At 63.3% G+C, this 230,048-nt stretch carries 194 protein-coding genes and 5 tRNA genes (1 of these 199 running past the window's edge); 92 read left to right on the forward strand and 107 right to left on the reverse strand.

Going from position 1 to position 230,048, the window contains the following annotated elements:
• Positions 1 to 394: 394 nt before the first annotated feature.
• From BXA07_RS17100 to BXA07_RS17140, 9 genes are all read left to right on the forward strand, one after another.
• A complete protein-coding gene (locus BXA07_RS17100) occupies positions 395 to 1,903 on the forward strand; it encodes a B12-binding domain-containing radical SAM protein (protein ID WP_076569245.1) in 1,509 nt (502 codons plus the stop codon).
• Between the two features lie 57 nt (positions 1,904 to 1,960).
• On the forward strand, positions 1,961 to 3,094 hold the full coding sequence (locus tag BXA07_RS17105; RefSeq protein WP_076569247.1) for an MlaE family ABC transporter permease: 1,134 nt from the start codon (positions 1,961 to 1,963) through the stop codon (positions 3,092 to 3,094).
• A complete protein-coding gene (locus BXA07_RS17110) occupies positions 3,094 to 3,987 on the forward strand; it encodes an ABC transporter ATP-binding protein (RefSeq protein WP_076569249.1) in 894 nt (297 codons plus the stop codon). Before BXA07_RS17105 ends, BXA07_RS17110 begins: the two co-directional genes overlap by 1 nt.
• The gene (locus tag BXA07_RS17115; RefSeq protein WP_076569251.1) at positions 3,987 to 4,946 is read left to right on the forward strand and encodes an MlaD family protein; all 960 of its coding nucleotides are present in this window, start codon (positions 3,987 to 3,989) and stop codon (positions 4,944 to 4,946) included. Before BXA07_RS17110 ends, BXA07_RS17115 begins: the two co-directional genes overlap by 1 nt.
• A gap of 12 nt (positions 4,947 to 4,958) precedes the next feature.
• On the forward strand, positions 4,959 to 5,573 hold the full coding sequence (locus BXA07_RS17120; RefSeq protein WP_076569254.1) for an ABC-type transport auxiliary lipoprotein family protein: 615 nt from the start codon (positions 4,959 to 4,961) through the stop codon (positions 5,571 to 5,573).
• A complete protein-coding gene (locus tag BXA07_RS17125; RefSeq protein WP_076569257.1) occupies positions 5,570 to 6,757 on the forward strand; it encodes a VanZ family protein in 1,188 nt (395 codons plus the stop codon). Before BXA07_RS17120 ends, BXA07_RS17125 begins: the two co-directional genes overlap by 4 nt.
• A gap of 40 nt (positions 6,758 to 6,797) precedes the next feature.
• Positions 6,798 to 7,115, forward strand: a complete 318-nt coding sequence (locus BXA07_RS17130; protein ID WP_034781335.1) for a (2Fe-2S) ferredoxin domain-containing protein — start codon at positions 6,798 to 6,800, stop codon at positions 7,113 to 7,115.
• 35 nt (positions 7,116 to 7,150) lie between these two features.
• Positions 7,151 to 7,804, forward strand: coding sequence for an alpha/beta hydrolase (locus BXA07_RS17135; protein ID WP_076569530.1), 654 nt, complete (start codon positions 7,151 to 7,153; stop codon positions 7,802 to 7,804).
• Between the two features lie 113 nt (positions 7,805 to 7,917).
• Positions 7,918 to 9,063: a D-alanyl-D-alanine carboxypeptidase family protein gene (locus BXA07_RS17140; RefSeq protein ID WP_076569259.1), complete on the forward strand. Its 1,146-nt coding sequence runs from the start codon at positions 7,918 to 7,920 to the stop codon at positions 9,061 to 9,063.
• A 71-nt stretch (positions 9,064 to 9,134) separates the two neighbouring features.
• Here BXA07_RS17140 and BXA07_RS17145 read toward each other — a convergent pair whose 3' ends face one another.
• From BXA07_RS17145 to BXA07_RS17155, 3 genes are all read right to left on the reverse strand, one after another.
• Entirely contained in the window at positions 9,135 to 10,532 is a 1,398-nt protein-coding gene (locus tag BXA07_RS17145) for a cytochrome c (RefSeq protein WP_076569533.1), read from the reverse strand.
• A gap of 14 nt (positions 10,533 to 10,546) precedes the next feature.
• Positions 10,547 to 12,307, reverse strand: coding sequence for a GMC family oxidoreductase (locus BXA07_RS17150; protein ID WP_076569261.1), 1,761 nt, complete (start codon positions 12,305 to 12,307; stop codon positions 10,547 to 10,549).
• A gap of 144 nt (positions 12,308 to 12,451) precedes the next feature.
• Positions 12,452 to 13,144 (reverse strand): gluconate 2-dehydrogenase subunit 3 family protein, encoded by a 693-nt coding sequence (locus tag BXA07_RS17155; RefSeq protein WP_076569262.1) that lies wholly within the window; start codon positions 13,142 to 13,144, stop codon positions 12,452 to 12,454.
• A gap of 230 nt (positions 13,145 to 13,374) precedes the next feature.
• Between BXA07_RS17155 and BXA07_RS17160 the strand changes: the two genes are divergently transcribed.
• Both BXA07_RS17160 and BXA07_RS17165 read left to right on the forward strand, forming a co-directional pair.
• Positions 13,375 to 13,938 carry a TetR/AcrR family transcriptional regulator gene (locus tag BXA07_RS17160; protein ID WP_076569264.1) on the forward strand — a complete coding sequence of 188 codons (564 nt, stop codon included), beginning with the start codon at positions 13,375 to 13,377 and terminating at the stop codon, positions 13,936 to 13,938.
• Between the two features lie 56 nt (positions 13,939 to 13,994).
• On the forward strand, positions 13,995 to 14,921 hold the full coding sequence (locus BXA07_RS17165) for an aldo/keto reductase (protein ID WP_076569265.1): 927 nt from the start codon (positions 13,995 to 13,997) through the stop codon (positions 14,919 to 14,921).
• Between the two features lie 3 nt (positions 14,922 to 14,924).
• Here the strand turns inward: BXA07_RS17165 and pssA are convergent, their stop codons facing one another.
• On the reverse strand, positions 14,925 to 15,665 hold the full coding sequence (gene pssA, locus BXA07_RS17170; protein WP_244556327.1) for a CDP-diacylglycerol--serine O-phosphatidyltransferase: 741 nt from the start codon (positions 15,663 to 15,665) through the stop codon (positions 14,925 to 14,927).
• Positions 15,666 to 15,921: 256 nt separating this feature from the next.
• Here pssA and BXA07_RS17175 point away from each other — a divergent pair, with 256 nt between their 5' ends.
• A complete protein-coding gene (locus BXA07_RS17175) occupies positions 15,922 to 16,872 on the forward strand; it encodes a CAP domain-containing protein (protein WP_244556317.1) in 951 nt (316 codons plus the stop codon).
• 108 nt (positions 16,873 to 16,980) lie between these two features.
• Complete coding sequence (locus BXA07_RS17180) at positions 16,981 to 17,616, forward strand: Hpt domain-containing protein (protein WP_076569267.1); 636 nt, start codon at positions 16,981 to 16,983, stop codon at positions 17,614 to 17,616.
• Between the two features lie 18 nt (positions 17,617 to 17,634).
• Here the strand turns inward: BXA07_RS17180 and BXA07_RS17185 are convergent, their stop codons facing one another.
• The 7 genes from BXA07_RS17185 to rpmH form a co-directional block, all read right to left on the reverse strand.
• Positions 17,635 to 17,832, reverse strand: a complete 198-nt coding sequence (locus tag BXA07_RS17185; RefSeq protein ID WP_076569269.1) for a hypothetical protein — start codon at positions 17,830 to 17,832, stop codon at positions 17,635 to 17,637.
• A 92-nt stretch (positions 17,833 to 17,924) separates the two neighbouring features.
• A complete protein-coding gene (locus tag BXA07_RS17190) occupies positions 17,925 to 18,230 on the reverse strand; it encodes a hypothetical protein (protein ID WP_083708366.1) in 306 nt (101 codons plus the stop codon).
• 10 nt (positions 18,231 to 18,240) lie between these two features.
• Complete coding sequence (mnmE, locus tag BXA07_RS17195; protein ID WP_076569272.1) at positions 18,241 to 19,620, reverse strand: tRNA uridine-5-carboxymethylaminomethyl(34) synthesis GTPase MnmE; 1,380 nt, start codon at positions 19,618 to 19,620, stop codon at positions 18,241 to 18,243.
• A gap of 185 nt (positions 19,621 to 19,805) precedes the next feature.
• Entirely contained in the window at positions 19,806 to 21,533 is a 1,728-nt protein-coding gene (yidC, locus tag BXA07_RS17200) for a membrane protein insertase YidC (RefSeq protein WP_076569273.1), read from the reverse strand.
• Positions 21,534 to 21,544: 11 nt separating this feature from the next.
• A complete protein-coding gene (gene yidD, locus BXA07_RS17205) occupies positions 21,545 to 21,805 on the reverse strand; it encodes a membrane protein insertion efficiency factor YidD (protein ID WP_076569275.1) in 261 nt (86 codons plus the stop codon).
• On the reverse strand, positions 21,802 to 22,239 hold the full coding sequence (rnpA, locus tag BXA07_RS17210) for a ribonuclease P protein component (protein ID WP_071650299.1): 438 nt from the start codon (positions 22,237 to 22,239) through the stop codon (positions 21,802 to 21,804). The genes yidD and rnpA overlap by 4 nt, the downstream gene beginning before the upstream one ends.
• A 23-nt stretch (positions 22,240 to 22,262) precedes the next feature.
• Positions 22,263 to 22,397 (reverse strand): 50S ribosomal protein L34, encoded by a 135-nt coding sequence (gene rpmH, locus BXA07_RS17215; protein ID WP_010401996.1) that lies wholly within the window; start codon positions 22,395 to 22,397, stop codon positions 22,263 to 22,265.
• A gap of 624 nt (positions 22,398 to 23,021) precedes the next feature.
• On the opposite strand from rpmH, the gene dnaA reads away from it, so the two are divergent.
• The 5 genes from dnaA to BXA07_RS17240 all read left to right on the forward strand — a co-directional run bounded on the left by dnaA (position 23,022) and on the right by BXA07_RS17240 (position 30,635).
• Positions 23,022 to 24,416: a chromosomal replication initiator protein DnaA gene (gene dnaA, locus BXA07_RS17220; RefSeq protein ID WP_076569276.1), complete on the forward strand. Its 1,395-nt coding sequence runs from the start codon at positions 23,022 to 23,024 to the stop codon at positions 24,414 to 24,416.
• 199 nt (positions 24,417 to 24,615) lie between these two features.
• On the forward strand, positions 24,616 to 25,722 hold the full coding sequence (dnaN, locus tag BXA07_RS17225) for a DNA polymerase III subunit beta (protein WP_034754341.1): 1,107 nt from the start codon (positions 24,616 to 24,618) through the stop codon (positions 25,720 to 25,722).
• A gap of 80 nt (positions 25,723 to 25,802) precedes the next feature.
• Complete coding sequence (gene gyrB / locus BXA07_RS17230; protein ID WP_076569278.1) at positions 25,803 to 28,301, forward strand: DNA topoisomerase (ATP-hydrolyzing) subunit B; 2,499 nt, start codon at positions 25,803 to 25,805, stop codon at positions 28,299 to 28,301.
• 144 nt (positions 28,302 to 28,445) lie between these two features.
• Positions 28,446 to 29,378, forward strand: coding sequence for a bifunctional helix-turn-helix transcriptional regulator/GNAT family N-acetyltransferase (locus tag BXA07_RS17235; RefSeq protein WP_076569279.1), 933 nt, complete (start codon positions 28,446 to 28,448; stop codon positions 29,376 to 29,378).
• Between the two features lie 195 nt (positions 29,379 to 29,573).
• The gene (locus tag BXA07_RS17240) at positions 29,574 to 30,635 is read left to right on the forward strand and encodes a GGDEF domain-containing protein (RefSeq protein WP_076569542.1); all 1,062 of its coding nucleotides are present in this window, start codon (positions 29,574 to 29,576) and stop codon (positions 30,633 to 30,635) included.
• Here the strand turns inward: BXA07_RS17240 and BXA07_RS17245 are convergent.
• Positions 30,614 to 30,982 (reverse strand): hypothetical protein, encoded by a 369-nt coding sequence (locus tag BXA07_RS17245; protein WP_076569281.1) that lies wholly within the window; start codon positions 30,980 to 30,982, stop codon positions 30,614 to 30,616. The genes BXA07_RS17240 and BXA07_RS17245 overlap by 22 nt on opposite strands.
• Positions 30,983 to 31,105: 123 nt before the next feature.
• On the opposite strand from BXA07_RS17245, the gene BXA07_RS17250 reads away from it, so the two are divergent.
• Together BXA07_RS17250 and BXA07_RS17255 are read left to right on the forward strand one after the other, a co-directional pair.
• Positions 31,106 to 32,098, forward strand: coding sequence for a hypothetical protein (locus BXA07_RS17250; protein WP_076569282.1), 993 nt, complete (start codon positions 31,106 to 31,108; stop codon positions 32,096 to 32,098).
• Between the two features lie 161 nt (positions 32,099 to 32,259).
• A complete protein-coding gene (locus BXA07_RS17255) occupies positions 32,260 to 33,411 on the forward strand; it encodes an AI-2E family transporter (protein ID WP_076569284.1) in 1,152 nt (383 codons plus the stop codon).
• Position 33,412: 1 nt separating this feature from the next.
• Here the strand turns inward: BXA07_RS17255 and BXA07_RS17260 are convergent, their stop codons facing one another.
• Positions 33,413 to 35,143: a methyl-accepting chemotaxis protein gene (locus tag BXA07_RS17260; protein ID WP_076569285.1), complete on the reverse strand. Its 1,731-nt coding sequence runs from the start codon at positions 35,141 to 35,143 to the stop codon at positions 33,413 to 33,415.
• 382 nt (positions 35,144 to 35,525) lie between these two features.
• The gene (locus tag BXA07_RS17265; RefSeq protein WP_076569287.1) at positions 35,526 to 36,440 is read right to left on the reverse strand and encodes a DMT family transporter; all 915 of its coding nucleotides are present in this window, start codon (positions 36,438 to 36,440) and stop codon (positions 35,526 to 35,528) included.
• Between the two features lie 67 nt (positions 36,441 to 36,507).
• On the opposite strand from BXA07_RS17265, the gene BXA07_RS17270 reads away from it, so the two are divergent.
• The 3 genes from BXA07_RS17270 to BXA07_RS17280 all read left to right on the forward strand — a co-directional run bounded on the left by BXA07_RS17270 (position 36,508) and on the right by BXA07_RS17280 (position 38,623).
• A complete protein-coding gene (locus BXA07_RS17270; RefSeq protein ID WP_076569288.1) occupies positions 36,508 to 37,329 on the forward strand; it encodes a helix-turn-helix domain-containing protein in 822 nt (273 codons plus the stop codon).
• 117 nt (positions 37,330 to 37,446) lie between these two features.
• On the forward strand, positions 37,447 to 38,046 hold the full coding sequence (locus BXA07_RS17275; RefSeq protein WP_076569290.1) for a MarC family protein: 600 nt from the start codon (positions 37,447 to 37,449) through the stop codon (positions 38,044 to 38,046).
• A 31-nt stretch (positions 38,047 to 38,077) separates the two neighbouring features.
• Entirely contained in the window at positions 38,078 to 38,623 is a 546-nt protein-coding gene (locus BXA07_RS17280) for a DinB family protein (RefSeq protein WP_076569292.1), read from the forward strand.
• Here BXA07_RS17280 and BXA07_RS17285 read toward each other — a convergent pair.
• Positions 38,588 to 39,778 carry an MFS transporter gene (locus BXA07_RS17285; RefSeq protein WP_076569293.1) on the reverse strand — a complete coding sequence of 397 codons (1,191 nt, stop codon included), beginning with the start codon at positions 39,776 to 39,778 and terminating at the stop codon, positions 38,588 to 38,590. The two genes, BXA07_RS17280 and BXA07_RS17285, sit on opposite strands and share 36 nt — an antisense overlap.
• A complete protein-coding gene (locus tag BXA07_RS17290) occupies positions 39,775 to 40,953 on the reverse strand; it encodes a serine hydrolase domain-containing protein (RefSeq protein ID WP_076569545.1) in 1,179 nt (392 codons plus the stop codon). The genes BXA07_RS17285 and BXA07_RS17290 overlap by 4 nt, the downstream gene beginning before the upstream one ends.
• A 116-nt stretch (positions 40,954 to 41,069) precedes the next feature.
• On the opposite strand from BXA07_RS17290, the gene BXA07_RS17295 reads away from it, so the two are divergent.
• The 3 genes from BXA07_RS17295 (at position 41,070) to BXA07_RS17305 (ending at position 47,413) form a co-directional block, all read left to right on the forward strand.
• Positions 41,070 to 41,960 (forward strand): LysR family transcriptional regulator, encoded by an 891-nt coding sequence (locus BXA07_RS17295; RefSeq protein WP_076569295.1) that lies wholly within the window; start codon positions 41,070 to 41,072, stop codon positions 41,958 to 41,960.
• A gap of 206 nt (positions 41,961 to 42,166) precedes the next feature.
• A complete protein-coding gene (locus tag BXA07_RS17300) occupies positions 42,167 to 43,873 on the forward strand; it encodes a methyl-accepting chemotaxis protein (protein ID WP_076569297.1) in 1,707 nt (568 codons plus the stop codon).
• A gap of 201 nt (positions 43,874 to 44,074) precedes the next feature.
• The gene (locus BXA07_RS17305; protein WP_244556318.1) at positions 44,075 to 47,413 is read left to right on the forward strand and encodes a DEAD/DEAH box helicase; all 3,339 of its coding nucleotides are present in this window, start codon (positions 44,075 to 44,077) and stop codon (positions 47,411 to 47,413) included.
• Between the two features lie 98 nt (positions 47,414 to 47,511).
• Here BXA07_RS17305 and BXA07_RS17310 read toward each other — a convergent pair whose 3' ends face one another.
• Together BXA07_RS17310 and BXA07_RS17315 are read right to left on the reverse strand one after the other, a co-directional pair.
• Positions 47,512 to 48,930: a heavy metal sensor histidine kinase gene (locus BXA07_RS17310; RefSeq protein ID WP_083708368.1), complete on the reverse strand. Its 1,419-nt coding sequence runs from the start codon at positions 48,928 to 48,930 to the stop codon at positions 47,512 to 47,514.
• Positions 48,927 to 49,637, reverse strand: a complete 711-nt coding sequence (locus BXA07_RS17315) for a heavy metal response regulator transcription factor (RefSeq protein ID WP_076569300.1) — start codon at positions 49,635 to 49,637, stop codon at positions 48,927 to 48,929. Before BXA07_RS17315 ends, BXA07_RS17310 begins: the two co-directional genes overlap by 4 nt.
• A gap of 138 nt (positions 49,638 to 49,775) precedes the next feature.
• Here BXA07_RS17315 and BXA07_RS17320 point away from each other — a divergent pair, with 138 nt between their 5' ends.
• Both BXA07_RS17320 and uraH read left to right on the forward strand, forming a co-directional pair.
• Positions 49,776 to 50,270: a GlcG/HbpS family heme-binding protein gene (locus BXA07_RS17320; protein ID WP_076569301.1), complete on the forward strand. Its 495-nt coding sequence runs from the start codon at positions 49,776 to 49,778 to the stop codon at positions 50,268 to 50,270.
• An 11-nt stretch (positions 50,271 to 50,281) separates the two neighbouring features.
• Positions 50,282 to 50,689, forward strand: coding sequence for a hydroxyisourate hydrolase (uraH, locus tag BXA07_RS17325; protein WP_076569303.1), 408 nt, complete (start codon positions 50,282 to 50,284; stop codon positions 50,687 to 50,689).
• 14 nt (positions 50,690 to 50,703) lie between these two features.
• Here the strand turns inward: uraH and BXA07_RS17330 are convergent, their stop codons facing one another.
• The 4 genes from BXA07_RS17330 to BXA07_RS17340 all read right to left on the reverse strand — a co-directional run bounded on the left by BXA07_RS17330 (position 50,704) and on the right by BXA07_RS17340 (position 53,663).
• Entirely contained in the window at positions 50,704 to 51,402 is a 699-nt protein-coding gene (locus BXA07_RS17330; protein WP_076569304.1) for a glutathione binding-like protein, read from the reverse strand.
• A gap of 229 nt (positions 51,403 to 51,631) precedes the next feature.
• A complete protein-coding gene (locus BXA07_RS30830; protein ID WP_170909682.1) occupies positions 51,632 to 51,952 on the reverse strand; it encodes a hypothetical protein in 321 nt (106 codons plus the stop codon).
• Positions 51,933 to 52,053: transfer RNA gene (locus BXA07_RS30835), tRNA-OTHER, on the reverse strand. The genes BXA07_RS30830 and BXA07_RS30835 overlap by 20 nt, the downstream gene beginning before the upstream one ends.
• On the reverse strand, positions 52,023 to 53,663 hold the full coding sequence (locus BXA07_RS17340; RefSeq protein ID WP_076569308.1) for a methyl-accepting chemotaxis protein: 1,641 nt from the start codon (positions 53,661 to 53,663) through the stop codon (positions 52,023 to 52,025). Before BXA07_RS17340 ends, BXA07_RS30835 begins: the two co-directional genes overlap by 31 nt.
• Before the next feature lie 286 nt (positions 53,664 to 53,949).
• On the opposite strand from BXA07_RS17340, the gene BXA07_RS17345 reads away from it, so the two are divergent.
• Positions 53,950 to 54,378, forward strand: coding sequence for an EamA family transporter (locus BXA07_RS17345; protein ID WP_076569309.1), 429 nt, complete (start codon positions 53,950 to 53,952; stop codon positions 54,376 to 54,378).
• Positions 54,379 to 54,451: 73 nt separating this feature from the next.
• On the forward strand, positions 54,452 to 54,817 hold the full coding sequence (locus tag BXA07_RS17350) for a hypothetical protein (protein ID WP_034781254.1): 366 nt from the start codon (positions 54,452 to 54,454) through the stop codon (positions 54,815 to 54,817).
• A 114-nt stretch (positions 54,818 to 54,931) separates the two neighbouring features.
• On the opposite strand, the gene BXA07_RS17355 is transcribed toward BXA07_RS17350, so the two are convergent.
• Positions 54,932 to 55,369, reverse strand: a complete 438-nt coding sequence (locus BXA07_RS17355) for a hypothetical protein (protein ID WP_076569311.1) — start codon at positions 55,367 to 55,369, stop codon at positions 54,932 to 54,934.
• 168 nt (positions 55,370 to 55,537) lie between these two features.
• On the opposite strand from BXA07_RS17355, the gene BXA07_RS17360 reads away from it, so the two are divergent.
• On the forward strand, positions 55,538 to 56,374 hold the full coding sequence (locus BXA07_RS17360; RefSeq protein ID WP_244556319.1) for an AraC family transcriptional regulator: 837 nt from the start codon (positions 55,538 to 55,540) through the stop codon (positions 56,372 to 56,374).
• A gap of 47 nt (positions 56,375 to 56,421) precedes the next feature.
• On the opposite strand, the gene folE is transcribed toward BXA07_RS17360, so the two are convergent.
• Positions 56,422 to 56,988 (reverse strand): GTP cyclohydrolase I FolE, encoded by a 567-nt coding sequence (folE, locus tag BXA07_RS17365; RefSeq protein ID WP_034754386.1) that lies wholly within the window; start codon positions 56,986 to 56,988, stop codon positions 56,422 to 56,424.
• An 80-nt stretch (positions 56,989 to 57,068) separates the two neighbouring features.
• Positions 57,069 to 57,902, reverse strand: coding sequence for an NAD(+) diphosphatase (gene nudC / locus BXA07_RS17370; RefSeq protein ID WP_083708369.1), 834 nt, complete (start codon positions 57,900 to 57,902; stop codon positions 57,069 to 57,071).
• A 292-nt stretch (positions 57,903 to 58,194) separates the two neighbouring features.
• Between nudC and BXA07_RS17375 the strand changes: the two genes are divergently transcribed.
• The 5 genes from BXA07_RS17375 (at position 58,195) to BXA07_RS17395 (ending at position 66,666) form a co-directional block, all read left to right on the forward strand.
• Positions 58,195 to 60,525 carry a catecholate siderophore receptor Fiu gene (locus BXA07_RS17375; protein WP_076569312.1) on the forward strand — a complete coding sequence of 777 codons (2,331 nt, stop codon included), beginning with the start codon at positions 58,195 to 58,197 and terminating at the stop codon, positions 60,523 to 60,525.
• A gap of 374 nt (positions 60,526 to 60,899) precedes the next feature.
• The gene (locus tag BXA07_RS17380) at positions 60,900 to 62,213 is read left to right on the forward strand and encodes a dicarboxylate/amino acid:cation symporter (protein ID WP_076569314.1); all 1,314 of its coding nucleotides are present in this window, start codon (positions 60,900 to 60,902) and stop codon (positions 62,211 to 62,213) included.
• A 108-nt stretch (positions 62,214 to 62,321) separates the two neighbouring features.
• Complete coding sequence (locus tag BXA07_RS17385; protein WP_076569316.1) at positions 62,322 to 63,311, forward strand: porin; 990 nt, start codon at positions 62,322 to 62,324, stop codon at positions 63,309 to 63,311.
• Between the two features lie 111 nt (positions 63,312 to 63,422).
• Positions 63,423 to 65,330 carry a sensor histidine kinase gene (locus BXA07_RS17390; RefSeq protein ID WP_076569318.1) on the forward strand — a complete coding sequence of 636 codons (1,908 nt, stop codon included), beginning with the start codon at positions 63,423 to 63,425 and terminating at the stop codon, positions 65,328 to 65,330.
• Positions 65,323 to 66,666, forward strand: a complete 1,344-nt coding sequence (locus tag BXA07_RS17395; RefSeq protein ID WP_076569320.1) for a sigma-54-dependent transcriptional regulator — start codon at positions 65,323 to 65,325, stop codon at positions 66,664 to 66,666. The genes BXA07_RS17390 and BXA07_RS17395 overlap by 8 nt, the downstream gene beginning before the upstream one ends.
• Here the strand turns inward: BXA07_RS17395 and BXA07_RS17400 are convergent, their stop codons facing one another.
• On the reverse strand, positions 66,667 to 67,404 hold the full coding sequence (locus BXA07_RS17400) for a metallophosphoesterase family protein (protein WP_076569323.1): 738 nt from the start codon (positions 67,402 to 67,404) through the stop codon (positions 66,667 to 66,669).
• Positions 67,401 to 67,973 (reverse strand): GNAT family N-acetyltransferase, encoded by a 573-nt coding sequence (locus BXA07_RS17405; RefSeq protein ID WP_076569325.1) that lies wholly within the window; start codon positions 67,971 to 67,973, stop codon positions 67,401 to 67,403. The genes BXA07_RS17400 and BXA07_RS17405 overlap by 4 nt, the downstream gene beginning before the upstream one ends.
• A 177-nt stretch (positions 67,974 to 68,150) precedes the next feature.
• On the opposite strand from BXA07_RS17405, the gene BXA07_RS17410 reads away from it, so the two are divergent.
• Positions 68,151 to 68,999, forward strand: coding sequence for a porin family protein (locus BXA07_RS17410; RefSeq protein ID WP_076569327.1), 849 nt, complete (start codon positions 68,151 to 68,153; stop codon positions 68,997 to 68,999).
• A 6-nt stretch (positions 69,000 to 69,005) separates the two neighbouring features.
• Here BXA07_RS17410 and BXA07_RS17415 read toward each other — a convergent pair whose 3' ends face one another.
• Entirely contained in the window at positions 69,006 to 69,515 is a 510-nt protein-coding gene (locus BXA07_RS17415; RefSeq protein WP_076569329.1) for a hypothetical protein, read from the reverse strand.
• 256 nt (positions 69,516 to 69,771) lie between these two features.
• Between BXA07_RS17415 and BXA07_RS17420 the strand changes: the two genes are divergently transcribed.
• Together BXA07_RS17420 and BXA07_RS17425 are read left to right on the forward strand one after the other, a co-directional pair.
• Entirely contained in the window at positions 69,772 to 70,686 is a 915-nt protein-coding gene (locus BXA07_RS17420; protein ID WP_076569331.1) for an ABC transporter ATP-binding protein, read from the forward strand.
• A gap of 9 nt (positions 70,687 to 70,695) precedes the next feature.
• Positions 70,696 to 74,277 (forward strand): M1 family aminopeptidase, encoded by a 3,582-nt coding sequence (locus BXA07_RS17425; protein ID WP_076569333.1) that lies wholly within the window; start codon positions 70,696 to 70,698, stop codon positions 74,275 to 74,277.
• Positions 74,278 to 74,351: 74 nt separating this feature from the next.
• Here the strand turns inward: BXA07_RS17425 and BXA07_RS17430 are convergent, their stop codons facing one another.
• Positions 74,352 to 74,750 (reverse strand): hypothetical protein, encoded by a 399-nt coding sequence (locus BXA07_RS17430; protein ID WP_076569335.1) that lies wholly within the window; start codon positions 74,748 to 74,750, stop codon positions 74,352 to 74,354.
• A 307-nt stretch (positions 74,751 to 75,057) separates the two neighbouring features.
• Here BXA07_RS17430 and BXA07_RS17435 point away from each other — a divergent pair, with 307 nt between their 5' ends.
• Both BXA07_RS17435 and BXA07_RS17440 read left to right on the forward strand, forming a co-directional pair.
• On the forward strand, positions 75,058 to 75,474 hold the full coding sequence (locus tag BXA07_RS17435; protein WP_076569337.1) for a hypothetical protein: 417 nt from the start codon (positions 75,058 to 75,060) through the stop codon (positions 75,472 to 75,474).
• Positions 75,475 to 75,588: 114 nt separating this feature from the next.
• Positions 75,589 to 75,894 carry a hypothetical protein gene (locus BXA07_RS17440; protein ID WP_076569339.1) on the forward strand — a complete coding sequence of 102 codons (306 nt, stop codon included), beginning with the start codon at positions 75,589 to 75,591 and terminating at the stop codon, positions 75,892 to 75,894.
• Between the two features lie 82 nt (positions 75,895 to 75,976).
• Here the strand turns inward: BXA07_RS17440 and ssb are convergent, their stop codons facing one another.
• Entirely contained in the window at positions 75,977 to 76,486 is a 510-nt protein-coding gene (ssb, locus tag BXA07_RS17445; RefSeq protein WP_076569341.1) for a single-stranded DNA-binding protein, read from the reverse strand.
• 381 nt (positions 76,487 to 76,867) lie between these two features.
• Between ssb and uvrA the strand changes: the two genes are divergently transcribed.
• A complete protein-coding gene (gene uvrA, locus BXA07_RS17450) occupies positions 76,868 to 79,717 on the forward strand; it encodes an excinuclease ABC subunit UvrA (protein ID WP_076569343.1) in 2,850 nt (949 codons plus the stop codon).
• Positions 79,718 to 79,860: 143 nt separating this feature from the next.
• On the opposite strand, the gene BXA07_RS17455 is transcribed toward uvrA, so the two are convergent.
• On the reverse strand, positions 79,861 to 81,732 hold the full coding sequence (locus BXA07_RS17455) for a phosphoenolpyruvate carboxykinase (GTP) (protein WP_076569345.1): 1,872 nt from the start codon (positions 81,730 to 81,732) through the stop codon (positions 79,861 to 79,863).
• Between the two features lie 328 nt (positions 81,733 to 82,060).
• Here BXA07_RS17455 and BXA07_RS17460 point away from each other — a divergent pair, with 328 nt between their 5' ends.
• A complete protein-coding gene (locus BXA07_RS17460) occupies positions 82,061 to 83,074 on the forward strand; it encodes a D-2-hydroxyacid dehydrogenase family protein (RefSeq protein ID WP_076569347.1) in 1,014 nt (337 codons plus the stop codon).
• Here the strand turns inward: BXA07_RS17460 and BXA07_RS17465 are convergent.
• Positions 83,062 to 83,835: an L-asparaginase gene (locus BXA07_RS17465; protein ID WP_076569349.1), complete on the reverse strand. Its 774-nt coding sequence runs from the start codon at positions 83,833 to 83,835 to the stop codon at positions 83,062 to 83,064. The genes BXA07_RS17460 and BXA07_RS17465 overlap by 13 nt on opposite strands.
• Positions 83,836 to 83,990: 155 nt before the next feature.
• On the opposite strand from BXA07_RS17465, the gene BXA07_RS17470 reads away from it, so the two are divergent.
• Positions 83,991 to 84,476, forward strand: a complete 486-nt coding sequence (locus BXA07_RS17470) for an asparaginase domain-containing protein (protein WP_076569350.1) — start codon at positions 83,991 to 83,993, stop codon at positions 84,474 to 84,476.
• 45 nt (positions 84,477 to 84,521) lie between these two features.
• Here BXA07_RS17470 and BXA07_RS17475 read toward each other — a convergent pair whose 3' ends face one another.
• From BXA07_RS17475 to dinB, 3 genes are all read right to left on the reverse strand, one after another.
• Positions 84,522 to 85,490: an IS1595 family transposase gene (locus BXA07_RS17475; protein ID WP_076569352.1), complete on the reverse strand. Its 969-nt coding sequence runs from the start codon at positions 85,488 to 85,490 to the stop codon at positions 84,522 to 84,524.
• A 135-nt stretch (positions 85,491 to 85,625) separates the two neighbouring features.
• Positions 85,626 to 86,522, reverse strand: coding sequence for a recombination-associated protein RdgC (locus BXA07_RS17480; protein WP_076569354.1), 897 nt, complete (start codon positions 86,520 to 86,522; stop codon positions 85,626 to 85,628).
• Between the two features lie 116 nt (positions 86,523 to 86,638).
• Positions 86,639 to 87,814, reverse strand: coding sequence for a DNA polymerase IV (dinB, locus tag BXA07_RS17485; protein WP_280175063.1), 1,176 nt, complete (start codon positions 87,812 to 87,814; stop codon positions 86,639 to 86,641).
• A 142-nt stretch (positions 87,815 to 87,956) separates the two neighbouring features.
• Between dinB and BXA07_RS17490 the strand changes: the two genes are divergently transcribed.
• From BXA07_RS17490 to BXA07_RS17525, 8 genes are all read left to right on the forward strand, one after another.
• The gene (locus BXA07_RS17490) at positions 87,957 to 90,122 is read left to right on the forward strand and encodes a S9 family peptidase (protein ID WP_076569358.1); all 2,166 of its coding nucleotides are present in this window, start codon (positions 87,957 to 87,959) and stop codon (positions 90,120 to 90,122) included.
• Positions 90,123 to 90,221: 99 nt separating this feature from the next.
• Positions 90,222 to 90,297: transfer RNA gene (locus BXA07_RS17495), tRNA-Val, on the forward strand.
• A gap of 54 nt (positions 90,298 to 90,351) precedes the next feature.
• A tRNA-Asp gene (locus BXA07_RS17500) sits at positions 90,352 to 90,428 on the forward strand.
• 218 nt (positions 90,429 to 90,646) lie between these two features.
• A tRNA-Val gene (locus tag BXA07_RS17505) sits at positions 90,647 to 90,722 on the forward strand.
• 53 nt (positions 90,723 to 90,775) lie between these two features.
• Positions 90,776 to 90,852 (forward strand) — tRNA-Asp (locus tag BXA07_RS17510).
• 108 nt (positions 90,853 to 90,960) lie between these two features.
• A complete protein-coding gene (locus tag BXA07_RS17515) occupies positions 90,961 to 92,058 on the forward strand; it encodes a hypothetical protein (RefSeq protein ID WP_244556320.1) in 1,098 nt (365 codons plus the stop codon).
• Complete coding sequence (locus BXA07_RS17520) at positions 92,049 to 92,675, forward strand: ABC transporter ATP-binding protein (protein ID WP_076569362.1); 627 nt, start codon at positions 92,049 to 92,051, stop codon at positions 92,673 to 92,675. Before BXA07_RS17515 ends, BXA07_RS17520 begins: the two co-directional genes overlap by 10 nt.
• Positions 92,676 to 92,809: 134 nt before the next feature.
• Complete coding sequence (locus tag BXA07_RS17525) at positions 92,810 to 93,157, forward strand: CzcE family metal-binding protein (protein WP_076569364.1); 348 nt, start codon at positions 92,810 to 92,812, stop codon at positions 93,155 to 93,157.
• 68 nt (positions 93,158 to 93,225) lie between these two features.
• Here the strand turns inward: BXA07_RS17525 and ahpF are convergent, their stop codons facing one another.
• The 14 genes from ahpF to BXA07_RS17595 form a co-directional block, all read right to left on the reverse strand.
• The gene (ahpF, locus tag BXA07_RS17530; protein ID WP_076569366.1) at positions 93,226 to 94,821 is read right to left on the reverse strand and encodes an alkyl hydroperoxide reductase subunit F; all 1,596 of its coding nucleotides are present in this window, start codon (positions 94,819 to 94,821) and stop codon (positions 93,226 to 93,228) included.
• A gap of 96 nt (positions 94,822 to 94,917) precedes the next feature.
• The gene (ahpC, locus tag BXA07_RS17535; protein WP_071326099.1) at positions 94,918 to 95,481 is read right to left on the reverse strand and encodes an alkyl hydroperoxide reductase subunit C; all 564 of its coding nucleotides are present in this window, start codon (positions 95,479 to 95,481) and stop codon (positions 94,918 to 94,920) included.
• A 187-nt stretch (positions 95,482 to 95,668) separates the two neighbouring features.
• Positions 95,669 to 96,067, reverse strand: coding sequence for a DUF3597 domain-containing protein (locus BXA07_RS17540; protein ID WP_076569368.1), 399 nt, complete (start codon positions 96,065 to 96,067; stop codon positions 95,669 to 95,671).
• Positions 96,068 to 96,245: 178 nt separating this feature from the next.
• Positions 96,246 to 99,023: an EAL domain-containing protein gene (locus tag BXA07_RS17545; protein ID WP_076569370.1), complete on the reverse strand. Its 2,778-nt coding sequence runs from the start codon at positions 99,021 to 99,023 to the stop codon at positions 96,246 to 96,248.
• Positions 99,024 to 99,228: 205 nt separating this feature from the next.
• Positions 99,229 to 99,621, reverse strand: coding sequence for a D-ribose pyranase (gene rbsD / locus BXA07_RS17550; protein ID WP_076569372.1), 393 nt, complete (start codon positions 99,619 to 99,621; stop codon positions 99,229 to 99,231).
• 4 nt (positions 99,622 to 99,625) lie between these two features.
• Positions 99,626 to 100,534: a ribokinase gene (gene rbsK, locus BXA07_RS17555; protein ID WP_076569374.1), complete on the reverse strand. Its 909-nt coding sequence runs from the start codon at positions 100,532 to 100,534 to the stop codon at positions 99,626 to 99,628.
• A complete protein-coding gene (locus BXA07_RS17560; protein WP_076569376.1) occupies positions 100,531 to 101,589 on the reverse strand; it encodes a LacI family DNA-binding transcriptional regulator in 1,059 nt (352 codons plus the stop codon). Before BXA07_RS17560 ends, rbsK begins: the two co-directional genes overlap by 4 nt.
• 9 nt (positions 101,590 to 101,598) lie before the next feature.
• A complete protein-coding gene (locus BXA07_RS17565; protein WP_076569378.1) occupies positions 101,599 to 102,570 on the reverse strand; it encodes an ABC transporter permease in 972 nt (323 codons plus the stop codon).
• An 18-nt stretch (positions 102,571 to 102,588) separates the two neighbouring features.
• Positions 102,589 to 104,142 (reverse strand): sugar ABC transporter ATP-binding protein, encoded by a 1,554-nt coding sequence (locus tag BXA07_RS17570; RefSeq protein WP_076569380.1) that lies wholly within the window; start codon positions 104,140 to 104,142, stop codon positions 102,589 to 102,591.
• An 86-nt stretch (positions 104,143 to 104,228) separates the two neighbouring features.
• Positions 104,229 to 105,164 (reverse strand): sugar ABC transporter substrate-binding protein, encoded by a 936-nt coding sequence (locus BXA07_RS17575; RefSeq protein ID WP_244556328.1) that lies wholly within the window; start codon positions 105,162 to 105,164, stop codon positions 104,229 to 104,231.
• Positions 105,165 to 105,396: 232 nt separating this feature from the next.
• Positions 105,397 to 106,278 (reverse strand): EamA family transporter, encoded by an 882-nt coding sequence (locus tag BXA07_RS17580; RefSeq protein ID WP_076569384.1) that lies wholly within the window; start codon positions 106,276 to 106,278, stop codon positions 105,397 to 105,399.
• A gap of 139 nt (positions 106,279 to 106,417) precedes the next feature.
• The gene (locus BXA07_RS17585) at positions 106,418 to 108,673 is read right to left on the reverse strand and encodes a YgiQ family radical SAM protein (protein ID WP_212592332.1); all 2,256 of its coding nucleotides are present in this window, start codon (positions 108,671 to 108,673) and stop codon (positions 106,418 to 106,420) included.
• A gap of 356 nt (positions 108,674 to 109,029) precedes the next feature.
• Entirely contained in the window at positions 109,030 to 109,308 is a 279-nt protein-coding gene (locus BXA07_RS17590; protein ID WP_076569388.1) for a DUF4404 family protein, read from the reverse strand.
• Between the two features lie 11 nt (positions 109,309 to 109,319).
• Complete coding sequence (locus tag BXA07_RS17595) at positions 109,320 to 109,529, reverse strand: VF530 family protein (protein WP_076569390.1); 210 nt, start codon at positions 109,527 to 109,529, stop codon at positions 109,320 to 109,322.
• A gap of 151 nt (positions 109,530 to 109,680) precedes the next feature.
• On the opposite strand from BXA07_RS17595, the gene BXA07_RS17600 reads away from it, so the two are divergent.
• From BXA07_RS17600 to BXA07_RS30270, 5 genes are all read left to right on the forward strand, one after another.
• The gene (locus BXA07_RS17600; protein ID WP_083708378.1) at positions 109,681 to 110,232 is read left to right on the forward strand and encodes a PAAR domain-containing protein; all 552 of its coding nucleotides are present in this window, start codon (positions 109,681 to 109,683) and stop codon (positions 110,230 to 110,232) included.
• Positions 110,225 to 111,502 carry a hypothetical protein gene (locus BXA07_RS29790; protein WP_083708371.1) on the forward strand — a complete coding sequence of 426 codons (1,278 nt, stop codon included), beginning with the start codon at positions 110,225 to 110,227 and terminating at the stop codon, positions 111,500 to 111,502. Before BXA07_RS17600 ends, BXA07_RS29790 begins: the two co-directional genes overlap by 8 nt.
• Positions 111,499 to 112,374 carry a hypothetical protein gene (locus tag BXA07_RS30260; RefSeq protein WP_139335631.1) on the forward strand — a complete coding sequence of 292 codons (876 nt, stop codon included), beginning with the start codon at positions 111,499 to 111,501 and terminating at the stop codon, positions 112,372 to 112,374. The genes BXA07_RS29790 and BXA07_RS30260 overlap by 4 nt, the downstream gene beginning before the upstream one ends.
• A gap of 60 nt (positions 112,375 to 112,434) precedes the next feature.
• Entirely contained in the window at positions 112,435 to 112,866 is a 432-nt protein-coding gene (locus BXA07_RS30265; RefSeq protein WP_139335632.1) for a hypothetical protein, read from the forward strand.
• 384 nt (positions 112,867 to 113,250) lie between these two features.
• Positions 113,251 to 114,126: a hypothetical protein gene (locus tag BXA07_RS30270; RefSeq protein WP_139335633.1), complete on the forward strand. Its 876-nt coding sequence runs from the start codon at positions 113,251 to 113,253 to the stop codon at positions 114,124 to 114,126.
• Between the two features lie 15 nt (positions 114,127 to 114,141).
• Here BXA07_RS30270 and BXA07_RS17620 read toward each other — a convergent pair whose 3' ends face one another.
• Together BXA07_RS17620 and BXA07_RS17625 are read right to left on the reverse strand one after the other, a co-directional pair.
• On the reverse strand, positions 114,142 to 116,292 hold the full coding sequence (locus tag BXA07_RS17620) for a M3 family metallopeptidase (RefSeq protein WP_076569398.1): 2,151 nt from the start codon (positions 116,290 to 116,292) through the stop codon (positions 114,142 to 114,144).
• Between the two features lie 227 nt (positions 116,293 to 116,519).
• Positions 116,520 to 118,658: a M3 family metallopeptidase gene (locus tag BXA07_RS17625; RefSeq protein ID WP_244556321.1), complete on the reverse strand. Its 2,139-nt coding sequence runs from the start codon at positions 118,656 to 118,658 to the stop codon at positions 116,520 to 116,522.
• A gap of 249 nt (positions 118,659 to 118,907) precedes the next feature.
• On the opposite strand from BXA07_RS17625, the gene BXA07_RS17630 reads away from it, so the two are divergent.
• Positions 118,908 to 119,300, forward strand: coding sequence for a DUF6404 family protein (locus BXA07_RS17630; RefSeq protein WP_076569402.1), 393 nt, complete (start codon positions 118,908 to 118,910; stop codon positions 119,298 to 119,300).
• Here the strand turns inward: BXA07_RS17630 and BXA07_RS17635 are convergent.
• Positions 119,297 to 119,515: a SlyX family protein gene (locus BXA07_RS17635; protein WP_034753936.1), complete on the reverse strand. Its 219-nt coding sequence runs from the start codon at positions 119,513 to 119,515 to the stop codon at positions 119,297 to 119,299. The two genes, BXA07_RS17630 and BXA07_RS17635, sit on opposite strands and share 4 nt — an antisense overlap.
• A 160-nt stretch (positions 119,516 to 119,675) precedes the next feature.
• On the opposite strand from BXA07_RS17635, the gene BXA07_RS17640 reads away from it, so the two are divergent.
• Together BXA07_RS17640 and BXA07_RS17645 are read left to right on the forward strand one after the other, a co-directional pair.
• Complete coding sequence (locus BXA07_RS17640) at positions 119,676 to 120,053, forward strand: type II toxin-antitoxin system RelE/ParE family toxin (protein WP_076569404.1); 378 nt, start codon at positions 119,676 to 119,678, stop codon at positions 120,051 to 120,053.
• Entirely contained in the window at positions 120,050 to 120,406 is a 357-nt protein-coding gene (locus BXA07_RS17645) for an addiction module antidote protein (RefSeq protein WP_076569405.1), read from the forward strand. Before BXA07_RS17640 ends, BXA07_RS17645 begins: the two co-directional genes overlap by 4 nt.
• Positions 120,407 to 120,416: 10 nt before the next feature.
• On the opposite strand, the gene BXA07_RS17650 is transcribed toward BXA07_RS17645, so the two are convergent.
• On the reverse strand, positions 120,417 to 122,477 hold the full coding sequence (locus BXA07_RS17650) for a UvrD-helicase domain-containing protein (RefSeq protein WP_070219613.1): 2,061 nt from the start codon (positions 122,475 to 122,477) through the stop codon (positions 120,417 to 120,419).
• A 209-nt stretch (positions 122,478 to 122,686) separates the two neighbouring features.
• Between BXA07_RS17650 and BXA07_RS17655 the strand changes: the two genes are divergently transcribed.
• Entirely contained in the window at positions 122,687 to 123,172 is a 486-nt protein-coding gene (locus BXA07_RS17655; RefSeq protein ID WP_076569407.1) for an SRPBCC family protein, read from the forward strand.
• 3 nt (positions 123,173 to 123,175) lie between these two features.
• Here BXA07_RS17655 and BXA07_RS31380 read toward each other — a convergent pair whose 3' ends face one another.
• From BXA07_RS31380 to BXA07_RS17670, 3 genes are all read right to left on the reverse strand, one after another.
• The gene (locus BXA07_RS31380; RefSeq protein ID WP_139335634.1) at positions 123,176 to 123,751 is read right to left on the reverse strand and encodes a PEPxxWA-CTERM sorting domain-containing protein; all 576 of its coding nucleotides are present in this window, start codon (positions 123,749 to 123,751) and stop codon (positions 123,176 to 123,178) included.
• A 207-nt stretch (positions 123,752 to 123,958) separates the two neighbouring features.
• Positions 123,959 to 125,080 (reverse strand): HD-GYP domain-containing protein, encoded by a 1,122-nt coding sequence (locus BXA07_RS17665; protein WP_244556322.1) that lies wholly within the window; start codon positions 125,078 to 125,080, stop codon positions 123,959 to 123,961.
• A gap of 164 nt (positions 125,081 to 125,244) precedes the next feature.
• Positions 125,245 to 126,693: a dihydrolipoyl dehydrogenase gene (locus BXA07_RS17670; RefSeq protein ID WP_076569558.1), complete on the reverse strand. Its 1,449-nt coding sequence runs from the start codon at positions 126,691 to 126,693 to the stop codon at positions 125,245 to 125,247.
• Positions 126,694 to 126,822: 129 nt separating this feature from the next.
• Between BXA07_RS17670 and BXA07_RS17675 the strand changes: the two genes are divergently transcribed.
• A complete protein-coding gene (locus BXA07_RS17675) occupies positions 126,823 to 127,713 on the forward strand; it encodes an ArgP/LysG family DNA-binding transcriptional regulator (protein WP_076569409.1) in 891 nt (296 codons plus the stop codon).
• On the opposite strand, the gene BXA07_RS17680 is transcribed toward BXA07_RS17675, so the two are convergent.
• Positions 127,710 to 129,731 carry a primosomal protein N' gene (locus tag BXA07_RS17680; RefSeq protein WP_076569411.1) on the reverse strand — a complete coding sequence of 674 codons (2,022 nt, stop codon included), beginning with the start codon at positions 129,729 to 129,731 and terminating at the stop codon, positions 127,710 to 127,712. The two genes, BXA07_RS17675 and BXA07_RS17680, sit on opposite strands and share 4 nt — an antisense overlap.
• A 388-nt stretch (positions 129,732 to 130,119) precedes the next feature.
• On the opposite strand from BXA07_RS17680, the gene BXA07_RS17685 reads away from it, so the two are divergent.
• The 12 genes from BXA07_RS17685 (at position 130,120) to BXA07_RS17740 (ending at position 140,161) form a co-directional block, all read left to right on the forward strand.
• Entirely contained in the window at positions 130,120 to 130,293 is a 174-nt protein-coding gene (locus BXA07_RS17685; RefSeq protein ID WP_076569413.1) for a Flp family type IVb pilin, read from the forward strand.
• Positions 130,294 to 130,376: 83 nt separating this feature from the next.
• A complete protein-coding gene (locus tag BXA07_RS17690; protein ID WP_076569415.1) occupies positions 130,377 to 130,925 on the forward strand; it encodes an A24 family peptidase in 549 nt (182 codons plus the stop codon).
• Positions 130,922 to 131,761: a Flp pilus assembly protein CpaB gene (cpaB, locus tag BXA07_RS17695; RefSeq protein WP_076569417.1), complete on the forward strand. Its 840-nt coding sequence runs from the start codon at positions 130,922 to 130,924 to the stop codon at positions 131,759 to 131,761. The genes BXA07_RS17690 and cpaB overlap by 4 nt, the downstream gene beginning before the upstream one ends.
• Before the next feature lie 52 nt (positions 131,762 to 131,813).
• On the forward strand, positions 131,814 to 133,277 hold the full coding sequence (locus tag BXA07_RS17700) for a type II and III secretion system protein family protein (RefSeq protein WP_076569419.1): 1,464 nt from the start codon (positions 131,814 to 131,816) through the stop codon (positions 133,275 to 133,277).
• Positions 133,270 to 133,557, forward strand: a complete 288-nt coding sequence (locus BXA07_RS17705) for a hypothetical protein (protein WP_076569421.1) — start codon at positions 133,270 to 133,272, stop codon at positions 133,555 to 133,557. The genes BXA07_RS17700 and BXA07_RS17705 overlap by 8 nt, the downstream gene beginning before the upstream one ends.
• 12 nt (positions 133,558 to 133,569) lie before the next feature.
• Positions 133,570 to 134,727: a CpaE/TadZ family protein gene (locus tag BXA07_RS17710; RefSeq protein ID WP_076569422.1), complete on the forward strand. Its 1,158-nt coding sequence runs from the start codon at positions 133,570 to 133,572 to the stop codon at positions 134,725 to 134,727.
• Between the two features lie 14 nt (positions 134,728 to 134,741).
• Positions 134,742 to 136,091, forward strand: a complete 1,350-nt coding sequence (locus BXA07_RS17715) for a TadA family conjugal transfer-associated ATPase (RefSeq protein WP_083708372.1) — start codon at positions 134,742 to 134,744, stop codon at positions 136,089 to 136,091.
• A gap of 1 nt (position 136,092) precedes the next feature.
• Positions 136,093 to 137,067, forward strand: a complete 975-nt coding sequence (locus tag BXA07_RS17720) for a type II secretion system F family protein (protein ID WP_076569424.1) — start codon at positions 136,093 to 136,095, stop codon at positions 137,065 to 137,067.
• Between the two features lie 22 nt (positions 137,068 to 137,089).
• The gene (locus BXA07_RS17725; protein ID WP_076569561.1) at positions 137,090 to 138,034 is read left to right on the forward strand and encodes a type II secretion system F family protein; all 945 of its coding nucleotides are present in this window, start codon (positions 137,090 to 137,092) and stop codon (positions 138,032 to 138,034) included.
• The gene (locus tag BXA07_RS17730; protein ID WP_076569426.1) at positions 138,024 to 138,479 is read left to right on the forward strand and encodes a TadE/TadG family type IV pilus assembly protein; all 456 of its coding nucleotides are present in this window, start codon (positions 138,024 to 138,026) and stop codon (positions 138,477 to 138,479) included. The genes BXA07_RS17725 and BXA07_RS17730 overlap by 11 nt, the downstream gene beginning before the upstream one ends.
• A 28-nt stretch (positions 138,480 to 138,507) precedes the next feature.
• The gene (locus BXA07_RS17735; protein ID WP_076569428.1) at positions 138,508 to 138,912 is read left to right on the forward strand and encodes a TadE family protein; all 405 of its coding nucleotides are present in this window, start codon (positions 138,508 to 138,510) and stop codon (positions 138,910 to 138,912) included.
• A gap of 31 nt (positions 138,913 to 138,943) precedes the next feature.
• A complete protein-coding gene (locus tag BXA07_RS17740; RefSeq protein ID WP_076569429.1) occupies positions 138,944 to 140,161 on the forward strand; it encodes a pilus assembly protein TadG-related protein in 1,218 nt (405 codons plus the stop codon).
• A gap of 3 nt (positions 140,162 to 140,164) precedes the next feature.
• On the opposite strand, the gene BXA07_RS17745 is transcribed toward BXA07_RS17740, so the two are convergent.
• The 3 genes from BXA07_RS17745 to hemE form a co-directional block, all read right to left on the reverse strand.
• Positions 140,165 to 140,854, reverse strand: coding sequence for a response regulator (locus tag BXA07_RS17745; RefSeq protein WP_076569431.1), 690 nt, complete (start codon positions 140,852 to 140,854; stop codon positions 140,165 to 140,167).
• A complete protein-coding gene (locus BXA07_RS17750) occupies positions 140,854 to 142,524 on the reverse strand; it encodes a sensor histidine kinase (protein WP_076569432.1) in 1,671 nt (556 codons plus the stop codon). Before BXA07_RS17750 ends, BXA07_RS17745 begins: the two co-directional genes overlap by 1 nt.
• Before the next feature lie 882 nt (positions 142,525 to 143,406).
• Entirely contained in the window at positions 143,407 to 144,492 is a 1,086-nt protein-coding gene (gene hemE / locus BXA07_RS17755) for a uroporphyrinogen decarboxylase (protein ID WP_071075009.1), read from the reverse strand.
• Positions 144,493 to 144,692: 200 nt separating this feature from the next.
• On the opposite strand from hemE, the gene BXA07_RS17760 reads away from it, so the two are divergent.
• From BXA07_RS17760 to BXA07_RS17780, 5 genes are all read left to right on the forward strand, one after another.
• Positions 144,693 to 146,636, forward strand: a complete 1,944-nt coding sequence (locus tag BXA07_RS17760; RefSeq protein WP_076569434.1) for a dipeptidyl-peptidase 5 — start codon at positions 144,693 to 144,695, stop codon at positions 146,634 to 146,636.
• Positions 146,633 to 150,814, forward strand: coding sequence for a DEAD/DEAH box helicase (locus BXA07_RS17765; protein WP_076569435.1), 4,182 nt, complete (start codon positions 146,633 to 146,635; stop codon positions 150,812 to 150,814). The genes BXA07_RS17760 and BXA07_RS17765 overlap by 4 nt, the downstream gene beginning before the upstream one ends.
• A 52-nt stretch (positions 150,815 to 150,866) precedes the next feature.
• A complete protein-coding gene (locus tag BXA07_RS17770) occupies positions 150,867 to 151,355 on the forward strand; it encodes a hypothetical protein (protein WP_076569437.1) in 489 nt (162 codons plus the stop codon).
• A gap of 166 nt (positions 151,356 to 151,521) precedes the next feature.
• The gene (locus tag BXA07_RS17775) at positions 151,522 to 153,384 is read left to right on the forward strand and encodes a DUF885 domain-containing protein (protein ID WP_076569438.1); all 1,863 of its coding nucleotides are present in this window, start codon (positions 151,522 to 151,524) and stop codon (positions 153,382 to 153,384) included.
• 171 nt (positions 153,385 to 153,555) lie between these two features.
• Positions 153,556 to 153,957 carry a hypothetical protein gene (locus BXA07_RS17780; RefSeq protein ID WP_076569440.1) on the forward strand — a complete coding sequence of 134 codons (402 nt, stop codon included), beginning with the start codon at positions 153,556 to 153,558 and terminating at the stop codon, positions 153,955 to 153,957.
• An 89-nt stretch (positions 153,958 to 154,046) separates the two neighbouring features.
• Here the strand turns inward: BXA07_RS17780 and tatC are convergent, their stop codons facing one another.
• From tatC to BXA07_RS17985, 41 genes are all read right to left on the reverse strand, one after another.
• Positions 154,047 to 154,802 (reverse strand): twin-arginine translocase subunit TatC, encoded by a 756-nt coding sequence (gene tatC, locus BXA07_RS17785; protein ID WP_076569441.1) that lies wholly within the window; start codon positions 154,800 to 154,802, stop codon positions 154,047 to 154,049.
• Positions 154,799 to 155,332: a Sec-independent protein translocase protein TatB gene (gene tatB / locus BXA07_RS17790; protein ID WP_076569443.1), complete on the reverse strand. Its 534-nt coding sequence runs from the start codon at positions 155,330 to 155,332 to the stop codon at positions 154,799 to 154,801. Before tatB ends, tatC begins: the two co-directional genes overlap by 4 nt.
• A 48-nt stretch (positions 155,333 to 155,380) precedes the next feature.
• Positions 155,381 to 155,617, reverse strand: coding sequence for a Sec-independent protein translocase subunit TatA (gene tatA / locus BXA07_RS17795; RefSeq protein ID WP_071075001.1), 237 nt, complete (start codon positions 155,615 to 155,617; stop codon positions 155,381 to 155,383).
• An 80-nt stretch (positions 155,618 to 155,697) separates the two neighbouring features.
• Positions 155,698 to 156,069 carry a histidine triad nucleotide-binding protein gene (locus BXA07_RS17800; RefSeq protein WP_076569445.1) on the reverse strand — a complete coding sequence of 124 codons (372 nt, stop codon included), beginning with the start codon at positions 156,067 to 156,069 and terminating at the stop codon, positions 155,698 to 155,700.
• A 15-nt stretch (positions 156,070 to 156,084) separates the two neighbouring features.
• Positions 156,085 to 156,456 carry a phosphoribosyl-ATP diphosphatase gene (locus BXA07_RS17805; RefSeq protein WP_076569447.1) on the reverse strand — a complete coding sequence of 124 codons (372 nt, stop codon included), beginning with the start codon at positions 156,454 to 156,456 and terminating at the stop codon, positions 156,085 to 156,087.
• Complete coding sequence (gene hisI, locus BXA07_RS17810) at positions 156,453 to 156,890, reverse strand: phosphoribosyl-AMP cyclohydrolase (RefSeq protein WP_034753847.1); 438 nt, start codon at positions 156,888 to 156,890, stop codon at positions 156,453 to 156,455. Before hisI ends, BXA07_RS17805 begins: the two co-directional genes overlap by 4 nt.
• 26 nt (positions 156,891 to 156,916) lie before the next feature.
• A complete protein-coding gene (gene hisF, locus BXA07_RS17815; RefSeq protein WP_076569449.1) occupies positions 156,917 to 157,678 on the reverse strand; it encodes an imidazole glycerol phosphate synthase subunit HisF in 762 nt (253 codons plus the stop codon).
• Between the two features lie 60 nt (positions 157,679 to 157,738).
• On the reverse strand, positions 157,739 to 158,512 hold the full coding sequence (gene hisA / locus BXA07_RS17820) for a 1-(5-phosphoribosyl)-5-[(5-phosphoribosylamino)methylideneamino]imidazole-4-carboxamide isomerase (protein ID WP_076569451.1): 774 nt from the start codon (positions 158,510 to 158,512) through the stop codon (positions 157,739 to 157,741).
• A 55-nt stretch (positions 158,513 to 158,567) separates the two neighbouring features.
• Positions 158,568 to 159,206, reverse strand: coding sequence for an imidazole glycerol phosphate synthase subunit HisH (hisH, locus tag BXA07_RS17825; RefSeq protein ID WP_076569453.1), 639 nt, complete (start codon positions 159,204 to 159,206; stop codon positions 158,568 to 158,570).
• A 38-nt stretch (positions 159,207 to 159,244) separates the two neighbouring features.
• Positions 159,245 to 159,835 (reverse strand): imidazoleglycerol-phosphate dehydratase HisB, encoded by a 591-nt coding sequence (gene hisB / locus BXA07_RS17830; protein ID WP_010402123.1) that lies wholly within the window; start codon positions 159,833 to 159,835, stop codon positions 159,245 to 159,247.
• Positions 159,836 to 159,854: 19 nt separating this feature from the next.
• The gene (gene hisC, locus BXA07_RS17835; RefSeq protein ID WP_076569455.1) at positions 159,855 to 160,949 is read right to left on the reverse strand and encodes a histidinol-phosphate transaminase; all 1,095 of its coding nucleotides are present in this window, start codon (positions 160,947 to 160,949) and stop codon (positions 159,855 to 159,857) included.
• Positions 160,950 to 160,982: 33 nt separating this feature from the next.
• Positions 160,983 to 161,954: a DNA-methyltransferase gene (locus BXA07_RS17840; protein WP_076569457.1), complete on the reverse strand. Its 972-nt coding sequence runs from the start codon at positions 161,952 to 161,954 to the stop codon at positions 160,983 to 160,985.
• Entirely contained in the window at positions 161,951 to 163,276 is a 1,326-nt protein-coding gene (hisD, locus tag BXA07_RS17845; RefSeq protein ID WP_076569459.1) for a histidinol dehydrogenase, read from the reverse strand. The genes BXA07_RS17840 and hisD overlap by 4 nt, the downstream gene beginning before the upstream one ends.
• A gap of 29 nt (positions 163,277 to 163,305) precedes the next feature.
• Positions 163,306 to 163,986, reverse strand: a complete 681-nt coding sequence (gene hisG, locus BXA07_RS17850; RefSeq protein ID WP_035823105.1) for an ATP phosphoribosyltransferase — start codon at positions 163,984 to 163,986, stop codon at positions 163,306 to 163,308.
• Between the two features lie 12 nt (positions 163,987 to 163,998).
• Complete coding sequence (gene murA, locus BXA07_RS17855; RefSeq protein WP_076569461.1) at positions 163,999 to 165,249, reverse strand: UDP-N-acetylglucosamine 1-carboxyvinyltransferase; 1,251 nt, start codon at positions 165,247 to 165,249, stop codon at positions 163,999 to 164,001.
• A 4-nt stretch (positions 165,250 to 165,253) separates the two neighbouring features.
• The gene (locus BXA07_RS17860; protein ID WP_034753824.1) at positions 165,254 to 165,490 is read right to left on the reverse strand and encodes a BolA family protein; all 237 of its coding nucleotides are present in this window, start codon (positions 165,488 to 165,490) and stop codon (positions 165,254 to 165,256) included.
• Between the two features lie 46 nt (positions 165,491 to 165,536).
• Positions 165,537 to 166,298, reverse strand: a complete 762-nt coding sequence (locus BXA07_RS17865; RefSeq protein ID WP_076569463.1) for an ABC transporter permease — start codon at positions 166,296 to 166,298, stop codon at positions 165,537 to 165,539.
• Positions 166,295 to 167,212, reverse strand: coding sequence for an ABC transporter ATP-binding protein (locus BXA07_RS17870; protein WP_076569466.1), 918 nt, complete (start codon positions 167,210 to 167,212; stop codon positions 166,295 to 166,297). Before BXA07_RS17870 ends, BXA07_RS17865 begins: the two co-directional genes overlap by 4 nt.
• Before the next feature lie 211 nt (positions 167,213 to 167,423).
• The gene (locus tag BXA07_RS17875) at positions 167,424 to 167,771 is read right to left on the reverse strand and encodes an STAS domain-containing protein (RefSeq protein WP_076569468.1); all 348 of its coding nucleotides are present in this window, start codon (positions 167,769 to 167,771) and stop codon (positions 167,424 to 167,426) included.
• Between the two features lie 52 nt (positions 167,772 to 167,823).
• Positions 167,824 to 168,459: an MlaC/ttg2D family ABC transporter substrate-binding protein gene (locus BXA07_RS17880; RefSeq protein WP_076569470.1), complete on the reverse strand. Its 636-nt coding sequence runs from the start codon at positions 168,457 to 168,459 to the stop codon at positions 167,824 to 167,826.
• Positions 168,460 to 168,531: 72 nt separating this feature from the next.
• Complete coding sequence (locus BXA07_RS17885) at positions 168,532 to 169,416, reverse strand: MlaA family lipoprotein (protein WP_076569471.1); 885 nt, start codon at positions 169,414 to 169,416, stop codon at positions 168,532 to 168,534.
• The gene (mlaD, locus tag BXA07_RS17890) at positions 169,413 to 169,883 is read right to left on the reverse strand and encodes an outer membrane lipid asymmetry maintenance protein MlaD (protein WP_076569473.1); all 471 of its coding nucleotides are present in this window, start codon (positions 169,881 to 169,883) and stop codon (positions 169,413 to 169,415) included. The genes BXA07_RS17885 and mlaD overlap by 4 nt, the downstream gene beginning before the upstream one ends.
• A 79-nt stretch (positions 169,884 to 169,962) precedes the next feature.
• Positions 169,963 to 170,748 carry a lipid asymmetry maintenance ABC transporter permease subunit MlaE gene (gene mlaE, locus BXA07_RS17895; RefSeq protein ID WP_076569474.1) on the reverse strand — a complete coding sequence of 262 codons (786 nt, stop codon included), beginning with the start codon at positions 170,746 to 170,748 and terminating at the stop codon, positions 169,963 to 169,965.
• Positions 170,745 to 171,554: an ABC transporter ATP-binding protein gene (locus tag BXA07_RS17900; protein WP_076569564.1), complete on the reverse strand. Its 810-nt coding sequence runs from the start codon at positions 171,552 to 171,554 to the stop codon at positions 170,745 to 170,747. Before BXA07_RS17900 ends, mlaE begins: the two co-directional genes overlap by 4 nt.
• Positions 171,555 to 171,794: 240 nt before the next feature.
• A complete protein-coding gene (locus BXA07_RS17905; RefSeq protein WP_076569475.1) occupies positions 171,795 to 173,258 on the reverse strand; it encodes a glutamate synthase subunit beta in 1,464 nt (487 codons plus the stop codon).
• A gap of 67 nt (positions 173,259 to 173,325) precedes the next feature.
• Positions 173,326 to 178,026 carry a glutamate synthase-related protein gene (locus BXA07_RS17910; protein WP_076569477.1) on the reverse strand — a complete coding sequence of 1,567 codons (4,701 nt, stop codon included), beginning with the start codon at positions 178,024 to 178,026 and terminating at the stop codon, positions 173,326 to 173,328.
• 194 nt (positions 178,027 to 178,220) lie between these two features.
• Positions 178,221 to 178,928: a transposase gene (locus BXA07_RS17915; RefSeq protein WP_076569478.1), complete on the reverse strand. Its 708-nt coding sequence runs from the start codon at positions 178,926 to 178,928 to the stop codon at positions 178,221 to 178,223.
• 155 nt (positions 178,929 to 179,083) lie between these two features.
• On the reverse strand, positions 179,084 to 179,764 hold the full coding sequence (locus BXA07_RS17920; protein ID WP_034753797.1) for a response regulator transcription factor: 681 nt from the start codon (positions 179,762 to 179,764) through the stop codon (positions 179,084 to 179,086).
• Positions 179,765 to 179,901: 137 nt separating this feature from the next.
• Complete coding sequence (locus BXA07_RS17925; protein ID WP_083708374.1) at positions 179,902 to 181,038, reverse strand: PAS domain-containing sensor histidine kinase; 1,137 nt, start codon at positions 181,036 to 181,038, stop codon at positions 179,902 to 179,904.
• 49 nt (positions 181,039 to 181,087) lie between these two features.
• Positions 181,088 to 184,192 (reverse strand): DEAD/DEAH box helicase, encoded by a 3,105-nt coding sequence (locus BXA07_RS17930; RefSeq protein ID WP_076569480.1) that lies wholly within the window; start codon positions 184,190 to 184,192, stop codon positions 181,088 to 181,090.
• Between the two features lie 209 nt (positions 184,193 to 184,401).
• Positions 184,402 to 184,890: a YbjN domain-containing protein gene (locus BXA07_RS17935; RefSeq protein ID WP_244556323.1), complete on the reverse strand. Its 489-nt coding sequence runs from the start codon at positions 184,888 to 184,890 to the stop codon at positions 184,402 to 184,404.
• Positions 184,891 to 184,922: 32 nt separating this feature from the next.
• A complete protein-coding gene (locus tag BXA07_RS17940) occupies positions 184,923 to 185,612 on the reverse strand; it encodes a hypothetical protein (RefSeq protein ID WP_139335636.1) in 690 nt (229 codons plus the stop codon).
• Between the two features lie 6 nt (positions 185,613 to 185,618).
• Positions 185,619 to 187,352 carry a putative porin gene (locus tag BXA07_RS17945; protein WP_076569485.1) on the reverse strand — a complete coding sequence of 578 codons (1,734 nt, stop codon included), beginning with the start codon at positions 187,350 to 187,352 and terminating at the stop codon, positions 185,619 to 185,621.
• Positions 187,353 to 187,389: 37 nt separating this feature from the next.
• Positions 187,390 to 188,106: an energy transducer TonB gene (locus tag BXA07_RS17950; RefSeq protein WP_244556324.1), complete on the reverse strand. Its 717-nt coding sequence runs from the start codon at positions 188,104 to 188,106 to the stop codon at positions 187,390 to 187,392.
• Positions 188,107 to 188,116: 10 nt separating this feature from the next.
• Positions 188,117 to 188,527, reverse strand: a complete 411-nt coding sequence (locus BXA07_RS17955) for an ExbD/TolR family protein (protein WP_034753784.1) — start codon at positions 188,525 to 188,527, stop codon at positions 188,117 to 188,119.
• A gap of 13 nt (positions 188,528 to 188,540) precedes the next feature.
• Positions 188,541 to 190,310, reverse strand: coding sequence for a DUF2341 domain-containing protein (locus BXA07_RS17960; protein ID WP_076569487.1), 1,770 nt, complete (start codon positions 190,308 to 190,310; stop codon positions 188,541 to 188,543).
• A 56-nt stretch (positions 190,311 to 190,366) separates the two neighbouring features.
• On the reverse strand, positions 190,367 to 191,992 hold the full coding sequence (locus BXA07_RS17965) for a ShlB/FhaC/HecB family hemolysin secretion/activation protein (RefSeq protein ID WP_244556325.1): 1,626 nt from the start codon (positions 191,990 to 191,992) through the stop codon (positions 190,367 to 190,369).
• 198 nt (positions 191,993 to 192,190) lie between these two features.
• Positions 192,191 to 205,831, reverse strand: a complete 13,641-nt coding sequence (locus tag BXA07_RS17970; protein ID WP_083708376.1) for a filamentous haemagglutinin family protein — start codon at positions 205,829 to 205,831, stop codon at positions 192,191 to 192,193.
• Between the two features lie 176 nt (positions 205,832 to 206,007).
• The gene (locus tag BXA07_RS17975) at positions 206,008 to 206,955 is read right to left on the reverse strand and encodes a FecR family protein (RefSeq protein ID WP_076569490.1); all 948 of its coding nucleotides are present in this window, start codon (positions 206,953 to 206,955) and stop codon (positions 206,008 to 206,010) included.
• A complete protein-coding gene (locus BXA07_RS17980) occupies positions 206,948 to 207,544 on the reverse strand; it encodes an RNA polymerase sigma factor (RefSeq protein WP_244556326.1) in 597 nt (198 codons plus the stop codon). Before BXA07_RS17980 ends, BXA07_RS17975 begins: the two co-directional genes overlap by 8 nt.
• Positions 207,508 to 208,164 (reverse strand): secretin and TonB N-terminal domain-containing protein, encoded by a 657-nt coding sequence (locus tag BXA07_RS17985; RefSeq protein WP_170909684.1) that lies wholly within the window; start codon positions 208,162 to 208,164, stop codon positions 207,508 to 207,510. Before BXA07_RS17985 ends, BXA07_RS17980 begins: the two co-directional genes overlap by 37 nt.
• 265 nt (positions 208,165 to 208,429) lie before the next feature.
• On the opposite strand from BXA07_RS17985, the gene BXA07_RS17990 reads away from it, so the two are divergent.
• From BXA07_RS17990 to BXA07_RS18010, 5 genes are all read left to right on the forward strand, one after another.
• Entirely contained in the window at positions 208,430 to 208,795 is a 366-nt protein-coding gene (locus BXA07_RS17990) for a hypothetical protein (protein ID WP_139335637.1), read from the forward strand.
• Between the two features lie 94 nt (positions 208,796 to 208,889).
• Entirely contained in the window at positions 208,890 to 211,238 is a 2,349-nt protein-coding gene (locus BXA07_RS17995) for a Tex family protein (RefSeq protein ID WP_076569498.1), read from the forward strand.
• A 4-nt stretch (positions 211,239 to 211,242) separates the two neighbouring features.
• Positions 211,243 to 211,713 carry a GNAT family N-acetyltransferase gene (locus BXA07_RS18000; protein ID WP_076569500.1) on the forward strand — a complete coding sequence of 157 codons (471 nt, stop codon included), beginning with the start codon at positions 211,243 to 211,245 and terminating at the stop codon, positions 211,711 to 211,713.
• Positions 211,714 to 211,818: 105 nt separating this feature from the next.
• Positions 211,819 to 212,130, forward strand: a complete 312-nt coding sequence (gene grxD, locus BXA07_RS18005; protein WP_034753766.1) for a Grx4 family monothiol glutaredoxin — start codon at positions 211,819 to 211,821, stop codon at positions 212,128 to 212,130.
• On the forward strand, positions 212,123 to 212,737 hold the full coding sequence (locus BXA07_RS18010) for a UbiX family flavin prenyltransferase (protein WP_076569502.1): 615 nt from the start codon (positions 212,123 to 212,125) through the stop codon (positions 212,735 to 212,737). Before grxD ends, BXA07_RS18010 begins: the two co-directional genes overlap by 8 nt.
• A gap of 153 nt (positions 212,738 to 212,890) precedes the next feature.
• Here the strand turns inward: BXA07_RS18010 and BXA07_RS18015 are convergent, their stop codons facing one another.
• Both BXA07_RS18015 and BXA07_RS18020 read right to left on the reverse strand, forming a co-directional pair.
• Positions 212,891 to 213,217: a hypothetical protein gene (locus BXA07_RS18015; RefSeq protein WP_076569504.1), complete on the reverse strand. Its 327-nt coding sequence runs from the start codon at positions 213,215 to 213,217 to the stop codon at positions 212,891 to 212,893.
• An 89-nt stretch (positions 213,218 to 213,306) separates the two neighbouring features.
• Positions 213,307 to 213,714 carry a hypothetical protein gene (locus tag BXA07_RS18020; RefSeq protein WP_076569507.1) on the reverse strand — a complete coding sequence of 136 codons (408 nt, stop codon included), beginning with the start codon at positions 213,712 to 213,714 and terminating at the stop codon, positions 213,307 to 213,309.
• Between the two features lie 714 nt (positions 213,715 to 214,428).
• Here BXA07_RS18020 and BXA07_RS18025 point away from each other — a divergent pair.
• The 6 genes from BXA07_RS18025 to BXA07_RS18050 all read left to right on the forward strand — a co-directional run bounded on the left by BXA07_RS18025 (position 214,429) and on the right by BXA07_RS18050 (position 221,099).
• Complete coding sequence (locus tag BXA07_RS18025; RefSeq protein ID WP_076569509.1) at positions 214,429 to 214,833, forward strand: MerR family transcriptional regulator; 405 nt, start codon at positions 214,429 to 214,431, stop codon at positions 214,831 to 214,833.
• 123 nt (positions 214,834 to 214,956) lie between these two features.
• Positions 214,957 to 216,141: an isovaleryl-CoA dehydrogenase gene (locus BXA07_RS18030; RefSeq protein ID WP_076569510.1), complete on the forward strand. Its 1,185-nt coding sequence runs from the start codon at positions 214,957 to 214,959 to the stop codon at positions 216,139 to 216,141.
• A 58-nt stretch (positions 216,142 to 216,199) separates the two neighbouring features.
• On the forward strand, positions 216,200 to 218,002 hold the full coding sequence (gene aceK / locus BXA07_RS18035) for a bifunctional isocitrate dehydrogenase kinase/phosphatase (protein WP_076569512.1): 1,803 nt from the start codon (positions 216,200 to 216,202) through the stop codon (positions 218,000 to 218,002).
• Positions 217,995 to 219,191 (forward strand): acetyl-CoA C-acyltransferase, encoded by a 1,197-nt coding sequence (locus tag BXA07_RS18040; protein WP_076569513.1) that lies wholly within the window; start codon positions 217,995 to 217,997, stop codon positions 219,189 to 219,191. Before aceK ends, BXA07_RS18040 begins: the two co-directional genes overlap by 8 nt.
• Positions 219,192 to 219,264: 73 nt before the next feature.
• Positions 219,265 to 219,933 carry an SDR family oxidoreductase gene (locus BXA07_RS18045; RefSeq protein WP_076569515.1) on the forward strand — a complete coding sequence of 223 codons (669 nt, stop codon included), beginning with the start codon at positions 219,265 to 219,267 and terminating at the stop codon, positions 219,931 to 219,933.
• 38 nt (positions 219,934 to 219,971) lie between these two features.
• Positions 219,972 to 221,099 (forward strand): acyl-CoA dehydrogenase family protein, encoded by a 1,128-nt coding sequence (locus BXA07_RS18050; protein WP_076569517.1) that lies wholly within the window; start codon positions 219,972 to 219,974, stop codon positions 221,097 to 221,099.
• Between the two features lie 398 nt (positions 221,100 to 221,497).
• On the opposite strand, the gene BXA07_RS18055 is transcribed toward BXA07_RS18050, so the two are convergent.
• The 4 genes from BXA07_RS18055 to BXA07_RS18070 form a co-directional block, all read right to left on the reverse strand.
• The gene (locus BXA07_RS18055) at positions 221,498 to 222,391 is read right to left on the reverse strand and encodes a YihY/virulence factor BrkB family protein (protein WP_076569519.1); all 894 of its coding nucleotides are present in this window, start codon (positions 222,389 to 222,391) and stop codon (positions 221,498 to 221,500) included.
• 85 nt (positions 222,392 to 222,476) lie between these two features.
• On the reverse strand, positions 222,477 to 223,556 hold the full coding sequence (locus BXA07_RS18060; protein WP_076569521.1) for a S66 peptidase family protein: 1,080 nt from the start codon (positions 223,554 to 223,556) through the stop codon (positions 222,477 to 222,479).
• A gap of 76 nt (positions 223,557 to 223,632) precedes the next feature.
• The gene (locus BXA07_RS18065) at positions 223,633 to 226,419 is read right to left on the reverse strand and encodes a TonB-dependent receptor (protein ID WP_076569523.1); all 2,787 of its coding nucleotides are present in this window, start codon (positions 226,417 to 226,419) and stop codon (positions 223,633 to 223,635) included.
• Positions 226,420 to 226,636: 217 nt separating this feature from the next.
• Complete coding sequence (locus BXA07_RS18070) at positions 226,637 to 228,439, reverse strand: ABC transporter substrate-binding protein (protein WP_083708384.1); 1,803 nt, start codon at positions 228,437 to 228,439, stop codon at positions 226,637 to 226,639.
• Positions 228,440 to 228,658: 219 nt separating this feature from the next.
• On the opposite strand from BXA07_RS18070, the gene BXA07_RS18075 reads away from it, so the two are divergent.
• The gene (locus BXA07_RS18075) at positions 228,659 to 229,897 is read left to right on the forward strand and encodes a nucleoside recognition domain-containing protein (protein WP_034753725.1); all 1,239 of its coding nucleotides are present in this window, start codon (positions 228,659 to 228,661) and stop codon (positions 229,895 to 229,897) included.
• A gap of 8 nt (positions 229,898 to 229,905) precedes the next feature.
• Positions 229,906 to 230,048, forward strand: the 5' end (the start) of a protein-coding gene (dacB, locus tag BXA07_RS18080) for a D-alanyl-D-alanine carboxypeptidase/D-alanyl-D-alanine endopeptidase (RefSeq protein ID WP_076569526.1). The gene runs 1,360 nt beyond the window's last position; the window shows 143 of its 1,503 coding nt (coding positions 1-143); the start codon lies at positions 229,906 to 229,908; the stop codon falls past the right edge of the window.

Genomic DNA, 230,048 nt, shown 5'->3' on the forward strand with positions numbered 1-230,048 from the left:
CAGGCCACTTCTTGCGAAGCGTCCTATTTCATTTATTTCTTCGTGAACATTTGATATTTTAAGTATTACAGCAATCCGAAGATCGCTGCTGCACTTACATCAAATGTCCACACTTATCGACTGTTAATTGTTAAAGAACTGTATTCGGTGCTACTTTCGCGCTATCGACAAAGCGTTGTGTTTGTCAGCTGCGAAGAAGGAAGAGTATGAAGCATTTCACTACATCCGTCAACTCCTTCTTTTTTGCCGTTTCCGGCGCCCTTTGTTTCGCTAAAACCGCTGCGTCTCATTGGGGAGGCGAACTATAGCCAAATCCGTGCTACTAAGCAAGCTTTATCCCGATAAATCGTCGTGCGCAGCGTAAAATGGCTGTTTTCCCCGAATCGCACCCGTCATGACCATCCTGCTCTCCACCCTGAACGCCCGCTACACCCACGCTTCCCTGGGCTTGCGCTATTTGCTGGCCAATATGGGACCGCTGCAGGCACAGACACGGCTGCAGGAATTCGTCATCGGCACCAAGACGACGGAACTGGTCGAACGCATCCTCGTCAACAAGCCCCGTATCATCGGTTTTGGCGTCTATATATGGAACGTCGAGGAAACGACGAAACTGGTGGCCATGCTCAAGCGCGTGGCGCCCGAGGTCATCATCGTGCTGGGCGGGCCGGAAGTGTCGCATGAGGCGGGCGAGCAGGAAATCGTCAGGCTGGCCGACTACCTGATCACGGGCTGGGGCGACGTCACCTTCCCCAAGCTGTGCGGCGAAATCCTCAACGGCCCGAAACCGCTGATGAAGATCCATGCGGGCGTGCAGGCGCCGCTGGCGGAGCTGCAGCTGCCCTACTCCTTGTATACAGACGACGATATCCGCCACCGCACGATTTACGTGGAAGCGTCGCGCGGCTGCCCGTTCAAGTGCGAATTCTGCCTGTCGGCGCTGGACAAGACAGCCTGGCCCTTTGCCCTGGAGAACTTCCTGGCCGAGATGGAGTCCCTGCATGCGCGCGGTGCCCGCCTGTTCAAATTCGTCGACCGCACCTTCAACCTGAACATCAAGACCAGTCTGAAGATCATGCAGTTCTTTCTCGATAAGATCGAAGCCAATCCCAACGATCCCATCTACGCCCATTTCGAACTGGTGCCCGACCACCTGCCCGATGCCTTGAAAGAAGGCATCAGCAAATTCCCCCCCGGCGCGCTGCAGTTCGAGATCGGCATCCAGAGTTTCAATCCGGACGTGCAATCGCTGGTCAGCCGCAAGCAGGATAATCAAAAGGCGGCCGATAACATCCGCTGGCTTTGCGAAGAATCAAACGCCCACCTGCACGTGGACTTGATCGCCGGCTTGCCGGGCGAGGATGAAGCGAGCTTTGCGGCCGGCTTCAACAAGCTGGTGGCCCTGAAACCGCATGAAATCCAGTTCGGCATCTTGAAGCGGCTGCGCGGCACACCCATCATCCGCCACACGGAGAATTTCGGCATGGTGTTCGACCCGCATCCGCCGTACACCATCCTGGCCAATAAGCAGCTCGATTTCATGAGCATGCAGCGCCTCGTGCGCTTCGCCCGCTACTGGGACCTGGTGGCCAATTCGGGCCGCTTCGCCAATACGGTGCAATGGATGCTCGGTGACGCGCCGTTTGAAAACTTCATGGACTTTTCGAACTGGCTGTACGCCCACACGGACGCCACCCACCGCATCGCCATGGAACGCCTGGCCAAGCTGGTGGCGCAATGGCTGCAGACGCGCGGCATGAGCGCGGTCGAGGCCAATGCCCTCGTGGCCAGCGATTATGCGGGCGGCGCGCAGGCGGCCGCGCACGCCAAACCGGCCGAAACAAGCAAGGTGCGCCCGGACGTCGCCCTGCCCCAGCGGCAGGCGCGCCACCTGGCGTCCTGAGGGGGCGGCGATTGAACATCGGTGGCGGTCTGCGCCATTCTCCCTTAAACTGGCACGATGCCGACTGTACAATCGCCGAAACTGACCCTCTCCCAGACCAGCTCCCAACAGGGAGCCGTCGTCACTGCCAGCGGCACCTGGCAGGTGCATGCGCTGGCGCATGACAATGCCATCAAGGCCATCGAGGCCCAGCTCAAGCCCCTGCAGAGCGGCGCCAATGCCCACTGGGACTTGTCGGCCATCGACAGCATGGACCATATCGGCGCCCAGCTGTTCTGGAATGCCTGGGGCAAGCGGCGCCCCGCGCAGCTGACCCTGGCGCCATCGTTGGAAGAGTTTTTCCGGCGTATCGAAGCAACGGGCCCGCTGGAAGCGCCGCCTTCGCGCGCCAACCGCCTCACGCCCGTGATGAAGCTGGGCATGGCCATTTTGCTGTTTTTCGAACATTTGAAGGGCTTTATTGCCCTGGTCGGCCAGGTGACGCAGGATATCGGCCGCTTCGCGCGCCATCCCATGCGCGGGCCATGGCGTGAAATTTCCGCCAATATCTTCCATGCGGGCTTCCAGGCGCTGGGCATCACGGCCCTGGTCGGCTTCCTGATCGGCGTCGTGCTGTCCTATCTGTCGGCGCAGCAGCTGCGCGCCTTTGGCGGCGACATCTACCTGGTCAACCTGCTGGGCATGAGCGTGATCCGCGAACTGGGGCCGCTGTTGGCCGCCATTCTCGTGGCGGGCCGCTCCGGCTCGTCCATCACGGCCCAGCTGGGCGTCATGCGCGTCACGGAAGAGCTCGACGCCATGCTGGTGATGGGCATTTCACACGGTTTCCGCCTGATCATGCCGAAAGTGCTGGCCCTGGCCATTTCCATGCCCCTGCTCGTCATCTGGACGGATACGGCCGCGCTGATCGGCGGCATGGTGGCGGCCAAGGTGGAATTGAATCTGTCGGCGCGCTACTTCATCCAGAAGCTGCCCGATGCCGTGCCGCTGGCCAACTACATGATCGGCCTGGGCAAGGGCGTGATCTTCGGCATGCTGATCGCCCTCGTCTCCTGCCACTTCGGCCTGCGCATCAAGGCCAACACGGAAAGCCTGGGGCGCGGCACCACCACCGCCGTCGTCACGGCCATCACCGTGGTGATCCTGGCCGACGCCGTGTTCGCCATCGTCTTCAATGGAGTGGGCTACTGATGGCGAACGACACCGATAAGGCCTGCACGGCGGGCGAGGGCCAGTTCAACCTGCATGGCAGCGCGCCCGTGGTGGAAATCACCAATCTGTGGACCAAGTTCGGCCGCACCGTCGTGCACCAGGACTTGAACCTGGAAATCGAACGGGGCGAAATCCTCTCCATCGTGGGCGGCTCCGGCACGGGAAAGACGGTGCTGCTGCGCCAGATGCTGGGCCTGGAACATCCGGCGCGCGGCTGCGTCAAAGTCTTTGGCGAGGATATCAACAAGGCAAGTTCCGACCAGCTGCAGCAATTGCGCAACCACTGGGGCATGCTGTTCCAGCAAGGCGCCCTGTATTCGGCCCTGACCGTGTTCGACAACGTGGCCCAGCCCATGCGCGAATTGCGCGTGCTGCCCGAAGCCCTGATCCACGACGCGGTACTATTAAAGATGAACATGGTGGGCCTGGGCCCGGAACATGCGCTGAAAATGCCGTCGGACTTGTCTGGCGGCATGATCAAGCGCGTGGCGCTGGCGCGCGCCCTGGCGCTGGAACCGAAACTGCTGTTCCTCGACGAGCCGACGGCAGGCCTGGACCCGGACCTGTCGGAAAGTTTTGTCGCCCTGATCCAGTCGCTGCACCGCGAACTGGGCTTGACGGTCGTCATGGTCACGCATGACCTCGACACTTTGTTCGCCCTGTCCACGCGCATCGCCGTGCTGGCGGAAAAGCACGTGATCGCCATCGGCCCCACGCGCGAGGTGATCGAAGTGGACCACCCATTCATCAAGCAATTTTTCCTTGGCGACCGCGGCAAGCGCGCACTGGCCGTCCTCGATGAAAAACAGGCGGCAGCCAAGGCCGCACAGCCAGGCGACGACGCCGGCACTGACAAGAAAGCGGAAAAGTAATGGAAAACAGATCACATGCCCTGATGACGGGATTTTTTACCTTGACCCTGCTGGTGGCCGCCATCCTGTTCGGCGTCTGGTTCAACCGCGACCGCGTGGAACGGGTGCCCTACCTGCTCGCCACCACCCTGTCCGTGCCGGGCCTGAACCCGCAGGCGACCGTGCGCTACCGGGGCCTGGAAGTGGGCAAGGTGGACGCCATCGATTTCGACACGCAAAAGGCGGGGCAAATCCTCGTGCACATCAGCGTGGCGCCGGACACGCCCGTCACCAACACCACCTTTGCCACCCTGGGCTACCAGGGCGTGACGGGCATCGCCTACATCCAGCTCGATGACGAGCATGTCGGTTCGAAACTGCTGGGCACCAGCAAGGACAAGCCGTCGCTGATCCCCCTGCGCGCCGGCTTGCTGGACCAGCTGGAAAAACGGGGCAAGCGCATCCTCGACCAGGCCGAGCAGATCACCAATAAAGTCAACAACCTGCTCAGCCCGGAAAACCAGGCCGCCATGCTGGGCGCCTTCAATGAAGTGGGCAAGGCAGCCAAGGCCTTTGGCGCCATTCCGCAGCAGCTGGAACCGACCCTGACGCAATTGCCGCAACTGACGGAACAAACCCGGCAAACCTTGACGGCCGTCAGTACGGCCAGCAAGAACGTGTCGGACTTGACGGCCACGTGGAAAAAGCTCGGCAACGACATCCAGGCGCCCGGCGGCGTGCTCGACAAGGTCAATGGCACGGTCGACCGGGTCGGCCACTCCGTGGAAACGGTGGCCAACGGCGTGTCGCTGGAAGTCTTGCCGCAGGTAATCGAACTGAGCGGCGAGGCGCGCTCCTCGATGCGCGCCCTGAAATCCACCATGAGCACGCTCAATGAACAGCCGCAGAGCATCCTGTTCGGCGCCCCAGACATTCCGCCCGGCCCGGGCGAGCCCGGTTTTTCGGCGCCCGGCAAATAAGGAGAACACCGCATGCCTATTCCTCGCCACTTTACCGCACTCATCGCCGCCGGCGCCTTCCTGCTGGGCGGCTGCGCCACGCGCGGCCCCGTGCCCACTTTCTATGATTTCGGCCCGGCCGCGCCGCAGGCGGCCGCACCGGCCGCCACGCCCACCGTGCCCGTGCTGGTGATCGCCGACGCCAACGGCCCTTCCTGGCTCGACAGCCAGCGCATGTATTACCGGCTGCTGTACGCGGACGCGCAGCAATCGCGGCCCTACGCCTACAACCGCTGGAACACGCCGCCGCTGCAACTGCTGAGCCAGCGCCTGAAGACGCGCGTGGCGCAGAGCGGCGTGAAAGTGCTGTCGACCACGGACGCGGCCGCCGGCATCCCGCTGCTGCGCATCGACGTCGATGATTTTTCGCAAGCATTTGACACGCAGACGCAAAGCAGCGGCCATGTATCGCTGCGCGCCTCGCTGTTCCGCGGCCACCGCCTGATCGACCAGAAAACCTTCAGCCGCAGCGGACCGGCCGGCAGCGCCGACGCGCAAGGGGGTGCGCAGGCGCTGGCGGCCGCCTCGGACGCCATCGCCGCCGACCTGCTCACCTGGCTGGGCACGCTGAATATCCCGAAAGAATGACCGACCCCGCAACCCCTGCCAGCCCGGCGGCGCCGCTGCCGCCCGTCCGTTCCTCGCCCGTGTCGCGCGCGACCCTGCTCGCCTACGTCTTCCTGATCGTCTACGCCAGCTGGTTCCCGTTCACGGGCTGGCACAGCAATGGCCTGTCGCCGCTGACCTTCCTGGAAAACACGCGCATGCCCCGTTACTGGACGGGCTTTGACGTGGGCGTCAACGTCGTCGGCTACATCCCGCTCGGCGCGCTGATCGTGTATTCGCTGTTTCCAAGAGTCACGGGATTTTTTGCCGTCATCGTCGCCAGCCTGTGCGGCATGCTGATTTCCGGCAGCATGGAAGCCGTGCAAACCTATCTGCCCAGCCGCGTCTCGTCGAACCTCGACTTTTATACGAATGCGGCCGGCTGCTGCATCGGCTCCATCATCGGCGCCTTGACGGCGCGCAAACTGCTCGACCATAGCCATTTGTACCGCTTGCGCCAGCGCTGGTTTGCCCAGCACGCCAGCCAGGGCCTGGTACTGGTGGCGCTGTGGCCGCTGGCGCAAATCTATCCGCAAGGCTATCTGTTCGGCCTGGGCCAGCTGCTGCCCATCCTGTCGGACTGGGCCTCTACCCTGATGGGCATGGACATCGACCTGGCCGCCTACCTGCGACCCGATGCGGTATTAACAGTCGAGCAATACTGGCTATCGGAAACCATCATCACGGCTTGCGGCATGACGGGCGCCGTGCTCACCTTGCTGTGCCTGCTGCGCCGCGCCGCGCCGCGCGCCATCCTCATGCTGGCCCTGATCGCCGCCGCCCTGGTCGTGCGCTCGATGGCCAGCGCGCTGCTGTTTTCGCCGCAAAACGCCTTCGTCTGGATCACGCCGGGCGCCCAGGGCGGCTTTTTGATCGGCCTGATCATGCTGGGCGGCCTGGCGTTCGCGCCGCACGTGGCGCAGCGCCGCATCGCGGCCGCCACCTTGCTGCTGAGCCTGGTGATGGTGAATACGACGCCGATCAACCCGTACTTCATGTCAACCTTGCAAGGCTGGGTACAGGGCAAGTTCCTCAACTTTAACGGCGCGGCGCAATTTCTCGCCTTGCTGTGGCCTTTCATGGCCCTGTGGTTCCTGTGCCTGCCCTCGCACCGCCTGAATCGGCAGGACGACGTGCAGCGCCAGCGTCGCGAAGACCACCCATAAGCGCTATCATGGCGCATTGATGAATCAGCAGGAGATCAGTATGAGCGACGCACCGTATTTTGAACGCCACGTTTTTTTCTGCATGAACAAACGTGAAGATGGCCGCAACAGCTGCGGCGACCATGGCGCGGAAGCGGCGCAAAAGCATTGCAAGCGCCGCATCAAGGAACTCGACATGAATGGCGCGGGCAAGATCCGCATCAACCAGGCCGGCTGCATGGACCGCTGCGAGGAAGGCCCGCTGCTGGTCATCTACCCGGAAGCGACCTGGTACACCTATGTCGACACCAGCGATATCGACGAAATCATCGATACGCACCTGGTGGGCGGAAAAATAGTCGAGCGCCTCAAGATTTAATGCCAATTTAAGAGATAGCCACCAGTATGAGCATCATGAACAGAAACTCGGAAAAATTTACCCTCGCCGGCCATGCGGGCAGCATGGAAGGCTTGCTCGATTTCCCAGCAGATACTCCGCGCGGTATCGCCCTCGTTGCCCATCCACACCCGCTGTACGGCGGCACGATGGATAACAAGGTCACGCAAACCCTGGCGCGCGCCTTTGTCGCCCTCGGTTACGTGGTGGCGCGCATCAACTTCCGCGGCGTGGGCGCTTCCGAAGGCGTACACGACCATGGCGTGGGCGAGACGGACGACATGCAATTGCTGTATGAACACATGGTCGGCCTGTATCCGGGCTTGCCCGTGGCCCTGTCCGGTTTCTCGTTCGGCACCTTCGTGCAGTCCAAACTGCAGGAGCGCCTGGCCGCCGCCGGCACGCCGGCCGAGCGCCTGGCGCTGATCGGCAGCGCGGCTGGCAAGTGGGCCATGGCCGACATCCCGGCCGACACCATCTTGATCCACGGCGAACTGGACGACACGATTCCCCTGTCCGCCGTCTTCGACTGGGCCCGTCCACAAGACATCCCCGTGATCGTGATCCCCGGCGCCGACCACTTTTTCCACCGCAAGCTCAACCACATCAAGAATCTCGTGATTGCGCTGTGGCATGGTGACAAACCCGCAATAGCAGCAGATGATCATTGAAGTGTGGGCTTACTAGCGCCTCCACGGCTATAATTGATCCGTTTTTTCCACGCGGCCACGTACGCAGCAACTGCGTGGCCCTCAGCCTTCATCTTTTTCGCAGACCAGCCTCCATGAAAAAACTTTTAGCGGCACTGGCCTCCAGTGTACTTTTCCTATCCGCCGCCCACGCCCAGCACGTTCCTGCACCGAGCATCGCCGCCAAATCCTGGCTGCTGCTCGACGCCACCAGTGGCCAGATCATTGCTTCGCAAGATCCGGACGCCCGCATCGAGCCGGCATCGTTGACCAAGATCATGACGGCCTACCTGACGTTTGCCGCCATCCGCGAAAAGAAACTGGCGCTGGACCAGAAAGTAAACGTGTCCGTGCGCGCATGGAAAGTCGATTCGAGCAGCTCGAAGATGTTCATCGACCCGGCCACGCCCGTCTCGATCGACGACTTGCTGCATGGCCTGATGATTCAATCGGGTAACGACGCCGCCGTGGCGCTGGCCGAAGCCGTTGCCGGCGACGAAGGCACGTTCGTCGTGCTGATGAACCGCGAAGCCCAGCGCATGGGGATGAAAAACACGCGTTTTGCCAATCCACACGGCTTGCCCAGCCCCGATAATTTTTCCACGGCACAAGATCTGTCCGTGCTGGCCCAGCGCGTGATCGCCGACTATCCTGAATTCTATAAAATCGACTCCATCAAGAGTTTTACCTACAACAAGATTACCCAGCCTAACCGCAACCGCCTGCTGTGGCTGGACCCAACCGTCGATGGCATGAAGACGGGCCACACGGAAGCGGCCGGCTATTGCATGATCGCCTCGGCCCGCCGTCCAGGCGGCACGGGCGAGCGCCGTTTGATCTCCGTCATGCTGGGTACCTCGTCCGACCAGGCACGCACGCAGGAAAGCCAGAAGCTGCTGAACTGGGGCTTCCAGAACTTCGATACGGTCAAGCTGTACTCGAAAGGCCAGGCCGTGGCCACGCCGGAAGTGTGGAAAGGCTCGAAAGGCACCGTGAAAATCGGTTTCGCCCGCGACGTGCTCGTCACCGTACCAAAAGGCACGGCGGCCAAGATGAAACCTGTGCTGGAACGCAAGGACCCGCTGGTCGCGCCGCTGGCCGAAAACGCCCCGGTCGGCAAGCTGAAAATGATGGTCGACGACAAGGTCCTGCTGGAACTGCCTGTCGTGGCGCTGGAAACCATCAACCAGGCCACGATCTTCGGCCGCGCCTGGGATTCGATGCGTCTGTGGATGAAATAAGCCGTCAGCACTCTCCATAAAAAATGCCCGCAGCAGCTGCGGGCATTTTTTTCGTCTTACGCTACGTCAAACTACTTCGCCGGCGCATCCTTCAGGTGCGGCTGGCGCGGCACGGGCGGGAAAGTGCCGGGGCGGCCTGCCGCAAACGTCGCTTCCGTCTGCGACGCTGCCACCGGCACGGCCACCTTGCGCACCTTGGCCACCTGCGCCGCCGTCACCGGTGTGCCGCGGTTGCCCCAGCTGGTCTGGATGAAGGTCACTACCTGCGCGGTCTGCTCATCATTGAAGATGTCGGCATACGGCGCCATCGTCAGCGCCGACGGCGCCGTGCGCGTGGCCGGCACGGCGCCGCCCGACAGCACGATGTTGATGGCCGAGGTCGGATCGTTCGTCTGCAGCACGGCGTTGCCGGCCAGCGCAGGAAAAGCCTTGTCGTAGCCCTTGCCGTCGGAACGGTGGCAACCGGCGCAGCGGTCCAGGTACAGTTGCGCGCCCTGGGAATTGACGATGCCGCTGAACAATTGCTTGCCCAGCTTGTCATCAGCCACGAAGGCGGGCATGGCCGGGTTCGACGGCGGCAGGGATTTCAGGTATTTCGCCATCGCCGCCAGGTCGCCATCCGTCATGTGCTGCATGGAATGGGCCACCACGTCGTTCATGGCGCCAAACGAGGCCGTATGGCTGTTGCGGCCCGTTTTCAGGAATTCGGCGATCTCGGCCGCGCTCCAGCGCGCCAGGCCGCCGCCATGTTCATTGCGCAACGAGGGCACGGACCAGCCGTCGATCACGCCGCCGCCCGCCAGGAAGGTGGTATTGCCCGCATCCGTCAGCGATTTTTCCTGCATGCCCACGCCGCGCGCCGTGTGGCAGGCGCCGCAGTGGCCCAGGCCTTGCACCAGGTAGGCGCCGCGCAGCAATTGCGCGTCACCGGTGGCCGGCACCTTGTACGGCTGCGGCGTGGGGGCAAACGCCCAGCGCCAGATGGTCAGCGGGAAGCGCATCGACAATGGCCACGGGATGTCGGCCGCCTTGTTCGGCGTCGGGTCCGCCTTCACGCCGTGCATGAAGTAGGCGTACAGGGCCTGCATGTCCGCTTCGCTCAGGCGCGAATACGAGGGATACGGCATGGCCGGATACACGGTGTAGCCGTGTTTCGTCACGCCGGTGCGCATCAGCTTGTCGAAATCGGCAAAGCTCCAGTCGCCGATGCCGGCCTTTTTATCGGGCGTGATGTTGGTGGAATACACCTTGCCGATCGGCGTATCCATGCCCAGGCCGCCCGCGAACGGTTTGCCCTGCGTGCCGGCCGTGTGGCAGGCGATGCAGTCGCCGGCGCGGGCCAGGTATTCGCCCTGGCGTATCAGCTGGGCGTTCGGGGTGGTGGCGGTGGCCGTAGTGGCAGACCAGGCAGTACTTGAAGCGAGCGCCAGCAGCAGCGCGCCCACGGTATGGCTGAATGTGTTGTTCATCTTCTTGTTCTTTATCAAGCGACCAGGGGACGGGGATCTTGCAGGTATTGCTCGCGGATGGCCTTGGCCGACCAGTAGGTCAGCGCGCAGGCCAGGCCCGTCGGGTTGTAGCCGATGCCGACCGGGAACACGCTGGAGCCGACGGCAAACACGTTGTGCACGTCCCAGCTTTGCAGGTAGCGGTTGACGACGCTGGTCTTGCGGTCCGCGCCCATGGCCGTGCCGCCCGCCCAGTGCGTGGTCTGGTAGTTGCGCAAGTCCAGGTGGTCGCCCACGCTCTTGACGGACACCTTGATCGACTCCGGGTTCATGGCCTCGGCCACCTTCATCATCTTGTCGGTGACGAAACGGCTCATCTTGATGTCGTTTTCCTTCCAGTCGAAGGTAAAGCGCAGCAATTGCTGGCCATACTTGTCCGTGTAGGTCGGGTCGAGGTCGACATAGCAGTCGCGGTAAGTCATGTTGGCGCCATGGCAATCGAACGATACCGTGTTCAGATAGCTCTTCTTGACGGCCTTCTTCCAGGCCGCGCCCCAGGCGGGCGTGCCGTCCGGCGTGGCGATACCCGAGATCGGCTTCGAGCCGGCCGGGTTGCACCAGGCGGGCGAGCCACCCACGAAGCCCAGCGGGCCATGGTCGAAGTTGTCGCCATTCCAGTCATCGAGCGCGACGCCGGTGCCGCCGGCGCCGATGAAGGGGTTCGTGTTCGTGTCTTCCTTGAAGAAAGTCTGGATGGTGGACATCATCTGGTAGGCGATATTGCGCCCCACCACGCCCTCGTTGCTGACCGGGTCATACGGCTGGCCGATGCCCGACAGCAGGAACAGGTGCGCATTGTTGTAGGCAAAGGCGCTGGCGATGACCAGCTCGGCAGGTTGCTCGACGGCCTTGCCATCCGCATTGATATACGTCACGCCCGTGGCGCGTTTTTTGCTGCCGTCGAGGTTGATGCGCACGACGTTGCAGTTGGCGCGCAATTCAAAATTGGCCACCATGCGCAGGGCCGGCATGATGTTGACGTTGGGAGAAGCCTTCGAATAGTTATAGCAGGCGTAGCCGGAGCAGAAACCGCAGAAGTTGCACGGGCCCATCTGGCAGCCATACGGATTCGTGTACGGGCCGGACGCGTTCGACGAGGCGTTGACGAAGGGGTGGTAGCCGACGGCCTTGGCCGCGCGGCGGAACAGTTCTGCCGTGTACGGCACTTTTTGCGGCGCCAGCGCGTAATTGTCGGAGCGGTCGCCCTCGAACACATTGCCGTCGCCGACGACGATGCCATTGACCTTGTACGCCTGGCCCGAGGTGCCGAAGACTTTTTCGACGAAATCGAAGTGCGGCTCCAGCTCGGCGTAAGTCACGCCAAAGTCCTGGATCGTCATGCCTTCGGGAATGAATTTCTTGCCGTAGCGGCGTTCGTAATGGCTGCGGATCTGCAGTTCTTCCGGCAGGACGCGCCAGTGCATGCCCGACCAGTGCAAGCCCGCGCCGCCCACGCCCGTGCCGGGCTTGAAGGCGCCGATCTGGCGGTAGGGGACGGCCACGCCCGTGATGCTGTGGCGGAAGGTGAACGTGCTTTTCGACATGTCCTGGAACAGCTTGCTGCGCTGGATATAGGTCAGCTCGTCGAGGGTCTTCGGATAGGCGCCGTCGGGATAGGTGTCGCGGTACTCGCCGCGTTCCAGCGCAACCACGTTCAGGCCCGCTTCCGTCAATTCCTTGGCCATGATGGCGCCGGTCCAGCCGAAGCCCACAATCACGGCATCGACAGGCTTCATTGTTACATCGGGTTTGATATCACTCATGATGGTTTTTCTTTTTCTTTGATCTGCTACGAATAACTGAAAAGATTCAGGGCAAGGCGCATTGCCGCAGGCAGTACGCTAGTACGACCAGGCAGTGCAACGCCGCCATGGACGTTTTCAGGCGATGGATACTGGAGGCAACGGGTATTTCTTGCCATACTGCTCCACCCAGTCCATGTAGTCGGCGCGCGCGCCGGGAAAGCCCACCATCTTCCAGGCCAGCATGTCCTTGTTGCCGCCATGCACGGGGTCGCAAAAATAGCCTTCGCGCGTGTTTTGCAGCAACTGGTTGAAGAAGACTTTCGATGGCACTGCGCCGATGTCCAGGGTGCCCTTTTGCAATTGCGTGATGACGGCATCGCGCTCGGCCGCGTTCAGCTGGACGAAAGGCTTGCCGGACTGCTTGTGCACGGCCGCATTCACGCCGGCCAGGGCGCTCTGGTACAGCTCGCGCGGCGCCATGTGGAACTGGTAGCCGAACTGTTCAATCGAGGGCACGAACGGTCCCTGCATGTACCACAACGCACCATACGCGTAAGGCGTGTTCATCTGCGCATCGATGAATTCATGCGCGCCCGCTTCCAGCGCGCCCGGCCCTTCGCCGTCGGCGGGAATCAGCCTGTCGACCAGTGCCGTCAAGGTGGCCCATTCGGTGGCGTCGAAGAAGCGCGGTTTATAGGCAGGCTGGTCCTTGGAGACGGCCATGGCCAGGCCGCCGCCGGCGCCGGCCAGCAAGGCCACGGCAGGCGCGGCGCCGACGGCCTTGCGCAGGAAGTTACGCCGATGGGGCGAAATCCCGATGATTTTCATAGGTTTTCCTCAGGCGGCGCGAGCCGCCACAGTGATGGATGTGGGAGTCAGAAAGAAAATGCGGGCACACGCCGCTGAGATGGCAGATTTCACGTAGAGATGACTGGGGTATCACGGCGCGGCCCGACAAGCTGTCGGTTAATTGACCAACGTGATTGACAAGCAGTAGCTTTGCATTTACGGTGCGCATCGTACCATAATTAAAAAAAACCTTCAGAGACAGGCTGGACATGATCAAAAAAGAGGCAGCAGTGCGTGGCCGCCCGCGCAAGGCGGGCGTGGAAGATGCGGTATTGGAAGCGATCGTCATGCTGGTCCGGCAACATGGACTGGAGGCGGTGACGATACAGATGGTGGCCGACGTCGCCGGCGTGGGTCGCCAGACGATTTACCGGCGCTGGCCGCGGCGCGAAGACATGCTGCTCGATGCGCTCGTCAAGCGCACGGCGGAAAAGCTGCAGCGCGCGCTCGACATGCCGGACGGCCAGGAAATCGAGGCGATCTGCGCGCGCATCTTCGACAACCTGAACGCCGATGGCCGCTTCACCTGCGACCTGCTGGTGCTGATCCACAATGATGCGGCGGCGCAGCTGCGCTTTCGCGAGCAGATCGTCGCGCCGTGGATCACCCTCGTGGTGCAGCGCCTGGTCAACATCGGCGTGCGCGCCGACCTCGACCTGCGCCTGTTCGCCTTCATGCTGCAATCGGCGCTGGTGTACCAGATGCAGCTGGGCGGCCAGCTCGACGATGCCTTGCAGGAGCGGTGCTGCCGCTTCATCCGCAGCATGCTGTAGCGTAGCTGGCTATAATCGTGGAGCAACCTCCACCGCCACCACCAGAAAGCCAGCCCATGAGCCATGTACTTCCCGCCAGCCTGCAAGCGCCGCGCAGCCGTTTAAGCGGCAACGGTCCCGAACTGTCGCGCATCGTCGCCGGCATGTGGCGCATCGGCGAGTGGAATATGTCGGCGCAGCAACGCCTGGCCTTCATCGAGCAATGCCTGGCGCTGGGCGTATCGAGTTTCGACCATGCCGACATCTACGGCGATTACAGCGCCGAAGGCCTGTTCGGCGAAGCGCTGGCCCTGCAGCCGGGCTTGCGCGACAAGATGGAGCTGGTCAGCAAGTGCGGCATCAAGCTGCTGTCGCCGCACCGTCCCGGCCACGCCATCCAGCATTACGACACGAGCGCGGCGCACATCACCAGTTCCGTGGAACACAGCTTGCGCCAGTTGCAGACGGACCGCCTGGACTTGCTGCTGATCCACCGTCCCGACCCGCTGATGGATTTCGACGAGATCGCCGGCGCGTTTACCCAGCTCAAGCAAGCGGGCAAGGTGCTGCACTTTGGCGTGTCGAACTTCAGCCGCCACCAGTTCGAGTGCCTGCAGCGGCGCTTCCCGCTGGTGACGAACCAGGTGGAGTTTTCGCCGCTGCACGTGGCGCCCCTGTTCGACGAAACCTTCGACGGCTTGCAGGACGTGGGGGTGGCGCCGATGATCTGGTCGCCGCTGTCGGGCGGACGCCTGTTCCAGAGCGGCGACGCGAATGTGGAGAACTTGCGCAATGTCATCAAGCAGATCGCCGACCAGCTGCAGCGCCCGTTTGCCAGCGTGGTGTTCGCCTGGATCATGCAACTGCCTTGCCGGCCCCTGCCGCTGACGGGCACGGGCCGCATCGAAGCCGTGGGCGTGGCCGTGGAAGGCACGCAGTTCACGCTCAGCCGCAGCGACTGGTTTGCCATCCTGCGCGCCGCGCGCGGGCACGAGGTGGCTTAACGTTTAATCAATCTCGTCCGGGTCATTGAACACTTGAGGTAGCGCAATACCGCGCCAGCCCAGGTGCCACGCCAAGTTCAGGGCCAGGGTGGCGGCGATGTAGACGGCGAAGAAAAGCGCAAAGAAACTCGTCTTCAGCCACACCAGCAGGGCGACGGCCACGATCAGCACCAGCAGCGCGGCCAGGCTTTTCTTTTGCTTGGAGCTGGGGAAACGCAAGGTCGACACCATCAGGCTGCCCACGCCGACGAGCAGCAGCATGATCAGATAGCTGTGCACGGTTGCATCGATGGGCGCCGGCCAGGCCACCACCACGGCCGCCACGCAGGCGGCGCCGGCCGTGATCGGCATGCCGACGAAATACATGGGGTCGGTATGCCCCACGTTCACGTTGAAACGCGCCAGGCGCATGGCGCCGCAGGCGACAAAGAAGAAGCTGGCCATGCCGCCCAAGCGCAGCAGCAGCGGATCGTGCACGCCCATCTGCACGAAACCGTAGCAATACAACAAGACTGCGGGGGCGCAGCCGAAATTCATCACGTCGGCGATGGAATCGAGCTGCACGCCGAACTGCGAGCTGGTGTTCGTCAGCCGGGCCACGTAGCCGTCGAGGGCGTCGAAGACGCCGGCCAGCACCAGCAGCGCGGCGGCCAGCCGGTAGTCGGCCGGGTCGCCGACACCGGCGTTATCGACGGAAATGACGATGCTGGCAAAACCGCAGGCTATCGACAGCAAAGTCACCATGCTGGGCAAGGCGTATTTGGCGCGCTGCAGGCGCGACTTGGGCAATGTGTTCAAATTTATGGGCAATCAAGGTAGCGGGAATAAAACAGCGCAAGAGCAAACGGTGCATTACGCCCATTCTACCCTGCGCGGCAGCGGCGCCGTCTGCGCACGGGCGCGCGACATATCTTTTCATGGATGCTCTACGGCATATAAAAATGCCTTAGAATCGTTTTACAGGGCGGCATGACGCCCCATTCACCAGACAGGAGTTCGCTTGATAGCCTCGTTATCGCGTTGGAAACACAGCCTCCCCGCCCTGCTGGCCGTAGCACTGCTGAGCGCCTGCGGCGGCGGCAGTGGCGGCGACAATTCGTCGCTGAGCACCTCGACGCCGGCGGGACAGCTGACCCAGGAACCGGGCGCGCCCGCGCTCAGCAACAATATCGCCACCGATGGCTTCAACTGGTTCAATTACCGGCGCGGCCAGACGGGCCTGGCATCGCTGGCGCGCAACAGCCTGATCGACAACGCGGCACTCGGCCATTCCAACTATCTGAATCTCAACAATACAGTGGCGCACGAGCAAGTCCTGGGCAAGCCCGGCTTTACTGGCGTCAACTTGGGCGACCGCCTGGCCAAGGCGGGCTATGTCGTCACCACGCTGCAGGGCGAGGTCATCGCCGGCGCGGCGAATACCTCGGGCTTCTACCTGGCCGAGGAATTGATCACGGCCATCTACCACCGTTTCGTCATTTTCGAGCCGCTGTTCAAGGAAGGCGGCGCGGGCGCGGCCGTCAATAACAGCGGCTATGCGTATTTCACCACTGACCTGGCCGGCAACAGCAGCTATGGCCCCGGGCTGCCGGCGGGACAGATCGTCGCCTATCCGTTCAGCGGCCAGCAGAAGGTCGCCGTCAGCTTTTCCAGCGATAACGAATCCCCCGATCCCGTGCCGAACCAGGACGTGGTCGGCTACCCGATCAGCGTGCACGCCAACTATGGCGCCGTGCTCAACGTGGCGACGTTCAGCGTGCGCCAGCGGGGCAGCGCCACGGACCTGTCGGTGCGCCTGCTCAGGAGCGACAGCGATGCGCATACGCCTGTTTCGGCCGCCGCCATCATCCCGCTGGCCCCCCTGAATGCAGCCACCACCTATGACGTGAGTTTCATCGGCAAAGTCAATGGCGCGAACCTGACGCGCAACTGGTCCTTTACGACACGCTAGGCGCCAGGCTGGCGCCAAACGGACGCAGTGCCGAGTACGACTGGATGTAAAATAGTACTTCCTGATTTACCGCCATTGACAAGTTTTGGGGCGCTCTGCACACCGGGCATGATGAAACCACACGCCACTTGCGATGATGAGGCCGCCGTCGCGGCTTCCGACACGGTCCGCGTTCTCGACGTCGAGAACGGACTGGGGCGCATCATGGGCGACCGTCTGCTGTACCTGAAAATCCTGCGCCGCTTCCTGCACGACCACGGCACCACCCCGTGCCAGATCCGCAGCGAATTCGACGCCGGCAATTACGCTTGCGCCCGTCTGAAAGCCCATACCCTGAAAGGTGCGGCCGGCATGATAGGCGCGCGCCAGGTGCACGGCATGTCGGCAACCCTGGAGGCGGCCCTGCGCGCGCAGGCGCCGGACCTGGCACGGCAAATGCTGCAGCTGGAGCTTGCGCAAGATCAATTACTGCGAGCCATCAGCTCCATGCTGGGCACGCCGGAAGCCAGCCATACGGCGGCCCAGGACGTGGCGCCCGACCCGGCCGCGCCCGCCATCCAGCTGCTGCTGGCGCGCCTGGCCAGCCATCTGCGCGAAGGCGATGGCGCGGCCATCGACATCCTGGAGAACTCGGCCAGCCTGCTGGCAGCGAGTCTCGGCGTCAACGTCTACCAGGAAGTGGCGGCCGCCGCGCACGAGTTCGACTTCGACGGCGCCCTGGCGGCGTTGCTGCGGCGCCGCTAGCGCACAGTCCGCTGCCACTCAGCTGTTGTACTGCGCCTCCTCCGCATACGCGACGCAACAACTCTTGCAACAGAAACGGCGCACGGCGTCGAGCGGCTTGTCACAGTACCAACACGCGCCTTTCGGCGGCAGCACTGCGATCAATTGCGGCAGGGAAGGCAATGGCGCCGCCACCTCTGCCCTGCATTCCACGACTACCGGCTGTTCGCTGTCCATGGCGCTTCCTTTCCTAGCGGCACTTCAAGGCCGCTCAGCAAGATTACGTCAGCGCAGTTTTGACTCCATGACATTTCTCAACGGGGCAGATGCTAGCTTGACTTTCGGTAGCTGCGCACGGCGTCATTGGCCTGTTCGTCTATAATTTTTTGCAACTTCGGCTGCCCCGCATACTTGGCGGAGAGCCGCTTCCACTGCCGTTGCGCCTGCCCGCACGATTGTTCGATGGCTTGCGTGATCTCGCGCTGGCGCGCCTTGTCATTGTCATCCCACTCGCCGGCGAAATGCTCGCACATCTGGGCATTTTCGGCGAACCGCGCCACGTCTTTCGGCAGTTTTTCCTGGGCGCCAGCCAGCAGGGGCAGGCAAGCGAACACGACGGCAAACAGCAGCTGCATCAGACAGTCCTTATTTGCCGATGCAGAAACGGCTGAAAATCACGCCCAGCAGATCGTCAGGCGAGAATTCTCCCGTGATGCTCGACAGCTGCACCTGCGCCAGGCGCAGCTCTTCGGCGAACAGGTCCAGCGACTGGTCGTCCTGCGCCGCGTGCTCGGCGGCGATATTCAAGTGCTTGCCGGCCGACTTGAGCGCGATCAAATGGCGTTCGCGCGCCAGGTACAGCGATTCGCCCGTCTGCTGCCAGCCGGCGATGCGCAGCAACTCGGCGCGCAGCAGGTCGATGCCGATGTGCTCATGGGCAGACAGGTATACATGGGTGGCGTCCGGCATGCTGTCGACACCGGGCTTGTGGCCCGACAAGTCAATCTTGTTCCATACGCGCACCACGGGCACGCCTTCGGGGAAGGCGGCGACGATGGTTTCATCGGCCAAGGTGGGGCCATGGTCGGCGTCAAGCAGGTGCAGGATCACGTCCGCCTTGCCGATTTCGCCCCAGGTGCGCTCGATGCCGATGCGCTCGACGGCGTCGATGGTGTCGCCCGCGCTGCGGATGCCGGCCGTATCGATGATGTTGAGCGGAATGCCCTCGATCTGGATGGTTTCGCTGACCTTGTCGCGCGTGGTGCCGGCGATCGGCGTCACAATGGCCACATCGGCGCCCGCCAGCGCATTGAGCAGCGACGACTTGCCCACGTTCGGCTGGCCCGCCAGCACGACATTCAAACCTTCGCGCAGCAGCGCGCCCTGCGCCGCCTGGGCAAACACCTTATTTAACGCTACGATGACGGCCTTTAATTGACCGCGCGCATTCGATTTTTCCAGGAAGTCGATTTCTTCTTCCGGAAAGTCCAAAGTTGCCTCGACCAGCATCCTCAACCCCGTCACCTGCTCCACCAGCGCGTGGATGGTGTTCGAGAACGCGCCCGACAGCGATTGCGAGGCGGACTTGGCGGCCGCTTCCGTCGAGGCGTCGATCAGGTCGGCCACGGCTTCGGCTTGCGCCAGATCAAGCTTGTCATTGAGGAAAGCACGGCGCGTGAATTCGCCCGGCTCGGCCAGGCGCAGGCCGCCGTCCTTGCCCGCTTCGAGCACGCGCGCCAGAAGCAGTTGCAGCACGACAGGACCACCGTGGCCCTGCAATTCCAGCACGTCTTCGCCCGTGTAGGAATGCGGCCCCTTGAAGTGGATGGCGATGCCCTGGTCGATGATGCTGCCATCGGCTTCCGTAAACGGCAGATAGGTGGCGTGGCGCGGTTTCAGCGTTTGCGCGCCGAACAGGGCCGTCATCAAAGGAGCGAGGTTTTTGCCGGAGGCGCGTACCACGCCGATGCCGCCGCGTCCCGGTGCGGTGGCGATGGCGGCGATAGGGGAAGAATCGAGTTTCATGGCGTAATTGTAGTGTATTCGGGAAAGGCTGCAGGGGGCGCGCTATTGTCAGCGACAAACCGGTGCACGTGCAGGGGGCGTTCAGTGGAAAGCCGGCAAAACCCACTCTTTTTGACCGCGGGCCCAGTGGACCCGATGTCAAAAAAAAGCCCGCGCGAGGCGGGCTTTCTGGTCGCTGGCCGGGCTTACTTGACGGCTGGCGCGTATTTCTTGGTGATCACCCATTGCTGGCCGATCGACAGGACGTTGTTGACGACCCAGTAGAGTACCAAGCCCGACGGGAAGAAGAAGAACATCACCGAGAATGCCAACGGCATGAACAGCATCATCTTCGCTTGCATCGGATCGGCCGGGGCCGGGTTCAGCTTGGTCGTGATGAACATCGAGATCGCGTACAGCACGGGCAGGATGCACCATGGGTCATGCTGGGCCAGGTCGGTGATCCAGCCGATCCATGGCGCGCCGCGGATTTCCACGGACGCGTTCAGCACCCAGTACAGGGCGATAAACACGGGCATCTGGATCAAGATCGGCAGGCAGCCGCCCAGCGGATTGATCTTTTCCGTCTTGTACAGCTCCATCGTGGCCTGGTTCATCTTTTGCGGATCGCCTTTGAAGCGTTCGCGGATGGCCTGCATCTTCGGCGTGACCAGTTTCATCTTGGCCATGCTGCGGTAGCCGGCGGCCGACAGCGGGAAGAACAGCAGCTTGATCAGGATCGTGAAGGCGATGATGGTCCAGCCCCAGTTACCGAGCACGCTGTGGATCTGCTCCATGACCCAGAACATCGGCTTGGCGATGATGGTCAGCCAGCCGTAATCCTTGACCAGTTCCAGGCCAGGCGAAACGGCTTCGAGCAGGTGGGCGATTTGCGGGCCCGAGTACAGCTTGCTGTCCATGCTGGCCGAGGCGCCGGGCGCCAGGGTAGGCAGCGGCAGCACGTTGCCGATGGCATACAGGTTGGTGTCGAGCTTTTTCGTGAAGATGTCGCGCTTGACGTTATCTGGCGGAACGAAGGCCGACACGAAGAAGTGTTGCGAAATCGCAAACCAGCCGCCATTCGCCGATTGCGGATGCAGGCCCTTCATGGCGTTGTCGTTGCCCTTCTTCTCGTCTTCCACGGCCGCTTTTTCGATCTTCTCGAACGTCAGCTTCTGGTACTTGTCCTGCGGCGTGTACAGGGTAGGGCCGGTGAAGCTGCTGTTGAAGAAGGAGTCGCCGACCGGCTTGTTGCCGTCATGCGTCAGTTGCAGGTACAGCTGCGGCGTGACGGGCGCGGCGCCCACGTTGGCCACGTCGTGGCGCACGTCGATGACGTAGTCGCCGCGCTTGAACGTAAATGTCTTGGTCAGCTTGACGCCGCCTTCGACCGCTTCCATGACCAGCTGGATCTGCTTGCCGTCGGCCAAGGTGCGTACGCCAGGCTGTACGGTGAAGCCCGTGTTATGCGTGGGGAAAGGACCGCCGACCAGGCCCGACTGCGCCAGGTAGGTGTGGTTGCTGCCCACGTCGAACAGCACTTCGTTTTGCTTGCCTTCGTCAGGCTGGCACCATTTGAACAGGCCGAAGCAGCCGCCGAACCAGCCCGGATTGCCCGCGCCCTTGAATTTCAGCAATTCCAGACGCTTGACCTGGCCGCCCAGGGTGTCGATGTCGACCTTGATGACGTCGGTGGTGATGGTAATCACTTCGCGCTTGAACGCGGCGGGATCGGTCGCTTCGCCAGGCACGGCGGTCGCGCCGGCAGCAGCCAGGGCGGCCGTTTTGGCCGGGGTGACAGGCGCCTTGGCGGTTTGTTCCGTGTTCGCGGAGAACATCGACGGCTTGCCGTTCGAGATCATCCATTCGTTCCAGAGAATTACCAGCGAGACGGAAAACACGATCCACAGGATGGTACGTTTATTGATATCCATTAGGGTATTTGTCAGGAGTGGTTGCAACCGCAAGCGGTCGTTGAAGATTGTTTGCCATCGGCCGGCGGCACCGGGTCGACGCCCCCGTCATTCCAGGGGTGGCAACGGCACAGGCGCTTGGCAGCCAGCAGGCTGCCCTTGGCCGTACCGTGCACGCGCAGCGCTTCCATCGCGTAATGCGAACAGCTCGGATAGAAACGGCAATTCTGTCCCAGCATGGGGCTGATCAGCAACTGATAAGCGCGCAGCAGGAACAGCAGCAGGGTTTTCATGGCGCGGATGGTGGTGGCGCAGCAACAGAACGGGCCTGGGCGGCGATTTGCGCCGCGAACAGGCGGCTCAATTCTTCACGCAGCTCGGCTTTGAGCTTGCTCGTGGTGGCCGGGCCATCCTTGCTGTTGACGGCGCGCGACAAACGCACCACGCAGTCGACCGGCGGCATCGCGCTGTTGCGAAACAGCTCGCGCGTGACGCGCTTGATCGTGTTGCGGGTCGCCGCGCGCGGCGCGAAACGCTTGGCCACAACGACGCCCAGCCGCGCATGCGGCAATTGATTATGTCGGGTGTACAGCACAAAATGCGCTGTTTTTTGCGAAGGGCGCAAACGAAAAACGGATGAAAATTCATCCGTTTTAACGATACGCCGAAAGCGCGCGAAGTCGTGTGAACCTTCGCGTTGATTGCCGACTGGAGTACAGCTAGCCACGCGATCAGCTGTCAACGACAAGCCTAGACGGCCAGACGTTTGCGGCCTTTTGCGCGACGTGCGTTGAGCACATCACGGCCACCACGGGTAGCCATACGAGCGCGGAAGCCGTGCGTACGCTTGCGGCGAACGACGGAAGGTTGGTAAGTACGTTTCATGTTGGTCTCGCTAAAAACAAAAAAAATGCAAAATCGGGTCTGACGTCCCGTCAGTTTTTGGTGCCAATGACAATCGCGCACTTATGCCAAGGCACAAGCTGGCCAATCTCATCGCCCGCTGGAACGCGCACCAAATCGACTACGCGGAGCGATTTGCGGCCTCCGGTGCTCACTGTGCCTTCGCACAGTTGCGCGCCTCAGCCACAACTCATCACCGCTCGCTACGATTTGGTACTGCGTCGTTAATCCACGCTTAGTCCATATTGTCGTTCCAAATGAATAAACACGGAATACGGGCGGGGAACCCTGAATTATTCAGCATATGCCCCCCTCTTGTCAAGGATTGCCGTGATCGCCAGGAAATTTCCGCGCCGCGCCCCACCTGCCGCCAAGCCCGCACCAGCACTGCCTGTGACGGGATAACCGGGGGATAAGTCCACTCTTATGCACACGGCGCCCCACCCCGCCACAGAAAAATAACAGCCGTGCCTGTGGATAACTTTGGCAGTCGGGAGTAGAATAGCGCGTTACGTGTGGCGAGCCCTCGCGCGACGCCGGCCTTGCAACACGGTGACCGCAGGGCAGAATCGATACGCCCTCCCACACCTTTTCACATAGACATACATGGATAATTTCTGGCAGGCCTGTTCCGCGCAGTTGGAACTGGAGCTGACACCGCAACAATTCAGTGCGTGGATCAAACCGCTTATCCCTCTCGATTACGAGGAGGGCAAGCTGCGCATTGCTGCGCCCAATCGCTTCAAGCTCGATTGGGTCAAGACCCAGTTCGCCAGCCGCATCACGGCCCTGGCCATACAATACTTCGAAGCGCCCACGGAAGTGCAGTTCGTGCTCGACCCGCGCCTGGCCCTGCCGAAGAAGCCCGTTGCCGCCAGCACCCCGGCCAGCGACCCGAATGGCGGCGCGCCCAGCGCGCGCCCGGCGGAGCCGCAGCCGAGCGTGCCGGAACTGAGCATCGGCGCGGCGCCGCGCCGCGAGCAGAGCCGCATCAACACCGACCTGACCTTCGACAGTTTTGTTACGGGTAAAGCCAACCAGCTGGCGCGCGCCGCCGCCATCCAGGTGGCAAACAACCCGGGCGTGTCGTATAACCCGCTGTTCTTCTACGGCGGCGTCGGCCTCGGTAAAACCCACTTGATCCACGCCATCGGCAACCAGGTGATGGCCGACAATCCGGGCGCGAAGATCCGCTACATCCACGCGGAACAGTACGTCCGCGACGTAGTGACCGCTTACCAGCGCAAGGGTTTCGACGATTTCAAGCACTACTATCACTCGCTCGACATGCTGCTGATCGATGATATCCAGTTCTTTGGCGGCAAGAGCCGCACGCAGGAAGAGTTTTTCTATGCGTTCGAGGCATTAATTGCTGCTAAGAAACAAATCATCATCACTTCGGATACGTATCCGAAGGAAATCACGGGCATGGACGACCGCCTGATCTCGCGCTTCGACTCGGGCCTGACGGTGGCCATCGAACCGCCGGAACTGGAAATGCGCGTGGCGATTCTGTTGAAAAAAGCCAAGCAGGAAGGCGTGACCTTCTCCGACGACGTGGCCTTCTTTGTTGCCAAGCACTTGCGCTCGAACGTGCGTGAGCTCGAAGGCGCGCTGCGCAAAATTCTGGCCTACTCGCGTTTCCATGGCAAAGACATCACGATCGATATCGTCAAGGAAGCCCTGAAGGACTTGCTGTCGGTGCAGAACCGCCAGATTTCCGTGGAAAACATCCAGAAAACGGTGGCGGACTTCTTCAATATCAAGGTGGCCGACATGTATTCGAAGCGCCGCCCCGCGAATATCGCCCGGCCACGGCAGATCGCCATGTACCTGGCCAAGGAATTGACGCAGAAGAGCCTGCCGGAAATCGGCGAGCTGTTCGGCGGCCGCGACCACACCACGGTGCTGCATGCCGTGCGCAAGATCGCGCTGGACCGCACCAAGAACCCGGAATGCAACCATGAATTGCATGTACTGGAACAAACCTTGAAGGGTTAAGTACACCTGACCAAACCTGCTGCGCGTCGCGCTTTGGTCAGGGGTTGCAAGCACGACTGGGCAAGGCTGGCTCAAAACGTGCTTTACCCTTATTATCTGGGAGGGCGCCGCAGCCGGTCTGTCGGGGCTCCCTATGGCAAGAATTGTTAAATTAATACGTTAAACGTCGTACTGTTCAACTTATACATTGAGGATAAATATGCAATTGGTCAAAACCACCCGAGATACCCTTCTCCGGCCACTGCAGATCGTGAGCGGTATTGTCGAGCGTCGGCACACTATGCCGATTCTGGCCAATATCCTCATCCGCAAAGACGGTGAAAATGTCTCCTTCCTGTCGACCGACACCGAAGTGCAGATCACCACGCACGCGGAAATCGGCTCCGGCGCGGACGTCACGGGCACCACCGTGGCCGCGCGCAAGCTGCTGGACATTTTGCGCGCCCTGCCCGAGTCGGGCGACGTCACGATGACCCTGCTCAACAAGCGCCTGACCGTGCAAACGGGCAAGTCGCGCTTCGCCCTGCAAACCCTGGCGGCGGAAGAGTTTCCAACCGTGCAACAGGCGGAAAGCTACAACGCCTCCGTCACCCTGCCGCAGAAAACCCTGAAGCACCTGTTCAACATGGTGCATTTCTCGATGGCGCAGCAAGACATCCGCTATTACCTGAACGGCTTGCTGCTGGTTCTGGATGGCAATAATGTGATCGCCGTGGCCACCGACGGCCACCGCCTGGCGTTTTGCCAGGTGGCCACCGAGCAGACGTTCGCGCGCCAGGAAGTGATTATCCCGCGCAAGACCATCATCGAACTGCAGCGCCTGCTGGAAGAAAACGACGAGCCGGTGCAGCTGGACATCGCCGCCAACCAGGTGAAACTGACCTTTGCCGACATCGAGCTGATCTCGAAGCTGGTGGAAGGCAAGTTCCCCGACTACACGCGCGTGATTCCTAAAGGCTACAAGAACGACTTCACCATCGGCCGCGATGAACTGCTGCGCTCGCTGCAACGTGCCGCCATCATGACCAGCGACAAGTTCAAGGGCGTGCGCTGCATCATCACCCCGGGCAGCATGAAGATCAGCTCGACCAATGCGGACCAGGAAGAAGCCGTCGAAGAGCTGGAAATCGACTACGGCGGCGACTCCGTCGACATCGGCTTCAACGTGACCTACCTGCTGGACGTGCTGAACAACCTGAAATGCGAATACGTCAATATCGCGCTGGGCGACTCGAACTCGTCCGCACTCATCTCCATCCCTGACAATGCGGACTTCAAGTACGTTGTCATGCCGATGCGCATTTAAGCGTAACCCAATGCAAAACTGGGGCCAGGCCTACAAGGCCCTGCCCCGCAATCAGCAATCGTTATTTGAGAAAGCAGTCCATGTCCGAGAATCCACAAGACACCCCGATCCAGGCCAAAACGGAAGAATACGGCGCCTCCTCCATCCAGATCCTGGAAGGCCTGGAAGCCGTGCGCAAACGCCCGGGCATGTACATTGGCGACACCTCGGACGGCACCGGCCTGCACCATCTGGTATTCGAAGTGCTGGACAACTCCATCGATGAGTCGCTGGCCGGCCATTGCACGGAAATCCACGTCACCATCCACAGCGACAATTCGATCTCGATCACCGACAATGGCCGCGGCGTGCCAACCGGCCTGAAAATGGACGACAAGCACGATCCGAAGCGTTCGGCGGCGGAAATCGTCATGACCGAGCTGCACGCGGGCGGCAAGTTCGACCAGAACTCGTATAAAGTATCGGGCGGTTTGCACGGCGTGGGTGTGTCCTGCGTCAATGGTTTGTCGAAATTGCTGAAACTGACCATCCGCCGCGACGGCAAGGTCCATTACATGGAATTCGTGCGCGGCGTGCCGCAGGACCGCCAGATCGTCATGGCCGGCGACGTCGCGACGTCGCCGATCAAGGTCATCGGCGAGACGGACAAGCGCGGCACGGAAGTGCACTTCTGGGCCGACGAAGAGATTTTCACGCACGTGGAATTCCACTACGAAATCCTGGCCAAGCGCATCCGCGAACTGTCCTTCCTGAACAACGGCGTCAACATCAAGCTGTCGGACCAGCGCACGGGCAAGGAAGAAGTGTTCGCCTTCGAAGGCGGCACGCGCGGCTTCGTCGAATACATCAACAAGGCCAAGTCGGTCTTGCACCCGACCATTTTTCAGGCCACGGGCGAGCGCCTGTCGGACCAGGGCACGAACATCACGGTCGACGTGTCGATGCAGTGGAACGATGCCTACAATGAACAGGTGCTGTGCTTTACGAATAACATCCCGCAACGCGACGGCGGCACCCACCTGACGGGCTTGCGCGCGGCCATGACGCGCGTGATCAACAAGTACATCGATGAGCAGGAATTCGCCAAGAAGGCGAAAGTGGAAATCAACGGCGACGACATGCGCGAAGGCCTGACCTGCGTGCTGTCCGTGAAAGTGCCGGAGCCGAAATTCTCGTCGCAGACGAAGGACAAGCTGGTGTCGTCGGAAGTGCGCGGCCCCGTCGAGGAGATCGTCGCCAAGACCCTGGCAGATTACCTGCAAGAAAAACCAAACGACGCCAAGATCATTTGCGGCAAGATCGTCGAAGCGGCGCGCGCCCGCGAAGCGGCCCGCAAGGCCCGCGACCTGACGCGCCGCAAAGGCATCATGGACGGCCTGGGCCTGTCGGCCAAGCTGGCCGACTGCCAGGAAAAAGACCCCGCCCTGTGCGAACTGTACATCGTCGAGGGTGACTCGGCAGGTGGCTCGGCAAAACAGGGGCGCGACCGCAAGTTCCAGGCGATCCTGCCGCTGCGCGGTAAAGTCCTGAACGTGGAAAAAGCCCGTTTCGAGAAAATGCTGTCGTCCGAGCAGATCACCACCCTGATCGCCACCCTGGGCACCTCGATCGGACCGGACGAATTCAACGTCGAGAAACTGCGCTACCACCGCATCATCATCATGACCGATGCGGACGTCGACGGCGCCCACATCCGCACCCTGCTGCTGACCCTGTTCTACCGCCAGATGCCGCAACTGGTCGAACGCGGCCACATCTACATCGCGCAGCCGCCGCTGTACAAGGTCAAGGCTGGCCGCGACGAGCGCTATCTGAAAGATGACGCCGAAGAAGCGAGCTACATGATGACGGTGGCCCTGAACACGGCCGTGCTGGTGCCGCGCGAAGGCGCGGAAGGCATTTCCGGCGAGACCCTGGCCGAGCTGGTGCGCAAGTTCAACCTGTCGAACACCATCATGACGCGTTTGACCCGCGTCATCGACCGCGCCGCCCTGACGGCCATCATGACGGGCACGCAGCTGGACCTGTCGACCCTGGAACAGGCGGAAAAATCCGCGCTGGCCCTGCAGACGGCCATCAACGATACGGCCGTGCAAGTACACGTGCGCTCCGATGACTTGTCGGAAAAACACATGCTGCGCATCGAGCGCATGCACCACGGCAACGTCAAGGTCAGCGCCATCGACGCCGACTTCGTGCAAGGTCCGGACTACGCCGTGCTGAGCAACGGTGCCGCCACCTTCGAAGGCCTGATCGGCGAAGGCGCGTTCGTGCGCCGCGGCGAAGGCGAGCGCGTCAAGGAAATCGCCGTCGTCGACTTCCACCAGGCCATGCAATGGCTGCGCGACGAAGCCGAGCGCACCGTCTCGAAACAGCGCTACAAGGGTCTGGGCGAAATGAACCCGGATCAATTGTGGGAAACGACGATGGATCCGACCGTGCGCCGCCTGTTGAAAGTGCAGATCGAAGACGCCATTGCGGCAGATCAAATCTTCACGACGCTGATGGGCGACGACGTGGAGCCGCGCCGCGCGTTTATTGAAAATAACGCGCTGCGCGCGGGCAATATCGACGTGTAAGCCAGCTTGCCGGTTTGCGTTGCAGCCAAGGCGGCCCTCCCGGGGGCCGCTTTTTTTTATGCCCGCAAAAATGCAAAGCCGCGTTGACATACTTGCCAAAAGCAAGCAATAATCTGCCATAAGCAAGTATATGGGAGGCGTCAGATGCATACGGATCAACTCGGCGAGCGCACGGACATCGTGCGCCGTTTTAATCGTTTCTATACGCGCCAGATTGGCGTACTGCATGAACACCTGCTGGACAGCGCATTCTCTCTGACGGAGGTGCGCATCCTGTATGAATTGGCGCACCGGGAACAACTGACCAGTGCGGATCTGTGCCGCGAACTGGGCTTGAACGCGGGCTACCTGAGCCGTGTCATTGCCGGGTTTGAAAAACAGGGATTGATCGCCAAGACGCGTTCGCCCACGGATGCGCGCGCGGCGCAATTGCAGCTGACCGAGCAGGGACGGCGCACCCTCGCCCCCTTGGTCGACGCGTCGCGGCGCGAAGTGGCGGCCATGCTGGAACGCTTGCCGCCCGCGGCACAGCAAGAGCTGGTCGCTGCCATGGAGCAAATCCAGGGCGTGCTGGGGGAGCCATCGCCCAGCGCATCGCCCAGCTATATCCTGCGCAATCCGCAGCCGGGCGACATGGGCTGGATCATCCACCGGCAAGCCGTGCTGTATGCGCAGGAATATGGCTGGAACAGCGAATACGAGGCACTCGTAGCCGACATCCTCGCCAAATTCGTACGGGAATTCGACCCGGCCCGCGAGCGCTGCTGGATCGCCGAGAAGGACGGCACGGTAATCGGTTCCGTCTTCATCGTCCGACAGGACGATACGACGGCCAAGCTGCGCCTGCTGTACGTCGATCCCTGCGCGCGCGGCCTGGGCATCGGCAGCCGCCTCGTCGACGAGTGCCTGCGCTTCAGCCGCCAGGCCGGCTACACGAAAATGGTGTTGTGGACCAACAGCATCCTCACCGGTGCCCGGCGCATCTACGACAGGGCCGGCTTCCAGCTGGTCGAGGAAGAGGCGCATCACAGCTTTGGCAAGGACTTGATCGGCCAGGTACTGGCGCGCGAGCTGTAACGCCCCGTGCCGCCGCATGGCACTGTGGCGGCGACAGGACACTGGCCGCCGTTTTCCCCGCCCATCTCCCCACTGCCCCCAAGAAACCAGTACACTAGTTCCTGAGCGCAACTAGTTTTGTACGCGCGCCATGCCGCCTGCCGTTGCCGGGAGGCGTCCCTGCCGCAAGGCCTGTTGTCCGCCGGGACGAATGCAATGTTCACTTCGCGCAGCCTGTCGCCTGCCTTCTATTACCTGTTCTTTTCAGGAGAACGGGAGCAGCAGCAGCGCTTTTTCACGGAACTGCGTTTCATTTCGATAGCCATCCTGACATTTGGCCTGGCTTGCTGGCTGGTCACGTTCAGCCTGACTCTAGCGCGCGCCTCGCTCGATCATGCGCAGGCGGCGCTGGGCGTGGCGGGCATGCTGGCCGGGCTGCTGCTGACCGTGTATGCGAGGTCGCTGCAGGCGATTATCGCCAGCGGCACCATCAGCGTGCTGTTCATCGCTTTCAGCTTTCGCGTGCTGATGCTTGGTACGGAAGACCCCGCTTTTTGGGTATTGCCGCTGGGCGTGATGATCACCCTGACGACGGCGCCCATCTTCAGCGGCATCGCGTATTACCTGGGCGTGTCGCTGGGCGTGTGGGCCATCCTGGGGCTGGGACAGTTTCCCGTGCATGCGGGCCAGGCCGACCAGCATTGGCCCGTGCTGGCCGTCACCATCAGCGTGATCATCTGTCTGGCGCTGAACATCTATTTTCTCGTCTTGCGCATCCACAACTACCGCGCCCAGCGCGAGCTGGCGACGATGGCCTACAAGGATGGCTTGACGGGGCTCAACAACCGCCGCATGTTCACGCAAGGCGCGCGCGCGCTGCAGCGCACGGCGCGCACGCCCGCCTATTTCCTGATGATCGACATCGACGACTTCAAGCAGATCAACGACCTGCATGGCCATGACGTGGGCGATGAAGTGCTGAAAAAGACGGCCGAGGTGATAGCCGGGCTGTCGGGCGAGCACCTGTGCGGCAGGCTGGGCGGCGAAGAGTTCGCCGTCATCTACGTGGGTGAAAAGAACGCGGCCTGCGCCTTTGCCGCGCAACTGGTCGATGCCGTCGAGGCGGCGTTCGTGCCGGAACGCAAGGTATCCGTCAGCATCGGCGTGGCGGAACTGATCAAGGAAGCGGACCTGTCGCACAGCTACCGGCGCGCCGACGAATCCTTGTACCAGGCCAAGAAAAGCGGCAAGAACCGCTACGTGCTCAACGCCGCCTGAACGCCGGCGTCCGGCGCCGCATCGAGCAGCGCCAGCAGGGCTTGCGGCGCAATCTTCCACGGCTCGCGCTGCTCGGGGTCCACCTCGCACCAGCGGTCCTGCGCGCCGATCTTGAGTATGGTCAGGGGAATGGCCTTGCTGTCAAAGAAGGCCAGCATGCGGCGGATCAAACGGCTCACCTTGGCGTGGTCTTCCTGGTACAAAGAACAGGTATAGAAGCAGCCCTTCTCTCCCATGCGCAATTTCCTGGCCGCGCCGACACGCGACTGGAGCACGTACTTGTGCAGGAACTCGGTCACGACCTCATCGTCAACGGGAATACTGCAGGAAATGGTGATCTTGGCCATGGCAAGCGGGACAGTGATTCAATAGACGAGCTTAGCAGAAAGCATTTCATTCCTGAAATGCTAAGATCGCCCCGCGCGCATGCCGGCGCCCGGACCGGCATGGCGTCTCGACCAGGATTGCCATTGAACCTACGCCGCATTTTCCCCCTGCTGTCGCTGTGCGCGGCCCTGGGCACGTCACCGTTTGCGCTGGCGCAAGCGGCCGAAGACGCCGCCTTCGTGGCCGCCACCGTGCCCGTGGCCGTGCCGTCGCCGCCGCTCAGCCTGAACGAGCATCCGCAAATCCGCGCCGACGTCTTCAGGCTGCTCGGCTATGCGCGTGGCGACTATACGCAGGGCGATACCCTGATTGCGCTCCAGGTACTCGACAGCATGCGTTCGCTGGAGCACATCCGGCGCACCATGCTGCCCGACGGGCGTTCCGTGCTGGCCTCCATCAACCCCGGCACGCACGGTGCGCAGCGCGCCGCCATGCTGTTCGACCCGCAACGCAAGCTGTTGGCGCTGGCCCTCGTCAACGGCCATTGCCAACACGACATTGGCGATGCCGTGCCCGCCTGCCTGCCGTCCACGCACGCCGTACTGACGGTGTTCTTACCGCCGGGCACGGAGGACGAGATGGCCGCGCCGCTGCTCGTGTGGGCGCGGCAACTGCCGCCCATGCTGGCGCAGGCGGCGCCGGAACAGCGGCAAAGCATTGCTGTGGTGGAATACATCACCACGCGTCCGGGCCAGCCCGGCTGGGAACCGCGCAACCTGCCGCCCGGCTTTCCCCCCAGCTTGCTGCACCTGCTGCTGCCGGCCGCGGAACTGACGGGCAGCACCAGCGGCGGCAAGCTCATCGCAGCGGCCGGCACGGCCGGCATGCCCACGGAAACGGCCGAGGCCGGCGACGCGCCCCTGCCCGACACTTCCGTCTCCCTGCGCAGCCATGCCGATTTCCACTGGGTGCTCAATACCTACGCCAGGCTGGCCAAGGGCGCGCAAGTGCAGGGCCATGACGACAAGGTCGTGTTCACCGGCAACGACGCGAGCGGCCGCTACACGGTGACCCTGCGCGAGCCGGGCACGAAAGATAGCGTGCTCATCACCGTAGCCAGCTGGCGCACAAAATAAGGAAGGCGAACAGGGAAAGCATTGCCATTACGCATAAGAACATGGCATTTTGGCATTTTGCGGTATGATTTCCGGTCGTGCGGCGCTGCCCGGTCCCTGCCTTGCCCACCCCGCCCTTCAAGCCAGCCACGCTTGCGTAGCATCCTGCCCTAAGGAGTCATATGTTCGGTTTTAACTTGCGCGTTGCCAAGATGGTGTGGACGGCTTTCCTGATCGTCTTCCTGCTCTTTCTCACCTATAAGGTCTCGTCGACCCTGATCGTGGTGGTGTTTGCCGTGTTCTTCAGCTACCTCGTGTATCCGCTGATCGGGCTGCTGGAGCGCCATGGCCCGAAGCGCCTGCCGCGCACGGCCAATATCGGCATCGTCTTCCTCGTGGTGATCTTGCTGGTGGCGGTGCTGAGCTCCATCTTCGGGGCGCGCATCGAGGAAGAGGCGATCAAGCTCAGCGATCAGTTGCCGACCCTGCTCAAGGGCAACAATTTTGCCGAACGCATCCCATTGCCGGAGTTCATGGAACCCTTGCGCGCGCGCCTGCTGTCGTTCTTGCAGACGCAGCTGAGCAGCGGTACGGGACAAGCCATGCCGCTGGCGAAGGAACTGGGCCTGACCGTCATGCATGCGGCCAGCAACCTGATCTATCTGGTACTGGTGCCCGTGCTGAGCTTTTTGCTGATCAAGGAAGGCCCGGACATGCGCGACGGCTTGCTGTCCCTGCTGAACCGCCCGAACAAGAAACTCTGGGGCGCCATCATCGACGACCTCGACATCCTGCTGTCGCGCTATGTGCGCGCCCTGCTGCTGCTGTCGATCGCCACCTTCATCTCTTACAGCATCGCGTTTTCCCTGATGGGCGTGCCGTACAGCCTGCTGCTGGCCGGCGCCGCCGCCTTGCTGGAATTCATCCCGTTTGCCGGCCCGCTGGCGGCCGCCGTCATCGCCGTGGTCGTGGCCGGTTTCAGCGGCTTCGAGCACGTATTCTGGCTGATCGGCTTCATCGCCGCCTACCGTCTGTTCCAGGATTACGTGGTCAATCCGTATTTGATGAGCGAGGGGGTGGAAGTGAGCCCGCTGATGGTGATCGTCGGATTGCTGGCCGGTGACCAGCTGGGCGGCGTGGTCGGCATCTTCCTGTCCGTCCCCGTGATGGCGGCCATCAAGATCGTCTTCGTGCGCGCGCGGGCGGCCTTGCAGGCGCGCCACGATGCACTGGAGAAAGCCGAACAGGCGGCAGAGGAAGCGCGCGCCCAGGCCCTGGCCGAGGCGGCGCTATTGCAGGAACAGGGCAGCAAGGTGGCCCTGGAAGCTCGCTAGCTTAGAACTCTTCCCATTCGCCGCTGCTGTCAGCCATCGGCTTGGCAGTGCGCGGCTGGCTCGGGGTGGTGGCCGAGGCAGTACGGCTTGGCGCCAGGTGCAGGGCCGGGCGTTTCAAGGCCGTGCTGGCGGCGGCCACGACAGGCTTGCGCAAGGCGGGCTTGGCCGCTGCCGGGCCGCTGTGGGCGGCGTCGAGTTTAAAGATGCTGACCATCTCGGCCAGCGCCGCCGCCTGTTCCTGCATCGATTCCGACGCGGCGGCCGCTTCTTCCACCAGCGCCGCATTCTGTTGCGTCACGGTATCCATTTCCGCCACGGCCTGGTTGATCTGGCCGATGCCCAGTTCCTGCTCGCGGCCGGCAGCGCTGATTTCGCCCATGATATCCGTCACGCGGCGGATGCTGGAGACGATTTCGTCCATCGTCGTACCCGTCTGGCTGACCAGTTCGCTGCCTGCGCCCACGTTCCGCACCGACGCTTCGATCAGCATCTTGATGTCCTTGGCGGCGGAAGCCGAGCGGTGCGCCAGGTTGCGCACTTCCGTGGCGACGACGGCAAAGCCGCGCCCCTGTTCACCGGCGCGTGCCGCTTCCACGGCCGCATTCAGGGCCAGGATATTCGTCTGGAAGGCGATGCCATCGATCACGCCGATGATGTCGGCGATCTTTTTCGACGATTCGCTGATGGAACCCATGGTATCGACCACTTGCGCCACCAGGGCGCCGCCTTTGACCGCCACGTCCGAGGCGGAAACGGCCAGCTGGTTGGCCTGGCGCGCATTGTCGGAATTCTGCTTGACGGTCGAGGTCAGCTCTTCCAGCGACGAGGCCGTTTCTTCCAGGCTCGACGCTTGCTGTTCCGTGCGGCTCGACAAATCCAGGTTGCCCGAGGCGATTTCATTGCTGGCCGTGGCGATGGCGCCGCTGCCGTCGCGCACGCCACGCACGGTGTTCGACAGGCGTTCCTGCATCTGTTTCAGGCCGCCCAGCAGGGCGCCCATCTCGTCCTGGCGCGTGATGATGATGTCATTGGCCAGGTTGCCGTCGGAAATGGCGCCGAAATGGCGCAAGGCCTGGTCCAGCGGACCGAAGATGGCGCGCAGCAGCAGGAAGCTGGAAATAATCGTCAGCAAGGCGCCTGCCACCATGCCGGCGATGGCCATGGCCACCTGGGTGTGATAGTTGGACTGGCTCTCCGCATACATCCTGGCAGCCGAGCTGACCTGGTATTGCGTCAGGGTTTCTGCCGCCTGGTCCAGGGTACGGTAGAGCGCGGACAGCCCCTTCATCATCAGCTTGTCCGCCTGCTCGATATTGTTTTCGCGCAAAGCCTTGCTCATGGCCAGCATGCCATTGTTGATATAGTCGTTGCGCTTCTTGTCCATATCGTCGGACAGGCCTTTTTCTTCCGCGCTTTGCGGCAGGGCCAGGTACACCTTCCAGGCCTTGTTGGACGTTTCCAGGAATTGCTCGGCGCGGGCCAGCGTATCCTTGGCGTCGGCCGCTTCGGGGTGCACCATCACGCGGTCCATCGTGAAGCGGGCACGGCCCAGGGCGATTTGCGATTCGCCGATCGCCTGCGTCGACGCCAGCTGGTTGCTGTAGACCTCGTTGAGGTTGTTGTTGGCCGATTTCAGGCTGATGATACTCATGACGCCCAGCAAGGCGATCAGCACGCCCAGCACGCTCATGGTGGCGATCAGGCGCATTTTTATTGTTATATTCGACAGCATGCAGTTTTCCTTGGTAAGGGCGCGACCGTGCCACCGCCTGCCGGGTGGGGTAGCGGCAAACGCCAGATGGGCGGATCACGTGAATTGTTCAGGGCAGGTCGATACGGCGTGTGCGGCGGCAGGGGGGAAGGCGGCCCGCGCATATCGTCAGGAGTGAAATACAGGGCAACAGGGTTGAGGTTTCCTGTATTTTTAATTTCCTGGCTGGAAGATACAGGGAAAGATTACCAGTAGCAACATCCAACAGGAATTTTCACACTTTGTAACAAGCGGATGATGTTTTTTGCGCAGAACTGGCATTCCGCTGACGTGCGCGGTCGCGTGGGAATGCCATTTATGCTAGTCAACTAGTTAATACATGGTTGCGCCGATGCATGGCCATTCAGGCAAGACCGGACACCCCAGCACGCCGGCCAAATAGCGGCCGCTGCACCGTCTGCGCCAGCAGCACGCCCAGCAGCGAGATGCCGCCGCCGACCAGGTGATAGAGATGCATGCTTTCATGCAGCCAGATGATGGCCAGCAAGGCCGTCAGCAGCGGCAGCAGGTTGACGTAGATGCTGCAGCGGTTCGGCCCCAGCAATTTCACGCCTTCGATCCACAGGTAGGACAGCACGATGGACGAGCCGATGCCCGCATAGCCGATCAGGGGCAAGGTGGTGGCATCGAGCCTGGCGCTGCCGGGCGGCAGCAGCAGGAAAAACGGCAGCATGCAGGCCAGGGCCGCCAGCGCCTGGCAATAAATGGCTTGCCAGGCGGGAATGGATAAACGCCAGCGGCGCAGCAGCACGCCGTACAAGGCAAAGCTCAGGCAGGCCAGCAGCATCAGCGCATCGCCCGCATGCACGCCCTGCTGCAGCAAGGCCAGCACGTCGCCGCGCCCCACCAGGTACAGCAAGCCGCCGAACGACAGCACGCCGCCGGCCGCCATGCCCACCGTCAGGCGCTCGCCCAGCAGCAGCACGCTGAGCAGGGCCGTCATCAAGGGCGCCAGCGCCGTGACGATGGCCATGTTCGTCGCCGTCGTCGATTCGGCGGCGCGGTAGGACAGGCTCTGGAACAGCGCCATCGACATCAGGCCGCACAGGGCCAGCTGCCACCACTGGCGGCGCAGCGCATGGCGGTTGCGCCACAGGGGGCGGGCGATAAACGGCGTCATCACCAGCAAGACCAGCACCAGCCGATAAAACGTGATGGCCGTGGGGGCGATGCTGGACGCGGCCAGCTTCGAGACGACGACGTTGCCGGCCCACAGCAGCATGGCGAGAAACGGATACAGATAGGCGCGCACAGGCATGTATAGCTCCAGGAATAGTTGCGGGGAACCATCATGCCGCAGGCACAACGCGCCTTCTCGCGCTAAAATGTCCCTACCTGTCGCAAAACTGACCATATTGATGGATTGCACCTCGCCCGCCTTTCAGGAATTGCTGCCCGTCACGGCACGCGCCATGGCGCTGGCCGTCGACTATGCGCATGGCCACGTGATTTCCGTGCACCGCCACACGCATGCGCAATTGCTGTACGCCATCGAGGGCGTCATGACCATCGAGGCGCAGGGCGGGCGCTGGGTGGTGCCGCCCACGCGCGGCGTGTGGCTGCAGCCCGGCATCGCGCACCAGGTGCGCATGAGCGGCGCCGTCAAGATGCGCACGGTGTTCGTCAACTGCGCCAATTCTCCATTGCTGCCTGGCCACAGCTGCGTGCTCGACATCAGCCCCCTGCTGCGGCAGTTGATCGTGGCGGCCGTCGACATCGCGCCCGATTTCGCGGAAGGCAGCCGCGACTGGCATCTGCTGCAATTGCTGTTGCACGAACTGAGCAGCCTGCCCGTGCTGCCCCTGTACCTGCCGTTACCCGTGGATGCGCGCCTGCGCGGCATCTGTGCGCGCCTGATGGAACAGCCGGGCGAACAGCTGACGGTGGCGCACTGGGCGCGGGAACTGGCGATTACCGAGCGCAGCCTGCACCGCTTGTTCCAGAAGCAGACGGGCATGCGCTTCGGCCAGTGGCGCCAGCAGGCGCGCCTGCTGCGGGCGCTGGAGCAGCTGGCGCGCGGCGGCAAGGTCATCGACGTGGCCATGGACAATGGCTACACGAGCCAGAGCGCGTTTAGCGCCATGTTCAAAAAACATTTCGGCACGACGCCGACGGCGTTTTACCAGGCAAAAGTCATCGCCGCGTAAAAAAAATGCTGCTATGCATCAATAATCATGGGCGAGAGTCGCCGCTCTTGTTATCATCGCAAGCCTTATCGCACCGCGCCCATCCTGGCAGCGGTGTTGACCTTTTCTCTCACCACCATGACACAGAATTTCTTCCAGACATTTATCCTGCTCCTGCTCGTTACCGACCCGTTCGGCAACGTTTCCCTGTTCGTCAACGCGCTGAAACGGGTACCGATCGAGCGGCGCTGGAAAGTCGTGGTGCGTGAATGCCTGATCGCCTTCGGCATCTTGCTGCTGTTTATGTTCTTCGGCCGCCATTTCCTGAATGCCCTGCAATTGTCGGAAGTGGCGCTGCGCATCGGCGGCGGCGTGATCCTGTTCCTGATTGCCATGCGCATGGTGTTTCCACAACCCAACGCCGGCAATAGCGACCATGAAATGGGCGGCGAGCCGTTCATCGTGCCGCTGGCCATCCCCGCACTGGCCGGCCCGTCGGCGCTGGCCACCGTGCTGCTGTTTTCCTCGCATGAAGTCGATGAAGTGATCGCCCATGTGGCGGGCTTGACGGCCGTGGCCGTCGTCTGGCTGGCCGTCTTCCTGTGCGCCGAACGCCTGCAGCGGGCGCTCGGTCCAAGGGTCATGACGGCGTTCGAACGCCTGATGGGCCTGATCCTGACGGCGATGGCCATTGAAATGCTGCTGGCCGGCATACGCGCGTTCCTGAAGTCCGTTTAATATTGTCATTCATCTACTGAAGGAGTCCAGCATGAGCCGTTGCGCCCACATTTGCCTGATGGCCGACTACAATCAGTGGATGAATGCCAAGGTCTACGCGGCGGCGGCCAGGCTGCCGCCCGGCGAGCTGCAGCGCGAGCGGGGCGCCTTTTTCGGCTCCCTGCTCGCCACCCTGAACCACGTGATGGTGGGCGACACCTTGTGGCTGCAGCGCTACGCGCAACACCCGGCCGGTTTCCCCCTGCTCGACCCCATCCGCGCCATCACGCCGCCCGCGTCGCTGACGCAGCCGCTGTTCGCGGCCGACGATTTTGCCGCCATGCAGGCGCACCGGCAATGGCTGGACCAGCTCATCATCGACTGGGCCGCCTCCATCCGCGAAGAAGACCTCGACCATCTGCTCGACTACCGCAACAGCAAGGGACCGAACCGGCGCGAGTTCTTCAGCCTGCTCATGCATTTCTTCAACCACCAGACGCACCACCGGGGCCAGGCCAGCACCTTGCTGTCGCAGGCGGGCGTGGACATCGGCGACACGGATCTACTGTTTCGCATCCCCAACCATATCGAGGACTGAGGGCAGGCGGTACAGCCACGCTTTCACGGCAATCGCCACCAGCGCCAGCGCCCCCAGCAGCGCGCCGCAAGCCAGCGCCCCCGGCATGCCATAGGACTCGATGGCCATGCCGCCCGCCAGCGCGCCCAGCGTCACGCCCAGGTTGATGGCGGCGATATACACGCCGATGGCAAACGCGGGCGCCTCGCGCGCTTCGCTGCTGAGCCACACTTGCGTGACGATCAGCCCGCTCGTATGCGCCGCGCCCCAGAACAGCAGCAAGACGGCCAGCGCGGCCCAGCCGATGCCGTCGCCCGCATATTCATACAGCAGCCAGTACGCCAGCCCCAGCAAGATCGGCTGCAGCAGCACCGTGCGCAGCACGTGCGTGCCCAGCTGCCGGCCCGCGAACAGATTGCCGGCCACGCCACCGATACCAAACACCACCAGCGCCAGCCCCGTCTGGCGCGCCGACAAGCCCGCTACCTGCTGCAGATAGGCGGCCGCATACGCATACACGGCAAACATGGCGGCAAACACCAGCACGGCGGCGGCGATGGTGAACCACAAGGCCGGTTTGCGCAGCACGGCCAATTGACGGCCATACGCCAGCGGCGCCTCGCGCGGCGTGTCGGGCAGGAACAGGTACAAGCCCAGCGCCGCCAGCGCATTGACGAGGGCGCAGGCAAGGAACGACGCCTCGTAGCCAACTTGCGCGGCGATCCACGTGGTCATCGGGATGCCCAGCACCATGCCCATGCTGGTGCCCGTGAACGCATGCGCGCCCGCCCGCGCCGCCTGCTGGGGCGGATACAGGGCGGCGGCCGCCACCATGGCCAGCGAGAAATACACGGGGTGGAACAGGGCCGGCACGATGCGCAGCGCCAGCAGCAGCCCGAAGCGCGGCGCATACGCCGAGGCCACGCTGGCCAGCGCGAACACGAGCAGGGAGACGATCAGCACGGGTTTGCGGCGCCAGCGCGTGGCCAGCAGCACGAGCAAGGGGCCGCCCACGGCGATCACGAGGGCGAACAGGCTCACCAGCGAGCCCGCCTGCGCGGCCGTCACGCCATGGCGCTGCATGATCATCGGCAAGATGCCGACCACGCCAAACTCGATGCAATACACGCCGAACAGGCCCAGCGCGAGAAAGACGATGGGGTGAGGGCGCGTCATGGCATGTCCTTGGCGCCATACACTGCCTGGCACAGTTGCGTCACGAACGGCCCCGCCATGCCCTCCAATGCCGTATTCGTGAACGCCACCACGGAGAGCTCTTGTGCAGGATCAACAAACCACGAGTGGCCATACGTGCCGCCCATGCGCCAGCTGCCCGCGGCTTCCGGCGTGGCAGCCGCAAGCGGGTCCGTCAAGACCGTGAACCCCAGGCCGAAGCCGCGTCCCGGCCAGAACGGCAGCTCGAAGCCGCCCGTCTGGTTTGCTCCCATCTGGCGCGCCAGCGCCGGCGGCAGCAGCGGCGCGCCGCCCAGGCGCAGGGTTTCCAGCAGGCGCATGAAGTCGGGTGCGGAGCCGACCATGCCGGCGCCGCCGGACGGATACGCGTGCGCGTCGCGCGCCCTTGCTGGCGACAAGGTAAAGCCGGCCATGCCGTCGAGAAACGGCAAATGGTCTTCCCCCTCGTCCAGCAAACGGCGCGGCCGGGCTTCTCCCGCCACGCGGTCCGCATACGCGACAGCCAGGCGCGCCGCGTCGGTGCTGATAAAACCCGTATCGCGCATGGCCAGCGGCGCCGTCACCAGCTGTGCCACGGCGTGCGCCAGCGGCAGATCGGTCACCGCTTCGATCACGGCGCCCAGCACGTCGGTGGCAATCGAATACGCCCAGCGCTCGCCCGGCACAAACGCGAGCGGCACCGTGGCCAGGCGGCGCAGGTTGTCTTCAAGGCTGACGGACGACGCATCCATGCCATCGGAGACGCCCGCCCGCGCATACGCGCCGCCCGGCGGCTGGAAAAAGCCGTAATCGAGGCCCGCCGTGTGCGTGAGCAGGTGGCGCACGGTGATCGCGGCCACCGTGCCGTCCGGCTGGCGCGGCGTGAAATACGGCAGCCAGCGCGCCACCGGGTCGTCCAGCCCCAGGCGCTTCTGCCCCACCAGCGCCAGCGCGGCCGTGGAGACGATGGGCTTGCTGACTGACGCCAGGCGGAAGACGGCGTCTTCCACCATGGGCGTGCCTGCCTCGCGGTCCAGGTGGCCGGCGGCGCGGCGATACACGTCCTGGCCGCCGTGGCGCACCAGCACCACGGCGCCCGCCAGGCGCTGCTGCTGCAGCACGGCATCGAGCAAGGGGTCGATGCGGGCGGCCAAGGCCGCGGGAGAGAAGTTGTACATCATGGCGTAGCCTTTCAAATGATCAGGCTGCCAAGGTAAGCCAGGCGCGACCAAAGAAAAACAGGCTATAGTTTCTGTCTGTGCGGACGTTGGCATCCGCAATCAAAAGGAAAACCATGGATAACCTGGCGGGATTCACGGCCTTCGTGCAGGCGGCGGAGCTGCGCAGTTTTGTCGCGGCGGGCCGGGTGCTGGGCATTTCCGCCTCGGCCGTGGGCAAGAGCATCGCGCGGCTGGAAGAACGGCTGGGCGTGCGCCTGTTTCACCGCAGCACGCGCAGCATCGCGCTGACCAGCGAAGGCACCGTGTTTCTCGAACGCTGCCGGCGCATCCTGGGCGAGATCGAAGCGGCCGAACTGGAGTTATCGAACAGCAAGAGCGCGCCCCAGGGCCGCTTGCGCGTCAGCCTGCCGCAGGTCGGCAGCCTGCTCAATCCCGTGCTGGCCGCGTTCGCGCGCGCGTATCCGCAGGTGGAACTGGACCTCGATTTCAGCGACCGCCGCGTCGACGTGATCGAGGAGGGCTACGACGCCGTCGTGCGCGCGGGCGAAAGCGCCGACAGCCGCCTGATGAGCCGCCAGCTGGGCCAGTTCCAGCTGCGGCTGGTGGCCGCGCCCGCCTACCTGGCGCAGCATGGCACGCCCGGGCTGCCGGCCGACCTGGCCCGCCACACTTGTTTGCTGTACAAGTTCCCCAGCAGCGGCAAGGTCGAGGCCTGGCCCCTGCCCGAGTGGCCGGCCCTGCACGCGGCCGGCTTGCCGGTTGCACTCAACTGCAACAATGTCGACACCCTGCTGCACTTTGCCGAAAGCGGCCTGGGCATCGCCGCCCTGCCCGACTTTGCCGCGCGCGCGGCGCTGGACGCGGGCCGCCTGCAGCCCGTGCTCGACGCGCATCGCCGGCACGACGGCGCCTTGCGCATCCTGTGGCCCAGCAGCCGCCACCTGACGCCAAAACTGCGCGCCTTCATCGACTTTCTCGCTGCCCACGTGTTTCCGCAGCGCTGATGTTTGCTGCGCTTGCGCTCGTTGTTTCCATGCGACAACTTATTTCATTTGCCACCAGTTCTTGCGCTTTTAGCGGACTTGATACAAGTTTTTGTATTGCAGTGCGGAATTTTGAGGAACAATTACAGGCTGGCCACGCCTACGTATAAACCCGTAGCCACGGCCTGTCCTACGTTTCCTCACCACACCGCAATACGAAAGCAATCATGTCACTCACACAATACAAAATCGGCACCCGGCTCGGGATCGGGTTTGCTGTCGTTCTCGGCCTGCTGGTGGCCGTCTTGCTCGTCGGCCTGTACTCGATGGGCCAACTGAGCGCGCGCACGCACGACATCGTGGCCGACAAGAACGTCAAGATGGCGGCCGCCAATACCATGAGCGACAACGTGCGCAACATTACCCTGGCGATCACCAGCGTGGTGGTGGCGCCGACGGAAGCGCTGGTGCAGGCGGAACTGGCGAAAATCGGTGAAGCGCGCAAGAAATACGGCGCCGCCAAGGAAACCTTGCAAAAGAAGATCTCGACGGACAAGGAAACGGCACTGATGGCCGAACTGGATGCCGCCCTGAAATCGGGCGCGCCGCTGAACAACAAGGTCATCGAGCTGCGCAACGCGGGCCAGACGGAAGAAGCCATCGCCTTCCTGACACAGCAGGCGGCGCCGAGCCTGAAGATCGTGCTGGGCGCGCTCGACAGCCTGGTCGCCTATGAAGCGCAGCAGGCGGCGCAGGCGGCGACGGATGCCGAGACGCTGAGCGCGAACGCGCGCGCCTACATGATCATCTTGGGCAGCGTGGCCGTGCTGCTGGGCGCCTTCGTGGCCTGGATCATCACGCGCTCGATCACCCACCCCATCAATGCGGCCGTCAGCGTGGCCGAAACCGTGGCCTCGGGCGATTTGTCCTCGCACATCGTCGTCAATTCCAGCGATGAAACGGGACGCCTGCTGGGCGCACTGAAAGCCATGAACACCAGCCTGCTGGGCGTGGTGGCGCAAGTGCGCCATGGCACGGACGCGATTTCCACGGCATCGAGCGAAATTGCCGCCGGCAACCTCGACCTGTCGTCCCGCACGGAAGAGCAAGCCAGCTCGCTGGAAGAGACGGCCTCGGCCATGGAAGAGCTGACCTCGACCGTGAAACAGAACGCGGACAATGCGCGCCAGGCGAACCAGCTGGCCAAAAGCGCGTCGGAAGTGGCCGTGCGCGGCGGCAGCATCGTCTCGCAAGTGGTCGACACCATGGGCACCATCAACGAATCGTCGAAAAAAATCGTCGATATCATCGGCGTCATCGACGGCATTGCCTTCCAGACCAACATTTTGGCCCTGAATGCGGCCGTGGAAGCGGCGCGCGCGGGCGAACAGGGACGCGGCTTCGCCGTCGTCGCCACCGAGGTACGCAACCTCGCACACCGTTCGGCCTCGGCCGCCAAGGAAATCAAGGAACTGATCGCCGCCTCCGTCGCCAACGTGGACACGGGCTCGCGCCTCGTCAATGAAGCGGGCCAGACCATGGGCGATATCGTCGACAGCATCGTGCGCGTGACCGACATCATGGGAGAGATCACCTCCGCCACGCACGAGCAGACCATCGGCATCGAACAGATCAACATGGCCATTGCCCAGATGGATGAAGTGACGCAGCAAAACGCGGCCCTCGTGGAAGAAGCGGCGGCCGCCTCGCAAAGCATGCAGGAACAGGCGGGCGAGCTGGCGCACGTGGTGGGATTCTTTAAAACCGGCAACCATGTCGCCAGCGCCGCCAAGCCGAGCCCGGTGCGCGCAGCACCGGCAGCGCCCGCCATCGCACGCCCCGCGGCCAGGCCCGCCCCTGTGCGCAAGGCCGTGGCCGCCGCGCCGGCGCGCCGTGGCAATGCGGCTGCCGAGAGCGAATGGGAAGAGTTTTAATACATCAGTTTTAATACCAGAGTTTTAACACCCGGCAATATCGGAACGAGGAAAGCCAGGCAGGAAGTTGCTGCCTGGCTTTTTTTCGTCCGTCATCGCCACTTTTTTTGCGGCAAAGCCCGCGCAATAGGCGAAAGTGCAAAACATGCGCCGCGCATACGCTTTACAATCCTCGCTCGCTTTACAAAATAATTGGTCATCATGAATCAGGCAGAACAGCAGCGCCTCCTGGCTATCCTGGAGTATTGGCACAAGATCGAATTCTTTATCCCGTTTGACCTGAATCAAATCACGGACGTTGAAGACCCGTCCACCGTGCTGCTACTGCAGCGTGCACAGCTGGCGCAATTGCCGCTGCAGTTCGCCACGCAATGGCAAGTGCCGTCCGACCGCGAGATCGACGGCTTTTCGCTGTTCCTCGGCGTCTTCGACAAGGCGGAAATCAACCAGGCCTGTCCGCCGGCCAACGGCCCGGAAAACCTGGCCGAAACAGAAAAAACAGAACTGCTGGGACGCTCGTGCTTTGCCCGCATCAATCTCAATGCGCTGGGCGAGCCGCAGTTCGACCCTGTCTCCGTGTCGACCTTGCCGTGGGCGCTGGGCCGCGCCCGCACGCCGGACTGGTCCGGCCTGAGCCTGGATGCCTTCAGCGACAGCCAGCTGGCGCTGCAGGACAGCCTGCGCAACTTCGCGGCCAGCCGCGTACCGCAGCAAGTAGCGGACGAGGCAGGCAATGTCTCGTCGCCCCTGTCCGGCATGGAAATCGCGGCCCTGGCCGACCTGCTCATCGACTGGGCCGGTTTCCGCCCGTCGGCTGGCCAGCCGCTGGCCGTGCTGGAAGTGCGCACGCGCAAGAAACGCGCCGCCAGCAATGGGGCCGATACGCTGGAGGCCAGCCAGAACCGCAGCCTGGACTTCGGCGACGCGGTGGAGCCGTCGATCGATATCCTCAACAGTTTTTACCTGGACGACCTGGAGCAGATCATCCGCGCCTTGCGCGGCGGCAAACTACCGGCCACCGTCGCCGCCTACCTGACGCCGCTGGCGCAGGACGAGCGCATCGACCTGTACAGCCCGGCCGGACGCCAGGCGCTGGCCGCCATGCTCAATCCGGCGAACATGAACCGCGGCCACTGGCTGGAAGACGCCAGCTACGCCATGAGCCTGATGCAGCAGTTCGCCATCCACGGCGCGCGCACGGGCTTGAGCGAGCGGGGCATCTTTTCCGTCAACGGCCCGCCCGGCACGGGCAAGACGACCTTGTTGCGCGAATTGTTCGCCGACAACATCGTGCGCCGCGCGGCCGTGCTGTCCTGCCTGGACCGCGCCGCCGACGCCTTCATCGGCAAGGTGGCCGTGGCCTTCGAAGGCGTGCGCGACCCGATCACCATCGCCCGCTTGCGCCCTGAACTGACGGGCTTTGAAATGGTCGTCGCCTCGTCGAACAATGCGGCAGTGGAAAACATTTCCGGCGACCTCCCGAAACCTAAACAGCTGGGCAAGGAATGGGCGCGCACGCGTTACTTTGAAAGCGTGGCGCGCCGCGTGGTGGCCGACGGCAATGGCGCCAACCGCGCCTTGACCGAAACGGAAGCGCCGTGGGGCTTGATGTCCTGCGCGCTGGGCAACAGCGCCAACCGCCGCCGCTTCGTCAGCAATTTCTATGACGACGACTGGGATAAAACGACGGCGCGCAAGACGCCGAACGCGCAGAACATCCGCCAGTGGCTGGCCAGCTACCAGGGCGTCAGCTTCGCCCAGGCGGCGCGCGAATTTCGCGAGACGGAACATGTGGTGGAAAAAGCCCTGGCCGAGCACGCCCAGTACGCGGCCCTGTGGCAAGCCGTGGGCACGTGCACGGAAGCCGATTTCATCGCGGCGAGCCAGCAGGCGTTGATTACTGCCGAGCAAGAGATGGATGCGGCCAACGGCGCCCTGTCCGGCGCACTGGCGCAGCAAGACACCTTGCTTGCCAGCAAGAAGGAATTGCTGGAAGAAGAGCGCCTGGTGGCGCTGACGCAGCCGGGCTTCTTTGCCCGCCTGTTCCGCACGGCCCCGGCGCGCGCCTACAAGGAGGCCGTCATCGCCAATGCCGAGGCGCAGCGCCAGGCGGCGCGCGACGTCTCCGCCATCAAGCTGCTGCTCAAGGGCGAACTGGAGCCGCGCTGCGAACGGGCACGCCATGGTCTGCACATCGCCCTGCGCACGGCGCAATCGCGCCAGCGCGAATGGGATGACAGCACGGAATTGCTGCGCCGCGCCCGCATGCGCTTTCCCACCATCATCGCGCCAGCCACCCTGGACGAGCTGGACGGCGACGCGCTGCAAATCGGCGGCCTGTGGCATGAACCGGCGCTGGCGCGCCTGCGCTCGCGCCTGTTCGCCAAGGCCCTGGCCCTGCACGAAGCGTGGCTGGCGGAAGTGGCAAAGAAGGGCGGCCCCGGCTTTGGCGGCAACTTGCTGGCCGTGTCGAAGTTGCTGAAAAACAAGCGCGCGTATGACCAGTCGCATATCGCCATGGTGTGGCACAGCCTGTTCATGGTCGTGCCCGTCGTCTCGACCACGTTTGCCTCGTTCGCGCGCCAGTTCCAGGGCATGGGCCCCGAATCGCTGGGCTGGCTGTTCATCGATGAAGCGGGCCAGGCCGTTCCCCAAGCGGCGCTGGGCAGCCTGTGGCGTGCCAAACGCGCCGTCGTCGTGGGCGACCCGCTGCAGATCGAACCCGTGTTCACGGTGCCGGGCCGCCTCGTGCAGACCCTGTCCGCCCTGTCGCCGCATACGCGCGATGGCAGTTACGCGCCGACTTCCGTGTCCGTGCAGACGCTGGCCGACAAGACCAACCGCCATGGCGCGCTGGTGGGCGCCGATAGCGCCCAGCCCCTGTGGATAGGCAGCCCGCTGCGCGTGCACCGCCGCTGCGTGGAACCGATGTTTTCGCTGGCCAACAGCATCGCCTACGAAGACAAGATGGTCTACGGGCTGGCCGAGCGCACGCCGCCGGCCGGCGCGCGCGGCCTGACGCGTGGCCCCAGCCGCTGGATCGACGCCGTCGGCCCCGTCAGCTACAAGCAGGTGGTGCCCGTGCAGCTCGATTTCGTGCTGGAAGTGTTGCTGAAACTCTACCGCCGCGACGGCAAGCTGCCGGACATGTATGTGATCACGCCGTTCAAGGCCGTGCGCAACGAATTGCGTTCGCGCATCGTCGACATGGACTGGGACCGCCGCCTCGGCTATGGCAAGGCACCGACGGCGCGCGAACTGCGCCAGTGGAGCAGCCAGATGGTGGGCACCGTGCACACCTTCCAGGGCAAGGAGCAAAGCGTGGTGATGCTGGTCCTCGGTGCCGACGACAGCACGTCCGGCGCCGCGCAGTGGGCGGCGGCCACGCCGAATTTGCTCAACGTGGCCCTCACGCGCGCGCAGCATTATGTGTACATCGTCGGCAACCCGCTGCTGTGGGGCCAGTTGCCGCATTTTGCGCCCGCCTGCGCGCAATTGCCGCATACGGGCATGCATGAGTTCCTGGTGGAGATGGGATAAGGAGCATGTGGCCATGTAGGTCGGATTAGCGGGGCAACGCCGCGCGTAATCCGACATCTGCGCTGCCGCCAACACTACGTCGGATTACAGCCCTTGGCCTAATCCGACCTACGCTGCTGGAGCGGGAACATCAGGGTAAACGTCGTGGCGGCAGCGTCGGATGTGACCGTCGCGCTGCCGCCGTGCAATTGCATGATGGCCGTGACGATGGCCAGCCCTAATCCTGTGGAGGCGGCCGAATCGCTGCGGGCCGGGTCGGCGCGATAAAACCGCTCGAACAGGTGGGGCAAGTGGCGCGCGGGGATGGCGGGGCCGAGGTTGCTCACGCTCAGTTCCACGCCCTCGTTCGTCGCGTGCGAACGCAACAGAATCGTGCTGCCGGGCGCCGCGTGGCGGATGGCGTTCGACAGCAAATTGCCCAGCGCGCGGCGCAGCAGTTGCGGCTCGGCCGTCACCGTGCCGCTGCCGTGGCAGGCCAGCGCCAGCTCGCGCTCTTCGGCCAGGCCTTCGAAGAAATCGGCCAGGCGCAAGAATTCGTCCTGCACGGGCAAGGCTTGCTTGATCAGGATCATCTCATCCTGCTGCGCGCGCGCCAGGAACAGCATGCTGTCGATCATGCGCGACAGCCGCTCCAGCTCTTCCACATTCGACGACACCAGCTGTTCATACTCGTGCGCGCTGCGCGGACGGGCCAGCATGACCTGGCTTTGCCCCAGCAGATTGGTGACGGGCGTGCGGAATTCATGCGCGAGGTCGGCGGAAAACTGCGACAGCCGCGCGTATCCCTCCTGCAGCCGTGCCAGCATGGCGTTCAGGGCCTGGATCAGGGGCAGCAATTCCGTCGGCGCATCGCGCGCTTCCAGCTGCTGACCGAGCTTGCCGGGCCGCACGAGGGCCGCATGGGCGGCAATATTGCGCAGCGGCCGCAATCCCCGCAGCAGCATCACGCTGGCCAGCAGTGCCGCCACCAGCGCGCTGACGGCGACGGACACGACGATCTGCCAGCGGTAGGCGGCAAACATGGCCGTGCGGTCGCCGTAGACCCGAGCCACGAAAATATCGGCCATCTGCGCCGGCTCGCCGATGCGCGCGCTGGCCGCCACCACCCTGGCCGGATAGCCATCGCGGCTGCTCCAGCTGACGATATCGCTGGCCGTCACGGGCGCGTCGACGGCCACGGGAACAGCATGCACGACGTTCTCGCCGTTCGGATTGACATCGATCAAACGCGTGCCATCGGCGCGCACGATGCGCACCAGGGAATTTTCCTGTCCGCTCATGGTGTCACGGAAATACTGGGGCCGCTCGCGGATGATATCGAGCGTGCCCGCATTGCCGAGCAATTGCTGGATCTGCCGCAGTTTTCCCAGCAATAAGATGTCGTCGCGGCGCTCGATTTCCGCCACAAAGGAACGGTACAGATGCATGCCCAGGCCGGCCGAGACGAGCGCCACGATCAATACGAACACGAGCGTGACGCGCAGGGTCAGCGAGCGCCGCAGTTGTGCCAGCTTCATTGAGCGGCGCCGCTGTCGGGAGCGCTGGGCGCGCGCAATTCGCAGACATAGCCCATGCCCCGCAAGGTGTGGATCAGCTTGGGTTCGAAGGGGTCGTCGAGCTTGCTGCGCAGGCGGCGGATGGCCGCATCGATGACGTTGGTGTCGCTCTCGAAATTGATGTCCCACACTTGCGAGGCGATGATGGAGCGCGACAAGACCTCGCCCTGGCGCCGCGCCAATAAATGCAGCAAGCCGAATTCCTTGGCCGTCAGGGTGATGCGCTGGCCTTGCCGGCTGACCTTGCGTTTCATCACATCGATTTCCATGTCGCCGATGCGGATCACGTCGTCTTCGCGCGGCGGCCCGCGCCGCAGCAGGGTGCGGATGCGCGCCACCAGTTCGGCAAAGGCAAACGGTTTCACCAGATAGTCGTCGGCCCCCAGTTCCAGCCCTTTCACGCGGTCCTGCACTTCGTCACGCGCCGTCAGAAAAATCACGGGCACGTCCGCGCCGCCCTCCTGCAGCCGCAGCGCGCGCAGGACTTGCCAGCCATCCATGATGGGCAGCATCACGTCGAGCACGATCAAATCGGGCGCGTCCGTGCTCGCCATGTGCAAGCCGTCGCGGCCATTGCGGGCCAGGCTCACCGTGAAGCCGGACTCGGCCAGGCCGCGCAGCAGATAGTCGCCCGTCTTCGGTTCGTCTTCAATGACCAGGATGCGCATGGCGGCTTTCTAAGGGAAATATACAAGCATTTTACGCCGCGCGCCCGGCGCTGCGGATGATAAAAATGTCATGCGGCGATCATCTTCTCGTAGGGTAACACTGACCATACTGGCGCCACCTTATCAACGGACAGCCACATGAAAACCCTCATTTTCGGCAGTACCCTGCTGTGCATGCTGGCCAACCCGGCACATGCACAATTGCGCCAGGTCAATGACATCTCGCTGGCGGCGGCCAACAAGCTGGCCGATGCGGCCATCGCCGCGTGCCAGGCGCAGGGCCGGCACATCGTCGTCACCGTGCTCGACCGTGGCGGCAATGTCGTGACCGTGCAGCGGGCCGACGGCGTCGGGCCGCACAACACGGCAGCGAGCGGGCGCAAGGCCTATACGGCCCTGTCGACCAAAAACGATACCCAGGCGCTGGCCGTGGCCGCGCGCGGCAACCCGGACATGGCCAATCTGACCACCGTGCCGGAACTGTTGCTGCTGGGCGGCGGCCTGCCCTTGCGGGCCAAGGGCGAAGTCGTCGGCGCCATCGGCGTGGCCGGCGGCGGCGGCGCCCTGCCAGACCGCGCCTGCGCCCTGGCCGCCCTGGCTGCCGTCCCCGAACTCGATTCCCCCACCCTGTGAAAGCAACAACGATGACCTATTTGAAAAAAACCGCTGCCGCCCTGGCCTTCGCCAGCCTGTCCGGACTGGCCCTGGCCGCCAATCCCCTGAGCGTGCACATCCTCGACCTGCAGAGCGGCCAGCCGACGGCGGGCGTGACGGTGACACTGGAGCAGAAAAAAGGGGATGCTTGGCAACAATTGGGCAGCGCCGTGACGAATGCGCAGGGGCGCATCGCGGCCATGTATCCGGCAGACACCCCCATGCAGGCGGGCGACTACCGCATCGTGTTCAAGACGGGCGAGCACTATGCGCGGCTGAAACAGGAAACATTCTTCCCGGAAATCCCCGTGCAATTTCACGTGGAAAAGACCGAGCAGCACTACCACATACCGCTGCTGCTCAGCCCTTTCGGTTTCTCTACCTACCGGGGCAACTGAGGGGAAAAGCAAGCTTAGCCGAGCGTCTTCGCCGTCTGCCCGAACAGCACGCTTTTCGCGTCGCCGCTGACGGTCGGCTGCACATTGATTTCGGCCGCGCGCGCATAGGCGCGCACGGTGGCGGGACGGGCGGCGATGGCCGCGAACCAGCGCGCCAGGTGCGGGAAATCCTCAAGATTCTGGCGCTGGCGCGCGTGCGGCACGATCCACGGGTAGATTGCCATGTCGGCGATGGAATAGCTGTCGCCGGCCACGAATGGGCGGTCGGCCAGGCGCTTGTTCAGCACGCCGTACAAGCGGTTCGTTTCGTTGACGTAGCGCGTAATGGCGTAGTCGATGGGTTCGGGCGCGTATTGCACGAAATGGTGGTTCTGTCCGGCCATGGGACCGAGGCCGCCCATTTGCCAGAACAGCCATTGCATGACTTCCGCGCGGCCGCGCACATCCATCGGCAGGAATTGCCCGCTTTTCTCGGCCAGGTATTGCAAAATGGCGCCCGACTCGAACAGGGACAGGGGCGCGCCGCCATCTGCCGGCGCCTGGTCGACGATGGCGGGGATGCGGTTGTTCGGTGCGATGGCGAGAAACTCGGGCTGGAACTGCTCACCCTTGCCGATATGCACGGGGATGATGTTGTAGGGGATGCCCGCTTCTTCGAGGAACATCGTCACCTTGTGCCCGTTGGGCGTGGTCCAGTAATACAGGTCGATCATCGTCGTCTTTCAGGTCGTTGGCATGGGGTGGGCGCAACTATTGTCGCGCCGCAACTGGTGTGCATGGATATAATGCCACGTCAGCGGAAAACAAGACGCCGGGCGACGCATGGGCCATGCAAGCAAGCACCCACTCTCGCCGCAAGCACTCGATTCCGCCATCCCCGAGAACCATCAAAGAAAGCCGACCATGCGCAAACTCCTGATCGTCACGCTGTCCGTCCTGCTGTCAGGCTGTGTCCAGGACTTCGCCATCTATATGTTCGACGGCCAGGACCATTCCCTGACGGTGCGCCGCCAGCAACGCTATTTTTGGCAAGATACGGTGGAAGTGCAGCTGATGGCGACCAATCTGCCGCAATGCCAGCGCCTGCATACCCTGTCGACGGATGCGCCTGCCGACATCAAGGTCGAGCTGTTCGCAGCCGGCGACGGCGTGTGGAACATCCGCATGGGCAAGCAGTTGTGGCAGGCGGAAACAAATACCTGCAATGCGCTGACGGAAATGGAAAACGACCCGAAAGCCGACCTGGGCCAGCCGGTCGGGCAATTCGTCGTCGTCGATGAGAAGCTGGAATTCGAACCGGCGCCGCCAGCGGCGGCGCCAGCCCAATAGGAACTTAGCGCGCCGCCAGGCTGCGCGCCGGCTGGCGGCCCACGGCACGCGGCGCGGCAGCGGCCGCCACGCGCGGCGCCGTCCCCGATTCCTGCGCCGACAGCTTGAAGCGCGCCACCAGCTGCGCCAGCACGGCCGCCTGGTCCTGCATGCTCGACGCCGCTGCCGCCGCCTCTTCCACCAGGGCCGCATTTTGCTGCGTCACGCTATCCATCTCCGTGATCGCCTGGTTGACGTGGCCGATGCCCGTGCTTTGCTCGTGCGAGGCGGCCGTGATGTCGGCCATGATGTCGGTCACGCGCGACACGGAAGCGACCACCTGATCCATGGTCGTGCCCGCCTGTGCGACGAGGGTGCTGCCGGCCGCGATGCTGTCGACGGAAGCGCCGATCAGTTCCTTGATTTCCTTGGCCGCGCCAGCGGACCGCTGCGCCAGGTTGCGCACTTCGGACGCCACGACGGCAAAGCCGCGCCCCTGCTCGCCGGCGCGCGCCGCTTCCACGGCCGCGTTCAGCGCAAGAATGTTGGTCTGGAAGGCGATGCCGTCGATGACGCCGATAATGTCGACGATCTTGCGCGACGAGGCATTGATGGTGTCCATGGTGCCGATCACCTGCGCCACCACGGCGCCGCCCTGGCGCGCCACGCTGGACGCCGACTGCGCCAGTTCATTCGCCTGCACGGCGTTGCCCGCGTTTTGCGTCACGGTCGAGGTCAGCTCTTCCATCGAAGCGGCCGTTTCTTCCAGTGAACTGGCTTGCATTTCCGTGCGCGCCGACAAGTCCATATTGCCGCTGGCAATCTCGCTCGACGCCGTGGCAATGGTCTCGGCGCTGTGGCGGATTTCGCTGATCGCATCGACCAGATTGGCCTGCATGGTTTTCATTGCATACAGCACGCTGTGCTTGTCGCTGGCATGCGTGCGCACGGTGCCGCTCAGGTCGTTGTTCGCGATTTTTTCCGCCACGTCGGCCGCATACTCGGGGTCGCCGCCCAGCGCATGGCGCAGGCTGCGGTTGATCGCCACGACGACGGCAGCGAGCAAGCCGCACACGAGCACCAGCACGCCCAGCGAAGTAAGCAGCGACTGGCGGAAGGCGGCGTCGATATCGTCCATGTACACGCCCACGACGATGGTCCAGCTCCACGGCTTGTAGGCGACCACGCGGCTCATCTTCGGTTCGGCGCTCTTCTGGCCGGGACGGGGAAAATGGTAGTGGACAAAGCCCTTGCCCGCATCGCTCTTGCCGACGGCGACGATGTCGCGGTACAGATAGGTGCCGTTGGCATCTTTAAAATCCGCCATGTTCTTGCCATTGGTTTGCGGCGCGGCAGGATTCATCACGACGACGGCGTCGAGGTTGATAATGGACAAATAACCGGTCTCGCCAAAGCGCATGCTCTTGATGACGGCGATCGCCTGCTTCTGCGCTTCTTCCTTCGTCAGGGAGCCGCTGGCGGCGAGGTCGCCAAACATCTTCACGGCGCCCAGGCCCAGGTCGGCAGCATTGCTCAGGTCGGCACTACGTTCCTCGATGCGGATCTTGCGGATTTCCAAGGCGTTATAGACAAAGATGACGGTGATGCACAACAAGCTGCAAATCAGCGGTATCCATAACTTCTGCCGGAATGTCAATTTCTTCATGTGCTGTCTCCAACTGTATATGTGCGGCGAAGGGGCATGGTCCGTACCCGGCTCTGCGGCCGGGAATGCGGCGGCGACGGCGCTCTGGCGGCACCGTTCATACGTCTCCAGCATACGCTCGAACGACCGGTATTTACAATGCTCGAAAGCAATGAATTGTGCCCGGTGTTGTTAATGCGTTGCGACAATTGATGAGAATTGAGGTTGCGTCAGGATAAATTGTTGCCAGCGCCCGCCGTTCTTTTGCGCTACAGTCACTGCAGTTCCCCACCGCGCGAGGAGGCCCATGTCCACACCCCTTACCTGGCAAGGCTTTGCCATCCTGTCTGCCGTGTTCGCGGCCCTGACGGCCATCCTGGGCAAGCTGGGCGTGGCCCACCTGAACAGCAATATGGCGACCCTGATACGCACGGGCGTCATCCTGCTGGTGACGGCCGCCATCATTTCGCTGCGCGCGGAATGGCAACGCCCCAGCGGCGGCAACTGGGTGGGCTGGACTTGCCTGATCGCCTCGGGCGTGGCCACGGGACTGTCGTGGCTGTGCTATTTCCGCGCGCTGCAGCTGGGGCCCGTATCGCTGGTGGCGCCCGTCGACAAGCTCAGCGTGGCGCTGGTGATGCTGGCCGGCTGGCTGGTGCTGGGCGAACCGTTCACGCTGAAGGCGGCCCTCGGCGGCGGGCTGATCGTGCTCGGCTCGCTGATTTTGCTACTCTGAGGCATTCCACGGCACGCGGCGGCGCGCCTGTGTCAGAATGCACGCCGCATAGATCGAATCACGAAAGAACAGCATGACCAAGAATGAAGCCATGAAACGCATCAACGACCGCCTGGGCAAGCCCACGCTGACGGACAAGAACACGCACTTTGCCAGCGTCGCCAGCTATGGCACGGACGAAGGCTGGTGGCTGAAGATCCCTTTTCTCACCTTCAAGCAGGAATTGCACTTCATCCTCAACAATGAAAAGACGAAAAGCTTCCAGCACCTGAAAATCGGCGCCAACCAGATCCTCAGCCCCGGCATGAAGTTCCGCAGCACGGGCGGCGCAGCCGACGCCTTCATGTCGGCCTCGGCGCCGAAACGCCTGGTCGACTTGCTTGACGGCGGCAGCAAGTACAACTTCACGAAACACTTCGTCAACGATTATCGCTACTAAAACACCTGACCAAACCTGCTGCGCGGCGCGCTTTGCGGCCTGCGACGCTCACCGGCTCGGCACCCCCGTACAACAGTACGGTTGCGCTTCTTGGGCACGAATCACTGCCGCTCGCTACGGTGTTGTCAGGTGCTCAGGGCGTTGTTGGTCTTCCCTTGGCGGCAGCCACACCCTGAGCAAATGCTGGGCGATGTCGAGCGCGTCGTCGCGGCTGGTGCCAAAGTGTAAAGGGTAGCCCCAGAACTGGCCGAACGTGGCGGCAAAGGCCTTGCCGGCCATGCGCCTGGCCGCGCTCGGCTCGACGAGCACCATGCCCTGGATGTAGGCGCGCAGGGCGGCCTTGTGCCGCTTCATCCACAGCACGGCGCGCTTGCGCGCTTCCTGCGGATGGTCATGCCCATCCTCGTCCAGGCCTTGCTCGCTGAGGATGACGAACGCCTGGCGGCGCGCCAGCAACTCTTCAAACTGGGCAAACAAGGCCTCGTCCGGGCTGCTGGCGGCCGGATCGCGGCGCATCCAGACGAGGGGGAAAGTGGATAAATCAAGTTGCATGGTGTGACTCCTTCAAAGGTTGCCGTTCCTCCTGGCCTGCATCAGAACACGGGCGGCGGCGGTTGCCGTTGAGGCGGGGCTGCGGATAGCCATACGATACCGGTGACGGTGCCCGGCGTCATTGCATACAATAGCCACAATATTATTCAATCCAGCCAAAGCCCCGCCATGCCCTATCCCTTGCTGCCCAGCATGCTTTCCACCCAACTGGGTCCGGACGCCGCCGCTTCCATCATCGATTTCGACGTCGATGGCGTGCTGCGTCCCGTACTGGCGCTGGGCCTGGCCAGCGTGCGCGAGGAATGGGAACAGGCGCCGCACCAGCATCGCAAGGGGCAGTTGCTGTACGCCATACGCGGCGTGATTCATTGCGAGGTGGAAAGTGGCGTGTGGATCGTGCCGCCCCAGTGCGCCGTATGGATACCGGGCGGCCTGATGCACGCGGCCCAGGGCGTGGGCGAAGCCGAGTGTTATTGCCTGTTTGTCGAGCCGGCCATGGCGCCGGCCCTGCCGGCCGTCTGCTGCACCGTGGCCGTCTCGCCGCTGCTGCGCGAACTGATCGTCAAGGCGGCCGGCTTTCCCACCCTGGCCACCTTGCATGGCGCGCAGGAGCGGCTGGTGGCTACCCTGCTCGATGAACTGGCGGCCGCGCCCGTGGAAGACTTGCACTTGCCGATGCCGCGCGACGCACGGCTGCGCCGCCTGGCCGCCCTGCTGCTGGCGCAGCCGGCCGACAAGGGCACGCTGGCCGAGTGGGCCAGCCGCATCGGCATGAGCGAGCGCAGCATGACCCGGCTGTCATTGGTGGAAATGGGCATGAGCGTGGGCCGCTGGCGCCGGCAGCTGCACGTCATCCTGGCCTTGCAACGGCTGGCGCAAGGCCACAGCGTGAAAGCAGTGGCGCTGGAACTCGGCTATGAAAACACCAGCGGTTTTGTCACCATGTTCCGCAAGGCCGTCGGCAAGCCGCCGGCGCGCTATCTGGCCGAACGGGAAAGCCATTAAAAAAGGCGGCATATGCCGCCTTCGTCACGCATCGCCGCTTAAAATGATCAGCTTTCGCGTGCCAGGGCCAGAAATTCCGTGCGCAGCGCCAGGTTCGGCTGCATCTCGCCCAGCATGGCCGAGGTGATGGTTTCTTCGCCCGGCGTGCGGATGCCGCGGCTTTCCATGCACAGGTGGCGGCAGCGCACGACCACGCCCACCGACTTCGGTTCCAGCACTTCCATCAGCGCGTTGGCGATCTGCATCGTCATGCGTTCCTGCACTTGCAGGCGCTTGGAGAAGCAATCGACGAGGCGCGTCAGTTTCGACAGGCCGACGATCTTGCCATTTGGCACATAACCGATGGTAGCCTTGCCGAAGAACGGCGCCAGATGGTGCTCGCAATGGCTGTAGACGGGAATGCCGCGCACGACGATCAGCTCGTTGTACTGTTCCGCGCCATCTTCAAAGGCTTTCAGCAAGTCCACCGGGTCCTGGCCATAGCCGGAAGTCCAGTGCTTCCAGGCTTTCGCCACGCGCGCCGGCGTTTCCAGCAAGCCAGGACGCTGCGGGTCTTCGCCAAAGCTGCTGATCAGCCGGCGCCAGTCGTTTTCGGAGAATTCTTCTTGAGACATGCTAAACCACCCTAAAATTTGCAATTGCCGCCAGTATATAGAAAATGCGGCAGGCTGCCTGAGCAGCCCCTGCTTTCCCGCTACGCCGGCGGCCGGTGCGCGCCGACCAGCAGCGCGGAGATCGACACGCTGGAGCTCGCTTCTGGCCAGACATCAGCGGGGCCGAACCAGCGCGCCTCGGCAATCTCGTTCTCGTCGAGGCGGATCTCGCCGTCAAGGTAGTCGGCCGTAAACGCGATCATCAGCGAATGGGGGAAGGGCCAGGACTGGCTCATGAAGTATTGCAAGTTGTGCACGCGCAAGCCCACCTCTTCCATCACTTCGCGGTGCACGGCTTCCTCGATCGATTCGCCCGCTTCCAGGAAACCGGCCAGCGGACTGAAGCGCTGCGACGGCGAATGCTTGTGCATGGCCAGCAACACCTGCTGGCCCTTGCGAATGAGCACCATCATGGCCGGCGAGATGCGCGGGTAGGCCAGCATGCCGCAGGCGGCGCAGCTGAAGCAGCGTTCGCCGCGCGTGCGCTGCATGGGCGTGGCGCACACGCCGCAGTGGCGGTGCGTGCGCGCCCACTCGGCCAGCTGCGCGGCGCGGCTGGCCAGGCCCAGGAAGGTGTCGTCGACGGCGTTGAACAGCGAGCGCATGCCGTGCCAGGCCAGGTGAGCAGCAGCGGGCAAGGCGTCGTCATCCGTCCAGACGGTCTGGCAATAGCGGCCTTGCCACAGGCCCACGGGCTGGGCGCGGCTCAGGTCGATATCGAGCGCGGCCGCCTCGGCGGCAGTGGGCAGGGTCAGCCCGGGCGTACGCAGCAGCAGGCGTCCACGGTGGAAGACAAAGGTCAGCGTCTGCTCGGCGGCCGGGGCCGGTTCGGGCACATCGATCAGGGGGACAAAGGCATCGGGAGTCTGCAGCATGCTTGGCGGTCATTTGTAAAGGTTGCTCATCATACTCCCGCCGCGCGACGCTTGCGCGCGTAGCAGCGGCCGGGCGGCAAAGCAAGCATGCATGCGGCAGGACAGTGTTTTTTTTGCGGCACGGCAGATTCGTTGTGTAAACGAGACTGATAACGATTCTCATTTACGAACAAGCGCCCAATAATTACAATGTCGCTCTATTCGTCCACCGCCAGCCACTTGCCCGCGTGCCAACGCACCACCGCGCAGCGCCAGCCAGGAACCACTACCCTGACCTTATCGAGAGAGCAAGATGGCAATCAAGAGCCGCAAACACGCCCCATCCCGTTTCAACCAGCACGTCGGCGCCGCCCTGGCCGTGATGCTGCTGCCCGTCGCCGCCCAGGCGGCCGACCCGGCAGGCCAGAGCGCGCCCGCATCGCAGCAAACCCTCAATGAGATCAAGGTCGTCAGCGCCAAGGAAAATGACTTCAAGGCCGAAAAAGCCTCGTCGCCGAAGTACACGGAAGAACTCGTCAACACGGCGCAAACCATCGTCGTGATCAAGAAGGAATTGATCGAACAGCAAGGCGCGCTGACCCTGACGGATGCGCTGCGCAACACGCCGGGCGTGGGCACCTTTTTCCTCGGCGAGAATGGCAACACGAACACGGGCGACGCCGTCTACATGCGCGGCTTCGACGCCTCGGGCAGCATCTATGTCGATGGCGTGCGCGACGTCGGTTCCATCTCGCGCGACGTCTTCAACATCGAACAGATCGACGTGCTGAAGGGTCCGGCGGGCACGGACAGCGGCCGCGGCTCGCCGACGGGTTCGATCAACCTGGTCAGCAAGACGGCGACCATGGAAAACAAGTTCAATTCCCTGCTGACGGCCGGCAGCGGCAAGCAGAAACGCGCCACGGCCGACTGGAACCGCATCCTCGACGCCGATTCCGGCACGGCTTTCCGCCTGAACCTGATGACGCAGGACAGCGGCAATCCGGCGCGCGACGAAGTCAAGAACAAGCGCTGGGCCATCGCCCCCACCGTCACCTTCGGCATCGGCAAGCCGACGCGCGTCACGGCCAGCTACCTGCACGTGGATCAAGACAACGTGCCCGACGGCTTCGTGCCCACCATCGGCCTGCCCGGCTACAGCACGCCGGACAGCATCACGCCGACGAACAAGGTCATCCGCACCTTCCTGAACGGCGCGGCCAGGGTCGATCCGAAGAATTTCTACGGTTCCACCGCGGACCACGACAAGGTCAAGGCCGACATGGCCACCTTGCGCATCGATCATGATTTCTCGCCCAACGTGCAGATTCAGAACACCACGCGCTACGGCAAGACCCAGCAGGATTACCTGCTGACGGCCTTCATGGGCAGCAGCGCCAACCTGAAGACGCCGGTCGCCACCGATCCGTCGACCTGGACCCTGGCGCGCTCGCTGCGCACGGTGAAGGACCAGGAAAACACGATCCTGACCAACCAGACCGTCGTCAGCGCGCAATTCGACACGGGCGTGCTGAAGCACTCCGTGGTGGCCGGCGCCGAATTGACCAGCGAAAAGCAGACCAACTACGGCTATGTGCCTGCCAGCCTGGGCACCATGCCGGACGCCAATCTGTACCATCCCAACCCGCGCGCCCCCGTCACCGGCTACCAGCCCGTGCGCAGCGGCGCCTTCACCGAAGGCGAAGTCAACACGCAAAGCGCCTATGTGTTCGACACCATCAAGTTCGGCGAACAATGGATCTTCAACGGCGGCGTGCGCTTCGACCATTTCAACACCAGCTACGATGCCGTCACCCTGCAAACGGCCGTCGCCCCGGGCCAGGTGCAAAAATTGCCGGTGGGCACGCCTATTCCTGTTCACATCACCCTGAACGACACCTTCGCCAACGGCAAGATCTCGGCCCTGTACAAGCCGACGCCGGACAGCAGCGTGTATGCGCTGTGGGCCACGTCGAAGGCGCCGCCGGGCACCAACTTCACGCTGAGCACGGGCGCCAGCAGCGCGCAAAATCCGATCTATGATCCGCAGGAAACCACCACCAAGGAAATCGGCACGAAGTGGGATTTCCTGAAACAAAAACTGTCGCTGTCGGCCGCCATCTACCAGACGGACGTGAAAAATGAAGTGGAGCAAGATCCCGTCGACCTGATCTACTATCAGAATGGCAAGAAGCGCGTGCAGGGCGTCGAAATCGGCATGGTGGGCGAGATCATGCCGAACTGGCTCGTCAGCGCCGGCTACACGCGCATGAATACCAAGGTCGAGTCGGGCAAGGTCGTCACGGCCAGCGGCATCAATAACCTCAGCTACACGCCAAAACAGGCGTTCACGGGCTGGACGTCGTACACGCTGCCGTTTGGCCTGAAGCTCGGCGGCGGCGCGCGTTACGTCGGCGAGATGCTGCGCGGCACCGATGGCGCCGTCGGCACGCCGGCCCGCGTCGATGCCTACTGGGTCTTCGACGCCATGGCAACCTATACCGTCAACAAGAACCTCGACGTGCAGTTGAACGCCTACAACCTGGCCGACAAGACCTATGTGGCAGCCATCAACAAATCCGGCTTCCGCTACACGCCGGGCCAGCCCCGCTCGTTCAGCCTGACGGCCAATATCAAGTTCTAAACACGCATTGCGCCATATCAAGCCCCTCCCCGGAGGGGCTTTTTTATTGTCCTGATAATCTTGTCTTTTTGCCGCACCGCTACCCTGCCGCGACTAGCGTATGAAAAGTCATACAGCGATGGCCCGCCGCGTCCAATATTTCGCGCAACGCGGCAATCTAACAACATTTTTAAATTTAAATAAGTGCTTTAAATCAATAACTTAAGAAAGTGCCTGGTGAAACCCCATTTCAGGCATATCCTTTGCTATGTACAGGTTTTGCTGCAAATAATCGCTGGCACGCAAGGGCTTGTTTTTGAGAAATATTGGCTCCAAGCTTGAGTTGCTCGCTATCAATAATCCGCTCACAGCGGCGTTTCACCGGAGGAGTCATAATGAAAAAGAAACGGCCATTAACCCTGTACATCCTGATTGCCATGATCCTCGGCATTGCCGTCGGTTATGGATGCCATTCCGCTTTCCCCGATGCGGACATGAGCAAGCAAATCGCTGGCAATATTTCCATCGTCACCGACGTCTTCCTGCGCCTGATCAAGATGATCATTGCGCTGCTGGTGTTCTCCACCCTGACGGTCGGCATCGCCCACATGGGCGACGGCAAGACGGCGGGCCGCATCGGCCTGAAAGCCATGTGCTGGTTCGTCGTCGCCTCGCTGGTCTCGCTGGCGCTGGGCATGGTGCTGTCGAACCTGATGCAGCTGGGGACCAACCTGGGCTTGCCACTGCCGGACGTCCACGCGTCGACCAATTTGAAAACGGCCGCGTTCACCTTGAAAGATTTCTTCACGCACCTGGTGCCGAAGTCGCCGATCGAGGCCATGGCCAACAATGAAATCCTGCAAGTGCTGGTGTTCTCGATCTTCTTTGGCGGCGCTCTGGCCGGCCTGGGTGAATCGGGCAAGACCCTCACGGCCGTCGTCGACCAGCTGGCGCAAGTCATGCTGCGCATCACCGGCACCATCATGAACCTGGCCCCGCTGGCCGTGTTCGCCGCGATGGCCTCCGTCATCACCACGCACGGCCTGGGCGTGCTGGTCACGTTCGCCAAGTTCATGGGCGGCTTCTACCTGGGCCTGGTGTGCCTGTGGGCCCTGCTGATCGGTGCCGGCTTCCTCGTCATCGGCCCGCGCGTCTTCAAGCTGGTCGGCCTGATCCGCGAACCCTTCCTGCTGGCCTTCTCCACGGCCAGCTCGGAAGCGGCGTATCCGAAACTGCTGACGGCACTCGACCAGTTCGGCGTGGACCGCAAGATTTCCAGCTTTGTGTTGCCAATGGGCTACTCCTTCAACCTGGACGGTTCGATGATGTACTGCACCTTCGCCGTGCTGTTCATCGCGCAAGCCTACGGCATCGACCTGTCGATCGGCACGCAGATCACCATGCTGCTGCTGCTGATGCTGACGTCGAAAGGCATGGCCGGCGTGCCGCGCGCCTCGCTGGTGGTGATTGCCGCGACCCTGAACCAGTTCAATATTCCGGAAGCGGGCTTGCTGCTGCTGATGGGCGTCGACCAGTTCCTCGACATGGGCCGTTCGGCTACCAACGCGGTCGGCAATGCCGTCGCCACGGCAGTCGTCGCCAAATGGGAGGGCGGCCTGGCCACGGAAGAAGAAGCGGCAGCGGCCAACGCGGCCAACCAGAACACGGAAAGCCATTGGGGCGAAGCGGATCACGCTAGCAAAGCCTGATAGCGCCATGGCCCGCCACAAGCGGGCCATTTATTTGTTGTCAATGTTAAGTAACAAGCAGTCAGGTAGTGCGATCAGTAGTCATTCCAACTTATTAGAGAGATTTTCATGAAAAAAGTCCTGTTTACCCTGCTGGCCCTGGGCGCTGCCTCTACCGGCGCCATGGCTCAATCGAGCGTCACCGTCTACGGCGTGGCAGACGCCGGCCTTGTGCTCGACAAGGATGCGGCTGGAGACCGCCTGACCCGCGTCGCTTCCGGCATCGCGTCCGGTTCGCGCCTCGGCTTCAAGGGCAAGGAAGACCTGGGCGGTGGCCTGGCCGCCACCTTCGTGCTGGAAAGCGGTTTCAATATCGACACCGGCACCTCGGGACAGGGCAACCGGCTGTTCGGCCGCCAGGCGTATGTCGGCCTGACCGGCAGCGCCGGCGCCATCACCCTGGGCCGCCAATATACGCCGTACTACCTGGCCCTGCGCGACGTGGCCGATCCGTTCGTCATCGGCCTGGCCGGCACGGCATCGAACCTGATGGCGACGAATTACCGCGTCGACAACATGGTGCAATACAGCACGCCGACCTATAGCCGCCTGTCGGCCGAGCTGGCGTATGGTTTTGGCGAAGTGGCTGGCGACAATGCGAAGAACCGCAGCATGGGCGGCGCCGTGCATTACATCGACGGCCCGCTGAACGTGACCCTGACGCACCACCGCATGGAAGATTTGCAGGCGAAGCAAACGCGCAACACCTTGCTGGCCACGCGCTACGACTTTGGCGTGCTGCAAGGCAACTTCGGCTACGCCGACAACCGCGCCATCGACGAAAGCAAGAGCAACGACATCCTCGTTGGCTTCAGCGCCCCGTTCGGCGCCACCAAGCTGGTCGCGTCGTACATCCGCCACAACGACAAGAGCAACGCCAACCGTGACGCCCAGCAGTGGGCCATTGGCGCCTTCTATGCGCTGTCCAAGCGCAGCGACCTGTACACAGGTTACGGCCACATCAGCAACAAGAACGGTGCTACCTACAAGGTTGGCAATGCCACCGACGATGGCACCGGCAACAGCGGCTTTAACCTTGGCATGCGCCATACGTTCTGATCGCGGCTAGTGACAGCGCAAGCCGCCGGATGCAGGTCCGGCGGCTTTTTTTTATGTTGAGACACATCAAGATGCGATACTGTGGGTTCTTGCAAGTTGGCAGCTGATTTTATGAATAGCAGTACCAAACCCTCCCTTTCCTGGCGCCAGCGCCTGTCGCAACGGTCGGGCCGCGAAACGCTGGCCTGGGGCGTGGTGCTGGCCGCCTGCCTGGCAACCGTCTGGCTCGTGTATTTCTGGACCGAACGCATCGCCATCGGCAAGCTGCAGGCCAGCGGCGCGCAGCGCCTCGAGGTGTACGTGAGCAGCCTGGAAAACGCGCTGGAAAAGTATGACTTCCTGCCCAAGACCCTGGAGCTGAACCGCGACGTCATCCGTTTGCTGCAGCACCCGGAAGACCCGGTATTGGTCGATACGGTCAACCATTACCTGGAGCAAATGAATGCCCAGGCCAAATCGTCGACGATTTTTATCAGCAACCTCGACGGCAACACGCGGGCCGCCAGCAACTGGCAGGGTCCGGACAGTTTTATTGGCGACAATATTTCGTTCCGCCCCTACGCCCAGGATGCGCTGCGCGGCACGCCGGGGCGTTTTTATGGCGTCGGCACGACGCGGCTGGAGCCCGGCTACTTCTTTGCCCACGGCATCTACCAGAATGGCCACATGCTGGGCCTGGCAACGGTGAAGGTGAACCTGGAAACGCTGGAAAAGCGCTGGGTGCAGGGCGCCGACAAGGTCATGCTGGCCGATGAGCACGGCGTCATCTTCCTCAGTTCCATGGCGGACTGGAAATACAAGACCCTGGCGCCCCTGTCGCCCGCCGTGCTGGCCGAACTGAACCGCACGCGCCAGTATTATTCGAAGCAGCTGGAAGCCATCCCCTTCGTCTCCGACCGCCAGCTGGGCAATGGCGCGCGCGTGATCAGCGTGCGCGAGCACGAGCATGCCGACGCGCCGCCGAAGATCAGCTCCAGCGTGATGACGCAGATCAAGCTCAAGTCGCCGCAAGGCTGGACCTTCATTTACCTGTCCGACCTGGCGCAGGCCAAGGCCAGCGCCCGCGCCGCGGCCGCCTTCTCGTGCGTGCTGCTGGGCTTTTTCATGCTGCTGTTCTTTTACCTGCGCCAGCGCCGCGCGGCCGTGGCGCAAAAATTGCGCGCCCGCGAAGACTTGCAGCACGCCTACGACAACCTGGAAGCCATGGTCGAGGAACGCACCTCGGAATTGAACGCCATGACGCAAAGCCTGAGCCAGGAAATCGAGGTGCGCAGCAAGGCCGAGCAAAAGCTGCACATCACGCAGAATGAACTCTTTCAGGCCGGCAAGATGGCCGTGCTGGGCCAGATGTCGGCCAGCATCACGCATGAGCTGAACCAGCCGCTGACGGCGCTGCGCACCATGTCCGACAATGCCGTCATCCTGCTGGAACGGGGCCGGCTCGACGACGCGCGGCGCAACCTGGCGAAGATCTCGCAAATTGCGGCCAGGATGGGGACCATTACGGGACAATTGAAGATTTTTGCGCGCAAATCGACGACCAGCCTGACTTCCGTCTCGATCCCCACGGCGATCAGCAACGCCCTCTTCCTCGTCGAGCGCCGCCTGCAGGTTGAAAATGTGCGTTTCACCCTGCAACTGCCGCCCGACGACATCTTTGCCATGTGCGAAAGCAACCGCCTGGAGCAGGTGCTGGTGAACCTGTACGCCAATGCGCTCGACGCCATGAACGGCAGCGACGTGCGCAGCCTGCGCGTGGCCGTCGAGTGCACGCGGGAGCACGTGCTGATCCACGTGGCCGACACGGGCCCCGGCCTGTCGACGGAAGTGTATGAACACCTGTTCGAACCGTTCTTCACGACCAAGCCGCAGGGGCTGGGACTGGGCCTGGGACTGGCCATTTCCGAACAGATCACGCGCCAGTTCGGCGGCGTGCTGCGCGCCGAAAACGCCCCCGGCGGCGGCGCCGTCTTCACCATCGAACTACAGATTGCAACGCAGGAGGAAAAACATGTTTGACGGCTTGAAGGTCTTGCTGGTCGAGGACGACCCTACCGTGCGCGAGGGCAGCGAGCAGGCATTGCAGCTGGCCGGCCTGGACGTGCTGGCGTTTCACTCGGCCGAACTGGCCTATAAACTGCTGACGCCGGATTTTCCCGGCATCATCGTCAGCGACGTGCGCCTGCCCGGCATGAGCGGCCTGGAGCTGCTGCAAGCGGTCAAGACGCTGGATCCGCACCTGCCCGTGATTCTCGTCACGGGCCATGGCGACATCACGATGGCCGTGCACGCCATGCGCACGGGCGCCTACGACTTCATCGAAAAACCGTATTCGTCCGACCAGCTGGTCGACGTCATCCTGCGCGCGCTGGAAACGCGGCGCCTCATGCTGGAAGTGCACAGCCTGCGCCGCCAGTTGGAAGACGGCGGCGGCATCGAAGCGCGCTTGCTGGGCAATTCCGTGGCGATGCGCGACATACGGCGCTTGATACTCGACGTTGCCGACGAACCGGCCGACGTGCTGATCTACGGCGACACGGGCACGGGCAAGGAAATGGTGGCCCGCTGTCTGCACGACTTCAGCCACCGCCGCAAGCACAACTTTGTCGCCGTCAACTGCGGCGCGATTCCCGAAAGCATTTTTGAAAGTGAAGTCTTCGGCCACGAACCGGGCGCGTTCACGGGCGCGGCCAAGCGCCAGGTGGGCAAGATCGAGCATGCCGACCACGGCACTTTCTTCCTCGATGAAATCGAATCGCTGCCCCTGTCGCTGCAAGTCAAATTGCTGCGCGTGCTGCAGGAGCGCTATATCGAGCGCCTCGGTTCAAACGTGCCCACGCCCGTCGACGTGCGCGTCATCGCGGCGGCCAAGCTGGACCTGGAGGATTTGTCGCAGCAGCAGAAATTCCGCAGCGACCTGTACTACCGCCTGAACCTGATCGTGCTGCACCTGCCGCCGCTGCGCGAACGGCGCGAGGATATTCCCATCCTGTTCGAGCACTTCGTGCTGGCCGCCGCCGCCCGCTACAACCGCGCCGCGCCCGTGGTCTCCAGCGCGCAGATGCGCAACCTGATGGCCCACTCCTGGCCCGGCAACGTGCGCGAGCTGCGCAATATCGCCGACCGCTTCGTGCTCGGTATCGCCGGCGGCGCATCGAGCCTGCTGGCGGGCGGCCTGGCCAGCCCGCTGTCGCTGGCAGAACAGGTGAACGGCTTCGAACGCGCCCTGATCGAACAGGAACTGCGCGCATATTCGGGCAACGTCAGCGAAGTGAGCGCAGTGCTGGGCTTGCCGAAACAGACGCTGTACCACAAGATGCAGAAGTACAACCTGGTGGCCGAAGAGTTCCGCTAATCAGCCGACCCGGCCCGTGCGCAACGGTGTGACCCAGTCGGGCCGGCCGTTGGCCAGCGCCAGCCGGGCCGCCTTGTCCCAGTCATATGCCACTTCATGGAACTGCGCCGCCCAGGCGCCGTCCGCGCCTTGTTGCGCGATGGCATAGCGCGCATGCGGCGTGCCGTTTTCCATCAGGTGCGGATAGCCGTGGTCGTCGTCGTAGGCCTGCAAGCCCACGCTGCCCGGATTGACGACCAGCCGCCCATCGGCCAGGCGCACCTGGCGCGGCATGTGCGTGTGGCCGCACAGGATCAAGGCCGCGTCGGCCTCGCCGGCCCGTTCGGCCACCTCCTGCGGCGTGGCGGCACGGCTGCCTTGCGGCGTGACGCTGTCGAGAAAATACACGAGATCGCTTGTCGGCGTGCCATGCACGAGCAGCACGTCCTTGCGCAAGCGCAAGGTGGCGGGCAGCGCGGCGATCCAGTCCAGTTGCGCCGGTAGCAGTTGCGCGCGCGCAAAGGCATCGGACGCGCCCATGCGGGCCGGGTCGCCGAACAGCTGGCGCTCGTGGTTGCCGCGGATGGTGGGCAAGCCGAGCCCCATCAGGCGCGCCGCCGTGGCGCGCGGCTGCAGATGGCCCGAGACGATATCGCCGAGGTTGACGATCACATCCGCGCCCCGTTGCGCAATGTCGGCCAGCACGGCGTCGAGCGCATCGAGGTTGCCGTGGATATCGGAAATGGCGGCGATCTTCATGCGGTGTATCCCTCCCTGTGCAACCATTCTGCACGCGTCAATCGATACAGGCAATGCGCGCGCAAGCGGTGGCCGGGCGGCAGGGCAGGATGCTCGAAAGGGTCGGCATCGCGGCGCATGCCCAGGCGCGCCATCAGGGCGCTCGAGCGCACGTTGGGCAAAGCGGTAAACGAGACGATCTCGGGCAATTGCAGGCGCATAAAACCCGCTTGCAAGGCAGCGTGCGCCGCTTCCTGCGCGTACCCTTGTCCCCAGTAATCGAACGCCAGGCGCCAGCCGATTTCCACGCATGGCGAACACGGCAATTGCGCGTCGGGGCGATGCAGCCCCGTCATGCCGATGAAGGCATTGTTTTCGCGCAAGGTTACGGCCCACAAGCCCCAGCCCCGCTCGGCGATCAGGCTACTGCAGCGCCGAGCCATGGCGTCGCTGGCCTCGCGCGTCAGGGGGGAAGGAAAAAATGCCATCACGCGGGGATCGGCATTCAGGGCCGCGAACGGTGCCAGGTCATTGTCGCGCCATTGGCGCAGCAACAGCCGCGGCGTCGTCAGTTCGATCATCTCCTGCATATGGTTTCCTCTGCTGACTACCAGTGACATAGGGTAGGACAATTCCGACGGTCACTTGCGCCGTGCGGCTACGTGATCTAAAAGTAACAATTGCTACCATTTCCTCATTGCATTTCCGCATGACAGCAGCCGCCCCGACGTCGCGGCCGTTTTCACTTTATTTTGAGGAGTAGTCCCATGTTTTCCACGCCCGTCCCTGCCCGCCTGTCGCCACCGCGTTTGCGCCATCTTGCCTTGCGCAGCACCGTGATGCTGGGCGTACTCGGCGTTGCCGCGGCGGCCGCCACGGCGCGGGCGGAACCGTCGCCCACGCTGGACCGCGTCAGCATATCGATGGGCGCCTTTTCCGCCGATCCGCGCATCAATGTCGGCGCCGACACCGAATTTGGCCGCATCGACGCGCCCGAATCGAAGCAAAGCCACACCACGATTCCGCGCATCAAGGCGGACTTGCTGATCGGCGACCGCCATGGCCTGGCGTTCGACTACTACCGCTACGACAAATCCTACACGCCAAGCCTGACCGGCGAAACCATCATCAATGGCCAGCCCGTGACGGGCACGGCCACGGCAAATGCCGATCTGAAGCTGGACCTGGCCAAGCTGGCCTATAAATGGTGGCTGGGCAGCGGCAACGACACCTTCGGCATCGGCCTGGGCGCCGCCTACTACCACGCCAGCCTGAACGGCACGGCCACGGGCGTCGTCAATGGCGAAACGGCCACGGCGCGCGATTCCATCGGCGAGCACGCGTTCGCGCCGCTGCTGGAAGTGGGCTGGCGCCACGCCTTCACGCCGGACTTGCGCATGTATGCGGAAGCGTCGGGCATCAAGAAAAATGGCGGGCGCATCAACGGCCACATCTATGGCGGCAACATCGGCGTGGAATGGTTTCCTTTCAAAAATATCGGCTTCGTGGCCGACTACGGCATCTCGAAGATCAAGCTGCGCCGCGACAGCGAACGTACTGCCGACTTGAACGTGCGCCTGACCGGACCGTCCGCCTACGTCAAGGTCCGCTTTTAAGGAAATTCAGGCTGCCGGTTTCAGCAACGTCAGCTGAAACTGCGGCAGGGCGGGATCTTCCCATGGCGTCACCTGGGCAAACGGCAGGCGCGCAAACGCCTGCCGCCAGAACGCGCACGCAGCGGCATCGGCGCGGAACGTGGCCACCAGCCACGTCTGCGCGCTGCCCAGCAACACGCGGCGCACCACTTCCAGCGCCACGCCCCGGCGCCGGTATTTCTTCAGAATAAAAAAGTCGCTGAACTCCTGCACCGGCAACTGCCCCGCGATGGCCGGCTCCGTGATGTAAAAACCCGCCAGTTCGCCATCGACCTCGATCCAGTGCGCCGTGTGCCCGGCCGCGTGCACATACGACGCCAGCCCCGCATCGCACACGTCATAGCGGCCGTCGGCCAGCAGCGCCTCGCCGCTCCAGCCGGCATTGTCATAACAGTACAGTTGAAACAGCCGCGCCAAGGTCTCCTCTTCGCCCGGGGCAATGGCGCGCAAGGCGACAGTCTTGTGTATGGCATCCATGAAAAGCTTTCCTCCGCGCTGGCATCGATCCAGTGCGCGATGGTATCACCGTTACTCATCCCCGCCTGGGGCATTTCATGCCCGTCTTTTCGCCTCCGGTCGCAAAAACATTACTTTTTTTCCAATTGCTTATATATTATTGCCATTAAGTAACATCCGCCATCGCGGTTGTCATCAAACAAGGGTGATCCCCTGACACAGACCGGCAGACAGGTATCTGTCGGCTTTTAGACCCAAGCTCTGGAGAGTGCTGCACATGCTATCGATCAAACAGCTGAACAAAACGTATGCCAATGGCGTCAAGGCCATCAACAATGTCAGCCTGGAGATTCCCAACGGAATGTTCGGCTTGCTGGGTCCGAATGGCGCAGGCAAGTCCTCGCTGATGCGTACCATCGCCACCTTGCAAGATCCCGATAGCGGCAGCATCCATTTCGATGGCGTCGACGTGCTCAAGGACAAGGCCGGCCTGCGCCGCCAGCTCGGCTATCTGCCGCAGGATTTCGGCGTGTACCCGAAAGTGAGTGCGGAAACCCTGCTCAACCACTTTGCCGTCTTGAAAGGCTTGACGGCGAAGGGGCCGCGCAAGGAAGCCGTGGAAGCCTTGCTGCAGCAAACCAATCTGTGGGAAGCGCGCAAGCGCAACCTGGGCACGTATTCGGGCGGCATGCGCCAGCGCTTCGGCATCGCCCAGGCGCTGCTGGGCGCGCCGCGCCTGGTGATCGTCGATGAACCGACGGCCGGCCTGGACCCGGACGAGCGCAACCGCTTCCTGAACCTGCTGGCGAAGATCGGCGAGCAGGTGGTGGTGATCCTGTCGACGCACATCGTCGACGACGTGACGGACCTGTGTCCGCGCATGGCCATGATCGTCAAGGGCCAGGTGCTGGTGCAGGGCGAACCGCAGGCGGCCATCGACACCTTGCACGGCAAGGTCTGGCGCCGCAGCGTCGGCATGGAAGAGCTGGCGCAGTACCAGCAGTCGCACCAGGTGCTGTCGACGCGCCTGGTGGGCGGCAAGCCGCAGATCAATGTGTTTGCCGACAGCCAGCCCGACAGCGGTTTCGTGCAGATCGCGCCGGACCTGGAAGACGTGTACTTCCTGCATGCGCGCAACGCCGCCCGCAACGGCGCGTCCGCCGCCGCCACGCCAGTCGCCGTCGCGGCGTAAGGGGGCGCCATGTGGAAGGAATTTTTCAAGTTTGACCTCGGCTACCAGCTGAAACAGCCGCTGCTGTGGGTATTTGCCGCCATTTTGGCCCTGATGGCCTTTGGCGCCAGCAGCAGCGATTCGATCCAGATCGGCGGCGCCATCGGCAACATCAACCGCAATGCGCCCACCGTGGTGGCGCAGCTGCTAACGATGTTCAGCCTGCTGTCGATGTTGCTTATCACCATCTTCATCGCGGGCGCCGTGCTGCGCGACAGCGAAGTGGGCATGGCCGACATGCTGTTCGCCACGCCCATGCGCAAGTGGGACTACCTGTTCGGCCGCTTCGCCGCCGGCTTCGTCGCCTGCCTGGTGATCTTTGCCGCCATTGCCCTGGCGCTCATGCTCGGCCCCCTCATGCCGTGGGTCGACCCGCAGCGCGTGGGCGCGTTCTCGCTGCATGCGTATGCGTGGAGCTTCGGCGTGATGGTGATCCCCAACCTGCTCTTCATCGGCGCCCTGCTGATGCTGCTGGCGGCCACGACGCGCTCGATGCTGCTCGTCTACGTGGGCGTGCTGGGCTTTTTCGTGCTGTGGGGCATGGCTGGCGCCTTTACGCGCGATATCAACAACGAATGGGTTGCCGTCCTGCTCGACCCCTTCGGCATGCGCGCCCTGGGCCGCATGACGCGCTACTTCACGTCCGCCGAAGCGAACGCGGGCCTGCCGCCCCTGTCCGGCTTTCTGCTGGCCAACCGCCTACTGTGGCTGGGCATTGCGGCCCTGCTGTTCGCCGCCACCGTGGTCCTGTTCAAGCCGCAGCGCACGGGCACGGGAAAACGCCTGTTCGGCAAGCACAAGGCCGAGGCCGCCGCACCGGCCGTGACGGCGCCGCTGCACCTGCCGCGCACCCTTCCCACCTTTACCCCGGCGACGGTCTGGCGCCAGTGGTGGCAAATCCTGCGCTTCGACGCCGCCGGCGTCTTCAAGAGCGTGCCCTTCCTCGTCATGCTGCTGTTCGGCGTCATCAACCTGCTCGCCGGCTCCAGCGTGGCCAAGAACATGTATGGCACGGCCGTGTATCCGATGACCCATTTGATGCTGCAAAGCATCAACAACAGCTTCAGCTTCATGCTGATCATCATCGTCACCTTTTATGCCGGTGAGCTGATCTTCAAGGAACGCCAGGTGAGGATCGCCGACGTCAGCGACGCCATGCCCGTGCCCGGCTGGGTGCCCCTGCTGGCCAAGTGCACGGCCCTGGTCGGCGTCATCGCCGGCTACCTGCTGGTGGGCGTCATCGCGGCCATCGGTTTTCAGCTCTACAAGGGCGGCGCGCCCGTGGAACTGGGGCTGTACCTGAAAGGCAGCTTGCTCGGTTCCCTCTTCTTCGTCCTGATGGGCTTGTGCGCGCTCACCCTGCAAGTGTTGTCCAACAACAAGTTCATCGGCTACCTGCTGGTGATCCTGCTGATGGTGGCGCAAATGGTGCTGGGCATGCTGCACCTGGAACACAATCTGTACGCCTTCGGCGGCACGCCAGCCATCCAGTATTCGGACATGAACGGCTATGGCCACTTCCTGACAGGCTGGGCCTGGTTTGCGCTGTACTGGAGCCTGTTTACCGTGGCGCTCGTCATGCTGGCCCGCGCATTCTGGGTGCGCGGCCTGGCCGCCGGCTGGCGTGCGCGCCTGCGCCTGGCCCGCCAGCGCCTGCAAGGCCGCGCCGGCGCCGCGCTGGCCGTGGTCCTGCTGTGCTGGGTGGGCACGGGCGGCTGGATCTTCTACAACACGAACGTGCTGAACCAGTACGAAACGTCGGACGTCAGCATGGACAAGCGGGCCCGCTACGAGAAATTGTACAAACAATACAAGAACTTGCCGCAGCTAAAGATCACCGACATCCAGGCCGACGTGGATATTTATCCTGAGCAACGTAAAGTCTTGATCAAGGGCCACTACGTGCTGCAAAACAAGACCACGCAAGCGCTCGACACCCTGCGCATCCAGCTCGATCCGGAACTGGAAACGGCGTGGTTGAACTTGCCAGCGCACAAGACCGTGCTCGATGACAAGGAACTCGGCTTCAGCATCCTCAAGCTGGCCCGGCCCCTGGCGCCGGGCGCCACCCTGCCGCTGGACTTCACGGTGGCCGTCACGCACCAGGGCTTCACCAACGACGGCACCCCGGACCAGGTCAACCTGAACGGCACCTTCTTCAACAACCAGAGCTACTTCCCCCACTTCGGTTATGCGCAGCACATGGAATTGACGGATCGCAATGAACGGCGCAAGCGCGGCCTGGGCGAACCGCAGCGCATGGCCAAGCTGGAAGACAAATCCGCCTACGGCAATACCGTCTTTGGCAATGAAGCGGACTGGATCCATTTCGATACCACCGTCTCCACCAGCGGCGAGCAGATCGCCCTGGCGCCCGGCTACCTGCAGGCCAGCTGGGAAAAGGATGGCCGCCGCTATTACCGCTACAAGATGGACCAGCCGATGATGCCGTTCTTTGCCTACCTGTCGGCGCGCTGGGACGTGAAGAAGGGCGACTGGCACGGCGTGCCGATCGAGATATATTTCGACAAGAAGCACGGCTACAACACGGATCGCATGATTACCTCCGTGCAAAAGTCGCTCGACTATTACACCACCCGCTTCACGCCCTACCAGCACAAGCAGGTGCGCATCCTGGAATTCCCCGGCTACCAGAGCTTTGCGCAGTCGTTTGCCAACACGATCCCGTATTCGGAAGGCATCGGCTTCATCGCCGACCTGCGCGACAAGGATGACATCGACTACGTGTTCTACGTCACGGCCCATGAAATGGCGCACCAGTGGTGGGGCCACCAGGTGATCGGCGCCAACGTGCAGGGCGCCACCATGCTGATGGAATCGCTGTCGCAGTACTCGGCCCTGATGGTGATGGAAAAGGAATACGGCCGCGACAAGATGCGCCGCTTCCTGCGCTATGAACTGGACCGCTACCTGAGCGGACGCGGCGGCGAGGCCATCGAGGAACTGCCGCTGGCGCGCGTGGAAGGACAGCAGTACATCCACTACAACAAGGGCAGCCTGGTGTTTTACCGCCTGCGCGACGAGATCGGCGAGGAAGCGCTCAACCGTGCCCTGAAACGCTATCTGCAGGACAAGGGCTACCAGCAGGCGCCGTTCACCACGACCCTGGAACTGCTGGCCTACATCCGCGCCGAAGCGCCGCAGGACAAGCAGGCGCTGATCACGGACCTGTTCGAGAAGATCGTCTTCTACGACAACCGCGTGACGCAAGCGTCGGCCGTGCAGCGCAAGGATGGCCAGTGGGATGTCACCATGCAGCTGCACCTGGCCAAGCTGGAGTCGGACGGCAAGGGCAAGGAAAGCCCGCGCGCCTATGACGAGCCGGTGGAAATCGCCATCTTCGCGCGCCCTGCGGGCGGCAAGGAAAAAGATGAACGAGTCCTGTACACCGCCAAGCGCATGCTGTCGGGCAGCGACCCGGTGATCACCATCACGGTGAAGGACAAGCCGTTCGAAGTGGGCGTCGATCCGTACAACAAGATGATTGACCGCGTCTCGCGCGACAACCGCAAGGAAGTGAGCATCAATTAAGCCTTGATGCAACGCAAACAGGCCGCGCTATCGGTAATGGCGCGGCCTGTTTTTTTTGGCGATCGGGAAGTTTTTCAGGACAGAAAATACATCTGCCCCAGCGCGCATCCCAGCTGTACCAGACAACACACCATGGCGACGAGCAATAGCGCCAGGTGCATTTTTAAAAAGAGATCCAGTTGCTGCCGACTGGCTGCGGGCGCTGCAGCGACCGATTCAAACTTCAGACCTTTTCCAGCCAGTAACAACAACACCATGCTCACTGGAAAAGATTGCAGAAAAATACGTCCGGGATACAACGTCCATGCCAGTCCCATCAGGATGGACAGCAAGGCAAGTAGATCACACAGGAGAAACAGATATTTTCTTTTATGAAAATTCGCCAGCGATGCCTGCAGCCAGCCCTTTTCCTTCCCGAATATGCGCTCCAGAACCAACCATTGTGAACCTGAGGAATCGACAGCTATATGCATGGCAAGATTTTTTCAATTCAGTTCTTGATAAAGTTTATCTTTAGAAATGTTACAAACAATATACCACTCATGAAAAATCGCCAAAAGGACTTTATTGATGGCATGGACAATGACGAAGCGGTCATTCTTTTTATGTAAAAAACATCATCGCAATCTCCGCGCTTGCATGATCAACACTGGTGCATGCAAAGAAACGCCATCTGCGCCATGCGATGACACTGCGGTACAGGCAGAATGCGGGGCCTGGCGTAAGATGCACGGTATCGCCGCCGCCTGGCCGTGATCCACGTTGAAGAGGAAAGTCCCTATGCCGCACCATCACCAGCCCCTCCGCGCCAGCCTGCTGCTGGCGGCATTGCTTCTCACCACGCCCGCCTGGAGCGCCGATCCGGTGCACAAGGAAAACGTTGCAGTGACGGCCGGCAAAAACGCGCACAGCGTCAAAGGCAAGATCAAAGGTTACGCCACGGCCGAATACACGCTGACGGGCAAGGCGGGCCAGACCCTCAGCGTCAAGCTGAAAACCAATCAGGCGTCAAACTACTTCAACATCCGCCAGGCCGGCAAGGATGAAGCCCTGTTCATCGGCTCGACCAGCGGCAACAGTTTTCAGGCGAAACTGCCAGCCGATGGCGAATACACGGTGCAGGTCTATCTGATGCGCAACGCGGCGCGCAGGAATGCGGTGGCGAATTACAGCCTGGAGATGGCGTTGCGCGATTAAGGCTGGCGAGATGCCGCATGCGCACCTGTCCTCCAGGCCCGCGGCATGGAATTTTTTAGCCTGCCGATGATCTTAACCATTGATGGTTTTTCTGACTGACTCAATGGAGGAGATATGCAACAAGCCAATTTCATCGCCATCGTCCTGGCATTCAGCTGCAGCCTGGCAGGAGCACAAGCGCCCGAACGCATGGCAAAGCTCACCGACAGCAACGTGCTGTTGAAGGACGCAACCATCGAAGGCAGCGCCATGCATGCCTGCCAGCCGCTGAAAGGGGACACGGTGGCCATCCTTGAGATCAAAAATGATCCCCCGGGCCCCACAGGCATGGCCTTTGCGCATGTCCGCGTGACGAGCGGGCACTGCCAGGGCCAGATTGGATGGGTCGGGATGCCCCGCCTGGAAGCGCTGGCCAGGTAGGCATTGTTCTTTCCAGAAAACAAAAAGCCTGTTTTCCTTTCAGAAAACAGGCTTCGAGCAACAAAAAACGGCTTTGTCCGAATTAGAACGGGATATCGTCATCCATGTCCGAGAAGTTCGGCGCTGGCTTCGGTGCCGGACGTGGCGCCGGGGCCGGGGCTGGACGCGGGGCCGGTGCCTGGCGCGGGGCCGGGGCTTCGTAGCCGCCGCCACCGCCGTAGCTGTCATCGCCGCCGGCATCGCCGCCGCCCATGCCGGAACGGCCGCCCAGCATTTGCATCTGTTCCGCGATGATGTCGGTTGCGTATTTCTCGACGCCGTCCTTGTCCGTGTATTTACGGGTTTGCAGACGGCCTTCGACGTAGACGGACGAACCTTTTTTCAGGTACTGGCCGACGATTTCCGCCAGGCGGCCGAAGAACGAGATACGGTGCCACTCTGTCAATTCTTTTTGTTCGCCCGTGTTGCGGTCCTTCGACTTGTACGAAGTGGCCACGGCGATGTTGGCGATCGCGTCGCCGCTAGGCATGTAGCGGATTTCCGGGTCACGGCCCAGATTGCCGACGATGATGACTTTGTTGACTGATGCCATGAATAACTCCTGATGAACGGCTGCGGGAGCCGGTGTCCCGCGCGGTAGTTTAGTGTACTAAACGAGGATTATAAGCGACCACGCGGTGCAAAGCATCCGCTTTCTAACGGACGCCGGCTACTGTGCGGCAACACGTTTTTTTCACGGCAGGTGAAAACAAGAAACTTGAATACTGGTATTATATACAGTGTTTAGACGTCTGCACGCATCTGTATCAAACTTTGTCGGGGCACGTTCGCCCGGCGGCGCAATCCGCCCATGGACGCCTCAGGCATGCAGAGCAAAACCCGGCTATAGTTACAGGTTGACCCGTTGTGGCTCCTCATCCGCACCCAGGCACAATGCGCCGGCCGCACCACTCACTGAAAGCAAGGCAATCACATGGAACAGATCCGCATTCGCGGTGCTCGCACGCATAACCTCAAGAATATCAGTCTCGATTTGCCGCGCAATAAGCTGATCGTGATTACCGGCTTGTCCGGCTCCGGCAAGTCCTCGCTGGCCTTCGATACCCTGTACGCGGAAGGCCAGCGCCGCTATGTCGAATCGCTGTCGGCCTACGCGCGCCAGTTCCTGCAATTGATGGAAAAACCCGACGTCGACCTGATCGAGGGTTTATCGCCGGCCATCTCCATCGAACAGAAGGCAACCTCGCACAACCCGCGCTCGACGGTGGGCACCGTGACGGAAATCCACGATTATCTGCGCCTGCTGTATGCGCGCGTGGGCACGCCGTACTGCCCCGACCATCCGGAAAACGCGCTGGCCGCCCAGTCCGTGTCGCAAATGGTCGATGCCGTGCTGGCCATGCCCGAGGACACCAAGCTGATGATCCTGGCGCCCGTCGTCGCCAACCGCAAGGGCGAACACGTGGACCTGTTCGAGCAGATGCAGGCGCAGGGCTTCGTGCGCTTTCGCGTGCAAACCGGCACGCATGCGGCCAAGATCTATGAAGTCGATGACCTCCCGAAATTGAAGAAAACGGAAAAACACACGATCGACGTCGTCATTGACCGGGTCAAGGTGAACCAGGACATCAAGCAGCGCCTGGCGGAAAGTTTCGAGACGGCCCTGCGCCTGGCCGACGGCCGCGCCATTGCCTATGAAATGGATACGGCACAGGAACACGTGTACTCCAACAAGTTCGCCTGCAATGTGTGTGGCTATTCCCTGCAGGAACTGGAACCGCGTCTGTTTTCGTTCAACAATCCCATGGGCGCCTGCCCCGAGTGCGACGGCCTGGGACACATAGAATTCTTTGACCCGAAACGCATCGTCGCGTTCCCCAACCTGTCGCTGGCCTCGGGCGCCGTCAAGGGCTGGGACCGCCGCAACCAGTTTTATTTCCAGATGCTGTCGAACCTGGCCGCCTTCTACGAATTCGATCTGGACATGCCGTTCGAGCAGCTGGCACTGAATGCCCAGCAAGCCGTGCTGTACGGTTCCGGCAAGCAAGTCATTCCGTTTACCTATGTCAACGAACGGGGCCGCACCGTCATCAAGGAACACACCTTCGAAGGCGTGGTCAACAATCTGCAGCGGCGCTACCGCGAAACGGATTCGATGGCCGTCAAGGAAGAACTGGCCAAGTTCATCAATGAAAAATGCTGTCCATCCTGCGATGGCGCGCGCCTGCGCGTGGAAGCGCGCTTCGTCAAGGTCGGCACGGGCAAGCAGCAACGGGCCATCTATGAAGTGGCGGAAAAGCCGCTGCGCGAAACGCTGGAATTCTTTGAGAAGCTGAAACTGACGGGCGCCAAGAAGGAAATCGCCGACCGCGTGGTCAAGGAAATCATTTCTCGTTTGAAATTCCTCAACAATGTGGGCCTCGATTACCTGTCGCTGGACCGCAGCGCCGACACCCTGTCCGGCGGGGAAGCACAACGCATCCGTTTGGCATCGCAGATCGGCTCCGGTTTGACGGGCGTCATGTATGTGCTCGATGAGCCGTCGATCGGCTTGCATCAGCGCGATAATGACCGCCTGATCGAAACATTGAAACACTTGCGCGACATCGGCAACAGCGTACTGGTGGTCGAGCATGACGAAGACGCCATCCGCACGGCCGACTACATCGTCGACATGGGCATCGGCGCGGGCGTGCACGGTGGCGAGATCATCGCCGAGGGCACCCTGCAAGACATCCTGAAAAACAAGAAGTCGCTGACGGCGCAGTACCTGAACGGCAAGCTGAAGATCGCCGTGCCGGCCAAGCGCCATGCGAGCAATCCGGAAAAGCAACTGGTCATTACTGGCGCCACCGGCAACAACCTGAAGAAGGTGTCGCTGAGCTTGCCGGTGGGCCTGATGACCTGCGTGACGGGCGTGTCCGGCTCGGGCAAGTCCTCGCTCGTCAACGATACCCTGTATCCGGCCCTGTCGCGCCATTTATATGGTTCGCAGACGGAACCGGCGCCGCACGAGTCGATCAGCGGCCTGGAACACTTCGACAAGGTCATTTCCGTCGACCAGGCACCGATCGGCCGCACGCCGCGCTCGAATCCGGCCACCTATACCGGCTTGTTTACGCCCATCCGCGACCTGTTCTCCACCGTGCCGACGGCCAAGGAACGGGGCTACAGCGCGGGCCGCTTCTCGTTCAACGTGAAGGGCGGGCGCTGCGAAGCGTGCCAGGGCGATGGCGTGATCAAGGTCGAGATGCACTTCCTGCCCGACGTCTACGTGCCATGCGATGTGTGCCATGGCAAGCGCTACAACCGCGAAACGCTGGAAGTGCAATACAAGGGCAAGAACATCACGGAAGTGCTGGGCATGACGGTAGAAGAAGCGCACGTATTCTTCAAACCGGTCCCCTTGATCGCGCGCAAGCTGCAAACCCTGCTCGACGTGGGCCTCGGCTACATCAAGCTGGGCCAGAGCGCCACCACCTTGTCCGGCGGCGAGGCGCAGCGCGTGAAACTGTCGCTGGAGCTGTCCAAGCGCGACACGGGCCGCACCCTGTACATCCTCGACGAGCCGACGACGGGCTTGCACTTCCACGACATCGATTTGTTGCTGAAGGTTATCCACCGCCTGCGCGACCAGGGCAACACCCTCGTCATCATCGAGCACAACCTGGACGTCATCAAGACGGCCGACTGGATCGTCGACCTGGGACCGGAAGGCGGCGCCGGCGGCGGGCAGATCATTGCCACCGGCACGCCGGAAGACGTGGCCGTCAATCCGGCCAGCGTGACAGGCAAATACCTGGGGCCGCTGCTGAAGCAATAACAACAGCAGCGCAATAAAAAACGGCGCGGATTGCTCATGCAATCCGCGCCGTTCCTCTTTTTGATAGCACCCCAGTCATTGCCGGCGTGTCATTTCTAGCACGCCAGTCTTTGCCGGCGTGTTTCTCCCCCACTACTAAACGCTTACTCAGCCAAACGCTTTTCCAGCGCAGCCTTGTGATCTGCCAATTCCTGCGGCAGATGATACGCGAGTTTTTCAAACAATTCCGTATGCAATTTCAATTCTTCCACCCACGCGGCCTTGTCGATCGAGGTGATGGTGTCGAACTGTTCTTGCGTGAATGGCAAGCCATCCCAGTTCAGGTCGCCATACTGCGGCGTCGTGCCGAACAGGTTTTCCACGCCGCCCGCCTTGCCTTCGATGCGCTCCAGCATCCATTTCAGCACGCGCATGTTGTCGCCGAAGCCAGGCCAGACGAATTTGCCTGCCTCGTCCGTGCGGAACCAGTTGACGCAATAGATCTTCGGCAGGGCCGCCGCGTTCACTTTACCCACCTTGACGCCCATGTCCAGCCAGTGCTGGAAGTAATCGCTCATGTTATAGCCGATAAACGGCAACATGGCAAATGGATCGCGGCGCACGACGCCCATCTGGCCCACGGCGGCAGCCGTCGTTTCGGAACCCATGGTGGCGGCCATGTACACGCCTTCGACCCAGTTGCGCGCTTCGGTGACGAGCGGTACGGTGGTCGAGCGGCGGCCGCCGAAGATGAAGGCCGAGATCGGCACGCCAGCCGGATCGTCCCAGGCCGCGTCGATGACGGGGTTTTGTGTAGCAGCCACAGTGAAGCGCGCATTCGGATGCGCCGCCTTGGTGCCGGACGCCGGCGTCCAGTCCTTGCCCTGCCAGTCGATCAGGTGGCTTGGCGCTTCCTTGGTCAAGCCTTCCCACCACACGTCGCCATCGTCCGTCAGGGCCACGTTGGTGAAAATCGTGTTGTCGCGCATGGAGGCCATGCAGTTGTAATTGGTTTTTTCGTTGGTGCCCGGCGCCACGCCGAAATAACCGGCTTCCGGGTTGATGGCGTACAGGCGGCCATCGGCACCGGGCTTGATCCAGGCGATATCGTCGCCGATGGTGGTCACTTTCCAGCCGTTAAAACTTGCCGGCGGGATCAGCATGGCGAAGTTGGTCTTGCCGCAAGCGGACGGGAACGCTGCCGCCACATAGTGCTTCTTGCCTTCCGGCGATTCCACGCCGAGGATCAGCATGTGTTCGGCCAGCCAGCCCGGATTGTTGTCCGCCGCTTGCGCTTCCTGGTAACCCATGTTCGAGGCGATGCGCAGGGCGAAACATTTCTTGCCCAGCAGGGCGTTGCCGCCGTAGCCGGAACCGAAGGACCAGATTTCGCGCGTTTCCGGGAAATGCACGATGTACTTGGTGCTGTTGCAAGGCCATTTCACGTCGGCCTGGCCGGCGGCCAGCGGCGCGCCCACGCTGTGCACGCACGGCACGAATTCGCCATCGGCGCCCAGCACGTCGTACACGGCACGGCCCATGCGGGTCATGATCTTCATGTTGACGGCGACATACGGCGAATCGGACAGTTCCACGCCGATATGGGCGATCGGCGAACCCAGCGGGCCCATCGAGAATGGCACGACATACATGGTGCGGCCGCGCATGCAGCCGTCGAACAGGCCGTTCAGGGTATGGCGCATCTCGCCCGGATCGGTCCAGTTATTCGTCGGGCCGGCCGCTTCTTTCGTTGCCGAGCAGATATACGTGCGGTCTTCGACGCGGGCCACGTCGCTCGGGTCGGAGCAGGCCAGGTAGGAATTCGGGCGCTTTTCGGCGTTGAGTTTTTTCATGGTGCCACTGGCAACCATCTCGGAACACAGGCGCTCGTACTCTTCCTGCGAGCCATCGCACCAGTAGATGCGGTCCGGCTTGGTCAGCGCGGCAATGTCGGCCACCCAGTTGATCAGTTTCTGTTGTTTAATATAAGCTGGGACGTTGAGTGCGGCGACGCCACCCATGACGGGCTGATTCATATTACCTCCAATACCAATAAAAGAAATTCTGGTCATTCCGGCAAGACAGGCAGCATCGTTGAGAGGTGGCTGCGGCTCACTGCGGGCGGCGTGCTCACGCTGGCAGGGCTCTGGGGTCATTTACCTGGATCATGCACCCAGGCTGCAGGAACAGTTTGCGCTATAACTATAATCAGGAAGCTTTAAAAGTGCCGGCGATTGTACACCCGCCTAACGGCTATTTTCGCAAAAATGTAGGAAAATAGCTTGACTAATGTAGTAGGCTATTCAGCATTTCCCGTATCCTGTTATTTCCCTACCAAATCTTCACTCAAATCGGCCATTCACCATGAAAATTGCCATACTCGATGATTATCAGGATGCCGTGCGCGGCCTCGATTGTTTCAAATTGCTCGATGGCCACGAGGTCAAAGTGTTCAGCAACACGGCGCGGGGCCTGGGCCAGCTGGCCATCCGCCTGGCGCCGTTCGATGCGCTGGTGCTGATCCGCGAACGCAGCAGTTTCAACCGGGCCTTGCTGTCGAAACTGCCGAACCTGAAACTGATTTCGCAAACGGGCAAGGTCAGCGGACACATCGACGTGGCGGCCGCCACGGAACTGGGCATCGCCATCGCGGAAGGCATCGGCTCGCCCACGGCGCCGGCCGAACTGACGTGGGCGCTGATCATGGCGGCGCAGCGCAAGATCGTGCCTTACGCGCAACATTTACAGGAAGGGCTGTGGCAGACGTCGTCGATCGAGCCGGCGCGCAACACGCTCGGGACGGTATTGAAAGGGCGCACCCTGGCGATCTGGGGCTACGGCAAGATCGGGCAATTGATCGCCGGCTATGGCCGCGCCTTCGGCATGAGCATCCTCGTGTGGGGCAGCGAAGCGAGCCGCGCGGCGGCCGTGGCGGCCGGCGACACGGCGGCGCCATCGCGCGAGGCCTTCTTTGCACAGGCCGACGTGCTGAGCCTGCACCTGCGCCTGTCCGACAAGACACGCGGACTGGTCACAAGCGAGGACCTGGCGCGCATGAAGCCAAACGCGCTTTTCGTCAACACCAGCCGCGCCGAACTGGTGGCCGAGGGCGCGCTGGAAGCGGCGCTGCCACAGGGGCGCCCGGGCGCCGCCGCGCTGGACGTGTTTACGGACGAGCCCTTGCCGCCCGGCTCGCCATTGCTGCTGCTGCCGAACGTGCTGGCCACGCCACACCTGGGCTACGTCGAGCGTGACAGCTATGAACTGTATTTCCGCTACGCCCTGCAAAACATCGTCGATTTCGAGCGGGGGCTATGCACGCGCCTGCTCAATCCGGAAGCACTGGCGCATGCGCGCCAAGCGCCTCAGGAGCGCTGAAAGCCCTTGATGAGGTCGGGCTCGCCCGTGATGCGGATGGCGGGCGCGGGCAGCACGTGGCGGCCGCGCCACAGGCCGGCCCAGCCGGGCGGCCAGGCGAGGTCCGCTCCGCCATACGGCGCCACGCCGGCGCGCACGGCCACCACCGGCACGGGCGGCATGTCGGGCAAGGGTTCGCCGGCGGTGCGCGGCATGTCCAGGCTGTACATGTAATCGGGCAACAAGGCGTCGCAGACGCGGCCAAACCAGTCGGTGTGGTCGTCGTCGCGTCCCAGCGCCTGCGCCAGGCCCTGCGGGTCGAAACGGGCCAGTGCGTCGATCAGCTCGGCGGTCGAGGCGCCGGGCGTATCGCCCCAGCCCATCACGGGGTTGACGTTGTAATCGGCGCCCGAGCCATACCAGCCTTCGCGCCAGGGCCGCTGCATCCAGTCGCGCGGTCCCGTAAACAAATGCCAGCGCCAGTGCAGGCCCGACGGTTTCGGCCAGGCATACAGATACAGTTTCTGGTAGCCGGCCTGGTGCAGCTCGCGCACCATGGCCATCAGGCGCGCGTGCGGCATGCGGTCGGGCGGCGCGCGGCGAAACAGGATCGCTTCGCCGTCGGCAAACTGCACGTCGTCGGTCGACAGGTTCAGGTCCAGGGTGCGCGCTTCGCTGCCGAAACGGGCGGCGATCCAGCCCGTCAGCAAATTGACGGACGTGATCACGCCGTAACCGCGGTGGCGGTGAAAAATGACGGTGCCGGGAGCGAGCGCTTTCATACGGGAATGTCGGGTCAGTGGACGGGCAAAGAAACAAGTGTACTCACAGATGGCCGAATTTTCCAGACGCGCCGCGCATCTGCTCCGCCATTCACGCAATCGTGCCAATCCACGATATCATGCCCGTCATTCTCCACTGACATCGTGACCACATCATGACTTTGCGCATACTCGCCACCGGCGGCACCTTCGACAAACACTACAACGAATTGAACGGCACCCTGGGCTTTTCCGACAGTCATTTGCCGGCGGCAATAGCCCGCGCGCGCATGACGGCGCCCGTGGCGCTGGAGCAATTGCCCCTGCTCGACTCGCTCGACATGCAGGATGGGGACCGCCAGCGCGTGCTCGCCTCGTGCCGCGCGGCACAGGAAAAAGCCATCGTCATCATCCACGGCACCGACACCATGCGCGAAACGGCGCAAGTGCTGGGCGCGGCGAACCTGCAGCAAACGGTGATTTTGACGGGCGCCATGATTCCCTACGAAATCGACAATTCCGACGCCCTGTTCAACCTGGGCTTTGCCTGCGGCGTGGCGCAAACCCTGCCGGCCGGCGTGTACGTGGCCATGAATGGCCAGATCTTCGCCTGGGACAATGTGCAAAAGAACCGCGCCGCCGGCGTGTTCCAGCCTTTGTAAGCCGACGGCAGGACAAGGCTAACAGCACAAGCGAAAAAAAAAAGGCTATGTCACCGTCAGGTGTGGGAATGCTCCCACCGTTGCTTTCAATAACGCTTCAGGCGAGCGGATGCGCCTGGCGTCGAGGATCCAGCGCCATCCCAGGTAATTCGGCAGATAGCGGCTGGCTACGCCATGGAAGATGCGCAGCCATTCCCGCAAGCGGCTGTGATACGCGTTGACGTTCTGCACGTGGGCGGCGCCCTGCACGCGGATGCCGGCACGCAGGTTGACGACCTGGTGGCTGATGCCCGCTTCACGGGCGAAGGCGCGATAGGCGGCGTGGCCGTCGGTCATCAGCAAGACGTCCTTGTCGATCACGGGTGGCAGGCAGGCATGCAGTTGCACCTTGGTCAGCGCCCCTTTTCCCGTGACGAAATCGAGGGTTTGTCCCGTGCGGTCGCGCGCCACCACGATGCAGACTTGTTCACTGGAAATGCCGCGCTGGCGGGCGTGGCCGCCCCGGCGGCGTGCCGGACGCGTCAGATGCCTGGATCCCTTTTCCGATTCCAGCACATACAGCTCGTCCGCTTCGGCGATGCCATGCAGGCGCAGCGGCCGGTCCGTCCTGGCGAGCGTCAAAAACCGGTGGCGCCAGCGAAAGGCGGTGTTGCGGTGCACGTTCAGTTGTCGCGCTGCCTGGCGCACGGAAGCCGATACCAGCAGGCAATCGGCGTAGGCTAGCCACAGCGATTTATGGCGCAGGCGCGCCAGCGGCGTGCCGGTGAGCGCATTGAAGGTGCGCCCGCACGGCACGCAGCGGTAGCGCTGCAGTCCGTGCGCATGGCCGTGCCGGTGAGCATGGCTGCTGTGGCAGGCGGGACAAGCCAAATGCGGCTGCGCCACGCTTTCAAGCAATGCGACGGTGGCGTCGTGTGGCGTGTTGCCACGCAGCCGGGCGATCCCTGCCTGCCGCTGGCGGCGGCTCAGCTGGGCAAACTGCGCGATAAAACGGATCCATTTGGCGTGCTGCATGGAAGGCTCCTGTTTGTCTGATATAGACAGTCAGACAGCCGGGGCAGAGCAAGATTCCTGGAAATCCCCTATTTAACGGAGACAGAGCCAAAAAAAAGGAGCCACAGCTCCTTTTTCGTACCGATACGACTACTTTTACGCAGTTGCCTCGCCGCCCAGCGCTTCCACCACGTCGGCCATCAGCTTCGAGAGCTCGCCCGTCATCAGCATCAGGTCGCCGTCGAAACGCTCGTCGTCGTTCTTCGTGCTCGATTCCGTTTCCTTGATCACGTCCAGCGGCTTGACGCTCTTGATGGCCAGGGACTCCGTCAGCACGAAGGAGATCTTGTCGTTCCACGTCATGGCCAGGCGCGTGCACTGCTTGCCGGCCGCGATGTGGCGGCGCACGTCGTCCGCTTCCAGCGTGTGGCGCACGTAGCGCACGGTGGCCTTGCTTTCGCCCGTGGCGCGCAATTCCGTGTCCATGTCCACCGTGAAACCGGCCGGCGCGTCGTCGGCCTGCAGCCATTCCGTCATCACTGCCACGGGCGAGCGCTGCACGCGCAGGCTTTCCAGCGGCAGTTTATCCACGGCTTTGAGCAGCAGCTTGATGACTTCATCGGCTTTCGCCGGGCTGGCCGCATCGATCACCAGCCAGCCATTGACGGGGTCGATCCACGTCCAGACGTTGCTGCGGATGCTGAAGGCGCGCGGCAGCAGCTCGTCGGCCACGCGTTCCTTCAATTCCTTCATGGCCTTTTTACCCGGCGCAAAGCCTTGCGCTTCTTCCATCTCGGCGGCGCGGGCCTTGGCCACCTGGTTGATGACGGTGGCCGGCAGCAGTTTCTTTTCCGTGCCCAGCAAGATCAACATTTGCTTATTGACAACATGAACCAGGCCGCCGTTCGGGCGCGGCGTATCCCAGCCCTGGCGCATCAGATCCATGCTGGTCGCCGGCGTAAATTTGTTCGAGGACAAGGCCTCTTCCAGTTGTTCTGGCGTGTAAGCCCACGGTGCGGGCAGGCGGTAAATCTGAAGATTCTTGAACCACATAGTTTTTGTCTTCCGTTTGTTTCAGTAGTGCCAGGGGAACGCCATTCTACACTTTCGACGTGAAAATGCCGTCAAAAGCGCCGTCTGGCGCGGTATGTATCTTGCAGGAAACTCCACTACAGGGCGGGGAACAGCTCGGCCTGGGCGGGTAGCTGCCGCGTGGCGACGGCCGGATCGGACAAGGTCGAGATGCGCACGCCCAGCAGGCGGATTTTCTTTTCAAATGGCACGCGCCGCAAGCAGTCGCGGCTGGCGCGCAGGATGGCGGCCGCGTCCGCCGTGGCGCTGGGCAGCGTGATGTCGCGCGTGACGGTGCTGAAATCCTCGAAGCGCAGCTTGATGCCCACCGTGCGCCCCGCCAGCGACTGTTTATCGAGGTCGCCCGCCACGCGCGTGCACAGGCTTTCCAGCTTTTCCGACAGCGTGGCGCGGTCGCGCACCACTTGCAAGTCGCGCTCGAACGTCGTTTCGCGGCTGACGGACTTGGTTTCCCGGCTCGTCTGCACGGGGCGCTCGTCGATGCCCAGCGCCGCCTGGCGCAGCCAGCCCGTGTACAGGTCGCCGAACTGCGTGCGCAGCATGGCAGGATCGGCCCGCGCCAGCTCGCCGATGGTGACAATGCCCAAGGCTTCCAGCTTGGCCGTCGCCTTCGGGCCGATGCCATTGATCTTTTTTGCCGGCAAGGGCCACACGCGCGTCTCGATATCCTCGGGCGACAAAATGGTGAGGCCGTCCGGCTTTTCCAGGTCGGAACAGATTTTCGCCAGCAATTTGTTCGGCGCCAGGCCGATCGAGCACGACAGGCCCGTCGCCCCGGACACGGCCGCCTTCAGGCGCGCCGCCATGGCCGGCGCCTGCTCGCCGTATTCGGTCAGGTCGATATAGATTTCATCGATGCCCACGTTCTGGATGATGGGGCACAACTGGGCCACGGCTTGCTTGAAGCGGGCCGAATACTCGCGGTAAGCCTCGAAATCGGCCGGCAGCAGGATGCTGTCGGGCGCCAGTTTCGCCGCCTTCATGATGCCCATGGCGGAAAACACGCCGAACGCGCGCGCCGCATACGTCGACGTGGTGACGACGCCGCGCCCCACGTAGTCGCGCATGCGCGCAAATTGCCGCGTGCCATCCTCCTGCAGCACGGGCTGCTGCAGCCGGCCGCCGCCGATGACGACGGCTTCGCCGCGCAATTCCGGATATTTCAACAGTTCCACCGAGGCAAAGAAGGCATCCATGTCCAGGTGAGCGATCCAGCGGCGCGGTTCAGGCAATGTAGGGGCAGATGTGGTCAAGGACACCTCGCGGCAGGACACTGTAATTATATACAGTATCGCTGGAAATGCCCTTGGATGCAAGTTGAAACGCACGCGCAGCACAGTTGCTTTTCTCAATGGCAAGATTACAATCCTGACACAACTATTCAAAGGAGTCGCCTTGTCCATCCCCCATCACGCTGCGCGCCGCCGGTCCGCCTGGTCATCCATCCTGCCGGCCCTGCTGCTGTCCACGCTGGCGCCATCCGCGCTGGCCGCTGACGCCGCCGTCACCGCTGTTACCGCCCCCGTCGCCGCCAAAACGGCCTGGCAAGAAACGCGCCACGGCACGGTCGTCACGGACGATTACCGCTGGCTGCAAAAGAAGACCGATCCTGCCGTGATCGATTACCTGAATGCGGAAAACGCCTACACGGCAGCCGTCACGGCCCCGATCCAGCCGCTGGCCGACAAGGTGTATGCGGAAATCAAGGGCCGCATGCAGGAAGTGGACCTGTCCGTGCCTGTGCGCCAGGGCAATTTTTACTATTACACGCGCACGGAAGCGGGCAAGCAGTATCCGATACACTGCCGCCGCCCTGTGGGCGCGAAGGGCGCGTATGACGCCCAGGCGGCCGAAGAGATTTTGCTTGACCAGAATCAATTGGCCGAAGGCCACAAATTCTTTGCCGTGCGCGCCTTTAGCGTCAGCCCGAATGAACAATTGCTGGCCTACACCACCGACACGACGGGTTTCCGCCAATACGAACTGCATGTCAAGGATTTGAAGACGGGCAAGTTACTGGGCGACAGCATGCCGCGCGTGACGTCGCTGGCCTGGGCGGCCGACAACGCCACCCTGGTGCTGGCGCAGGAAGACGCCACCACCAAGCGCTCGGACCGCTTGTTCCGCCTGGCCCTGGGCGGCACGCCGCAGCAGGTGTACCACGAGCCGGTAGAGCAGTTCGCCATCAACGTGGGCCGCACGCAGGACAAGCGCCTCTTCGTGCTCACTTCGGGCAGCACGGATACGAGCGAAGTGCTGCTGTTGCCGACCAGTACGCCTGAAGGCAGTTTCCGCAGCGTGCTGCCGCGCGAAAAAGGCCACCGCTACAGCGTCGAGCACCGCGACGGCCTGCTCTACATCGTCACCAACAAGGATGCGAAGAATTTCCGCATCGTCAGCGCGCCGCTGTCCACGCCCCAGCCGAAGCACTGGAAAACCGTCGTGCCGCACAACAAGGATGCCGTGATCCAGTCCCTCGATCTCTTCCAGGGCTACCTGGTGGTGATGGAAAAGGCGCGTGCCCTGAACCGCGCGCGCATCTTTGATTTTGCGCAAAAAAACTGGAAAACCGTGCAGTTCGACGATGCCGTCTACCTGGCCACGGCGGCCGGCACGCCGGAGTATTCCGCCACGCAATTTCGCATGTCCTACCAGTCGCCCGTCACGCCGCCCACCGTCATCGACGTCAACATGCAAGATGGCAAGCGCACGGTGCTGAAACAGCAGGAAATCGTCGGCGGCTACGATGGCAGCCGCTACACGACGCAGCGCCTGTGGGTGAAGGCGCGCGACGGCGTGCAAGTGCCGCTGTGGATCGTCTACAAGAAGGGCGTCAAGCTGGACGGCTCCGCGCCATTGCTGCTGTACTCGTATGGCTCCTACGGCATCTCGACGGAAGCCAGCTTTGGCCTGGCCCGCCTGAGCCTGCTGGACCGGGGCGTGATCTATGCCCAGGCGCACATCCGCGGCGGCACGGACATGGGTGAGGCGTGGCATGAAGACGGCATGCTGATGAAGAAGAAAAACACCTTCAATGACTTCATCGACAGCGCCGACTACCTGGTGCGCGAAAAATGGACCAGCCCGAACCGCCTCATCATCCAGGGCGGCAGCGCGGGCGGCCTGCTGATGGGCGCCGTCGTCAACATGCGCCCCGAACTGTTCCACGCCGTGCACGCGGCCGTGCCGTTTGTCGACGTGATGAACACCATGATGGATGCCAGCCTGCCGCTGACGACGGGAGAGTACCTGGAATGGGGCGACCCGAACCAGAAGGCGGCCTACGACTACATGCTCAGCTACTCGCCCTACGACAACATTGCGCGCAAGAATTACCCGGCCATGCTGGTAACGACGGGCCTCAACGACAGCCAGGTCATGTACTGGGAACCGGCGAAATATGTGGCCAAGCTGCGCGCGTACAAGACGGACAGCAATCCCTTGCTGCTGAAAACGAATATGGGTGCCGGCCACGGCGGCGCTTCCGGGCGCTACAACGCCATCGCCGAGAATGCGTTCAACATGGCATGGATGCTGTCGCAATGGAATATCACGCAATAATGTGAAAAAAGCGCTTGCAGAAGGATTTTAGCCATCCTATAATAGCGCCTCTTCCAGACGTGGTGACAAACGTCGGGATGGTTTTCTGAGACAAGCAACGGGTGCTTAGCTCAGTTGGTAGAGCGGCGCCCTTACAAGGCGTAGGTCGGGAGTTCGAGCCTCTCAGCACCCACCAAATCAGAAAACTGTCCAGTGCTTCATGGATCAGCAATACAGATCATACGAGCTTGGAGTGGTAGTTCAGTTGGTTAGAATACCGGCCTGTCACGTCGGGGGTCGCGGGTTCGAGTCCCGTCCGCTCCGCCAATAAAAGAAAAGCCCTTTGGTTCCCAGAACCGAAGGGCTTTTCCCATTTCAGCAGCCAAAAACACGCCAATTCCCCCTCCTTTGGGCATTTTTGCGCTTTTCAGCAAAAAAACTGCTTTTATCCCATAAGAATAGTTGCACAAGCGCGATAGCGCCCCCTATAATAGTGCCTCTTCCAGACGTGGTGACAAACGTCGGGATAGTTTTCTGGGATATGCGGGTGCTTAGCTCAGTTGGTAGAGCGGCGCCCTTACAAGGCGTAGGTCGGGAGTTCGAGCCTCTCAGCACCCACCAAACAGAAAATTATCCAGTGCTTCATGGATCAGCAACACAGATCATACGAGCTTGGAGTGGTAGTTCAGTTGGTTAGAATACCGGCCTGTCACGTCGGGGGTCGCGGGTTCGAGTCCCGTCCGCTCCGCCAATAAAAGAAAAGCCCTTTGGTTCCTGGAACCGAAGGGCTTTTCCCATTTCCGGGCAGCAAATGCACTAGAATCAGCGCTACCCTGACTCCGCCCCTGCCCGCATGCGCTTGCCCCGTAGTACCCATCCCTATCTTGCCCTGCGGCTGCGCCTGGCCCATCATGCTTTGCTGCAATTTGCCGCCAGCGTGACCAGTTCCGTGGAAATCTTCTTTTTCCTGGCCGGCCCGGTGCTGCTCGGCCTGCTCAGCGTCATCGCCCTGCCCGGCTTTCTCGCCATGAGCCAGCCCTGGCCCGCCGCCCTGGCCATCGTCGGCACGCAAGCCCTGCTCACCTGCCTGCCCGCCTGGCTGCTGCGCAAGCGATTGCTGCCGGCGCATACCGCCGCCTGGCTGCGCCAGCTGCCCTTGCCGCCGCGCCTGCGCTGGCAAGCCGATATCGCCGTGGCCGGCCTGCTGATGCTGCCGCTGGGCCTCGCGTATGCCGTTTCCACCGCCATCTGGCTGCTGCAGTCGCCGCCGTGGCTGCGCCCGGTTGCCGCGGCCGGCATTGCCGCCACCGTCGCCGCCTGGCTGCTGGCCTGGCTGCTGACGACGCTCATCGTGGCCCGGCGCCTGCGCGCGCCGCGCCCCGCACAAAGGGCGCGCCCGCCCACGATGACGGCCTATGTGCCGCGCCAGCCCCGCTGGTCCACCCTGTTCCTGTGGCGCCAGCTGTTCTGGCTGCCGTTCTGGCGCAACGAGAATGTGATCGGCATCCAGCAAAGCGTGCTGCTGGCCACGGCCGGCGCCAGCATGCTGGCCTGGCTGCTGCGCATGCCCCTCGTGCCCGCACCGCTGCTCGGTCTGCTGGCTAGCGCCAGCCTCGTCATCGTGACGGACCGGGGCGACAAGGCCGTGCGCGAGCAGATCGCCGTGCTGCGCCCCGTACTGAACGCCTGGCCCCTGGCCAGCACGACACTGACGCGCCTGGCCTGCGCGGCCAGCCTGCTGCCCGCCTTCGCCGTGCTGCTGGCAGGCGCTTTCTTGCTCTACAACATCAACCCCGCCGCCTTGCAGCAGCGCGTCACCAGCGTGTATGCGCTCACGGCCGGCGCGGCCCTGCTGGCCATCGTCGGCCTGCCCCGCCTCACGGCGCGGGGGCGGGTCGCCCTGGTCATTTTCTCCATCCTTGCCTTGAGCGCCATCGGAAGCGAATTATGGAATTGAAGCTGCCCTCTCCCGTGCTGCACGTCGAGCACCTCGATTTTCACTTCCCCACGCACAGCGTCTTCCAGCGGTTCAACCAGCAATTCGGTCCCGGCGTCACCTGGCTGCGCGGCGCGAACGGCGCCGGCAAGACGACCCTGCTGAAACTGGCGGGCGGCGCCCTGCTGCCCGCGCGCGGCGCCATCCGCCTGAACGATATCGACAGCGGCTTCATGCCGCTGGCCTACCGCGCGCTCGCCTTCTATTGCGGCGGCGATGCGCCCGCCCTGCCCTGGCTGCAGGTGCACGAGTTTCTCGACCTGCACCTGGCCCTGTACCCGGGCAGCGACCAGGCCCTGCTGAACGACGAGCTGAGCGCGTTTTCCCTGCTGCCGACCTTGCAGCAAAGCATCACCGCCCTGTCCCTGGGCCAGCATAAAAAACTGCAACTGGCGCTGGCCCTGGCCTTGCCCGTGCGCCTGCTGCTGATCGACGAACCGTTCAACGGCCTCGACGCGGCCGCCATGGCGCACCTGCGCGCGCGCCTGGCCGAGCCGGACCGCCTGGCGCGCCAGTGCATCGTGCTGACCAGCCACCTGGCGCCGGACGTGCCGCTGGCGGCAACGGTGGAAATATAGACAGAAAATACAGCTTTGCAGATCGGCCAAGGACAGCTTACGATGCCGTGTTGCAAAAACCGGCGATCCCGGTGCAGCCACGACGACAACACGGCGCGCTTATTCGGCGCGCCAGGCTTATTCTTGGAGAAATCATGTTGAACACCCACCGCAGCGCCCTGGCCATCCTGTGCGCCGCCCTCACCACCGTTGCCGCCCCGGCCCTCGCGGCCGGCCCCACGGGCACGGCCGCCGACTATGGCAGCAGCGCCCCGCACGCCGCCGCCCAGCGCAGCATCGAACTGCAGCCCGACACGCGCCACATCAACGTCACGCGCGGCGAAACCGTCACCATCGTGCGCGCCGGCCAGCGTTTTACGTGGCATGTGCAAACTTTTAACCATCAAACGACATTCGCCCTGGCCGAGATCGCGCCGAAAGACATGCCCGTCGATGGCGTGCAGGTGTATGTCGCCGCCAACCCGCTGTACACGGGCAGCTAAGTTTCCTCTACGCATAAAAAAACCGGAAGGGCCTCGCGGCCGTTCCGGTTTTTTTTCAGCGTGAAGAGTTACGCCGTCAATGCTTCTTTCGCGGCGGACTCGTCGACCACTTCCTCGTCATCCGAGCGGATCAGGTGGTCAAAGGCGGACAGGGCTGCCTTGGCGCCTTCGCCGGTGGCGATGATGATCTGCTTGTACGGCACCGTGGTGACGTCGCCGGCCGCAAACACGCCGGGGATCGAGGTCTGGCCGCGGGCGTCCACTTCGATTTCGCCGTGGCGCGAAAGGGCGACCGTGCCCTTGAGCCACTCCGTGTTCGGCACCAGGCCGATTTGCACGAACACGCCTTCCAGTTCGACCTTCTTCGACTCGCCGCTGATGCGGTCCGTGTAGGAGAGGCCATTGACGATCTTGCCGTCGCCGTGGATCTCGGTGGTCTGCGCCGACGTGATCACGGTCACGTTGGGCAGGCTGTGCAGCTTGCGCTGGAGCACCGCATCGGCGCGCAGTTCCGCGCCGAACTCGATCAGGGTCACGTGTTTCACGAGGCCGGCCAGGTCGATCGCCGCTTCCACGCCCGAGTTGCCGCCGCCGATCACGGCCACGCGCTTGCCCTTGAACAAGGGACCGTCGCAGTGCGGGCAGTAGGCGACACCGTGGTTGCGGTATTCCTTCTCGCCCGGCACGTTGATTTCGCGCCAGCGGGCGCCGGTGGCCAGGATGACGGTCTTGGCTTTGAGCACGGCGCCAGTCGCCGTTTCAATCTCGATCAGCTTGCCTGGCGTCAACTTCGCGGCGCGCTGCGTATTCATGATGTCGACGTCGTATTCCTTGACGTGCTGTTCCAGCGCCACGGCGAACTTCGGACCATCGGTTTCCTTGACGGAAATAAAGTTTTCGATCGCCAGGGTATCGAGCACCTGGCCGCCGAAACGCTCGGCCAGCACGCCCGTGTTGATGCCCTTGCGGGCCGCGTAGATCGCCGCTGCCGCGCCGGCAGGGCCGCCGCCGACGATCAGCACGTCAAACACGTCTTTCTTGCTCAACGCTGCCGCCTGGCGTGCGCCGGCGTTGGTGTCGAGCTTGGCGAGGATTTCCTCGACATTCGTGCGTCCCTGGCCAAAGTGCTGGCCATTCAAGAACATCATCGGCACGGCCATGATCTGGCGTTCTTCCACTTCTTGCGGGAACACGCCGCCATCGATGGTGGTGACCTTGATGCGCGGGTTGATCACGGCCATGGCATTCAAGGCCTGCACCACTTCCGGGCAGTTATGGCAGGAGAGCGAAATAAACGTTTCAAACTCGTAATCGCCGTCGAGGTTGCGGATCTGCTCGATCACGGCATCGTCGAACTTGATGGTGTGGCCGCCCACTTGCAGCAGCGCCAGCACCAGCGAGGTAAATTCGTGGCCCAGCGGCACACCGGCGAAACGCACGCCGATGTCGGAGCCGGTACGGTTGATGCTGAACGACGGAACCCGTACGCCAGCGTCAAGGCGCTCGACCAGCGTGATCTTGTCGCTCAACAGGACTATTTCCTGGAGCAATTCCTTCATCTCGCGGGCTTTTGCGCTGTCATCGAGAGAAGCGACCAGCTCAAGCGGATACACCACTTTTTCCAGGTAGGATTTCAGTTGGGTTTTGAGGGTTGCGTCTAACATGCTTTTCTTCCTTTACAAATATTTAGGCGTATGCCGGGCCGGACGCCCGGTCCGGCATCGCGGTAACTACTTGTTTGCTACGTCGTGCATCGAGACTTAGATCTTGCCGACCAGGTCCAGCGATGGGGTCAGCGTTGCGGCGCCTTCCGTCCATTTTGCCGGGCACACTTCGCCTGGGTGGGAAGCCACGTACTGGGCGGCTTTGACTTTGCGCAACAGTTCTGCTGCGTCACGGCCGATGCCGTTGTCATGCACTTCCAGCACTTTGATGAAGCCGTCCGGATTGATGACGAAAGTGCCGCGCAGTGCCAGGCCTTCTTCTTCGATCATGACTTCGAAGTTGCGCGACAGGGCGCCGGTCGGGTCGCCGATCAGTGCGTATTGCACTTTCTTGATCGCGTCCGAGGTGTCGTGCCATGCCTTGTGCGCGAAGTGGGTGTCGGTCGAGATGCCGTACACGTCGACGCCCAGCTTCTGGAACTCGGCGTGGTGATCGGCCAGGTCTTCCAGTTCGGTTGGGCAAACGAAGGTGAAGTCGGCTGGGTAGAACACGAATACCGACCACTTGCCTTTCAGGGACGCTTCCGTCAGGTCGACGAATTTGCCATTGTGGTATGCGGTTGCCTTGAATGGTTTAACTTGGGTATTGATGAGCGACATTTCATTTCCTCTCGTGTGGTGAATCAGTAAGACTCTAGTGTAAGGGGTTTTAACCCATATGCAAAATTGATTGTCACAATAGTTTCAATTGGTTTTAGCTATCATGACGCCATGGGAACTCCATGATAGGCAGTTCCCACGGGATTGAACAGCGACAACAAGGTATCCCCTTGCTGCCGCCGGGTCTTTAATTTTTCAACTCTTCCGGTACTTTGCCGCCGTTTTCCGCCAGCTTGATCATCACCTGGCGGTGCAGCCAGATATTCATGCTGGCCGAATCGTTGGTGTCGCCCGTGAAATGCAGCTCTTGCGCCAGTTCCTTGCGCGAGGCCAGGCTGCTGTCGAGTTGAAGCAGTTTCATCAGGTCGACGATGGACGTGCGCCAATTGAGTTTTTCCGCGTTCTTGCTGGCCAGGTCGACCAGCACCACTTCCACGTCGACGACCGGCACGGCGGCGGCCGGTGCAGGCGCTGCCGCCGGTGCGGCCGCCGCTGGCGCGTCGGTGGCGGCCGCTGGCGTGGCTGCCGGGGCGGCGTCGGATGAATGGTGGAAGATCTTGTTGTAGATATTGCTGAAAATGCCCATGAGGTCACCTCGAGTTGAGTGAATGGAAGAAGAGTTGCCTGCGCGCCCGGTTCACATGTGGCGAACCGGTGACAGCTGGAGCCGGGCGCAGGCGCCAGCCCGTCGAGTATAAGCCCGTTCAGGCCGGGAGCCCTGTCCCGCAGGCTTGCGTAAAATCTGGTGGCAGTGCGTGCCTGTTTCAAGGGGGCAAGGGCCGCCTGGCCTGCAGCAGCGCGTCGAACGCCTCGATGGCCAGCGGCGGTGCAAACAACTGGCCTTGGGCGTAATCGCAGTCTATGCCCAGCAGCAACACGCGCTGCGCTTCCGTCTCCACCCCTTCGGCGATGACGCGCAAGCCCAGCTTGTGCGCCACGCCGATGATGGCCTCGCACAGGGCCAGCTCGGTGGCAGCGGGCGCCAGCTTGCGGATCAGGGCGCCGTCGATCTTCAGGTAATCGATGGCGCACTGCTGCAATTGCGTCAGCGAAGCATGGCCGCTGCCGAAATCGTCGAGGGCGATCTGCACGCCCGCTGCGCGCAAATGCTGGAGACGCTGCGCCATGCCGCTGCCCAGCAGCACGTCCTCGCGCACGTCCAGCACGACGGCCGAGGCCGGCACACCGAGGGCCGCCAGCTGGCGCAGCCAGGTGCCGGGCGCTTCCGCCTCGCGCTGCAGCTCCAGCGGCGACATATTGATGCACAGCTGCAAGTCCTCCCCGCTGGCGTGGCCGGCCGCGCGCCAGCGCAGCAGTTGCGCGGCCGCCACCTGCTGCACCCAGTCGCCGATGTCCGCGATCAGGCCGCTGCTTTCGGCCAGGGCAAGAAAATCGGGCGGCGCCACGAGGCCGCGCTGCGGATGCTGCCAGCGCAGCAAGGCTTCCGCCTTGACGATGCGGCCGCCCCGCAATTCGACGATGGGCTGGTAGAGCAGCCGCAGCTGCTGCTCGCGCAGGGCCGTGCGCAAGTCCGCCCCCAGGCGCATGCGGTTGACGGCCGCCACCTGCAGCGCGGGCGTGAAGTAACTGTAGCGGTTGCGTCCCGCCCCTTTCGACACATACATGGCCTGGTCCGCATGCTTGAGCAAATCCTCGATGGTGGCCGCGTCATCGGGATACAGGGTGATGCCGATCGAGGCCGAGACGAAGGCCTGCTCCTGCCCCAGCACGAAGGGCGCCAGCAAGCCGTCGAGGATTTGCCGCGCGATGCGGTCCACCTGCTGCAGGTCGTCGAGGTCGGACAGGATCACCGTGAATTCATCGCCGCCCAGGCGCGCCACCGTATCCGTCTCGCGCACGCCCACGCGGATGCGCCGCGCCGCCTCGATCAGCAGGATGTCGCCCTGGTGGTGGCCGAGGGTGTCGTTGACCTCCTTGAAATGGTCAAGGTCGATGAACAGGATGGCCACGCGACTCGCATCGCGCCGGCCCTGGGCCAGCGCCAGGCGCAGGCGCTCGTGGAACATGCGGCGGTTCGGTAGTTGCGTCAGGGTATCGAAATTGGCTTGCTGCCAGATCAGCGCTTCGGATTGCCGCTTGTCCGTCACGTCTTCCAGCATGCACAGGTGGTGCGGGCCGCCATGGCGCATCGTGTCGATGGCCGTCACCGAGGCGTCGACCCAGACGATGGCGCCGTCGGGGCGCACGATGCGCTTGGCGTGGCGAAAGCCGCGCAGGCGCCGCGCCAGCAGCTGCGCCACCTGCTCCTGCTCGCCCGCCACGTCGTCGGGATGGCTGATCTCCATCCAGCTCGACCGTTTCATGTGCTCCAGGCTGCGCCCGGCGATGGCGAGATAGCGCGGATTGATGTCGATAAACTGCCCGCTCAGGGTATCGATCAGGGCGATGCCCATGGGCGCTTCCTCGAACATGGTGCGAAAACGCAATTCCCCCTGGCGGATGGTTTCTTCCGTGCGGCGGCGTTCGCGCGCCAGGTTGCTGAAGTGGAAGGCTGCCGACACGGCCAGCAGGCCGCCCGCCACGCCCAGCGACAGGTACAGCCCGCCCAGGTCGGCGCCGGGAACGGGGCGATACAAAAAGCCCTGGTAGGCGCTGCTGTCCGTGGCCTTGCGCGGCAGCACGCCCATGGCGGCATAGGTATCGGCGATATGCTGCCAGCGCTGGGGATTCATGTAGCCGAGTTCCACCAGCACGGGCTGCAGCAGCAGTTCCATCTGCTGTGCCTCGTACAGCAGGTGGGCGCTGTCGTGGCGCTGGCTGTATTTGACGCGGATCAACTGCGCCATTTCCTCGCGGTGGGCCATCGCATATTGCCAGCCGCGCAGGCTGGCCGCGCGGAACGCTTTCACGCGCTCGGGATGGCGGCGCAATTCATGCTCGCTGGTAAACAGGTTGTCGCCGTAGAAATCGATGCCGGCCGTGCGCGGCGTGAACTGATAATAGGAAAAACCGGCCCGGTCCAGGTAGTCGGGCTCGTTGGTGGAATAGGCGGCAATCGCCTCGACCTTGCCATTGATCAAATCGTCGATCCGGTGGCTGGGCGGCAAGCGCCGCAGGCTGGCCCCGTCAACGCCCATTTTTCGCAGGAAGAGCGAGACTTCATCGGAAGCGGCCGGCACATCCGCAGGCGAACCGAGCATCACGGCAGCGCCCGCCAGCCGGCGCACATCCGGCGCGCCGCCATGCTGGCGCATCAGCAGCACGCTGGGCGAATGCTGGAACACGACGGCCAGCACCACCAAAGGCTTGCCGGCCAGGCGGCTCAGCAAGAGGCTGCTGTTGCCCACGCCATACTCGGCCTGGCCCGCCAGCACGACCGCCTCGCTGCGCTTGCCGTCACCGCCCTCGCGCAGCTGCACGTCCAGGCCCGCCTCGCGGTAATAGCCCTGCTCGATGGCCGCGTAATAGCCGGCAAACTGGAATTGATGGGTAAAGCTCAGCTGCAGGACGACGCGCTCCAGCGCCCGGGCCGGTGTCGCCCAGCAATACAGCAGCGCCAGCAGGGCCAGGCAGCCGAGCACCCGCCTGCCTGCATGCGGCGGCCAGGGGAGTCGGAAAGCGCGGGCTGCTTCCATCGGCATGGCAGGAAACCATCGAAGCCTGCCGAGCTGGCAGGGGTCAGGTTATTGTAGCGGCTATTCCGCCGCGCCTTTTGCCGATGGATAATTATTTCTCTGAAAACAATAACGTTGCGGTTTTTGGCAAACAATCTGACAATAGTTTGCGCTAGAACACGACGCCAGCCACCAGAATGATGTTGGCATACGGACTGCACTCGCCCGTGCGCACGATGGCGCGCGCGCCCTTGCTCAATTGCTTGAACTCGTCATGCGTCACCTGGCGCGCATCGGGCAGGGACAAGGCCGCCACCTGGGCCGCCATGGCCGGATTGTGCTGCGGCAATTCGCTGGCCAGCAAATGGTATTCCACCTGCATTTCACTCAGTACGGTGTTCACCGTATCGATGAAGCCGGGTATGCCGCGCGTCAGGGCCAGGTCGATCAGGGGCACGCCCGGCTGCGACGGCAGGCCCGCGTCGCCGATGACGAGCATGTCGCCATGGCCCAGCGAAGCGATCATTTGCGACAGAGCAATATTGAGCAGCGGTGATTTTTTCATGGTCTCAGAACAGCTCGTGCAGGTGGGGAATCGAGGTTTGCGCGCCGGGCTTGGTCACGCTCCAGGCGGCAGCGCGCTGGCCTTGTTGAATCGCTTCCGCCTCGTCCATGCCGGACGCCAGGCCCGCCACAAAACCGCCGATGAAGGTGTCGCCGGCAGCCGTCGTGTCGACGGCTTGCACCACTTCGGCCGGAAAGGTGAAATCGCCGCCATACAGGGCCGCATGCACGCCCTTGGAACCCAGGGTGATGATGACGTTGTCGCTGCCCAGCTTTTGCAGCGCGGCCGCCAGCGCCTTGGCGTCCGCGCCTTCCGGGCTGACGCCGGCCAGCATGGCCGCCTCGATTTCATTCGGAATCAGGTAGTCGACCAGTTCCAGCACGCCGTCCGGCAGGCTGGCCGCCGGGGCCGGGTTCAGCACCACGGTCTTGCCCAGCGAGCGGGCCAGTTGAATCGCGTGCACGACGGTGGCCATCGGCGTTTCCAGCTGCAGCACGACGATATCGGCCTGCTCGATCAGCGCCCTGGCCGCGTCGATGTGCGCGGGGCTCAATAAATCGTTGGCGCCGCCGGCGATCACGATGCTGTTCTGGCCCTTGTCGTCGACGAGGATGGAGGCGATGCCGGACGCCACGCCCGGCAAGGTCGTGACGTGGCTGTCGATGATGCCGTCGCCCACGAGGGCCGCGCGCAACGTAGCGCCAAAGGCGTCATCGCCCACGCAGCCGATCATGGCCACTTGCTGGGCGCCCGCCACCTTGCCGCTCAGGCGCGCGCAGGCCACGGCCTGATTGGCGCCCTTGCCGCCAGGAATGGTTCTAAAGGCGCCGCCCGTCAGGGTTTCGCCGGGGAGGGGCATGCGCGGCACGCGCAAGACCAAGTCCATATTGATGCTGCCGATAACCACGATCATGATGTCATTCCCATCAGTTCAGTTGCAGGAGAAAAAGTAGGTACAGCAGAAGGTACGGTGGCGGCCACGCTGGAGCCGCGCACGTGCAGCTCGGGCGCGATGCTGCGCTGCTGGCGCGGCAAGGCGGGATCGGCGATGCGCGCCAGCAGGCAGGCGGCCGTGATGCGGCCCAGCTCGCGCGTATTCTGCGCCACGCTGCTCAGGGCCGGATGCACGAAGCTGGCCAGGTCGATATCGTCAAAGCCGACGACGGCCAGGTCCGCGGGCACGGCAATGCCGCGCTCGGCGGCGGCGCGCAGGGCGCCAAACGCCATCAAGTCATTGCAGCAGAACAGGGCGTCGGGGCGCTCGCCCTGGGGCAGCGCCAGCAAGTCCAGCGCGGCCGCATAGCCGCCCGCGCTCGTAAAATCGCCATGTACGCACAGGGCGTCGTCCAGGACCACGCCCGCGTCCGCCATGGCGCCGCGCGCGCCGGCGATGCGCTCGTTGGAAATGCTCACCTCGCGGGGACCGGCGATGCAGGCGAGGCGCCGGCGTCCCAGTCCCAGCAGGTGGCGCGCGGCCAAGGCCCCGCCGGCGCGGTTGTCGACGGCCACGGCATCGATGGCCAGGTCGCTGGGCGCGCGGTCGAGCAGCACGGCCGGCACCTTCATCTTGCGCAGCAGTTCGCCATCGCTGTCGGCCAGTGCGGACAAAATCAGGCCGTCGCAGCGCTTGGTCAGCAGCACGTTCAGGTAATCGCGCTGCTTGACGGGGTCGTCATCGGAATTGCACAAGATCACGCTGTAGCCGGCCGCGTAGCAGCTGTCCTCGATGCCGCGCGCCACTTCCGAGAAATACGGGTTCGTATTGTTGGGAATGATCAGGCCGATGGTGCCCGTGCTGCGGCTGCGCAAGGAACGCGCCAGCGCGCTGGGCACGTAATGCAGTGCCTCCACGGCCGCCAGCACGGCGCGGCGCGCCTCGTCGCTGACGGGGCGGGTATTGTTGAGGACGTGCGAGACGGTGGTAAACGATACCCCCGCCGCCTGCGCCACTTGTTTGATGGTTGCCATGGGCCGGTATTATGAACGCTCGCCGCGGCGGCGGTAAGTGTCGAGCACGACGGCGGCAACGATCACCAGGCCCGTGACGATGCGTTTCACGGGTTCCGATACACCCACCTGCGCCAGGCCCGCTTCCAGCACGGAAATGATCAACACGCCGATAAAGGTGCTGATGACGGAACCGCGCCCGCCCATCAGGCTCGTGCCGCCGATCACGACGGCGGCGATCACTTGCAATTCCATGCCCACGCCGCCGTTCGGGTCGGCCGCTTCCAGGCGCGACACCTGGAACAGCGCGCCCACGCCGGCGAGGAAACCCATCAGGGCAAACACCAGCACTTTCGACGGTTTCGTATTGATCCCGGACAAACGCACGGCTTCTTCATTCGTGCCGATGCCGATCCAGTGGCGTCCCAGCACCGTGCGCGTGAGCACCAGGTGGCCGATGACGACGATGGCGATCGAGGCGATGAAGGCGGGCGACAGGCCAAACGCGATGGGCGAGCTGATGCCGTCGACGGCGCTGCCGATGTATTCCGTGCGCGAATTGGTCACTTGATACGCCATGCCGCGCGCCATTTCCAGCACGCCCAGGGACACGATGAACGAGGGGATGCGCCAGCCGACGGAAATGAGGCCCGTCGTCGCGCCGCACAGGGCCGCGACGAACATGCCCAGCAAAGCCGCGCTCCACACGGGCCAGCCCCAGTGCACGACGGCCAGCGACAGCACGGAAGCGGCCAGCGCCATCACGGAACCGACGGACAGGTCGATGCCGCCGATGATCAGCACAAACGTCATGCCGACGGCCATCACGACCAGGGTCGGGATGTTGTTCGACAGGGTACTCAAGGTCGCCAGGGTAAAGAAGTTTTCGCTGGCAAACGAGAACAGCACGCACATGGCCAGCAAAGCACCGATCAGGCCCGCATAGTTTTTCAGGTCGGCCAGGCTGCGCTGCAGATACGAAGGAGAGGAGTGGATAGTCATGGGAATCTTTCCGGCGGATCAGGCCGCAGCTGGAGTGGAAGTGGGGGTCAAATAGCCGGAGAAGGCGGCCGACAGCAGCGCGTCCTGGCTCCAGGCACCGCGTTCGAAGGTGTCGACGATGCTGCCCGCGCTCATGACGGCGATGCGGTCGCAGATCAGCATCAGTTCGCGCAAGTCGCTCGACACGATGACGAGGCCCTTGCCTTGGCGCGCCTGCTCGGCCAGCACCTGATAGATATCAAACTTGGCGCCGATATCGATGCCGCGCGTGGGTTCGTCGAACAGCATCACGGGGCAGTCGCGGTACAGCCAGCGGGCGATCACCACTTTTTGCTGGTTGCCGCCGGACAGTTCCGCCACCGTTTGCGCGCTGTTGCGCGAGCGGATGCCCAGGCGCTGGATATAATCGTCGGCCACCGTCGCTTCGGCCGCGTCGTTGAGCCAGCCGGCGCCGCTGACGGTGTCGAGCGCGGCCAGGGTGGTGTTGACGGCGATGGACTGGCGCAGCAACAAGCCCTGGCCCTTGCGGTCTTCCGTGATCATGGCGATGCCGGCCTGCACGGCCGCCTGCGGCGAGTGCAAGGCGGCGGGCACCTCGCTGTCGCCGAGGAACACGTCGCCGGCGTCGGCGCGGTCGGCGCCGAAGATCAAACGCAGCAATTCCGTGCGGCCCGAGCCGATGAGGCCGGCGATGCCGAGGATTTCGCCCGCGCGCAAGTCAAACGAGGTCGGGTTGACCACCTTGCCGCGCGCCAGGCCCCGCACACGCAGCAGCGGCGCGCCTATCGTGCGCCCGCTCAGGTCGACGGCATCGTCGGCCGAGCGGCCCACCATCAGGCTGACCAGGTCGGCGGCGGAGTGGCCGGCGATATCGTCATCGCACACGAGCTGGCCGTCGCGCAGCACGGCGATGCGGTCGGCCACGCGCTTGAGTTCTTCCAGGCGGTGGGAAATATAGATGATGCACACGCCGTCGGCCTTCAGGCGCTCGATCTGCAGGAACAGCAATTCCACTTCGCGATGCGTCAGCATGGCCGTCGGCTCATCCAACACCAGCAGGCGGCAGGCGCCGATCAGGTTGCGCGCAATCTCGATCATCTGCTGGTGGCCGATGCCCAGTTCGCCAACCAAGGTCCACGGGTCCAGGCCGCCCAGGCCCACTTTCTCCATCTGTTCACGCGCGTCGCGTTCGAGACGGGTGCGGTCGATAAAGCCGAAACGCTGCGGCAGGTTTTTCAAATACAGGTTTTCCGCGATCGACAGCGTGGGAATCAGATTCAATTCCTGCATCACCATGCGGATGCCCAGCGCCTCGGCGGCGCCGCGCGAAGCGGGCTGGTAGGGCTTGCCGTCGAGCAGCATCGTGCCCGTCGTGGCTTGCTCCAGGCCGCAGATGATCTTCGACAGGGTGCTCTTGCCCGCGCCGTTCTCTCCCGTCAGCGCCAGCACCTGGCCAGGGGCAAAGCGCAGGCGCACGCCGCCCAGCACGGGGCCGACATAGGACTTGCCGATGTTGTCCAGGGTCAATAGAGGGATGGCGGCTGAGGGCGCCGGGGGGATGTCGGTAGGCATGATAAAACTCCGCGGAAAAAGGCGGCGGGGCCGGCGCCGCAGCCTCAGGCAGAGACGCGGACGCTGGCCCCGGCGGGATCAGACGATCAGGACTTGGCGCCCTTGGCGACCAGTTCGACCTTGGTTTCGATGACGCCACCGAGATCGGCCTGTTTCTTCTTCTGCGCCAAGGCTTTCAGCACGGTCTCGATGCCGAACACGGCTTGCTGCGAACCGAACTGGTCGGCGGTAGCCAGCACGCGGCCATCGGCCAGCATCGGCTTGATGGCGTTGATGTTGTCGTAGCCGACGACGAGCACTTTGCCCGTCTTGCCGGCCGCCTTGATGGCGGACACGGCGCCGATGGCCATGTTGTCGTTACCGCACAGCAAAGCCTTGATATTCGGGTTGGCGTTCAGCATGGCGGCTGCGACCGTGTTGGCAGGCGCGATTTCCCACTGGCCCGACTGCACGCTGACCACTTTCGCACCGGCCGCGTTCATGGCGTCCTGGAAGCCCAGGGTGCGCTGCTGCGCGTTGTAGGTGGTGGACACGCCTTCGATGATGCCGACGGGGTCGCCCTTCTTGATCTGCTTGGCCAGGAAGTCGCCGACGACCTTGGCGCCCTTGCGGTTGTCCGGGCCGACGAAGGGCACGGTGATGCCCTTCTCTTTCAGGGCGCCATCGTCGAGCTTGTTGTCGATATTGACGACGATGATGCCCGCGTCGATGGCTTTTTTCAGCACGGGCACCAGCGCTTTCGAGTCGGCCGGGGCAATCACCAGCGCATTGACGCGCGAAACGATCATTTGCTCGACCAGCTTGATCTGGCTCGACGTATCCGTTTCATCCTTGATGCCGTTCGACAGCAGGTCGTACTTGGCGGCATTGACCTTCTGATGCGCCTTGGCGCCATTTTCCATGGTCAGGAAAAATTCATTGGCGAGCGACTTCATCACCAGCGCCACCTTCGGCTTTGCTGGCGTCTGCGCCATCGCCGGCACGGCGGGCAAGGCACACACGAGGACAGCGGCGGCAATCATTTTCAGGCGAATACGGGATGTCATGAGCGTCTCCAGAGGGGTTGGTCAAGCACGTGTACTGCATGCTTTTTAGGAAATTCGTTGCGCGCAAACGTTTGCGCGAAGCGAATAGTGCCTCAATGCCCCATATCAGTGCAAGCAAAACTGTATGTGCGGTGCAGCAAAAAAGGGACGCCCAGAGGGAAACGGGCAGGCCGATACGACCGGCCTGCCGAGGAAGAACACGCGCAAGTCAGGCGTTTGTTGCGGGACGGGCGCTGGCCCACTGCACGGCCAGCACGCTGGCCAGCACCAGCAGCAAGCCCAGCATCGACCAGCCCGTCATGGCCTGGCCCAGCAAGGCCCAGCCCAGCACGACGGCCATCAGGGGACTGAGCAGTCCCAGCGAGGAGACGGCCACGGGCGACAGGCGGCTGATGCCGCGAAACCACAAGGCATACGCCAGCAGCGCGCCGGCCAGGCACAGGTAGGCGTAGGCCAGCACTTGCTGCAACGACAGCGCCGGCAACGGTGCATCGGCCAGCCAGGCGACGGGCGCCAGCATCAGGCCGCCCAGCAGCAATTGCCAGCCCGTCAGCGCCAGCACGGGCAAGTCCGGCTTCCAGCGCCGCGTCAGGTAGGTGCCGGCCGCCATGCAGGCCGTGCCGCCCAGCGCGGCGGCGATGCCGACGGGTTCCCACACCGTGCGCGGCGACAATAACAGAACGGCCATGCCGGCCACGCCCAGCACGCTGGCGCCCAGGGCCAGGCGGGCCGGGCGGCGCCCTTCCACGCCCCAGGCCAGGCCCATCACCAAGAGCGGCTGGATGGCCCCCACCACGGCCGCCAGGCCGCCCGGCAAGCGGTAGGCGGCGACGAACAGCAGCGCCTGGAACACGCCGATATTCAAGGCGGACAGGATCAGCACGCGGCCCCAGTCGCGCCGCGCGGGCAGGCGCCGCATGATCAGCAGCAACAGCAGGCCGGCCGGCAGCACGCGGATCAGCGCGGCCGTGAACGGGCGGTGCGGCGGCAGCAGTTCGGACGTGACGATATACGTGGAACCCCAGATCAGGGGCGCCAGCGCCGTGAGCACGATATCGCCCCAGGCGGGGCGGGCAGCAGAGGTGGACATGAACTATCTCGACGTTAAGATAAATCGAGTGTGGACGTATACTATCTTGATGTCAAGATAAATTCGCCGGCGTGGGCAATGCTGCCGGACATAAAAAAACCCGGCGCGCAGGCCGGGTTCTTGTTGCAACGCTGAAAGCTTAGCGGCGGCCGCTGCGGGCTGGCGTACCGCCCTTGGCGGCCGGCTTGGCGCCACGGCCCACGGGCGCGGCGGCAGGCTTGGCCTTCGTCTTGATGGTCGACAAGATCGACGGACGCACTTTCGACTCGACGGCAGTAGCCTTCGGCGCGGCGGCCGTGCCGCCCAGGGCGATGCGGTTCTTGCCCGGCGTGACCTTGAACTTGTCCGGCGTGCCGGCGCCATGCGTCTGACGGCTGCGTTCGCCAGCGGCCAGGCCGCCCGACTCGGATGAGGTCCAGGCCGGTATCAAATGCTTGTCGCCATTGCCGATCAAGTCGCCACGGCCCATGTTGACCAGCGCTTCGCGCAAAATCGGCCAGTTGGCCGGGTCCTGGTAGCGCAGGAAGGCTTTATGCGTGCGGCGGATCTTGCCGCTGCGGGCCGTTTCCACCACTTCCGAATCGGCCGTCACCTTGCGCAGCGGATTCTTGCGCGTGTGGTACATGGTCGTGGCCATGGCCATCGGCGTAGGCATGAAGGTCTGCACCTGGTCCAATTTAAAATTGTTTTTCTTCAGCCACAGGGCCAGGTTCAGCATGTCCAGGTCCGTCGTGCCCGGATGGGCGGCGATGAAATACGGGATCAGGTATTGCTTCTTGCCTGCTTCCAGCGAGAAACGGTCGAACATTTCCTTGAATTCATCGTAGGCGCCGATGCCGGGCTTCATCATCTTCGATAACGTCCCCTCTTCCGTGTGCTCAGGGGCAATCTTCAACAGGCCGCCCACGTGGTGCGTCACCAGTTCCTTCACGTACTCGGGCGAACGCACGGCCAGGTCGTAGCGCAAGCCCGAGCTGATCAGCACTTTCTTGATGCCGGGAATGGCGCGCGCCTTGCGGTACAGCGAGATGAGCTTGCTGTGGTCCGTGCCCAGGTTCACGCAGATGGACGGGTACACGCACGACAGGCGGCGGCACGACACTTCGATCTCTTTTTCCTTGCAGGCCAGGCGGTACATATTCGCCGTCGGACCGCCCATATCGGAAATGGTGCCCGTAAAGCCTTTGGTTTTATCGCGGATATGCTCGATTTCGCGCAGGATCGACGGTTCCGAACGGCTCTGGATGATGCGGCCCTCGTGTTCCGTGATCGAGCAGAAGGTGCAGCCGCCGAAGCAGCCGCGCATGATGTTGACGGAAAAGCGGATCATTTCCCAGGCGGGGATGTGCGCCTTACCATAGCTCGGGTGCGGGGCGCGCGCGTAATTCATGTCGTACACGCCATCCATCTCGTCCATGGCCAGCGGCAGCGGCGGCGGGTTGAGCCACACGTCGCGCTCGCCGTGCGCCTGCACCATGGCGCGCGCATTGCCGGGATTCGATTCCAGGTGGAACACGCGCGACGCATGCGCATACATGACGGGGTCATCCTTGACGACGTCGTAGGACGGCAGGCGCACGACGGTCTTGTCGTGCTTTTCCTTGGCCATGGCCAGGCGCTCTTCGCGGCTCATGATGCGGATGGGCTTGATGACTTCGGCCGATTTCGACGCGTTTTCCGTGGCGCAGGCGGTCTTGTCTTCCTGCACCATCTCGTAGGGGCTGTAATGCGGGTCGATCTTGCCGGGCACGTCCACGCGGGTGGAATTGTGCACGCCCCAGTCCTCGCCGGGCAGCCAGCCGGACGGCACCATGAAGGCCGTGCCGCGCAAGTCGCGGATATCCTTGATGTGTTCGCCGGCGGCCAGGCGGTGCGTCAGGTCGACCAGCGCCCGCTCGGCATTGCCGAAGATCAGCAAATCGGCCTTGGAATCGGGCAAGACGGAACGGCGGACCTTGTCCGACCAGTAATCGTAATGGGCGATGCGGCGCAAGGACGCCTCGATGCTGCCGATGACGATGGGCACGTCGGAATACGCTTCGCGCGCGCGCTGGGCGTACACGGTGACGGCGCGGTCAGGGCGCTTGTTCGGCTCGGCATTGGCCGTGTAGGCGTCGTCGGAGCGGATCTTGCGGTCGGCCGTGTACTGGTTGACCATGGAATCCATGTTGCCGGCCGTGATGCCATAGTACAGGCGCGGCTTGCCGAGGATGCGGAAGGCGTCGGCCGACAGCCAGTCCGGCTGGCTGATGATGCCGACGCGATAACCCTGCGCTTCGAGCAGGCGGCCAACGAGGGCCATGCCGAAGCTCGGATGGTCGATGTAGGCGTCGCCCGTGACGAGGATGACGTCGCACTGATCCCAGCCCAGCGCGTCCATCTCGGCACGCGACATCGGCAGGAAAGGCGCCACGGCAGCGCGGGCAGACCGCTTGGGAACGGTCGCAAATAAATTGGTAGGGGAGCTCATAGGGTACGGATTGTACCGGAATTGGCCATTTCCAACCTGACGGCCTGCTTTTTACTGTTGGATTTACGTACAAAAAACGTTTATTTTTCAATCACTTGGGGAATTTCCATCGTGAAATTGTGACTGAGGAGCAGTTTTTATCATTGCATCAACATCATCTCGGCGCCTCTCAAAACCGTAGCGAGCAAGCTCCATGCCGGGTTGAGTAGCAGAGCCGTACGAACATACGGTGAGCAACGGATGCCCGGCAGTGGGCTGCGCAATAGGTTTTCAGAGGTACATCAAATTCCCATATTGGCGAGAATCTCCCCCAATTCCCGCAGCGCCGGTTCCAGTTTCGGATGCTTGACGGCAAACTTGGCCGACAATTCCTGGCTGCGCTCGGCCAGTCCATATGTGGTCGACTCTTCTTCCTGTTCCTGCGCGGCGCGCTTTTCCAGCAGCAGCTGGATGTCGCCATCGAGTTTTTGCAGCAAACCATGCAGTTCTTCATCCACAGGATCGCCAGACGCGATGGTCGATTGCAGCTGTTGTAACGATTCCTTGAGTTTGCTATCCATGTTTTTTCCTGTCAGTCAGTAAATTGCGTGTCCAGGTACAGCTGTTCCACCTTGCTCCTGGCCCACGGGGTCTTGCGCAAAAACTTCAGGCTCGACTTGATGCTGGGATCGCTGATGAAGCAATTGATATCGATGTGCTTGCTCAGACCATCCCAGCCGTAATGGCATTGTAGACGCGTCAGGATGGTTTCCAGCGTGAGTCCCTGCAGTTCCTTGCTCATGGCTTTATCTTACTCGTAAAAGTTGGCAGGCACGATTCTGCCATAAATCCTCTTGCCCGCCCGCTCCCGCAAGGCATATCACTTGCGCCAGATCAGCTTGCTAATTCACCAGCCATTTATATTGAAACTTTTGTTTCCGCAGGAGAAGCAAATGATGCGCGCAGTCATCTGCAAGGGCGATCCCACCAGCCACGGCGGTAAAGTACTGGAAGGCAATGCCAACGTGACCACCAACGGGCGCCAGGTAGCGCAGCGGGGACACATGACCTTCTGTCCCAAATGCAAGGGCAACTTTCCCATCGCCGAAGGCCTGGCTTTTCATACATATGCCGGCATCGGCACCGCCGTCGATGGCATGCGCACGGCATGCGGCGCCAAGCTGATGGCGACCCAGCATACGATGCAGATCGACGATGCGCCGGCGGCAGCGCCGGCAACGGCAACGGCAACGGCCACCATGGCGCCCGCTGCCGCCGCTGGCAACTACAGCGCGGCCTTCCGCGCGCTCGATGAAGCGTCGGGCGCACCGGTGCCGGGCCTGCCGTACCGCATGCTATTGCCTGATGGCCGCACGGTACGCGGCGTGACTGACAGCGACGGCCGCACCGGGACGGTCAGCGGCCACGACCCGGCCAGCGTCCAGTTATTCTGGGAAAGCGAAGCAGCGGCCCCGGCAACGGAGCCTGGCGGCGAGCATGACTGAAGCGACACCCGCCGCGACCGGCACGCTGGCGGCAAGCACTTCCTTGACGACGGTCAATGTCAGCGCCCGGCGCAAGGTGCGCTACGTCTTCGATACGAGCGCGACGAAACGCGACCTTGCGCTGCCGTATCGCGTATCGATCGATGGCAAGGTGCAGGAAGCCGAAGCCAGCCTGTGCAAGCTGAGCGGCAGCAAGCGCAGCATCGAGTTGCTGGCGGCACCGGGTGCGCGCGTCGCCTTGTTTCTCAACAGCGATGTGCATCCCGATTTCCGGCGAGAACCCGTGTATGCGCTGCAAGTGGGCGAGCATGACGTCGAAGTCCTCATCACGGAAAAGCAAGGCCGCATCGGCCATGCGCGCGCCGTGGTGGGCACATCGGTCACGCGCCAGGCGGGCGAGCGCGCCGTCGATTGCTACAAGGCCCTGCTGACGGGCGACATCTGGATGCAGATTTCGCATCTGTATACCGCGGCGCAAGCCGACGCCATCCTGCCGCCAGAAACTCCGCCCGCCGTGCGCGTCGCCGTGCGCGCCATCTACAGCGGCCTGCCCGCCGCGCAACTGCTGGTCCAGTTTCCCGCCAGCGACACGACCCCGGCGCATGCCTTGCGCGTCGCCTTCGCCGACTCCGAGAATGCGCGCGCCAACATCACCTACTGCTCCCTGCTCAAGGACGTGCTGCCGCGCACCCACCCGGCCGCCTTCGCCGCCCTGCTCAGCGAAGCGCACAAGGCTGGCGTCACCGAAGTGCATGTGACCTCGTGCTGGCGGCCCATGCTCGGTTCAATCGCCCACCGCGCCGGCCTGGGGCTCGATATCGTCTACATCGCCAACGCCAGTCAAGCAGTGCACATCAACCGCGTCGGACTGACTGGCGCGGGGGGCAGGAATCCGAATGTTCGCGCCCGGGAAAAGCAGTTGTATGACGAACTCATATTGGCAGAACAGCAGGCGCGTGCAATTTCTGGAGAACGCCTCGCGACGCAAACTGAATCAACACAAAAAGAGAAAATGGAAAAAATTAACAAAGAAAGGCTAGCAAGGGCTAGGTGGAACGACGAACGCAATCTAAATGAACCTAAATTAATGCATGAGCTACGGCAACAGTTACAAAAAAACCCATCAGTTAAACAAGTTTTTGACCCTTGGTACATGGAAGGCGACACCCGTGATCAATCTCCTCAGACTGCCAATGAACAACGTAGCAAGAACGAAACAATTCATGCCGATCATCTTCATCTCACTCTGAATGACCCTCAAATTTTATGAACTATCTATTTTCGCTGATCTTATGCGCCTTAGCCTGCGTAGCCGGCAGCGCAAATGCCAATACTGTGGAGACGAAACAGCGTCCTTCACGTCAATGGTTCGATAAATCCTGGAGCATACGTTATGTCCTTTTCCTCAATTCCAAAAAACATATGGCGACTGGTATCGCCATCGCCAAAAGCATGAATGCATTAGACGGGAAGTATGAGGAGCCCATGGTATATCTCGAGGCTCAGGAACTCTTCGCCAAAATTGTTTCACTTAGGGGATCACGCTCAGCACCTGTCGCTACCGTGCTTATCTCGTTTGATCGAAATGGACGCGTCATGAACAAGAATTCCGTTCTATCGCCATTCATGGGCAAGCTCTCATATATCAACAGTCTGGTCCTGATCCGCACCAGCGATCCGGCCAGCAAGCCATACGCATTTGCCGATTGGGACCAAGGCATTCCTGGTGATGTCAGCTTTTCGCCGGCCGTGTGCACCACCCTGGACTCTCATCGCTATGGTGCTTATTGGCAATCAGACGACTTCCGCGGCCATGTCGGCTGCCGCGAATGGACCGCCCAGCTGTACGACCCCGGACGGCCGTATATCGACGTCACCACCTACAGCAAGCGCGGCAACTTCATTGGCGAACTGGTGGGCTGGTCGCGCTTTGAAGACCTGCCCAAACCCGTCATCGGCATGCAGGGCAAGCAGTGGCTATGCCTGCACGAATGCCCGGCCGGCGAGCGGCCCGGCGTGATTGCCGACCTGCGCGCCTGGACGCGCAAGCACGGCTACCCCATGCCGGAACGCCCGCCGCGCCAGCCGCTCTATCCCGATTCGGAATATCAGGATGACCTCAACGAATTCTGGAATTACTGAAGGAAATCACGATCATCGAGGCAGGCAGGTGTTTGCCGTCCGAACGAAACACTGCGAATCATGCCTTTACCCAACGACCAATACAATGGAAACATGATGAGCCATCGCTTCTTTTATGCCGTGATTGCTTTAATGTACGCGGTTAGCGGCGTGCACGCCTCCCCAGCTACAGTGGAACGTGATCCTTCACGGGAATGGTTAGATGTTCCTTGGAAGATACGTTATGTGCTTTTGATCGATACGGCCGCAGGCATGAAAGCAGAGTTCAAGTCAGCCGACAAATTCAATCGCTCAGACGGCAAAAATGGGAAAAACTTGCTTTATCTTGATGCCATCGCACTATTTTCATCCACGGCTAGCATCATTGCATCAAAGACGGTAGCAATTCAACGCTCTCTATCTCGTTCGATGAGCATGGCCGTGTGCTCAATACCGATCCCTTTCTGTCCCAGTTCAACGCCAGGCGCTCCATTATTGAAAGTCTGGTCCTGATCCGCATCAGCGATCCGGCCAGCAAGCCATACGCATTTGCCGATTGGGACCGAGGCATTCCTGGTGATGTCAGCTTTTCGCCGGCCGTGTACACCACCCTGGACTCTCATCGCTACGGTGCTTATTGGCAATCAGACGCCCCTCGCGGCCATGCCTGTACAGTCGTAAATGGGACAAGGAGCGAGAGCAGAATGAGCCAAAGCTCCTGAATGCCATGCGTGATCGATTAGAAAAAAATCCATCAATAACACAGGTCTTCGATCCTTGGTACATGGAATCCAATACTGGCGATCAGCACCCAAAAATAGCAAACAAACAACGCAGCGATAACGAAAAAACGCATGCGCATCATCTTCATATCACTGTGAAAGAGTCAAAAATTCTATGAAATCTTCTTTTCCCTTTCTCTTGCTTGTGACCCTGATCTCTATGGCAAGCGCCCACGCAACATCCTCGGCAAAAGAACGAGACCCATCCAGAGAGTGGCGCGACGTACCATGGACAATGCGCTATATCTTGTTCCTGAATGCAAATAAACACATGAAAGAAAATATTGTTTTCGGCAAGAAAGTTAACGCAGCAGACAGCATCCAAAACGGATCCCGTCTTTATCTTAGCGTCTATGAACTCTTTGCAGAGTCTACGCATGTTATTAATGCGAAGTCGAGAGATATGGCTACCTCCCTTTTCCTATTTGATCAAGACGGACACGTTGTGAACAGCAGCAGTTTGCTGTCGCAATTCACCGGAAAGCTGTCACGGATCAACAGTTTGGTCTTGATCCGTACCCTCGACTCCACCGAAAAACCATATAAGATTGCTGATTGGAACCAAGGCATCCCCGGCGATACCAGCTTTTCTCCGGCCGTGTGCACCACCTTGGACTCCTTCAGATATGACGCTTATTGGCAAGCACGGGATCCTCGCGGCCATGTCGGCTGCCGCGAATGGACCGCCCAGCTGTACGACCCCGGACGGCCGTATGTCGACGTCACCACCTACAGCAAGCGCGGCAACTTCATTGGCGAACTGGTGGGCTGGTCACGCTTTGAAGACCCGCCCAAACCCGTCATCGGCATGCAGGGCAAGCAGTGGCTATGCCTGCACGAATGCCCGGCCGGCGAGCGGCCCGGCGTGATTGCCGACCTGCGCGCCTGGACGCGCAAGCACGGCTACCCCATGCCAGAGCGCCCGCCGCGCCAGCCGCTCTATCCCGATTCGGAATATCAGGATGACCTCAATGAATTCTGGAATTATTGAGGCCTACGGGCTTGCTTACTTCGCGTTCAGGCCGCGGCGTTCCAGCAGCGGCTCCACGGTGGCGTCGCGGCCGCGGAAGTCGCGGAACAGCTGCAGCGCATCGGCGCTGCCGCCGCGCGACAGCAGTTTATTACGGAACCAGTCGCCATTCTTGCGCGTCAGGCCGCCGTTTTCCTTGAACCAGTTGACCGATTCCGCGTCCAGCTTTTCCGACCACAGGTAGGCATAGTATGCCGCCGAGTAGCCGCCCGAGAAGCTGTGCGAGAAGTACGTGGTGCGGTAGCGCGGCGGCACGGGCGCGTAGTCGACACCGGCGTCTTTCAGCGACGCCGCTTCAAAGGCCAGCACGTCCATCGGGATCTGGCTCGGCGCCAGCTGGTGCCAGCGCTGGTCCAGCAGGGCCGCCGACAGGTACTCGGTGGTCATGAAGCCCTGGTTGAATTTCTTCGCCGCCGTGACCTTGTCGAGCAATTCCTGCGGCATGGCCGCGCCGCTCTGGTAGTGCTTGGCGTAGTTTTGCAGCACTTCCGGCCACACGGCCCACATTTCATTGACTTGCGACGGGTACTCGACGAAGTCGCTTGGCACGCTGGTGCCGGCAAAGCGCGGGTATTTCACGTTCGAGAACATGCCGTGCAGCGCATGGCCGAATTCGTGGAACATGGTCGTCACTTCATCGAACGTCAAGAGTGTCGGCTGGCCGGCGGGCGGCTTGGGAATGTTCAACTGGTTGGCGATGACAGGATGCGTGCCCATCAAGGACGATTGCGACACGTATTCATTCATCCACGCGCCGCCATGCTTGTTGCCGCGCGCATAGAAGTCGGCGATGAACAGGGCCAGCGGCTTGCCGTTGGCATCCAGAACGTCGTAGACGCGCACGTCCGGGTTGTACACCGGCAGATCCTTGCGTTCCTTGAAACTGATGCCGTACAGTTTATTGGCGGCAAAGAAGACGCCGTTGTTCAGCACGCTGTTGAGTTCCAGGTACGGCTTCAGCTCGTTTTCATCAAAATTGAAACGTTGCTTGCGCAGCTTGTCCGTGTAGATGGCCCAGTCGGCCGCTGCCACCTGGAAACCGCCCTTTTCCGCATCGACCACTTGCTGCAGGTCGGCCGCTTCGCGGCGCGCATTGGCGACGGCCGGTTTCGCCAGTTCCGACAGCAGGGTATTGACGGCCGTCGTGGTCTTGGCCGTCTGGTCTTCCAGCGCATACGCGGCGTAGTTGGCATAACCGAGCAAGGTCGCCCGTTCGGCGCGCAGCTTGGCCAGTTTCAGCACGATGGCGCGATTGTCGAACTCGCCACCCTGGCTGCCCCGGTTCAGCGAGGCATCCATCAAACGCTGGCGGGTCTTGCGATCCGTCAATACGGCCAGCGGCGGCTGGCCGCTGGTGTTGACCAGGGCGATGACGAACTTGCCGTTCAAGCCCCGTTCCTTGGCGGCCGCGGCGGCCGTATCGATATCGCTGTCCGTCATGCCCGCCAGCTCGGCGCGCGTGTCGACGACGATGCTCTTCGCATTCGTTTCCTTCAGCACGTTTTGCGCGAAGGCCGTTTCCAGGCCCGCCTGCTCGGCGTTGTAAGCTTTCAGTTTTTCCTTGTCCGCATCGGACAGCCTGGCGCCGGCGCGCACGAAATCCGTGTGATAACGTTCCAGCAAGCGCAGGGATTCGGCGTCGAGGCCCAGCTTGTCGCGCTTGGCGTACAGGGTGTCGATGCGCGTAAACAATTTCGGATTGAGGGTGATGGCGTCGCCATGCGCGGCCAGCTTGGGCGACACGTCCACTTCCACCGCTTCGAGCACGCTGTTCGTGTTGGTCGACGTCATGTTGCTGAAGATGCTCTGCACGCGGTGCAGCAGCTGCCCCGTGCGTTCCAGTGCGACGATGGTGTTCTCGAACGTGGCCGGCTGGCGGTTGTTGGCAATCGCGTTGACTTCGGCCAACTGGCGTTTCATGCCTTCGGCAAACGCCGGCGCGTAGTGCTCGTCCTTGATGAGGCCGAACTGCGGCATCTGGAACGGCAAGGGACTGACTTTGAGCAAGGGGTTCTGGGCGCTGACGGCGGCGGCCGGTGCGGATTTCGCGGCGGCGGCCAGGGCGGATGGGGCGGCGTGTGCCAGCATGACGCTGGCGGCGATGACGAGCAGTTGTGGACGGATCATGACATCTTTCAGAAAGCGCAGGGAAGAGCCGCGATCGCGTCGCGGGCCAGTGGCAGATCATAGCAGCCTGTCACACGGGCGTCATCCAACATGGGCGATCCTGTGGTGCATCCCGCCAACTGCGCGTTTTACCACGGCTTACCATCGAAATCGCCAAATAAAAATGGCCGCCCATTGCCGGGCGGCCATTGATGTTCAGCACGGACGTTGCCTGTGCTGGGGAGAAATTACTTGCCGTTCAAGCCACGGCGTTGCAGCAGCGGTTCGATCTTCGCATCGCGGCCGCGGAAGTTGCGGTAGATGTCGAGCGCATCGGCGCTGCCGCCGCGCGACAGCAGTTTATTGCGGAACCAGTCGCCATTCTTGCGCGTCAGGCCGCCGTTTTCCTTGAACCACTCGACCGTGTCGGCATCGAGCTTTTCCGACCACAGGTAGGCGTAGTAGCCGGCCGAATAGCCGCCCGCGAACGCGTGCGAGAAATACGTTGTGCGGTAGCGCGGCGGCGCCGGGGCGAAATCGACACCGGCCTCCATCAAGGCGGTTTTTTCAAACGCCAGCACGTCGGTGGGGATCTGTGCCGGGGTCAGCTGGTGCCAGCGCTGGTCCAGCAGGGCCGACGCCAGGTATTCCGTCGTCTTGTAACCCTGGTTGAAATTGTCGGCCGCCGTCACTTTCGCCAGCAGCTCGGCCGGAATGGCCGCGCCCGTCTGGTAGTGCTTGGCGTAGTTTTGCAGTACTTCCGGCCACAGCGCCCACATTTCATTGACTTGCGACGGGTATTCGACGAAGTCGCGCGGCACGCTGGTGCCGGCAAAGCGCGGGTATTTCACGTTCGAGAACATGCCGTGCAGCGCATGGCCGAATTCGTGGAACATGGTGTTGACTTCGTCAAACGTCATCAGGGTCGGCTGGCCCGCTTCCGGCTTTGGAATGTTGAGGTTATTCGCGATCACCGGCTTGCGGTTCAGCAAGCTCGACTGGCCCACGTAGGCATTCGCCCAGGCGCCGCCGCGCTTGTTGCTGCGCGCGTAAGGGTCGAGCGTGAAGATGGCCAGTTGCGTGCCGTCTTCATTGAAGACGTCGTACACCAGCATGTCGGCCGTGTAGACGGGCAAGTCGGTGCGCTGCTTGAAGGTCAAACCGTACAACTTGCCGGCGGCAAAGAACACGCCCTTGGTCAATACGCTGTGCATCTCAAAGTACGGTTTGAGTTGCGTTTCGTCAAAGTTGTAGCGTTCGGCGCGCACCTTGTCGCTATAGAAGGCCCAGTCGGCGGCGCCCACCTTGAAGCCGCCCTTGCCCGCATCGATGACCTTCTGGATATCGTCCGCTTCACGGCGCGCATTGACGACGGCCGGCTTCGCCAGCTCGCCCAGCAGGGCGTTCACGGCCGTGGTGTCGTGCGCCGTCTGGTCTTCCAGCGAGTAGGCCGCGTAATTCGGGTAGCCCATCAGCGCGGCCCGTTCGGCGCGCAGCTTTGCCAGTGCCAGCACTTCCTGGGTGTTGTCGAACTCGCCGCCACGGCTGCCGCGCGCTTGCGATGCGGCCATGATGCGTTCGCGCACGGCGCGATTCGTCAGCAGCGACAGCGGCGCCTGGCCCGTCGTGTTGACGAGGGCGATCACGTATTTGCCGTCCAGGCCGCGCTTCTTGGCCAGGCCGGCGGCCACTTCGATGGCGGCCGGCGACAGGCCGTCCAGCTCTTCGCGCGTATCGACGACGACGGCCGACGCGTTCAATTCCTTCAGCACGTTCTGCGCGAACTTGGTCGACAGGGCAGCCAGCTGGCCGTTATAGGCGCGCAGCTTTTCCTTGTCCGCTGCCGACAGCTTGGCGCCGGCGCGTACAAAGTCCGTGTGGTAGCGGACCAAGAGGCGCTTCGATTCGGCATCCAGGCCCAGCTTGTCGCGCTTGGCGTACAGGCTGTCGATACGCTTGAAGAGTTTGTCGTTGAGCATGATCGCGTCGCTGTGGGCGGCCATCTTCGGCGCCAGCTCGCGTTCCAGGCCCTGGATCGTGTCATTCGTGTTGGAGCCGGACATCACGGAAAACACGGTGCGCACGCGGCCCAGCAACTGGCCCGAGCGTTCCATGGCGACGATGGTGTTGTCGAACGTGGCCGCTTTCGGGTTATTTGCAATCGCGTTGATTTCCGCCAGGTTGGCGGCCATGCCTGCCGTAAAGGCGGGCGCGTAGTCGGCGTCCTGCACCTTGTCGAACGGCGGATACTGGAAGGGCAGGCTGCTCGCCTGCGCAAACGGGTTCGAGGCGGGCAAGGCGGCGGTAGCGGCGGTGGCGGCAAAAGCGGCGGCGGCTGGTGCCAGCATCAGGCTGGCGGCGATGACGAGCATAGTTGGACGGGTCATGTCTTCTTTCAAGAAACGCAAGAGAGCCGCGATTGTGTCGCGGGCCAGCCTGAAATAATAACAGCCTGACACACTTGCGTCACCAGCAAAACCGATGGTAGCGATACGCCCGTATAGCAAAGGTTTTCATGCCCGACTCTCCGGACATGCACGCCGATACGGCAGCGCCCCGCCCCACTGAAAAATATCAATGCTCAGCTGACCTGTATCGCATATAGTATCCATTCGGCAACAATAGACGGAGAATCCATGAGCTTTGAGCACCGCAAGACACGCGCCCTGGAAGTGTTGAGCAAGACGGGCATGACCCGCAGCCACTATGCGCCGCCGCTGATACGCCTGTTGTGGAAGGCCGGCGTGCAGGTTCCGCCGCCGCATTTCCTGCCCTTCCTGCGTACCGCGCTCGGCACGGGACTCTGGTTCGGCATGTTCTGGGGCCTGATCATGTGGATCTTTTTCTGGTCGCGGCCCGATGCCGCCACCCCCTTATCGCCCCTGGCGGCACTGGTGGCGGCCTGCGCGGCAGGCAGCCTGTTTGGCATCGCCATGGCCAGCGTCTATGCCCGCGACCGGCGCAAGCACCAGTTGCCGGCATGGACCGCGCTGGACGAGCAACGGTCCACAGGCAGTGCCCTTGATTAATAGTGCGGCGGACGCTCGTTGACCAGTCCGCCATTTGCCTGCTGCGCCCCGTCGCGCACATGCTCGCCCAGCTTGTGCAGCATCGCTTCCAATTGATCGATGCGCTTGCCCTGCTGGTACACCATCTGGTTCAGCGACTCGACCAGGTCTTCCTGCTGCGCCAGCTTGATTTCGATATCGACGAAACGTACTTCCATCTGTTCTGCATTGTCCATGGTGCTCCCGGTGATTCCTGACTGAAAGCGGCATTCTACCGCCGCAGCGGCGTGCGCCAGGACAAACAAACGGCATTCTTCCCGGTGCGGCGCCGATTCCTGCCTATTCTCTCCGTATAGCTGGATCAAACCGCTTGACGAATGAGAACAAACGATTACAATGGACGTATCCACGTTGCCTGACCTGATCGACACGCGCAAGACGGCTGAATACCGGCGCTGGGAAGACTCCCTGCATGACGTGGCCGCCGCCGCCATCGATGCACGCATCAAGCATTTGCAACATGGTAAAAAGGGCGACTGGCGCCCTGTGGGCGAAGGCGTGTGCGAACTGCGTTTTTTACAGACGGGGCCGGGCTGGCGCGTATATTTTCATGAAACGAATCGGGGCACCCTGATCTTGCTGCTACTCGGTGGCAACAAATCGAACCAGCAGCGCGACATCAGGCAGGCGCAGGCGATCCTCAGGGAGCTGAAAGCCCGGCAGGCAGCCATCCGCAAAGCGGCGGCGGCATCCACAGGAGCACGAAAAAAATGAACCAAGCTATCGACCATGACACCTTCGACCTCGACGACCTCGACGCGCTGGGATTGAGCAAATTTGACCCAACACAACACCTGACCAGCAAGGCCGCCGTGGCCGCCTACATGAGCGAAATCGTCGCCACCGGCAACGCGGAACTGTTCCAGTCCGCCATGAACGACGTGGTGCGCGCCTACGGCATGGGCAAGGTGGCGGCCCGGGCCGACATCACGCGCGAAGGCGCATATAAAGCCCTGCGCGAAGGCAGCAAGCCGCGCTTCGAAACCATTTTGAAGATGCTCGATGCGCTGGGCATGCAGCTGGCCATCGTGCCGAAAACCACGCCGGACAGCGCCGTGGAAGCGTGAAGTTCTTGAATTAAGCTTTCGGCGCGGCCAGCAGCGCCTTCATGCGCGCCAACCTCTCCTTCGGTGAAATCACTTCCGCTTCCGTCGGCACGGCGTCGCCCACGTCGAGCTGCATTTCCTTGATGAAGCGCGACGGGTCGCAATGGACTTGCTCGCCGGCCCGCTTGCGCTTCTTGCACCAGGTGACGTGCAAGGTGCGCTGGGCCCGCGTGATGCCCACATACATCAGCCGCCGCTCTTCCTGGATGCGCGCGGCGATGGTTTCGGCCGGCGCATCGGGATCGCCCTTGTGCGGCAAGATCCCCTCTTCCACCCCCACCAGAAACACGTGCGGAAACTCCAGCCCTTTTGATGCATGCAAGGTGGACATGCGCACGGCGTCCTGCTCCTCGTCCTTGCCTTCGAGCATGGTCATCAGGGCCACCATCTGCGTCAGTTCCAGCACGTTCTTTTCTTCGCCGTCGCGGTCCTTGCCGCCCCGGCCCCGTTCCTTGAGCCAGTTGACGAATTCCAGCACGTTCTGCCACTTGCTTTGCGCCTGCCTTTCCTCGAAGGCATCGTACAGATACGATTCGTAGTGGATTTCCTTCATCATGTCGTCCAGCACTTCGGCCGCATTGTCGCCGCTGCCGGCCGCGCCGGGGCGGCTGGCGCGCGATTCGAGGTCGTTGATGAAGTTGCAGAAGTCGCGCAGCGGCCCCAGCTGGCGGTCCGTCAGCTTGGCCTCGATGCCGCCCTTGAACACGGCCTGGAACAGCGAGCACTGCCACTGCCCCGAGAACGCGCCCAGCACCTCCAGGGTCGACTGGCCCACGCCACGGCGCGGCGTCGTCACGGCGCGAATGAAGGCCGGATCGTCGTCCTCGTTGGCCAGCAGGCGCAGGTAGCTGATGATGTCCTTGATCTCGGCCTTGTCAAAAAAACTCTGGCCGCCCGAGATCGTGTACGGGATGCGCTCCTTGCGCAGGCACTGCTCGATGATGCGCGCCTGGTGGTTGCCCCGGTACAAAATCGCGTAATCGGAAAATTTATTTTTTCGCTCGAAATGGTCGGCCGAAATCATGATGGCGACCTGCTCCGCCTCCTGCTCGTCCGTCTGCATGCCCAGCACCTTGATCGGCTCGCCCAGGCCGTGTTCCGACCACAGCGACTTTTCAAACAATTTCGGGTTATTGCCGATGACGGCATTGGCCGCATTGAGCACGCGCATGGTGGAGCGGTAATTCTGCTCCAGTTTGATCACGCGCAAATCGGGGAAATCCGTTTCCAGCGTCTTTAAATTTTCCACCGTGGCGCCGCGCCAGGCATAGATGGCCTGGTCGTCGTCGCCCACGGCCGTAAACATCGGCTTCTTGCCGATGCCCGTCACCATCAGTTTCACCAGTTCGTACTGGCAGGTATTCGTATCCTGGTACTCGTCGACGAGCAGGTAACGCAGACGGCGCTGCCACTTGTCGCGCACGGGACCGTTGTTGCGGAACAGTTCCACGGGCAGGCGGATCAAATCGTCGAAATCGACGGCCTGGTAGGCCGACAGCGTTGCCACGTAGCTGCGGTAGATGCGCGCCGCGTTGGCCTCGTCCTCGTCCTTGGCTTGCGCCAGGGCCATGTCCGGATCGATCAGGCCGTTCTTCCACAGCGACATGGCGTTCTGGATGCCGCGGATCACCTGTTTATCGGTGGTAATGGCAAGGTCTTGCACCAGCGAAAAACAGTCGTCGCTGTCCATGATGGAGAAGCGGTCCTTCAGCCCCACGCCATTGGCTTCCTGGCGCAGGATTTTCACGCCCAGCGAGTGGAAGGTCGACACCGTCAACTGCTTGGCCTGGCGCGGCTGTTTCAGCAGCTTGGCGATGCGTTCCTGCATTTCCAGCGCCGCCTTGTTGGTGAAGGTCAAGGCGGCGATGGTGCGCGGGTCATAGCCCCGGTCTTCGATCAGGTGGGCGATCTTTTGCGTGATCACGCGCGTCTTGCCCGAACCGGCGCCCGCCAGGACGAGGCAGGGGCCGTCGAGGTAGGTAACCGCTTCGCTTTGGGGAGCATTCAGACCGAATTGTGGCGCTTTGGACATCAAGGTATTTCCGGAGGGAACAGCAGCCCATTGTAACAGCGTCGCGCCCGCCTTTTGCGCGGCGGGCCATGCCCGAAAAACAGGCAATGACATTGATATATCGCCATCTGACGCCATCTTGGGCCATGCCAGGCGTGCGGCGTTGCCAAGCCTGGAGTACCATTCCGCCTATATCGCCCGTGCGTACCAACTTACCGAATGGCAGTCCCATGAAATTTGAACACTTGATTGAAATCAACGATCCGCTCAACCCGCTGATCGACACCCTGACCCTGGAACAAGTCTGGCGCGGCTTGGTCTTGCGCGCCGAGTCGCCGAAGCTCTTCGTGCCGCACCTCGACGAGTGCCAGATCAGCGAACGCAGCGATACCGGTTTCGCGCGCAGCCTGCGCTATGGCGAACTGGTCATCAACGACAAGGTGGTGCTGGTGCCGCAACTGCAGGTGCGCTATGAAGTGCCGGCGCAAAAGGATATCAGCGCGTCCTCGCTGGTGATGACCATCGAAATGCCCGACGAAGCGAGCCTGTGGGTGCGTTTCCAGTACGATGACGGCCATGACGCGGCCACCGATGCGGCCAACGCCATGTATGACGACTTCCGCCGTTCCGCCTACCAGGAGTCCGACATCGACACGGTACGCGTCATGCGCGAACTGGCGGCCGAAGGCCGCCTCGATGCGGGTCTGTTGAATTGACGCTTACGCGGTTTTTTTCACGGCCTTGCGGCGCGTCATGAAGCCCACCAGGCCCAGACCGGCCAGCAGCATGGCATAGGTGCCAGGTTCTGGCACGGCCGAGACGTTCACCGTGTTGATGCCCCAGCCCTCGTCGCCCAGGCCCTGGGCACCGCCCGTGTAGGAATAAGTGATGGTGTTGCTGCCGCCCAGCAAGGCAATCGGGATTGCCACGGTGGCCTTGCCGCCACCGAAATAGCTGGTGGCCTGGGCATTGACGATGGCATTGTTTGGATTGAAGTACAGCACGTTCACGCCGCCACCACCGAGATCCCAGCTCCCCGTCAACACCGTGGTGCCATTGACGATCAGGCTGAATGTGTCCGTGTAGCCGTTGTTCGCGCCGTCAAGACTGAGGTAGCCCTGGAGTTCGAAATTGAGCACGGCGGCACCGGCCGAGGCATTGAAAGTATCGCTGAGTTGACCCGGGCTGGCGATCGGGCCCAGGCCACTGTGATCAGCGGAATACACGGTGCCAGCATGTGCGTTGGACAACAGGGCGGTTGCGGACAAGGCCATCAGGCAAATCAGTTTTTTCATCACGGGGCTCCGGGGAAAGATGAAGGTCAGCTGACGTCTGACGCCAGAGCTCGGCGAACTCCCGCGGACATCGGCCACCAATGTCGTGCTAACCATTGGAAAACCGATAGTAATAATTCTCCACATCAATTGCAATTTAATAATTACTATTATTGCAAATAAAGTGATATAAATAAAGCACTGGACAGGGACGCCCGGCCCCATGCTTCATGCCCGGGCGCTGCAGCCCCACAACTGGTCGGGGCGAAACTGCAGCGCCGCCTGCTCCGCGCTGAGCACTTCGCGGATGGCGTGCAAGTCCACGCGCGTGTCGCGCCGCAGCGGCACGTCCAGGCGCGCGCCGCGCGGCCCCACCAGCGACTGCACATGCGGCGTGGTGGCGTTCAAACCCTTGCGCGTGACGACGCCGATCTCGCCATTCAACAGCTTGACGAAGGTGCCGACGGGGTAAATGCCCAGCTCGCGCACCAGCAGCGAGGCCAGCGGCGCGTCCAGCGTGGCCTTGTCCGCCGACAGCATCTCGCGCAGGGCCGCGTTGGGCAATAGCGACTTGCGGTAGCTGCGCGCGGACACCCGGGCGCAATAGCGGTCGGCCAGCATGATCAGACGGGCGGCCAGGCCGATCTCGTCGCCCCTGATACCCAGCGGATAGCCGCTGCCATCGATATTCTCATGGTGCTGCAGCACCGCCTGCAGCCAGACGGCATCCGTCACGCCGGCCGCGCGCAGCAAGTTGACGCCCACCTGCGGGTGGGCGCGGATATAGGCGCGCTCCGCCGCATCGAGCGGCCCGGCCTTCTGCTGGAAATGCGCATGGCGCTCCAGCATGCCCACATTCATGCTCAGCGCGGCCAGCAGCATGCTGCGCAAGGCCGCGTCGTCCTGCTTCAGCGCCCTGGCCAGCAGGGTGACGATGACGGCCGTGTCGATGCTGTGGCGCACGGCAAAGTCGCCCGCGCCCTGCTTGTGCAGGATGCAGGCCAGCGCCACGTCGGCGTCGAGGGCAACGGCCTCCTCCACCAGTTGCGCCAGCGGCGTCAGTTGTTCTTGCGCTACAACTTGCCTGGCGGCGATGGCCGGCAAGACCAATGCCAATCCCGTGGCGGCCTGGTTCAGCATGCGCAGGGCCGATGGCGCTTCCCTGGCCGTGCGCGGCACGTCTTCGCTGGTGTCGGCGATGACGCCGCGCGCCAGCAGCAATGCGATCTGGTTCTCGCTCGTGATGACATGGCCCAGCCTGGCCAGCAAGCCGCCCGTTTCGCCATGCACGTCCCAGGGCAGGGCCAGGCCCAGCGCCAGTTCTCCCGCGTAAATACGCCGAATCTTCACATCGTCTCCGTCATCGCTTGCCACTGCCTGTTTTTACCATCGGGGCATCATGGGCATGAACCATTTGAAATGTTTTTTGCTTTTAATCAATATTTCAATGTGGCAGCGATGATCGCGCAATCATGCGGACTTGTCTACAAAATTGTTTAAATATAAAAATTGCATCACACGCCAGGCGAGCAGTCGGCGCAGCCGGGCGCGTGTTCCGGGTCTTTTTCCAGGTGCAGGGCCAGCTCGCGCAAGGCCGTGCGCACGCCTTCCTCGATGACGGGGTGGTAGAACGGCATGTCGAGCATGGCCGGCACCGTCAGCCGGGCCTGGCATGCCCACGCCAGCAAGTGGCCCAGGTGTTCCGCCCGGGGGCCGATCAGCTCGGCGCCAAGAAAACGCTTGCTGCCGAATTCTGCATACACGCGCAGCAAGCCCTGGTTTTGCAGCATGACGCGGCTGCGGCCCTGGTTGCCGAACGACACGGCGCCGACGGCGAAGCGGCCCGCGTGACTGACGCACAGCTGCTGGTACGTCGCGCCGACGGTGGCGATCTGCGGCTCCGTGAAGGCGATCGCCAGCGGCGTGCGGCGCAAGCCCCGCTTCACATTGGGAAAGCGTGCCGCATTGTCGCCCGCGATGCGGCCCTCGTCGGCCGCCTCGGGCAACAGCGGCAGGGCGTTGTCGGCGTCGCCCGCGATGAAGATGGCGCTCGTGCCGCACTGCATGGTGTGCGGGTCATGCAGGGGAATGCCGTGACGGTCGAGCTCGATTTGCGCCGTCTCCAGGCCGATCTTGTCCACATTCGGACGGCGGCCGATGGCGGCCAGCACATACTCGAACTGCTCGGTTTTTTCCACGCCCGCGTCATCGCTACTGGTGAGCGCGATGCCGCTGCCGTCCGGCGTGTTTGCCATGTGCGCGACCTTGGTCATGAAACGGATATCGAGTTCGCGCGCCAGCACGGCGTCGGCCTCCCGCAGCACGAGCGGATCCGTCAGCTGGGCGACTTTATTGCCGCGCGCAAACAGGGTCACGCGCACGCCCAGCCGCGCCAGCGCCTGCCCCAGCTCCAGGCCGATGACGCCGCTGCCGACCACGGCCACCGATTGCGGCAAGTCCGTCCACTCGAACACGGCGTCGCTGGTGATGACGCGCTCGCCCGCCGCCTGCCACTCGGGCGGCACGATGGGCGTGGAACCGGTGGCGATGACCACGCTGGTGGCTTCAACGATGGTGTGTTCGTCCACCTGCAATTTTCCGGGGGAAATAAAACGCGCATGGCCGCGCAACTTTTCTTCGTCGGGAATGGCGTTGACGCCGTCGAGCACGAAGCCGACAAAGCGGTCGCGCTCGCTGCGCACCCTGGCCATCACTTGCCGGCCGTCGATGCGCACGGGTCCCGCATGCACGCCGAAAGCGGGGGCGGCGGCCACGGCATGGGCCGCCTCGGCCGCCGCGATCAAAAGCTTGCTGGGCATGCAGCCCACGCGCGCGCAGGTCGTGCCATACGGCCCGCTTTCGATCATCAGCACGCGCTTGCCGTCCATGCGCGCCGCCCTGTGCGCCGTCATGCCGGCCGTGCCGCCGCCGATCACGGCCACATCCACTTGTATCGTCTTCATCGTGCTGTCCATCCCACTGAGGTTGCTCACAGCGTTCGATACTACCTGTTTGCCGAAAATAAGGTTTTACTTTGCAGCAATATATGCATTAGTATAACTAATCATTTTCAAAATTTATAAGCTGAGCTAATGGGATCACTCGATTATCGCGCGCTGGCCGTGCTGGACGCCGTGGCCAGCCATGGCAGTTTCGACAAGGCCGCGCTGGCGCTGGGCATCACCCAGTCGGCCGTCTCGCAGCGCATCAAGGCGCTGGAAGACGCCAGCGGGCGCTTGCTGATCATCCGTGGCCAGCCGGCCGTGCCGACGGGCCTGGGCCAGCGCTTGATTGTGCATCACCGCAACGTCAAGCTGATGGAAGCATCGCTCGACATCGACCTGGGCAACAGCGTCAGCATGCCGGAAATCGCCATCGCCATCGATGCCGACAGCCTGGCCACGTGGTTTCCCGACACCTTGTCCGCCCTGCTGGCGCCGCCCCGCTGCCAGCTCGACGTGCGCCTGGCCGACAGCGACAGCGCCCTGCAGATGGTGCGCGACGGCTCCGTGTTCGGCTGCGTCTCGGCCGAGTCCGGCACAGCGATCGACGCGGCGGCCGCCACCAGCGTCACGCCGCTGGGCACCTTGCGCTATGTCTGCGTGGCCACGCCCGTGTTTGCGGGCCACTGGTTCGGCGACGGTTTCAGTGCCGAGGCGGTGCAGCTGGCGCCGGCCGTCGTGGGCCAGCACGGCTTGCTGGCGCGTTTCCTCGCGGAACAATTAAGCTTGCGTGAACCGTTTCCGCACCACACCTTACCGGTGGAAGCGGCGCGCCGCACCTGCGTGCTCGATGGCCTGGCCTATGGCCTGATGCCGCAGCGCCTGGCCGCACAGGCGCTGGCGACGGACCGCCTCGTCGATCTGCTGCCGGGCAGCACCCTGGACGTACCGCTGAGCTGGCACGCGTGGACCTTGGACACGCCGTTTACCAAGCTGCTGTCGGAACAGATCGTCAAGGCCGGGCGCGACTACCTGGCTTAAATATCGAGCGGGTCCACTTCCAGCGACCATTTCACGCGCGTCTTCATGGCGCGCAATGCACTTAACCATTCTTTCAAAAATGCCTGCAAGGCCGGCCGCGAGGGCGATTCCAGCAGCAGCTGGGCACGGTCAACGTTGTACACGCGCGTCATGCTCATGGGAATCGGGTCATTGATGGTCACCTGCGGGTGTTCCATGCACTCTTTCGCCGCCTGCAGGAATTCGATGGCGGTCGCCAGTTCCGGCGCTTCCGCACGCAGCAGGGCCTGGAACAGATACGGCGGCAGCGCCGCCTGTGCCCGCTCTTCCAGCAGGGTCGTGGCGAAATGGTCGTAATCGTGGTTGACGACGGCGTCGTACAGCGGATGGCGCGCATAGCGCGTCTGGATCAGCACCTCCGACACGCTGCCGCCCTCCGTCTGCGCGGCCCGCCCGGCCCGGCCCGCCACCTGCATCAGCTGGGCGAACAGCCGTTCGCTGGCCCGGTAATCCTGCGAAAACAGGGCCGTGTCCGGATTCAGGATGCCCACTAACGTCAGCTTTTTGAAATCGTGGCCCTTGGCCACCATCTGCGTGCCGATCAGAATGTCCACTTCGCCCCGGTGCACGGTGTCGAACGCTTCCTGCGCGCTGCCCTTCTTGCGCGTGGAATCGGCGTCGATGCGCAGAATGCGCGCCTCTGGAAACAGTTGCTGCAGCCCCTCTTCCACGCGCTGCGTGCCGCGTCCCAGCGGCTGCAGGTCGACGTTGCCGCAGGTAGGGCAATGGCGGGGGATACGCAGTTCCAGGCTGCAATGGTGGCAGCGCAAGCGGTGCTCGGGCTTGTGCAGCACCATGAACGAGGTGCAGCGCGTGCAATTGCTGATCCAGCCGCACGATTCGCAGCAGATCACGGGCGAATAGCCGCGCCGGTTCAAAAACAGCAGCGACTGCTCGCCCCGCTCCATGCGCAGTTTCAAGGCGGCTACCAGATGCGAAGTCAGGCCGTCCTTCGGCTTGTCGCGCTCCATGTCGAGGATCTTGACGCGTGGCAAGACCGCATTTTTCACGGCCCGCTCGCGCAATTCCAGCTTGCGGTAGCGCCCCGTCTGCGCGTGGTGCCAGCTTTCCAGCGAGGGCGTGGCCGAACCGAGCACGATGGGAATCTGCAATTGCCAGGCGCGCCACACGGCCAGGTCGCGTGCGGAATAGCGCAAGCCTTCCTGCTGCTTGTAGGACGGATCGTGCTCTTCGTCGATGACGATCAGTTTGAGTTTCGGCAAGGACGCCAGGATGGCCAAGCGCGTGCCGAGCACGATGCGCGCCTGGCCCTGGTGTGCGGCCAGCCAGTGCAGCATGCGCTCGCCTTCTGACAGGCTGCTGTGCAGGGTGGCCAGCATGACGCCGGGAAAGCGCGCGCGGATATTGCCTTCCAGCTGGGGCGTGAGGTTAATTTCCGGCACTAGAATCAGGATTTGCGCATCGTCCTCGCGCGCCAGCACCTGGGCGCAGGCTTGCAGATACACTTCCGTCTTGCCGCTGCCCGTCACGCCATACAGCAGGGTCGGTTTAAACCCCCGGGCGCCGCCGATGGCATCGGCCGCCTCTTGCTGGGCGGCATTGAGCGCCGGCATGTTCAGCGGCGTGCCATCGTGCGCGTCGGCCAGCTTGCCCAGCTTCTTGATGGCGCGGTCGAGCGCCACGGTGGTCAGCACGCGCAGGTTCTTCGGCAAACCCGGCAACGCCACTTCGCCGAGCGGGCGCTGGTAGTAATCGGCGGCAAAGGCGGCCAGCGCCAGCCACTGTTCCGACAGGGGCGCCAGCTGGCTGCGCACGGCCAGCACGTCCTTCAGTTTTGCTTCGGGCACGTCGGTGGTAGCGGACACGCCGACGATCAGCCCCATCACCTCGCGCCGGCCGAACGGCACCAGCGCCAGCTGTCCCACCTGCGGCAGCGGCGCATCGTCGCCGGTCCAGCGGTAGTCGAACAGGGCGTTCAACGGTGTATCGAGCGCGATTTTCAGGATGCACTGCGCCATCGGTGGGATTGCCTATCGAGAGAAGGGTGAAGGTATGCGGGCCAGCCGGTCATGATACTTGGTCTGCCCGGCAAACACCTAGCTGCATGCCGCAAGTTATCTGAATTGCCACTAAAAATAACAGTGTTACTGGAAAGCCCGCAACGCTGCGGCCCCTGGTACGAAAGTCCTGTGCCCGCCCGGCTAAAAGGGGCCGAATGTACCAGGCCAAAAGTGACCTTTGTGTGATGTCCGTCAAGACGACCGCGACTATAGTGAGCGCTTCGGCAATTTTGTAGCAATAAAAGCAATGCCAGCCTGCCGAAACCGCTCACGCGTGCAGCCTGTCTGCCCCGCGTTTTTGGCTGGCAACGACGACCTACCCCACCACCTTAACAAGGGAAACATCATGCAAGCCATCAAAAATTTCATTCGTAACGAAGACGGTGTCACGGCTATCGAATACGGCCTGATCGCCGCACTGATCGCCGTGGCGCTGGCCGCCGTCGTCAAGACGCTGGGTGGACAGATCAAATCGGCATTCGAAGCGGTCAGCGCGCAAATGCCCGCCGCCAAACCGTAAGCACGCGATCTTTGCAGATGCCGTCCCGCCGGGCCGGCATCCCGCCCCGCCCTGTCCGCACCTGGCTTCGCCACCGCATACCGATGACCTCCCTGCTCACGATCACCCTGCCTCCATTGCTGCTGTGTTCCCTATTGGCCTGCGCCGTCTGGCACGACATGCGCAGCCGCCGCATCCCGAATGGCCTGGTCTTTGGCGGCGCGCTGGCGGCCCTGCTGCTGCACGCCGTGCTGACGCCTGCCGCCGGCGGCCTGGGCCTGCCGGCCGCGCTGGGTGGCCTGGCGCTGGGGCTGGCCCTGCTGCTGCCCATGTACATGCTGCGCGCGCTCGGTGCCGGCGACGTCAAGCTGATGGCCATGGTGGGCGCCTTTATCGGGCCGCAGCAAGTGCTGGCGGCCACCTTGCTGACCCTGCTGGCGGGCGGCGTGCTGTCCCTGCTGGTGGCCGCCTGCACGGGCCTGCTGCGCCAGGTCCTCGCCAACAGCTACCGCATGCTGTTCCACAGCCTGCTGCGGGGCATCAGCGGCGGCAATGCCCGGCTCGATGCGCCCCAGGCCGCCAGCGGCAGCCTGCCCTACGCGATCGCCATCGCGGCCGGCACCGCCCTGTCCTTTTTCTGGAGCTTTTCATGAGACATACCCGCGCCATCGCGCTCATCGTGCTGGCCCTCGTCGTGGCCCTGGCCGCCGTCCTGGTAGCGTTGCGCTGGATCAATGCGCAAGCGGCGCCCAGCAGCAGCAAGGTGGCCGTCGCCAGCGCCGACATCAACCTGGGCGCGCGCCTGGCGCCCGAGATGATCACGCTGGTCGACTGGCCAGCCGGCGCCTTGCCGCCGGGCGCCATCGGCGACCCCAGGCTGCTGGAGACACGGGTTGCGCGCAGCAATATCGGCCGCGGCGAACCTGTTCTGGAGAGCAAGCTCGCCCCCGTCGGCACGGTCGGCGGCCTGTCCGCCGCCCTGGGCGACGGCAAGCGCGCCATGACGGTGCGCGTCAACGATGTGGTGGGCGTGGCCGGCTTTGCCCTGCCCGGCAACTTCGTCGACGTGCTCGTCAATACTCAGGATGAAGCGGAAAAGAAACGCACGCAAGCCAACGATGCGGCCATTTCCAAGATCGTGCTCGAACGCATACTCGTGCTGGCCATCGCCCAGGAATCGAGCCGCGACGATACCAAGCCCAAGGTGGTCAACGCGGTGACCCTGGAGCTGACGCCGGAGCAGGCGGAAAAGCTCGACCTGGCGCGCAGCGTGGGCACCCTGTCGCTGGTGCTGCGCAACCAGATCGAGGACACGCCCGTCAATACGGACGGCGCCACCCGCTCCACCCTGCTCGACCTCAAGCCGCCCGCCAGGGTACCGGTGGCCGCCGTCAGGCGCACGGCCGCGCCAGTGCCGCCGGCGCGCGCCGCTGGCGAACACATCGAAGTCATCAAGGGCCTGGAGCGTAGCGCCCAGCAACTCCGATGACCATTCCACACACGCATACCAGTACAGATTGGGGAAGCAATTGAGACCTACCATGACACGCCCGGCCCTGCTGCTGGCCCTGGCGGCCAGCCTGCTGCCGGGCCAGGCAGCGGCCACCAGGACGGCCAAGGCGCAGCCCGGCACGACCCAGCAGGCGACAGCGTCCCCGGCGGCCTCCGCCGCCACCCTGCCGCGCCTGCTGGCCCTGTCGGCCGGCAAATCGCAGTTGCTGCGCCTGCCGTTCGCGGCCAGCCGCCTGGCCGTGGGCGACACCGCCATCGCCGACGTGATCCTGCTCAATGCCAGCGAAGTCTATCTGCTGGGCAAGCGTCCCGGCACCACCAACCTGATCCTGTGGGACCGCGCCAAGCAAGCCACCATCATCGACCTCGGCGTGACCATCGACACGGGGGCGCTGCGCCTGCAGCTGACGCAGCTGTTCCCCGACGAGACGCAGATCGCCCTGCATGCGGCGGCCGACACCCTGGTGCTGTCGGGCACCGTGGCCGACGCCGTCAAGGCCAGCCAGATCATGGCCCTGGCGCAATCGTATGCGGAGCGCGCCAGCGGCGCCGGCGCCTCGGGCGCGGCGGCCGGCAACGGGGCGGCCACGGCCGCGCCTGCCGCCGGCGGCATCAAGGTGATCAATATGCTGGCCATCGCCGCGCCCCAGCAGGTGATGCTGGAAGTGAAGATCGCCGAAGTGTCGAAGAGCCTCGTCGACCAGCTGGGCGCCAGCCTGGGCGTCAATGTGCAAGTCGGCAACTGGACGCATTCCCTGCTGTCGAACCTGCTCAGCGGCAACCGCAGCCTGATCGAGGCGTTCAACAAGAAAAATGGCAACTTCGTCAGCATCGATGCGCAAAAGCGCGACGGCCTCGTGAAGATCCTCGCCGAACCGACCATCATGGCCATCAGCGGCCAGGAAGCGAGTTTCCTGGCCGGTGGCAAGGTCTTCATTCCCGTCAGCCAGAGCAACAATGGCGGCACGCCCACCATCACCCTGGAAGAAAAGGAATATGGCGTGGCCGTCAAATTCACGCCCACCGTGCTCGATGGCGGACGCATCAACCTGAAGGTGGCGCCGGAGGTCTCCGAACTGAACAAGGACGGCATCGGCCTGAGCGCGGGCGGCACGAATGCCACCGCCTTGCTGCCGTCGTTCACGACGCGGCGCGCGGCCACCACGGTGCAGCTGTTCGATGGCCAGAGCTTCGCCATCGGCGGCTTGATCAAGAACAATGTGACGACGAATATCAAGGCCCTGCCCATGCTGGGCGAGATCCCCGTGCTGGGCGCGCTGTTCCGCAGCAGCGACTTCCAGAGCGACCGCAGCGAGCTGGTCTTCATCGTCACGCCGCACCTGGTGAAACCGCTGCCGGCCGTGCCGGCGCTGCCCACGGATGGCTATGTGGAACCGTCGCGGGCCGACTTTTTCATACGCGGAAAAATGGAAGGAACGGCGCCGCCCGCCACGGCGGCGGCCGCAACACAACCGGAGCAGCAACATGATTGATTTTTCCCGCCTTCTTTCCCTGCTGGCCGCCACTGCGGCGCTGGGCGGCTGCGCGCAGCAGACACCGCGGCTCGACAGCCAGTTCGGCAACAGCGTGCGGCACATGCAGGCGCAGCAAGTACTGCAGCCCGATGCGGCCGCGCGCCAGCAAGCCCGCCTGACGGCCAGCGGCGGCATCGACGGCCGCGCCGGCGTGGCCGCCTACCAGCGCTACCAGGAATCGTTCCAGACCCCGCCGGTATCGGCGCAGGCCCTGACCATCGGCGTCAGCAAGCGCTAGGGAGGGCTTACCGTGCACATCACCGTCATATCGAGAGATGAAAAAAGCCTCGCCGGCATCGCCGCGCTATTGCGCAACCGCAACCCGGCGCACCAGGTGGAGACCCTGGCCGGCGCCTTGAAAAGACTGCCCGCAGCCAGTTCGCCGGACGTGGTCATCGTCGACCAGCCGAATTGCGAGGCGGGCGACCTCGACAGCCTGGAACGGCTGGGCAACCAGCACCCGCGCATCGCCTTCATCCTGCTGTGCCGCCATCACACGCCGGACTTCCTGCTGCAAGCCATGCGCGCCGGCGTGCGCGAGGTAATCGATTATCCCGCCCCGCCCGGCTGCCTGTACCAGGCTCTCGAACGCATCGAGGAAAAGCTGCAGCGGCGCAGCGACGCCAACGGCAAGCTGCTGGCCTTTATCTCGTGCAAGGGCGGCAGCGGCGCCACCTTCCTGGCCACCAACCTGGCCTATGCGCTGGCGGCGCAGGGCGACAGCCGCGTGGCGCTGATCGACATGAACCTGCAGTTCGGCGATGCCTCGCTGTTTGTTTCCGACCAGAAACCGTTGGCCACGCTGGCCGACGTGGCGCAGCAGATCCACCGCCTCGACCCCTCGTTCCTGGCCTCGAGCATGCTCAATGTCCTGCCCAATTACGGCGTGCTGGCCGCGCCCGACGACCCCACGCTGGCCAACGACGTGAAGCCGGAACACGTGGACGCCATCCTCAGGCTGGCGCGCCAGCAATATGACTTCATCGTGCTCGACATCGGCCGCAGCCTCGACGCAATCAGCATCCGCGCGCTGGACCAGGCCGACATGATTTTTCCCGTGCTGCAAACCACCTTGCCCTACATCCGCGACGGCAAGCGCCTGCTCGATGTCTTTCATTCGCTCGATTATCCGATGGACAAGATCCACCTGGTCGTCAACCGCCACGACAAGGGCAGCGAGATCAGCGTGTACGACCTGGTGACGGCCTACGGCAGCGATGTCTACATGACCGTGCCCAACCACTATGAAGCGGCGGCCGCCTCCGTCAACCAGGGCATCCCCGTGCTGCAGCTGGCCCCCGCCAGCCCCATCACGCGGGCGCTGCAGGAATTCGCCCGGCGCCTGAGCGGCGCGGCCCCCATCGCCGCGCAGGACGGCTGGCTGGGCCGGCTGCTGCGCCGCGCCTGAGCAAGGACAACACCATGAACGCAGTCACCATCCCGATCCGCGAACGGCTGGGCCAGTTGCTCCCGCACCAGCGCGCGGGCACCATCGACAACCGCGCCTACCAGCTGCTCAGGCAGCGCATCCACGCCATCCTGCTCGACCGGGTGGACCTGGAAAACCTGCAGCGCCTCGCGCCCGAGCAGGTGCGCGAACAGCTGCGCCTGCTGGTCGAGCGCCTGCTGGAAGAAGAGGCCGTGGTCATCAACGAGCTCGAACGCAAGAACCTGACGCGCGACATCCAGCACGAAATGCTGGGCTTCGGGCCGCTGGAACTGCTGCTGGCCGACCCCACCGTGTCCGACATCCTCGTCAACACCCACAAGCGCGTGTACGTGGAGCGGCGCGGCAAGCTGGAACTGACGGACGTGTGCTTCAGCGACGACGCGCATTTGATGAAGATCATCGACAAGATCGTCTCGCGCGTGGGTCGCCGCATCGACGAATCGAGTCCCATGGTCGACGCGCGGCTGCCGGACGGCTCGCGCGTGAACGCCATCATCCCGCCTCTGGCCATCGACGGCCCCGTGATGTCGATCCGCCGCTTCTCGGCCGATCCGCTGCGCCTGGCCGACCTGGTGGCCTACGACAGCATGACGGCCGGCATGGCGGAAATCCTGCAGGGCCTGGGCAAGGCGAAGATCAACATCCTGATCTCGGGCGGCACGGGCAGCGGCAAGACCACCATGCTCAACGTCATTTCCGGCTTCATCGGCGCCACCGAGCGCATCGTCACGGTGGAAGACGCGGCCGAGCTGCAGCTGCAGCAGCCGCACGTGGTGCGCCTGGAAACGCGCCCGCCCAACATCGAGGGCAAGGGCGAGGTGACGCAGCGGGCGCTGGTGCGCAATGCGCTGCGCATGCGCCCCGACCGCATCATCCTGGGCGAGGTGCGCGGCGGCGAGGCGCTCGACATGCTCGGCGCCATGAACACGGGCCACGAGGGCTCGATGGCCACCATCCACGCCAATACCCCGCGCGACGCCATCACGCGGCTGGAAAACATGATCAGCATGGCCGCCGCCAGCCTGCCCAGCAAGGCCATGCGCCAGCAGATCAGCTCGGCCGTCAGCGTGGTGGTGCAGGTGTCGCGCCTGACCGACGGCAAGCGCAAGGTCACCTCGATCCAGGAAATCACGGGCATGGAAGGCGACATGATCACCATGCAGGAAATCTTCAGCTTCCGCCAGACGGGCATCGGCGACGGCGGCACCGTGCTCGGGCATTTTTCCTCGACGGGCATCCGCCCCCGCTTCCTCGAACGCCTGCATACGTTCGGCATCACGGTGCCGGCCCAGCTGTTCGAACCGACCCGGCAGGGGGGCTGAGATGGCCGACCTGTTCCTCTTCGGCGCCCTGGTCTTCAGCGCCGCCCTGCTGCTGGCCAGCGGCGCCTACCTGGCCTGGCGCGGCATGCGCAACCGCGCGCCCGGGCGCGTGGCCCAGCGCGTGCGCAATGCCAGCAGGGGCAGCGCCGACAGCCATCCCGCCCTGTCGATCAGCAAGCAGCGCCTGCTGGCGCGCCACCCGCTGTTGCAGCGCGCGCTGCAGGCGCTGCCGCCGGCCGCCGTGCTGGACCGCTTGCTGCTGCAGGCGGGACGCCAGCAGACGGTGGCCCAGCTGCTGGGCTGGAGCCTGGCCGCCCTGCTGGGCGGACTGCTGCTGGGTGCGCTGCTGGGGCTGCCCCTGTCCCTGCTGGCGGGCCTGGGGGCGCTGGGCGCCGCGCTGCCCCTGCTGCACTTGCGCCGCGCGCAGCAGCAACGGCTTAAGCGCATCGAACAGCAATTGCCCGATGCGCTGGACCTGATGGGGCGGGCCATGCGCGCCGGCCACGCCTTTCCCACGGCGCTGAAAATGGCCGGCGATGAAATGGCGGCGCCGCTGGGCAGCGAATTTCGCGCCGTCTTCGATGAAGTCAATTTTGGCGTGGCCATGAGCGATGCGCTGGGCAACCTGGCCAGCCGCGTGCCCAGCACCGACCTGCGCTACTTCGTCGTCGCCGTGCTGATCCAGCGCGAAACGGGGGGCAACCTGTCGGAGTTGCTGGGCAGCATCAGCGCCATCATCCGCGACCGCCTGAAACTGCTGGGACAAATCCGCGTGCTGTCGGCCGAGGGCCGCATGTCGGCCTGGATCCTGGGGCTGATGCCGTTTGCCGTGGCGCTGATGATGCAGCTGACCAGTCCCGATTTCCTCAGCGTGCTGTACCTGGACAGCGGCGGACGCAAGATGCTGGTCACGGCCGGCGTGATGATGGCGCTGGGCATTTTGATAATCCGCAAGGTCACGCGCATTCGCATCTGAGATTTTTCCCGAAAGGATGGTCATGAGTTTTCTGCAATTGCTGTTCCTGGCGCTGACCTTTTGCGCCGCCTTCGGCGCCATGCTGTTGCTGCTGCGCCCCTTCGCTTCGCCGACCCTGCAATCGCGCCTGGCGGCGCTGGCCGGACCGCAGGCACCCGGCCGCAAGGCCGGCGGCAGGCGCTGGCTGGCGCGCCTGCTGCGCCTGGCCGTACCGCTGGGCAAATTGTCCTCGCCGGCCGAAAACTGGGAAGGCTCGCCGCTGCGCAGCCGCTTCATGCACGCGGGCCTGCGCTCGAACGCCGCGCCGCTGCTGTTCTTCGCCGCCAAGACGACGCTGGCGCTGGCGCTGCCGGCCGCGGTCTTCCTCCTGCTGCACCAGTCCTTTCCCAAGCTCGGCGGCAGCACGCTGGTGCTGTGCCTGCTCATCGCCATGGCCCTCGGCTACTACCTGCCCAACGTGGTGCTGGCGCACATGGTCAAGCAGCGCCAGCGCGACATTTTCGAGAACTTCCCCGACGCGCTGGACCTGATGACGGTCTGCGTCGAAGCGGGCCTGGGCATGGATGCGGCGCTGGCCCGCGTGGCGGCGGAAATCGTGCTGAAAAGCGCCGTGCTGAGCGAGGAGCTGACCCTCGTCACGCTGGAACTGCGCGCCGGCAGCAACAAGGAAAAAGCCTTGCGCAACCTGGCCTTGCGCACGGGCGTGGAAGATGTCGACGCCCTCGTCACGATGCTGATCCAGGCCGAACGCTTCGGCACGGGCATCGGCGCCTCGCTGCGCGTGCAATCCGCACAATTGCGCACCAAGCGGCGCCAGGGGGCGGAAGAACAGGCGGCGAAAATCGCCCTGAAACTGCTGTTTCCGCTGATTTTCTTTATCTTTCCCTCGCTGCTGGTGGTGCTGATGGGGCCGGCCTTCCTGCAAATCTACCGCCTGCTGCTGCCGGCCCTGCGCGATGCCAGCTAAGGCCCGCGCGCATGTGCGCCAGCAGGGCGTGGCGGCCGTCGAACTGGCACTGCTGATGCCCGTGCTGCTGCTGATCTTCCTCGGCATCGCGGGCATGAGCCGGCTGTACTACCTGCAGATGGCGCTGGTCAGCGCGGCGCGCGCGGGCGTGCAGTTCGCGCAGGCCGGCCAGACGCAGGACACGGCGCGCATCGCCGCCGCCGCGCGCCGCGACGCCCTGCACGACGCGCCCGGCATGGCCATGCCCGACGTGGCGATCCGCCAGCGCTGCGCCGACGGCAGCCCGTATGCCGGCAACGGCAAGTGTCCCGGCTATGCCAGCGCGCCGTGGACCTATGTCGAAGTACGCACCAGCTACGTGCTGGCCGATGCCGGCTATCCGCTGCTGCCCGGGTTCGCGGCGCCGCTGCGGCTGCAGCACAGCGCCACGGCGCGCCTGCGCTAGGCGCCCTACCGAAGAAAACATCACGCCCATGCCTCCTATCCGCCAGCGCGGCTCCTTTGCCGTCGAATTCGCCATCACCGTGTCCCTGCTGCTGTTGCTCATCTTTGCCATCGTCAATCTGGCGCTGGCGGCATGGAACTACAACACCCTGTCGCAGGCGAGCCGCGAAGGCGCGCGCTATGGCAGCGTCCTGGGCAATACCGATGGCCGCTACAGCCGCGAGCGCGCGCGCGAGCTGATACAGCGGCGGGTGGAAGCTTACGCCGTCGGCCTGCGCTTCGACACGGTCGAGGTCAGCTGGGATGGCGGCGACAACGCGCCCGGCAGCATCGTCACCGTCAGCGCCAGCTACCGCTTCCATCCCGTCAGCGCCATGCTCGGCCCGCTCAGCATTCCGCTGCGCAGTTCGGCCAGCATGATGATTTCCCAATGACACTATTCCATCCGCCGAACCGAGGTATCCCATGCGCCTGTCCCCTTCTCTTCGTTCCCGCCGCCAGCGCGGCAGCATCCCCGTCGCCACGGCGCTGCTGCTGCCGCTGCTGATCGGTTTTGCCGGCCTGGCCGGCGACAGCGGCAATCTGTATCTCGTCAAGCGGCGCATGCAGACGGCGGCAGACGCGGGCGCCGTCTCCGCGGCGCTGGAAGCGCAGCGCCAGGCCAGCCTGGCCGACATCGTCGCGGCCGGCAAGCACGATGCGGCCCTGAACGGCTTTGCCGCCAGCGGCACCAGCGTGCACCTGCCGCCCCTGGCCGGCGCCCATGCGGCAAGCCCCGGCTATGTGGAGGTGCAGCTGGCGCAAGCCGTGCCCACGCATTTCATGGGCCTGTTCGGCTTCCGCACGGTCGAGGTGCGGGCGCGCGCAGTGGCGGGCGCGCGGCCCGACGCCACCTGTTTCCTGGCCCTCAACGGCAAGAATGTCAGCGAGGCGATGACGGTCACGGGAGCCGGCGAAATCACGGGCGAACACTGCGCCATTTTCGTCAATGGCAGCGCGGCCAATACCCTGACGGCCAGCGGCGCCATGACCGTGCGCGCCGACAGCATCGGCGTGCAGGCGCCCGGCTACCGGCACGACGGCGGCAGCGCTTTCCTGCCCACGCCGCAGGTCGGCCAGGCGGCGCGCCTGGACCCGCTGGCACGCCTGCAGCCGCCTGCGGGCGGCGCCACGCAGGCGAACGGCAAACTGACGGGTACGGGCACGCACACCCTGCAACCGGGCGTGTATCCTGGCGGAATTAACTTGTCCGGTGGCATGACTGTCAATTTTGCGCCCGGTATCTATGTGCTCAAGGGCGGCTTCACGGTCGATGGCGCCGTCAACCTGAACGGCGACGGCGTGGCCTTCTATACGCAAGGCCCCGTGAACATCCGCGGCAGCGGCGTGCTCAAGCTGGCGGCGCCCGAGACGGGCTCCATGGCCGGCATCCTCTTCTATGGCGACCGCGACAAGGTCACGGGCAAGAACGAGATCACGGGCGGCGTCAGCGGCGAGCTGGCCGGCACCCTGTATTTCCCGTCCTCGGCGCTGAACCTCGTGGGTAGCGGCGGCCTCAAAGGCAAGCCCTACCTGATGCTGATCGCCGATACGATGTCGTTTACGGGTGGCATGCTGTCGGAATTCAGCAAGCCCGTGTACAACGAGGCCTACCAGGGTTCGCGCGTGGCCATCGCGGAGTAGCGCTCAGCCCAGTTTGTGCCGCGTGGCGTACACGTACAGCTCCAGGCGGTTGCCGACGCCGAGCTTGTGATAGATCGAACTGAGGTGGTTGCGCAAGGTGTGTTCGGCGATGAAGGCGCGCTGCGCCAGGTCCTTGTTCAGCGCGCCATTGCCGTCGACGATCATGCCGACGATCTTGCGCTCCTTGGCCGTCAGGCTGGCGATGCGCGCGTCTTCGGGATTGCGCGGCGGGGGCGCCTTGGGCGCCAGCAACTCGCCGAGCAGGGAACCGAGCAGGGTCTGTTCCAGCCACAGCTCGCCCAGGTGCACCTTGCGGATCACGTGCAGCAGCAGCTCGGCCGGCGCTTCCTTGCCCAGCGCGCCGCGCGCGCCCGCGCGCACGGCCTTGCCCAGCAATTCCTGGCTGCGGGTGCCGCTCAGCACCAGCGCGCGCGTGCCGCCGCCGGCCAGCAGCTGGGGCAGGATATCGGTCGAGCACGAACCGCCCAGGTCCAAGTCCAGCACGATGACATGCGGCTGCTGCGCGGCCGCCATCGCCAGCGCCGTCTCGGCATCGCCTGCCGAGCCCACCAGCGACATTTCCGGCGTGCCTTCGATCAGCTTTTCCAGTCCCCACAACATGGTCTTGTGGTCGTCGACCAGCATCACGCGGATCGCCTGCCCGGCGCACGCGGGCGCGCTCGCTGCCGGCATCACAGCGGGATCGCAATCTGCAGCGAGGTGCCGCCATCGCCGGGGCGCTTGACCAGCAGGCGCCCGCCCAGCGCCGCCGTGCGCGTGGCAATCGACGAGGGCGTGAAGGCCGGGGCCGGCGCGCCATCGCCTTCGTTTTCAATCAGGATCTGCAGCCAGCCATTGCTGCAATCGACTTCGATCGTGCCGTGCCGCGCGCGCGTATGCTTGCGGATATTGCTGATGCCTTCGCTGACGATCTGGAACACTTCGGCCGCCAGGCGGTCGCTCACTTCGATGGCGGGCGAGACGCGCAGGACGATGTCGATGTCATAAAACTGGCGCACCTGTTCCGCCTGGCGCCGCAAGGCCAGCAGCAGCTCGGGCTCCTTGCGCAATTGCCCGCTGTTCAGGTTCTTGACGAAGTGGCGCATGTCGCCCACCACTTCGGTGGCCATCGCCAGCAGCTTGTCGAGGTCGTCGATGAGGGGATTGTCGGGCGCAGCCGCCTGGCGCACGGCACTGATGCCGTGGCGCAAGCCGATATAGGGCTGCAAGGTACTGTCATGCAAGTCGCAGGCAATTTTCTGCCGTTCGCGCTGCCCCGCTTCCGATGCGAGCCGGTCCAGCAATTCGATGTTTTCCATCATGGGAAACACTTGCGCCACGATATGCTTGAGAAACAGCGCATCGGCCTTGCTGAAGCCGTGCCGCGCCGACATCAGGTACACGCGTCCCTGTCCCTTGCGCAAACGCAAGGATGCGCTGATGAAGGCGCGCGCTTCGAGCAGCTCGACCAGGCGCTCGCCCGCATCGCCGCCGAAACGCCGCCATTTGCTGCAGCCGCGCCCCAGCACGCGCGTGCCGCCCATCCACGGCCACCACTTCAGGCGCGGGCGCACGTGCAGCACGCTGTGCTCGGGGGCGAAGGCCAGCAGGGCCGGCATGGCGCTCGCGCACAGGCGCACCGGCTCGATCGAAGTGCCCGCATTGGCCGCCGTCGCCGTGCGCAGCAGCCATTTGTCGGAGTCGCCATCCTGCAGCACGAGGATGCAGCTGCTGGCGCGAAAGAAGACGCGGTTCTTTTCCAGCACGGACGAAAGCGAATGGTTGATTCCGAAACGGGGATTCGACAGGCGGCTGACGTCGCGCAGCAGGGCCAGGCGGCGTTTCTGCTGCAGGCCCATGCCGCCCCAGTAGGCGATCAGGTGGCCCAGCGCCAGCAGGAAGCTGGTACACCACAGCAAATGCCAGCGCTGCTCGGGCGCTTGCGCCAGCAGGGCCACCAGCATCAGGGCGGCGGCCGACATCAGGGTCACGCGCGAGCCTTCGCGAAAGCCGAACTGAAACGAGGCGGCCAGGATGGCGAAGAAGAACAGCAGGAAGACATAGCCATTGCTGCTGCCGCTGTAGTAGACGATCAGGCCGAACCAGCCCACGTCATACCAATAGATGGCCTTGCCAGGCATGCTGGACAGGCGAATTTGCATGAGGGCAAATAATGCCGCGCTGTGCAGCGCATACGCGCCGCATACCACCGTGGCCAGGTCGCTCAGGTGCACGTCGCCGCCCGGATTGACGACGCAGATGACGACGGCAAACACGGCCAGCAAGAGGCGGATGCCGCACACCATGGCAGCATCGGCGGTATCGCTCGTCAACTGCACGCTGAATGCATTTTCGTCCTTCACCGCGCCTCCGCACTAGGAATTTCGTCAAGGCAGGGCACAGCGTTACGCTTGCCACTATGCACAAATTTGCAAAATTGCTTTCTTTGCAAGCGTCGAGTGTACGCAGGGAACTAATCTTTGTCTACTGGAAAATCTGCACTCCTTTACCCAGGCAAAGAGAGCGCCTCATCCTGAAGATAATTCTGTGGATAACTTTGTGGACAAAGCAAAATTAACTACCAGAATAATGTGGATAGAAAATTCCGGTCGCCGTCAAGGGGGCACGAAAGAAAAATTAATCCATTAAAATCAATGACTTAAAAATCCCTGCCCGGGGGCGTAAAAAGGAGGCGACTTTTCCCATGTCTGTGCATAACTGAGCTATTTGTAAGATTTTCACGCAAGAATATGAGCAATCTGCATGACGCAAATCAACGAATTTAATGGTTTTCATGGGTAAGCAGAGCTTTTGCGAGGCGCGGCGTGCCAGACCCCGATTGCAGCGATAAAAATTGTTTAAATATCATGCACTGCAACATGCACTTCAGGTGAAACGTGAACATCTGCGCTAAGTCACGGTTAATCAATTACTTTTCAATTTTATCCACAGAATCTGTTGATAACTTTGTGGACAATGAACTTATAAGCCTGCCGGCCAAAAGAACAACCTTGCCTGTTGTGACAAGGATCATTAATTCATGAAATTTTTATTTCTTAAAAATCAAATACTTGCAGCAAGCCCCCGGGCAAGCTTTTTCGACTGCCTGTTATTTCCGCAGCAAAAAAAATTGTGCATAAGTCGGTATGGCATGTTGCATGGCACCAAAGAAAAAGGCAGGCTTCCTGTGGAAAACCTGCCTTCTTCCCGGGCGCGCGCGGCGCTGCCGGGTACCGTGCGCTCGCTTACTGGCCGCTGCGCATGGCGCGGCTCATGCTGTGCACGGCTTCCACCATGGCTGCCACCGATTCCGGCGGCGTGAACTGCGAAATGCCATGGCCCAGGTTGAACACGTGGCCCGTGCCGGCCGACGGCGCGCCGAACGCGTTGAGCACTTTCGCCACTTCGGCGCGGATCTGCTCGGGGCTGGCGAACAGGATGGCGGGGTCGAGATTGCCCTGCAAGCCCACTTTATGGCCCACCAGCTGGCGCGCGCGCGTCAGGTTGACGGTCCAGTCCAGGCCCACGGCATCGGCGCCGATGTCGGCGATCTGCTCGATCCACTGGCCGCCGCCCTTGGTGAAGACGATGGCGGGAATCTTGACGCCATCCTTGTCGCGCTTGAGCTGTGCCACCACTTGCTGCATGTAGGCCAGCGAGAATTCCTGGTAGGCGCCATCGGCCAGCGCACCGCCCCAGGAATCGAAGATCATCACGGCTTGCGCGCCGGCATCGATCTGCGCATTCAGGTACTGCGCCACGGAGGTGGCGTTAATGGCCAGGATGTGGTGCATCAGGTCCGGGCGGTTGTACAGCATCTTCTTGATGGTATGAAACTCTTTCGAGCCGCCGCCCTCGACCATGTAGCACGCCAGGGTCCACGGGCTGCCGGAAAAACCGATCAGCGGCACGCGGCCATTGAGTTCCGTGCGGATCTGCGTGACGGCCTTGAAGACGTAGTCCAGCGATTCCAGGTCCGGCACTTGCAAGGCCTTCACGTCCTGTTCCGTGCGCAGCGGGCGCTCGAACTTCGGGCCTTCGCCGTCGGCGAAATACAGGCCCAGGCCCATGGCGTCGGGCACCGTCAGGATGTCGGAAAACAAAATCGCCGCGTCCAGCGGGAAGCGCTCCAGGGGCTGCAGGGTCACTTCGGTGGCGTAATCGGGATTCTTTGCCAGGCCCAGGAAGGAGCCGGCCCGCTCGCGCGTGGCGCGGTATTCGGGCAGGTAGCGGCCTGCCTGGCGCATCAGCCAGACGGGGGTGTGCTCGGTCGGCTGGCGCAGCAGGGCGCGCAGGAAAGTGTCATTCTGGAGCGGAGCAAATTGTGGCATGGAAGGCAATCAATAGCTGGGAGAAGCGGTATTATCGCATCCAATCGCCGCCAAATCATTGATTCCGGTGCCGCTTTGCAGCATTTGCCGCACACCGCGATGACTTTCGCTGCGCCCGCCCTTCCATTATGATGGTGCACGCTGCCACGCGCCCTGACCCTGCCTGGCGGCCCTTGATCCCCCCACTACACGGAGCCCGCATGACCTCGACCGCATCCAGCACCCCTTATGGCATCTGGCCATCGCCGATCAGCGCGGCCATCGTCGCCGCCGGCGCTTCGCCACTGACGCAGCTGGCCCTGGGCGGCGCCGATGGCGGCGACGTGTACTGGCTGGCCGGGCGCGCCAGCGAGGCGGGCCGCAACACCCTGCTGCGCCAGCGCGGCGCGCGGGTCGATGAATTGACGCCGGCACCGTTCAATGTGCGCAGCCGCGTGCATGAATACGGCGGCGGCGCGTATGCCGTGGCCGGCGATACCGTGTATTTCTCGCATTTCGCCGACAACCGCCTGTACCGCGTGGCCGGCGACGCCGCGCCCGAAGCGTTCACCACGGGCGGCAACACGCGCCACGCGGACTTCGTCGCCGATGCGGCCCGTTCCCGCCTGATCGCCGTGCGCGAACAGCATCCGGAGCAAGGCCACGCGCAGCCGGAAAACTGCCTGGCCGCCGTCGGCTTCGACGGGCGCGAAACGGTGCTGGCGCGCGGCCACGATTTTTATGCGGCGCCGCGCTTGTCGCCGGACGGCAGCCAGCTGGCCTGGATCAGCTGGGACCACCCGCGCCTGCCGTGGCAGGGCACGGAACTGTGGCTGGCCGACGTGCAGGCGGACGGCACGCTGGGCTCGCCGCGCCTGATCGCCGGCGGCGCGCGCGAGTCGATCTGCCAGCCGGAATGGTCGCCGAACGGCTTGCTGCACTTCGTTTCCGACAGCAGCGGCTGGTGGAACCTGTACCGCCTGCACGGCGCCGACATCGAGGCGCTGTGCCCGATGGAAGCGGAATTTGCCACGCCGCACTGGACCTTCGGCGGCAGCATGTACGGCTTCCTGTCCGACGACGAGATCGTCTGCACGTATATCCAGGCCGGCATCAGCTATCTGGCGCAATTGAACGTGGCGGCGGCCAAGCTGGAGCCGATCCCCCACCCCTACCAGGAAATCCGCGAACTGCGCGTGGGCCCCGGCTACGTCGCGCTGCTGGGCGGCAGCCCCACCATTGCGCTGGAACTGGCCCGCATCGACCTGTCGAACCACGAGCTGGAAGTGCTGGCGCAGTCGATCACGCACTTGCCCGCGCTCGCTTACCTGTCCGTGCCACGCAGCTTGAGCTTTCCTAGCAGCAACGGCCGCACGGCCCACGCCTTCTTCTATCCGCCGAAAAACGACGACGAGCAGGCGCCGGCCGGCACCTTGCCGCCTGTCATCGTCATCAGCCATGGCGGCCCGACCAGCATGGCCAGCAACACCTTGAAACTGGCGACGCAGTACTGGACCAGCCGCGGCATCGGCGTGCTTGACGTCAACTACGGCGGCAGCAGCGGTTTCGGCCGCGAATACCGCGACGCGCTGCGCGGCCAGTGGGGCATCGTCGACGTGGAAGACTGCATCGCCGGCGCCCGGTACCTGGCCGCCAACGGCCTGGCCGACCCGGAACGCCTGATCGTGCGCGGCGGCAGCGCGGGCGGCCTGACGACCCTGTGCGCGCTGACTTTCCACGACGTCTTCAAGGCCGGCGCCAGCTACTACGGCGTATCCGACCTGAAGGGCCTGGACGACGATTCGCACAAGTTCGAATCGCGCTACACCGACTACCTGATCGCCCCGCAGCCGCAGGCCGAGGCGCTGTACCGCGAGCGCTCGCCCATCCACCACACGGATAAATTGTCGCGCCCGATGATCTTCTTCCAGGGCCTCGACGACAAGGTGGTGCCGCCGCAGCAGTCGCAGCAGATGGTCGACGCCCTGCAGGCGCGCGGCGTGCCCGTCGCCTACGTGCCGCTCGAAGGCGAGGGGCACGGCTTCCGCAAGGCGGAAAACATCGTGCGCACGCTGGATGCGGAACTGTATTTCTACCAGCGCGTGTTCGGCCTGCCCGTGGCGGCCGGCGAGCCGCCCGTGCACATCGCCAACTTGCCCGCATGACCGATCCGCATTTGGACCAGCACCTGCCAGACGAATTCGCCGCCCTGGAACAGCACGAACAGATGATCCTGGCCCTGCTGGCCATCGCGGGCGAACCGGTGGGCAAGCATGCCGTGTATGAACACTTGCAGCGCGCCAATGTCGTCGAGCCGGACGGCACGCCGTTTACCCTGCTTGCCGTCACAGGCATGCTGCAGCGCCTGGCGCGCCTGGCGCTGGCATCCGAGGTGGTGGGACGGGGCTATGCCTGCGAAGCGAAGCTGCGCTGGCCCGCCATGCGCGCCGCCATCGAGCACCTGGTGTTCCGCGACCTGTGCCAGGCCATCGAGCTGATCAACCCCGTGCGGCGCAACTGGGACGGCTATGTGGAATTGCGCAGCTACCGGCAAGGCGTGGCGCGCCTGCGCATCGCTCTCTTGCGCAATGACGAAGTGCGCCAGGTGGCCGCCATCCTGGCCGCCTGCATGGCCTGCTATGAAGCGCAGCAGCTGCATCCGCTGATCGAGATCTTCGGCCGGCCGTTCGAGCCGGAAATGTTGTCTTTCGTCATGCCGCAACTGCAGGATGACATCCTCGCCGTGCTTCTGGGCAACGCCCCGCGCGAACCGGCCACGGCGCAAGCCATCCGCGCCTATGCGCGCGCCCACCACGCGCGCCAGGCGGCGGCCGGCGACCACATCGGCGCCGCCCTGCCGCTGGCCCTGGCCGAGGATGCCCTGCTGTGCGGCGAACTCGACGCGGCCGCCCGCTACCTGGCGGGCCAGCAGGGGCCGCAGGCGCTGTTTGTCGACAGCAGCATCGCCCTCTTGCGCGGCGAACACGCACACGCCGTGGCGGGCTTTGAAACGGCCCTGAAAGGGCTGCGCAAGGAAGCGGGCAAGCGCAAGCTGTGTTTCACGGGCATCGGCGGCCACCTGTACGTGCTGGCCCTGCTGCGCAGCAACGACGCCAAGCTGCTGAAAAGCGCGGAAACCTACCTCGACATCGCCCTGCATGCGCAGCCGAACCACGACAGCATCGTCTGCCAGCAACTCAATACCTTGCGCCTGGTGCGCGCCGGCGTGCTGCAAGCCGATGCGATCCCCACGCGCAGCTGGGAAACAGGCTTGCAGGCGCAACTGTTCCAGGCCTTGCTGTACTACTGGCTTGCGCTACCGCAATTGAGCGAACGCAAACCCCAACTGACATTGCTGGTGCAGCAGGCAGACGCGGCCGGCTACGACCTGATCGCCGCGCAGGCGGCCGGCTTGCTGGGCCTGATGAGCGAACCGCAGCAGGAGCGCTATGCCACCTCGAAGCGGGCGCAGCACGGCCTGACGGACATGGCGCCGTGGTTCGAGCGCCAGGAAGCATGGCAGCGCCAGCTGAGCGCGCTGATCAACCTGCAGCAGAACGCGCCCGCCGAAGCCATCGGCAGCGTCTCGCGCCTCGTGTGGCTGGTGGCGTTCGACCCGCGCTTCGGCCTGACGGCCGTGGAAGTGCGCGAGCAGAAGCGCGATGCGCGGGGCGGCTGGAGCAAGGGCCGCGCCATGGGCCTCAAACGCCTGGCAGAGGAAGCGGGCGACATCGATTTCCTCACGCCGCAGGACGCCCGCGCGGCCGGCAGCATCGCGCCGTTCAAGCAATACTATTCGTCGGCGCCCCGCTATGAAATCGAGCTGGACAAGGCTGCCGTGCTGCTGGTGGGCCACCCGCTCGTCTTCTGGCTCGACCATCCCGACACGCGCGTGGAACTGATCGCCGGCGCACCCGAGCTGCTGATCAAGTCGCACGAGGGGCAACTGTGGCTGGGCATGCAGCCGCCGCTGCCCGACAACGGCGGCAACGTCGTCGTGCAGCGCGAAACGCCGACGCGCCTGCGCGTGGTGCACATCCTCGACGAACACCGGCGCATCGGCGCCATCGTGGGCCTGGGCCTGTCCGTGCCCCTGCACGCGGAAAAACAAGTGCTGCAGGCCATCGGCGCCATCTCGTCCATGGTCACCGTGCAATCGGACATCGGCGGCGGCGCGGGCGACGCGGAAGTCATCACGGCCGACCACCGCCTGCACGTACACCTGCTGCCCTACCAGCAGGGATTGAAAATGCAGATTTTAGTCCGCCCGCTGCACGACAACGGCGCCTATTACGCGCCGGGCAGCGGCGCCGAAAGCGTGTTTGCCGACGTGGCGGGCCGTGCCGTGCAGGCGCGGCGCGACCTGAACGGGGAACGCGAAGCGCAGCGCCAGCTGATCGGACGTTGCCTGGTGCTGGAAGAGGCGGAAGAAGAGCATGGCGAGTGGCTGCTGGGCCAACCTGCGCTGGGCCTGCAATTGCTGGTGGAGCTGCAGGCGCTCGACCCCGCCGGGCTGGTCTTGGCGTGGCCCGAAGGCGAAACCATGCGCGTGTCGAAACGCATCGACAGCGGCCAGATGCGTCTGAATATCAAAAGTGAAAAAGACTGGTTTGCCGCCAGCGGCGAGGTGCAGATCGACGAAGACAAGGTCATGGATTTGCGCGCCCTGCTCGATTTGATGCAGAACAATAAAAGCCGCTTCGTGGCCCTGGGCGACAACCAGTTCCTCGCGCTCAGCGACGAATTGCACCGCCGCCTGTCCGAGCTGGCCGCGTATGGCGAAGCGCATGCCGATGGCGTGCACATCCACCCGCTGGCCGCGTTTGCGCTGGAAGAGCTGGCCAACGATGCGGGCGGCGTCAAGGCCGACAAACTGTGGCGCGAGCACCTGCTGCGCCTGCGCGCCCTCGACGATTACCAGCCGCAGCTGCCCAGCACTTTGCAGGCCGACTTGCGCGACTACCAGCTGGCCGGCTACGAGTGGCTGGCGCGTCTGGCCCACTGGGGCGTGGGCGCCTGCCTGGCCGACGACATGGGACTCGGCAAGACTTTGCAGGCGCTGGCATTGATTTTGGCGCGCGCGCCGAACGGTCCCACCTTGGTGGTCGCGCCCACGTCCGTGTGCATGAACTGGATCAGCGAGGCGCAGCGCTTCGCGCCGACCTTGAACATCAAACTGTTCGGCAGCGGCGACCGGGCCGACATGCTCGACACCTTGCAGCCCTTCGACATGGTGGTGGCCAGCTATGGCTTGCTGCAGCAGGAAGCCACCATGTTTGCCGGCGTGCGCTGGCATACGATCGTGCTCGACGAAGCGCAGGCGATCAAGAATGGCGCCACCAAGCGCTCGCAAGCCGTGATGGCCCTGCAAGGGGATTTCCGCATGGTGGCCAGCGGCACGCCGCTGGAAAACCACCTGGGTGAACTGTGGAATCTGTTCCGTTTTATTAACCCGGGCTTGCTGGGTACCCTGGATCAGTTCAACCTGCGCTTTGCGGGACCGATCGAAAAGGATCAGGACAAGCGGGCGGCGGCCGGCGCGCGCCTGCGGCTGCGCCGCCTGATCGCGCCATTCATCCTGCGCCGGACAAAAACGCAAGTGCTGTCGGAATTGCCATCGCGCACGGAAATCGTGCTGGAGGTGGAACTGTCACCGCAGGAAACGGCGCTGTACGAATCGCTGCGCCGCGAGGCGCTGGAAAAGCTGGCCATGGTGGAAGGGCCGGCGTCGAAAAAGGCCATCCAGATTTTGGCGGAGATCATGAAGCTGCGCCGCGCCTGCTGCAATCCGCAGCTGGTGGCGCCCGAGCTGGGGCTGGCCAGCAGCAAGCTGGCGGCCTTCGCCGAACTGCTGTCTGGCCTGCTGGAAAATCGCCACAAGGTGCTCGTCTTCAGCCAGTTCGTCGACCATCTGACCCTGATCCGCCAGCACCTGGAGCAGCATGGCGTCAGCTACCAGTATCTCGACGGCAGCACGCCCATGCAGGAGCGCAAGCGCCGGGTCGACGCCTTCCAGGCGGGCGAAGGCGACGTCTTCCTCATCAGCCTGAAGGCGGGCGGCATGGGCATCAACCTGACGGCGGCCGACTACGTGATCCACATGGACCCGTGGTGGAACCCTGCCGTGGAAGACCAGGCCTCGGACCGCGCCCACCGCATGGGGCAATTGCGCCCCGTCACCATTTACCGGCTGGTGGCGAAGCACACGATCGAGGAAGGCATCGTCGAATTGCACCAGCACAAGCGCGACCTGGCCGACAGTCTGCTGGAAGGCAGCGATGCGGCGGCGCGCATGTCGGCCAATGACATGCTGGGCATGCTGCAGGAGGGCTTGAAAAAATGAACAGCGAGCCCTGTTCCATGCGATTATTCCTGTTTCTTTGTCCTCCTTGCTCATGACCGACTTCATCGCCACCAGCGCCGGCCAGCGCGCCACCTTTTTGTGCGGCAAATCCTGGACGGCTTATGTCAGCACCTTCCTCATCGCCGTGCTGCTGTTCTTTGCCGCCCTGCCGCTGGCCTTCAAGTACAACACGCGGGCCGCCTTCGTGGTGCTGGTCGGCTCGGCCCTGATCGTCGGCTACCGCCTGCTGACCATCCGCAGCTACCAGCTGTATTGCGACGAGGCCGGCGTATGGCTGGCGTCCGGCATCTTGCCGTGGAAAAAGAAACTGACGGGCGTCAAATGGCGCGACATGGATGAAGCCGTCTACGAAACGAACTTCTGGAGCTGGCTGTTCCAGTCCTACACGGTGCGCGTCAGCCAGCGCTACACGCAAGAAACGGAAATCCACGCCACCGGCATGGCGCGCGGCAAGGATGCCGTGGCGGACCTGAATGCACGCCACCAGGACATGCTGCGCGCCGGCGCCATCAGCGTCTAGCGCCGCGCGCCTGCGGCGCAAAAAACTGCGCAGCGGCGACAATTAATGCTAATCTTTGGGCCGCCCAGGCAAGCAAGGCCAACCTTTCAATAGTTGTTTGTTGCTTATATTATCAGTTTATTATTTACTGATTTTAACAAACAACCAAATATTCAAGAGATTAAATATGCTAACAAGAAACAAAATTGCGCTCGCCGCATTGATGATGGCATTTACCCTGACGCCGGCCAGCGCCGCCAAGAAAGCGCAGAAAAGCGGCAAGGCCGGCACCAGCAGCAGCAAGAAAAAAACCGTCGCCAAGAAGGCGGCCGTCGTCACGGCTGCCACGGCAGCCACGGTCGCGGCCGTCGCCAGCGAGAACAGCAGCGACCGTTCCATGAATAACCTCAGCGGCCAGTTCCTCACGGCCCTGTGGCGCCTGGACCCGGAAAGCGCGATTTCGGTCGGCAAATACGATGGCGCTGCCAACCTGAGCATTCCAGACGCGGCCAGCCGCCAGAAACAGCTGGCCTTCATCGAAGAGTGGCTGGGCAAATTCGGCAAGTTGAATGCGAGCAAGATGTCCGACAAGCAACGCACCGACCTGGCCCTGCTGACGAACAAGCTGCAATCGGACCGCTGGTACCTGACCACCTTCCGCGAATTCGAATGGAATCCCGCCCAGTACAACGTGGCCGGCTCCATCGATTTCATACTGAACACGGAATACGCCTCGCAGCCGCAGCGCCTGCGCACCTTGCTCAAGCGCATCGCCAGCGTACCGCAATACTATGCGGCCGCCCGCGCCAGCATCGTCAACCCCACGCGCGAACACACGCAGCTGGCCATCGCCCAGAGCGCTGGCGTGCTCAGCGTGCTGGACGACCTGAACAAGACGGCACAGGGCTCCATCCTGACGCCGACGGAAAAGCAGCTGTACAACGCCCGCATCGCCGCGGCCCGCACGGCCGTGCAAGGCTATGCGGCCTGGCTGACGGAACAGGATGCCGCGCTGGCGCAGAACGGCAATGCGCGCTCCTTCCGCATCGGCAAGGATTTGTACGAGCAGAAATTTGCCTACGATATCCAGGCCAGCGTGAGCGCCGAGCAGATGTACCAGAAAGCCCTGGCCGCCCGCGAAAAGCTGCTCGAGCACATGGACAGCCTGTCCGACGAGCTGTGGCTAAAAACCATGGGCAGCACAGCCAAGCCGGCGGACCGCACGGCGAAGATCGGCATGGTGATCGACAAGCTGTCCAGCAACCACGTGGCGCCCGCCGATTTCGTGCCGGAAATCCGCCGCCAGATCCCGGAATTGCAGGCATGGGTGAGCAGCCACAACCTGCTGACGATGGACCCGAAAAAGCCCCTGGTGGTGCGTGAAACGCCCGCCTACCAGCGCGGCGTGGCCGGTGCCAGCATCGAGGCACCCGGCCCCTACCGCCCGCAGGACCGCACCTATTACAACGTGACGCCGCTCGACGGCGAAACGCCGGAACAGGCGGAAAGCAGCTTGCGCGAGTACAACCACTGGATCTTGCAGATCCTGAACATCCACGAAGCCATCCCCGGCCACTACACGCAGCTCGTGTACGCCAACAAGTCGCCGTCGCTGGTCAAGTCCATCTTCGGCAATGGCGCCATGATCGAAGGCTGGGCCGTGTATGGCGAGCGCATGATGCTCGAATCGGGCTACGGCAACAACGCGCCGGAAATGTGGCTGATGTATTCGAAATGGAACTTGCGCAGCGTCACCAACACCATCCTCGATTACAGCGTGCACGTGCTGGGCATGACGGAAGCGCAGGCGCTGGACCTGCTGACGCGCCAGGCCTTCCAGACCAAGCGCGAAGCGACGGAAAAATGGCGCCGCGTGCAGCTGAGCTCGGTGCAACTGACCAGCTATTTCAGCGGCTACAGCGAAATCATGGACTTGCGCGAACAGCGCAAGCAGGCGCTGGGCAACAAGTTCGTGCTGAAGGATTTCCACGAGCAATTCCTCAGCTACGGCAGCGCACCCGTGAAAGTCATCAAGGAATTGATGAATTAAGCGGCGCTCGCCGTCAGCTTGCAAAGGGCGCTGCGGCGCCCTTTTTGCATGCGTTTGCGCCGCCGCAAACCGCCAGCGCCCCTGTCGATTAAGCTGACGGGAAGGCAGGCGCCACCGCACTCCTCACTGGCAATTGCCGATTTTTCTGCTAGGGTGAGTTCAGGAGCGTCCATGCATATGCCCATCCAGTTCGATACCCTCGATTACGCCAAACGCCTCGCCTCGGCGGGCGTGCCCACGCAGCAGGCCGAAGCCCATGCCACGGCCTTGGGCGAGGTACTGGGCTCGGCCGTCGTCGTGCATGGCGAACTGGCGGCGCTGGAGCGCAATCTGCTGGGGGAAATCAAGCTGGTGTCGCAGAACGTCGATACCAAGGTAGGCGCCCTGGCGGTGAAGATCGATGCGCTGGAGCTCAGGCTCGACACCAAAATAGACGCCCTGGAGCAAACATTCGACGCCCGCCTGGAACGCCTGGACTTGCGCCAGGGCGCCGACATGAAGCACGTCTACTGGATGATGAGCACCTTGATCCTGCTCAACCTGGGCATCCTCAGCAAACTGATGCTGCAGTAAGCGCCCACCAACTTGCCCGACAATGAAAAAGCCGCTGCTCCTGGGGGGGGGGGAGCCAGCGGCTTTTGCTGGCGAGTATTGTAGAGTGTCTAGGACGCTTCTTCCGGCGCCTGCGTGGCCTTGACGAAGATGGGCGCCACCAGCAGGCCCAGCTCGAACAGCAGGCACATGGGGATGGCCAGCGAGAACTGGCTGACGACGTCCGGCGGCGTGACGATGGCGGCAATGACGAAGGCGCCGACGATGATGTAGGGACGCACTTCCTTGAGTTTCGCGATGGAAACCAAGCCCATGCGCACGAGGATCACCACCACCACGGGCACCTCGAAGGTGGCGCCGAAGGCCAGGCACATCGACATGACGAAATCGAGGTAGTTTTCGATATCCGGCGTCACGGCGATCGACGATGGCGAAAAATCGCTGATGAAGTGGAACACGCGGCCAAAGACAAAGAAATAGCAGAAGGCCACGCCGGCCATGAACAGCAGCGACGAGGAGATGACCAGCGGCGCGATCAGGCGCTTTTCATGCGTGTACAGGCCGGGCGCGATGAAGGCCCACATCTGGTACAGCACCCAGGGCAAGGCGACGATAAAGGCGATCACCAGCGTGACCTTCATCGGCACCAGGAACGGCGAAATGACGCCGGTGGCGATCATTTTCGAGCCGGCCGGCAGCGAGGCGATCATCGGCGCGGCAATGAAATCGTAGATATGCGAAGGGCCGGGCCAGTAAAACAGCACGGCGCAGACGACGGCGATGCCGATCGAGGCCTTGACCAGGCGGTTGCGCAGCTCGACCAGATGCGAGATAAAGGTTTCTTCCACCGGGGTTTTGTTACTCATGAGTAAAAGGAGGAGGAACTGGCGCGCGGACGGAAACGCGCCACGCGGGCGGCGGCCGACTGCACGTGCTGCTTGCCGCCATGGCGCTGCTTGTACCAGCCGGGAACGGCGGAATTGCGCACCAGTTTCTTGCGGCGGAATTCGCGTGCCTTGCGGGCCAGGTCATCGTTGGTGGCGCGCAGCATGGCTTCATGGGCATCGTGATGCCCATCATAGGCACTGGAATCGCCGCGCCAGGCGTTTTCCACCTCGGCCAGGTTGCCGGAGATCGAGTTTTCCACGCCATGCATGGATTTCTCCACGCTTTGCTTGACGGAATGGGCCGCCTCCTGCACTTCCTTCTGCAGGTTTTTCAGCTCTTCCATTTCAATTTCGCGCGAAACTTCGGATTTCACCTGGTTCAGGTAGCGTTGCGCGCGGCCATACAGGGTGCCGGCCATGCGCGCCACTCTCGGCAGCTTTTCAGGGCCGATGACTATCAACGCAACGACGCCGATGATGGCGATTTTAGAGAGACCGAGATCGATCATAAGCGGACAAGGGCTGTTACCGGACGAGGCAAGGGCCCCGCCACGCTATCAGAACTTGCTTTTCTCTTTCGTCTCGACGTCGATGGTGCTTTTGTCGGCCACTTGCGATGGCGCGGCAGGAGGGGTATTGGCTGCCGGAGCGTCGTCGTCGCCCTTGACGCCATCCTTGAAGCCTTTGACGGCCTTGCCGATATCACCGCCGATATTGCCCAGTTTCTTGGTGCCGAAGACCAGCATCACGATGACCAGAACGATCACCCAGTGCCAAATACTCAATGAACCCATCACATTCTCCTTGCGGGACGGTGCCCGAATAGCGTCAACCAATGCCGGTAGTATACACGCGAACCCCGCGCACGGCGAAATCAGTGCTGGCCGCGCCAGGGGCGGGGGCCGCCGTACACGTGCAGGTGCAGGTGATACACCTCTTGCCCGCCGTTCGGGCCGCTGTTGATCATGGTCTTGAAGCCGCCTGCCGGCACGCCGTCGGCGTCATAGCTGACGGCGCAGCCGAACTCGGCAGCGAGTTTCGGCGCCAGGCGCAGCAGCTTGCCCAGCATGTCCGCATGGCTGTCGTCGCAGTCGGACAGGCTGGCCACGTGGCGCTTCGGGATCAGCAGCAGGTGCACGGGGGCGGCCGGGTTGATGTCCTTGAAGGCCAGCAAGTCCTCGTCTTCATAGACTATGCTGGAAGGAATTTGTTTTGCAGCAATCTTGCAGAAAATACAGTTATCCATGCGCGCTCCAGTAGGTCAGTGTTTGTCCGCTTCGCCGGCGTCGCGCAGCTCGTCCTTGCGCGCCGCCTTTTCTTCCAGGCCGGACAGGCCTTCGCGGCGCGCCAGCTCGTCGAGCACCTGCTGCGGCGTCAGGTCGAACTGCGCCAGCATCACCAGCGAGTGAAACCACAGGTCGGCGCATTCGTACAAGACTTTCGACGGGTCATTGTCGCGGCGCGCATCCTTGGCGGCCATCACGGTTTCCGTCGCTTCCTCGCCGATTTTTTTCAAAATGGCATCGTCGCCCTTGGCGAACAGGCGCGCGACATACGAGGTGGCGGGGTCGCCGCCATTGGCCAGCTTGCGCGATTCGATCACGGCGGCCAGGCGTTTCAAGGTTTCACTCATTTGCTCTTGCTTTCCGCGTAAATCGTCTCAGGGTCTTTCAGGACGGGGTCGGTGACTTGCCATTCGCCCGTTTTCTCGTCGCCTTCGAACTTCTGGAAGAAGCACGAGTGGCGGCCCGTATGGCAAGCGATGCCGCCGGCCTGCTCGATTTTCAGCAAGACCACGTCTTCATCGCAATCGAGGCGGATTTCCAGCACCTTTTGCGTGTGGCCCGACTCTTCGCCCTTGTGCCACAGTTTCTTGCGTGAACGGCTCCAGTACACGGCTTCGCCCAGCTCCACCGTGCGCGCCAGCGCGTCGCGGTTCATCCAGGCGAACATCAGCACGTCATTGCTGCCCGCTTCCTGCGCGATCACGGGCACCAGCCCGTGCTCGTCCCATTTGACCTTTTTCAGCCACTTGGCATTGCTTGCTACGATGGTTCCGTTTTGCATGTTCTCTATCCTGGGTACGATCTTGTTTATGCCAGGCGCATGGGAATGCCCTGCTGCGCCATGAACTGCTTGGCTTCCTGCACCGTGTGCTGGCCATAGTGAAAGATGCTGGCGGCCAGCACGGCGTCCGCGCGGCCCACCTTGATGCCGTCGACCAGGTCTTGCAAGCCGCCCACGCCGCCCGAGGCGATCACGGGGATGCTGACGGCGTCGGACACGCCGCGCGTCAGGCCCAGGTCGAAGCCGACCTTGGTGCCATCGCGGTCCATGCTTGTGAGCAAGATCTCTCCGGCGCCCAGGCTTTCCATCTTACGCGCCCATTCGAAGGCGTCCAGGCCCGTGGCGTTGCGTCCGCCATGGGTAAACACTTCCCACTTGCCGGGCGACACCTGCTTGGCGTCGATGGCGACGACGATGCACTGCGAGCCGTGCTTTTGCGAGGCCTCAAACACCAGCTGCGGATTCGTCACGGCCGAGGTATTGATGCTGACCTTGTCGGCGCCCGCATTGAGCAGGCGGCGCACGTCTTCCACCACGCGCACGCCGCCGCCCACGGTCAGCGGAATGAAGACTTGCGACGCCACCGCTTCGATGATGTCGAAGATCAAACCGCGGTTGTCGCTCGAGGCGGTAATATCGAGGAAAGTGATTTCATCGGCGCCCTGCTCGTCATAACGGCGGGCAATTTCCACGGGGTCGCCCGCGTCGCGCAATTCCGTGAAGTTGACGCCTTTGACGACGCGGCCATTGGTCACGTCGAGGCAGGGGATGATACGTTTTGCAAGCATGATGGGTTCCAGATTGTCGCCAGGCCAGGGCGCGTGTGTGCGCGCCCCGGCCGGGCAGGCTTAAACGGCGGCGTCGGTCAGTTCGTCGGCGCGTTCCTGCGCCTGCGCCAGGTCGATCGTGCCTTCATAGATGGAGCGGCCGCAGATCACGCCTTCGATGCCTTCGGCCTGGACGGCGCACAGCGCTTCCACGTCGCCGATGTTGTGCAGGCCGCCCGAAGCGATGACGGGGATCTTGACGGCTTGCGCCAGCTTGACGGTGGCGTCGATATTGATGCCGCCCATCATGCCGTCGCGGCCGATGTCCGTGTAGATGATCGATTCGACGCCGTAGGCTTCGAATTTTTTCGCCAGGTCGATCACTTCATGGCCCGACATCTTGCTCCAGCCATCCGTTGCCACTTTACCATCTTTGGCGTCGAGGCCGACGATGATGTGGCCGGGGAAGGCGCTGCAGGCGTCATGCAGGAAGCCGGGGCTTTTCACGGCCGCCGTGCCGATGATGATGTAGCTGATGCCGGCGTCGAGGTAGCGCTCGATGGTGTCGAGGTCGCGGATGCCGCCGCCCAGCTGCACGGGGATTTCCTCGACGTCGTTTTCCACGGCGAAGTCCTGCACGGCTTTCAGGATGGCCTTCACGGCGCCTTCATTCTTCGGCTTGCCGGCAAAGGCGCCGTTCAGGTCGACCAGGTGCAGCCGGCGCGCGCCTTGCATCAGCCAATGGCGGGCCATGTCGGCCGGGTCTTCGGAAAATACGGTGGCAAGTTCCATATCGCCTTGTTTCAGGCGTACGCAGTGACCGTCTTTCAGGTCGATGGCGGGAATGAGCAGCATGGTCAGTGTGGTTTAAAAGTGAGTGAGAAGCGGAAAAAAAGCCCGGGAGTCAACGTCAAGGTTGCCAGTGAACGAAGTTCTTGTACAGCTGCAAGCCAGCGGCAGCGCTTTTTTCAGGATGGAACTGTGTCGCGAAAATATTATCACGGGCGACGGCACAGGCGAACGGCGCGCCATAGATAGTCTCGCCCACCGTGTGCGCTGCCACTTGAGGTTGAGCAAAATAGCTGTGCACAAAGTAAAAATAGGCGTTGTCGGCAATGCCATCCCACATGGCATGGGATGCCGTTTGCCGCACTTGGTTCCAGCCCATTTGCGGCACCTTGAAGCGCGAGCCGTCTTCCTGCACCTGGCCGTCGAGCTGGAAGCGCACGACTTTGCCTGGAAGCAAGCCCAAACCGGCCGCGTCGCCTTCTTCGCTGGCGTCGAACAGCATTTGCTCGCCGATGCACACGCCCAGCACGGGCTTGCGGTCGGCGGCGCGCAGCAGCGCCTCCAATACGCCCGATTCACGCAGGCTGCGCATGCAGTCCGGCATGGCGCCCTGGCCCGGCAGGACGATGCGGTCGGCGCTGTCGATGTCGGCGGGTGTGCCGGAAATGCGCACGTCCGCTTCCGGCGCCACGGCACGCAGGGCTTGCGCTACCGAGCGCAAATTGCCCATGCCGTAATCCACCACCACAATTTTATTCATGTTTAATCCCGGAATCTACAATATAGCGAGCGCGGCACTTACAGGCTGCCCTTGGTCGATGGAATGATGCCGGCCGCGCGCTCGTCGAGCTCGGCAGCCATGCGCAGCGCGCGGCCAAAGGCCTTGAACACGGTTTCGCACTGGTGGTGGGCATTCGTGCCGCGTAAGTTGTCGATATGCAATGTCACGCCCGCATGGTTGACGAAGCCGCGGAAAAATTCCAGGGTCAGGTCCACGTCAAAGCCGGCGATCATGGCGCGCGTAAACGGGATGTGGTATTCGATGCCCGGGCGGCCCGAGAAGTCGAGCACCACGCGCGACAGCGCCTCGTCCAGCGGCACGTAGGCGTGGCCATAGCGGCGGATGCCCTTCTTGTCGCCGATGGCCTTGGCCACGGCCATGCCCAGGGTGATGCCCACGTCTTCCACCGTATGGTGGTTATCGATATGCACGTCGCCCGTCGCCTCGATATCGAGGTCGATCAGGCCATGGCGGGCGATCTGGTCCAGCATGTGGTCGAGGAAGGGCACGCCGGTGTTCAGCTTTTGCTGGCCCGTGCCGTCCAGGTTGAGGGCGACGCGAACTTGCGTCTCGTTGGTGTTGCGCGTGATTTCTGCGGTGCGGTTCATGGGAGGCTCTGGCGATAGGCTAAACGAGGGATGCCTTGAAGGCATCGTAAAAAAGGGAATTCTCTTCCGGGGTGCTGACGCTGATGCGCAGGCAATTGACCAGCGCAACGTGCATTTTACTCATATTTTTAATTAAAACCCTGCGGGCAAGCAGTTTTGCGCAAACATCGTCGGAATCCGCCACACGAATCAGAAGAAAATTTGCCTTCGAGGGAAATACCGTCACGCCCGGCAGTTCCGCCAGGCGCCGCGCCAGCTCGTCGCGGGCGCTGTTGAGCAAGGCCGCCTGGGCGTTGAGCACGTCGAGGTGCTCGAGCGCGAATTCGGCCGCCGCCTGTGTCAGCACATTGACATTGTACGGCGGACGCACTTTCTCGAACTGCGCCAGCAAGGCCGGCGCGGCCGACATGTAGCCGAGGCGGATGCCCGCCAGGCCCAGTTTCGACACGGTGCGCATCACCACCAGGTTCTCGAATTCGGGCAGGCGGCCCATGAAGCTGTGCTGCGCGAACGGCTCGTAGGCTTCGTCGACGACGGCGATGCCCGTGTCGCCCAGGGCGGCGAGGAGGCGTTCGATGTCGGCGCCGGCAAACAGGTTGCCCGTCGGGTTGTTCGGATACGCGAGGAAGACCAGCGCCGGGCGGTGCTCGGCGATGGCTGCCAGCATGGCCGGCATGTCCAGGCTGAAGTCCGCGTTCAACGGCACGCCGACGAAATCCATGCCGGCAAACTGCGCCGAACGGGCATACATGACGAAGGCCGGCACGGGCGCCAGCAGCACGGCGCGCTGGCCCGGCTCCTGGCGGGCGCAAGCCATGGCCAGAATCGAGATCAATTCATCGGAACCGTTGCCCAGCATGACGTCATAGCCGGCCGGCACGCCCAGATTGGCGCAAATGGCTTGCTGCAGGCTGGCGTAGGACGGCGGATAGCGGTTCAGCGCCACACCAGCCAGGCGCGCGCCCAGTTCCTCGCGCAGATGCTGCGGCAGCGGATACGGGTTTTCCATCGCATCGAGCTTGATGTAGCCGCTGGCATCGGCCACCTGGTAGCTCTTGACGGCGCGCACGTCGGCGCGCACGGTGTTGCTGATTAACTGATCGAGGAAAGACATGCTGCAAACACTCCTGATGGAATTAAATGGAGACTAAACGACGACGTCTTCCGGCACGCTGACGCTGCGCGCCTTGCGGGCCGGCGCTTTTTTCACGGCGGGCAGCTTTTTCGCCGCCGCCGGCTTCTTCGTAGCCGCCTTGGCGGCCTTCGGCGCGGCGCCTGTCGCTGCGGCACGCCGCTTGGCCGGCGCCTTCTTTTCCGCCTGCGGCGCGGCCGGTTCGGCCAGCTCACGGCTCAGTGCCGCCAGGCGCTGCTCGATGATGGCGCAATAGTCGGGATTGAGTTCAAAACCGACGAAATCGCGCCCGCAGCGCTTGGCCGCCAGGGCCGTGGTGCCGCTGCCCATGAACAGGTCGAGCACCACGCCGCCGGGCGGGCACGAGGCCTTGACCATGCGCTCGATGATTTCCAGCGGCTTTTGCGTCGGGTGGTCGGCCCGTTCCGGGTGTTCCTTGTGCAGGCGCGACACGCTCCACAGGTCTTTCGGGTTGTAGCCCACTTCCAGCCATTTCGCGCCGATGAAGATCGAGCGCGAACGGGCTTTCTTGGTGGCCGCGTCGTAGGCGATGCGCACCGCGTCAAGGTCGAAGTAGTAATCCTTGCGCTTGACGAAGAAGCCGATGGTGTCGTGCACCGATGAAAAGCTGCGCACGCTGCCGCCCATGGACGGCACGCGACGGTCCCAGATGATTTCATTCATCATCGCCATGCGCTGTTTCAGCATGACGAAGATCTCCGGCGAATAGCGCCAGGTGAGAAAGATATACAGGCTGCCGTTGGCTTTGAGCTTGGGCAGCGCCGCGTCGATCCACTGCTCGGTCCAGCGCAGGTAGTCGGCCACCGACTGCTGGTCCGAGGCATTGCCGTAATCCTTGCCCAGGTTGTACGGCGGGTCCGTCAGGATCAGGTCCACCGAGCCATCGGGAATGCGCGCCAGCCCCGCCAGCGCATCTTCGCAATAGACCCGGTTGACCCAGTCCGGCTGCTCCGCCGTTGCCATCATGGCTGCGGCTTCAGACGCAGTTCGGCGCTGCGCGCGTGCGCCTGCAAGCCTTCGCCATACGCCAGGGTGGCGGCGACGCGGCCCAGGGTCTGCGCGCCCGCTTCGCTGACGTGAATGATGGACGAACGCTTCTGGAAGTCGTACACGCCCAGCGGCGACGAGAAACGCGCCGTGCGCGAGGTCGGCAGCACGTGATTGGGACCGCAGCAATAGTCGCCCAGCGATTCGGACGAAAAACGGCCCAGGAACATGGCGCCCGCGTGGCGGATCCGCTCGGCCCACTGCTGCGGGTTGTCCGCCGAGATTTCCAGGTGCTCCGCCGCGATGGAGTTGGCGATTTCACACGCCTCTTCCATGCTGCGCACCTTGATCAGCGCGCCCCTGTCCTGCAGCGAAGTGCTGATGGTGGCCTGGCGCGGCATCGTCGGCAGCAGCCTGGCGATGCTCTCTTCCACTTTCGCGATGTAGGCCGCGTCCGGGCACAGCAAAATGGCCTGCGCCAGTTCGTCGTGCTCGGCCTGGGAAAACAGGTCCATCGCGACCCAGTCGGGGTCCGTCGTGCCGTCGCACAGCACGAGGATTTCCGACGGTCCGGCGATCATGTCGATGCCGACGATGCCGAACACGCGGCGCTTGGCGGCGGCGACGAAGGCGTTGCCGGGGCCGACGATCTTGTCGACGGCGGCGATGGTCTGCGTGCCGTAGGCCAGCGCGCCGACGGCTTGCGCGCCGCCGATGGTGATCACGCGCGTCACGCCGGCAATCGCCGCGGCGGCCAGCACCATCTGGTTCTTCACGCCATCGGGCGTCGGCACCACCATGATGATCTCGCCCACGCCCGCCACATGCGCGGGGATCGCGTTCATCAGCACGGACGAAGGATAGGCAGCCTTGCCGCCCGGGACGTAGATGCCGACGCGGTCCAGCGGCGTGATCTTCTGCCCCAGCACCGTGCCATCGGGCTCGGTATAGCTAAAGCCGCGCAGTTCTTCGCGCTGGCGTTCGTGGAAGGCGCGGATACGCTGGGCAGCAATCTGCAGCGCCTCGCGCTGGGCCGACGGCAGGCCGTTCAGGGCCGCCTGCAGTTCGGCTTGCGAAATATCAAAGGCCGCCATTTCCGCCGCGCCGCCATGGGGGATGCGGTCGAAACGGTTGGTGTATTCCAGCACGGCGGCGTCGCCGCGCGCTTTCACATCGGCCAGGATTTTTGCGACCGACGTTTCAATCGCTTCGTCGGTGCCCGACTCGAACGCCAGCAGCGTATCGAGCGATTGTTGGAAACCATCCTGGCTTGAATCGAGCTTGCGTATCTGTATCGGCATAATCGGCTTTCTGCTACTGAAGGTGTTGTCTAGGCTTGCGAGGCAGTTTGCGAAGCGCGCTCAAACGCCTCGATAATCGGCTGCAGGCGCTCGCGCTTGAGCTTTAATGCCGCCTGGTTAACCACCAGGCGCGACGAAATTTCCATGATGTGCTCGACCTCGACGAGGTTGTTCGCGCGCAAAGTGCTGCCCGTGCTGACCAGGTCGACGATGGCGTCGGACAGGCCGACCAGGGGCGCCAGCTCCATCGAGCCATACAGCTTGATCAGGTCGACGTGCACGCCCTTGGCGGCGAAGTGCTCGCGCGCCGTGTGCACGAACTTGGTGGCCACGCGCAGGCGCGCGCCCTGGTGCACGGCCTTTTCGTAGTCAAAACCGGCCTGCACCGCCACCGACATGCGGCAGGAGGCGATATTCAGGTCGATCGGCTGGTACAGGCCCTCGCCGCCGTGCTCCAGCAGCACGTCCTTGCCCGCCACGCCGAAATCGGCCGCGCCGTACTGCACGTAGGTCGGCACGTCGCTGGCGCGCACGATGATGACGCGCACGTTTGGATCGTTGGTGGCCAAAATCAGCTTGCGCGAGGTCTCCGGGTTTTCCAGCACCTTGATGCCGGCCGCTTCCAGCAGCGGCATGGTGTCCTCAAAAATGCGGCCTTTTGACAGCGCCAGGATCAGCTGGGAGCTGTCGCCGTTGTTCGATCCGTTCATGCTCGTTCCTTGTTATTTAATACGTACGATGTTCGCGCCAACGGCCGACAACTTCACTTCCATGCGGTCGTAACCGCGGTCGAGGTGATAGATGCGGTCGATCAGGGTTTCGCCGTCGGCGGCCAGGGCGGCGATCACCAGCGAGGCCGAGGCGCGCAGGTCGGTCGCCATCACGGGCGCGCCGCGCAGCTGCTTGACGCCGGCGATGATGGCCGTGTTGCCCTCGATGGTGATGTCGGCGCCCAGGCGGTTCATTTCCTGCACGTGCATGAAGCGGTTCTCGAAGATCGTTTCGGTGACGCGGCTGGCGCCGTTGGCGATGGTGTTGACGGCCATGAACTGCGCCTGCATGTCGGTCGGGAAGCCCGGGTATTCCGTCGTGCGGAAGCTGACGGGGTTCGGACGGGCCGACATCTCGGCGCGGATCCAGTCGGCGCCGAAGGTCATCGTCAGGCCCATGGCGCGCAGCTTGTCGAGCGCCGCGTCGAGGATGTCCGTGCGCACGTTGCGCAGGGTGATGTCGCCGCCGGTGGCCGCCACGGCGCACAGGAAGGTACCCGTTTCGATGCGGTCGGCGATCACCGCGTGCGAGGCACCGTGCAGCGCGTCGACGCCCTGGATCACCAGGCGGCTGGTGCCGATGCCGTCGATCTTCGCGCCCATGGCCACCAGCAGGTGCGCCAGGTCGGTCACTTCCGGTTCGCAGGCGGCGTTTTCCAGGATGGTCTCGCCTTCGGCCAGGGTCGCCGCCATCAGCAGGTTTTCGGTGCCGGTGACGGTGATCATGTCGGTGACGATGCGCGCGCCCTTGAGCTTGGCGCACTTGGCGTAGATGTAGCCCGCCTCGATGCGGATCTCGGCGCCCAGCGCTTCCAGGCCCTTGATGTGCTGGTCGACGGGGCGCGAACCGATGGCGCAGCCGCCCGGCAGCGAGACCTTGGCTTCGCCGAAGCGCGCCAGCATGGGGCCGAGCACGAGGATCGAGGCGCGCATGGTCTTCACCAGTTCATATGGCGCTTCCAGGGTGGTGATGGCGCTGCCATTCAAGACCACGCGGTCGCCGTCCTGCTGCACTTTCAGGCCCGTCTGGCCCAGCAATTTGAGCATGGTGGCGACGTCGTGCAAATGCGGCACGTTCGTCAGGTCCAGGTCGCCCGCGGTCAGCAGGCCCGCGCACAGGATGGGCAGGGCAGCGTTTTTCGCGCCGGAGATGGCGATGTCGCCGTTCAGGCGGTTGCCGCCGTTGATGAGGAGCTTGTCCATGTGCTTATCCTTGGAATTCTTCTGGTGTCAGGGTTTTCATCGACAGCGCGTGGATTTCTTCGCGCATGCGGTCGCCCAGCGCCGCGTAGACGATCTGGTGACGCTGGATCAGGCGCTTGCCGGCAAACGCGGGCGAAACGATCACGGCCTGGAAGTGCTGGCCGTCGCCCTCCACTTCGAGGTGCGTGCATTCGAGGCCGGCCGACAAATAGCCGTGGATCAGTTCTGGAGTGGTGGTCACGATAAGTCCTTGATATTGAATAATGTAGTGATGTGATGTGCCGCAATCAATGGCGCAGTCTGTAGCCGCTTTTCAGCAGGCGGATCGACGCCAGCGCCAGGATCACGAGGAAGCCGGCGACGATGGAAAGACTGAGCCACGGGCTGACGTCGGAGGTGCCGAAGAAGCCGTAGCGGAAACCGTCGATCATGTAGAAGAAGGGGTTCAGGTGCGATACCGTCTGCCAGAAGGCGGGCAGCGAGTGGATCGAATAGAACACGCCCGACAAAAAGGTGGCCGGCATGATCAGGAAATTCTGGAAGGCGGCCAGCTGGTCGAATTTCTCGGCCCAGATGCCGGCGATCAGGCCCATGGTGCCCAGCATGGCGGCGCCCAGGAAGGCGAAGATGACGATCCACAGCGGGGCGACAAACGACAGGTCGGCGAACCAGCAGGTGATGGCAAACACGCCAAAGCCCACGGCCAGGCCGCGCGCGACGGAAGCGAGTACATACGCCGAGAAGATTTCCCAGTGCGACAGGGGCGTGAGCAGCACGAACACGAGGTTGCCCGTGATCTTGGACTGGATCAGCGAGGACGAGGAATTGGCAAACGCGTTTTGCAGCACGCTCATCATCACCAGGCCGGGAATCAGGAAGGCCGTGTAGCTGACGCCGGGGCTGGGCTCGACGCGGCCGTCGAGCACATGGCCGAACACCAGCAGGTACAGCATCGACGTGAGCACGGGTGCGGCCACGGTTTGCGTCGCCACTTTCCAGAAGCGCAGCGTCTCTTTGTAGACGAGGGTGCGAAATCCTGTCGAAATCATACGGTACCTTTATCCATGATCTGCAAGAAGATATCTTCCAGGTCGGCTTGTTGCAATTGCATTTCATCGATCTCGACGCCCGACTCGCGCAGGCGGGCGAGGATTTTCTCGACTTCGCTGTATTCGTTGACGCGCAGGCTGAACTTGTTCGGCGCCTGCTGTTCTTCCGGGTGCAGCACCAGGTGCCGCAGGTCGGCCGGCAGGCTGCCGTTTTTCAGGTGCACCTGCAGCTGCGAGCCGGCGATGCGGCGGATCAGGGCCGACATGGTGTCAAGCGCCACCACCTTGCCGGTCTTCAGCATGGCCACGCGCTGGCACATGGCTTGCGCCTCTTCCAGGTAGTGCGTGGTCAGCACGACCGTGTGGCCGCCTTCGCGGTTCAGGCGCGAGATGAACTTCCACAGGGTCTGGCGCAGTTCCACGTCGACGCCGGCCGTCGGCTCATCGAGCACGATGACGGGCGGCTTGTGCACCAGCGCCTGCGCCACGAGCACGCGGCGCTTCATGCCGCCGGACAGGGCGCGCATGTTGGTGTCGGCCTTGCCGGTCAGGTCCAGGTTTTCCATGACCTCGTCGATCCACTTGTCGTTGTTCGGCAGGCCGAAATAGCCGGACTGCAGGCGCAGGGTTTCGCGCACGGTGAAGAACGGGTCGAACACGAGTTCCTGCGGCACCACGCCCAGGTTGCGGCGCGCGTTGCGGAAGTCCTTGACCACGTCATGGCCATGGATCTTGACGGTGCCCGCGTCGGGGCGTATCAGGCCGGCGATGATGGAAATGAGGGTGGTCTTGCCGGCGCCATTCGGGCCGAGCAGGCCAAAAAACTCGCCTTCCTCGATGGCCAGCGACACGCCGCCCAGCGCCTTGAGCGATTTATAGCTCTTTTCTACATTCGTGATTTGAATTGCGGTCATGTGCTTGTTTCAAGTGTAATGCGTCTGGTGTGTGATGCGCCAGTGCCGGGAAAATCCAGGCCGGCAGGCCGGTGCAGGGCGCCCCTTCCGTGGAGGGTAGCGCAACAGTCAATTATAGTTGGAAACTTCGTGGAACACTTGGAGATCAATCCGGCGACGCTGCTGGCATGTCGGCTTGAAAGCTACTGCTGATGCGGGGAGTGGGACAGGATCAATGATGATGCAGGTCGGACGGGCTGCGTTCGGCGTGGCCGCCGGCGCTGGCGCAGTCGTCGGTCGTCAGGGTGCTCGAAACGAGCGAGCAGACGCCATACAGCTTGGTGAGGTTTTTCAGGTTGTTCGGCAGGTTTTTCAGCTCCAGCACGCCGCCCGCGTCCTGCGCGGCGCGTTGCCACGTCAGCATGACGGAGACGGCGGCCGAATCGACGGCCTTGACGTTGCGCAAGTCGAACTTCGTCTGGCCCGAGCGGATGGCGTCCAGCCCCTGCTCCAATGCCGAAGTGGCATTGTGCACGGTCAGGGAAGTCAGGGACTGCAAGGTGTCGAGAGAGTCGGGCATGGCGTCGGGCTGCGCTGGTCTGGAGCTGGGTCAGGAGCTATATGATAGCCGATTATTTGGCTTTGGCGGCAGGACGGCTGGCCAGGGCCTTGTTTTTCGCCTGCAGGGTCTTGATCAGGCCATCGATGCCGCCCTTGCTGATCTCGCTGGCAAAGCTGCTCTTGTAGGTTTCCACCAGCCACGCGCCCAGCACGTTGATGTCATAGATCTTCCAGCCGGACGGGGTTTTCGCCACGCGGTAGTTCAGGGGCACGGGTTCGCCGCGCGCCACGTTCACTTGCGAACGCACTTCCACTTCCGTATCGCTAGGATCGGCGCGCAGCGGCTTGAATTCCACGGTTTCGTTCTTGATCTGCGACAAGGCGCCCGAATACGTGTAGATCAGCAGGGTGCGGAATTCCGCCGACAGCTGCTTTTGCTGGTCCGGCGTGGCGTCGCGCCAGAAGCGGCCGGCTGCCAGCGACGTCATGCGCTGGAAATCCACGTACGGCAAGATTTTGCTTTCTACCAATTCGGTGACGCGCTTGATATCGCCCGCCTGGATGGCCTTGTCGGCCTTGGCCGTCTCGATCACGTCCTGGCTGATACGTTTGACCAACACATCGGGCGCTTCCACGGCGGGAGCGGCCTGGGCGGCGGTGGCAAAGGCAATGGTCGCCATCGCCAGCAGTTGTTTCATCAATTTCATGGTTCTACCTTTCATGGTGTTGCTATGCACCGGCTGGCGTTGATCGCAGCCGTGGTGTTCTTGTCCCGCAGTTTACTCCTGAGGCTTGGCCTCGGATGCCACGGTATTGCTACCAGATGTTACGAGGTCGGCTGGGACAACATCGGCCGCAGCCACGGCTGGCGGTGCTTCCGCAGGGGCCGGCTGTGGTTTTGCATCGTACTCGGGCGCGTAATCGCTGGTGTCGTTTTTTGGCACTTTCCGGTCGCGGCGGTCCGTATCGCCATCGAAAACCTTGCTCTCGCGCGCCTGCAGGAAGCCGTCGCGGATGAATTCATAGCGGTCGAGCGCGGCCGCTTCCATCAGGTTCGTCGCGTCGAGCAGGGCGGCGCGCTTGTCGACCACGCGCGTCACCGTGCCGATATTGCGCACCGAAACAGGGTCCTTGTAGCGCCATGGGTCGCCCGTGATGTCGAGCGGCAGGGCCACCGTGTCGCGCACGGTCGATGGGCCCAGCAGCGGCAGCATCACGTAGGGACCAGGCTGAATGCCGTACCAGCCCAGGGTCTGGCCGAAATCTTCGCTGTGCTTCGGAATGCCGGCCTGCGAGGCGATGTCGATCAGGCCGAAGATGCCGAAAGTCGAGTTCATGCTGACGCGCACGACGTCTTGCAAGCCCGCTTCGCCCTTGCCTTGCAGCAAGTTATTCACGGCGCTCCACACGTCGGCCAGGTTGCCGAAGAAGTTGCCCACGCCCGTTTGCACGAACGACGGCGTGACCGTCTTGTAGGCCGTGGCGACGGGCTTCAGGGCCACTTGGTCAATGGTGTCGTTGAACTTGAACATGGCGCGGTTATACCCTTCCAGCGGGTCGCGCGGATTGGTGCCGGTGGCGCAGGCGCTCACGCTGGCGGCGATGGCCAGGGCCAGGCCGATACGCGCCAGGCTGCCTTGGGATTTCATGGTCGACTCGCTCATTTGCTGTCCTTTCCTTCCGCTGCCTTGCTGTAGATGAACTGATTGATCAGGTCTTCCAGCACTGTGGCCGATTGAGTGCGGGCGATCTTGTCGCCTTCTGCCAGGTTCACCAGATCACCGCCTGCTTCCAGGCCGATGTACTGCTCACCGAGCAAACCGGCCGTCAGAATCTTGGCCGAGCTGTCTTTCGGAAATTTGTAGCCATCTTCGATGTCGAGCTTGACGAGCGCCTGATAGGTCTTGTCGTCAAAGCGGATCTCCGCCACGCGCCCGACCACCACGCCAGCGCCCTTGACGGGCGCTTGTGGCTTGAGGCCGCCAATATTGTCAAACTTCGCAGTAATGGTATACGTCTTGCTGAACGACAGCGAGCTCATATTGCCGGCCTTGAACGCCAAAAACATCACTGCCACCACGCCCAGCAAGACGAACAAGCCAACCCAGACATCCAAAGATTTACGTTGCATAAACAATCCTAAATAATTTTTACTTGCCGCCACCTGCGCAGATCCCGCCCAGGCCGCTAATTTTTTTGCTGATCTGCAATTACTTGCTAAACATCAAAGCCGTCATCATGAAGTCGAGCCACCACACCATCAGCGACGAAATAACAACCGTGCGCGTGGTGGCGCCGGACACGTCTTCCGGCGTCGGCTGTGCCTGGTAACCCTGGAACAGGGCGATGAAGGTTACCGCGATGCCGAAGACCAAGCTTTTGACATAGGTACCGTTGCCAATATCTTTCCAGACATTCACGCCGCCCTGCATCTGCGACCAGAACGAGCCTTCATCGACGCCGATCAGCACGACGCCGACCAGGTAGCTGCCGATGACGCCGACGGCCGTGAAGATGCCGCCGAGGATGGGCATGGCGATCACGCCGGCCCAGAAACGGGGCGCCAGCACGCGCTGGATCGGGTTGACGGCCATCATTTCCATGGCCGACAACTGCTCGCCCGCCTTCATCAGGCCGATTTCGGCCGTCAGCGAGGTACCGGCGCGGCCCGCGAACAGCAGGGCCGTGACGACCGGCCCCAGTTCGCGCATCAGTGACAGCGCCACCAGCTGCCCCAGCGACTGCGTCGCGCCAAAGGTGCTCAGTGTGTAATAGCCTTGCAAACCGAGCACCATGCCGACGAACAGGCCGGACACGGCGATGATCACGACCGAGCGGCTGCCGATGTAAAACAATTGCTCGATGAGCAAGTGCGGACGGCGCCACAAGCCCCCCGAGGAGGCGATGATGAGAAAGAAGGAACGCACGGCAAAGCCGAGGTCTTGTACCGAATTGCGCAACCATGCTCCGATCGCCGCCAGAAAACGCGCGATCATCGGCCCGCTCCCACATGCAGACCCAGGTCGTCGGCCAGCGACTTGCCCGGATAGTGGAACGGGACGGGGCCATCGGCCTCGGCATTGACGAACTGCTTCACGTACGGATGCGTCGACACAGCCATTTCGGCCGGCGTACCGTGCGCCACGATCTTGCCCGATGACAGAAAATAGACGTAATCAGCGATGGCAAAACACTCCTTTACATCGTGCGATACCAGGATAGACGTGGAGCCCAGCGCATCGTTCAGATTGCGGATCAAATTGGCCGTCACGCCCATGGAAATCGGGTCCAGGCCGGCGAACGGCTCGTCATACATGATCAGTTCGGGGTCGAGCGCGATGGCGCGCGCCAGCGCGACGCGGCGGCCCATGCCCCCGGAAATCTCGGCCGGCTTCAATTGCGCCGCATTGCGCAAGCCCACGGCGTGCAGCTTCATCAGCACCAGGGTGCGGATCAGCTCTTCATTGAGGTTCGTGTGTTCGCGCAGGGGGAAGGCGACGTTCTCGAACGCCGTCAGGTCCGTAAACAGCGCGCCGTGCTGGAACAGCATGCCCATCTTGCGGCGCAGCTGGTATAACTGGTCCGTCCCCAGCGTATGCACGATCTGGCCGTCCACATTCACGGAACCGGAACCGGGGCGCAGCTGCCCGCCGATCAGGCGCAATACGGTCGTCTTGCCACTGCCGGAACCACCCATGACGGCCACAACTTTTCCACGTGGGAAATCCATTTGAAGGCCCGATAAAATCGAACGTTCTCCATAGGCAAAGTGTAAATCACGGATTTCAACAAGATTTGGCACGACGAAGCTCACTATTTTAATGGCGTATTGTAGTGCAGAAACGCCAATCTCTGCTGAGACACCCCCTTGGACAGCCCGGGACAGGGGGAGAATACAACACTAATGAATCGAAAGTCAGATATTTTATTGTAAAAAACGCGAGGCTGCACGCGCACCGCCCTGGCAAACGGCGGCATGACCAAAAGAACAAGGGCCACGACGCATCGCGCGCCGTGGCCCTGGCTTGATCCAGCTCAAATCTTAACGCGGCAGCAAGGATGCGCCCATCAGGAAGGCATCGACGGCGCGCGCGCACTGGCGCCCTTCGCGGATGGCCCACACCACCAGCGACTGGCCGCGGCGCATGTCGCCGGCCGCAAACACTTTCGGCACCGACGTCTGGTAGCAGCCTTCGCCGTCCGTGCTGGCCTTGACGTTGCCGCGCGCATCCGTGTCGACGCCGAACGCTTCCAGCACTTGTTGCACTGGCGAAACAAAACCCATGGCCAGGAAGACCAGGTCGGCCTTCATCTCGAATTCCGAGTTCGGCACTTCGCTCATCTTGCCGTCTTTCCATTCAACGCGGCAGGCGATCAGCTTTTCCACCTTGCCGCCCTTGCCTTCGAAGCGCTTGGTGGCCACGGCCCAGTCGCGCTCGCAGCCTTCCTCGTGCGAGGACGAGGTGCGCAGCTTGGTCGGCCAGTACGGCCAGACGAGCGGCTTGTTTTCCTGTTCCGGCGGCTGCGGCATCAGTTCGAACTGGGCCACGGAAGCGGCGCCATGGCGGTTCGAGGTGCCGACGCAGTCGGAACCCGTGTCGCCGCCGCCGATCACCACCACGTGCTTGCCCGTGGCCTTGATCTGGTCCTTGAGCTTGTCGCCCGCGTTGACCTTGTTTTGCAGCGGCAGGAAATCCATGGCGAAATGCACGCCTTTCAGTTCGCGGCCCGGCACGGGCAAGTCGCGCGGCTGCTCGGCGCCGCCGGCCATGATGACGGCGTCAAATTCTTTTTCCAGGTCTTCCGGGAAAATGGTTTCCTTGGCCCAGTTGTTCACGTTGGCAGGGAAATCCTTGCCGACCAGCACGCTGGTACGGAACACGACGCCTTCGGCTTCCATCTGTTTCACGCGCAGGTCGATGTGCGACTTTTCCATCTTGAAGTCAGGGATGCCGTAACGCAACAAGCCGCCGATCCGGTCGCTCTTCTCGAACACGGTGACGGCGTGGCCGGCGCGCGCCAGCTGCTGCGCCGCCGCCAGGCCGGCGGGGCCGGAACCGACGATGGCCACTTTCTTGCCGGTACTAAAACCTGCCGGCTGCGGCGTGACCCAGCCGTGCTCCCAGCCCATGTCGATTATTTTATGCTCGATGGACTTGATGCCGACCGGATCTTCGTGGATGCCCAGCGTGCAGGCCGACTCGCATGGCGCCGGGCAGATGCGGCCCGTAAATTCCGGGAAGTTATTCGTCGAATGCAGGGTATCGAGCGCTTCGCGGTAGGCGCCGCGGTACACCAGGTCATTCCAGTCGGGAATGATGTTATTCACGGGACAACCCGTGGTGCAGAAAGGGATGCCGCAATCCATGCAGCGCGCGCCCTGCACGGTCGCTTGCGCGTCCGACAGGTGCAGCACGAATTCCTTGTAGTTCTTCAGACGCGCGGCAGGCTCCAGATAGTGTTCGTCCTGGCGCTTGAATTCCATGAAGCCGGTAATTTTACCCACGATGTTTCCTTTGTATTTGGCTGGCGGGGAGCGGCATGGCCGCTCCCGTATCATTGTTCTAGCTGGCTCAGGCGGCGACGGCTTGCACTTCCATGGCGGCGTCAGCTGCCATTTCGATCAGCGCGCGCTTGTATTCGTTCGGGAAGACCTTCACGAACTTGCCGCGCGCCGCGGCCCAGTCGTCGAGCAGGACGCGGGCGCGGGTGCTGCCCGTGTGCTTGAAGTGACGCTCGATCAGGCGCTTGAGGATCACTTCATCGGCTTCCGGCACGCCGTCGCGGTGCTGCGTATGCCAGGCGTCGCGGTCGACGTGCTGTTCCGCTGCCGACACGACCTTGTCCAGGCTGACCATGGCCGTGTTGCATTTGCTGGCAAAGTCGCCGGCCGGGTCATACACATAGGCGATGCCGCCCGACATGCCGGCCGCAAAGTTGCGTCCCGTGTTGCCCAGGACCACCACCGTGCCGCCCGTCATGTATTCGCAGCCATGGTCGCCCAGGCCCTCGACCACCGTGGTGGCGCCCGAGTTGCGCACGGCAAAGCGTTCGCCTGCCACGCCGTTGAAGAAGGCTTCGCCGGCGATGGCGCCGTACAGCACCGTGTTGCCGATGATGATGTTGTCCACGGCCCAGCCACGGAATTCCGTATTCGGCCGCACGATGATGCGCCCGCCGGACAGACCTTTACCCACGTAATCGTTGCCCTCGCCCACCAGGTCGATGGTGATGCCGTGCGCCAGGAAGGCGCAGGCCGACTGGCCCGCCGTGCCTTGCAGCTGGATGTGGATGGTGTCGTCCGGCAAGCCGGCATGGCCGTATTTCTTCGCCACTTCGCCGGACAGCATGGTGCCCACCGTGCGGTTGACGTTGCGCACGGGTGAGATGAACGAGACGCGCTCGCCCTTTTCCAGCGCCGCGCGCGCTTGCGCGATCAGCTTGTGGTCGAGCGCCTTTTCCAGCGCGTGGTCCTGGTTTTCCACGTGGCGGCAGGCTTGCTCGCCCGTCGTTTCCGGCTTGTGGAAGATGGCCGAGAAGTCCAGGCCCTGCGCCTTCCAGTGCGTGATCGCCTTGGACTTGTCGAGCAGGTCGACGCGGCCGATCAATTCATCGTAGGTACGGATGCCCAGCTGCGCCATCAACTGGCGGGCTTCCTCGGCAACGAAGAAGAAGTAATTGACGACATACTCGGGCTTGCCCGAGAACTTGGCGCGCAGCACCGGGTCTTGCGTGGCCACGCCCACCGGGCACGTATTCAAGTGGCACTTGCGCATCATGATGCAGCCTTCGACCACCAGCGGCGCCGTGGCGAAGCCGATTTCGTCGGCGCCCAGCAAGGCGGCGATGACCACGTCGCGGCCCGTCTTCATCTGGCCGTCGGCCTGCACGCGGATACGGCTGCGCAAGCCGTTCAAGACCAGCGTTTGTTGCGTTTCTGCCAGACCCAGCTCCCACGGCGTGCCCGCATGTTTCACGGACGACAAGGGCGAGGCGCCCGTGCCGCCATCGTGGCCGGCGACGACGACGTGGTCGGCCTTGGCCTTGGTGACGCCGGCGGCGACCGTGCCGATGCCCACTTCCGACACCAGCTTGACGGAAATCGAGGCGCGCGGATTGGCGTTCTTCAAGTCATGGATCAGCTGCGCCAGGTCTTCGATGGAATAGATGTCGTGGTGCGGCGGCGGCGAAATCAGGCCCACGCCCGGCACGGAAAAGCGCAGGCTGGCGATGTATTCGGACACCTTATGGCCCGGCAACTGGCCGCCCTCGCCCGGTTTCGCGCCCTGCGCCATCTTGATCTGGATCTGGTCGGCCGAGTTCAGGTAGGCGGCCGTGACGCCGAAACGTCCCGACGCCACCTGCTTGATGCGCGAGCGCATGGAATCGCCTTCCTGCAGCGGAATATCGACAACGATCTGCTCGCTGCCCACCACCGACGCCATGGTGTCGCCCTGGCGGATGGGGATGCCCTTCAATTCCTGCGTGTAGCGGTTCGGATCTTCGCCGCCCTCGCCCGTGTTCGACTTGCCGCCGATGCGGTTCATGGCGACCGCCAGCGTTGCGTGCGCTTCCGTGCTGATGGAGCCGAGCGACATGGCGCCGGTAGCGAAGCGCTTGACGATTTCCTTGGCCGGCTCCACTTCATCGAGCGGTATGGCCTTCGTCGGGTCGAGCTTGAACTCGAACAGGCCGCGCAGGGTCAGGTGGCGACGGCTCTGGTCGTTGATGATTTGCGCATACTCCTTATAGCTGGAGAAATTGTTGCTGCGCGTGGAGTGCTGCAATTTTGCAATCGCGTCCGGCGTCCACATGTGGTCTTCGCCGCGCACGCGGAAGGCGTATTCGCCGCCCGCGTCGAGTTTATCGACCAGCACGGGATCGTTGCCGAAGGCCAGCGCGTGCAGGCGCAGCGCTTCTTCCGCCACTTCAAACACGCCGATGCCTTCCACGTTCGAGGCCGTGCCCTTGAAGTATTTGTCCACCAGCGACTTGTTCAGGCCGATGGCTTCGAAGATCTGCGCGCCGCAGTACGACATATACGTGGAAATGCCCATCTTCGACATGACTTTCATCAAGCCCTTGCCGACCGCCTTCGTGTAGTTGTAGATCGCTTTGTCCGCCGACAAGTCACCGGGCAAGCCGTGCGCCATCTCGGCCAGGGTTTCCATGGCCAGGTAGGGGTGGACGGCTTCCGCGCCATAGCCGGCCAGCAAGGCGAAGTGGTGGGTTTCGCGGGCCGAGCCCGTTTCCACGATGAGGCCGGTGGAAGCGCGCAAGCCCTTGCTCACCAGGTGCTGGTGCACGGTGGACGTGGCCAGCAGCGCGGGGATCGCCACCTGGTCGGCGCAGATGGCGCGGTCCGAGACGATCAAAATGTTATGGCCGGATTTCACGGCGTCGACGGCTTCCGCGCACAGCGAGGCCAGGCACGCTTCCACGCCTTCCTTGCCCCAGGCCAGCGGGTAGCAGATGTCCAGTTCGTACGACTTGAACTTGCCGCCCGTGTGGGCGCTGATGTTGCGCAGACGCGCCATGTCGTCAAAGCCCAGCACGGGCTGCGCCACTTCCAGGCGCATCGGCGGATTGACGTTGTTGGTGTCGAGCAAATTCGGTTTCGGGCCGATGAAGGACACGAGCGACATCACCATCGCTTCGCGGATCGGGTCGATCGGCGGGTTCGTCACTTGCGCGAACAGCTGCTTGAAGTAGTTATACAGCGGCTTCAATTTGTTCGACATGACGGCCAGCGGCGAGTCATTGCCCATCGAGCCCGTCGCCTCTTCGCCGGCCACGGCCATCGGCGCCATGAGGAATTTCAAGTCTTCCTGCGTGTAGCCGAACGCCTGCTGCCGGTCGAGCAGCGACGGCTGGGCTTTTTCGCCCTGGGCGCGGTCCTGTTTCGCTTGTCCTTCGGCCAGCTTGATCTCGTCGAGCTTGATGCGCACCGAATTGATCCACGCTTTATACGGCTTCGCGTTGGCGTAGGTGTTTTTCAGTTCCTGGTCGTCGATGATGCGGCCCGCTTCCAGGTCGATCAGGAACATTTTGCCAGGCTGCAAGCGCCATTTCTGGATGATCTTCGATTCCGGGATCGGCAGCACGCCCGATTCCGACGCCATCACCACCAGGTCGTCGTCCGTGACGATGTAGCGGGCCGGGCGCAGGCCGTTGCGGTCCAGGGTGCCGCCGATGTGGCGGCCATCCGTGAAGGCCATGGCGGCGGGGCCGTCCCACGGTTCCATCATGGCCGCGTGGTATTCATAGAAGGCGCGGCGGTTGTCGTCCATCGTCGTATGGTTTTCCCACGCTTCCGGAATCATCATCATCATCGCCTGGGCGATCGGGTAGCCGGCCATCAGCAGCAGTTCCAGCGCATTGTCGAAGCACGCCGTGTCGGACTGGCCTTCATAGATCAGCGGGAACAGCTTTTGCAGGTCGTCGCCCAGCACGGCCGACTTCATCACGCCTTCGCGCGCGCGCATCCAGTTGAAGTTGCCTTTCACCGTGTTGATTTCGCCATTGTGCGCGATCAAACGGTAGGGGTGGGCCAGCGGCCATTCCGGGAAGGTATTCGTCGAGAAGCGCTGGTGCACGAGGGCCAGGGCCGAGATGCAGCGCGCATCCTGCAAGTCCTTGTAGTACACGCCCACCTGGTCGGCCAGCAGCAAGCCTTTATAGACGATGGTACGGGCCGACATCGACGGCACGAAGAATTCCTTGCCGTGCAGCAGTTTCAAGGCCTGGATGGCGTGGCCCGACGATTTGCGGATCACATACAGTTTGCGCTCGAGCGCGTCGGTGACCATGATGTCCGGGCCGCGGCCGATGAAGATCTGGCGGATGACGGGTTCCTTGGCGCGCACGGTGGGCGACATCGGCATGTCCGTATCGATGGGCACGTTGCGCCAGCCCAGGATGACTTGTCCCTCGATGCGCACGGCCCGTTCGATTTCCTGTTCGCATGCGATGCGCGACGCGTGTTCCTTCGGCAGGAAGACCATGCCCACGCCGTATTCGCCAGGCGGCGGCAATTCCACGCCCTGCTTGGCCATTTCTTCGCGGTAGTACTGGTCAGGAATCTGGATCAGGATGCCGGCGCCATCGCCCATCAGCGCATCGGCGCCCACGGCGCCCCGGTGATCGAGGTTTTTCAGGATCAGCAAGCCCTGTTCGACGATCGAATGGGTCTTGTTGCCCTTGATATGGGCGACGAAACCGACGCCGCAGGCATCGTGTTCATTGGCTGGGTCGTACAGGCCTTGCGCTTTCATGGGCTTCTCCGCTGCGTATGGATATCGAAAAACTAGAGTAGTGCAACGCAACAAAAAACTCAACTACAACAATTAGGGTCGGAGTCGAATTAAATTGGTTTTCGTCTCCCGCAAAATTTAATAGGGACATAGTCAACGCAATTTCAATAAATCGTCAGAATGAAACCGTTTTTTGTTTTAAATGCGAATGCTTTTCAATTGGCGTCAGATTCGGCCGCGATCTTGCGGGGGCGGCCCCGCTTGGCAGGCAGCACTTGCCGCTGCATTTTCTGCTCCAGCGCCTGCTTGAAAGCGTCGGCACCCAGGGGCCAGCCCTTCAATACAGCCTGCTCCACCACGTTGACCTGGCTGCTGCCCAGGCCTTGCTCGAACAGGCGCAGATAGGCCGCCTCGCGGTCGAACGGCGTGTTGCCCAGCGCCCAGTACAGCGCATGGTCGGTAATCACGGGATCGGGGCGCACACCTGCATGGTGGGCATAGCTGGACCAGCTGTAATCGAGCGCCTGGCCCGCCAGGTCCGACTGCACGGGCACGGACTCCAGATAACGGCAGCACGTGAGGAAGAAATTGTCGGGATCGATGACGGACGTTTTGTAGCGTCCCTGCCACAAGGCCCCTTCGCGGCCGTATTTTTGGTTGAAATACGGCACGTAATAGCGTCCCAGCCACTGCATCAGCTGTCCCAGGCCCGTCGCATCGCTGGGTGTGGCCAGCAAATGTAGCTGATCTGGCAATAAAACGTAGGCGTGGATGGCCACCTTGAACATTTTCGCGCCCGTTTTCAGCCAGGACAAAAATTGCGCGTAGTCGGCGGCGTCCTGGAACACGCTCTGGCGGTTGCTGCCGCGCTGGATCACGTAATGGGGCAGTGCTGGAATGATGAGGCGGGGCAAACGGGCCATGGCAAGTGTCAGTAAATAGAGGCTAAGGCCTTGATTTTACACACTTGCGAGCGCACGACGCGACTCTGACCCTGTTTTATTTAAAATGCTGGAAAAAACGAATGACTCCGTCCCTTTTATGCAGCCACCGTCTTGCGGGTGGCTGGCATCCGGTCTCAGGACAGGTTGAAACTGGCCGACAGGCTGTAGCCCTCGCCATACGCACTGCGCAGCGGCAAGTCCTGGCCCAGGCCCGTCTTGGCTTTCTTGCGCAGCCGGTACACGAGCATGTCGACCCGGCGGCCCGCGTCGGGATCTTCGCCGCCCATGCCCGCCACGATGACGTCGCGCGGCACGGGGCGGGTATTGATGGTCAGCAGGTGCAGGAAGTTGAATTCCTTTTCCGTCAAGGCGATGACGGCGCCCATCAATTCAAGTTGGCGAGCGCTCACTTTCAAGGTCCACTTGCCCGGCTCGGGCACGGGGTCTTGCGGGCCGACGCGGCGGTCGAGCGCCTCGATGTGGGCGGCCAGCTCGGGGAACTTGATCGGCTTGGTCAGATAGTGGTCGGCGCCCAGGCGCAAGCCGAGGATGCGGCTGTCGAAAGCGACCCTGCCCGTGAGCACCAGCACGCCGATTTGCGGATACAGCTGGCGCATGCGGGGGATGACGTTGAAGCCGTCTTCATCGGGCAAGCCCAGGTCCAGCACGACCACGCCCACATTTCCATGGCTGAGCGCCGTCCACATGCCGCCAGCGGAGCTGGTGATATGGACCTCATGCTCGAGCTCAACGAGGAATTCCGCCATGTCTTCGGCGTAGTCCAGATTGTCTTCGACGATCAGTATTTTCGTCATTGCTACGCCATTCTTTGTTAGTAAGCAAACCGTGGGCAAACCATGCCATGCACTTCTGCACCATGATGGACGGGCTGATAGGTTTACGTCAAGGAATTATCACGGTTGACTTCAGCGGAAGCAAGGCTTTTCCTTGTCTAGACAGGAAGCGGCAGCCATATCCGGAAAACTGCGCCGCCTTCGGGCAGATTATGCCCCTGCAAACTCCCGCCATGCACGTCCACGACGGCGCGCGCCATGTACAGTCCCAGGCCCGCGCCCGCATGCGTGGCATGGGTTCCGCGGCTTCCTTTCTCGAAGATATGCGCCAGTTCCCCCTCCGGCACGCCGGGGCCCTCGTCGCTCACGCACAGTTCCACGCCGCCGCCACTGGCCCGCCGTCCGGCCACGGTGATGCTGCTGCCGGCCGGACTGAACTTGACGGCGTTATCCAACAAGATTTTCAGGCACAGGGCCATGCCCGGCACGTCGCAGCGCAGTTTGGCCGGCAAGTCTTCGTCGAGTTCCAGCCGCACGCGGTGGGTGGCGGGCACGGTGGCGGCCGCCTGCTGCAGCAGGGCCAGCGGCGCTATACCGTCGGCGGCCCGCTCGCGGCCGATGGCTGCCATGCGCTCAGGTGACAGATAGTCGTCAATCATGGACAACAAACGGTCAACGGCCGTCTGGATCTTCACGTAGCGCTTGCGCGTGGCCTCGTCGGCGTCGGCGGACGTCGACACCAGGCGCTGGATGGCGCCGTCGATGGTGGCCAGCGGCGAGCGGAATTCATGCGACAGCATCGAGGCGAAGCGCTTCTGCTCCTGTTCGCGCGCCGCTTCCTGCGCGTGGGCGGCGCTGACGTCGCGTACCGTGCCCATCACGGTGACGCCCCGCCCCGCCGCTCCCGGCACGAGGGTGGAATGGATTTCGAGCGCCAGCACATGCCCGTCGGCGTGCGGCAATTCCGCCTCGCGCAGCAGGCTCAAACGGCTGGCGTCGCCATCGCGCCAGCGCTGCAGCCGCGCCGGCACGTCCGCCGCCAGCTGCGCCGCGTGTTCGCGCAGGGCAGGCAAGTCGTGCCCCGTCAGGCGCTGCGCGGCAGGGCTGATGTAGAGTAATTCGAGGGTAGCGGCATCGAGCAGGAAAGCGGCGTCGCGGCCGTGTTCGGCCAGCAGGCGGAACTGTTGCTCGCCGGCCCGCGCGCGCAGCAGGGCGCGGCGCAGCTGGACGAAGCGCAGCGCCATGAGGACGGCGCCGGCCAGCAACAGGAGAAGGAAAGGCAGGAAGGGCAGCATGCGGTATACCTGGCAAGAGAGAATCGCCAAGTATAAGCGTGCCGCGCCCTTAATCTTCCAGCGGGGCGAAAATCTGCTGCAAGTCTTCCTGCGTGAGGGCCATCTTCTGCGATTCGCCTTCGGCCAGGATCGATTGCGCCAGCTCCGATTTCTTTTGCTGCAGCAGCTGGATCTTTTCTTCCAGCGTGCCCTTCGCAATCAATTTGTAGACGAACACGGGCTTGTCCTGGCCGATGCGCCAGGCGCGGTCCGTGGCCTGGTTTTCCGCCGCCGGATTCCACCACGGATCGTAGTGGATCACCGTGTCGGCCGCCGTCAGGTTCAGGCCCACGCCGCCCGCTTTCAGGCTGATCAGGAAGATGGGCACGGCGCCCTGCTGGAAGGCCGCCACCTGCGCGCCCCGGTCTTTCGTCTCGCCCGTCAGCAGGGCGTAGGGAATGTCGCGCGACTCGAGTTCTTCCTCGATCAGTTCCAGCATGCTGGTAAATTGCGAGAAGACGAGGATCTTGCGCCCTTCGTCGAGCAAGTCTTCCACCATCTGCATCAGGTCGAGCAGCTTGGCCGAACCGGCCGACTGTTTTTTTGCCGGCAGGGATTTCACGAGGCGGGGGTCGCAGCACACTTGCCGCAGTTTCAGCAGCGCTTCGAGGATGACGATCTGGCTGCGCGCCACGCCCTTCTTGTCGATTTCTTCGCGCACCTTTTGATCCATCGCAAGACGCACGGTTTCATACAGGTCGCGCTGCGGCCCCGTCAATTCCACCTTGCGCACCATTTCCGTCTTCGGCGGCAATTCCTTGGCCACATTGTCCTTCGTGCGGCGCAGCAGGAACGGCTTGATGCGGCGGTTCAGCAGCATGCGGCGCAGCGGGTCGTCCTGGCGCTCGATCGGATGGCGGAACTGCGTATTGAAGGTCTTCTCGTCGCCCAGCAAGCCCGGCAGCAGGAAGTGGAATTGCGACCACAGTTCGCCCAGGTGGTTTTCCAGCGGCGTGCCGGACAGGCACAGGCGGTGGCGCGCGCGCAGCAGGCCCGCGCTTTGCGCCGCCTTGCTGCGCGTATTCTTGATGTAATGCGATTCGTCGAGGATGACGAGGTGGAAATCATGCTCGCGCAAGGTTTCCTCGTCGCGCGGCAACAGCGCATACGTCGTCAGCACCAGGTCGCACTGGCCGATCTGGTCGAATTGCTGGGCGCGGTCCTTGCCTTGCAGCAGCAGCACCTTCAAGCCGGGCGCGAACTTGGCCGCCTCGTCCTGCCAGTTGCCCATCAGGCTGGTCGGCGCGATGACGAGGGCCGGATGCGTGAGGCGGCCCGCCTCCTTTTCCACCAGGATATGCGCCAAGGTTTGCACGGTCTTGCCCAGGCCCATGTCATCGGCCAGGATGCCCGCCAGGTCGTGGTCGCGCAGGAACTGCATCCACGCCAGGCCATCGGCCTGGTAGTCGCGCAAGGTCGCCTGCAGGCCGGCAGGTGCCGCCACTTTCTGCACGGAACCGAACTGGCTCAGCTTGCGGCCCATGGCGCGCAGCTGCTCGCCGCCCGTCCACTGCATGTCCAGGCCGCGCGCCAGCTCTTCCAGGCGCGCCGCATCCAGGGTCGACATGCGCACGGCATGCCTGATCTTGTCGCCGAAATACAGTTCACCCAGGGTGTTCAAAATCGGGCGCACGCGGCCCCACGGCAGCGCCACGCGCGTGCCGTCCGGCAAGGTGGCCAGCATCTGGTCATCGTCCGCATGCGCTTCGATGACTTTCGGGTTGAAATCGTTGGGCGCGTTGCGGATCAGCTGCACCAGCACGGGCAGCAGCGGCACGCGCTCGTGGTTGACGACGATGCCCAGCTCCAGCTCGAACCAGGCGTTGCCGCTGTCCGGGTCCTGGTCGTCGATTTCCGCGTACCAGTCGCCCACGTCGCTCACATCGTAGCGGTACTTGGCCGTCTTTTCCACGATCCAGCCCTGCTCCAGCAAGGCGTCGATGCCGGACTCGGCAAAACGCAGCCATTCCGCCTGCGAAGGCAGCAGCAAGGCGCCCTTCAAGCCGCTCAAGGGGGCCGAGCCCGGCTTCTTGAATTGCAGCTCGGCCAGGGTGGCCAGCGCGCGCGCCTCGTCGGCCGTGTTTCTCTGGATAATTTCCGTTACGTCGCCCACTTGCCGCACCACGCGCTGCGACGGGTCGAACGAGACGCGCTCGCCATCGTAGTCGTAGGACAGCACGGCGAAGTCATGCCAGCGCTGCAGGCTGCCGTCGGCCAGCATGGCGCTGTCGAGCAGCAACACCGGTTGCGCCGGCACGTCCTTGCGCAAGCGCTGCGGCAGCGGTTGCGGCAGCGGCATCAGATGCTGCAAACCCTGCGCCAGCAGCAGTTGCGACACGCGTACCTTGTCGTTCGCGTTCAGGGGCGGCGCCTGCGCCACCAGCGCCTGCAGGTCCGCCAGGGAGATGTCGGAGCCGCCCTGGTTCAGTTCCAGCACGCCGCACGACAGGTTGTCGATGTACCACGGCGGATCGGTGGGCAGCATGTAGTCGATCTGGTCGGCGCCATGGTGCTTCGCGCCTTCCGGCGGGTCCACTTGCCAGCCCAGGCGCATGGTCTTGCCTTCGTCGCGCCAGAACAGGCGCGCCGGGCGCACGGGACCTTCCTTCAATGGATACACGAGGCCGTTGCCGACATCGGCCCAGGAATTGGCCCACAGCAATTTATCCTGCTCGGCCAGCATTTTCAGCAGGGCCGCGCCCACCTTGCCCTTCGGCTCCGTGGCGCTGCCCGTCTGCGAATTCTGTCCGCTGCGCATGGCCACGAAGAAGCGCACGAGGTCTTCGTCGGCCGGCGTCAAAAACGTGGGCGGCGCCGACAGCAGGGAAAAGATCTCGCTGATGGGGGACGCCGCCGCCACGTCGCCGTTCGGCCGCAGGCGGGCCTTGTACAGGCACAGGGCCACGTGGCGGCCGCCGCTGGTGGGCGCCAGCACGTAGATCAGGCGATGCGCGTTGAGTTTGGGATCGGGCTCGGCTATCGTCAGCACGGCCTTCGGATGGGCGGCAGCCTCCACCCGCTGCAGCCAGGTGGCGACGGCATACGGCAAAGGCGCTCCCGGCGCGCTGGCCGGGGCAACTGGGGTTTCACTGGTTTCGTCGCGGGTAAAATCCATGGGGCGCATTTTTGTGTAAAGGTCGTATCCAAATCGGCAACAGGCAATATTATCCGCCATACAGGCGCTGCTGGCTTGATTCACACACGCTCTTTGAGCAGTTTTAATGCGCGATGCCTAAAAAATAAGTATTTAATACGACACTTGGGGTCCGCTGGCGGAAAAAAAGGCCCGTCACGGGCCTCTTTTCGCCGCCTGAGGATGACTTATCAGGCTGGCACGCTTTCCTCTTCGGCCACGCCGGCGGCGACTGCCGGGGCGGCTGGCGCCGTATCGGCCGGCGTAAAGTTGCGCAGGAACAAGAAAAACTGGCCCATCATCTGCGTCCACAATTGCAGATTGATATTCAGGTACTCGCGGCTGACGCCGCCGGCGACCAGCACGTCCATTTCCAGCACGACGAAATCGCCGTGCTGGGCCACGCGGGCGAAGCGCTTGCTGCGGTGCCATTCGGCCAGCAAGCCGGCCGGCAAGTCGCCGCCCTGCACGCGCAGCGGGCAGCTCAGGGTCAGGTCCGCGTACTGGCCCGGCGCTGCTTCATTACCCCACAGCACCTGAAAGCCGATGCCGTGACTGGCGCTGTGCAGGCGCACGACGCCGTCGTGTTCGATGCTGGTGACGGCGCAGCCGGCCGTCTTGATGGCGTCGGCCATTTGCTCGGCATTCAGGGTGGTCAGCAAGTTATTCGTGTTTTCCATCGTCATTCCATTCATTTCAAAAAAAAGTCAATTTATTGGGGCGCCGGCGCGGGCACGGCAGGCGTTTCTGTTTGACGCGCATCAAAGCGGCCCTGGTACAGCTGGTCGCCATACTGCTGGGCGATTTGTTCGAGCTTGACCCGGCTTTGCGCGGCGAACGGCTGGCGCGCCTTCATGACACCGAGCACGTCGAGCGATTCGTACGCTTGCAAGATCTCTTGCCCGGTTGCATACAGCTGGGCATTCTTGGCTTCGCAGCGGGCCAGGGCGCCGCGCTGCGTCGCCACTTCGCCGTCCAGGCGCGCACGCTCCGCTGCCAGCTGCTTGCCGGTGGCGGCCAGCTGTTCGCTGGCCTGGCGGTACTGCGCCAGGCTGGCGGCCGTCTCTTGCGCGGCAGCGGCGCCGCGCTGCTGCTCGGCTGCCAGTTTTTCCCGCTGCGCGCGCTCCTGCGCCAGCTGCGACTGGCTGCGTGCCAGTTCCTTTTTCAAGCCGTCGCTGGCGGGCGCGGCCGCCGGCGCCGCCTTGGCCGCCGGCGCACCCTTGGCCTTGAGCAATTCCAGCTCGCCGCGCGTCTGCTGCAATTGCGCCGTGACATTGCGCAACTCGGCGCGCAGGCGCTCTTCCATGCTTTGCCCCTTCTGCCCCTGCGCCTGGGCGGCGCCACCGGCAAGCAGCATCAGCAGCAAGACCGGCAAGCGCGTTTTGTTGAATATCAACATCATGGCTCCTTAAAAACGCGCGTTCAGTTCGATTTGCAGGGTGTCGATCGACAGGGCCGAACCGAACACTTCGCGGCTCGACGTCCAGCGGCCGCTGAACCAGGTGTTCTTGTCGATCGCATACGCGCCACCCAGGTAGTAGCCGCGCGCATTCGTGCCGCCCAGGTGGAAGGTGGAATCGTTGTAGGCGTCAGGCAAGGCGTCCGGTTCGATGCGCTTGTAGCCGAGCAGCACGTTCCAGTCGCCACGCGCCTGCGTGTTCGCCTTGCCCAGGGTCGCCTGCAGCATGTAGGCGTTGCCGCCGCTCCTGAAATCGGCTTGCGAGACGCCGCCCGTGCCGCCGAAGTTGTTCATGATGCCGCCCTTGGCGCGCGCCCACATGTCATTCTTGTCGTAAGCCATGTTGCGCACATAATCGCCTTCGATGCGCAAGTCCTGCCCGCCCGCGACCTTGCTATCCCAGCGCGCGTTCAGGTTGGCCAGGCGGAATTTCGACGCCAGGCCCACGAATTGCGGCTGCGGCGTGTTCGCCGGATCGAGCGGGTTCAGGGCGATATTGCGCAGCAGCATCAAACTATTGCCCTTTTGCATGCTCGACGGACGCGACCAGTCCGTGCTGCAGCCATCGGCGCCCGCGTACAGCGCGCACGGCTGCGAATATTCGCCGCTGATGTTGCGGAAGTTGTAATAGGCCAAGGCGCCGCGCAATTGATGGTCGCCATTGATCTTCCACGAGGCGCCCACTTGCGCGCCCAACAGCCATTTGTTCTCGCTAGCCATTTTTGCCTGGCTGCGGCTAGGTGCGTTGTCCGACGAGTATTCGAGCGGAATGATGCCCAGCGTACCGAAGACGGTGACATCCTTGCTCGCGCCCACGGGCTGCTGCACCTTGGCGGCGATGCCGTCGAAATTGAGTTCACTGGAAAACAGTTCGTCGCCGGAAACAAACGGGTTGTCGAAGCGGCCCGCCGTCAGTTTCAGCCAGGACGCGGGCTGGTACGACAGCCAGGCCTGGTCCAGCCAGATGTTTTTCTTGCCCAGGCCGCCACCGAGGGTTTGCGTGGTCGAGACCGGGCTGTCGTCGTTGCCGCTGGCCAGGCGGATGCCCGCTTGCGTGTTCTCGGAAATGTCGGCCAGGACGCCCAGGCGGGCGCGCGCGCGCAGCAAATTCTTGCGGTCCTGGCGCGTGTTCAGCAGCGCTGGCAGGGCCAGGTTGGTATTCGCATTGACGTCATAGCCGCTGCCGCTGTTGAGCGAGCGCCAGTCGATCTCGATATTGCTGTTGGCCATGTCGTAATAGCGCGACTCATAGCGCGCGCGCACATCGCCTTCGACGCGGATGCGCTTGCTCCATGCCGGCGTTTCATTCGGCGCCGCCCAGCCGCCCGCTTTTGCCTCGGCCAGCACTTGCCCCTTGATTTCGTCGCGGATCTGCTCGCGCACGGTTTGCGAAATGTAGGGCACGCGCACGTCACCCGGCTGCACCTGCGCCAGGGCGGCCGGCGCGGCGGCAGGACGGGCCTGCGCGGCGGCCAGCGCTTCGCTCTGCGCCTGCGCCAGCAGCGCCTCGCCTGCATCCTTGTTGAGGGCACCGCTCTGGATCAGGCCACGGATCAGCTTGACCATGGTGCTGTCGGCCGGTGCCTGCGCCTGTACCGCGCCCGCCGCCACGCTCAGGGCGAAAGCGGCCAGCGCCAGCGGAAGACGGCGCGCACGCTGTGGGGAAGAAAATATGGAATTCATTGTTTCTTTCGAAAAAAATTAATATGAATTGGGGACGCTATGGCCGGCGGCCTTTAATGGATACGCGGGCCGGGAAACGCAGGGACGCCGGCGGCCGCTCGTCGGCGCGGAAGTCGCGCACCATGGCCAGCACCTGCTCATCCGTCTGCGCATTGCCCGTGCCCTGCACCAGCAGCACTTTCGTCGTCTTGCCTTCCGCATCGAGCCACAGGTCGACGCGGATATCGGCGAACGCCAGCTGGCGCGTGCGCGGGTCGCGGGCAAAGGCCATCTGCAGGGCATTGGCCACATAGCGGCCGTACGATCCCGCGCCGAGGCCGCCGCCACCGCCGCTACCGCTCATGCCGCCGCCGCGCCCGGCCTGGATGCCGAAAGCGTCGCTGCCGGCCTGCGCCGCGCCGTCGATGGTGACGGGGTCGCCCTTGTCCGGCGACGGACTTTCCGGCGCATCGTCCATCGGCTTGTCGGCCGGCGTCGGTTCCGGCTCCGATACCTCGGGCACCACCTTGTCGGGCGTCGGTTCCGGCAGTTTTTCCGGTTCCGGCGGCGGGGGCGGCGGGGGCGGCAGCATCAGCATGGGCGTGGCCGCCACTTCGCGCTTGGTGGCCGCCGTATCGGACAGCAGATACCAGACCAGCGCGGCCAGCGCGCCGGCCAGCAGCACACCGCCGGCCACGCCGCCCCAGCGGCGCCACCACTGCGCGGCGCCCGACGGTTCCGAGGCAGCCATCTTCATCATGTCGTCACGCTTCACCTTGCGCTCCTCATGCCGGCTTGCCGGTCACCAGGCCCACCTGGTTCAGGTCGATGCGGCGCAGCAGATCGAGCACTTCGACCACTTTCGCGTATTGCACGGCAGCATCGCCGCGCACGATCACGGGAAAGTCGGGCGTCAGGGCCTTTTCCGTGCGCAGGCGCTCTTCCAGCTCGGGCAGGGTGACGGGATAGGCGTCGAGGAAGACCTGGCCCGCGTTGTCGATGGTGATGGCCTTGGTCTTCGGTTTTTCCAGCGCCATGGCCGAACTGGCCTTGGGCAGGTCGACCTTGATGCCGGGAATGCTGGCGTTACTGGTCAGAATGAAAATCACCAGCACCACCAGCAGCACGTCGACGAAGGGCGTGATGTTGATGCCGCCGCTACGCTTGCGGGGGGTAAACTTGGCGGAGGTGGCCATGGTTATGCGCCCCTCACGCCTGCTGCAGCACGGGACGCAGCTGGCGTCCGTCGCCCTGCTCTTCAGCAAGGCGCGTGGCGAATTCGTCGACAAAGACGGCCATATCGGCGACGATGGCGTCGGAACGCGACGACAGCCAGTTGTAGCCGAACAGCGCGGGAATCGCCACGCCCAGGCCGGCAGCCGTACACAGCAGCGCTGCCGCCATGCCCGGTGCCACCGAGTTGATGTCCACGGCGCCGGCCATGGCCGCCACGACGAACACCAGCATGATGCCGATCACGGTGCCGAACAGGCCCACATACGGCGCGCCTTCGATGGTGGTCGAGAGCCAGATCATGCGTTTCGACATGCGCTCGCTTTCGCGCACCATCACGCCATCCATGGCGGCGCGGATGGCGCCGATCGTCGCGTTCGACACGGCGTTCAGGTCGTAGCCGCGGTCATGGCGGCGGCGCATCTCGTCGATGGCCACGTCATACAGGCGCCACAGCGAGGAATCCCTCTTCACGGCAGTGCTCAGCTTGCCGTTGCGCGCCAGGTGGTCGAGCGGCGCGCCGGCCGCTTCGTGGAAGGACTGCATGAATTGCGCGTTGGCGCGCGAGATGGCGCCATAGCTGCGGCCCTTGCCGATCATGATGATCCACGACAAGACCATCATCAGGCCCAGCACGCCGACGACGATCCAGGCGTCGAGCGGCATGGCGGCGATGATGAAGCCGAAATGGCTCTTGCCCGCCTGCTGTTCATCGGCGCCAAATACGGCCAGGCGCGATTCGGAACCTTGCGAGACGGCGTCGGCCAGCAGCAGGGCATCGGGACGGGCCGTGCGCGACAGGCGCAGCTCGTCGATGGCGCCCGTGAAGTTGGCCAGGCCGGCCGTCGTGTTGACGTCGGCGCCCACCGAGGCGGCCGTGGCGAAGGCCGGCAGGGCCGTGGCCAGCGAGACGGCAGGACGGCCGCCCACGTACAGGGCCACGTTGTTCTTGTCGGCCTTGACGGCCAGGTGCGACCATTGCGCGGCCTGGATAGGCTGGCCCGGCTTGCTGCGCTGGCCGTTGACCTGCACGAAAGGCACGCCCTGGTCCACGCCGATCAGCAATTCACTGGCGCCGTCGCGGCGCGCATACAGCACTTGCTGTGCGCCCAGGCTGTCCGGGCGGACCCAGGCGGAGAAGGTGAACGGCGCGCCGGCGGCCAGCGCCAGCGAAGGCGAGGCGGGCAGCATCAGCGCTGCCGTGCCCAGGCGGGCGCCGGCGCCGATGACGGAACCGTCGAGCGCCGGCACGGCCGTCTGCGCGTGGTTGCCGTAGGCGGTGCTGTCGCGCGAGGGCACGCCAGGTTCGGTGAAGTGGTACACGAGGCTGTAATCGGGATCAAACGTGCGCTGGCCATTGCCGGAGGCGGGCGCCTTCGGGTTGCCGTAGTACATCCACAGCTGCTGCGGCGTACCTGCCGTGAGGGCCGGCACGTCGACCCAGATCAGGGCGATGCCCAGCAGCGGGTTGAATTGCTCGATCTGGTGGTTCAGCACGGTTTTATCGTCGCCGGCCACGAAGCGCAGGTCGGCGCCGTTGTCGCTGACGCCTTCGAAGTTGAAATTGCCCGAATGCAAGCGCAGCAGGACGGGAATGCGGCCGGGATCGCCGCCCACGGCGCCCGCCTTGGGACCGGCATCGACGGTGACGGGTTTGCGGTAAGCCCAGTCGGGCTGCCACCAGGCATGCGCCAGGCCGGGAACGAGCGTGCCCAGGATCGTGAGCAGGAATAATAAACGTTGCATGACAGTGATTCTCCGAATTAAAGTCTAGAAAAGTGCAGTGCTGTTGAGCTGGCCCGTCAGTAGCTGGCCGACAGGTTGAAATTGATGCGGCGCACGTGTTTGTGCGTGCGCGGGCCCTCGCGCAGCGGATACGAAAAATCGATGCGGCCATTCAGGTAGCGCAGGAACTGGAAACTGCTGCCCACGCCCACGGACGCCAGGCCGAACAGGTCTTTCTGTTCCAGCATCGGATCGCGCAGGCGCAGGCGCGCGCCATCGGCAAACGCATACAGACGCCAGTTTTCCAGGCGGCTGAAGTACGTCAGCTGCGGCGTGCGCCATTCGGCGGTGCCGGACACGCCGTAGTCGCCCGTCGCTTCGGCCGACAGGTAGCCGCGCACGGAGTTGGCGCCGCCGGCGGCCATCTGCTCGCCCGACACCAGTGCCGCGTCGGCCAGCTGGCCCGACAGGCGGCCGTGCAGCTGCGCGCCGCTGCCCAGGGTGTAGGTGGTGTTGGCGTCGCCCTTGAGCACGAGGAAGCTGGGCGAGGCCTTGTAGCGCTTGTCGTCATAGGCCGCGCTGTCGCTGCCGTAGCCGAACGAGGCGCGCGTGCCGGCCACCAGCGACAGGCCCAGGCCATACGTGGCCGCCTCCGTCTGCGCAAAGCCGTTATACGACACGCTCAGGGGCACGTACTTGAGCGGAATATTGCTGCCCGTGCCATTGAGCTTGAGCGCTTCCTGGTTATCCTTGAAGTCGATGCCGGCGGAAAAGCTGTGCCACCAGATGCCGCTGTTGGGCACCGTGTAGTTGAGCTTCATGCCCAGCGCATGGCCCTTGCCCAGCACGCTGGTGCCGCCCGTGCTGGCCACGTTGCTGTTCGACTTATAGCCGCTCGCTTCCACGCTCCAGCCCTGCGTGCCGATGGGCGCCACGTACGAGGCGGACCACACGCGGGTCTGGTTCAGGTCGCCCGGCGTGCCGAAAAAGCTGATGGTGGCGCTATGCCCGAGCTGCCACAGGTTGTCGTGACCGACCGACATGCTGGTGCGCAACTTCTTCGTATCGGCGCTGTAGTCGTTGTTCAGGCCCACGCTGGCGCGCCACGGGCTGCTGTCGTCCACTTTCAGGTCCACGTCCATGGTGCCGGGCAGGCTGCCCTGCTTGACCAGCGGCATCACCTGGCGCTTGGGGCCGCGGTTCAGCGCCGTCAGCTCGACCTGCGCCTGGGTAAAGTCGGGCACCGTGCCTTCCGTCAGGGCCGGCACCTGCTGGCGCACGTCGAGTGGCGAGTTGTATTGCGCGCCGACCACGCGCAGGCGGCCCACCTTGGTTTCGCTCACCTGCAGCACCACCACGCCCTGCTCCACCTGCTGCTCGGGCAAGTCCACGTAGACGGATTGGTAACCCCGGGCTTGATATGCCGCAACGAGGGCGTCGCGCGCCCCTTCCACGTCCTTCAGGGTGCGGCCAGGCCCCAGGAAGGGCGTGACGGCCGCTTCGATGGCGCGGGCGTCGAGCACGGTATTGCCGCGCACCAGGTATTCCTCGATGGTCACTTGCCGTTCCGGCGCGGCCACGGGAGCGGCCGCCGGGACCGCATCCTGGGCGCGCGCCATGCCGGGCAGCGCCAGCATCGCCAGGCACAGCAGGCTCAGGGCGGTAGCGGGCGCCTGCGGCGCGCCATTACCTCGTTTCTTCATCTCACGCATATTCCATTCACCTCAAATTCAATCGGTTGCCCTACCCGGTAGCGCGGTGCTGAGCGCCATGTTCAGCAAGACAGTTCCTAGACGCACGCCGCGCGCGCGGACTGCCGTTTGTCATCAAATGTTCATAAAACTCCGGCCGCGACGCTGGCGCCGCGGCCGGAATGGCGAAGCTGCGCGGTCAGCCAGGCCTTACGGCTGCAGGCCGCGCCGCTCGTTCGGCGTCAGCGCCTGCAGCTGCGGCGCCGTCAACGGCCCCGCGCCCAGCACCTGCACCACGCCTGCCGGCTGGTAGTTCGACGCCTGCGGCTCGCTGCCCTTGCCTTTGCCGGCGCCGCCCTCGTCCGCCTGCTCGTTGCCAAAACCCAACACTTTCACCGTGAACAGCGAAGGCTGGGCCTGGCGCGCGGCGGCCCGTTCGCGCTGCAGCACGTCCTGCGCCGCCGTCACGGCCTGCGTCGCGGCCGCGCTGGCGTTGCTCAGTGCGCCCACGTTCACCGAAGCGACGGTCGGCACGCCCGTGGCCTTGCCCTGCACCTGGATGTTTTCCGCATTCACCACTTGCAGCGCTGCCAGGTTGACGTTGCCCGAGACGCGGATGCCCGCCTCGCCCGCGTCGATGGTGCCCAGCGGGGCGATCAGGTCGATGTCGCCGGGCGGCACCTCCGGGATCGGATTGAGCGTGGCGATGCCGGCGCCCGTCGTCGGGGTGCTCGGCGACAGGCTGACGAGGCCGATGCTGTCGTATGCGCGGCGCTGCGGCGTGTAGACAACGGTGGACTTGGTGCCGCGGCCCGCGTTGATGTCGCCCGTGGCCGACCAGGCCAGGATGTTGCCGCCGAAGGTAGTAAAGATGCGGCTCTGGCCCAGCAGGATGCTGTCTTTCGCATACATCTGGATGTCGCCCTGTCCCTGTGTCAGCACGCCCGAGCCTTCGCCCGGCGCATAGCCGCCGTCCACGCCGATCAGCGCCCGCCCGCCCGGCACCGTGATGCCGATGTCGCCGCCGAAATCCGTGTGGATGCCGGTGTCGTTGACGGTCACGTAAGGCACGTTGTAGTCAGGACGGCCCGCCTCGGCCCATTCCTGCGGGCTCAGGTAGCGCACGCCCGCGACGGGCCGCTTGGTGTACACGCCGCTGTATCCGCTGACGGTGTACAGCGCGCTGCTGAACATCGTCAGGTCGCCCTGGTACTCGATCTTCTTGCCCGCCTTGTCCTGCGCCGGGAAGAGGGTGGCGATGGCTACACGGCCGCGCAGATAGCTGCCGCGGCGCACGCCGTCCGGATCGTTGTACTCGCGCCCGGCCGCCTTCAGCTCGGCGAAGTAGACGTTGCTCAGGTACACCTGCTGCTGTTCCTTCGGCAAGGCGGCAAAGAAGCTGCGCGCATCGGTGGCCGGGTCGTAGCGGATGCCCAGGCCGCTGTCGCCGCCAAAACGCGTCGTCAGCCAGTTCACCAGGTGCAGCTGGCTGACCTGCGCGTATTCGCGCGCCAGGTCGCGCCGCACGCCGCCCGTCTGCGCCCCTGCCCTTTCCAGTTCGGCCTGCTTCGTGCCGAGGAAGGCGGCAGCGCCCGCCTCGTCGCCGCTGTAGGCAAACTGGCCGCGCAGCCAGTCGGCCAGGGTCAGCTTGCCGCCGTAGACGTACACGGCGCTGCCGGCCTGGTCGGCCAGCGGCTTGCCCGGGTCGGCCAGCTTGGCCGGATCCAGGTAGCGCGCCGCGAAAGCCGCATAGTCGGGACCGTTGCGGCCCACGCCGGCGGCCACGCTGATGCCGGCGCCATCGCCGCGCTTGTCCTGGCCGACATGGACGATGGAGCCGAGGCTGCGCAATTCCGCCTTGTCGGCCATGTACAGGTCGCGCCCGGCGCTCACATTGAGCTGGCCCGGCCCCGCCACATAGAAGGTGCTGTAGCGGATGTCGCGCCCGGCGCTGACGACGGAAACGTCGTCGGCATGGCGGTGCACGAACAGGTTGCCGCGCGCCGACGAGCTGCCGAAGACGACCGGCTTTTCCGGCAGCTCGGGACTGTTGGCAAAGGGCTGGCCGGTCCATCCCGCCGCGCCGTCCGGCACGCTCTCGACGTTGCCGAGCGGCGTGCCGGAGTTGACGATGTCGCGTCCGGCGCGCACGGCCACGGCGCCGCCGCCCTCGTACCACAGGCCCAGGGCGCCGCTGACGCCTTTCAGGTTGCCCCGGTACACGATACCGCCCGTGCGCAGGCCGACGATGTCGCCGCTGTTGGCATAGAAGTGCGCGGGCAACTGGCCTGCCGGCACATAGTCGGAGACCGTCGGCGGGGTCATGCTGAACAGCGGATACACTTGCTGATTGGCATCGCTGGCGCCATTCGACGTCGTACCAAACCATTTCAATGCCCCTGGCGCCAGCGCATCGGCGCTGACGTTATGCAGCGGCAGCAGGCCGAACCAGACCTTGTCCAGTGCGCCGACGAAGCCCGGATTGAATGGATTCGGCAGCATGCGCGGGTCGGCGCCCGATGGCGTGATCGGATAACCGGCCGCATGGATGGAGTCGGCGGCCAGCATTTCCAGCTGGCCCGTGCCCGTCCTGACAAATTGCGGCGCCACCGGCGACGGCGCCAGGATCACGCCGTTTTGCGGCATGTCCACCTTGCCGCCATCACCACCCAGCCTGCCCAGGCTGGCATTGCCGTAGTACAAGCTGCCGCTGGCGGCCACGGCGCGCAGCACGGACGGCATGACGAAGCGCCCGTCCGTCGGCGCGTGGTTGTCGCCGGCCATCGCATTGATCCAGGACGAGGTGGGCGTCAGGTTGCCTCCCGCGCTGAACAGGTCGATGGCCGTGGCCGGCGTCCACAGCGAGAACCAGCTCCAGCCTTCGCCGGTGCGCTCCACGCCCTGGTAGCTGAACGGCGAGCCATAGCCCAGTTGCTTCACGCGGCCCGCATCGGCCACGCCGCCCAGCACCACGTCGCCGCGCGCATCGATGCGCACGCCGCTGTCGCCCGGTACCAGGATGGGCCCGCCGCTGGCGATCGCCGTGCCCGCCGTGTAGGTTTCATACGGCCGCGATTCCGTCGGATCGGCGCGGTCGAAGCGCAATTCGATGCCGCCCACGGCGCCCGCCTCCAGGCGCAGTGCGCCACGCAGGTTGGTGAAGGTGCTGTTGAGCGTGGGGTACTGGCGCTCGAAGCGCGTATCGGCATTCGCGAAGTCGCCGTTGCGGTCGAAACTGCGCACCTCGGCCACGGGGTTCAGCCCGCCGCCGATGCGGATATCGAGGTCGCCGCCGCCCGTCAGCAGCAGCTTGCCGTCCGGCGTCACCCTGCCCGTGCTGCCCACGGCCACGTTCAGGCCCTGGCTGCGCGGCGCGAACTCGCCGCCCGGATCGGCGCGCGAGGCCAGCATGCCGGCGTCGCCGCCCGCCTGCAGCAGCAGATTGCCGCCGCCCAGGGTGCCGATGCCCGTAAAGCCCGACAGCCCCGGCAAGCCCGAGAACAGGTCGACGCCTTCGGGACGCGCGACATAGGTGCCGAAATTGATCCACCATGCCGTCGGCACGCCGCCCCCCGTGCTGCCGCTGCCCTGGCGCCACAGCCAGGTGCCGATGTCGCTGCTGTCCTGCTGCGCGCGCAGCCAGCCGATGGCATCCTCGCGGCGTTGCGTGGAGGTGCCCAGCGTATCGCCCTTGACGTCGCCCTGGGCGCGCAGCAGCAGATTGCCGCCGTGCTCGGGATACCAGGCGCGGTACAGGCTCTGGCTGCCGCCATCGACAAACGGCGTAAAGTCCGTGCCCAGCGCACCGAGCAGCTGGCCCTTGGCGTTCAGGCCGCGCGGCAGGTTGAACAGATCCTTGCCGCCGACCAGCGGCGAGGCCGACTGCGTGCCCGCCGTGTAGACGCCATACAGCGAACGCATGTCGAAGTCGCCCGCGGCCAGCAAATCGAGGTCGCCCGTGCCCGTGCGCAGCACGCTGAACAGGGGCTGACGCGCCGGCTCCACGCTGGTCACCTCAACGGGGGGCGTGCCCTCCTCCACCTTGATCACCAAGTGCGCAAAGTACTCCAGCATGATTTCCTCGTTGCCAAAGTCTTCGATATTGACGGCGCCCGATGGGTAGCCCTCGGCGATGGCCGCTTCGCTGTAGATATATTTGGCCGGCGAACCCGTGCCCGGCACGATGGAAGTCACCGCGCCCAGGCCGTAATGCGCATCGGCCAGCATCAGATGGGCGTCCTTCGCATGCGGCTTCAACGCGCGCGTGTCGGCCGCCGCCGTATCGGCGCCACCCACCAGGCGCAGCGACCACGCTTGCGAACCCTGGGCCAGCATGGGCGCCAGCGCCAGATTGCGGCCCTGGCTTCCGCTGCCATCCGCGCTGCGCAGCGACACCATGGTGACGTCGCCCGGCAGCCTGACCACCGTGCCGGCAGGCAGCACGCTGCCCTTGTCCAGCGCCAGCGCCGAGGCCAGCACCACGCCATTGACGGCATTCGTGCTATCGGCCACGTCCCACGGCCGGCCTTCCGGGAAAGGCAGGGCCACGTTGGCCGGCCACACCATGGCCGCCACCCGGGCCGCGCCAGGCAGGCGCAGGCCGGCATCGAGCTGCATCCCGCTCGATAAGGTCAACGCCTTGGGCAAGACCGTGCCGGCCGCGTACAGCACGCTGCCGTCGGCATTGCGCACGGCGCCGCCCAGCACGCTGCCTGCAGGCAAGTCCAACTCCGCCGTCAAGGTCGCGCGCGCCGCCAGCAAGGTGCCGCTGCGCAACTCCATGGCTTTCATCGGCACGGCGAAATTGACGCTCGTGCCCGATTTGAAATACGTGTCTTCGGCCAGGGTCACCAGGCCCGCTTGCGGCACGACGACCTCGCCGCCCCACGGCAGCCGGCCTTTCACCAGTTGCCAGCCCTTGTCATCCATCGTGACGGGCAGGACGCTGGTATCGAAACCATCGGTGATGCTGCCAAAGACGCTGAGCTTGCCACCGGCGCGCAGCACCAGCGCACCGGCCTCGCCCGAGCCGTACACGCCGCTCAGGCGCGCCAGCGGATTGACGCCGTCGTAGCGATGGCCGGACAGGTCGATATCGCCATCGATATGCAGGTCGCCGCCCGGCGTGGCGCTGACAATCTCGACGCCTGGGCGCAGGTGGAAAGCGTTGGCGTCGCCGCGCAAGCCGCGCAGCTTGTTGTTCATCAAGTTGCCGTTCGCCAGCGCATTGGCCATGAAGACTTGGCTGTCCGCGTGCTTCTCGTCCAGGTAAGCCTGGTTGATGCCCTGGTAGCTGCGGCCGTCCGCATCCTTGCCCGTGCCCGCTGGCGCATCCTTGTATTGCCAGAAGGCATTGACGTTGATCGTGCGCGCGCCGGCGATGTTCAGCGCGCCGGCCGCGTCGATGTCGATGTCGTCGCCCGTGGCGCCGCCCAGGCGGCGCGCGTTCAGGTCGATGCTGCCGTAGTTGCCGCCCTTGTCTCCGCTGCGCAGGTCGAAACGCGCGCCGTTTTCCAGGGTCAGGCGGCCGCCAGGCGCGGCCAGTTCGATCACGGCGCGGTTTGGCGCCTCGATCACCTGGCCATAGCTGTCCGTGCGCAGCACCGTGCCGTGCGCATCGAGCACGGCGCCGGACTGAATGGTGACGCCGTCGCGGCCGGCCAGGCGGATGCTGCCCACCTGTTCGCCGCTGGCGTCGATGCGGCCATTCACCGTCAGGCTGCCGCCGTCGACGGAGACGCTCACTTCGCGCGCCTTGAGCTCGTCGCCAATGGCCAGATTGCCCTGTTTGAGCTGGAAGCTGCGGCTGCCGGATACCTTGCCCGTGTTCAGGCGCTGGTTCAAGCCGGCGAAGTCGGCGACATGCTGGGCGCGCAACTCCAGGCCGCCCGCCGCGTAGGCTACCTGGGTGCCGCCCGCGTCATAGCTGCCGCTGGCGCCGCCCAGCAGGGTGCCGCGCAAGTCGGCCGTACCCGCCGCCTCGCCCGTGGCGATCACGCTGAGCTTGCCGGCGCGGTTGTTCACGGCCGACACGTCGATCACGGAAGCGGCCGCCTGACGCACGTCGCCCTCGCGGCTGTCGAGGATCACGTCACCGCCCCAGCTGTACTTGCTGGTGTCGTAGAAATCGATCTTGCGGCCCGCCAGGTCCAGCTTGGCCTTGTCACCCAGCAATACATCGCGCTCGGCCGACAGGGTCAATTTTCCACTCGGCAAGACCACCGACGTATCCACGCTGACGCTATTGCCGCTCAGCGCCACTTCGGCGCCCAGGGCGCCGGCCAGCGCCGCATTCGTCGGCGTGGCGGCAGCGGCACCGGCCGGTGCGCTCACCTTGACGGCGCCGCCCGCCGTGAGGTGGTTGACGGAGCCGGCCGCGCCCGTCAACAGCGGCGTGCTGATCAGCAAATCGCCGCCGCTGTAGTGGTAGCCATTGGTGGCCGTATCCCACGCGCTCTGCGACTGGTAGACGGACAGGCTGCCCTTGTTGTTGGCCGTCAGCTGTTCGCTGGCATTCAGTGCCACCTGGCCGAAGCCCAGCACCAGGCGGTCCAGCTTGTGGATGGTGTCGGGACGGCTGTCCGGCGTGAAGCCGAACTCGATGCGCCTGGCGTCGACCTGCAGACGGCCGCTGCCCGTACCGGGGCCATTGGCGACGACGGCGCCGGGCGCATTCGTCGCGCCCTGCCACACGAGGGTGTCCGTGTGGATGCGCGCCAGCGCGTCCGTGCCGCCATAGCCGTAGATGGCGGGCGTATTGAGCACCAGGCGCGACAGCGACGACTTGCCCGTGGCCGCATCGATGGTCGACAGCTGCGACGAATCATAGAAGTTGAAGGAATTGCGCGCCGTCAAACCCAGGTTTTCCAGCGCCGGTGCACCCGTGCTGGTGTCGCCGCGCAGCAGGCGGTCGAGCACGCCCTGGTTCAACGCCAGGCCGTCCGGCAAGGCGCCGCGGGCGCTGGCGTCGGCCAGGGACGCCTCGCTGCCGACATTGATCGAACCCATCGCCAGCACCAGGTTGCGCGTGCCGTAGCGCACGTTGTCGCGCAGGGTAAACGCGCGCTCCGTCACGGCGGCGATGGTGCCTTCGGAATACAGCGCGGTGCTGCCGCTGCAGGCGCCGCCCGTTTTCGCGCAGGCGCCGATATCGATGATGCCGGGGCCATACGATTCGGACGACGGCGGCGCGGCCGGCAGCATGTCCAGCCAGCCGTTCGAAACGGCCAGCACGCTGCCCATGGGCTCGTACACATAGCCGTCGCGGGAATCCCAGGCGGCCTTGCCGCGGCCCAGCGTATTGATGCCGGAGCCCTGCTCCAGGACGATGCCGTCGTCTTTTCTCGCCGTCACCAGAAACACTTCGGCCGCCTTCAGCACGGCGCCGTCGCGCAGCACGATGCCGCCCGCCGATTCCTTGATGGCGGCAATATTGGCGCGCTGGTTGCTGCCCGTGCCAAAATCGCTGTAGGTCACGCGCGGCAAGCCGCCGATGCCCACGCGCTGGGCGCCGAAAGCATTGATCTGTGACGCATGCACGGAGACGCCATTGAAATCGGCCAGCGGCGCCGTGCCGTCGGCCAGCACTTCGTAGCGCGTCGACGCATGGTTGCCCGTGCCCAGCAGCAGGGAGCCGCCGAAGCCGCCCTCGGCCGGCGCATACAGGGCGCTGCCATCCATCATCAACGGCGTATGGTTGTCCTTGACGCTGTGCACGGACGGGGCGATCAGCTGCACCCGCACGCCCTTGGCATCGCGCTCCAGCGCGGCGCGCGGCACGCCGTCGCGCGTGGCCTGCGCCACGGCGAAGGCGGCATAGCCCGTCTCGTTGTATTGGGAATAGCTGCGCAGCACGTCGGCCGGCGTCAGGATGGCTTGTTGCGCCACCACGTCGCGGATCGCCGTGCCCGCCACGCCCGTCTGCGCCGCCGTGGCAAACGAGCCATTGCGCATGGCGATCGTGCCGCCCGTCTCGACGGCGCCGGCCAGGCCATTCAGTTCCACGCGGAAAGCGCCGGGCAGCAGGGCGAAATTCGATGGCAGCAGGGTGTAGGTGCCGGCCGCCAGGCCGGGCACGCCCGCGCCGATAGTGATCTGACGTCCCACGGCGGGCTTGCCCGCGCCTTGCTCGGCCGTCAACGGCGCCACGTCCGGCTGCACGCCGGGAAGGATGGCGTACACGGGGTTGGTGTTCAGGCCGGGCAAGGTGAAACCGCCGTTCGGCTTCATCTGCACCAGCGGATTGAGGCGCGCGTCGGTGGAACCGCCGCGTCCGGCCAGGAAGGCCGCGCCCGTCAAGGTGCCGCCGCCCGACATGTCGAGCACGGCGCCTTGCTGCACGTCGATGGCGGCGCCCGTCAAGGCGATCTCGGGGCCGTTGCCCATGCCCTTGAAGACGACATCGTTGCCGTCATACAGGTAGCTCAAGCCATCGAGCGTGCCGCCGTAGGGCATCGTCAAGCCTTTCGCACTGACGGACGTCAGGCTGCCAGGCAACAGGTTGACGCGGCCCGTATTGGCTTCAAAGCCTTCGGCGCCCAGGTTGATCTGGCCCAGCGGCGCGCGCAGCACGCCATGCTGGTTGATGGTGGGCGCAACCAGGCTCAGGGTGCCGAACACGGAGAACGGCTGGTTCGGCGTGGCGCCGTCGCCGCTGCGCCCGATATTGAGCGTGCGCAACGGGTCGAGCGAGACGCGGATATTGCCGTATTCGTCGATGCCGCTCTTCTGGCCCACCGTGACCATGCCGCTGTCGCCCGTGGCCGGGTAGATCTGCGCGGCGACCAGGGTGGCATTGCCCGGCTGGTACAGGGCGGCGCTGTTTGACAGGCGCATGTCGCCGCGGCTGTTCAGGGTCAGCTGTTCGAAGGCGTCGCGCTCGACCACCAGGTCGGCGCCGCTGCTCTGCGCAATGGTGCCGCGCGTGCCCATGTTGACCTCGCCCGCGATGTCAAGCATGCCCGCATCGATCTGCAGCAGGGAATCCTCGGCCACCAGCGGCACGCCCAGCATGCCGCGTCCCTTGCCCAGGTTCTTCGAGCCTTTCACGGCATTGGGCACGATGTAGTCGTCCTTCTGCGCGCGCACGGCCGCGCCCAGGCGCACGTACGGCGCCGCCAGGCGCACCTGGCTGGCGAGGCTGCCCGCCTTGTCCTCGCCATCGGGCACAGGCTGCTGCGCCAGGCCCAGCGAGGAGGCGCTCAGGCGCAGGCTCTGGCCCAGCGACAGATTGACGTCGCCGTCAAAGCTGAGCATGCCGTTCACGTGCAGGGCCAGGTTGTCGAAACCGCCCGCCTGCACGCGGTCGGCGCCCAGGCGCGCGCTGCCGTAGCGTAGCGCCGCATCCTGCTGGCCGGCGCGCAAGTCGTCGGGCAAGGCGCTGTCGCCCTGCACCTGCGCCAGCTGCATTTCGCGCGGCACGCGCACCGCGTTGTCCACGTTGTCGCCTTGCAAGGTGTAGCGGTTGACCTTGCCGTAATTGGGCGTGTCCAGCGCCAGTGCCAGGGTGCCGCCGGCCGCACCGGCGCCGCCGGCAGCGGCGCGCAGGGTGCCGTCGGCAAAGATGCCGTTATACGAACTGAGCGAAATCAAACCGCCGTTGCCGGCCACGTTGACGGTGCCCTGGCTCGGCAAGTCCAGCGTGGCTTGCGCGCCGCTGGCGTCGAGCAGCGCGCCCGGACGCACGACGACAAAGGCATCGGCCGCGTCGACGCTGGCAGCGTCAGCCTTGTAGCGGGCGCCGATTTCGATGCTGCCGCCCTGGTCGGCACGGCCATAGCGCCCGCCCCGCATGTCGGTGGCGACCGTGGCGCGGCCGGCGACATCGAGCACGGCCTTGTCGCCGATCCAGATCGACGTGGCTTGTCCCTTGCCGTTCGGCACATCCACCTCATTGCCCGTGCCAAACGTGCCTGGCAGGACGGCGATCTTGCCGCCCCAGGCTTCGAGCTTGCCGTCGATGGTGATCTGGTCGTTGCCCGTCATGCTGATCTGGCGGCCCGGATCGACCTGGATGGCGGCCCCCTCCTGCACCGCCAGGGCGCCCTTCACGTGCGGGCTGCCGGCCGTCAGCGACAGGTTGGCGCCGGCCCGCTGCGTCAGACTGGCCTTGCGCGCATCTTCCTGGTACAGCTGCGGCGTCCACAGTTCCAGCGCGGCGCCCGGGTCGGTGCCGCCCGCCACCGTATGGCCCGTGGCGGGATTGAAACGCAGCACGGGCATGGTGACGTCGATGTGCGCATCCTTGACGACCACGACGCCATCGCGTCCCGTGACGGCATAGTCGGCAAAGCCGCTCTGGAACAGGCTGGCGTCCAGCGCCAGCAGCGGCTTGACGGTCACGTCGCGCCCCAGCACCGTGCCGGCCGGCAGCAGCATGCCGCGCGGCGCGCGCAAGTCGTCGGCGGCGATGCTGCCGGCCGCATACTGCGTCGTCACCGGCGGGATCGGCAAGCCGTTCGGAAAGACCGCCGCCGAGACCACGAAGCCGGCCGGCAGGCTGTTGACGGCTGTCAGCACGCTGCCGGCGCGAACGATGGACCCCTGGTAGACAGACGTGCCGCCGGCGATGACGACATAGGCGCCTGGCGGCACCAGCAGGTCGGCTCCCAGCACCAGCGGTTTCTGCGCCGACACGTCCGCCGTCACGGGTTTGCTCAAGACCTGGCCCGGCTTGATCAGGCTGGTACTGAGCGCAAAATCGAAGGGGATCTTCTCGCCCTGGGCGATCAGGAATTCATCGGTCAGGCGCAGGCCTGGCGCAGCGCCGGTCCCCGCCGCCAGCACCTCGCCGCCCTGCAGCTTGCCGCCGATGCTGACGGCCACGCCGCTGTCGATCACCAGGCGCCCGCCGCCCTTCACGCCATGGCCGCGCAACTCGCCGTCGAGCTTGAGCATGGCGCCCGTCGGCGCTTTCTCCGTCGGCAGGTCGACCGCCAGGGTGATGTCGCCGCCGCGCCCGCCCTGCACGCTGCCATTGCCCATCAGGGCCGCGCCGGACGAGACGTCGATGACGCTGCCGCCCGTCAGGTCGATGCCGCCCGAACTTTTCAGGGTGACCTTGCCGCCATTGATATACGGCAAACCGGCAACGGCGCCCGGATCGAGCTCCAGGTTGCTCCACAGGCCACGCGCATCGAGGCGCACGCCGGGCGCCACGCGCACGCCGGCCGTTCCCGTGGGACGGTTGTCCGGCACCAGCTTGCCTTCAGCCCATACGTCGCCCGCACCCGCCAGGTAGCGCGAAACGATGTCGCCGGCCGCGATGCTGCCGCCGCGCGCGCTGACATTCGCCTTGATCGCCACGTCGGTGGCGTGCAGGGCGATGTCGCCGCCATCGGCCACGCGCACGTCGGCGTCGACGCTCACGCTGTCGTAGGCATGGATTTTCAGGGCGCCCAGCTCCAGGCCGTTGAGCCAGTCGGCATCGAGCTGCAAGGTCTTGCTGCGCGCGGCCGGCAAGGCTTCGCCCAGCAGCTGGCCATCGGCGATGCCGGCCACCTTGCCGATTTGCACCTTGTCCAGCACGGCTTGCGGGCTGTCGCGCAGCTGGCCCGTGCGCGTATCGAAGACGGGCGTCATTTTGCCCACGATCAATTGACCGGCGCGCGCCGCCGACGTCTGCGCCTGCTTGTAGCCATCCATGCCCTCATCGCGCTTGCGCTGCTGGCGCTCGCCCTGGAAGACGGAGGTGTCGATATCGCCTTCGAGCACGGCCGCGCCCGTGGACACGATCACGCGGCCCGCGTCGCGGCCCACCGTGTAGCCGTTTTCCAGGCGTTCGCGCGGGCCGATCAGGGCATTCGCGTACGTCTCCGTCGTGTTCGCGCCCCAGCGCGCATGCGTGCTTTCATAGCCGCGGTACAGGCCCGTGTACAGGTTGTCGCCGGGCGCCGTGCTCAGCTTGTACATGGCGCCATCGGCGCCCTTCAGCCACGTCTGCTTGACCATGCCCGTCTGCACGTCGAGCGAACCGCCGGCGATGTTGATGCGCGAACCGGCCTGCGTCACCACTTCGCCGCCGCCAAAGCCGACGGTGCCGCCCTGGGCCGCCCATTCGCCGATGCCGTGGCCGCTGGTGTTCAGGTAGCCGCTCACCTCCAGCAAGCCGCCGGCCGTGTACCAGCGGTCCGTGGCGTAGCCGTTGGTACCGGCCGGCACCAGCACCAGGTCGCGGCGGTCGACCCACACGTCGCTGTTGTTCAGGTATTTGGCGTCGCGGCTGCCCGGTGCGTCGCGCTGTTCGTTGCCCTGCACATTGATCAGCACATTATTGCTGCTCATGTCGACCTTCACGCCGACGGCGCCCGAGACGTCGATGGCGGCGTCGCGCGCCACGTGGCTGCGGCGGGCCGCATCGACCAGCACCTGGCCGCCCGTGGCCAGGGTCAGCGAATCGCCTTCGAACTCCACGTTGCCGGCCGAAACGATGCGCACCAGCGACTGGTCGCGCCGGTCCTGCGGCGTGTCCGTGCCCTTGCCCGTATTTTTCAGCAAGGTGTCGCGCTGCACATCGAGCGCCGTGGCGCCGTTGTCGTCGATAAAAATGGCGCTGACGCTGCCACGTCCCATGGTGACCTTGGCATCCTCGCCCGCCGCCGCCAGGTGGATGGCGCCGCGTCCGTTGACGCTGGTGCTCGACAGCAGCATGCCGTCCTGGCGCAGCGTGTTGCCGCTCAGCGTGATGTCGCCGCCGGCCGACTGGATCAGGCCGCGGTTGACGACGGCGCCCGCGCTGCTGCCGGCCGTGCGCAGCATCTCGACTTCATTGCCGCGCGTGCTCGCATACTGGTTCTTGTCCGTGCCCTGGCCCGGACGCACGACGATGGCGTCGCCGGCGGCCAGCGTGGTCTGGCCGTTCGGCGTGGTAATGGCGCCCGCGTTGTCGACGTTGCGGCCGGCCAGCAGCACATAGCCGCCGCCTTCCGTCACCGTTTGCGTCTTGCGCGTGTCGATGCGCGCGCCGGCAGCGACGACGACGTCCGCCTCGGCCTTGCCATGCGTGGAGGTATTCTGGCCCAGCAGCAAGTCATTCGCGAAGGTCGGCACGGCGCCCGTCCCCTGCGCCTTGCCGTACAGGCCGCTCTTGAACTGGCTGTCGCTCATGCCCATGGCAGCCGCCGCCAGGTTGCGCGTATCGACCTGGCTGCTGCCCGTAAACACGATACCGTTGCGGTTGACGATCATCACCGTGCCGTCAGCCTTGATCTGGCCCTGGATCTGGCTGGGGCGCGCCAGCGGATCATTGACCCGGTTCAATACGGACCAGTTCGATTTCTGGTCGAATTGCAAGGTGGTGTTCTTGCCGACGTTAAAGCTTTCCCAGTTCAGTATCGCCTTGTCGTCCGTCTGCACGACCTTCACGACGGTCTTGCCGTCGGCCTGCGTCTGCACGGGTCCCTGGGCGTTGAGCCAGCCGGCCGTCAGGCTGTTCGTGTCGACCTGCAAGCCGCCCTTGGCCAGGCCATCGGGCGCGCCGCCCGCCGCCAATGCCGCCTGGCGCGCGGCCGCCTGCACCGCCTGCTCGGCGGCGATGCCGCGCGCGGCCAGCAACAGGTTGTTCAGCGATTGCTGCAGCTTGCCTTCGGCCTTCTGCTGCTGCAGCAGGGGATTGTTCAGCGATGTGGCCGGCTGGCCATTCGGCAAGCGTCCCGTGGCGGTGGCCGTGCCCTGCTGCGCACCCTTGCCGGCAAACCAGGCGCCGCTGAACGGCTGCTGCGCCTGCGCGCCGCCCGCCTGCAGCAGCATGGCGATGGCCAGCGCCAGCGGTTTCAATCGCACCGGGCGACCGGTCCGGTTGCCCGCCATGGCGGAGGAGGATGCGTGTTTCGTGACCGACTTGCTTCGCTGCATGGCGACATTCCCTTTTCATGTTCCGTTGCTGACCGATATCGCGAGGCGGCGCGCACCACGCACGGGGCGGGCGGCAGGCACTGATTCGCGGCTTCCAGCAGCATTGACAGGGAACAAGGTCCGGGACTGCAAAAGGTCATCAAAATGTCACAATTGGCACCCCGCCAAGGCGGGGCTCAGCCGAACAGCACGATGCCGCCAGGCAAACGCGTCACGCGCGCGCCATACGCATCCTGGATCAGGGCGATCACGTCATCGAGGCGGTCGAGCGAAAAACTGGCTTGCACGCGGGTCTGTTTCAGGGCCTCGCCATTGAGGATCAGCTTGCCGGGACGGTAGCGGTTCACCTCATCCACCACCTCGGCCAGGGTGCTTTGCTTGAACACCAGCAAGCGGTGGCGCCAGGCGCTGACCTCGCTGGCGGCCACCGCGCGCGTGATGCCGAAATGCTCGGGCCGGTAGCGCAGCTGCTCGCCGGCCGCCAGTTCCGCATCGTTGCCCGCCTGTAGCACGCGCAAGCGGCCCGCCAGGCAGGTCACGCATGCTTCCTGGCCGAACAGGCGGATATTGAAGCGCGCACTGCCGGCCGACACGCTGCCGTCGCCCGCCTGCACGCGCACCCTCGCCGGGCCGCGCAAGCCGGCCTGGAATTCGGCCTCGCCGGCCAGCAGCACCAACGCCGCCGTGCCGTCCTGCACGGGCGCCGCATCGAGGCGCGTCTGCGTATTCATCTGCACCTGCACGCCGCCGTCGAGCGCCAGCGCGCGCTGCTCGCCCGTGCCGGTGGCGTAGTCGGCGGCCAGGCCCGCCACGGCCGGCCACAGATCCGTCGGCGGGCGCAGCACCAGCAAGCCCAGCGAGGCGGCCACGGCGCCGCCCAGCCAGGCGCGCCGCGCCACGTTCACGGGCGCCTGCGCCCGCTTGACGGCGCGCGCGGCCGGCGCCATCGCGCCCCACACGGCGCGCGCCTCGGCAAACGCCGTCGCATGCCTGCGGCTGCGCGCGCACCAGTGGCGAAACACTTGCGCATCGCGCTCGCTGACCTGGCCCGAGGCCAGGCGCACGACCCATGCCTGCGCTTCCTTCTGGATGACACCCATGTCGTCTTCCGCTTGTTCAATCATGATGTTTAGACGTTTTTCCGGCCCCGGGACCGAAGCGCTGGATGAAATCGCGTCCCATGCGTTCGCAGCAATGTTCCAGGCCGGCGCGCAACTCCTTCTCCACCGTGCGGGCGGAAATGCCGAAGCGCTCGGCAATGTCGCGGTGCGGCAACTGGTCGACGCGGGCGGCGATGACGATGGCGCGCCGGCGTTTCGGCAACTCCTGCAAGGCCCGTTCCAGCTCCTCGATTTCGGCGCGCGCGCTGAAGGTGCGGGCCGGGTCGGCCAGCTCGTCGGCCATCTCGTACAGATCGTCGATATCGGGCAGGCTGAGCAGGCGCGCATTGTCGCGGCGTTGATCTTCCGCAATGTTGATGGCGATGCGCATCAAATACGCGGACGGATAGCTGATCGCCTCGGGCGCGTTCATCTTTTCCACGCGCAAATACGTTTCATGCAGCGCGTCGTTGGCCAGGTCTTCCGAGCCCAGGCGGCGCTGCAGGTGGCGGCGAAACTGTCCGTAGCGTTCCAGGAACAGCTTGCGCAAGGTGGTTTTCAACAATTCCGGCATGCTCAAGGCGCCCCGGCCAAGGCCAGATACGGTGCGCAATCGGCGCCGGGGTCGGGCCGCGGCGTCAGCAGGATCGTCAGCGGCTGCGGCAGGCCCGCCGGCGGCGCGCCGTCCATCAGCAGGCTGCGCAGGCGCTGCACCACGGCGCGGTCGCGCTGTTCCACGCCGCTCGCTTCGAGCACGTGCACGGCGCGCACCTTGCCCCGCTCGTCGAGCCACAGCTGGAAGGCCAGGCGGTAGCGGCCGAAAGCGTCCGGATGCAAGCGGCACAGCGCGCGCGTGAGCGAACGCTGCAGGACGGCCGCGTAGCCTTGCAATGGTGCGGTGGCGGGGGTAACTTCGGCCGCCACGGGCGCCGGCATCAAGGGGGCGTCGGCCAGCGCCAGCAGGGTAAACGCATTGCTGCCGCTGAAGCGCGCGCCCAGCTGCGTGCCTGCCAGCAGGCGCTGCAGCGCTTCGGCCGGCGTGTAGTCGCCGCGCACGGGCGCCGCCGTGCGCCCCGCTGCCAGCTCGCTGCTGACGAGCACGGAATAGCCGGTCACTTCGCCAAACGCCACCAGGGCCGCATCGAGCGGCTGGGCAGGCAGATCGAAGCGCACGGTGGCGGGCGCGCTCGCATCATTGCCGGACGCGCCCGCCGCCGGCCGCATGAATGTCATGAATGTCATCAGCAAACAAGCGGACAGGGCCAGGGCGTTACCTGTTGCGGTGCGGCGGTGAGTTCGTGTCATTTTCCAGGGAAATCAACGAGAGCCTGCTTATGAAGTGTCTTGACTGCAATGTTTCGAGCAGAATGGCAAGATGGTAGCTTCGTAAAATGACAACTGCATGACATCGGTCACCTAGTTGGCGGGCTGGCGTGTCATCACTGCGACACATGGCTTTGCTATGCTGAGCGCTTATTTCACCGCTCCGGGAGCCGCCATGGCACGCCTGTTCTCACTGTTGCTGTTGACCTGCGCCGCCCTGCCCGCGCAGGCGGACGAGCACACCGTCGTCGTGACGGCCGCCGCGCCGGAAAAGGGCTGCGTGGAAGTGGAAGCGCATGGCAAGCGCGCGCCATCGATGTCTTGCTTGAGTGAAAAATTATTACCTAACAGCAACACCTTGAACGGGCCTCCGCCCGCCCTGTCCGGCGCGGAAGCGATCGTGCAACGTCCATCCAACCAGCTGGGGCTGTACAACCGCGCCGCCCTGGAACACCGCATGGGCAATGCCTTCGGCAAATCCGTCACGCCGCAGAGGCCGGCACCGCCACCGCCCGCCAGCCCGCTGCTGCCGCCCCGTTAAAGCGCTTGTCAACGCACAGTCCATTTGCGCTGTCAAGATTGCGCAATCGCGCCGATTGCGTATCATTCCAGGCTTGATCGCTCTGGAAACAACCATGCTGCCCACTATCGAACAACGTCTTGCCCTTGAACTTGCCGCCAAACCGGTGCAGGTTGCCGCCGCCATCGAACTGCTCGACGAAGGCGCCACCGTGCCCTTCATCGCCCGTTACCGCAAGGAAGCGACCGGCGGTCTCGACGATATCCAGCTGCGCCTGCTCGAAGAGCGCCTGCGCTACCTGCGCGAGCTGGAAGAGCGGCGCGCCGCCATCGTGGCCTCGATCACGGAACAGAACAAGATGACGCCCGAGCTGCTCGACGCCGTCATGCACGCGGAAGACAAGACGCGCCTGGAAGACCTGTATCTGCCGTACAAGCAGAAGCGCCGCACGAAGGCGCAGATCGCCATCGAAGCGGGCCTGATGCCGCTGGCCGACGGCTTGCTGGAAAACCCGGAACTGACGCCGGAAATGGAAGCAGGCAAGTTCCTGCGCGAGGCGTTTACGAGTGCCGACGGCAACAATCCTGGCGTGGCCGACACCAAGGCGGCCCTCGACGGCGCGCGCCAGATCCTGATGGAGCGCTTCGCCGAAGACGCGACCCTGCTGCAAACCTTGCGCGAATACGTGCAGGAACACGGCATCGTCGAATCGAAAGTGGTGGAAGGCAAGCAGGACGAAGGCGAAAAATTCGCCGATTATTTCGACTACTCGGAAACCATTTCCACCGTGCCATCGCATCGCGCGCTGGCCCTGCTGCGCGGCCGCCGCGAAGGCATCCTCGACGTCACCCTGCGCCTGGACACGGAAGCGGAAAAACCGAAATGGGATGCGCCGCACAATCCGTGCGAAGGCCGCATCGCCGCCCGCTTCGGCATCAAGCAGCAAGGCCGCCCGGCCGACAAATGGCTGGCGGACACGGCGCGCTGGACCTGGCGCGTGAAAAGCTTCATGCACCTGGAAACGGAACTGATGGGCGCGCTGCGCGAACGCTCGGAACTTGACGCCATCAACGTCTTCGCCACCAATCTGAAGGCGCTGCTGCTGGCCGCGCCGGCCGGCCAGCGCGCCACCATGGGCCTCGATCCCGGCCTGCGCACGGGCGTCAAGGTGGCCGTCGTCGATGCCACCGGCAAGGTCGTCGACACGGCCGTGATCTACCCGCACCAGCCGAAGAACGACTGGGATGGCTCCCTGCACACGCTGGGCCGTCTTGCCGCCAAGCACAATGTGTCGCTCATTTCCATCGGCAACGGCACCGCCTCGCGCGAAACGGACAAGTTGGCGCAAGACCTGATCAAGCAGCACCCGGAAGCGAAGATGACGAAGATCGTCGTCTCGGAAGCGGGCGCGTCGGTGTATTCGGCGTCCGAATTCGCCTCGAAAGAGTTGCCGGACATGGATGTGTCGCTGCGCGGCGCCGTGTCGATCGCGCGCCGCCTGCAAGACCCGCTGGCCGAACTGGTCAAGATCGACCCGAAATCGATCGGCGTGGGCCAGTACCAGCATGACGTGAGTCAAAGCCAGCTGGCCCGCTCGCTCGATGCGGTGGTGGAAGATTGCGTGAACGCCGTGGGCGTTGACGTCAACACGGCGTCGGCGCCGCTGCTGGCGCGCGTGTCCGGCCTGTCGGCCAGCGTGGCGCAAAGCATCGTCACCTACCGCGACATGAAGGGCGCATTCACCTCGCGCGCGGCCTTGAAAGCCGTGCCGCGCCTGGGCGACAAGACCTACGAACAGGCGGCGGGCTTCCTGCGCGTGATGGGCGGAGAGAACCCGCTGGACGCCTCGGCCGTCCACCCGGAATCGTACCCGCTGGTGGAAAAGATTTTGGCGGACATCAAGAAGGACATCAAGGCCGTCATCGGCGAAACGGCGCTGCTGAAAACCTTGAGCCCCGCAAAATATGCGGATGACACCTTCGGCGTGCCGACCATCTCCGACATCTTGAAGGAACTGGAAAAGCCGGGCCGCGACCCGCGTCCGGAATTTACCACCGCCACCTTCAAGGAAGGCGTGGAAGAAATCCGCGACTTGCGCCCGGACATGATTCTCGAAGGCGTGGTCACCAACGTGGCCGCCTTTGGCGCCTTCGTCGACATCGGCGTGCACCAGGATGGCCTCGTGCACATCTCGGCCCTGTCGAACACGTTTGTGAAAGACCCGCACACGGTGGTGAAAGCCGGACAAGTCGTGCGCGTGAAAGTGCTGGAAGTCGACGAGAAGCGCAAGCGCATCGCGCTGACCATGCGCCTGACGGACAGCGCGCCGCAGGCGGGCAGCAAGCCCGAACAGCGTGGCGACCGCAACGACCGCCGCAGCATGGCGCAGCACCAGTCGCAGTCGCGCAACGCGCCCGAGCCGGCCGGCAGCATGGCCGCCGCCTTCGCCAAGCTGCGCGGCTAAGCCCATGGCCGCCGGGCATGACCTTGTCATCCTGGCGGTGGACGCGGCCGGCCCGGATGCGCAGCAGCTGCTCGACGAATTATCGGCAGCCTTGTTGCGCATCAATGGCGACAGCGGCCGCTCCTCCTTCGACGTGGAGGCGGCAACGCCGCGCGGCGGCTTTTACCTGGCCCGCGATGCGGCTGGTGAACTGCTCGGTTGCGCCGCCCTGCGGCCGCTGGGCGGGCCGGACAGTTCCATAGGCGAACTCAAGCGCATGTATGCGCGCCCCGGCAGCACGGGCGTGGGCGCGGCCCTGCTGGCCCATGTGGAGGCGCAGGCACGTGCACATGGCTACCTGGCCCTGCATTTGTCCACCCGCGTGGCCAATACCCGCGCCGTGGCGTTTTATGCCCGGCACGGCTATGTGCCAGTCCTTGCCTGGGGCAAATACGTGGGCGCGGCGCAATCGAGCTGCCTGGGCAAGACCTTCTAAGCTTCAACGTGGCTGACTTGCCCGATTTATGACTTGAGCGCATACCCGTGCCGTCGTTTTCTTATAAAATGACGGCATCTATTTATTTACCCATCAGAGGCAGCTATGAGCGACGTACAAACCTGGATCAAAGAAACCGTGACGAACACGCCAGTCGTGCTGTTCATGAAGGGCACGGCCCAGTTCCCGCAGTGCGGCTTTTCCGGCCGCGCCATCCAGATCCTGAAGGCATGCGGCGTAGAAAACATCGCTACCGTCAACGTGCTGGATGACCCGGAAGTACGCCAGGGCATCAAGGATTACTCGAACTGGCCGACCATTCCGCAGCTGTATGTCAAAGGCGAGTTCATCGGTGGTTCCGATATCATGAATGAAATGTTTGAATCGGGCGAACTGAAGTCCCTGCTCGATGCCTGATAGCCAGACGCAGCGGCCGCGCCGTATCGTCGTGGCCATCACGGGCGCCACGGGCGCCGTGTATGGCTTGCGGCTGCTGCAATTGCTCGGCGCCATCCCCGGCGTCGAGACGCATCTGGTCCTGTCCGATGCGGCAGTACTGACCCTGCACCAGGAAACGGGCGTGGGGCGCAAGGACATCGAAGCGCAGGCGCACGTGGTGCACAAGCTGCGCGATATCGGCGCGTCGATTGCCAGCGGTTCGTTTCAATCGGATGGCATGGTCGTCGCGCCGTGCTCGATGAAGACCCTGGCGGCCGTCGCGCATGGCTTGTCGGATAATCTGATCACGCGGGCCGCCGACGTGGTGCTCAAGGAGCGCCGGCGCCTGATCCTGATGGTGCGCGAAACGCCGTTCAACCTGGCGCACCTGCGCAATATGACGGCCGTCACCGAAATGGGCGGCATCATCTTCCCGCCATTACCGAGCTTTTACCACCACCCGCAGAGCATCGCGGACATGGTCGACCATACGGTGGCGCGCGTCATCGACCTGCTCGGCATCGAGCATAGCCTGGCGCCACGGTGGAATGGTTTGAAGTCCGCTGGCGACACCCCTATCCTCTAGTTGGCGTCACGAATTAACTGGCATCACGATGCCTGACAAAAGCGTAGCGAGCGGAAGGAAGAGGTGGTCGAGAAGCGCAACCGTACTGTAGTACGGTGAGCATCGCAGACTACCTATGCCGACGCGCAGTAGCTTTGGTCAGGCATCCACCACTCACCGCTTGTCGAACTGATGAGCACTGGCCTGCTTCAAATCCCTGGCTTCTTCCACCATCCGGCGGTGGGCAATCCGTTTGCGCATCACTTCCGCATGCTGCGCGGCAGTCATGGGGGGCACGGTCATCAAGTCCTTCAGCTGCGCGGTGTTGCTGTAGTTACTTTTCATAAGACGGCTCAAATGCTCGGCTCCGTAGTGGATGAACTGGCTGCTTCTGCTGTGATTATGCGCTGGTATTGGCCGCTGCGCCGCTGCGTACGGGATTATTGTCAAATAATTCCGCTGCAGCGCAACATGCGAGGTCTTATTGTGCGGCAAAATCATGTCTCCAGTATGACTCTGCGCAAATAAAGGAACAGTAGATGCGCCGCCAGCGAAAAACGGACGGCGCCGGCCTGACAAGGCCAAAATGATTACTTTTGGTAGTTAACGCGTACCAGCATGCGAATAAATTCACGCGCGATTTGACGATGATGTTCATCTAATCTTTGCAAATCGGCAATTAATTTCACATCGGCGGACTCAAAACGCGACAAGGCGCTGCCCGCGTCACCATTCGGCGTGGCACTTTCCGGGCCGCCAAAGCGCAACCATTCCGCAGGCACACCCAACCATTGGGCAATCATGCGCAATTTCTCTTGCGTGGGAATTGCTTCACCTACTAACCATTTCCTAGCAGCATGCACGGTAATCGGGCGTCCATCGAAACGGATATTGAATTCCCGGGCCAGTCTGGTCGGGCTGTCTGGAGAGTAATGGGCGTTTTTGAGAGCCAACTGAAGTCGCTGGCTGAAGCTTTCGCGTTCGTTAGAAGAATTCATAGGTGTACTATTTCATGTTGTAACATGAAAGTCAGTTTCTTGAATGACCATACAGATTGTTACATTTGAAAAATGCATTAATTAACAATTAACACTCCGGCAGGGCTTTTCAGGTGAAAAACCGGGCCGAATTTTCTCTTGTGATCCTGCGTGGCTTCGGGTCAAATTCGCGGCTGGCCTTGAGTTTCGCACTGCAGCACGATTCAAAGCCTCGGTTTGGCACTACAACGTACGGTATCAGATAATGCCCTCGTCTACCGGTACGCGCAATGCCCATGTCATACAATTTCTCATAGACAAAGTTTTCAGAAGGGCCATTTTGTTTTCATTATAGAAACAAAAGCATCGCCGTTCTCATAGTGAAACGTTGTTTTTCGGTCGTTCTCATTGGCAAGTATGGGTGCCAAAAAATTTTACTGCCATCGTCGTGAAAAAGATGTCGCCATTACGCCAAGAAAGCTCTTTTTGGTGTCATGTTGGCCACCAACTCTCGATCTTAAGCGGGTTTGGGGCTGATGAATCAATTTATTTTCAGTAATTATTGCCTGAATCGCCAAATCTTGGCATCGGCGCCGCCGTTTTTGTTTGTTGCGGTACGGGCAAGGCACGCTACAATAGAGTTGACGTTGACGTAAACGGCACTTTGCCAGCCTGCCCAGCAGCGCCCCGATTCTTTCTACCGACCACCCCATGCAACCATCACCGCCCGTACAGATGACGACCTATACCATTACCGAACTGGCACGGGAATTCGACATCACGGCACGCGCCATCCGTTTTTATGAAGACCAGGGCTTGCTCAGCCCGAAGCGCGAAGGCGCAGGCGGACGCAACCGCGTCTACACGCCGCGCGACCGCACCCGCCTGAAACTGACCCTGCGCGGCAAGCGCCTGGGCCTGGCCCTGTCGGAAATCAAGAGCCTGGTCGACATGTATGAATCGCCGAAGGACACGCGCGCGCAGATGGACCGCTTCCTCGGCGTGCTGGCGCAGCACCGCCAGACCCTGGAGCAGCAGCGCATCGATATCGAAATGGCACTGGCGGAAATCAGCGCGCATGAAGACGCGTGCGCGCGCATGCTGGCGGACTTGAACCTTGATAAGGCGCAAACAAACTAAAGACGCAGGCAGGGGACAGTTGCCGCGCGCAGCGCTTTACGTTTACGTAAACGTCACAACTGAGTATCATAGCTTCACTGACCCGGCACCCATGACCGCCACACTTATAACGACGAGGACGACATGCTCCATCTCCCAGGCTTGACCTTTGACCACGGCGAAGACATCGCCTCCCTGCGCGAAGCGATCCAACAATTTGCCGCCGCCGAAATCGCGCCGCGCGCGGCCGACATCGACCGCACCGACCAGTTCCCCATGGACCTGTGGCGCAAGATGGGCGACATGGGCTTGCTTGGCATCACCGTCAGCGAAGAATACGGCGGCGCCGGCATGGGCTACCTGGCGCACATCATCGCCATGGAAGAGATCTCGCGCGCCTCGGCTTCCGTCGGCCTGTCCTACGGCGCCCATTCGAACCTGTGCGTGAACCAGATCAAGCGCAACGGCACGGCCGAGCAAAAGGCCAAGTACCTGCCGAAACTGATCACGGGCGAGCACATCGGCGCCCTGGCCATGTCGGAACCGAACGCGGGCTCGGACGTCGTCAGCATGAAGCTGCGCGCCGACTTCAAGGGCGACCGCTGGGTCTTGAACGGCACCAAGATGTGGATCACCAACGGCCCCGACGCGGACGTGCTGGTGGTGTACGCGAAGAACGACCTGGAAGCGGGCCCGCGCGGCATGACGGCTTTCCTGATTGAAAAGAATTTCAAGGGCTTTTCCATCGCGCAAAAGCTCGACAAGCTGGGCATGCGCGGCTCGCACACGGGCGAACTGGTGTTCCAGGATTGCGAAGTGCCGGCCGAAAACGTGCTGGGCGGCCTGGGCAAGGGCGTCAACGTGCTGATGTCGGGCCTCGATTTCGAGCGCACCGTGCTGTCCGGCGGCCCGCTGGGCATCATGCAGGCCTGCATGGACCTGGTCGTGCCCTACGTGCATGACCGCAAGCAGTTCGGCCAGCCCATCGGCGAATTCCAGTTGATGCAGGGCAAACTGGCCGATATGTATTCGACCATGATGGCGTGCAAGGCCTATGTGTATGCCGTGGGCCAGGCTTGCGACCGCGCCACCACGCCGGAAGCCGTGCGCCAGCTGCGCAAGGACGCGGCCGGCGCCATTCTGTATAGTGCGGAAAAGGCGACCTGGATGGCCGGCGAGGCGATACAGGCCCTGGGCGGCAACGGCTATATCAACGAGTTTCCGGCCGGCCGCCTGTGGCGCGACGCCAAGCTGTACGAAATCGGCGCCGGGACCAGCGAAATCCGCCGCATGCTGATCGGCCGTGAGTTGTTTGCCGAAACGAAATAAACACGGGCCGGGCGCGCGGATATCGACTGGGTGATGAGCTAGCTATGCGAGCAACCGTATGACGCAGATTGCCTTCCCTAAATTGCTCTCTTCGCAGATTGCATTCGATATCGCGCGCACCATCCGCGACGGCTTCGACAAGCATTACCGGCTGTTCCGCGCGAGCAGCCAGCAAGCCCGGCTGTATTTCGAGCAGGGCGCGTGGGCCGCGGCGCAAACGGCAGCCCGCGAGCGCATCGGCTTTTATGACAAGCGCGTGCAGGAATGCGTGCAGATGCTCGAAGATGAGTACGAAGAGTCGGAGTTGAGCGATGAAGTGTGGCGCGAACTCAAGCTGCACTACATCGGCATGCTGAGCGACCACAAGCAGCCGGAACTGGCGGAAACCTTCTTCAATTCCGTCTGCTGCAACATCCTGCACCGCACCTATTTCCACAACGATTATATTTTCGTGCGTCCCGTCGTCTCGACGGAATACATCGAGACGGAAGAACTGGTACCCACCTACCGCGTGTATTACCCGGGCAAGGACGGCTTGCGCTTCACCCTGAAGCGCATGGTGACGAATTTCCAGCTGAACTGCGATTTTGCCAACCTGGACCGCGACGTGGCCCAGGTTGAAGCGCGCCTGTATCAACTGTTCGGCGGCGACAAGGTGGAAGCGAACCACCAGATCCAGGTCCTGACCAGCTTGTTCTACCGCAACAAGGGCGCCTACCTCGTCGGCAAGGGCATCAACGGCAACCGCGAATACCCGTTTGTCGTGCCCATCCTGCACAACCGCCACGGCAAGCTGGTGCTCGACACGGTGCTGTTCGAACACGAGCAGATCGCCGTGCTGTTTTCGTTTACACGCGCATATTTCCTGGTCGATATGGAAGTGCCGTCCGCCTACGTCCAATTTCTCCGAAGTTTGCTCCCGCGCAAGCCCCGCAGTGAGATTTATACGATACTGGGCTTGCAAAAACAGGGCAAGACGCTGTTTTACCGCGACTACCTGCAGCACTTAAAACATTCCTCGGACCATTTCGAGATCGCGCCCGGCATCCGCGGCATGGTGATGCTGGTATTTGCGCTGCCGTCGTTTCCCTACGTCTTCAAGGTAATCAAGGATTTCTTTCCGCCGCCCAAGGAAACCACGCGCGCGCAAGTCAAGGAAAAGTATTTGCTGGTGAAACACCACGACAGGGTGGGCCGCATGGCCGACACGCTCGAGTACTCCAACGTCGCTTTCCCCCGCGCCCGCTTTGCCGAGGAACTGCTGGCCGAACTCCAGCATTTCGCCCCGTCGCTGGTCGAGGAAGACCACGAGCAGATCATCATCCGCCACCTGTACATCGAGCGGCGCATGGTGCCGCTGAACATGTGGCTGAGCAATGCCGAGAAGGAAGCCCGCGATGACCTCGTCGAGCACGCCATCGTGGAATACGGCAACGCCATCAAGGAACTGGTGGCGGCGAATATTTTCCCTGGCGACATGCTGTACAAGAACTTTGGCGTGACGCGTCATCAACGTGTCGTATTTTATGACTATGATGAAATCGAGTACATCACCGATTGCCAGTTCCGCGCCATCCCCGAGGCGCGTACGGAGGAAGAGGAAATGTCGGCCGAACCCTGGTATCCCATCGGCAAGCACGATGTGTTTCCCGAACAATTCGGCAGCTTCCTGCTGGGCAATCCCCGTATCCGCAAGCATTTCATGCAGCACCATGCCGAGCTGCTGACGGCCGCCTACTGGCAGGCGCGCAAGCAGCGCATACTCGACGGCCATATCGAGGACGTCTTTCCCTATCCGCAACACCTTCGTTTCTGTCAACAGCCGCAATTCCCACCCCCTACCGGAGATCCAAATGAATGATCCAGTCGTAATCGTCGGTGCCGCGCGCACTCCCATGGGCGCCTTCCAGGGCGATTTTGCCAACGTCACCGCCAGCGACCTGGGCGCTGTCGCCATCCGCGCTGCCGTCGAGCGCGCCGGCATCGCGCCGGACGCCGTTGAACACGTGTTTTTCGGCAATTGCCTGATGGCCGGCCAGGGCCAGGCGCCCGCGCGCCAGGCCTTGCGCAAGGCCGGCTTGCCGGACTCCACGGGCGCCGTGACCCTGTCGAAAATGTGCGGCTCGGCCATGCAGACGACCATGTTCGCGCACGACACCTTGCTCGCCGGCAGCGCCGACGTGGTGGTGGCGGGCGGCATGGAATCGATGACCAACGCCCCCTACCTGGTGCCGAAGGCGCGCGGCGGCTACCGCATCGGCCACGGCATGATCTATGACCACATGATGATGGATGGCCTGGAAGACGCCTACAGCCGCGATGAAAAGGGCAATGCCCGCTCGATGGGCACGTTTGCCGAAGAGTGCGCCAGCCAGTACAGCTTCACGCGCGAAGCGCAGGATGCGTTTGCCATCGAATCCGTGAAACGCGCGCAAGCGGCCACCAAGGACGGCAGTTTTGCATGGGAAATCGTGCCCGTGACCGTTGCCGGCCGCGGCGGCGACACCGTCGTCAGCATCGATGAAGGCCCGCAAAAAGCCCGCCTGGAAAAAATCCCGACGTTAAAGGCCGCCTTCAAGAAGGATGGCACCATCACGGCCGCCTCGTCTTCGTCGATCAACGATGGCGCGGCAGCCCTGGTGCTGATGCGCGAATCGACGGCGAAAAAACTGGGCTGCACCATCCTCGCGAAAATCCACGGCCACGCCACGCATGCGCAGGCGCCGAACGAATTCACGACGGCCCCCATCGGCGCCGTGAAAAAACTCTACGCCAAGACGGGCTGGAGCAGCGGCAATGTGGACTTGTTCGAGATCAATGAAGCATTCGCCGCCGTGCCGATGGCCGCCATGCACGACCTCGACATTCCGCACAGCAAGATCAACATCCACGGCGGCGCGTGCGCGCTGGGCCACCCGATCGGCGCCTCGGGCGCGCGCATCATCGTCACCCTGCTGGGCGCCCTGAAGAAAACGGGCGGCAAGCGCGGCGTGGCAGCCCTGTGCATCGGCGGCGGCGAAGCGACGGCGATGGCGATCGAACTGGTATAAGCTCTTTCCGAGCACGGGCGCGCACGGCAGGTCACGGTGCGCGCCTTTTCATTTGACTAGCAGGGAGAAAAACATGGCTACCGCATTGATCATCGGCGCCTCGCGCGGCATCGGCCACGAACTCGTCCGTCAATACCGCCACGACGGCTGGCGGGTCATCGCCACGGCACGCACACAGGACGCCTGCGAGGCTCTGCGGCAACTGGGCGCGGAAGCGCACGAACTCGACGTGACGGATGTGGAAGGCTGTGCCGGCCTGGGCTGGAAGCTCGACGATGAAAAACTCGACGTGGCCATTCTCAACGCGGGCGTGTACGGTCCCCGCCACGACGGTTTCCCCACGCAAGAAGATTTCGATGCCGTCATGCACACGAACGTGCTGGCGGCCATGCGGCTGCTGCCGATATTGGCGCCCCTGGTGGCCAACGCGAGGGGCAAACTGGCCGTGCTGTCCTCGCACATGGGCTCCCTGAGCGAGCGGGGCAACCCCAGCGGTTCGCTGTACCGCGCCAGCAAGGCGGCCCTGAATTCCGTGCTGATCGACACGTCCCTCGTGCATGGCCCGCAAGGCGTCAGCTGCGTCGCCTTCCACCCGGGCTGGGTGCGCACGGACATGGGCGGTGCCGGCGCGGATATTTCCCCGGAAGAAAGCGCCGCCGGCATGCGCGCCACCCTGGCCAGCCTGCCGGCCACGGACAAGGCCGTGTTCCGCAACTACGATGGCAAGCCCATCGGCTGGTAACTCCCCACACACCATAAAAACAAACGAGACGACGTCCCATGATACTCAATGAAGAACAATCGATGATCCAGGAAGCGCTGCGCAGCTTTTCGCGCGAGCGCCTGGCACCCAACGCGGCCCGCTGGGACAAGGAACATCATTTCCCGAAAGAAGAATTGCAGGAACTGGCCGCGCTGGGCGCCTTTGGCGTGGCCGTGCCGGAAGCGCTCGGTGGCGCCGGCCTCGACTACGTATCGCTGGCCCTGGTGCTGGAAGAAATCGCCGCCGGCGATGGCGGCACGTCGACCATCATTTCCGTGAATAATTGCCCCGTGTGCAGCATCGCCATGATGTACGCGAACGACGCGCAAAAGGAACAATGGCTGCGCCCGCTGGCGCAAGGCGCCATGCTGGGGGCATTTTGCCTGACGGAACCGCACACGGGCAGCGACGCCTCGGCCCTGCGCACGACGGCCAGCCGCGACGGCAATGAATACGTGCTCAACGGCACGAAGCAATTCATTACCAGCGGCAAGTATGCGGACGTGGCCATCGTCATGGCCGTCACCGACAAGGCGGCCGGCAAGCGCGGCATCAGCGCCTTCTGGGTGCCGACGAACACGCCAGGCTACATCGTGGCGGGACTGGAACAGAAGATGGGCCAGCATTCGTCGGACACGGCGCAAATCCTGTTCGACAACTGCCGCATCCCCGCGGAAAATCTGATCGGCGAAGAAGGACAAGGCTACAAGATCGCCCTGTCCGGCCTGGAAGGCGGACGCATCGGCATCGCCTCGCAAGCCGTGGGCATGGCGCGCGCCGCATACGAGGCAGCGTTGACTTACGCGCGCGAGCGGGAAAGTTTCGGCAAGCCCATCTATGAACACCAGGCCGTGCAATTCCGCCTGGCCGACATGGCCACGCAGATCGAAGCGGCGCGCCAGCTGATCCGCCACGCGGCGGCCATGAAGGATGCGGGCCTGCCCTGCCTGAAGGAAGCGGCGATGGCCAAGCTGTTTGCGTCGGAAATGGCGGAAAAAGTGTGCTCGGACGCCATCCAGGTGCACGGCGGCTACGGTTATGTGTCCGACTTCCCCGTCGAGCGCATCTACCGCGACGTGCGCGTATGCCAGATTTACGAGGGCACCAGCGATATTCAGAAGATACTCATCGCTAGAGCTTTGTAAACCCGAGGCAGATGCCGGGGTCGTACCCTGCAGGGCACGACCCCGGTGTTACGCCCTTGGGTTTTCAATAGACGAAAAAAAAGCCTACTCAGGGTAGGCTTCGTTCCAATGTATTACCAATGCTTTAATCGTGTCATGGACGCCAGTGCTATCTGCAAAGTGCCTCCTGATTTTCGGACTCCCATGCTATCTGCATGGTGACTCCAAGTGTAAATCGACCAACGTATCCGGAATTACAAAATCCACGCTTTCGCACTGTCACGCCATCGACATTACACCTGTCGGTCGCCGCGCTGAGCCTGGATGGTGAGATGATTTGTTGCCAAATCTCAATCACTGAACGGAGTATAGCACAGCTTTTTGTGCAGTGCAATAATGAATTGAAGCCATACCTTAAATCAAGTCCTTAGCGCCAGCGGCTTGTCTTCTTCGCCGCCACGGGCCACTCTTTCGTATTCGGAAATGACTTGCGCGCCCAGCAGCAGCAAGGTGGCGCCGATTTCCAGGCTGAACATGACGACGATGGCCGTCGTCATCGAGCCATACACGACATTGACCTGCGACAAGGTGGAAAAATACCAGACCAGCACGTGGCGCGCGATTTCCCACAGCAGGGCCGCCGTCACGCCGCCGATCAGCGCATGCGTGATCGACAATCGTCCCACCGGCATGACCAGGTAGATCGAACTGAGCACGAGGATCTCGCCGCCCAGCCCCAGCAGATACAGCAACACGCCGGACACGCCCTCCAGGCCCCAGTCGTGGCGCAAAAAGCGCACGCTTTCCTCGCCCATCACCTGCAAGCCGCCCGCCACCACGGTGATGAGCAAGATGCCCACGCCCAGGCACAGGATGTAGCAGTACGGCAGCACGGCGGAAATGAGGAAATGGCGGCGGCGGATGGCGACGCGGTGAACAAAAATCACGCTCATGGCGTTTTCCAGCACGGTAAACGCCAGCGAACTGAAAAACAGCATGGTCAGCAGCAGCAGCCAGCCGATCACGCCCCGGTTGTCGAGAAAATGCGCGATCTCGCCCACGATGGCCTTCGATTGCCCCGGCACCAGCCATTCCAGATAATGGCCGATTGTCTGCAGCAATTCATCCTGCGCGATCACGTGGGACAGCGCCACCACCACCAGCATCAGCAGGGGCACGATGGACAGCAGCGAGTAATACGCGACGGCACCGGCCAGCAGCAAGCCCTGGTTGGCGCGGAAACCCTTGAGCACCTGCAGCGCGAAGGCCAGCGGGTGGCTGAGGATGTAGGTACTGGCGTGGCGGTTGATCATGTCGGGTGCGGTGTAGAAGGCGGCGCGGCCTCGTGCCACGCCTTATCACACTAGCATACTGACAAGCGCCCCGCTGCACCGTGCGCTAGCAGACGGCCGGCTCCAGCAGGGTCAAGGTTTGCCGGTCCGCATCCAGGGTGGCCAATATGCCCATCGGTAGCGTGAACTGGTGGCGGATGTGGCCAAACGAATAGCCGCTGACGGCCGGCACGCGCGAAGGCTGCAAGTGCTGGTCCAGGGTGGCATCGAGGCTCAGCGAGGTGTCGCCCTCGGCCGCCTCGCAATGCTCGAAGATGCCCAGCATCAAGGCCGCCGCGTGCTTGAAACCGACGGACAGGTCGAGCTGGCACAGCATGCGGTCGATGCGGTACGGCACTTCATTGATTTCTTCGAGGAACAAGATGTGCTCGCGGAAATCGGCCGCATACGGTGTGCCGGCCAGCGCGCTGACCATGCACAGGTTGCCGCCCGTCAAGCGCCCCGTCGCCTGGCCGCCGTGCACGGTGCGGATGGCGAAGTTCGGCTGCGTCTGCGCGCGGCGGTGGTTGTCCAGCGCCATCGGGATCGTGTAGCTGTCCTGCGGCATCATCAGCACATTGCGCAGCTGCGTCACCGTGTAGTCGGAAAACGTCGATGAAGCCACGGGGCCGTGGAAGGTTACCAGGCCCGTCTGGCGGACTATGGCCAGGTGCAGGGCCGTGATGTCGGAATAGCCGATCAGCACTTTCGGATTGCGCTGGATCAAGGCGTAATCGAGCAGCGCCAGCAGCGAAATGCAGCCGGAGCCGCCACGGATGGCCCAGATCGCCTTGACCTCGGGATCGGCGAACGCCGCGTGCAGATCGTCGAGGCGCTGCCGCACCGTGCCCGCATAGTTGCCGTGCACGGCGCGGATATTCGCGCCCAGGCTGGCGCGCAAGCCCAGCGATTCGATATTGCGCTGGGCCTTGGCGATGGCGTCGTCGTCCGTAAAACCGCCCGGTGCGATGATGGCGACCAGGTCGCCCTGGCGCAGACGCGCCGGTTTGATCAATGCGTGTTGCTGTTGCATGCGTTTGCCCTTCCCTTGCGCGGCCGCCGCCCACGCCGGTGTGCCCGCCGCCCCCACGGTGGCGGCCAGCAAGCCGCCGAAGCGGCGCCGGCTGAGATTGGTCTGACTGGACATGCGGCCCTTTCCTGAAATAAAAAACGGCGGCGCCAGGCGCCGCCGCCGAGAGTAGCATGCAGGCGGGATCGCCGCCTTACATGAACTTGTACTTCAGCTGGAACGACAGCGAGCGGCCGCGCGGGTCGGCTACGCGCGGGTCCCAGCCGGCGCCCACCACTTCATCCACGTTGTGCGCGGTGAACGGTGGATCGCGGTCGAACAGGTTCTGGATGCCCACGGTGATGGTGGTATTCTTGAAGCCCGTGTAGGTGCCCGACAGGTTATACGTGGTGTAGCTGGACACGTCCGGCTTGAAGCCCGGCGGCGGCGACCCCTTGCCGCCGTTCGGCACCTGATCCTTGTAGCCCGACGAAAAACTCTGCACCAGCAAGCCGCTCCAGTCGCCGCGCGACACGCCAAAGCTGGCGTTATGTTTCCAGCGCAAGTACAGGTCGCGCGTATAGAACTTGCCGACCAGTTCCTGGTATTCCTGGCCTTGATATTCCGCAAACTTGAAGCTGTCCATATACGTGCCATCCAGGGTCGCCGTCCATTTCGCGTCCCGGATCTTGCCTTCGCCGCGCAAGCCCACGTCCAGGCCGCGCACGCGGCTGCCTGCCGCATTGATCCAGCCCGCCTGCACGTACTCGATGGTGCCGTCCGGATTGCGGTGGATGTACTGGTTCAGCGCCTGGTAGTTGGCCAGCACGATTTGCGGCGTGCGGTTCAGGATGCGGTCCTTGGTGTTGATGGCCCAGTAGTCGAACGAGGCGGAATAGCCCTTCACCGGTTCGATGACAAAGCCGACGCTGCCCTGCTTCGACGTTTCCGGCTTCAGGTTCTTGTTGCCGCCCGTCCTGTAGTCGAGGCGGTCGATGGCGCAGTATTCGGGCACGCCCGGATGCTTGGCGCAACCTTCCTGGTCGATCACGCCGTTCGGCAACTCCTGGCTCAGCGAACCGGAATACAGCTGCTGGAAGCTTGGCGCGAGGAAACCCTTGCTGGCCGAACCACGGAACAGCAGGAAATCGGCCGGCTGGTAGCGGAAGGCCACTTTCGGATTCGTCGTCGCGCCCACCAGGCTGTAATCGTCGCGGCGGATGGCCAGCTGCATTTCCAGGTCCTTCGTGACCGGCACCAGCAGCTCGGCATACACGGCCTTGACGGTGCGGCTGGCATCGCTCAGTGCTGCATTGCCTGGCGCCAGCAGAATTTGCGTGGCATCGACGTCTTGCGCAAAGTTGTAGCCTTCGCGGCGGAAATCAAAACCGGCCGCCACGGCCAGTGCACCGGCCGGCAGCTGGAACAGTTCGCCCGAGACGGAACCGTCGATCTGCGTCAGGGTCGTCTTGCCGTGCTGGAAGTCACCACGGAACTTGGTCGACTCGATCATTTGCTTGGCCGCTTCCGTCTGGCTTTGGCCCGCGCCCACCCACGGGTTGATGATGCCCGTGGCCAGGGCCGCGTACAGCTTGTCCGTGTAGGAATAGCCATCGGTCAGCTTGGTCTTGGTACTGCTTTCGGCGCGCGAAATGCCGGCCTTGTAATCCCACTTGCCGAAGTTGCCTTCAAAACCCACCAGCACGCGCGCATTGTCGGTGGTGTTTTCCTGCGTACGGTTGCCCACGTCATTGGCGCGCCATTTGTAGGAAATCGGTTTGCTCTTGTCGAACGTCGGGATATAGGCCGACAGATCCTGGTAATACGCGCCACCGACCGGATACAGATTCTTGTTGGCGACGGTCGCCTGCACCTGCATCGGCGTCAGGATGGCCGTGGCCTTGGTGCGCGAACCGAGCACTTCGACAAACATGCGGTGATCGGGCGCCAGCTGGAAGGTGCCGCGCGACAACAGATTGGCCCGCTCGACGGGGAATTGCAGCACATAGTCGGCGCCATAGTCGTAGGCGCACGAATACCTGGTGCGCAGCGGCGAGGTCACGTCTTTCCACAGTTCCGTCTGGTATTGCGACATGCCGGGAATCGTGTCGCACTTGCCCTGGAAACTCAGCGGATTGGCTTGCAAATACACGTTCGGATCGCCTGGCAAAGTATAGCCGCCGATAAATTTCCCTGGATTTTTAGGATCAGGAATCTGCAAGGCCGTACCCGGGCCCGACATTTGATTCGCGAACGGCGTGCCCGTGGTATCGGGCGACAGACCGCGTTCCGGCTGGAAGCCATTGACGAAGGAGCGGTCGCGGCCATTGAGCTGTTGCGCTTTATCAACCGTCAGGCTGGCCATGATGTTGTAGCGGTCCGATTCCAGCGAGCCCGTGCCTGCCAGGATGGAGGCGCGGCGCGTGGCGCCGCCGCCGGCCTGCGTGTCATTCGTGGAAACGGATGCTTCCACGCCGCTGTAATTGGTTTTCAGGATGAAATTGATCACGCCGCCGATGGCGTCCGTGCCGTAGATGGCCGAAGCGCCATCCTTGAGGATTTCCACGCGTGAAATCGCGCCCAGCGGGATCGAGTTCAGGTCGACCGACTTGCCGCTGGCGCCGTGCGTGGCGATGCGGCGGCCGTTCAGCAGCACCAGGGTGCTCGACGGGCCCAGGCCCCGCAGCGAGGCGAACGAAGCGCCGCCGCTGACCCTGTCCGCATCGGCGCCAAACACGTTATTGCCCGAAGTCATGTTATCGGCGCCCGTGCCGTTGGCCGACAAGGTGCGCACCAGTTGTTCGGTTGTCGTGATGCCCTGCTTTTCGATCTGGTCAAAGCTGATGACTTGCACCGGCAACGCGCCTTCCTTGGCCACGCGCTTGATGCTGCTGCCCGTCACTTCGACCCTTTGCATTGCTGATGGAGCCGCTTCCTGTGCCATCACCGGCCCCACCACCCCCATCAATGCCACCAACTGCGCTAGTTTCTTCAATTTCACTGGTCTCTCCTTGTTGGGCAATCGAAACTTGAGTTCTCAAGTCCAGGCTGTTTTGTAAGGTCGCGGCGTCTGTCTCGCGGTACATTTTTTTATGACGCCAGCGCTTTACTTTATTTGTTTTCATTTTCAGAGTAGCGCGATGCGTCCAGGCCCAGCCAATGAAAAATGCTTTCCTAACCATAACTTTTTGGAATGAATGCCCTTTTCAACTGCGTGCTCACTTGCCTGCGGGGCGGCCCTTGGCGGGATCGACGTCCAGGTAGCGCCAGGACGTGAATTCCACGGGGTGGCGCCTGTAGTTTTTAAGCCACGGTTGCTGCAGGTCGGCAGAGATGGGATGCGTCAGCAGCACCCACGGCGTGTAAGCGTGGATCAGCTGAAACAGGTCGAAGTACAGACTGCGTCGGCGCGGCGTATCGGATAGCAGGCGCGCCTCCTCATAGCGTTTATTGTAATCGGGCAAGTTGAAGCGGGCATAGTTGGCGCGGCCAACGTTGCCGCCATACAACAATTGCATAAAGTTATCGCCATCGGGGAAGTCGGCGATCCAGTTGGTCTCGAACATCTGCACCTTGCCCAGGCGCGACGCCTTGATGATTTCCGTCTTCTTGTCGCTTTTAAACTCCACGCGCAGGCCGATGGCGTTCAGGTTGCGCCGCCACAACTCATCGCGTAGCCGCCCGACCGTGCTCGGCTCCGTATGCATGGTCAGGATCAGGGGCGTGCCGTCCGGCTGCGTGCGGAAACCGTCGGCTCCGACCTTGTAGCCGAAGCGCTCCAGCAAGGCGCGCGCCAGCGCCGGATCGTAGCCGACGGGGCTGCGGTAGCTCTTGTCGTAACCGAGCACGTTGGGCGGCAGCGGCGACTGCGCCGGCAAGGCCAGCCCTTTTTTTAATAAGGCGATGTCTTCGCGGCTGTTGTAGCTGAGGGCGATGGCGCGGCGCAGGGCCAGCTTGTCCTTGCTCGTGCCGCCCAGCACGGGATCGTCCATGTTCATCCACATGTAATACGTCTGCAGTACGGGAAAGCGCGTCAGCTGCAAGCCCTTGGCGGCCAGCGCCGGTTTCAGGGCGCCGTTTTCCAGCACCATGTCCGTCATCGATTCCGGCACTTGCTCAAGGTAATCGAATTCGCCTTTCAGGAATCCCAGCATGCGCGATTGATACTCCTCAACGATGCGCACCTCGATGCGCTCGACCAGCGGTAATTGCTTGCCTTCCAGCGCGGCGGCGATGGCGCGCGCGTCGGCCGGCAGGGCGGCCAGCGCCTTGGTTTCCGTATGGAACACGGTGGGGCGGAAAGTCGGGTTGGCTTGCAGCACGATCTTGTCGCTGCGTTTCCACTCCCTCACCAGGAACGGTCCCGTGCCCACGGGATGGTTGCCGATCTGCCCCGGCGCCGGATACGCTTCGGCCACTTCGCGCGCCACCACGGCAGTGGCCGGCATGGCCAGGTAAAACAGGAAATTCGGGTCGATGGCGTTCAGGCGGATGCGCAAGGTGTATTTGTCCAGCGCCTGCAAGCCGGCGATCGGCGTGTCGTAGCTGAATCTGGCTTTCAGGGCCGCGTCGCCCACCAGCTTATCTTCCAGCAAGAACAGCCATGGCGACTTCAGGGCCGGGTCATACAGCCGCGTCAGGCTGTACACATAATCCTGCGCCGTCACTTCGCGCGGCCGGCCCTTGAAGGCGGGATCGGGGGTAAAGAAAATACCAGGCTGCAAATGAAAGAGATACGTGCGGCCGCCATCTTCCACGGTCGGCATGCCGCGCGCCGTGTTGCCCTGCAGCTGTACCGGGCGCGCCAGGTAGTCATAGCGCAGCAGCGGGTCAAAGATGTTTTCCATCAAATTTAAACTGGCCAGGTCCGACGCCACGGCCGGATCCAGGCCCGTCTCGCTGGTGCTCAAGAACAAGTGCAAGGTCTTGTTCGCGCGGGCATCGGTGGCGGCATGGCCGGGCGCGGTAAATAGCGTCAACAGGGCCAGGCCGGCGGCGCAGGCGGTTTTGCGTAAAAACATCATCAGTGATCCATTGCAGACAAGGGTAAGGAACGGCGACAAGCGACTGGCATCCCCCACACTACGCGGGCAAGCGACGGGGCGCCAATGAAAACAGGCTGCCAGCTTATAACTTTTTGGCATGCGATTGCTGCATTCTTTCATCAACTCGTATCGGGCTGCCTCTATACTTTGCTTGCAGCACCTTTTCACCTCCCCGAAATACAGAACTGATCGCATATGGCACTTAATTACATCTGGTCCGGCTTTTTCCTCGTTGGCTTCCTGGCCGCAGTGCTGCAGTGGCTGTTTCTCGGCGATACCGATATCTTCAAGCGCATCATCGACGGCACCTTCGAAACGGCGCGCATGGGCGTGATGGATATCGCCCTGCCGCTGGCGGGCGTGATGACCTTATGGCTCGGCATCATGAACATCGGTGAAAAGGCGGGGATTGTCGGCTGGCTGGCGAAAGTCATCGCGCCCTTCTTTTCGCGTATCTTCCCGGAAATTCCCAAGGACCATCCGGCCACGGGCCACATGGTGATGAATTTCTCGGCCAACCTGCTGGGCCTGGACAATGCGGCCACGCCCTTCGGTCTGAAAGCCATGGAAAGCCTGCAGACCCTGAACCCGAACAAGGAAGAGGCGACGAACGCGCAGATCATGTTCCTCGTGCTGCACACCTCGGGCCTGACCCTGATTCCGCTGGCCATCATGGCGCAGCGCTCCATCCTCGGCGCAGCCGATCCGTCCGACATCTTTATTCCGTGCATGATCGCCACCTATGTGGCCACCATGGTCGGCATCATCACGGTGTCCATCAAGCAGCGCATCAACCTGCTGAACCGCGTCGTGCTGGGCTGGATGGGCGGCATGACGAGCGCCATCGTCGCCATGATCTGGTACTTCACGCAATACCTGACGAAACAGGAAATCGAGCTGGTCTCGAAGGTGGTCAGCAACCTGGTGTTGATCAGCGTCATCGCCATCTTCATCATCGGCGCCCTGCGCAAGAAGGTGAACGTGTACGACGCCTTCATCGAAGGAGCGAAGGGCGGCATCCAGACGTCGATCACCGTGATTCCCTATCTGGTCGGCATGCTGGTGGCCATCAGCGTCATCCGCAACGCGGGCGTGTTCAACTTCCTGATGAGCGGCATGAACTGGTTCTTCGCCAACCTGGGCATCAATACGGACTTCGTGCCGGCCCTGCCGACGGCCATGATGAAGCCGCTCAGCGGCTCGGGTTCGAAAGCCATGATGATCGATGCCATGAATACCTACGGCGTCGACTCGTTTGTCGGCCGCCTGGCCTGCGTCTTCCAGGGCTCGGCCGATACCACCTTCTATATCGTGGCCCTGTATTTCGGTTCCGTCGGCATCCGCAAGACGCGCTATGCCATCACGGCCGGCCTGATCGCCGATCTGGCGGGCGTGATCACGGCCGTCTTTGTCGCCTACGTCTTTTTCCACTAAGGAGAGCCATGTTCCGTCCCGTCCTCATCGCCGCCTTGCTGGCCGGCATCGGCTTGTCGAATGCGCAGGCGCAATTGCCAGAATCCGTCAGCCTGCTGCTGCGCAGTGCAAATATCCCCGAGGACGCCATGGGCGCCATCGTCTTGCGCGG

It is taken from the genome of Janthinobacterium sp. TND4EL3 (genome assembly GCF_900156175.1).
In the GTDB taxonomy this organism is placed as follows: domain Bacteria; phylum Pseudomonadota; class Gammaproteobacteria; order Burkholderiales; family Burkholderiaceae_D; genus Janthinobacterium.

What these genes read in the sequence shown, in the direction of transcription:
- BXA07_RS17100 (WP_076569245.1), top strand. Translation starts at nt 395, where the DNA reads ATGACCATCCTGCTCTCCACCCTGAACGCCCGCTACACCCACGCTTCC.
- BXA07_RS17105 (WP_076569247.1), top strand. Translation starts at nt 1,961, where the DNA reads ATGCCGACTGTACAATCGCCGAAACTGACCCTCTCCCAGACCAGCTCC.
- BXA07_RS17110 (WP_076569249.1), top strand. Translation starts at nt 3,094, where the DNA reads ATGGCGAACGACACCGATAAGGCCTGCACGGCGGGCGAGGGCCAGTTC.
- BXA07_RS17115 (WP_076569251.1), top strand. Translation starts at nt 3,987, where the DNA reads ATGGAAAACAGATCACATGCCCTGATGACGGGATTTTTTACCTTGACC.
- BXA07_RS17120 (WP_076569254.1), top strand. Translation starts at nt 4,959, where the DNA reads ATGCCTATTCCTCGCCACTTTACCGCACTCATCGCCGCCGGCGCCTTC.
- BXA07_RS17125 (WP_076569257.1), top strand. Translation starts at nt 5,570, where the DNA reads ATGACCGACCCCGCAACCCCTGCCAGCCCGGCGGCGCCGCTGCCGCCC.
- BXA07_RS17130 (WP_034781335.1), top strand. Translation starts at nt 6,798, where the DNA reads ATGAGCGACGCACCGTATTTTGAACGCCACGTTTTTTTCTGCATGAAC.
- BXA07_RS17135 (WP_076569530.1), top strand. Translation starts at nt 7,151, where the DNA reads ATGAACAGAAACTCGGAAAAATTTACCCTCGCCGGCCATGCGGGCAGC.
- BXA07_RS17140 (WP_076569259.1), top strand. Translation starts at nt 7,918, where the DNA reads ATGAAAAAACTTTTAGCGGCACTGGCCTCCAGTGTACTTTTCCTATCC.
- BXA07_RS17145 (WP_076569533.1), bottom strand. Translation starts at nt 10,532, where the DNA reads ATGAACAACACATTCAGCCATACCGTGGGCGCGCTGCTGCTGGCGCTC.
- BXA07_RS17150 (WP_076569261.1), bottom strand. Translation starts at nt 12,307, where the DNA reads ATGAAGCCTGTCGATGCCGTGATTGTGGGCTTCGGCTGGACCGGCGCC.
- BXA07_RS17155 (WP_076569262.1), bottom strand. Translation starts at nt 13,144, where the DNA reads ATGAAAATCATCGGGATTTCGCCCCATCGGCGTAACTTCCTGCGCAAG.
- BXA07_RS17160 (WP_076569264.1), top strand. Translation starts at nt 13,375, where the DNA reads ATGATCAAAAAAGAGGCAGCAGTGCGTGGCCGCCCGCGCAAGGCGGGC.
- BXA07_RS17165 (WP_076569265.1), top strand. Translation starts at nt 13,995, where the DNA reads ATGAGCCATGTACTTCCCGCCAGCCTGCAAGCGCCGCGCAGCCGTTTA.
- pssA (WP_244556327.1), bottom strand. Translation starts at nt 15,665, where the DNA reads ATGGTGACTTTGCTGTCGATAGCCTGCGGTTTTGCCAGCATCGTCATT.
- BXA07_RS17180 (WP_076569267.1), top strand. Translation starts at nt 16,981, where the DNA reads ATGATGAAACCACACGCCACTTGCGATGATGAGGCCGCCGTCGCGGCT.
- BXA07_RS17185 (WP_076569269.1), bottom strand. Translation starts at nt 17,832, where the DNA reads ATGGACAGCGAACAGCCGGTAGTCGTGGAATGCAGGGCAGAGGTGGCG.
- BXA07_RS17190 (WP_083708366.1), bottom strand. Translation starts at nt 18,230, where the DNA reads ATGCAGCTGCTGTTTGCCGTCGTGTTCGCTTGCCTGCCCCTGCTGGCT.
- mnmE (WP_076569272.1), bottom strand. Translation starts at nt 19,620, where the DNA reads ATGAAACTCGATTCTTCCCCTATCGCCGCCATCGCCACCGCACCGGGA.
- yidC (WP_076569273.1), bottom strand. Translation starts at nt 21,533, where the DNA reads ATGGATATCAATAAACGTACCATCCTGTGGATCGTGTTTTCCGTCTCG.
- yidD (WP_076569275.1), bottom strand. Translation starts at nt 21,805, where the DNA reads ATGAAAACCCTGCTGCTGTTCCTGCTGCGCGCTTATCAGTTGCTGATC.
- rpmH (WP_010401996.1), bottom strand. Translation starts at nt 22,397, where the DNA reads ATGAAACGTACTTACCAACCTTCCGTCGTTCGCCGCAAGCGTACGCAC.
- dnaA (WP_076569276.1), top strand. Translation starts at nt 23,022, where the DNA reads ATGGATAATTTCTGGCAGGCCTGTTCCGCGCAGTTGGAACTGGAGCTG.
- dnaN (WP_034754341.1), top strand. Translation starts at nt 24,616, where the DNA reads ATGCAATTGGTCAAAACCACCCGAGATACCCTTCTCCGGCCACTGCAG.
- gyrB (WP_076569278.1), top strand. Translation starts at nt 25,803, where the DNA reads ATGTCCGAGAATCCACAAGACACCCCGATCCAGGCCAAAACGGAAGAA.
- BXA07_RS17235 (WP_076569279.1), top strand. Translation starts at nt 28,446, where the DNA reads ATGCATACGGATCAACTCGGCGAGCGCACGGACATCGTGCGCCGTTTT.
- BXA07_RS17240 (WP_076569542.1), top strand. Translation starts at nt 29,574, where the DNA reads ATGTTCACTTCGCGCAGCCTGTCGCCTGCCTTCTATTACCTGTTCTTT.
- BXA07_RS17245 (WP_076569281.1), bottom strand. Translation starts at nt 30,982, where the DNA reads ATGGCCAAGATCACCATTTCCTGCAGTATTCCCGTTGACGATGAGGTC.
- BXA07_RS17255 (WP_076569284.1), top strand. Translation starts at nt 32,260, where the DNA reads ATGTTCGGTTTTAACTTGCGCGTTGCCAAGATGGTGTGGACGGCTTTC.
- BXA07_RS17260 (WP_076569285.1), bottom strand. Translation starts at nt 35,143, where the DNA reads ATGCTGTCGAATATAACAATAAAAATGCGCCTGATCGCCACCATGAGC.
- BXA07_RS17265 (WP_076569287.1), bottom strand. Translation starts at nt 36,440, where the DNA reads ATGCCTGTGCGCGCCTATCTGTATCCGTTTCTCGCCATGCTGCTGTGG.
- BXA07_RS17270 (WP_076569288.1), top strand. Translation starts at nt 36,508, where the DNA reads ATGTCCCTACCTGTCGCAAAACTGACCATATTGATGGATTGCACCTCG.
- BXA07_RS17275 (WP_076569290.1), top strand. Translation starts at nt 37,447, where the DNA reads ATGACACAGAATTTCTTCCAGACATTTATCCTGCTCCTGCTCGTTACC.
- BXA07_RS17280 (WP_076569292.1), top strand. Translation starts at nt 38,078, where the DNA reads ATGAGCCGTTGCGCCCACATTTGCCTGATGGCCGACTACAATCAGTGG.
- BXA07_RS17285 (WP_076569293.1), bottom strand. Translation starts at nt 39,778, where the DNA reads ATGACGCGCCCTCACCCCATCGTCTTTCTCGCGCTGGGCCTGTTCGGC.
- BXA07_RS17290 (WP_076569545.1), bottom strand. Translation starts at nt 40,953, where the DNA reads ATGTACAACTTCTCTCCCGCGGCCTTGGCCGCCCGCATCGACCCCTTG.
- BXA07_RS17295 (WP_076569295.1), top strand. Translation starts at nt 41,070, where the DNA reads ATGGATAACCTGGCGGGATTCACGGCCTTCGTGCAGGCGGCGGAGCTG.
- BXA07_RS17300 (WP_076569297.1), top strand. Translation starts at nt 42,167, where the DNA reads ATGTCACTCACACAATACAAAATCGGCACCCGGCTCGGGATCGGGTTT.
- BXA07_RS17305 (WP_244556318.1), top strand. Translation starts at nt 44,075, where the DNA reads ATGAATCAGGCAGAACAGCAGCGCCTCCTGGCTATCCTGGAGTATTGG.
- BXA07_RS17310 (WP_083708368.1), bottom strand. Translation starts at nt 48,930, where the DNA reads ATGAAGCTGGCACAACTGCGGCGCTCGCTGACCCTGCGCGTCACGCTC.
- BXA07_RS17315 (WP_076569300.1), bottom strand. Translation starts at nt 49,637, where the DNA reads ATGCGCATCCTGGTCATTGAAGACGAACCGAAGACGGGCGACTATCTG.
- BXA07_RS17320 (WP_076569301.1), top strand. Translation starts at nt 49,776, where the DNA reads ATGAAAACCCTCATTTTCGGCAGTACCCTGCTGTGCATGCTGGCCAAC.
- uraH (WP_076569303.1), top strand. Translation starts at nt 50,282, where the DNA reads ATGACCTATTTGAAAAAAACCGCTGCCGCCCTGGCCTTCGCCAGCCTG.
- BXA07_RS17330 (WP_076569304.1), bottom strand. Translation starts at nt 51,402, where the DNA reads ATGATCGACCTGTATTACTGGACCACGCCCAACGGGCACAAGGTGACG.
- BXA07_RS17340 (WP_076569308.1), bottom strand. Translation starts at nt 53,663, where the DNA reads ATGAAGAAATTGACATTCCGGCAGAAGTTATGGATACCGCTGATTTGC.
- BXA07_RS17345 (WP_076569309.1), top strand. Translation starts at nt 53,950, where the DNA reads ATGTCCACACCCCTTACCTGGCAAGGCTTTGCCATCCTGTCTGCCGTG.
- BXA07_RS17350 (WP_034781254.1), top strand. Translation starts at nt 54,452, where the DNA reads ATGACCAAGAATGAAGCCATGAAACGCATCAACGACCGCCTGGGCAAG.
- BXA07_RS17355 (WP_076569311.1), bottom strand. Translation starts at nt 55,369, where the DNA reads ATGCAACTTGATTTATCCACTTTCCCCCTCGTCTGGATGCGCCGCGAT.
- BXA07_RS17360 (WP_244556319.1), top strand. Translation starts at nt 55,538, where the DNA reads ATGCCCTATCCCTTGCTGCCCAGCATGCTTTCCACCCAACTGGGTCCG.
- folE (WP_034754386.1), bottom strand. Translation starts at nt 56,988, where the DNA reads ATGTCTCAAGAAGAATTCTCCGAAAACGACTGGCGCCGGCTGATCAGC.
- nudC (WP_083708369.1), bottom strand. Translation starts at nt 57,902, where the DNA reads ATGCTGCAGACTCCCGATGCCTTTGTCCCCCTGATCGATGTGCCCGAA.
- BXA07_RS17375 (WP_076569312.1), top strand. Translation starts at nt 58,195, where the DNA reads ATGGCAATCAAGAGCCGCAAACACGCCCCATCCCGTTTCAACCAGCAC.
- BXA07_RS17380 (WP_076569314.1), top strand. Translation starts at nt 60,900, where the DNA reads ATGAAAAAGAAACGGCCATTAACCCTGTACATCCTGATTGCCATGATC.
- BXA07_RS17385 (WP_076569316.1), top strand. Translation starts at nt 62,322, where the DNA reads ATGAAAAAAGTCCTGTTTACCCTGCTGGCCCTGGGCGCTGCCTCTACC.
- BXA07_RS17390 (WP_076569318.1), top strand. Translation starts at nt 63,423, where the DNA reads ATGAATAGCAGTACCAAACCCTCCCTTTCCTGGCGCCAGCGCCTGTCG.
- BXA07_RS17395 (WP_076569320.1), top strand. Translation starts at nt 65,323, where the DNA reads ATGTTTGACGGCTTGAAGGTCTTGCTGGTCGAGGACGACCCTACCGTG.
- BXA07_RS17400 (WP_076569323.1), bottom strand. Translation starts at nt 67,404, where the DNA reads ATGAAGATCGCCGCCATTTCCGATATCCACGGCAACCTCGATGCGCTC.
- BXA07_RS17405 (WP_076569325.1), bottom strand. Translation starts at nt 67,973, where the DNA reads ATGCAGGAGATGATCGAACTGACGACGCCGCGGCTGTTGCTGCGCCAA.
- BXA07_RS17410 (WP_076569327.1), top strand. Translation starts at nt 68,151, where the DNA reads ATGTTTTCCACGCCCGTCCCTGCCCGCCTGTCGCCACCGCGTTTGCGC.
- BXA07_RS17415 (WP_076569329.1), bottom strand. Translation starts at nt 69,515, where the DNA reads ATGGATGCCATACACAAGACTGTCGCCTTGCGCGCCATTGCCCCGGGC.
- BXA07_RS17420 (WP_076569331.1), top strand. Translation starts at nt 69,772, where the DNA reads ATGCTATCGATCAAACAGCTGAACAAAACGTATGCCAATGGCGTCAAG.
- BXA07_RS17425 (WP_076569333.1), top strand. Translation starts at nt 70,696, where the DNA reads ATGTGGAAGGAATTTTTCAAGTTTGACCTCGGCTACCAGCTGAAACAG.
- BXA07_RS17430 (WP_076569335.1), bottom strand. Translation starts at nt 74,750, where the DNA reads ATGCATATAGCTGTCGATTCCTCAGGTTCACAATGGTTGGTTCTGGAG.
- BXA07_RS17435 (WP_076569337.1), top strand. Translation starts at nt 75,058, where the DNA reads ATGCCGCACCATCACCAGCCCCTCCGCGCCAGCCTGCTGCTGGCGGCA.
- BXA07_RS17440 (WP_076569339.1), top strand. Translation starts at nt 75,589, where the DNA reads ATGCAACAAGCCAATTTCATCGCCATCGTCCTGGCATTCAGCTGCAGC.
- ssb (WP_076569341.1), bottom strand. Translation starts at nt 76,486, where the DNA reads ATGGCATCAGTCAACAAAGTCATCATCGTCGGCAATCTGGGCCGTGAC.
- uvrA (WP_076569343.1), top strand. Translation starts at nt 76,868, where the DNA reads ATGGAACAGATCCGCATTCGCGGTGCTCGCACGCATAACCTCAAGAAT.
- BXA07_RS17455 (WP_076569345.1), bottom strand. Translation starts at nt 81,732, where the DNA reads ATGAATCAGCCCGTCATGGGTGGCGTCGCCGCACTCAACGTCCCAGCT.
- BXA07_RS17460 (WP_076569347.1), top strand. Translation starts at nt 82,061, where the DNA reads ATGAAAATTGCCATACTCGATGATTATCAGGATGCCGTGCGCGGCCTC.
- BXA07_RS17465 (WP_076569349.1), bottom strand. Translation starts at nt 83,835, where the DNA reads ATGAAAGCGCTCGCTCCCGGCACCGTCATTTTTCACCGCCACCGCGGT.
- BXA07_RS17470 (WP_076569350.1), top strand. Translation starts at nt 83,991, where the DNA reads ATGACTTTGCGCATACTCGCCACCGGCGGCACCTTCGACAAACACTAC.
- BXA07_RS17475 (WP_076569352.1), bottom strand. Translation starts at nt 85,490, where the DNA reads ATGCAGCACGCCAAATGGATCCGTTTTATCGCGCAGTTTGCCCAGCTG.
- BXA07_RS17480 (WP_076569354.1), bottom strand. Translation starts at nt 86,522, where the DNA reads ATGTGGTTCAAGAATCTTCAGATTTACCGCCTGCCCGCACCGTGGGCT.
- BXA07_RS17520 (WP_076569362.1), top strand. Translation starts at nt 92,049, where the DNA reads ATGGAATTGAAGCTGCCCTCTCCCGTGCTGCACGTCGAGCACCTCGAT.
- BXA07_RS17525 (WP_076569364.1), top strand. Translation starts at nt 92,810, where the DNA reads ATGTTGAACACCCACCGCAGCGCCCTGGCCATCCTGTGCGCCGCCCTC.
- ahpF (WP_076569366.1), bottom strand. Translation starts at nt 94,821, where the DNA reads ATGTTAGACGCAACCCTCAAAACCCAACTGAAATCCTACCTGGAAAAA.
- ahpC (WP_071326099.1), bottom strand. Translation starts at nt 95,481, where the DNA reads ATGTCGCTCATCAATACCCAAGTTAAACCATTCAAGGCAACCGCATAC.
- BXA07_RS17540 (WP_076569368.1), bottom strand. Translation starts at nt 96,067, where the DNA reads ATGGGCATTTTCAGCAATATCTACAACAAGATCTTCCACCATTCATCC.
- rbsD (WP_076569372.1), bottom strand. Translation starts at nt 99,621, where the DNA reads ATGAAAAAATCACCGCTGCTCAATATTGCTCTGTCGCAAATGATCGCT.
- rbsK (WP_076569374.1), bottom strand. Translation starts at nt 100,534, where the DNA reads ATGATCGTGGTTATCGGCAGCATCAATATGGACTTGGTCTTGCGCGTG.
- BXA07_RS17560 (WP_076569376.1), bottom strand. Translation starts at nt 101,589, where the DNA reads ATGGCAACCATCAAACAAGTGGCGCAGGCGGCGGGGGTATCGTTTACC.
- BXA07_RS17565 (WP_076569378.1), bottom strand. Translation starts at nt 102,570, where the DNA reads ATGACTATCCACTCCTCTCCTTCGTATCTGCAGCGCAGCCTGGCCGAC.
- BXA07_RS17570 (WP_076569380.1), bottom strand. Translation starts at nt 104,142, where the DNA reads ATGCCTACCGACATCCCCCCGGCGCCCTCAGCCGCCATCCCTCTATTG.
- BXA07_RS17575 (WP_244556328.1), bottom strand. Translation starts at nt 105,164, where the DNA reads ATGATTGCCGCCGCTGTCCTCGTGTGTGCCTTGCCCGCCGTGCCGGCG.
- BXA07_RS17580 (WP_076569384.1), bottom strand. Translation starts at nt 106,278, where the DNA reads ATGTCCACCTCTGCTGCCCGCCCCGCCTGGGGCGATATCGTGCTCACG.
- BXA07_RS17585 (WP_212592332.1), bottom strand. Translation starts at nt 108,673, where the DNA reads ATGTCGCGTGCCGAGATGGACGCGCTGGGCTGGGATCAGTGCGACGTC.
- BXA07_RS17590 (WP_076569388.1), bottom strand. Translation starts at nt 109,308, where the DNA reads ATGGATAGCAAACTCAAGGAATCGTTACAACAGCTGCAATCGACCATC.
- BXA07_RS17595 (WP_076569390.1), bottom strand. Translation starts at nt 109,529, where the DNA reads ATGAGCAAGGAACTGCAGGGACTCACGCTGGAAACCATCCTGACGCGT.
- BXA07_RS17600 (WP_083708378.1), top strand. Translation starts at nt 109,681, where the DNA reads ATGATGCGCGCAGTCATCTGCAAGGGCGATCCCACCAGCCACGGCGGT.
- BXA07_RS29790 (WP_083708371.1), top strand. Translation starts at nt 110,225, where the DNA reads ATGACTGAAGCGACACCCGCCGCGACCGGCACGCTGGCGGCAAGCACT.
- BXA07_RS30260 (WP_139335631.1), top strand. Translation starts at nt 111,499, where the DNA reads ATGAACTATCTATTTTCGCTGATCTTATGCGCCTTAGCCTGCGTAGCC.
- BXA07_RS30265 (WP_139335632.1), top strand. Translation starts at nt 112,435, where the DNA reads ATGCCTTTACCCAACGACCAATACAATGGAAACATGATGAGCCATCGC.
- BXA07_RS30270 (WP_139335633.1), top strand. Translation starts at nt 113,251, where the DNA reads ATGAAATCTTCTTTTCCCTTTCTCTTGCTTGTGACCCTGATCTCTATG.
- BXA07_RS17620 (WP_076569398.1), bottom strand. Translation starts at nt 116,292, where the DNA reads ATGATCCGTCCACAACTGCTCGTCATCGCCGCCAGCGTCATGCTGGCA.
- BXA07_RS17625 (WP_244556321.1), bottom strand. Translation starts at nt 118,658, where the DNA reads ATGACCCGTCCAACTATGCTCGTCATCGCCGCCAGCCTGATGCTGGCA.
- BXA07_RS17630 (WP_076569402.1), top strand. Translation starts at nt 118,908, where the DNA reads ATGAGCTTTGAGCACCGCAAGACACGCGCCCTGGAAGTGTTGAGCAAG.
- BXA07_RS17635 (WP_034753936.1), bottom strand. Translation starts at nt 119,515, where the DNA reads ATGGACAATGCAGAACAGATGGAAGTACGTTTCGTCGATATCGAAATC.
- BXA07_RS17640 (WP_076569404.1), top strand. Translation starts at nt 119,676, where the DNA reads ATGGACGTATCCACGTTGCCTGACCTGATCGACACGCGCAAGACGGCT.
- BXA07_RS17645 (WP_076569405.1), top strand. Translation starts at nt 120,050, where the DNA reads ATGAACCAAGCTATCGACCATGACACCTTCGACCTCGACGACCTCGAC.
- BXA07_RS17650 (WP_070219613.1), bottom strand. Translation starts at nt 122,477, where the DNA reads ATGTCCAAAGCGCCACAATTCGGTCTGAATGCTCCCCAAAGCGAAGCG.
- BXA07_RS17655 (WP_076569407.1), top strand. Translation starts at nt 122,687, where the DNA reads ATGAAATTTGAACACTTGATTGAAATCAACGATCCGCTCAACCCGCTG.
- BXA07_RS31380 (WP_139335634.1), bottom strand. Translation starts at nt 123,751, where the DNA reads ATGAAAAAACTGATTTGCCTGATGGCCTTGTCCGCAACCGCCCTGTTG.
- BXA07_RS17670 (WP_076569558.1), bottom strand. Translation starts at nt 126,693, where the DNA reads ATGAAGACGATACAAGTGGATGTGGCCGTGATCGGCGGCGGCACGGCC.
- BXA07_RS17675 (WP_076569409.1), top strand. Translation starts at nt 126,823, where the DNA reads ATGGGATCACTCGATTATCGCGCGCTGGCCGTGCTGGACGCCGTGGCC.
- BXA07_RS17680 (WP_076569411.1), bottom strand. Translation starts at nt 129,731, where the DNA reads ATGGCGCAGTGCATCCTGAAAATCGCGCTCGATACACCGTTGAACGCC.
- BXA07_RS17685 (WP_076569413.1), top strand. Translation starts at nt 130,120, where the DNA reads ATGCAAGCCATCAAAAATTTCATTCGTAACGAAGACGGTGTCACGGCT.
- BXA07_RS17690 (WP_076569415.1), top strand. Translation starts at nt 130,377, where the DNA reads ATGACCTCCCTGCTCACGATCACCCTGCCTCCATTGCTGCTGTGTTCC.
- cpaB (WP_076569417.1), top strand. Translation starts at nt 130,922, where the DNA reads ATGAGACATACCCGCGCCATCGCGCTCATCGTGCTGGCCCTCGTCGTG.
- BXA07_RS17700 (WP_076569419.1), top strand. Translation starts at nt 131,814, where the DNA reads ATGACACGCCCGGCCCTGCTGCTGGCCCTGGCGGCCAGCCTGCTGCCG.
- BXA07_RS17705 (WP_076569421.1), top strand. Translation starts at nt 133,270, where the DNA reads ATGATTGATTTTTCCCGCCTTCTTTCCCTGCTGGCCGCCACTGCGGCG.
- BXA07_RS17715 (WP_083708372.1), top strand. Translation starts at nt 134,742, where the DNA reads ATGAACGCAGTCACCATCCCGATCCGCGAACGGCTGGGCCAGTTGCTC.
- BXA07_RS17720 (WP_076569424.1), top strand. Translation starts at nt 136,093, where the DNA reads ATGGCCGACCTGTTCCTCTTCGGCGCCCTGGTCTTCAGCGCCGCCCTG.
- BXA07_RS17725 (WP_076569561.1), top strand. Translation starts at nt 137,090, where the DNA reads ATGAGTTTTCTGCAATTGCTGTTCCTGGCGCTGACCTTTTGCGCCGCC.
- BXA07_RS17730 (WP_076569426.1), top strand. Translation starts at nt 138,024, where the DNA reads ATGCCAGCTAAGGCCCGCGCGCATGTGCGCCAGCAGGGCGTGGCGGCC.
- BXA07_RS17735 (WP_076569428.1), top strand. Translation starts at nt 138,508, where the DNA reads ATGCCTCCTATCCGCCAGCGCGGCTCCTTTGCCGTCGAATTCGCCATC.
- BXA07_RS17740 (WP_076569429.1), top strand. Translation starts at nt 138,944, where the DNA reads ATGCGCCTGTCCCCTTCTCTTCGTTCCCGCCGCCAGCGCGGCAGCATC.
- BXA07_RS17745 (WP_076569431.1), bottom strand. Translation starts at nt 140,854, where the DNA reads ATGCCGGCAGCGAGCGCGCCCGCGTGCGCCGGGCAGGCGATCCGCGTG.
- hemE (WP_071075009.1), bottom strand. Translation starts at nt 144,492, where the DNA reads ATGCCACAATTTGCTCCGCTCCAGAATGACACTTTCCTGCGCGCCCTG.
- BXA07_RS17760 (WP_076569434.1), top strand. Translation starts at nt 144,693, where the DNA reads ATGACCTCGACCGCATCCAGCACCCCTTATGGCATCTGGCCATCGCCG.
- BXA07_RS17765 (WP_076569435.1), top strand. Translation starts at nt 146,633, where the DNA reads ATGACCGATCCGCATTTGGACCAGCACCTGCCAGACGAATTCGCCGCC.
- BXA07_RS17770 (WP_076569437.1), top strand. Translation starts at nt 150,867, where the DNA reads ATGACCGACTTCATCGCCACCAGCGCCGGCCAGCGCGCCACCTTTTTG.
- BXA07_RS17775 (WP_076569438.1), top strand. Translation starts at nt 151,522, where the DNA reads ATGCTAACAAGAAACAAAATTGCGCTCGCCGCATTGATGATGGCATTT.
- BXA07_RS17780 (WP_076569440.1), top strand. Translation starts at nt 153,556, where the DNA reads ATGCATATGCCCATCCAGTTCGATACCCTCGATTACGCCAAACGCCTC.
- tatC (WP_076569441.1), bottom strand. Translation starts at nt 154,802, where the DNA reads ATGAGTAACAAAACCCCGGTGGAAGAAACCTTTATCTCGCATCTGGTC.
- tatB (WP_076569443.1), bottom strand. Translation starts at nt 155,332, where the DNA reads ATGATCGATCTCGGTCTCTCTAAAATCGCCATCATCGGCGTCGTTGCG.
- tatA (WP_071075001.1), bottom strand. Translation starts at nt 155,617, where the DNA reads ATGGGTTCATTGAGTATTTGGCACTGGGTGATCGTTCTGGTCATCGTG.
- BXA07_RS17800 (WP_076569445.1), bottom strand. Translation starts at nt 156,069, where the DNA reads ATGGATAACTGTATTTTCTGCAAGATTGCTGCAAAACAAATTCCTTCC.
- BXA07_RS17805 (WP_076569447.1), bottom strand. Translation starts at nt 156,456, where the DNA reads ATGAGTGAAACCTTGAAACGCCTGGCCGCCGTGATCGAATCGCGCAAG.
- hisI (WP_034753847.1), bottom strand. Translation starts at nt 156,890, where the DNA reads ATGCAAAACGGAACCATCGTAGCAAGCAATGCCAAGTGGCTGAAAAAG.
- hisF (WP_076569449.1), bottom strand. Translation starts at nt 157,678, where the DNA reads ATGCTTGCAAAACGTATCATCCCCTGCCTCGACGTGACCAATGGCCGC.
- hisA (WP_076569451.1), bottom strand. Translation starts at nt 158,512, where the DNA reads ATGCTGCTCATTCCCGCCATCGACCTGAAAGACGGTCACTGCGTACGC.
- hisH (WP_076569453.1), bottom strand. Translation starts at nt 159,206, where the DNA reads ATGAATAAAATTGTGGTGGTGGATTACGGCATGGGCAATTTGCGCTCG.
- hisB (WP_010402123.1), bottom strand. Translation starts at nt 159,835, where the DNA reads ATGAACCGCACCGCAGAAATCACGCGCAACACCAACGAGACGCAAGTT.
- hisC (WP_076569455.1), bottom strand. Translation starts at nt 160,949, where the DNA reads ATGTCTTTCCTCGATCAGTTAATCAGCAACACCGTGCGCGCCGACGTG.
- BXA07_RS17840 (WP_076569457.1), bottom strand. Translation starts at nt 161,954, where the DNA reads ATGATGGCAACGGCGGAGCAGCCGGACTGGGTCAACCGGGTCTATTGC.
- hisD (WP_076569459.1), bottom strand. Translation starts at nt 163,276, where the DNA reads ATGCCGATACAGATACGCAAGCTCGATTCAAGCCAGGATGGTTTCCAA.
- hisG (WP_035823105.1), bottom strand. Translation starts at nt 163,986, where the DNA reads ATGAACGGATCGAACAACGGCGACAGCTCCCAGCTGATCCTGGCGCTG.
- murA (WP_076569461.1), bottom strand. Translation starts at nt 165,249, where the DNA reads ATGGACAAGCTCCTCATCAACGGCGGCAACCGCCTGAACGGCGACATC.
- BXA07_RS17865 (WP_076569463.1), bottom strand. Translation starts at nt 166,298, where the DNA reads ATGATTTCGACAGGATTTCGCACCCTCGTCTACAAAGAGACGCTGCGC.
- BXA07_RS17870 (WP_076569466.1), bottom strand. Translation starts at nt 167,212, where the DNA reads ATGACCGCAATTCAAATCACGAATGTAGAAAAGAGCTATAAATCGCTC.
- BXA07_RS17875 (WP_076569468.1), bottom strand. Translation starts at nt 167,771, where the DNA reads ATGCCCGACTCTCTCGACACCTTGCAGTCCCTGACTTCCCTGACCGTG.
- BXA07_RS17880 (WP_076569470.1), bottom strand. Translation starts at nt 168,459, where the DNA reads ATGAAATTGATGAAACAACTGCTGGCGATGGCGACCATTGCCTTTGCC.
- BXA07_RS17885 (WP_076569471.1), bottom strand. Translation starts at nt 169,416, where the DNA reads ATGAGCGAGTCGACCATGAAATCCCAAGGCAGCCTGGCGCGTATCGGC.
- mlaD (WP_076569473.1), bottom strand. Translation starts at nt 169,883, where the DNA reads ATGCAACGTAAATCTTTGGATGTCTGGGTTGGCTTGTTCGTCTTGCTG.
- mlaE (WP_076569474.1), bottom strand. Translation starts at nt 170,748, where the DNA reads ATGATCGCGCGTTTTCTGGCGGCGATCGGAGCATGGTTGCGCAATTCG.
- BXA07_RS17910 (WP_076569477.1), bottom strand. Translation starts at nt 178,026, where the DNA reads ATGAAAGCGCAAGGCCTGTACGACCCAGCCAATGAACACGATGCCTGC.
- BXA07_RS17915 (WP_076569478.1), bottom strand. Translation starts at nt 178,928, where the DNA reads ATGGCCCGTTTGCCCCGCCTCATCATTCCAGCACTGCCCCATTACGTG.
- BXA07_RS17920 (WP_034753797.1), bottom strand. Translation starts at nt 179,764, where the DNA reads ATGACGAAAATACTGATCGTCGAAGACAATCTGGACTACGCCGAAGAC.
- BXA07_RS17925 (WP_083708374.1), bottom strand. Translation starts at nt 181,038, where the DNA reads ATGCTGCCCTTCCTGCCTTTCCTTCTCCTGTTGCTGGCCGGCGCCGTC.
- BXA07_RS17930 (WP_076569480.1), bottom strand. Translation starts at nt 184,192, where the DNA reads ATGGATTTTACCCGCGACGAAACCAGTGAAACCCCAGTTGCCCCGGCC.
- BXA07_RS17935 (WP_244556323.1), bottom strand. Translation starts at nt 184,890, where the DNA reads ATGGAAAACACGAATAACTTGCTGACCACCCTGAATGCCGAGCAAATG.
- BXA07_RS17940 (WP_139335636.1), bottom strand. Translation starts at nt 185,612, where the DNA reads ATGATGTTGATATTCAACAAAACGCGCTTGCCGGTCTTGCTGCTGATG.
- BXA07_RS17945 (WP_076569485.1), bottom strand. Translation starts at nt 187,352, where the DNA reads ATGAATTCCATATTTTCTTCCCCACAGCGTGCGCGCCGTCTTCCGCTG.
- BXA07_RS17955 (WP_034753784.1), bottom strand. Translation starts at nt 188,527, where the DNA reads ATGGCCACCTCCGCCAAGTTTACCCCCCGCAAGCGTAGCGGCGGCATC.
- BXA07_RS17960 (WP_076569487.1), bottom strand. Translation starts at nt 190,310, where the DNA reads ATGCAACGTTTATTATTCCTGCTCACGATCCTGGGCACGCTCGTTCCC.
- BXA07_RS17965 (WP_244556325.1), bottom strand. Translation starts at nt 191,992, where the DNA reads ATGAAGAAACGAGGTAATGGCGCGCCGCAGGCGCCCGCTACCGCCCTG.
- BXA07_RS17970 (WP_083708376.1), bottom strand. Translation starts at nt 205,831, where the DNA reads ATGCAGCGAAGCAAGTCGGTCACGAAACACGCATCCTCCTCCGCCATG.
- BXA07_RS17975 (WP_076569490.1), bottom strand. Translation starts at nt 206,955, where the DNA reads ATGATTGAACAAGCGGAAGACGACATGGGTGTCATCCAGAAGGAAGCG.
- BXA07_RS17985 (WP_170909684.1), bottom strand. Translation starts at nt 208,164, where the DNA reads ATGACATTCATGCGGCCGGCGGCGGGCGCGTCCGGCAATGATGCGAGC.
- BXA07_RS17990 (WP_139335637.1), top strand. Translation starts at nt 208,430, where the DNA reads ATGGCACGCCTGTTCTCACTGTTGCTGTTGACCTGCGCCGCCCTGCCC.
- BXA07_RS17995 (WP_076569498.1), top strand. Translation starts at nt 208,890, where the DNA reads ATGCTGCCCACTATCGAACAACGTCTTGCCCTTGAACTTGCCGCCAAA.
- BXA07_RS18000 (WP_076569500.1), top strand. Translation starts at nt 211,243, where the DNA reads ATGGCCGCCGGGCATGACCTTGTCATCCTGGCGGTGGACGCGGCCGGC.
- grxD (WP_034753766.1), top strand. Translation starts at nt 211,819, where the DNA reads ATGAGCGACGTACAAACCTGGATCAAAGAAACCGTGACGAACACGCCA.
- BXA07_RS18010 (WP_076569502.1), top strand. Translation starts at nt 212,123, where the DNA reads ATGCCTGATAGCCAGACGCAGCGGCCGCGCCGTATCGTCGTGGCCATC.
- BXA07_RS18015 (WP_076569504.1), bottom strand. Translation starts at nt 213,217, where the DNA reads ATGATTTTGCCGCACAATAAGACCTCGCATGTTGCGCTGCAGCGGAAT.
- BXA07_RS18020 (WP_076569507.1), bottom strand. Translation starts at nt 213,714, where the DNA reads ATGAATTCTTCTAACGAACGCGAAAGCTTCAGCCAGCGACTTCAGTTG.
- BXA07_RS18025 (WP_076569509.1), top strand. Translation starts at nt 214,429, where the DNA reads ATGACGACCTATACCATTACCGAACTGGCACGGGAATTCGACATCACG.
- BXA07_RS18030 (WP_076569510.1), top strand. Translation starts at nt 214,957, where the DNA reads ATGCTCCATCTCCCAGGCTTGACCTTTGACCACGGCGAAGACATCGCC.
- aceK (WP_076569512.1), top strand. Translation starts at nt 216,200, where the DNA reads ATGACGCAGATTGCCTTCCCTAAATTGCTCTCTTCGCAGATTGCATTC.
- BXA07_RS18040 (WP_076569513.1), top strand. Translation starts at nt 217,995, where the DNA reads ATGAATGATCCAGTCGTAATCGTCGGTGCCGCGCGCACTCCCATGGGC.
- BXA07_RS18045 (WP_076569515.1), top strand. Translation starts at nt 219,265, where the DNA reads ATGGCTACCGCATTGATCATCGGCGCCTCGCGCGGCATCGGCCACGAA.
- BXA07_RS18050 (WP_076569517.1), top strand. Translation starts at nt 219,972, where the DNA reads ATGATACTCAATGAAGAACAATCGATGATCCAGGAAGCGCTGCGCAGC.
- BXA07_RS18055 (WP_076569519.1), bottom strand. Translation starts at nt 222,391, where the DNA reads ATGATCAACCGCCACGCCAGTACCTACATCCTCAGCCACCCGCTGGCC.
- BXA07_RS18060 (WP_076569521.1), bottom strand. Translation starts at nt 223,556, where the DNA reads ATGTCCAGTCAGACCAATCTCAGCCGGCGCCGCTTCGGCGGCTTGCTG.
- BXA07_RS18070 (WP_083708384.1), bottom strand. Translation starts at nt 228,439, where the DNA reads ATGTTTTTACGCAAAACCGCCTGCGCCGCCGGCCTGGCCCTGTTGACG.
- BXA07_RS18075 (WP_034753725.1), top strand. Translation starts at nt 228,659, where the DNA reads ATGGCACTTAATTACATCTGGTCCGGCTTTTTCCTCGTTGGCTTCCTG.